Origin of the sequence: Brevibacillus gelatini (genome assembly GCF_003710935.1) — a bacterium.
Taxonomy (GTDB): domain Bacteria; phylum Bacillota; class Bacilli; order Brevibacillales; family Brevibacillaceae; genus Brevibacillus; species Brevibacillus gelatini.
In genome coordinates this window covers 1-228727 of record NZ_RHHS01000027.1, presented here as the reverse complement: position 1 = coordinate 228727, position 228727 = coordinate 1, and the positions used below count along the sequence as shown (strand labels likewise).

The following is a 228727-nucleotide window of genomic DNA, read 5'->3' as shown; positions in this document are numbered from 1 at the left end:
CCTCGCTTACCGCCGCCAAAAACCACGCTTGCCCGACATCTCCCGTCGTGCCGCCCAGGCTCTGCACATAGACGCCGAGAAAGCTGTCGTTCGTCCGGTGCGGAGTCGCCGCAATCAGTACGAGCAAAAAGAATCGCTGCGTTTTCGGGTAGAGGATAAACTGCTTCAGTTCCCGCCAGGACAACGACTTGCTGCTGGCAGGCGCGTCTTTCATCACGAGCGCGCACGCGTAGGCAAACACGCCGTAGCCGACAAACAGCCAGACGAGCTGCCCCATCCCCAGCCGATCGAGCGTCCAGCCGATGAACAGCGACGCCGTCGCGTAACCGACTGCGCCAAACGTGCGGATCGAGCCGAAGCTTGTGCCGTGCAGCTCGGCAATCCGGTAGTTGAGACTCTCGGTCAACGGATCAGTCGGCAACAGGAAAAAATACATGGCCCCGACCAGAAGAAACAGCACAAGCAACGACGTCGAGGTAAACAGCAGGATGCCTGCTGCGATGGACAAGCCCAAGGTCAACAGGATGATTCGCTTGATCGTCTTGTAGCGGTCGCTCACCATCCCCCAAAACGGCTGGGACAAAATGCCGATAAACGAGCCTGCGCCGATCAGCACACCGATTTGCGCAGGCGTGACACCGCGATAAGTCAAATAGACGGGCAAAAACGAAATGAAAATGGACAGCAAGGAAAAATAAAAGAAATTGTACGCCCGCAAGCTCAGTATGGCCGTATTCACGTTCCACCCCATCTTTTTGCTAAGAATAAAAGATAGCCTCGCAGCTTTTTTCGCTTCGAGGCTTGGTACACTTTTTTAGCGGCTTACCAGCTCGTTCATCAGTTCGGCAAGCTGTCTCGCCTGCTCGCGGCGCTCGTATGGCTTCACGCGCTCCGCAAAATCGGCCCCGCGCGTCTCGCCGCTGCCCGCCTTCCCGCTGCTCTCTTTCCATTCGCAATACAGCTGCAAGTACGCCTGCTTGATCGCATCCTTGTTTTCCGGATCAGCCACCTGGCCCAGACGGAAGGTTTCGATAATCTCTGTCGCTTCCCCGGCTTTGTTCAGGGCGAGAATCGGGTTGCCGATCCCCATGTATTCGTACAGTTTGCCTGGAATGTACGCCCCTGCGTCAGCGGAAACGTCGCCGATGAGCAGCAGGGCATCGGCTGCTTTCATCAAGCCGAGCGCTTCCTTGTGCGGCAGGTTGCCCAATACGCGAACAATGTCAGCAAGCCCCAGCGCTTCCACGCAGTCCCGGTTTTCCGAATAGCCGGGATAGTCAAACACACCTGCGAAGCTGAGCAGCACGTCTTGCCTGTCCACCTGCCCCTCGTCGATCAGCTCGCGGATTGCTCGCAGCAACAGCCGCGGATTGCGCTTTTGATACAAAATGCCCGCGTAGACCGCATGGAATTTTCCCGGCGCCGCATGACTTGGCACAAGCTCCTGAAAGTCGGCCTGGTCGAAGCCGTTGTAAATCAGCTCCAGCCGCTTGATCCGCTCCTGATGCTTCTCCCGGAAGTTTTTCGCAAAGGTGGCGGTGACGGTCGTAATCGCATCGGCTTTGGCCATCACCCGCGCTTCCATCCGCTCTTCCAGCTGTTCGCGCCAGGCAATGCCAGAGGTGTGCATGTTTTGCGTCCACGGATCGCGGAAATCCGCCACCCATTTGCAGCCGAACTCGTCTGCGAGCTTTTCGGCAATCAAATGGTTGGTAACAGGTCCCGAGGTGGAAAAAATCACGTCGATCTTTTCCCGGCGCATGATTTCCCGGCCGAGCTTGAGCGCATTGGGTAACCAAAGGATTTGGTCGTCCGGGATCAACAAGTACGGCTTGACCTTTTTCAAGACGTTCACGACCTGCTTTTTCACCCGCTGCTTCCACGAGACACGCGGGGCTGCGCTCGCTTGAGCAGTCGAGCCTGCGCCAGAAGCTGCGGTTTGTCCTCTCCCCGGCAGCAGTTGCCACTCTTTTGCCCGATGAATCTTCACCTCGCCTGGAAGCTGCGCCAGAAGCGAAGGATCGAGCGTGGCGTGATAGGTCGGATCGACGGTCAGCACGTGGACGTTCCAACCGAACTCCCCCAAATATTTGGCCATTTTCAACGGTCGGGGAACACCGCCGCCGCCGATGGGCGGAAATATGTAGCATATGATTAACACGTTGTGCGCTTTCATCTTGTAACCGTCCTTCTCGTTTTTACGTTTTCCATTCTACACGATACCACAAGTGCTGTCTTATTGCGAATCTATCGGCCATCTGCTATAGTGAGAATGGTTTTGTTTACGCATGGAAGGCTTGCAGCACTCCCAATGCTGCGGCATCCTTTTTTTCTTTTTGAAAAACAATTGCTCCTCCATGAACAAGCCTCGACAGGGGTTTTCTTGAATAAGATCCGGGTGAATTTACATGAGCAAACTACGCGTCCTCCACGTGATTGGCGGGGGGGAATTTGGCGGTGCGGAACAACATATTCTCAATCTGGTTACGACTTTTCCTGAGGCAGAAGTGGACGTCGCGGTCGTCTGCTTCTACGATGCGCTCTTTGCCGAAAAGCTCCGGGCTGCCGGCATCAAGGTGATGGCGTTGAACCAGTTCGGCCGATTCGACATTCGTCTGCTGCAAGCTTTGCGGCGCACGTTCCTCGCTTTTGGGCCAACGATCATCCATACGCACGGGATCAAGGCCAACTTTTTTTCCCGGCTGGCTGCGCTCGGCATGAAGGTGCCTCTTGTAACGACCGTACACAGCTCGCTGCGCTACGATTACGCAGGCGCACTGGCCTACGCAATCGTCAGCTTGATGGAGCGAAGCACCCGCCACTGGAATCGGCACTACGTCGCCATCAGCGGTGCCATTGCCGATGTCTTGCGCGAGCAGGGCGTGAAACCTTCTGCGATCAGCGTGATTTACAATGGAATGGATTTGTCCTGCTACCAGCAGGAGCAGCTTCGCGAGAGCGACCGCAGCCGTTTTCGTGCAGAGTGGAACGTGCCGCAGGACGCCTTTTTGTTCGGAACCGTAGCGCGATTCGTTCCGGTCAAAGGCTTGCCGATCCTGCTCGATGCCTTTCACGCGCTGGTGCAGGGCAAAAAAGACGCACCTTATCTCGTCCTGGTCGGCGACGGTTCGGAACGTCCGGCGCTGGAGGCAAAAGTACAGGAGCTGGGACTGGCAGATCGCGTCCGTTTTGCCGGGTTTCGCCAGGACATCCCCGCTTGTCTGCATGCCATTGACGGTTTTGTTCACTCTTCCCTGTACGAAGGGCTGGGCTACACGCTTATCGAAGCCATGTCCTCCAAAGTTCCGGTCATCGCGAGCAACGTGGGCGGTGTGAAGGAATTTGTCTACCATGAACGCACCGGGCTGCTCGTTGAGCCGAACGATCCGGCGGCACTGGCTCAGGCAATGGAACAGCTCTGGACTTCCCCGCAGCTGCGGGAGACGCTGGTGCAAAACGCCCTGGAAAAAGTGGAAGCCACTTTCACGATCCGGCAAATGACCGCTCAAATTTTGAGTCTGTATCGCAAGCTGTTGCAGTGAGCGAAGCACGATTGGCTGTCCGAAAGACGCTGCTCGTGCTTTTTTCGCTGCCCTTTTCACGCGATAAAATGTTTGAAGAATCTGTTAATTTGCGGTTGCCACGAAAGGGACAATCTGGTTACATAGAACTGGAACGATTATGAATCGCACGTGAAAGGATGACACGACACATGAAACTTTTTCTCTCGGTAGACATGGAAGGCATCTCCGGCATCGTCGACACCAGCTACATCAATCCTGATTCGGGTGTGAACTACCAGCGCGGCCGCCAGTTCATGACCGACGACGCCAACGCTGTGATCGAAGCAGCGCTTGCCAGTGGCGCGACAGAGATCATCGTCGCGGACAGCCACAATACGATGAACAACATTTTGTGGGAAAAGCTGCATCCGAAAGCGCGGCTGCTCGCTGGCTCGCCTCGCGATTGCTCGATGATGCAGGGACTGGATGAGAGCTTCGATGCCGCCATGTTTATCGGCTACCATACCCGCCAAGGAGTTCCGGGCGTGCTCAGCCACACCATGTCCGGTGTCGTCCGCAACATGTACATCAACGGCCGGGTCGTGGGAGAATTCGGCTTTAACGCGGCAATCGCCGGCCTGTACAACGTTCCGGTCATCATGGTTTCCGGCGACAACCTTATTGCCCAGGAAGCGCGCGAACTGATACCTGGCATCCACACAGCGATTGTCAAGGAAGCGGTGTCGCGCACAGCCGCCATATGCCTGTCGCGCGAGGAAGCGACCGCGGCCTTGCAGGAGCAGACGAAGCTCGCTCTTGGCAACGTATCTGCCATCGCTCCGTTTCAAAACGGTAGCCCGCTTGAAGTGGCGATGGAATTTTCCCACGCCGGACAGGCTGAAATGGCGGCAATCGTCCCCGGCACCCGCTATGAAACAGCGACAAACACCGTTTCTTACAGCACCGCCGATCCCAAGGACATGTACAAAACGATGCGGGCGATGCTGAATCTCGCTTCCGGAGCGGAGTTTTTCTAGGACGCGCACAAGGTTCTCGCAAATAGGAAAAGGCATGGCCAAGCGCCGTGCCTTTTTCGCTCTATTAGGAGCTTTTTCTCTTTCTTCCTTTTCTCGTCCGCAACCGCCGTTTTCGTTTCGCCGCTGCCCGCAGCTTTTCTTTTGCTTTCGCCCGCTTCTTTTGCCTGTTGCCCATGCCGCTGTTTGACGCCCGAGAGCCCGGCCCGCCGCCAACGGCGTGCTGCTGCTTCGTATTGCTGCTCTCAATCGCGGCATTGGTGCCACCCGTGCTGTAGGTTCCGCCGCCGCCCGCTACCTGTGTCGCCGATGCATCCGCGTGGCGTCTGCCCAGCTTGACAATCTGGTCATTGATAACCACTACGGCTTCTTGTCCATTTCTTGCCTCTCTGAGCTTCCCTCGCCACTCCCTTTGTCCTCCAGTTATTCCGCTGTTTTTTGCTTTTCCCCCTGCCCCTACGCTTTGCTGCTGCTTCGTGTTGGCAGAAGCGATGGCAGCATTATTTCCCGCTGCACTGCTTCGTCCTGCACCACTTGCAATTTGCGTTGTATTGGGCGCATTCGTAAACTGGGCATTGAGCACAACGACAACTCTTCTGCTGTCGTTAAGAGTGGTTCTTACAACCATTCGTTTTTTGCCTTTCTGATAAATCACGGTCAATTTGTCTTTTGAACGACGCATGAGCTGTTCATTCCTTTTTGCATCATAGAGTCTACTATATAGGAATGCAGCGAACGGACAAAGCGTGTTGGACAAATGGTGCCACCTCGCGCAAAAAGGCGAATGCGCTAAATGAAAAAACAGACCCATCAAATGGGCCTGTCCGTCGTTTTTGGCTTTTACAGTTTGCGAACGTTTGTCGCCTGTGGGCCGCGTTGGCCGTTTTCCACTTCAAACTCGACCTCTTGGCCTTCCTCCAGGGATTTGTACCCTTCTTCCTGAATCGCGGAAAAGTGGACGAACACATCATCCGCACCATCCCGCTCGATAAAACCGAAGCCTTTTTCGCTGTTGAACCATTTTACTCTACCACGTTCCATTTTTGCCTCCTAGCATGTATCCCTTACATGACATTGAAATGTGATGATCCTTACCCGGTTACTATTGCCAGAAACGAAACGGGTTATACATCCAAAAACAGGTTGCGGTAAAAATGGCGCTGCCAGACGAAAAAAAGGCCGGGCTTCATCAAATGCGCACGACAGTAGCCTTGCTGACCGAGTCGCGCGGGATGCGGTTTTTCGTATCGAACAAAATCGCGGAGTCCGCCATTTGTGCGGCTACGTCATCCCAGTTTACCTCTGCAAACTGTTTTTGCACCGCGGTCAAAATGAGGGCGTCGGCACCGCGAACGGCTTCCTCCAGGCTGTCTTTTTTGTGTTCGTAAGCAGTCGGTACTGCCGGATCATACGAGCGCACCTCGACGCCCTTGGCGAGCAGCAGTCTGATGATGTCGTGCACAGGGCTGACGCGGTCGTCGTTGGAGAAGTCCTTCATCGCGAGGCCCAATACGGCTACACGGCTGTCTGCGAGCGTCTTGCCTTTTTCCTGCAACGCTTTTTCCAGCATGCCGATCAGCACTTCCGGCACAGCGTCGTTGGTCATGCGCGCCTGCTGCAAGATCGGCAACGACACGCCCAACTCGCGTGCTTTTGGCTGCAGATAATACAGGGCGTTCGGCAGGCAGAAGCCGCCAACGCCAGGACCAGGCGTCAACAGGTTCACGCGCTTGTGCGTGTTGGCAACTTTAATCAGCTCGAACGTGTCGATTCCGAACGCCTCGGAGAAGCGGGCAAACTCTTGCACCATTGCGATATTGACGTCGCGCTGAATGTTTTCGATAACTTTGGCGGTTTCGACAACGCGGATGTCCGAGATGGTAATGTCTGTTTCGCTGATGAAGGAAAGCAGCTCTTTTCCTTTCGCAGCGCTTTGCTCATTGATGCCGCCAAGCACGAGCGGCATGTGGATGAACTCTTCAAAAGCCCGTCCTTCGGCAATCCGTTCGGAGCAGTACGTCAAGTAAAAATCAACGCCCGCGACAAGGCCGCTCACTTCTTCAAGAATCGGCTTCAGCACTTCTTCTGTAGTTCCTGGAATCACGGTACTGCGAATCATGACTGTATCGCCCTTTTTCAGCACGCTGCCGAGCGATTGGGCACAGCTTTTCAATGGTCCGAGATCCGGGTCGCCGTTATGCACCGGCAAACCGACCGTCACAATATAATGATCGACTTCCGCAGCTGCTTCCTCGTAGGAGGTTGTCGCACGGAAACGCTTTGCTTCAATTTGTTCCTTGAGAATCTCCGGCAAGGTTTTCCCCTGATAGGACTCCAAATGGTGGGAATGGGCCGCATTAATTTCATCCACGACGTGAGGCAAGGCGTCAACGCCGACGACGTTTGCTCCCTTCATGGCATAGGTAAGAGCAAGCGGCAAGCCAACAAACCCTAATCCCACTACAGCTACGCGCACAGGCTGAGTCATTGCGTATCTCCTCTTTCACGTTCTCTAAGGTAAGGTCCGGGCAACCATACGGTCACGCGGCCAACTAGCATATTGCTTATGACAGATAGTAAATGCCCGCAGCGATAAAAACTACGCACAATCCTATGAGGACCTTGTACAACGTTTCCAAGGCTGCTCCTCCCCATGATTCATATTGTCGGCTTCGGCCCTGTCCAAAAGGGCATAGGACCGCACCCGTCTGGGCTCTCTGCCAAATCCTAATTATACTCTCGATTGAAATATCGTTCAACAAGGGTTTGTTTTCATGCCGAGCCGGAAGTATCCAAAAAAACAGTAAGCGGCCCGGTCACGTAAACCTGACAGGCAAGCCGATACCCTTGCTCAATGGCCTCACCGAGACGGTATTGCTCGGTATCAGACGGCGGAGGAGCCGAGCCTGCTGGTATATTCATCCTGACCATGCAAGTTCGGCACTTTCCCGTCGTGCAGAAAAAATCAATGGGCAGCTGCGAGCGCACCAAGGCCATCAGCAAGTTTTCCCCCTGCGTCAGCAAGATACTGTGCTCCTTGCCGTTTGCCCATACCGTTACTGCGAATTGCTCCGGACGATTGCTTCCCACACGCTTCCCTCCCCGCTCCTGCTCGAAATGACAGCCCCTTACTTGAACAGACTCGCCCCGATAATATAAGAAAAGCCGATGGACAGGACCATCGCGATGAAGCCGATCGCCCTGTTGTCATTGGCTATTTCCTCATCGACCTTGAACGAGGGGGTCATGAATTCAAAAATAAAGTAAGCGATCAGAAGCAAGCAAAAACCGAATGAACCCCAGATCAAAGCCTGCCCTAAAGAAAGATTCGCCTGAATCGAATAGCGGAAAACATTGGCAATGCCAAAAATTTTCCCGCCTGTTGCCATCGCGACGGCCATGTTTCCGCGTTTCAGCTCTGCCCAGACCCGATAGCGCGTCACCAGTTCGAAAATCGCCAAAAACAAAATCATCGCAAGTCCGGTGACGGTAAAGTAAGCGGCCGTTGCAAAATATGGATTATGCAGAAGGCTCTCCATGGAATCTCCTCCCGACATCTCTATTTCAGTTCGGCAATGGTCGCGCCAACGCCGCCTTCACCCTGTCCGCCCAGGCGGAAGGATTTGACGTTGCGATGGTTTCTCAAATATTCATGCACACCTTTGCGCAAAACGCCTGTTCCGTGTCCGTGAATAATGGAAACCGTGTGCAGTCCTGCCAGAAGCGCATCGTCGAGAAACTGGTCCATTTCCCGAATGGCATCCTCCACGTTGTATCCGCGCAAGTCGAGGTCCATTTTGATGCTGGCCGTCCTGCGTTTGACAGAGGTGTATGGTGCTGCTTGCGGCTTTTGTGTAATCGAGTTTTGCACGTTCATGTCTTCGCGTCTGACCTTCATTTTCATAATCCCGATCTGAACGAGGAACTCGTCGTTGTTCACCTTTTCCAGCACCGTGCCTTTTTGGCCGAAGGTGGTGACCATGACTTCATCGCCCACCTTGATCTGGGTGGCACGAACGGCCTTGGCCGGCTTTTTCACTTTTTCCTTTTCCAGCTCCAGCACGGCATTGCCCAGCCGTTTTTTCGCATCGATCAGCCGATGCTCCTTGATCTCTACGCCTTCGTCTCTCATCTCGCGCAGCTCGCGAATGATCGCTTCCGCCTCTTCTTTTGCCAACTGAACGGCGATCCGCGCTTCGTCTTCCGCCCGTTCCATCAGCTTGTTTTTCTCTTCGGCAAACCGGGCGCGTTCTTCCTCCAGTTGACGGCGCAATTCTTCTGCTTCTTTTCTCGCCGCCGCGGCTGCCTGTCTGTCCGCCTCGGCGGATTTGCGGTTGCGCTCCAGGGAAGCGATCATGCTCTCCACCTGGTTGTCTTCCTCACTGATGGAGCCGCGCGCCACCTCGATGATTGCCTCCGGCAGTCCGAGCCGTCTGGCGATGGCAAATGCGTTGGAGCGTCCCGGCACGCCGACGAGCAAGCGGTATGTCGGGCGCAAGGTCTGCACGTCAAATTCCACGCTGGCATTGATGACCTCCGGCCTGTCGTACGCATACGCCTTCAGCTCACTGTAGTGCGTAGTCGCAACCAGTCTCGCTCCGGAGTCGATCACGTGGTCGATGATCGACATGGCGAGCGCCGCTCCTTCTGTCGGGTCGGTACCCGCTCCCAGCTCGTCAAACAGCACGAGGCTTTTTTCGTCCATTTTTTCCAGGATCGAAATGATGTTTTTCATATGGCTGGAAAAGGTGGACAGGCTTTGCTCGATGGACTGTTCATCGCCAATGTCGGCAAACACGGAAGAAAACACGGTCATCTCGCTTTCCTCTTCTGCTGGAATGTGCAGTCCCGCCATTGCCATCAGTGACAACAGCCCGATCGTTTTCAGCGAGACAGTCTTCCCGCCTGTGTTCGGCCCGGTCACGACGATGGCCTGGTAATCGCCGCCCAGCTCGACGTCGACAGGAACGACGACCTCTCGCGGAATCAGCGGGTGGCGTGCTTTTTTCAAATTCAAATAGCCGCGGTCGTTCAGCTTGGGACAGACGGCTTTCATGCTCCAGGCAAGCTGGGCCTTGGCGAACATGAAGTCAAGCTCGGTCAGCGCGTCGACATTTTCGACGAGCGCTTCCACGGCAAAAGCGACTTGCTCGGTGAGCAGGTACAAAATCCGCTCTACCTCGCGTTCTTCCCGCAGCCGCAGTTCACGCAGCTTGTTGTTCATCGACACGATCACTTCCGGCTCGATAAACAGCGTAGCACCGGAAGCGGACTGGTCGTGGACGATTCCGCCGAACACATGGCGGTATTCCTGCTTCACGGGAATGACAAAGCGATCACCGCGAATGGTGACGATGCTTTCCATCAGCATTTTTTGGTAAGAGGAGGAGCGCGTCATCTGTTCCAGCTTTTCCCGAATGCGCGACTCCACCTGCCTGATTTCCTGACGTACCTGGCGCAGCTCCATGCTGGCGCTGTCCATGACCTCTCCGCTTTCGTCAATACAGCGGCGAATTTCCATTTCCAGCTCGCGCAAGCCTTCGATGCGCTCCGCTTGCTGCTTCAAGAGCGGCATTTCGTGGTCCTCGCACATGTCCAGCAAAAACGTTTTCAAACGGCGCCCCGCCATGACGGTGCTGGCGATGTCCAACAGCTCCATCGGCGATAGCATCGCATTCAGCCTGGCTCGCTGCACAGAACTGCGGATGTCGCGAATGCCGCCGAGCGGAGCGCTGCCTTTCAGACGAAGGACAGTGGCCGCCTCCTCGGTGCCCTGCTGGGCGATTTTCACTTCGTCCAGCCGCACGAAGGGGGTCAGTTCCGCTGCTTTTTCTTTTCCATATGTGCAAGATGCCTTGTCGACTAACAGGGCGATAATTTTATCGTATTCCAAAGTTTTTAATACCCGTTGTTCCACTGTATCCTCCTTATTTGCTCATCGGCGACCGTCGGACTTAAGCGGATAAGTACAACGGTCTGAACTTCAATCACTGCGATTTCCTCATTATATCATGTCAGCCGTTTCAAGGATAATTTTACACGCACCCGCTTTGGCATAGTTCAGCGCGGAAATAGCCAGAATGAAAATGAACCAATCCAAAAGGAGGAGTTTCCATGACGATCATGCGTCATCTCGTCCGTTTCGTAGTCGCTGCCGTCGTCCTGATGTTCGTCGGCTTTCTGGTACCCGGGTTTTCGGTAAACAGCTTCTGGACTGCCTTTCTTGCCGCTGTCGTAATCGCCCTTTTGGGCTGGGTCGTGGAAGCCATGTTCGGAGATCGTATTTCCCCATACAATCGCGGAATCATCGGTTTCCTCGTCAGCGCTGTCGTGATCTACCTGACACAGTTTATCGTCTCCGGCTTCGAAGTCACGGTCATCGGAGCGCTTCTCGCGTCTTTGGTCATCGGGATTATCGACCTGTTCATTCCGATCAAGACCCATATGGACATGCGCAATGGAGATGCCGGAAACAAGCAGGAAACCTAAGCTTGATTCAAGCGAAAAGAGCCAACCCGTCACACGCGGGCTGGCTCTTTTCTTCAATCTATCGGCTTTTCATTTGCGTCTTCCTGAAGGATCTTCAGCAGTTCCTCGTACTCCTGCCGCAAGCGGAAGTATTCATCCGCGATGTTCACTGCGGAGAGTACAGCAATTTTAGCGGTGTCCAGTCGATGGTTGCCGTTCGCGATTTCGTTCATCTTGTCATCAACGAAACCGGCCACCATGCGTATGTGATTGACACTTGCCTTCCCACTGAGCCGGTATTGTTGGCCGAAGATCTCCACCGTCAAACGATTTTTCCCATCACCTTGCACGAGGGGTTCCTCCCTACTGCGACCTTTGCTCTACTGTATCCTTTTTAGGTTACTGAAAATGTCAGAGTTCGTCAAGCCGTCTTACATTCGCAGTTCGGCACCCGTCCTGTTTTTCAGCGCCTCGACAACAGCCGTTGTCACCTGCTGAATTTCTTCATCCTGCAAGGTACGCTCCGCATGGCGGAACACGAGAGCAAACGCCATGCTCTTCTTGTCCTGTGCGATCCGATCGCCTGTGTACACATCAAACAGGGTCAACGATTCCAAAAGCTCGCCTGCCGCTTCGCGAATCGTCGCTTCCAGCGCACCCGCAGGCACGCTGCGATCAACGACCAGCGCCAGGTCGCGCGTTACCGCCGGGAACTTCGGCAACGGGTTGTAGTGTCCAACCTCGGCAGCCGCTTCGATCAGCAACGCCACATCCAACTGGAACACGTACGTTTCAGACAGATCGTACGCTTTTTCGGTAACGGGGTGTACTTGCCCCAGATAACCCAACCGTTTGTCGCCTACCCATACTTCCGCTGTGCGGCCAGGGTGCATGCCGGCAATGTCCGCTGCCGCTTTGTACTGGGCTGTGTGAATGCCGAGACGGTCCAGGAGCGAATCGACAATCCCTTTTACCTGATAAAAGTCTACAGGCTGTTTTGCGCCCATCCAGTTTTGCGGCAAAAGCTGTCCAGTCAGCGCACCTGCCACGTACAAACGCTCTTCCGGAAGCTGTGTCAGCGACTCCTCGCGAGTCAAAAACACGCGGCCCAGCTCAAAAATGGCGACGTCGTGGTTTTGCCGGTTTTTGTTGTACGCGACCGTTTCCAACAGACTTGGGATGAGGCTGGTGCGCAGTGTGCTGTGCTCCTCGCTCATCGGCATCATGAGGGACACCGGGTTTACTTTTTCCTGGTGCAAACCTGCTACTGCCTCTACGCGATCCGGGTGCACCAGCGCGTAGGAAATCGCCTCGTGCAAGCCTGTGCCGATCAGGTGGTGGCGAATCGTACGGCGCAGCTTTTGCTCGCGCGTCAGCTGCCCTTGCGTGGTCGTGCCTGACGGCAGGCTGGTCGGGATGTTATCGTAGCCGTACAGACGCGCTACTTCCTCCACCAAATCCTCCGGCAGCGTAATGTCGCCGCGTCTGGTCGGCACGGTAACGGTCCAGCTGTCGCCTTCCTGTGTGAACGGGAATTGCAAACGGGTAAAAATCGGGGAAACGTCTGCCGCAGTCAGGTTTGTTCCCAGATGCTGATTGATTTTGGCCAATGTCACCGTTACGACTGCCGGCTTCGCTTCGCTTACGACTGCGGAGCGGATGCCTTTGGACACGGTCGCCCCGGACAGTTGCTGGATCAAGGCCGCAGCGCGCTCTCCCGCTTCCTGCACGCGCGCCTGATCGACACCTTTTTCCCAGCGGACACAGCCTTCTGTGCGCATACCGAGTGTGCGTGCCGTGCGGCGTACGGTTTTTGGCGTGAACCAGGCTGCTTCCAGAATAATTTCCTTCGTCTCGTTCGTAATCTCGGAGTTGGCTCCGCCCATCACGCCGGCAATTGCCAAGCCTTTTGCCGGGTCGGCGATCAGGAGCGTCTGCTCATCCAGTTCGCGCTCCTGGTCATCCAAGGTCACGAGCTTTTCCCCTGGGTTCGCCAGGCGGACAACAATTTTGCGCTCCTGAACCTGTTCGGCATCAAAAGCGTGCAGCGGCTGCCCGTACTCCAGCAAAACGTAGTTGGTTACGTCCACCACGTTGTTGATCGGACGAATGCCCGCTGCCATCAGGCGATTTTTCATCCATTGCGGGGAAGACGCGATTTTCGCATTGGTAAAATGGCGTCCGTGGTACTGGTAGCATTCGTTTTCGGCTGCAATCGTGACTTGCAGCGGGTTTTCCTCGCCGTCTTCGGTCAGCTCGATCTCTGGCAGCACCACTTCTTTGCCCAAAATGGCGGCCACCTCGTAGGCAACGCCGAGCATGCTCAGGCAGTCAGAGCGGTTTGGCGTCAGGCCAAGCTCCAGCACGTAATCGTCCAGACCAAGGTAGGAGACCGCATCCATCCCGATTTCCGCGTCCTCCGGCAATACCATGATGCCTTCCTGCTGGTCTTTTGCCAGCAGCTTGTCGTTAAGACCCAGCTCTTTTGCCGAGCAGATCATGCCCTGGGATTCCACCCCGCGCAGCTTCGAGCGCTTGATGGTAAGACCTCCAGGCAGTTTGGCGCCGATCAGCGCGACGGGCACCTTTTGCCCTTTGGCTACGTTTGGCGCACCGCAGACGATTTGCAGGTCTTCGCCTTGTCCTGCATCGACCACGCACACGCTCAGACGGTCTGCGTCCGGATGCTTGCTGCGCTCTTTTACATAGCCGATCACCACGCCGGAAACTCCTGCGTTGCGCGATTCTACTGCGTCTACCTCGATCCCGCTGCGAGTCAGCTTTTCAGCCAGCTCCTGCGGTGTCGTTCCACTCAGATCGACGTATTCGGATAACCATTGATACGATACCTTCATCTTTGCCTCTCCTCTCTAGCCTTGGTTGAACTGACGCAGGAAACGAACGTCGTTGGTATAAAAATGGCGGATGTCCTCCACCCCGTATTTGAGCATGGCGATTCGCTCTACCCCCATCCCGAAAGCGAAGCCGCTGACTTCCTGCGGATTGTAGCCGGCCATTTCCAGCACGCGAGGATGCACCATGCCGGAGCCCAAAATTTCGATCCAGCCCGTTTGCTTGCACACGCGGCAGCCGTGACCGCCGCAGTTGAAGCATTGCAGGTCGACCTCTGCGCTAGGCTCGGTGAACGGGAAGAAGCTCGGCCGCAGGCGGATTTGCTGGTTCGCGCCGAACATTTGGCGGGCAAAAGTCAGCAAGATTCCTTTCAGGTCGCTCATGCCGATGCCTTTGTCGATCACGAGACCCTCGATCTGCGTGAACTGGTGCGAGTGGGTCGCGTCGTCGTCATCCCGCCGATACACTTTTCCCGGACAGATGATCTTCACAGGCGTCTTGCCTTCTTTTTTCAGCATCGTCCGCGCCTGCACCGGAGACGTATGGGTACGCAGCAAAATTTCGTCTGTCACGTAAAACGTATCCTGCATGTCGCGCGCGGGATGGTCTTTTGGCAGGTTGAGCATTTCGAAGTTGAAGTGGTCCATCTCCACCTCTGGCCCTTCTGCCACCTCGAAGCCCAGGCCGACGAAAATGTCTTCGATCTCCTCGATGATGCGGGAGAGCGGATGCATCGTTCCGACAGGCACAGGACGTCCCGGCAAGGTTACGTCTACCGTCTGGGACGACAGCTTCGCGTTCAGCGCCGCTTCTTCAATCGCCTGCTGCTTGCTGGCAAAAGCCGTCTCCAGCGCTCCCCGCACTTCGTTGACCAGTTGGCCTACGACGGGACGCTCTTCGGGAGACAAGCTGCCCATTCCCCGCAGCAGTTCTGTCAGTTCGCCCTTTTTCCCCAGATATTTGACACGCAAATCCTGAAGTTGTGCAGCTTCCGTCACCTGGCTGATTTGCCCCAGTGCGGACTCCTTCATTTCTTGCAACCGCGTTTGCACTTTGTATCGCTCCTTTTTGTGTTGATAAAAAGAAAAACCCGCCCCCAAAAGGGACGAGTTACTTTTTTCTCGCGGTACCACCCTTGTTAGTCAGACGGCTCGTTTTCGCTACAGAGATGTGAAAATATCACTACAAACGAGAAAGACTTCTGACTCACTTCAGCTCATTGGTAACGGGAATGACCCGGCTGCTCCTACTGCGCAAAAGCGGTTCAGAGTGCGGCTTCGGAGTGAATTCGGCAGCTATCATGCTAAAGATGCTTGCAGTCTGTGGCACCTTCTCCCTGAAAAACAGATAGGACCTGCGTACTAGTCTCCGTCATCGCTTTGCGTTATAATTGAGATGTAGGAAAATTATAGCGCAACAAGAGAGAACTTTCAATTCTACAAATGTTCCATATCACTCGTTCGCCCTAGTTCGATTTTCGCGAATCTGAAAGGGGACTTTAGCATGATTGACAAAGTTACGGCTCTTTATGACAAGTCATGCGTCTGTCGGCACTGCCAAGCAACCTTTTCCACCAAACGGATCAGATCCGGCGCTCTTACCATGATTCACCGCGACAGCGACTTCTATACCACGTTCAAAGAACAGTCGCTGAATCCGATTTTATATACGGTTAACGTATGCCCGGTTTGCGGCTTTGCTTTCACCGATCAGTTCACAAGCAAGCTCGCTCCGTGGCAAAAACAGATCGTCGAGGAGCATATTTCCTCGAAGTGGAAGACAAAAAACTTCGGCTCCATCCGCAAGGTTCCCGAAGCGATTGTAAGCTACAAGCTGGCGATCTACGCGGCCGAACTGACCAATCAGCCGCATTCGGTCAAAGCAGGGCTGTACTTGCGGCTCGCATGGCTGTACCGCAGCCAGGCCAACCTCGCACAAGAACTGCGCTTCATCGCGATTGCAGTCGAGGAGTACGAGGAATCGTACATTCACTCCGATTACAGGCGCGGCGATAAAGAAATGACCGAGGTCAAGCTATTGTACCTGATTGGCGAGCTGTACCGCCGCCTGCAAAAATTCGATCTGGCCATCAAATATTTCGGCAAGGCGCTCTCTTTCCGCAACCATACAATTGAGAGCGGTATCATCCGCATGGCGCATGACCAGTGGCAATTGACTCGCGAGGAATTCAAGGAGAAGAAAAGCGAGCAAAAGATCGGTTGATGATGCGTAGCATAGCGGCATTTCCCGTTTGCGGGAATGCCTTTTTTATTTGCCGTCAGTTGTCTGCAAACGCGCGGGTCCGGGTTTTACGGGTATGAACAGCAAGGGATACTGGCTGATTCCCCCGGTATCCCTGTTTTGTTGTCACCGTCTTCTGTTGCGCTGTGCTTCATACACGAAAATGCCCGCCGCGACTGCGGCATTCAGTGACTCCGCTTTGCCGTACAGCGGAATGTGCACGAACTGGTCTGCGCACGAAAGCATCCCTTTGGACACGCCTCGGCCCTCGTTGCCGATGACGAGCGCGATCTTGCCGCTGTAGTCCGCCTGATCGTAGGACACGCTGTCTTGTGACAGGGAAGAGACGAGGACACGCCCGCCTTGCTGCTTCCACTCGCCTGCCGTGGCAGCCAGCTCCCGCGTAAAGACAGGCAAGCGGAACATGGCGCCCATCGTAGCCCGCACGACTTTTCCGTTGTAGATGTCGACGCTGCCCTTGCCCAGCACCACTCCATCCACACCTGCGGCCTCCGCCGTGCGCAAAATGGTGCCCAGATTGCCCGGGTCCTGAATCTCATCAAGGAACAGGAGCAGGGCATTTTCTTTTTCGGCCAGCTTGTCTACCCATTCTTCCCAATCGCTTGCCGTCTTTTTCACTTCCGCGACAATGCCTTGCGGCGATTTGGTTTCCGAGAGCTTCGCCAAAACAGCAGCGGACGCCGCGATCACTTGGGCAGCCTGAGAATGGTTGGCCAAGGCCCGCTGGCAGGCGGGATCGAGGCTTCGCTCCTGATCGTAGAGGATCGTCGTCACTTCGGCCCCGCTTTTGAGTGCCTCCTCCACCAGATGTGCGCCTTCGACGAGGTAGCGTCCCTGCTCCTCCCGGCCTTTTTTATCGAGTAGCTGGTGCAGTCTTTTCACCAGCGGATTTTGAACAGAGGTAATGATTTCATGTGCCATTGTTATGCCCGCTCCTCAAATGCTTTTAAGTCTTTGTTGTTTCCGATCACGACAAGAACGTCTCCGTACTGGATCACTTCATCAGGGTTCGGAGCGATGTTGAATTTGTCTCCGCTTTTGATCGCGATGACGTTGACCCCGTATTTTCTGCGGATGTCGAGCTGTCTCAAGTTTTGCCCGACCATCCTGGACGATACGACAACCTCTGCCACGCTGTAGTCCTCCGCCAGCTCGATAAAGTCGAGGACGTTTGCCGAAATGAGATTGTGCGCCACCCGCACGCCCATGTCCCGCTCCGGGAAAACGACGCGGTCTGCCCCTACTTTGTACAAAACCTGTCCGTGCCGCTCATTTTGCGCCTTGGCGACAATTTTTTTCACGCCCAACTCCTTCAGCGTCAAGACCGTGAGAATGCTCGCCTGAATGTCTACCCCGATCGCCACGACGACCACATCGAAGTTGCGAATGCCGATTTCCTTCAAAGCCCGTTCATCTGTTGAATCAGCCACGACTGCGTGGGTGACATGCTGAATGTTTTCATTGATGCGCTCTTCGCTTTCGTCGATGCCCATCACTTCGTAATCCATCTCGTACAACGTCCGGGCCACACTGGAACCAAAGCGGCCCATCCCGATGATGGCAAACTGTTTTGACATGGTGATCTTCTCCTTCGATCCTGTATCCAATAACTTGCATTATAGCATTAGACAGCGCAGCTTTGCACAGGTGAAACCAAAAGATGCCCGTATCCACTTGCGGCAAAGAGGTATGAGCAATCCGGCGAAGACAAATACTAACCCATGAATTCATTCTCACAAGAGAGGTGCTGGCTTACGTATGAACATTGCCTCGCTCAATTTGCGGCAAGCGATCATGTACAAAATGCAAGGCTCGGATTCCGGAGCAGTAGAAGAGACGATCAGTGATGCAATCGCAAGCGGCCAGGAAAAAACCTTGCCTGGTCTCGGTGTCCTGTTTGAAGTGCTGTGGCAGAACAGCGATGCTTCCTCCCGTCAGGAGATGGTCAAGACGATCGCGTCCCATCTGCCCGCACAAGCAGAAAAACCGATTTAATGGAAGTCCCAACCAAACACGAGCAAAAGGGAGCGACGTCGCTACGTCCCTCCCTTTTTGTTTTCTATCGCCTGCTGCGAGAAGCGCGAACGAATTGCCTGGATCACGGCCAGTAAAATCGGAAAAAATACGGTGGGCAAGTAGCAGAAAGCCGTCAGCTTTTCGTTGAAAGCAAAAAATTCGACGATGTTTTGCGGCCACAGCGAGACGTAAAACATCGGGATGAAGAAGATTAGGGCGAGGATGCGCTGAAACCGGATACCTTTTTTCAGCCACAGCCGTATGGCGTAAACCATGGAGTAGTACATGTTCCCAAACGTCGTAAAAATCGACGCCATCCAGATGGTAAGAAAGGCGGCCTCCAGCCGTTCCAGAATCCAGCCGGTTCGTCGTGCTGTCTTGACCATCTCCAACGTCGGCCAGATCAGATGCTGCAACTCCTCGTAGCCAAACACCACAATGCCCGCAATCGTGGTCAGCACATACGACACGACGGTGAAAGAAAGCCCGCTCCAGGCCACAAGCGAAATCCGCGATCCCGGCATCGCCAGGCCGAAGTAGATCATCATCAGCTCAAATCCCGTATACAGCATAAATGTTCCGAACGCGGTGCTGGCCAGGCTCTGCCATGAATCAATGTGCAAAGGCAGCAGATTTTCCCAGTTCGCACTGTTGATCGTTACATACGGAATAATGATGATGGGCACGAACATGATCGGAAACAACAGCTCATTGACCCTGACCAGCACCTCCAACTCGTGCATGCACAAATACAAAACCATCAGGAACAAGGTCAATAAAATCGCTTCAAGGGGCGTATCCAGCAGGATGGAAGTCACAATGATCTCACCAAACCCGCGGGCAACCATCGCCGTATTCAAAAATTGAAACAGGAGGAACATGAGCATCCAGGGGGTGTTGAGAATGTTCCCCAATCGCGGATAACGACGCCCGCCAAAGACGAGCGGGCCGTATTCCACAAAGGTTAGCCCTGGATACTGCTTGCTCAGGTAGACCATCGCCATAAGAGGAAAAAACGCAATCACTCCGCTGGCGATTGGCCCAAGCCAGCCTACTTCCTGCAGTTCTGCGCTTGCCGTCCGCGGCAAGGTCAGGATCGCCCCTCCGATTATCGAGCTAATGAGAATCGCGATTAGTTGCCATGTACTGATGCTGCCCCTTTGATCTCCCATCTCCATCAGCTCCTATTGCATTTCCATTCCCAAACGGCGAATTTTGATCGTGTAGTCAACGTCGATTGGAAAATTTTTAAAATCCTTCTTCCAGTCATGCTTTTGCCAGTAATCCCGGTAGTGGTGCGCCCGGAGCGCGAGTCCAAGCTTCAATACGTCGCTGTTGTACTCTTTTTGCAGTTGGTGAAACAGTTTTTTTGCACGTTTATCCATTTCTTTTTTTATCAGGCGCTGCATTTGCCGAATGAACTCTTCCGGGGGCATTTTCATCACGGCAGTCACCTCTACAATATCCCCCTCCAACTCACAGGAAAACATCGCAGCATGTGGCCCTTTGTTTTTTCTTCTTTTCAGATCCAGTCTCGTTTTGACAAAATGGGGCCTGAATGTCACATAACCATTGTTCGTCCCAGGCAGCGGAATGATGACATCTCCTCCGCGCTCCTCATTTCTCAGTTGCAAGAACGACCAGGACTGCACGGCGTTGAGCGTACCCACCATTTTGTGATCGGAAAAGACAGCCACGCCTCTCCAGCGCACCTCGGTCGTGCTCGCCTCCACGTAGTTGAGAAAAGGCTGCATCGCTTTGTTGGAAGTTTGGCTGAAATAATCTCCCAGCGTCTGATCGGGGATGGTTCCCATTTTGGCCCCGTTTTCGATCAGGTCCATCAGAAACACAACGGGGATTTGTCCAAGTTGCGGCTTGAATCTGAGCAAGGTGGCCGCTTCTCCCTTGACGACGATCGGCCACAGCAGGCGGCGGATTTGCGGTTCCCGGCGAAAGGTGTCCATAATATCGCGGATGCCTTTTCTCGCTACTTCCTCACTGACGGCAAGCACGCGGGTATGGCCCAAAAACAGCTTTTGGTTCAGCCGAATTTGCAGATTGTTGTTGGCATCGAGTATCGTCCGGCCTGTCACGCTCATGATTTTGACGGCATCAGCATTTCCCCCGCCTTGTCCGCTGCTTCCGGCGATCTTGAGGGGGATCGGAATTTGCACAGTCAATCGGTACAACCCTTCGTGCCCCTCCACCATATCGACCGCAATGGCCAGTACGGAGGTCCGCTCCTCCAACTCTCTTCTGTCCCAACAACCTGTCAAAAGAAAGACGCATACGCACAGAACTGCCAGCCTGACCCATCCTTTAGCCATCGGCATTCCTCTCCTTTTGTTTACGTCCCAAGTCCCGGATGAAGAGCAACGTCAGATAGAGAAAAGGAATCCCCAAATTGATGACGAGGCTGAATACGCCAAAATAGAAGTTGAACCGAAATATGTCTACGACGTTTTGCGGCCACAGCGTGATAAAGTAGAGGGGAACGAACATGATGGCCGAAATGATTCGCTGAAAGCCTATCCCTCTGTTGAACAACTGGCGCAAGCCGTAAATAAAAGCGTAGTAGGCGTTGGCCACCGTGGTAAAAACAGCGGTCACCCACACAGCCAGGAACGCGGATTCCAGCCGTTCCAGAATCAATCCCGGCACCTTTGTGGTCTTTACCAGCTCCAGAGTCGGCCAGGCAACACGCTGCAGCTCCTCGTAGCCGAATCCGGCGATGCCGGCCACGACAATCAAGGTGTAGATGACCATCGTGATCGCGATGCCGTAAACGCCGGCCCTGACTTTGCTCTCGTTTTCGTGCGCGTAGGCGAAAAAAATGAGCATGATCTCATAGCCGGAAAAAGCGTAAATCGCTTCAAAAGCTCCCTTGAAAAGTGAAGGGAGGCTCGCTCGATAAAGCGGCAACAGATTGCTCCACTCCGCTTTTTGAAAGGAGGCCAGCGCAATTATGAGTACAGGGAGCAAAATGAGCGGCAGCAGCAGCTCATTAATCCGGGCCACGACATCCAGATCGTGCAGAGAGAGGATAAACACCAGCACAAACATGGTGATAATGATGACTTCCAGCGGTGTGTCGAGCAAAACGGAAGTCACTACGACTTCTCCAAAGACGCGGGAGACGATGCCGGTTGCAAGGTACATGCAGCTGAGATAGGCGAGAATCCAGGGAAGACTGAGCCATTTGCCCATGCGCAAATATTTTGGACTCCCCCAGACAATCGCACTGTACTCGACAAAAGTCATTCCCGGGAAACGTTGGCTGAGCCTCGCAATCATCCAGATGGATAGTAAAGCAACAACGGAACCGATCACGGGTGACATCCAGCCCGCTTCATACAAGACAGCCGAGGTGGTGCGCGGCAATGTCAAGATACCTACACCGATCAGCGTACTGGTAATCAAGGACGTCTGCTGCCACATGGAAAACGTCTGTTGTCGGCTGCTAACGCCCTGCCTGTTCACGGTTTTCTTCCTCTCTCATGCGGATTTCATCCTGGATGTGAAACATGGTCGGGCGAGTTCTTAGCAAATGATGCGGCGCACGAATGAACACATCCTTCATCCCCTTCAAATTCAACGGGCTAAACGGCGACATGTAAGGCACTCCGAACGACTTGAGCGACGACAAATGAATCAGGAGGACAATCAGGAACAGCATGATTCCGTACAGCCCAAACATTCCCGCGAGAAGCATGACCAGGAAGCGGAGCATGCGAATGGAAATAGCCGCACTGTAGCTCGGGGAAGCAAAAGAGCCGATCGTCGTCAATGCCACGATGATAACCATGACAGGGCTGACCAGACCGGCGGTTACAGCTGCCTCCCCGACCACCAATGCCCCGACAATCCCGATGGTCGGCCCGATTGGCCCAGGCAGCCGGACGCTCGCTTCCCGCAAAATTTCGATGGCCACCTCCATGATGAGCGCCTCCACCAATGAAGGAAAAGGCACCGTCGATCTCCCCGCCGCCATCGCGATGACGAGCCGGGATGGAATCATCTCCGGATGAAACGAGCTGAAGGCGATATAAAGCGACGGCAACAGCAGCGCAATCGTAATACTGATCGCGCGGATAAACCGCAGCAACGTCGCGATGTAAAACCGCTCGTAATAGTCCTCCGGGCTTTGGTAAAACTGGGTAAAAACTGCCGGGGCAATCAAGGCTGCAGGCGTCCCGTCCACCAGGATAGCCACCTTGCCCTCCAACAGGTTTGCCACGACCTTATCCGGCCTCTCCGTATTTTGAAGCTGCGGAAAGGGCGACCATCTGCGATCTTGAATCAGTTGCTCGATATAGCCGCTCTCCAGAATCGAATCGACGTTGATTTTCTCCAATCTCGCCAACACTTCCCGCACCATCGGCGGGTAGGCCAGGCCCTCAATGTACATGACGTAAACATCAGTCTGCGTACGCCGACCGATCACCATATGGCGCACTCTGAGGTGCGGGTCCTTCAGGCGAAACCGTACCAGGGCGGAATTGACACAAAGCGTCTCGCAAAAGCCGTCCCGCGGCCCGCGCACGACAGACTCAGTCTGCGGCTCGTCTACGCCTCTGCGGTCCCAGCCCCGCGTATTGTTCAAATACGCTTTGTTGTCGCCATCGCGCATGAGCACTGCGCTGCCTGACAGGATATTGCGAATGACCTGTCTCAGCCCGTCCGTCGATTCCAGTTCATTGGAGGCAGGAAGAATATCGGGGATTTGCGGGTTGCTCAAGTACGAGATGATGTATTCGCTGATGACGTTGCGATCAACCATCCCGTCGAGAAACACAATCGCGCAATCTGTCCCCCGCTTGTCCCGGAAGCGGCGGACGACCAGATCGTCGCACCTGCCCAGCTCTTGTTCGATCATGATAATGTTTTCGTCCACTTCCAGCGAAAGCTCTTTATCCGCAACCCTTTCCATGCTTCTGTCGGCATGATGGTGTAACGCCTTCTCTTGAAGGGTTTTCTTCCGCTTTTGCCACGCTTTCCAAAACTGGCTCAACGCTTATCCCCTCCTAGACCGTGGACATGTGAGATCGAGCAAGGTTAGTGTGCCCAAGAAAGGAAATGAAAACCCATCCTGGCCGGAAGAAACCAAAAAGGCCCGACAGATGTCGGACCGTTGCCATTTTTTGAATGGTTCTGTTTTCTGTTTGCCGCTGCCCCCGTGTTGCAGTACGCGTACACCACGGTCGGGCTAGGCGACAACCCCTCGCTTGTTTTCGAATTTCTCGTAGCGTTTTTCCTGCATGATCGCTTTGAGCACCTGCACGCATTCCCATACGTCGGTGTACGTATTGTAAAAAGCGACCGGAGCCAGGCGGATGATATTCGGCGCCCGGAAGTCAGGGATGATTCCGCTCTCCTTCAACGCCTTGCAAATCCGGACGGCTTCGGCGTGCTCCAGGCTGACATGGCCGCCGCGGCGCTCGTCTTCTTGCGGATTGGCGATGGAAAAGCCCATGCCTGCCAGCTCCACCTCGATCAGATCCATCAAGTAACGGGTCAGCTTCAACGACTTTTCCCGCAGCTTTTCGATCGGCACTTCCTGGAACATGGTTAGCGAGCCGATCAATGGGGCAACGCTCAGCATGTGCGGTGTGCCCAATTGATAGGCGCCTGCCGTCTCACATACATCCAGCGTGTGCTCCATGGCGAACTGTTTGTCTTTTTTGGAGCTGAACCAGCCAGTCAGGCCAGGCACTCTGCCAAAATGCTTGCGGTTGACATAGAGGCTTCCTACGCAGCCTGGCCCGCCGTTTACGTATTTGTAGTTGCACCAGTAGGCGAAATCCACTCCCCATTTGCTGAACTCGTGCGGAATCGCTCCTACAGAGTGGCAGCCGTCAAAGCCGATGACAATGCCTTTTTCATGCGCCGCTTTGGTCAACCGTTCTATATCAAGCAACTGTCCGCTGCGATAGAATACGGTCGGCAAGATGACGAGCGCGACTTCCTCTGTCATGGCGGCGATGATGTCCTCCTCCTCGATCAGACGGCCATCCCGCGATGCAATGCGAATGAGCTGTTCCTCCGCGTCCAGACCGTGCAGCTTGATCTGGCTTTGCAAGGCGTAAATGTCTGTAGGAAAGTCCAGCTCTGTCGCGATGATTTTCGTTCGCTTTCCTTTCGGCTGGTAAAAAGTAGCCGCCAGTTGGTGCAAGTTAACCGTAGTCGAACCTGTTACGATCACTTCCTCCGGCTCAGCGCCGACGAGCGCCGCGCTCATTTCGCCCAGTTTTTCGGACAGGAAAAACCACGGATGCTCGCCGGTTGTCCAACCGTCAATACCAAGCTCTTTCCACGATTGCAAAACGTCCAGCAAGCTTTTTTCCGCCCGTCTGGACAACAGCCCTAACGAATTGCCGTCCATGTATATCGACGGCAGCAAGTAAAACTCTTCGCGGTATTTCGCCAACTCGTCTGCGGCATCAAGCTGTTGCGCGTAGTTTTGGGTGAGTGGGATGGATGATTGGGCCATCGTAACCTCCTTGAACTTTCCGTTGATTGATTTGCGAAAATCGAACAGCATTCGGTAATGGTGATTCCTTTTCTTCATTCATTATAGGTCTGATTCCATCACGATCCAACACACATTTTGGACTTTTCTGATAATAATTGCTTTTTTCCCTGCAAGCCAAACAAAAAAAGAATCTCGCGCCGTCGCTGCTCACGAGATTCTTCCTTTTATTGTCGGCCGAGCCAAATGACTAGCGCCATTTGCAATAGACAAAACAGTGGGACCAAAAACAAAAAGGAGGCATGCCGGGTCTTGTGACGATGGATCAGCATCCCGGCCAATGCCCCCGCTCCGCCGCCGAGAAAAGCGGTCAAAAGAAGGCTGGCTTCGGGAATCCGCCAGCTTTTCCTCTTCGCCAGACGCTTGTCCGCCTGCATCAAAAACCAGGCATAGCTGTTCAAAACGAGGGCGCCCGCAGCCACGACGAACATCTCGGAGCTGAAATACCCTGCAAGGACGAGGAGCCATCCTGCCGAAAGCACCAGATTGCGATTGCGCCTGTGGGTTGCCACGTGCTCATTTCTCACAAGCTTACTCTCCTTTTGTCCGAAACGCCCGATTGTTGGTGATGAACTTGCGCACGATCAGCCAGGCAGCCAGCGCGGCCACGATGACCAACAGGGCGTATAATCCGTAATGGCGAATCAGCTTGATAATCGCCTCTACGTTGTTTCCGAAAACATAGCCCAGACAGTAAAAAACGATGGTCCAGACAAGCCCGATCGGATACGAAAGCAGCGCATAGCGGCGGTACGTCATCCCCCCAAGCGCCACCAAATACGGAACGATGTGGCGGACAACGGGGAAAAGATAGCTGATGCACAAAGCAGTCGTCCCGTATTTTTCCAAAAGTCCCGTGGACCGCTCGACGGCATGCCGCATCTTTTCGCTTTTGGACAGCCATTGCAGAATCGGCCTTCCGAAATATTTTCCCAACAAAAAACCGATGGTCAATCCAGACGCAACGCCCATGTACCCCGCCAAAAACGAGCAGAACGGGTCCATAAGGCCAATCGAGGCGAGAAAGCCTCCAGTCGCCACGACCAGCTCATCGGGAATGGGCAAGCCGACGATCCCCAGCCAGAGCAGGAAAAAAATCGCGGCGTAGCCGTATTGCTCTATGATTGACATCAGCAGGTTGATTTCCATGAGGCAAAATCCCCTATCTTCGCCACTGGCGGCAACACCTTGCACAGGCTGGCAGCGGCTCTCGTACAATATATATCCCTTGGTTAATACGTACTCCCCTGTAAAAAGCTACTTGTCTATTTTGCAATAGATGAACCGTTTTTATCAAGCGAAGAAATCACGGACAAAAACAGTACGCCATCAACCAAGATGTTTAAGCGCTTCCCGCCTGCTCAGGTTGGCGAGCGCAGTCTCCACAAAGTCACGCACTGCTTCCGGTTCTGTCTTGGCATACTCCCGCAATGCCCAGCCGATTGCTTTTGCAATAAAAAACTCCCTGGAAGCCGCACAGGACTCAATCAAGGCGAAAAGCAGTTCCTGATCTGTCCTGGACTTGTAGGAAAGCTGAAACAGGAGCGCCGTCCGCGCGAGCCAGATGTTGTCGCCTTTGACCCAGGCTGTCGTGTTCGGGCGGATCAACTCGGGGGAGCGGGAAAAAAGTGCACCGATTGTATGCGCGGCGAGATAGTCGACCGTATCCCACCACGAAAACAACTGCCTGGACAGCTCGCGGCGCAGCGGAGCCTTGATCCCCAAAAAAGGGAACTGATTTTTCATGTACCGTTCCATCGGCCCGGCGTTCTTCGCATCCGCATGGCTCGCAAGCAAGCGGACAGCCGCTGTCGTAAAGGCACACGTCATCAGGCTCCCTCCTTCCCTGTGAAAACTCATGCTGCTTCGCTTCCCCCGCGATCAGCCGACAGCATGGGCCTTTTGATTCACGACGGCAAAATCGTTCCTGTCTTCCTTCTTGTACGGATAGTACACGACCAGCGTAAAATCGCCCTCGACGACTTCCCCAGTTTTCAGCCACGTCTCAATGTCAAACGTCACCTTGGCCGTTACCGTGTGCTTGAAGTAGTCTTTTTCCAGCGCGGCATGCGCGGCAAAGTCTTCGCGCAACCGGTCGCGCTGTTCGTAGATGGCGGCGTACGTCTTCTGCATCGTCTCCTTGTCCAGGACGTCCTCCCACCACAGCTTGCGCGGGCGATGCTTCTGGTTGCGCAAGTAATCGAACTTCATCAGGCTCTGCACATGCCCAAGCCCTGCCACGTTTTCGTGCTGCAAAAAGGCTTGCAGGCGCAAAAACAAATCTTCCAGCTGATGGCCGATGCGGCTCCAGCCCTGCTCTTCCCAATAGTCGCCAAACGCCTGGAAAAAATCAAACGGCGTCGCAAACTGGTTCGCCAAGAGCCACTCCAGCGTATAGTCCATCCGGTGCGCGTTCCAATATTTTTCCAGAACGTCTTCCACCCGCTTGATTTTTTGCATGTCCGCAAACGAGAGGACGTTGTTGCCCAAAATCTCGTACGGCGCTTCATCCATGAACACGTAGCCGTGGTTGGCCGCACGCGCACGCACGCCGGTTCCGCGCAGCATTTTCAAAAAGCCGAGCTGCAATTCCTCCGGGCGCAGGGCGAATACGTCGTTGAATGTCTTGCGGAACGACTGGTAGTCTTCCTCCGGCAAGCCTGCAATCAAGTCCAGATGCTGGTCGATTTTGCCCGACTCCTTGATCTGCGTCACGGTCCGGGCCAGGCGGTCGAAGCGTTGAATCCGCTGCACGAGGCGGTTCGTCTCATCGTTGGTCGACTGGACGCCGATTTCGAAGCGGAAAATACCTGGCGGTGCGTTTTCGGTCAAAAAGTCCAGTACGTCCGCCCGCAAAATATCAGCCGTAATCTCGAATTGAAACACCGTTCCGTTGTGGTTGTCGATGAGGAACTGGAATATTTCCATCGCATACTTTTTATTGATATTGAACGTGCGGTCCACAAATTTAATCGTTTTGATCCCGTGCCGGATCAGCCGCAGCAAGTCTTCCTTGACCCGCTCCAGGCTGAAATAGCGCACCCCGTCTTCAATCGAAGACAGACAGTATTGACATTTGAACGGACATCCCCGGGATGCCTCGAAATAGACGACGCGGTTGTTCAGCTCGTCGAGATGATCCGCATAGGGCGACGGAATCGTATCCAGGTCTTCAATCTGGGCTCGCGGCGCCGAAAAGCGGACGTGCCCGTCGTCGCGATAGGCGATTCCCGCAACATCCCGCAGGCGAGGAGGCGTGCCCGCCGCTTTCGCCTCCTGATAGGCTTGCAGCAATTCCAGAAAAGTCTGCTCCCCTTCTCCGATGGCGATCACGTCAATCTCCGGATGCTTTTTCATCCACTCGTCCGCGTCGTAGGTCACTTCCGGCCCGCCGAGAATGACCGCGACGTCCGGGCATACTTTTTTCAGATTGCGGATCACATCGAGCGTCTCGCGAATGTTCCAGATATAACAGGAAAAAGCGACGATGTCGGGCTGTCGCTTGTAAATGTCTGCCACGATGTTCAGCGTCACATCGTTAATCGTATACTCCACCAGCTCGATGCCCGGAAAAGCTTCCTGGGCGTAGCTGCGCAAATAACGCAAAGCCAGCGAGGAGTGGATAAACTTGGCATTTAAAGTCGATAGTACAATCTTCATGGATGGGTCTACTCTCCTTGCACAATTCCGGCGGCGAAAAAACATCAGGCAGGCGATGGTTGGACGCCCAGCCGGGCAATTTCCTTTCGTAACAGTACCATACGAGGCCCGAGCACGGCAAATCCGTCCCCGCCCAGGCTCAGCGATTCAATTCGCGCACGACATGGCCCAGCTCCGGTACGATCAGCCGATTCATCGCCAGCTTGACCGCCCCTGTCGAGCCAGGCGTGGAAAAAATCATTTTTCCCCCTCTGGTGCCCGCAACAGCACGGCTGAGCATGGCGGCCGAGCCAATATCCTCTGTATAGCTCAGCATCCGAAACAGCTCGCCGAAGCCGGGCAGTTCCTTTTCCAATAAACCGGAGACCGCTTCGAAGGTGTTGTCACGCGGCGAAATGCCCGTCCCGCCGTTGAGCAGGATGACTTGCACCTCTGGGTGTGCGATTCCCGCTTCAATCGCGGCCGTCACTTCGGCAGGCTCGTCCTTGACGATTCGGTAGAGGGCGACGCAATGCCCTGCCTCAGTTAACAGTTGCTTCATTAATTGTCCGCTCTTGTCCGTCTCTTCGGTTCGCGTATCGGAAACGGTAATGACCATGCACGTCACCTGCTTTGGCGACAGCGCCTTGTGCTCCTGTGTGCTCATAGCGTGATCTCCCTCTTTTTCTGCTCGCTTGTTTCTCTCATTCTACCATTTTCTCGCGGCACAGGTCTTGCCAACCGCCCTTTTGCAACGATTTCTTCACTTCTTCTACCCCATGCGACGCTGTTTTCGATATAATGCTGGTGACAGTTATTTTTGACAGACAAGGAGGCGTACCCGGATGGCAGAACGCCCATTTTTTTCGTTTCATTTTCACAAGCAATCCCACACGCCGATTTATGTGCAGCTAGCCGACCAACTGAAAACGGCTATTCTGCGCGGGGCCTTTCTTGTAGACGGACAACAATTGATCTCGCTGCGGGACATGAAAACCGTCAGCGGCTGTTCGCTGGAAACCGTAAAAAAAGCGTACGATCATCTCGCGCTGGAAGGCTGGCTGGAAGCCGTACACGGCAAAGGCTACTACCTGACGACGCTGGCAAAGGAAGCGCGTCTGGAAAGCCGCCTGCCCTTGACCGACATCCCGATTGCCTCGCTGGCTGACTCCTCGCCCCGTCCTGGCGAAGAGCTGGTCAAGCGGCTGCGCGGCGCTTTTTACGAGAGCCTGACTGTTCTGGATGAACCTTCCGCGCAAAAAAAAGTCAGACGGGCACAGGCCGCCAAAGTATTCGCCGATCACCTGCATCGGCGCGGCTTGCCGCATTCGCCCGAGCGCGTACTGCTGTTCAACCGCAGCACCAGCGGCTTCGCCTTTCTCGCGCAGCGCGTCATGAATCCGCGCGATGTTGTCTACGTGGAGGAATACAGCTACCCCGTCTTTTTGCGTCTGCTCAGCCAGTGCGGAATCACCGTTCGCCCGATCCGCCTGGACGAAGAAGGGGTCAGCATCGAAGCGCTCGATACCGAACAGGAGCACTACCCGGCCAACTGGCTGTTAATCAATCCGCACTACCACTTCCCGACAGGCATCAGCTACTCGCTGAAGCGCAAGGAAGAGCTGCTCGCCTGGGCCGAACGCCACAGCGTGCGCATCGTGGAAAACGACCACTACGGCGACCTCTGGTTCGAGGAGCCGAGCAAGCCGCTCTACGAGATGGCTTTGCAGCAAAAAAGCCGTGTCGAAGTGTACTACCTGCACTCGCTGTCGAAAACGTTGGCCCGCGATCTTCAGCTAGGCGTGCTGATGCTGCCTTCCGATTTTACCGAAGAGGAGCTGGAGCGCTACCGCCAGATTGTCTCGATGACAGGCGCAGAGCCATCCTTGCTGGTCGTCGAAGCTGCGGTGCGGCTGCTCGACGATCCGTGGTTTTCCGAGGTGTATTTGGCAGACCGCCGCACCTTGTTCCAATCCCGTTTTTTGCGGCTGTGGAAGGAAAAGCAACAGGCTCTTCCCGCCCACGCCCGCATGTATCCGATCACAGGCGGGCTCAATACGTGGATCGAATGGGGCAAACCGACAGCCAACGCGACCGAGCTGGAAGAACGGGTCGTCACCATCCTGCGCGAAGAAGGCCTGGAACTGACCTGCGGCCATGCGTTCCGCGTCGCCGACGAGCCTGCCGACACGAAGCGCCGTCCGGCTGTGCGCTTCCCGCTCGCCCCGATGGAGGAACGGGAGTTGAAGCATTGGCTGCATCGCTTGGGAGTCGCGCTCTTGCGGTAATATTTTCGGGAAACAGACGATACGCCCGTATGCCACGAAAAAGCAGCGGGCGTATTTTCGCTTGTCAAAATGGGAGCGTCACCAGCCACCATCAGCTGAACGCGCAAAGACCCTGCCGCTGTCCATCTGGACGCTGCGGCAGGGTCTTTTTTGCGTTTTTTTACTTTGGCTGCCATTGTTTGGACAGCTCGTCGCGCACGAGTTGGCCCATTTCCACTGTGCCAATCGCTTTACTCGGATCTCTTGCAATATCGCCTGTGCGGTGCCCCGCTTCGAGGACGGACCAGACGGCGTTTTCTACTGCTGCCGCAGCCTCATCCATGTCGAGCGAGAGACGGAGCATCATCGCAACCGAGAGGATGGTTGCGAGCGGATTGGCAATGCCTTTTCCAGCGATGTCAGGAGCGGAGCCGTGTACCGGTTCGTACAGTCCAAAGCTTCCCGCTGCCAGACTTGCCGAGGCAAGCATGCCGATGGAGCCTGTCAGCATGGCGGCCTGGTCGCTCAAAATGTCGCCGAACATGTTTTCCGTCACGATGACGTCAAACTGCTTCGGAGCGCGCACCAGTTGCATCGCGCACGAGTCGACCAACTGGTGGGACAGCTCGACATCCGGATAGTCGGTGGCTACCCGCTCTGCTACCTTGCGCCAGAGGCGAGAGCTTTCCAGCACGTTCGCCTTGTCGACCGATACGAGACGCTTCTTGCGTTTGCGAGCGATCTCAAAGCCTACGCGAATAATCCGCTCGATTTCTGCTTCATTGTAAATGCACAGGTCTTCGGCTACTTCGCCGTTTGGACCGTCGTAGCGCTTTTTCTCCCCGAAGTAAATGCCTCCGGTCAGCTCGCGCACTACGATCAAATCTACGCCGGAAACCACTTCCGGCTTGAGCGTGGAAGCTTCGACGAGCGAGCTGTGCATCGTCGCCGGGCGGATGTTGGCAAACAGCCCAAGCTCCTTGCGAATCCCCAAAAGACCTGTCTCCGGGCGAAGATGCCCCGGATTTTGATCCCACTTCGGCCCGCCGACTGCACCAAGCAGCACCGCGTCGGCTTGCTTTGCCAGTTTGACGGTTGCCTCCGGCAGCGGAGTTCCGTCTGTGTCGATGGCGATTCCGCCGATCCGGCCTTCCTCGCACGTAAAGGTGACGCCTTCGCGTTCTCCGACAAGCTGAAGAACTTTGACTGCTTCCTGCATGATCTCCGGTCCGATACCGTCACCAGGAAGAACAGCGATGCGATAGTTTTTCTTCATTGTTTATCCCGCTTTTCTTTACTGTAATGGTTTTCGTTCCTTATCGGTTCCTTTTTTCCTATCCAATATGACTTGACTCTAGTTTACGGCGACTGGCACGGATTCCCCGCGACGCTCCAAAATTTTGTTGACGGCGCGCACATAGGCAATCGCGCTCGCTTCCAGCACGTCTGTGCTGACACCGCGACCCGTAACGTTCAGCTCACCTTGCTGCAGGCGGACGAACACTTCGCCAAGCGCGTCCTGTCCGTGCGTGACCGAGAGAATTTTGTAGTCGATCAAGGTTACTTCTTCCCCTGTCGCGCGGTCAATCGCCTTGTAGATCGCATCGACAGAACCGTTACCAATCGCTGCTTCCTCGACGACTGAGCCGTCAGCGCGCTTCAACCGGACGCTTGCTGTCGGCACGGAAATGTTGCCGTAGGCGAGCTGCACCGATTCGAGCTGGAACGCTTCTGCGCCGCGAACCATTTTGGTATCGATCAGGGCAAGAATGTCGTCGTCCGTAATTTCTTTTTTCTTGTCGCACAGTGCCTTGAATGCGGCAAAGGCTGTGTTGACTTCGTCCTGGTCGAGGTGGTAGCCCAGTTCCACCAGCTTTTCCTTGAACGCGTGGCGGCCAGAGTGCTTGCCGAGAACCAGTTTGTTCGACTTGAAGCCGACCGATTCCGGACGAATGATTTCGTAGGTGGTGACTTCCTTCAAGACGCCATCCTGGTGAATACCGGATTCGTGGGCAAAAGCGTTTGCGCCTACAATCGCTTTGTTGCCCGGCACGATCATCCCTGTCAAGCGGCTCACGAGCTGGCTGGTCCGCGCGATTTCTTTCAGATTCAGCCTCGTTGTCGCCTGGTAGTAGTCTTTGCGTGTCTCCAGGGCGAGCGCCACTTCTTCCAGCGCGGCGTTGCCTGCGCGTTCGCCGATCCCGTTGATGGTGCCCTCTACCTGTGTAGCTCCGGCTTCCACCGCAGCCAGGCTGTTCGCCACGGCCATGCCCAGGTCATCGTGGCAATGACAGCTCAGGCGGATGCCTTCTGTCTCTGGCACGCGCTTTTTCAGTTCGCGGAAAATGTTGCCGTACTGGTACGGCGTCATGTAGCCGACCGTGTCCGGAATGTTCACGGTTGTCGCCCCTGCCTTGATGACCGCTGCCACTACCTCTGCCAAAAAGTCAATCTCTGTCCGTGCCGCATCCTCTGCGGAAAACTGTACTTCTGAAAAGTATTTTTTCGCATAGGTAACGGCCTCCACCGCACGAGCAAGGACTTGCTCCTTGCTCATGTTCAGTTTGTACTGGCGATGGATGGGAGACGTAGCAAGAAAGACGTGGAGGGATGCGTTTTGCGCGTTGCGCAGCGCTTCGTACGCCTTATCCATGTCGTCTTTGACGGCACGCGCGAGACTTACGATGGTGGAGTTTTTCACCCGTTTCGCCACTTCGGCCACAGACTTTTGGTCGCCTGGGGAAGCTGCTGCAAAGCCAGCCTCGATTCTGTTTACTCCCAACTTTTCCAGTTGAAGGGCGATCTCCACCTTTTCGTTCGTGCTGATGTTGACGCCCGGAGACTGCTCCCCATCGCGTAATGTCGTATCAAAAATCTCAATGGTCCGCATGAACTTGTCACCTCCACTATTTTCCCTACATTATATATGTCACGATCCGTCGGTCTTTATTGACCGATTTTCGCTTCTTCTTTTTTCGTTTCCTTGTTCAGCCAGGACATCATGCCGCGCAGTTGTTTTCCGACTACCTCGATGCCGTGTTCAGCTTCCAGTCGGCGGCGGGAAGTAAAGGCTGGGCGGTTTGCCTGGTTTTCCAGGATCCAGTTGCGAGCGAATGTACCGTCCTGGATTTCAGCCAGCACTTTTTTCATTTCTTTGCGCGTTTCCTCGGTGATGATGCGGCGGCCTGTGCTGTAGTCACCGTACTCAGCCGTGTCGCTGATGGAGTAGCGCATGCGAGCCAGACCGCCTTCGTACATGAGGTCAACGATCAGCTTCAGTTCGTGCAAGCACTCGAAGTAGGCGATCTCTGGCGCGTATCCTGCTTCCACGAGCGTATCGAAGCCTGCTTTTACCAGTTCGCTTGCTCCGCCGCACAATACCGCTTGCTCCCCGAACAGGTCTGTTTCTGTCTCTTCGCGGAAGGTCGTTTCGATTACACCTGCTTTTGTGCAGCCGATTCCGCTGGAGTAAGCGAGGGCGAGGTCTTTCGCTTTGCCGGTCGCATCCTGGTAGACTGCGATCAGACCAGGTACGCCAAAGCCTTCCTGATAGACGCGGCGAACGAGGTGGCCAGGGCTTTTTGGAGCGGACATGATAACGTCTACGTCAGCCGGCGGCACGATTTGTCCGTAATGGATGTTGAAACCGTGGGAGAAGCAGAGCGCTGCGCCGGATTTCAGGTTTGGTGCGATCTCGTCACGGTAAACTTGCGCCTGGCGCTCGTCTGGCATGAGGATTTGCACGACATCCGCACGTTTGGTTGCTTCTGCTACCGTCAGCACTTCAAAGCCGTCTTTTGCCGCTGCGTCCCAAGACTTCCCTGGACGCAGACCGACTACTACTTTATAGCCGCTGTCGCGCAGGTTTTGTGCTTGCGCATGGCCTTGGCTACCGTAGCCGATGATCGCGATTGTTTTCCCGCGCAGTACCTCTTTGTTTACGTCTGCTTCATAGTACATTTTTACCATTTGTATAGCCTCCTTAAAATTATGTTCAGTTTGAATTTCTATTCTGAATTTTGCAATTTAAACCGTTGCTGCGGCTGTTGCTGGAACAATACTGCGCGCCATCGCTACTGATCCCGTTCTCGTCAGTTCGAGAACTCCATAGCTTTGCAAAAGAACAAGCAGCGCGTCGATTTTTTCGGTATCACCCGTCACTTGCACGATGAGCGAGGTAGGACCCACATCGACGATCGCGGCGCGGAACGGCTCGACAATCCCGTTCAGCTCGGCCAGTTGGCTCGGTGTGGCGCTCACCTTGATTAGCGCCAGCTCCCGGGAAACGTACGGGTTTTCGCTGAGGTTCGTCACCGAGATGACATCGATCAGCTTTTGCAGTTGCTTCATGAGCTGTTGAATCTGGCGGTCGTCCGCTCCGGTGGTAATAATCATCCGGGACAGCCCTTGCTCCTCTGTTCCTCCCACCGTGATGCTGTCGATGTTGAAGCCGCGTTGCCCGAACAAGGTCGCAACTCGGGTCAGTACGCCGGGGTGATCGTTGACGAGTACGGCAAGTGTATGTGTTTGCATCCTAATCGTCCCCCAATTGCATCTGATCTAATGTGTCGCCTGATGCTACCATCGGATACACGTTTTCTTCCTGCGCTACACGGAAGTCTACCACGACTGGTCCATCATGGCGCAGCGCTTCGGCCCAAACGGCTGCTGCCTCTTGCGGAGTGGTGGCCCGCAAGCCTTTGACACCGTAAGCTTCCGCCAGCTTGACGAAATCCGGGCTGCACGTCAGGTCGATCTGGCTGTAGCGATTGTCGTAGAACAGCTCCTGCCACTGGCGAACCATGCCCAGGCACTGGTTGTTCAGAATCGCGACCTTCACCGGAATGTTGTACTGGGAGACGATCGCCAGCTCCTGGTTCGTCATCTGGAAGCCGCCGTCGCCCACAACTGCGATGACCGTGCGATCCGGGTGTCCGATCTGTGCGCCAATCGCTGCCGGGAAGCCGAAGCCCATCGTGCCGAGACCGCCGGAAGAGATGAAAGAGCGCGGGTGCTTGAACTTGTAGTATTGCGCTGTCCACATCTGATGCTGCCCGACGTCTGTTACGACGATCGCCTCCCCGTTCGTGGAGCTGTACAAAAGCTCAATCACCGCTTGCGGCTTCAGTACGTTACCGTCTTTTTTGTACTTGTACGGATACTGTACCTGCCATTCCTTGAGCTGGTTGATCCACGCCTCGGAGTCGCATTTGCGGACAATCGGAAGCGCTTTGGCCAGCGTGCTTTTCACATCGCCCGCTACGGTTACGGCTGTCTCGACGTTTTTCCCCAGTTCGGCAGGGTCGATGTCGACGTGGACGATGCGCGCTTTCGGAGCAAACTCTTTGGTGCGTCCCATCGTGATCCGGTCATCGAAACGCGCGCCGAGGCCGATGACACAGTCCGCATTGAGCAGCGCCTGGTTGGCTGTGTAGCTGCCGTGCATGCCCGACATGGCGAGCGCCAATTCGTGCGTGCCAGGGAAACCGCCCAGCCCCATAAAGGTGTTGATAACCGGGATGCGCGCCTTCTCTGCAAAAGCGAGCAGCTCTTTTTCGGCACGGGAGGCGATGATGCCCCCGCCTGCCAGGATAACCGGACGCTTCGCTTCGCCAATCGCGTCAACAAAAGCCTGCACCTCTTCGTCTGTCGGAACGAGCGTGGCGCGATAGCCGCGAATTTCGACCTTGTCAGGGTAGGTGAACGGCGCTTTCGCATTGGCCACATCTTTTGGAATGTCGATGAGAACCGGACCCGGACGGCCTGTGGTCGCGATGTAGAACGCTTCCTTCACGATGCGCGGCAATTCGCGGACATCGCGAACGAAGTAGCTGTGTTTCGTGATCGGGATGGTGATACCCGTAATGTTCGCTTCCTGGAACGCGTCGGTTCCGATCAGCGACTGGGCTACGTTTCCGGTGATGCAAACCAGTGGAACGGAGTCCATCTGGGCTGTCGCAATCCCGGTAACGAGGTTGGTCGCTCCCGGACCGGAAGTGGCGATACATACGCCCGGTTTGCCAGTGGCGCGGGCGTATCCGTCTGCTGCGTGGATCGCCCCCTGTTCATGGCGCGTCAGAATGTGCTTGAAGTAGCTCCCGTACAAGGAATCGTAGATCGGGAGAACAGCTCCGCCGGGGTAGCCGAAAATGTATTCGACTTCCTCCAGGATCAGACAGCGCAGAAGCGCTTCTGCTCCAGTCACTTCCTCTCCGAACTGAATCGGTGGAATGCCGCTTTTTTTCTGCAATTCGGCCATTTCTACACTCATTTTCCTCTCCTCCTCCCACTTCTTAAGCAGCTATAAACAAAACCTATGGACACATAGAAAAACCCTTTCGCCCCGACACGGTTCGGTTTCCATGTCTTTTGGGGCGAAAGGGTTCGCGGTACCACCCAACTTCATCGGCGCCTCACGGTCGCCGATCTCAGTCAGTCACAATAAATGGGACTGTAACACGCTAACGGGTGTCAATCGGTTTTCCCTACTTTCTGCACGAGGCAAATTTCAGCAAAACAGCTCAGAGGTGAGCAGTGCTTGCGTACCCTATACCCGCTTCTCAGCAACCAGGGGCTCTCTGTAAAAGGGGAGACGCGCACCATCCTCGTCATAGCCTATTATAACAATATTTTTAATATTGTTGTTGTCAGAAAACTAAAGTGTTACGTCTGATTATAGCTAGGCACTATGGGGGTGTCAACGAAAACAAAAAGATTTCCCCGTACTTTCGTCCGAACGAATGCTCAGTGAAAAACCGCGAAACGGCGCGGTTTTTGAGTGAAAGCGGATACATTTTTTCTTCGGCTTGTCCCCTTTTTCAGACAGGGAAACGGACGGCAATACCCGTCCTTCCCTTCTTTTGGTGAACCGTTTTACGGATGGTCGCGAAGTCCCTCGATCAAAATTTTTGCCACTTCGGGTCGGGTAAATTCCGGCGGCGGGGTCTGGCCGCTGCGCAAAAGCGCGCGCACTTTTGTCCCGGACAGCGTCAGATGCTCACTGGCAGCGTGCGGGCACGTCTTGGCAGTCGCCATTCCCTGGCAGGCCGTGCAGTAAAAGCTGTGCTCGAAAAACAGCAGTTGAATCCCCAACTCATCCGGCGCGAAGGCGGAAAAGATGCGCTGCGCGTCGTACGTCCCGTAATAATCGCCCACGCCCGCATGATCGCGGCCGACGATGAAATGCGTGCAGCCGTAGTTTTTCCGGACGAGCGCGTGAAACACTGCTTCTCTCGGCCCCGCGTAGCGCATGGCCGCCGGGAATGCCGCAAGCAGCACGCGCTCTTTCGGGTAGTAGTTTTCCAGGAGGGCGAGGTAGCTTTTCATCCGCACCTGCGCCGGAATGTCATCGGCCTTCGTCTCTCCCATCAGCGGGTTGAGGAAAAGCCCGTCGACGATTTCCAGTGCCGCTTTCTGGATGTATTCGTGCGCCCGGTGAACGGGATTGCGCGTCTGGAAGCCGACGACGGTTTTCCACCCTTTTTGCGCAAAAAGTTCTCTCGTCTCGCGCGGCGTCAAATAATATTCGGCAAAACGTTCGGGCCGCGGCCGCTTGCGTACATGCACGGGCCCGCCTACGTACAGTTCCGGTTTTTCCAGCAGCTTTTTCACGCCCGGATGCGCCCGGTCTTCAGTGCGAAACACTTGTCTGGCTTCCCGCACCTTGTCTGGCCGGTAGATGCTTTGCACATGAAGGATGGCGTAGTCTTCGCCGTCTTCTCCGCGCAGCCATACCGCATCCCCCGGCTTGAGGTCCGCGTGCTCCGCCGGATCGACTGCGAGCGTCACTGGCAGCGGCCAAACCGTCCCGTCTGCGAGCCGCATCCGTTCCACGACAGAATGGTAGTCGTCCTCCCCGAGAAAGCCTGTCAGCGGAGAGAAAGCGCCAATGGCGAGACAATCGAGGTCAGACAATGTCCACTTATCTACCGTGATCGCTTTTTTGATACCGGCTCGGGATACTGCTTGCGGCTGACTCTCCAGCCGATCAATCAGCGTCCCGCCGTGTGGCGAGATCGTTTGCATAACGTGTCCTCCCTTATGTTCCCTTACTTGTGCAGACCGCATTCGGTCTTGTCAAAGCCAGCCCAGCGGCCTGCGCGCGGGTCCTGTCCCGGCTGGACAGGCCTGGTGCAAACACTGCAGCCAATGCTTGGGTAGTTGCGGTCGTGCAAAGGATTGTAGGGGACATCGTTGGCATGTATATATGCCCACACCTGGTCCATCGTCCAGTCTGCGAGCGGATTGAACTTCACCAGCTGGAATTTTTCATCCCACTCCACCTTTTTCGCGTTGGCGCGAGTTGGCGCCTGGTCGCGGCGAATGCCTGTAATCCAGGCGTCGTAGCCGGACAGCACCCGCTTCAAAGGCTCTACCTTGCGAATTTGGCAGCACAGATTCGGGTCTTTTTCCCACAATTTTTCTCCGTGAAGCTTTTCCTGCTCAGCCAGAGTCATCTCGGGCAGCACCTGGATAAAATTCGTCTGGTACCGCTCCTCCAGCTTGTCGCGCGTCTCGTACGTCTCCGGAAAATGTTTGTTCGTATCGAGGTAAAAAACAGGGATCGTCGGAGCCAGTTTGTGCAGCATGTCGATCAGCACGACATCCTCGGCACCGAAGCTTGCGGCGAGGACGAGACTGCCCGCGAAGTGTTCGACCGCCAGAACTAGCACATCCTGCGGGGATTTTGCTTCCATCCGGTACGCCCATACTTGCAGTTCTTCGTCCGCCATCCTCTGGCGATTGCTCATCAGCGAAACTCCTTTCCTGCTGGGATTCCCCCACCATCATATGTCGGGAAGCAGCAAGTGGAGATTCGTCCTGCCGACAAAACTGCCGGGACAGCCCCGCAAGAAATGAAAAAAGCGACCAGGTCAGTTGGCCCGATCGCTCCTTTTGAGATGGCTCGCGCTTATTATTTGTCAGAGTCACTGTTATCAGCCGGGAAAATAAACGCGCTGCCTGTCGGAATGGTGTTGGGTTTCACCTGGTCTACATGCTGGGCAGTCGGTGCCCCTGTGATGAAGACGACAGGTGCCACGTAGGCATCATCCTTTTCTTTGGCAAACGCTCCCGGAACGAACAGCGCCGAACAGATCACCGCAGCAGCACCCATCATCATCCACTTTTGTTTTTTCATCTCTACCCTCTCCTATCCATTGTTTTCCATTGACGATTTTTATTGTATGGCAGGAGGCGGTCTTCTCGACACGGGCGGAAGATTGTTTTTGTCTGCGACCTGAGACGGAGCTTTCTCTCGGCCTAAACAAAAAAACCGACCTTTCCCAGTGGAAAAGATCGGCTTTTGCTTTTTCGCGCAAGAAAGTGATTACGCGTTCAGTTTGCCTTTTGCTACTGCTGCCAGTTCGTTGAACGCAGCTTTGTCGTTCACAGCCAGGTCAGCCAGCATTTTGCGGTTTACTTCGATGCCAGCCACTTTCAGGCCGTGCATCAGACGGCTGTAGGACAGACCGTTCAGGCGAGCTTGCGCGTTGATACGAGTGATCCACAGTTTGCGGAAGTCGCGTTTCTTTTGACGACGGTCACGGTATGCATACAGCAGGGATTTCATAACCTGCGCATTTGCAGATTTAAACAGGCGATGTTTGGAACCGAAGTATCCTTTCGCCAGCTTCAGGATTTTTTTATGACGACGGCGTGTAACAATGCCACCTTTTACTCTTGGCATACTAAACTCCTCCTGGTCTTTCCAGCATGGCGGCCTGCTTCCAGGCACTTAGGGAGCTCATGCTGCGTAATGTGTTTGATGATGCGAAAACTTACAGGTAAGTGAGCATTTGCCCAATGCGTTTTTGGTCACCTTTGGAAACAAGCGCAGCTTTGCGCAGGTGGCGCTTTTGCTTGGTTGTTTTGTTGGCGAACAAGTGGCTACCAAATGCGCGGTCGCGCTTCAATTGGCCGCTTCCAGTCTTTTTGAAACGTTTTGCAGCAGCCTTGTTGGTTTTCATTTTAGGCATCTGAAAAATCCTCCTGTCTAAACGACTATCTTACTTTTCCGCTTTCGGAGCCAGAATCATGATCATGCTGCGGCCCTCGATCTTCGGTTTACGCTCAGGCGTAGCGAGATCTTCACACTGAGCAGCTACACGTTCCATAACGCCAAGCCCGATTTCGGAGTGGGTGATTTCACGTCCACGGAAACGGATCGTACACTTCACCTTGTGGTGATCCTCCAAGAACTTGCGGACGTTGCGAAGCTTGGTTTGAAAATCGTGTTCTTCGATGTTAGAAGAAAAACGCACTTCTTTCAGCTCGATGATCTTCTGGTTTTTCCGTGCTTCTTTCTCCTTTTTCGCCTGCTCGTACTTGAACTTTCCGTAGTCCATGATACGGCATACAGGCGGTTTGGCTGTCGGAGCAACGTTTACCAGATCCAAATCGGCTTCCTGGGCAATGCGCAACGCTTCCCTGAAGGGTACGACTCCCAATTGGCTCCCGTCAGCGCCGATCAAACGGACTTCACGGGCACGGATCGCTTCGTTAACTAACATTTGATCCTTGCTAATACTTGCCACCTCCGTCAATTTCGAGAAGGAACAAAAATGTGCGAACGCAACTGCGCCCGCACATATCTCACCTAAGCAATTTCAATAGATCCAAGGATCTCCTTGCATAAGAGTTACCTGTCAACAGTCGTGAAGACGTCGACCCAGGTGAGAAGCTGGGCGCCTCTGCTTGTTCTCGAATTATGAAGTGTTTATACACGCAACTTATCATACAAGGTAGAGTTGTCTTTGTCAAGGCTTTATGCTCTTTATCCTCCAATGTGGGACATTTCCACCTTCGGACGCTTTTGCAGTCCCGGCGTTTCGTCCAGCCGTTCCTCCGAATAGCGCTCGTCGCGCTTTTCCCAGATCGCGCGAATCAGCTCCCGGATTTCGTCGTCGCTTCGCCCGCTGCGCAGCGGCTCGCGCAAGTCATGTCCGGCAGAGGCGAACAGGCAGTTGTACATTTTCCCCTCAGCAGACAGCCGCGCGCGCGTGCAGGTAGAACAAAAGGCTTGTGTCACCGACGAGATCAGCCCTATCTCCTGATCGCTTCCCTCGTAGCGGTAGCGCGAAGCGACCTCGCCGAAGTAGTTCGGCTCGACTGGCGCGAGCGGCATTTCTGCGTGGATCAGCCGGACGATTTCGCTGGAAGGCACGACCTGATCGAGTCTCCAGCCGTTGCTGTTGCCAACATCCATGAACTCGATAAAGCGCAAGGTATGCCCCTGCTCGCGGAAGTAACGGACCATCGGCAAAATGTCCTGGTCATTGACGCCGCGCTGAACGACCATGTTGATTTTCACCCCGAGTCCCGCCTCTGCCGCCGCGCGAATCCCGTCGAGCACCGCATCCACGGGATAGCCTCTGCCGTTCAACATGCCAAATCGCTCGTTGTCCAGGCTGTCGAGACTGACGGTGACGCGATCCAGTCCGGCTTCCTTCAATGCCTGGGCATGGCGGACGAGCAGCGAGCCATTCGTGGTCATGGCAATATCCTGGACGTTGTCTATTTTCCGGATCATTTGAATTAACGTTGGCAAATCCCTGCGCATCAGCGGTTCTCCGCCGGTAATCCGGATTTTCCGCACGCCAAGCGAGGTAAATATGCTGGTCAAACGGGCAATTTCTTCAAACGACAGCAGCTTGTGCTGCGGTAAAAATGCGAAGTCCGATCCGAAAATTTCAGCCGGCATACAGTACCGGCAGCGAAAATTGCATCTGTCTGTCACGGAAATGCGCAGATCACGGAGAGGGCGGTTTCGTGTGTCACGTACTTGCAACTGCTCTGGCACTGCTGGTCACTCCCCTTTTCCTGGCTGAGCATGGCATGCTACAAGCGGTGCAGGCTTTTTTACTAGCGTACCACATTCATCCGGGAAATGGCTCGCTTTCCCTGCACTTTTCACCGCTTCGCAACATCGCCAGCAGGTGGAGGGTAAAAAAGGGGAAAGCACCATAATGTAAAAGGGCAGTTTCCCGCCGTTCGAGGGAGAACTGCCCTTTTTTGCGTTACTTCATTTCGTTGATTTCTGCGCGAATTTTTTCCACGAACGCATCAACGGTCATGGAACCTTCATCGCCTACTCCGCGTTTGCGTACAGACAGAGTGCCGTCTGTCACTTCTTTTTCCCCGATGACCAGCATGTACGGGATTTTTTGCACTTGCGCTTCACGGATTTTGTAGCCGATTTTTTCGTTGCGCGCATCCAGCTCTACGCGGATGCCAGCTTGCTGCAGCTTTTCCTTGACTTGCTCGGCGTACGGAATGTGCACCTCGCTGATGTTCATCAGACGTGCCTGGATTGGCGTCAGCCATACAGGGAATGCGCCTGCGTAGTGCTCGATCAGGATGCCGATGAAACGCTCCATGGAGCCGTACATCGCACGGTGCAATACAACCGGACGATGCTTCTCGTTGTCTTGGCCCACGTAAGTCAGATCGAACTTCTCCGGCATCTGGAAGTCGAGCTGGATGGTACCGCATTGGTGACGGCGTTTCAACGCGTCGGTAATCTGGAAGTCGATCTTTGGTCCGTAGAACGCGCCATCGCCTTCCTTGATTTCGTACGGCATCTCCAGCTGCTCCAGCACTTTTTTCAGAGCGCTTTCCGCTGTTTCCCACAGTTCGTCGGAGCCCATGGAATCTTCCGGACGAGTGGAGAGCGCTACGCTGTATTCAAAGCCGAACACTTTGTAGATTTTGTCGATCAGCTTAATCATGTTTTTGATCTCGCTCTCGATCTGGTCAGGACGGACGAATACGTGCGCGTCGTCCTGGCAGAAGGTGCGAACCCGCAGCATGCCGTTCAGCGCACCGGAGTATTCGTGGCGGTGAACCTGGCCGAACTCGGAATAGCGAATCGGCAAGTCGCGGTAGGAATGCATGGTGTTTTTGTAAATGAGCATGTGGCCTGGGCAGTTCATCGGCTTCAAGGCGTAAGTCGCGTTGTCTACCTCAGAGAAGTACATGTTTTCCTTGTAGTGGTCCCAGTGACCGGATTCTTTCCAGAGGCGCTCGTTCATGAGGAACGGAGTGCGCACCTCTGTGTATTGAGCCAGCTGTTGCAGACGGCGGGAGAATTGCTCCAGCTCGTTGCGGACCGTAAATCCGTTTGGCAGGTAGAACGGCATGCCAGGCGCTTCCTCGGAGAACATGAACAGCTCCAGCTCTTTGCCCAGTTTGCGGTGATCGCGCTTTTTCGCCTCTTCGATGAAGTGCAGGTATTCGTCCATATCCGCTTTTTTCGGCCAGGCGGTACCGTAGACGCGCTGCAGCACCTGGTTTTCCGCTTTTCCGCGCCAGTATGCACCTGCCACGCTCATCAGCTTGAACGCTTTGATGTAGCCAGTGGACGGCAGGTGCGGCCCGCGACAGAGGTCGAAAAACTCGCCCTGCTCGTACAGCGTGATCGTCGCATCTGCCGGCAGGTCGCGGATCAACTCCAGCTTCAGATGGTCGTTGAGGTTTTGAAAAATTCTTGTCGCCTCGTCGCGGCTGACAACTCTGCGGCGGATTGGCAGGTCTTCCTTCACGATTTTTTCCATTTCCGCCTCAATCTTGCCAAGGTCCTCCGGAGAGAGAGAAACCGGAATGTCCATATCGTAGTAGAAGCCATCCTCGATCACAGGACCGATGCCGAGTTTGACATCGCTGCCGTACAGGCGTTTTACCGCCTGGGCAAGCAAGTGAGCGGTACTGTGGCGATATACTTCCAGCCCTTCCGGCGAATCGAGCGTCACGATTTCAATGGCTGCGTCATTCTCAAGCGCTGTGTACAGATCCACCACTTTGCCGTCAATTTTGCCAGCTACTGCTTTTTTCTTCAGGCTTGAACTGATGGAGCCTGCGATCTCTTCGATGGTAATCCCAGCTTCGTACTGACGGACAGCTCCATCCGGGAACGTTACGTTAATTTGTGCCACCTTGGATTCTTCCTTTCCATTTGTTGATGATGAGAAAATAAAAAACACCCATCCCAAAAGGGACGAGTGTATTCTCGCGGTACCACCCTAATTCAAGTCTGTTTTTGCAAAAAGGGCCGTGCAAAACTGCCCGAACAGACTCCTCGTTGACATGGTAACGGTATAGAACCGGCAAGCCGTTAGTAAAAGCGTACGCTTCGTTCCCGGCTGCTACTCGAAGGGGGTAGACCATATCATCTCGCAGCAAGCTTCCAGCCAAGGCCCGCCTCTCTATCGCGATCCCGATATTGTCCATGTCCTTCTCATCGTATTTGCAAGCGATATACAACTGTTGGTGCTAATTATAGTTTAGTCGGATTGTTCCCGTCAAGTACGCGTCTTTGCCCAAGGCAGAGCGAACAGGAATGGCAGGTGACGAGCCTGCTGTCAAAAATGCTGCGGATGGTTTGCACCAGCCCCGGCTTTTCCCCGGCCATGTGCAAAACGATGTTCTCAGGAGCCAGTGTAACCAGCGCGCTGACGAGGTAATCTTCATCCCGGCATTTTTGTTCGTCCATGCTCAGCACCGAATCCAGCTGCTCCAGCCAAAGACGATTTCCGTTTTTGTCATAAAGGTGGAAAGGTTTGTCCACACTAGGAACAACATGAACCACTTCCTGCTTCACTTCCTGCACGGCGATAAAATACCGCAAAAGCTCGACAAATTCCTGATATTGCTTGTCTTCCAAATATTCGTCGATCCCGGATTCCACCAGCTCGAACAGCTCATTCCAATGTTCCTGCAGCCGAAACCGGACAAACCCGAGCACGTTGATGGTTCGCTCATGCTCCAGATAGGAAAATGCCTTGCGGTACACGTTAGCCTTTCGGGTCGTGGCGGTCAGGAGTTCGCGTCCGTCCTGCTCGATCTCCCGGCACATGCGCTCGATGTATGGATAAATGTCTGTCCACTCTTCTTCCAGCTGCTCCGCCGCCAACAGATCGGCAGCCATTTCCTGCATGATCTCAGGCTCCTTGACCTGTGTCACCCACTCGGCCAATGTCAATGCCACAAAAGCTCTTGCCCAATCGATCGTCTGCGCATCGTATTCCTCTTCACACCAGCTTTGAAAAAGGAAGGTGCAGTAGTCTTCCTGTTCCTGCTCCTTGTATGTAATGCGCACCGGGGCAGTATTGACCCGCTCCATCATCTCATTGACGATAACGCGATACGTGCCGCTATGCTCAGGGACATTCTCCAGCAAGACGCGAAACGTTTGCATTTTCATCCCCCCAACCGCAATTGTAGTTACAGTATATGTCCCGAGATAGGCGATATACTTTTAAACGATTGGAAACCGGGGATTGGCATTTGTCCTTTTGGGATAGAAAAACACGCTGCCTGCGCGTCCATTTCGCTTGTGCGAAAAGACGATCCGGCAGCGTGCTGCTGATTGTTTTCTTTTAGTTTTGCATGACAAAATCCCGCTCCGCCATCTCGCCGTCCTTGAACACGCGCAGGATCTCGTACTGGGTGTTGCGCTGCGCCGGAATTTTGCCCGCGCCGCGGATCAGTTCGAGAATCTGGTTGGTGTTCACCTTGTAGGTACATGCGGCAGCCGAGACGACGTTTTCTTCCATCATCGTCTGACCGAAATCGTTTGCCCCGTAGGAGAGGGAAAGCTGGCCGTACTTCGGACCCATCGTCACCCAGGAAGCCTGGAGGTTTTCGAAGTTGTCCAGCATCAGTCGGCTGATCGCCAGCGTCTTGAGGTATTCCTCCGGCGTGTTGTTCACTGCTTTCATGTTCGTGTTGTCCGGCTGGAACGTCCAGACGATAAACGCCTTGAAGCCGTGCGTCTCGTCTTGTGCTTCCCGAATGCGCATCAAGGACAGCACGCGCTCTTCCATTTCCTCGCCGAAGCCGATCACCATCGTCGCCGTCCCTGGCAAGCCGATGCGGTGGGCAGCTTTTTGTGTTTCGATCCACTCTTTCCACGAGCCTTTCAGGCGGGAAATTTTGCGGCGGGTACGGTCGTCGAGAATCTCGGCGCCCGCTCCCGGCAAGGAATCCAGCCCAGCGGCCTTCAGTTCCTTGAGCACGTCTTCGACCGTCATGTTGGAAACTTCCGCGATTTTCAACACTTCCGCTACCGACAAGGAGTGCATCGTAATTTGCGGGAAACGCTGCTTGATCGCGCGCAGCAGGTCGGTGAAATAGTCGATCCCGAGATCCGGGTTGGTTCCGCCCTGCATCAAGATTTCCGTGCCGCCGACATCAACTGTCTCCTGAATCTTTTGGAAAATAGTCTCTCTGGGCAATACATAGCCTTCGCTTGAACCGGGACGACGGTAAAAGGCGCAAAAGCGGCAATACGTATCGCAAACGTTCGTGTAGTTCACATTTCGGCTGATAACAAACGTGGCAATCGGGTCTGGATGGTGCTTTTGCATCACCAGATTGGCGTAGTGTCCGATCTTTTCAATTTCATTGCTGGCAAACAGAGCGAGACCATCTTCCAGTCCCAGTCGTTCTCCGGCAAGGGCACGTTCCAATATAGCATCGATCAAAAGGATCACTCCTCGTACCATACGTAAATTCCATCCCACATGATAACACACTCGGGACATAACGGCTATAGTTCGGGGTGCTGGCACAAACAGGGCACTGACGAAAAACAGCCCTGCCAAAAGCAGAGCTGTCCGTTTCTGTCGCTATGGGTCTTATTCATATCCGATCTGCTCATACACTTCCGGTTCCCAATAAATGACGGTTTGCGAAAGCGGCAGATTGGTTTCACACGCGCCATTCGGCCGGCCGTTAAAATAAATGATTTCCGTCACGGCTACCCGATCTGCGCGCACGTCAATTTCTCCTGTCAACTCCAGCTTGGTTCCATCTGGCGCATAAAAAACGACTTTCCCCGATCCCAATGTCTTCATCCGTTCCTCCAATATTGTATGTCCTTATTTTTATACTAATGGACATTCTTTCCTATCGTCAATGAAAAATAAGAGGACTTCTTTCCCAGCGACTCCTGCTTCTTCCGGGTCGAATCGCGCAGGACGAATTTCTCCATAACGGGCCTGGCACCTGAAAAGCGTAACCCTCCGGCGTTGTAAAACGTATTTCCTACTGTTGGCTCAGCCATTTTCCGGTCTGTGTTTGGACAAAGCGGCATATGCTAACTACTGTAGACCGCATTTTTCCTGTATAATGGAAACCCGAGAGGAAACGTCCTAAGGAGATGCTCATGCTCGATCAAATCACACAACTGTTCATGCAATATGGAATATGGGGACTCTTTGGCATGGCCTTTTTGGATTCGTTCATCAGTCCGGTTCCTCCTTTTTTTATGCAAATTGCGATGAGTCTGCTCGACCCCGGTTCAGCGCTCCGCTATGCGACCGTGGCCTTTACCGCCTCGATTCTCGGTGCGCCGATCGGCTTTTTGCTGGGCAAATGGCTGGGCAAGCCGCTTTTGCAAAAGCTGCTTCCGGAAAAATGGGTTGCGGCCGCAACCGAGAAATTCGCCAAAAACGGGGATGCTGCCGTGCTGATCGGCGCTTTTACTCCCATCCCGTTCAAGGTGTTTACGTTGCTGAGCGGCGTGTTCAACTACTCGCTGACAAAGCTCATGTTTTTTGCCATCGTCGGCCGAGGCTTGAAATTTTTTCTGATCGGAACCTTGTTTCACCTGTACGGCAAGCATGCCAAAGTGCTGCTGGATGAATACCTGGAGATCAGTCTCTTGGGCGTCGCCGCGCTCGTGGCGATCGGCTGGTTCATCTGGAGCAAGCGTCGAAAACGTTATGCCTGAGTGTCCCTGGAAATGCAAAACGCCCGAGCGTGCCATGTGCGGCTGCCCGGGCGTTTTTTGCTGCCTCGATGCGAAAAAATTCGTTGGAGCATTCACCGATCTGGCATACGCCCATATATTGTCATTGTGAGTTTAGGAGGAGGTGAAGCAATGGCCGTCATCAAAGCGAACAGTAACGACGTCGATTTGCTTGCCCGCTTAATCCGCGCTGAAGCCGAAGGAGAAGGCGAACTGGGCATGCTCATGGTCGCTAACGTCGGCGTGAACCGCATTCTCGCCAACTGCCTCGACTTTAGGAATATTCGGAGCATGCGGGATATGGTTTATCAATCTCCGGGCGGGTATGAAGCCGTCCAAAAACCATACTTTTACCAGCGCGCCCGCGACCGGGAAAGACGCCTGGCCAAGCGCGCCGTTAACGGCGAGCGTACACGTCCCGCAACCAATGCGCTTTGGTTTTACCGCCCCGCCGGAAACTGCCCCCCAACGTGGTGGAATCAGACGAACTCGGGACGTTACAAGGCGCACTGCTTCTTCATTCCATCCCGGGAAGATTGTCCACGCGTTTACTAGATCAACAGATAGATAAAGGAGCGAGTTCATCATGAGTCAACAAATGCCATACCAACCATATCCGTACGGGTATGAAATGTATCCTTCCGCCCAGTTTCCTTTCGGGATGCAGCAACAGCAACCGCAAATGGTTCCTATGCAGCCAAGCGGTGCGCTGATCCCCGGGACGCCTCTCGCGCCTGGGCAAGTCATGGAAGAATCGTACATCGAAAACATTTTGCGCATGAATCGCGGCAAAGTGATTACCGTTTACCAGACGTTTGAAAACAACAGCCAGTGGAACGCCAAAATTTTCCGCGGCGTGCTGGAGACAGCGGGACGCGATCATATCATTATCAGCGACCCGCAAACAGGCAAACGCTATCTGCTGCTCATGGTCAATACCGACTACATCACGGCAGATGAAGAACTGAACTACATTCCTCCTACTCTTCCACAAGGGGTTCGCTAAGCTTTGGTCGCAAGCCCAAAAGGACAGCTTATTGTCTACACACCGGACGGAGGCTGTCTTTTTGTTATTTTTGCTATAATAAGGGGAAACGACCAAGCTCGCGAGCGATGCGAGCCAGCTTGAAAAAGGAAGAGGATGAGACTTCGTGGCATTTGGCATTTCGCGAGGAGAGCTGAACCAGTGGAAGCAAGCCGTACAGCGCGGGGAAATCGCTTTTTTGACTCATTACTGGCTGGACCCGCGTTTTCCGGGGATCAAGACGGTGACGAAGGTAGGCTGTGCCGACACGCAAAAGCTGACGGACTGGTGCGTCGCCAACGGACTAAACCCCGCCTATATCCATCATCGCCAGCCGTTTCCCCACTTTGACCTGATCGGGCCAAGACAAATCGAAATTTTGCAGCAGGCAGGACTCCGCGACCATCTGGAGCGTTTTCATCTGCTCGAATAAAAAGTCATAACCACCGGCTTAGCCGGTGGCTTCCATCAGCCCTATAAGGGCATGTTACAAGCATGCGCCTGAAAGGCGCACTGAAAGTCTGCCAACCGCGTATTGCCTCGGGCTGCCCCTAAAAAGGGGCTTTTTATCTGCCCTTTTTCACCGACTCACCCGTAAACGGGTCAACCAGCTCTTTCATCGTCAATTGCTCGTAATTTTTGTCCTCCACTAACTGATTGCGAATGTACTCTTCTATTACCTTTTTGTTTCTCCCCACCGTATCCACATAGTACCCTCTACACCAAAATTGGCGGTTCCCATATCGGTATTTCATGTTTGCAAACTTATCAAAAATCATCAGAGAGCTTTTCCCTTTTAAGTAGCCCATGAATTCAGATACACTTAATTTCGGCGGAATGCTCACCAGCATGTGAATATGATCCACGCAGGCTTCTCCTTCGATAATCTCCACCCCTTTTCGTTCACATAACTCCCGCAATATCTTTCCGATCTCTCTTCTCAACTTTCCGTATATCACTTGTCTGCGGTATTTCGGTGCAAATACAATATGGTATTTGCAGTTCCATTTGGTATGTGCTAGACTGCTTTTGTCCATCCTTTGTCCTCCTGTGATTCATGTGAGCGGTTGGCAGACCGGCTCTCATCTTATCACTGGGTTCAAAGGATGACTACTCATAGCTATAAGCTTTCCTGAACCCCCAGTCGAACTGGGGGTTTTCGCTATACAATCAAACAGGCCACCCGCAAAGGCAGCCTGTTGCTGATTGATTGGACTTACACACGTTTTACCTGATGATAGCCGCGCTCGTTGTACGGAGTCAGCTTCTCCAGCCATTTTTTCTCCAGCTTTTCCAACGCATCCTTGGCATCGAAATAAGATTCGTCTTTTCGCTTCAACACTTCCAGCACCTCGAATTCAAACGCGTCCGCCCCAAGCTCATTCCAGTCCTTTTGCAGTTCACGGTTCGGATGAGAGCCGTGCTGCAGCATGAATTTTTTCCCATTGATCGTTTTCAAGTTCATGCTGCTCGCCACCAAAACTTTTCCATTCACCTTGTTGCGAATCTGGTAGACGCCAGCTTCCGTCTTGACTTCTTTGTACAACTGTTTCAGCTCTTGCTTGCGATTCACGGACATCTCCTCCTGTTCCTTTTCCCCGCTGTCCTGGCCCGTGCGCCAATAGGCACTGCCGTCAGCCTCTCTGTCCAAAAAACCGTAATCAATCAAATACCGCCGCAGGGTGACGTAATCGCTGTAGACCGCCTCCAAAATACTGTTGACTTCCCGCTCGGTGTAAATCCTGTCCAGCGCAAAGCGTTTGGCGACTTCGCGGCAAACGACGAGCCTGTGCTTGTGCTTGCGCGGAATCCGGTCCAGCGCATGACTTTTCCCCTGTGGAAAATATTTTTGCAGAATCGCTTCGTACTCGGGAGAGTCTGACTCCACCTGGATTTCCTCTTGCTTGCGCGGCCTTGCCTTGCCCGATGAAGCGAATGCGCCTTCCTTGTCTGACTGACGCAGCAGCTCCATCAGCGTCAGAAACACTTTTGCCTGCCGCTCCTTTTCCTTTAGCGCGAAGCGGTGGTTGCGGATCGTAGATGCACTGCCAATGCCCAGCTCCGCCTGCACCTCGGCGTCTGTCTTGCCGGCAAAAAACAGGCGCAGCAAGCTTGCCTGATGGTCGGAAAGCCCGGTCAGCCGTTTGTCCAGCCCGCTCAGATGGGCAAACACCGAGCCATGCTCCTGTTCGATATGGTGGCGCATGTAGCGAGACGCTTCAAACAAGACGCCGTCAACGGGATAGATGATTCCTTTTTCAACTTCCGCTCCACACAGCAGGCACAAGTAATCATGCGGCCGCTCCACATACCCTTGCTTGGCTTCCTCCAATGAAGCGTTCCAGAACTGTTCAATTACACCCAACACAAACACATCCTTAATTCGTTTGTTTTATTATAGACAATTTATCATTTTGTTTATTTAATGTCAAAAGAAAAAAGCTCCACGCTTGCACTTTTGCGCAAACAACAGAGCTTTTTGTCTATCGTTTCAGCTATGTTTTTGACATCTTCAACGTCTTTTCGGCTTGAGCCAGGTCTTGCAGGAAGGCTTGCCGATCGCCTCTCCAGTAGGGTCCCGCTGTTATCCCTCGATTGTTCCGAAAGCGAATGGCCAGTTGGTTGACCAAGCGATTGATCTCCTGATGCTGGGCTTCCTCCATGGTGAAACGAACGGCATATTCATAAAACCTCTCTCCCCATGCCTGGGAGCGCACTACATGTCCGTGCATTTTCAGCGGCACCTCACACAGCTCCGTCTCAAACTGCAGGACGAGTTGGTCGCTGGCCGGCATTTTGAGATGAGACAGAAAACGTAGTCCACCTCCGCTTATGTCCTCAACCAACACTTTCGTACTGCCAATTTCCAGCTGTTTCCCTTTTACCAAAACAATGGTCATGTCTGCACAGAGGGGATGATCCATTTTCAGCCGGAAATATTCGCGTTTGTGACCCCCTGATCCCCCTGCCACTGCTCTCACCTTCCTTTGGTTTGTTCCTACCTGTTGTTGTGGCGAAAAGTCAGACGAAGTTTTTCTCCAGCCAACACCTGCTTCCACTTTTTGTTTCGGCAAGCGTCGTCGATTGTCCATAGCGCTTATATCGACAAAGAAACAGCGCCGTTTCCGTTGGCGCTCTTCTTACATCATTTCTGCTTCCTGAACCGTTTGTCCTGCAAGCTCTTGTGAAAATGTCCCCAAAGCTCTCTTTTGTCATACTCGATGGTGTCATGCTTTTCCAATCGGAAAAGGAGCTTTACTAAAAGCCAGACGACCAGCAGAAAAGCAAAAAAGATGACCATTGTGAAAAAAATCATACACTTTGCCCCCTTCCCTTTTGTTAACAACATATGGGGAAGGGCAAAACAAGATAACCATGTATGGCAAAATCGTGACCATTTTCACTCAAAAAGCTGTCATGCTCTGTGGCTTCTGCGCGCCGGAAAAGAGTCGATCCAACTGCGGCAGGAAAGCCGTATCGTCCAGTTCGGCCAACCCGTATTCGTACAGCTTGCTGAAACGGACAACCCCCATTACGAGCGAGGAGAAATCGGAAATATCCAGCTCGATCGACACGTCGGCTTGCCCGTTCTCGAGGATCTGGGCCTGTCCGTTTTGGAACTGCACCAGCCACGTCCCTTCGTTTTCTTGCAGGAACGAATCGCGCACCGCAAGCTGCAGGCAAATGGTCTCTGCGCCAAAGCGATGTTCGGCCAGCTGGCGGAAAAAGCCTGGCACGTCAATCACCCGGTACATCAGTCCAACTCCCGAGACGTGACTCTCGTGGTAGACACTGGGCAAAAGCCTGTTGGTGCCATTTCCCGGGTCAGACAAGAGCAGATGGAAATCTGCGTCAGGCGTCGTCAGGACGATGCGCTGGATTTGATCTGCCTGACTGTGCAAAAACGAAAAAAGCTGGGCCAGCGATTCACGCGACTCGTACAGAAGCTCCTTGACCACGAGGTTGTTGAACATTTTGTTTTCCTCGTGAGCGCTTTCAAATTGGAAGGCGATATAGCCTGTCAGCTTGCCTTCCTGCCGCACGCCAACCACGATTTTTTCCGGCACATTGAAGAGGCTGTCAATATCCCGCTCCGTCCGCAGGATCATCCCGTGCGTCTTCTGGGCAACGCGCTGGTAGCAGGCCAGCACCTGCTCCTTGTCTTCTTTTTCCAGGTACACGATCTGCTCCTTGCCTGTAAACGGCAGGCTCGCCGGCTTGAACTTGTACTGGTGAATTTTACTGCCTGCGCCAAAGCCCATCTGCTTGTAAAAATCGACGCGAAACGGATAGAGCGAAACGAGCGGAATCCCCCGCTCCCGATAAGCGGTGAGAAATCCATGCAGCATCGCTTTTGCTACCTTTTCTTTTTTGTGCAACAGGTCTACGGCAACCGTGCCGATTCCCCCTGTCAACATCGGGATACCGTACACATACATGGAAAAATCGTACCATTTCATGATCCCAACGAGACGACCGTCCCGATAGCAGCCGTGATAGCTGGCAATCGGGTCATTTTCCAGCGTGCTTTTAACGCGTTCTGCGAACTTCTGCCTTTCTTCCGTCCCCAGGAGGTTGCTTCCCGGATAGGCCATGGCAGCTATTCTGACTACCTCATCAATATCACTTAGAGAAACGGGGCGAATTTCGTCCATCGTCACACACTCCTGTCTGTACACGCGCGAATAACATTCATCTAAAAAAATTTTATAGAATTGCAGTGGAGCATGGCAATATATTTTTTGACATTTTGGAAAACTTCATCTTCAGAAATACCTAAGCGAATTTTGCTCTTTCACTTGAAAAAAACACACATCGTGGTATACAAGTAAGTAACTGGAAAAATCCAGAAAAGGGGTTAGTGATAATGAACAAAACTCTCCAAAAATTATTACTGTATGTTGGATTTGCAGGACTGATTATTTTAAGCTTTATCGTATTGATCGGTTTTTTCAATTATTTTCTTACTTCTTAGCATCATTTATCCAATGGGTGATTGTTTACCCTCTACTCACTTTGCCCGGAAAAGTCCTGCCCCATTAAAATCACTCCTGCCGTTAGGCATAAAGCCGGTTACACCATACGTTTTGGTGAAAACCGACTTTATCCGTTATATGACTATTGACTCTGTGCCTGCTGCTTTTGGCTTTTCGCAATCAACAGCGACAGCAGGAAGCAGCAGGCGGCAATCACAAGGGCGCCTGTGAAGACGACGTGAACACCGGAGGCAAGCACGTCGCGGATTGCTGCCAGCTCTCCGGCAGGGATGGAGCCTGTCTCAAAGGAAGCTCCCAGGTTCGCATGCCCCTCTGCTACCGTCACCAGGTTGAACAGCATGCCGAAAACGGCCGCGCCAAACGTTTGGCTGAAAGTACCCGTGAACGTGTTGAGCGCAACGGCTGTGCCGCGTTTGTCCACGGCGACCGACGACTGGATTTTGACCATGACAATCGGGCTAATCAGTCCCATGCCAAGGCCAATCAAGCCCACCGCCACATAAATCAAATAGCCCGCCGAGTGCGAGGACAGGATCGTCAACAGTGTGGCGGCAATCGTCAAAACGGCGGTCCCGCCCGTAATCAACTGCTCGGCGCGCAGCTTGCCCAGCAAATTGCCGGAGAGCACCGAGCCAATCGTCCAGCAGACTGGCATCGGCGTCAGGACGAAGCCGGCCATTGTCGCGCTTTCGCCCAGCACGCCCTGGCTCCAGATCGGCAAGTAGACGACCATGCAGATAACGATGCCGTTGGTGAGGAAGGTGAGCATGTTAATCATCGTGACGTTGCGGTTCGTCAACAGCGAGAGCGGAATCAGCGGTTCCGGCGATTTTCTTTCCACCGAAACGAACACCAGGTAGGTCGCTGCCGCGAAGACAATCAGGGAAATCGTCACCGGACTCGTCCAGGACTGATGCTGGCTGCCCGTCAACAGCGCGTACAAAAGCGCAATCGTGCCCACGGTGAAGATCAGCGCCCCAGGGTAGTCGATATGGCGCTTTGCTTTAGCCAGCAGCTTCTCGCGGTAAAACCAGACCAGCATGAAAAAGGACACGAGTCCAAACGGCAAATTCAGAAAAAAGATATAACGCCAGGAAAGCGTATCGACCAAAAAGCCACCGATCAGCGGCCCTGCGACGCCCGACAGCCCCCAGACCGCGCTGATCCAGCCCTGAGCCTTCGCTCTCGCCGTCTGTTCCGTGTACAAGTCGCCGATAATCGTCATCGTAATCGGCATGACGGCGCCAGCACCCAAGCCCTGGATCGCCCGGAAGACAATCAGTTGGCTCATCGTCATCGCCACACCGCATAGTGTGGAGCCGAGCAAAAAGAGGCCGATCCCGATCAACAGCACTTTTTTGCGTCCAAACAAGTCAGCGAGTTTTCCGTAAATAGGTGCAGACACGGCTGTCGCCAGCATGTAGATGGCGTACACCCAGCTCACCAGCTCGAATCCCGACAAATCACTGGTAATGCGCGGCACGGCTGTACTCACAATCGTCCCTTCCATGGCGGCCAGGAAGGTCGAGAGCATCAGCGCGGCCATAATCTTTCCTCTCATTTCGATCTCCTCTCTCTATGTATACACGCGCTCGATTCGCCCAAAAGCGTTGTCATAGTATACCACAAAACGTTGCTTACCTACGAAACAAAAAATGCGCGAATACACTTTGCGCAGGACAGCGTGCAAATGTACATGTGTACCGACAGGCAACAGGAAAAGGAGGCGATGCCTCGCTGGCTACCAGGGTACAGACGCATCTCTTTTTTTTCACATTTTCCCTATCGTGTAGTAGAATTGGAAAATGGATACAAAAACAAGGAGTGAAGCTCGTGCAGGAACTCCCTACCTCGATGAAAGTCCTGGAGTGGGCATTTGCTATCTTTCTAATCTTGTCGCTGATTGGCTTTACGGCATTTTTTCCCATTCTGGCGCTGATATGCATGCTCGTTTACATCGCAGCCAAAACCTTTTTAACCTGGAACCAAAATCGGAAAAAAGCCTACGCGCTGCTCGGATTCACCGTCATCGTCGCGATCTTGTTTGTCCATTCGATTTGGCAACTTGTCACTTCCTGACCAAACTTTCTTCTGTGTCTTAAGAAAAGTACGAGAAAAGCAAAAAGGAAGTTGGATCAAACATGCGAAAGATATGGGAACTATGTTTCGTAATCGGCTTGGGCTTTTTCACAGGATTATTTTTTGGGGGAGGCAGCAATATTCTGCTAGCCGGCATATTTTGGGCTTTGATGTTTATCTTGCTAAAACTGCCTGACAAAGAATGAAGCACGCCTCATCATCGCCGCCGCGAGTGAGTCGTGCCTCTTTTCGGTTCTGTTTGTTCTGGTTGGGCGACTTTCCCACAAGGCCGCGACTATTATTTCGCATCGCGTCTGTGCTCTGCCCTTACCCCAACAGCGTCATCTCTCTATGCTGAATGTCCAGCACTTCCACCTTCACCGCGCCGCCCAGATTGCGCGACACGGAATCAGCCAGTTCGTTCAGCGCCCGATGAAACACGTCGGTTCTTGTTTCATCCACCAATTCGATACAGAGAAAGGCATTTTTCGTCTTTTCCGTGAGCATCGTCCGCTGGGCTTCGCGCCAGTTCCAGCATCTGCAGACGGCTCCGGCCTCATCTTTGTACACGACCTCCCCTGCATACGGCGGGGCATTTTCGTCGCTGCCCAACGGGACGAACGGCTCGCTGCCATTTGCCAGCGTCAGCCGAAGATCGCCTGCAAACGTGTCAATATCTTCTCCCCCGCATGGAAGCCCATAGCGCAGCGAAATGGAATTGTAAATGTCAACAAGCGGGTTGATCGTTCCGATGGAATGGCCGTTTTTCACTCTTTTCAATAAAGCTTCAATGGAACAGCGAGCCCCTTTTTTCGTCTTGAATTTCTGAAAAGCTTCACGCCAGACGCGGATGACCGGATGGCTGCTGAACTCCTCCTGGTCGAGAAATGTACGGGCTTCTTTCTCTGCCTCCCGCAGCAGCTGCTCGTAAAAGGCAACGTCTCTTACGGCATTGTCGATTCCCTCGCAAATCACGGTGCCGATTTTGGCATGCGGGAATAACGTCCAAAAATCATCTTCCACAATAAATTTCGGCATAATCGCTCTCTCCGTTTCCATGTACTGATCGTTTCCAGCAAAAATCACGCTTTTTCTTTTCGTGTCCAAAAAATACTACGTTTTCTCGGGGCTGGCAAAGGCGGAAAATACGCCGAGTGCAATATAGACATAGCCCGTCACCCGGTTCTGCAGCTTCGCACTCCCTTTCATCCGCTTGCTGATGCCCGCCGCAAGCATGGCGTACAGGCTGTCGCTAACAAAGGCAAGCGCAAGAAAAATCGCGCCCAACAGCAAAAACTGTCCGCTGACCGATCCGGCAGAAGGCGAGATGAACTGCGGAAAAAATGCCAAAAAGAACAGGGCTGTCTTCGGATTCATGACTTCGATGAGCGCAGATTCGCATAAAATCTTGAACCATTTTTTCTGCGGGGCTTGCGCGATTTCCGAAGTCTTGCTGTCTGATGCGGAAAACAAAGTCTTGCACCCAAGGTAGATCAGATAAGCTGCACCCAAATATTTCACGATTGTAAAGGCTGTCGCGGATGTCAGCAAAATCGCAGAAATGCCAACCGCGCCTGCCAGTACGTGAATAGCGCCGCCAAGCGATACGCCAATCACGGATACCAGCCCCGCCTTCTTCCCTTGATTGATGCTTCTGCCCATAATGTAAAGCACGGCTGGGCCGGGTATTATCAGCAGGGCGGCGACCGTCATGACAAACAGCCAGATTGTTGAAAATTCCATCTACGGCAACTCCTTTTTGCATACATCGGTTTAGCGCGGGCCGCAAGCGGTCATCATGCGGCAGATGCTTAAAACAGCTCTTTTCGCTTTTCGCGCAACCAATTGGCGACCTGGATGTCTCCTTGTTCCTCGGATTTTTCAAGCTCGGTCACAATGGATTGGAAGTCGGCGTTGTCGCGATTTTGGCTCATTTTCGCCGCCGCTTCAAGCGAGGTGATTTCCACCTCAAACCCGACGATTCCTTTCATTTCCCGCGCCAACATCTCTGGGTCAAACGTCTCCCATAGCCGGCCGTTCTCCCGGTGCGCTTCATAACGTTCGAGCATGGAAGCCAAAGCCGTTTTCAGCTCATCCCCAGTGAGAATACGCGCCGTACCGTACGCGTGTACAGCGAGATAGTCCCAGGTGGGAACCGATTCGCTCTTGTACCAGCTCGATGAAATGTAAGCGTGTGACCCTTGAAAAACAAGCAGCACGTCGCGATTGCCCGCCAGCGTTTTCTTTTGCATGTTTCCATAGGCGATATGCCCGGTCGCAAAAATTTTCCCGTCCTCCTCGCGAATTTCCAGCGGAATGTGCGTTGCCAACGGGCGTTGTCCATCGACAGTAACCAACAAGGCAAACGGGTTTGCCTTCATCATTTGCACGGCCTCCGCACGCTCCATGCGGTATAGCTTCGGAATGTACATCGTTATCATCCTTTCTCCGGGGTGTCCGTCACTGAAAACAATAGGATACAAACTGACATGAGAAAAGATACAATAATAAGCAAATACACATGTCAGAGGGGTTGCACATGAAAAACACGATTTTCACTTTCAAAGACAACTCTCCGAAATACAAACAAATCTACGAGAAATTCAAATCGTTCATCGAGCAGGGCGACCTAAAAGCCGATGAGCAGTTGCCTTCCATCCGCCAGCTTGCCGACTCCTTGCACGTAAGCCGCAATACGACATTGATGGCCTACGAACAGCTTGTGGCGGAAGGTTATATTCGCGGCGAGGGGCGGAAAGGTTATTTTGTCAATGAAGTAGAGCCTGTCTTGTTTCAAGCGGTTCCCCCTTCCACGTATCGCGGGCAATCCGTGCAAGTCCCGCCTGTTCGCATTGATTTTCGCTCAGACGTTGTCGATCAGGCTCACTTTCCTTTAAAACCGTGGCGGAGGATCGCCAATCAAGTATTGACGGCGAAGGAAAGCTTTCGCTACGGAGAGCCGTTTGGCGAACGCTGCCTGCGCGAGCAAATCGCCGCCTACATCCTCCAGTCTCGCGGGGTGAGAACAGATCCGGACGCGATCATTGTCGGGAGCAGCACCCAGCAAATGCTGGTGTATCTCGGTCACGTCCTGAAACGCGACTTTTCCGGCATAATCGTGGAGGACCCTGGCTACGACGGCGCCAGGGAAGCATTCCAATTAAACGGCTTTACGCTTGAAACGTTGCCCGTTTACGAGACAGGCGCTGATTTTTCGCACCTGGAACAGTTGCAATCCCGCCTGATTTACGTCGCGCCGTCCCATCACAGTCCGTACGGGGTAAGCATGCCCATTCAACAGCGGCATGCCCTGATCCATTGGGCAAACACCGTTCAAGGCTATATTATCGAAGACGATTACGACAGCGAGTTTCGCTATACGCAGCAGCCATTTCCCGCGCTCGCCTCGATTGATTCCGCGCGGGTGATTTACCTTGGAAATTTCTCCAAGTGCTTTCTCCCCGGCATCCGGATCAGCTACATGGTGCTGCCGCAGCCGCTTCTTGACAGCTACAAACGCCGCTTCGCCCATTTCGAGAGCACCACGTCGCTCCTGAGCCAACTGGCCATGGCAAAATTCATGGAAGAAGGGGAATGGAATCGGCATATCAAACGGATGCGGCTTGTTTACAAACGAAAAATGCAACATCTTGTGTCGGAATTAAGGCAGCATTTTAAGCAGCAGATCACAATTATTGGCGAGCAGTCTGGGCTGTACGTGCTAGTCAAGGTACACGTGGAGCGTTCAGAAGAGTGGCTGATTCAGCAAGCGCTCCAGCAGGGGGTAAAAGTTTATCCGACTTCGCTCTTTTTCGTGAAAAACAAGCCCGACAAACCGATTGTGAAACTTGGTTTCAACAATTTGACCTGGGAGGAAGTGCGCCAGGGTGTGGGGCTGTTGCAAAAGGCTTGGTTGTAACTGACCTCTGCCTTTGCCAAGCAATTGTTTTTGCGTTCAATTTGCTTACGCTCAGTGATAAGACCGTTTTTATCTAGGGCAATTAATTCGCTATCAGGATATGTGGAATCAGTAAAAATAACATATAAAAATGGTGGGTTGACTTTCTCTTGTTGATTGCAAGCAGAAACTAGAAGTAAAAGGCAAGGTATTAAAATTTTATAGATGAGTTTGTTCATAAAATTTCGACCTCCACTAAAAAACTCAGGAACTCCCGACAATATGTGAAGGGAGTTCCCACAGCTTTATCCTTTTGAGTAGAATTCTACAGTGTCTGAGTCATTAATCAAATCATTGGGGGTAACCGGGAAATTTAACTCGTCAGTGCCATTTCCTATTTTAAATCCTTGGTTATACCATGCGCGCCATACAAGCTGAGAGCAATAAAATTGGTTTTCTTTTCTCTTGTCGAAAAAGGCCCAGTTATTTGGCATTTTTTTCACTCCACCATCTGGCCAGGCTTCTATGGTATAGCTTTCATCATAAACGATGGCAGCGTGGCCTACATATAAGTGGTCAACCTTATTTACCGCAGGACTTACTAAGATGTCGCCATAGGTTCCCACCGATCCGGAAGTCGATAGCATAGCTTTTTTTTGGTCACTATTCTTGTTGATACCTTTCGACTTTTCAATTTTCTCGACTTTTCTTGCGTCAAACTTCTTAATCTTGTTCCAATTTGCTAGTGTGAATGCATCGTTTTTCTTGATTTTTTCAATATAATCCAGTTGTTCTTTGGTGTATGAGATCTTGGGATGTTTATCCTCTTTTGCAAAGGAAAGAGCTGGTGCTAACAAAATAGCTGCAGCAATTGGGAGTATTATTAGTTTTTGAAGTTTCACAATAATCCCTCAAATGTATAATATAAATACTAACCATTCGAATGAAGTTGATCTCCAAATGGTTGAAAATAGTGTTTTCTCTTTGTTAAGGCTACCTCTAAAGGAGGAATAACTAAATGCAAAGGTTCCCGGATTTTATAAAATTCATCTTGCTGCTACTCTTTTTTATTATCTTCTCAACCCTCTTCCCCTATTTGAAAGGACCTGCTCCCACACCAGTTGAGAGCGGGGCCAGTGAATCTAGTTATTCATTCACAATTTTTTAATCGCTGAATTGAGAAGTACTTTCAACACAAAGCAAAAGAGGCATCGCCCCTCTTCGCCCAAGCGAGAGAGCCGTGCCTCTTCGTGTGTTGCCTGTCGTTATTCCGTTACTTCTACCGACCAGCCAAACTTGTCTTCCCGCTCTCCGTACTGGATTCCGGTCATCGTGTCGTACACTCTGCTTGTCAACGGGCCTGTTTTCCCGCCGTTGATAATCATTTGATGGCCGTTCCAGTTCAGATCGCCAATGGGAGAGATGACGGCCGCCGTTCCAGTGCCGAACGCTTCTTCCAGTTGTCCGTTCTTGTGCGCCTCATACAAGTCTTCCACGGAAATGCGCTTTTCTACAACCGGGATGCCCCAGTCCTGGAGCAACTGGATGGTCGAAGCGCGGGTGATTCCCTCCAAAATGCTGCCGTTCAAAGCCGGAGTCCACACTTCCTCCCCTACTTTGAAAAACACGTTCATGCTGCCGACTTCTTCAATGTATTTGTTTTCAACGCCATCCAGCCAAAGCACTTGCTCGTAGCCTTTTTCCTTGGCTTCTTCCTGTGCTTTCAAGGCGCCTGCGTAGTTCCCCGCTACTTTGGCATTGCCTGTTCCGCCTCGGACCGCGCGGACGTATTTGTTTTCCACGTAAATTTTGACTGGCTCCATGCCATTTGCATAGTAAGCGCCAACGGGAGACAGGGCGATAATCAGCTTGTACGTTTTCGAGGGACGCACGCCGAAACATGGCTCTGTCGCGATCACAAAAGGACGAATATAGAGCGACATGCCGTTTTCTGCCGGAATCCACTCTTTTTCAAGCGCCACCAGCTGCTTCAACGCAGCGACCATGAACTCCTCATCAACCTGCGGCATGCTCATCCGCTCCAGAGAGCGATTCATCCGTTTGAAGTTTTGATCCGGACGGAACAAAAGCACCTTGCCTTGCTTGTTGCGGTACGCCTTCAATCCTTCAAAAATCGCTTGTCCATAGTGGAATACCATCGCGGCCGGATCGAGCGACAAGGGAGCATACGGAACGATTTGCGGATCATGCCATCCTTTGCCTTCCGTGTAATCCATGATGAACATGTGATCGGTAAAATGTACGCCGAACCCCAGCTTATCGAGTGCTGGCTTCTCTTTTTGGTGTGTTGTTCGGGTAATCGTTAACTGACACTCCATCCTCTACATCTCCCTTGGTTTATGAAATTCTACTTTTTTGAAACGGAACTTATATATTAAAAATAACAACTATTTCGAACAATTGCCAGCGTAACTTTCCTTTTCCGGGAAGCGGCTGCGGGATGGGGGCCAAAACGATTGCTCCATCCTGACGACGACATACCGGGCGGCACGTGTCTTTCTCCATCTTGCACATTCTCTTTCTTCTCTGCTTCCGCTTCATGCTGCAAAGATGATATGATAGGTAATATCCTTAATTTTACAAAAAGATCGTTTCCTCCCACGTCCTGTTCGGCTTCTGCAATATCTGAGGGAAGAAGTCAGCAGGTATGCTCCTGACAGTTTACAGGTGAGCAGTTGGTGAAAGTGATCTACGCTTGAAAAAAGACAGTTTTTGGCAAAAAACGGCTTCCAAGCCCGGGACACACTTGTCGTTTCAGCCGTGATCCGCGCCGGAAGCACATGATGAAACCGAGCGGAGTGAATTTGTCATGAATGAGTTCATGATCGTTGCGATTCCACTATTGTTGGGGATTGTTGGTTTTGTTTGCCTGCTCCTTGGTTTGTTCGGGTTCCACCCCAAACAGGTTCGCCGCAACCTCACCATTTCCGGCATCTGTTTTTTCCTGTTGTTTGCGTATCTTATCATCGGCTATATTTACATGGCTCCGGCTGTTGCCCTGCTCTTGTTCTGAAGTGGCAAGACGCTTTTCCATCACGTCATAAGGAGTTGTTACGCGAATGAGCACTCTGCAAGAAAAAACGCCGCACAAAAAAATCGCCATTGTAACAGGAGCCAGCCGCCGAAGAGGCATCGGCGCTGCAATTTGCAGAAAATTGGCTTCGCAAGGGATTGATCTGTTTTTCACCTACTGGACAGCTTACGACAAAACGATGGAGTGGGGAGTGGAAGACGATGAGCCGCTCCAATTGCGCGAGGAGCTATCGCGCCTTGGGGTGAGGTGTGCCAGCATGGAGATTGACCTGTCCCAGCCTGATTCCTGGCTGCACGTCCTGGACGAAGCAACCGCACAGCTTGGTGCGCCCTGTATTCTCGTCAACAACGCCTGTCATTCGACTACGGATGGCTACCAGTCGCTGGATGCAGCCAGTCTGGATGCCCACTACGCCCTCAATGTCCGGGCACCGATCATGCTTAGCACCGAATTTGCCCGCAGATTCCCGCCAGGAGCCCACGGCCGGATTATTCACATGACTTCGGGACAGTCCATAGGCCCTATGCCGGGCGAAATCGCTTATGCGGCAACAAAAGGGGCCCTGGATGCGTTTACGGTCACTTTTGCTGCGGAAGTCGCCCCTCTCGGGATTACCGTCAATGCTGTCAATCCGGGGCCGACTGATTCCGGGTGGATGTCGCCAGAGCTTGCGTCCCACATCCTGGCCCGCAGCCCGATGGGCCGACTCGGTCAACCGGAGGATGCCGCCCGCCTGGTTGCGTTTTTGGCGAGTGAGGAAGCGGGATGGATCACAGGGCAAATCATTCATTCGGAAGGCGGATTTTTGCGTTGAAACTGCTTCCCCGCTCCTCATCGCAGCGAAAGCGGCATGGCATAAACCGTCCGCCCTTTTCGGCCAGTCGTCGTCACTGCCTGGGAGAGAGAGTTGTAGATCGCTTCTTCGGTCGCCTCTGCGGCGGCCGCAAACAGTTCGTTCATCACCGGATGATCCTCGCGAAGCTGAATGCGCGTCTCCGTAACCGACTCCGTCCGGTGCGGAATCTTCTGCGCGGTGGAAAAGGCGATCACGATGTCGCCGCTGCCGTGCCCAAAGTGGCTCCCGGTACGGCCGAGGCCGATTCCCGCGCGCTTGGCGACGCGCAGCAGCTGGCGATCAGAAAGCGGCGCGTCTGTGGCGAGCACGATCATAATCGAGCCGTCCTCTTCCTTCTCGATTGCCTCTGCGGCCACAGGCTCACGAGTGGCACAGGCAAACAGCCTGTCGCCCAAAAAGTCGTCCTTGCTGCCGAAGTTGGACAGCACCAGTGCGCCAAGCGTGTACGTTTGCCCGGCTGCGGACACGACGCGAGAGGATGAACCGATTCCGCCCTTGTAGCCGAATGCGACCATGCCTGTTCCCGCTCCGACCGCGCCTTCTTCCACGGCATGCTCCGTTGCGTTTTCAATCGCGGCCACCGCATCTTCCGGCCGCACGACGCAGCGGCGAATCGAATTGAGGTGGCCGTCGTTGCACTCCCCGACCACGATGTTGACCGTCCCGGTCGTATCGCCAATCTCCTCGTTCGCCGCCAGCATGTATTGCAACGTGCCCTGTGTGACGGCCGGAACGGAGAACGTATTCGTCAGCATGATCGGCGACTCCAGCACGCCCAGCTCGTTTACCTGGACAAGTCCTGTCGACTTGCCAAAGCCATTGATGACGTAGCTGGCTGCCGTCACCTTTTCGCGGAACAGGCTGCCGCCGTGCGGCAAAATCGCAGTCACCCCTGTACACGCATACTCCCCGTCTTCCAGCTCATGCTGAATCGTCACATGGCCCACACGCACTCCAGGCACATCGGTCAGATCATTTTTCACGCCTGTGGGCAGCTTGCCGACCACTACCCCCAACTCGCGGATTTTCCCTTTTCCGGTACGCTTCATGACAGCTTCCTCCCTTCCCGTTCGGCTCGCCTACACCGGATGATTGCGCAAAAAGTTTTCGTAGGCAAAACCGCGCACTTCTTCTTCCTTGTAGCGTTTGAGCAGTTCGTTTATCAGATTTTGGCTCATCCCGGCATGCTCAAGCCCGACGACTTTTGTCGTGATGCCGTCAAAATCGGAGCCAAGCCCGATGTGGCGCACGCCGCCGAGCGAGCAAAAATGATCGATATGCCGGAGCAGATCGTCAATCGTCGTCGGTGTCGTATCGTTAATGAACATCGTGCAATAAACAACGTGGACATTCGCCCCTTTGGCGAACAACGCCTTCGCCTGCTCGTCCGTCAGGTTGCGGGGATTGTCGCAAACAGCGCGTGCGTTGGAATGGCTGGCAATAGGGTACTTCGCCAGCTCCAGCGTCTCCCAGAAGCTGCGCTCGCCCAGATGGGAGACATCCGTCAACATTTTCCGTTCATTGAGGAACTGGATAATCTCTTTGCCAAACGCGGTCAGCCCGCCGTTTCTTTCTTCCAGTGCCCCGTCTGCTGCCAGGTTTGCAAAATTCCAGGTCAGGCCGACGGAGCGTACGCCGAGCTGGTAGAGGATGTGCAGCTTTTTCAAATCGTTGCCGATTGGCTCTACCCCTTCGAGTGTCAAAAGCGCCCCGATCTCGCCGTCCTGCAGCCTGTCCAGGTCGCTCCAGTCGCGAATCTGCTTCATTTCCGGATGCTTGTCGAGCACTTCGGCATAAAAGTAATGAATTTGCTCCAAGGCGCATTGAAACCGACTGTCCGACGGCAGATCGGTCGGTGTGTAAATGGCGTAGCTTTGCACCTTCACTCCGCCCTCGTGCAGCCGCTTCCGGTTCACGTCCAGCTTTTCCGAATCGGTAAAGGAGAGATTCCCCTTTTGCTCCCATATTTTCCAAAGCGCATCACAATGCAAATCAATTATCGGTATTCCCGCCATTTGCTTCCTCCATCCTCGCTATCGTTTTCTGTTGGCGAACTCCACCTGATTCCTTCATTTTACGGGAATGTATTTTTAAAAGCGATCCCCTGGAAAAATCCTCGCTTTGACAACTAAAAATATCCGCTGGAGGGAAATCCTAATCCGTATGGCTGTCATCCTGTCATGGCAAGGAGGTTTTTTATGACGCAGCACAAACTGGTGCATTTCACCGACCAGGACCTGGACGGCGAATCGTGTGCGATCCTGAGCCGGATCGCCTATGGCGACCGGGAAGTCTTCCCCCGCGGCGTATCGCCCTATACCGTCAACCGGGAAATCCAGACGTTTCTTGCCGAAGAGTTTTCGCCAGAGATGTCCGTGGTGATTACAGATGTGGGCGTCAATGAAGAAGTGGCGTCCCTGATTCAGAAAAAAGTCGAGCAAGGGCATTCGTTTGTCCTGATCGACCATCACCCGACGTCGCTGCCCCTGTCCGAGCAGTACGACTGGGCAAAGGTCAGCGTCGAAGCAGCGGGACAGAAAACTTCGGCTACCAGCCTTTATTACGATTACTTGCAAAAGAAAGGCCTTTTGACGCCCACAGACGTCATAACCGACTACGTGGAGCTGGTGCGGGCGTTTGATACGTGGGACTGGGAAGCGACCGGAAATGTGCAGGCGAACCAGTTGAACCTGTTGTTTTATTTGGCGGAGCGCGGCACTTTTGCCGACCAGGTGATCGGGCGGCTGCGCAGCGAGGACCTGGAGCAGTTCGCATTCGAGGATTGGGAGGCGCTCCTGATTTACACAGAGGAACGAAGAATCGCGGAGTTTGAGCAGAAAAAGGCAAAGCAGATGAAGCGGTTGAGCGTCGAAATTGATCTGGATGAGTCGAAAACGTACAACGTCGGTGTCGTCTTTTTGGAGCAGTACCAATCGACGACGGGAAACTTTTTGTGCAAAAGCGATGAGACACTCGATTTTGTGGCGATGCTCGATCCCGGAAAAGGCAGAATCAGCTTTCGCACGATCCGCGACGACGTGGATCTGTCCGTAATCGCGGCCCACTACGGAGGTGGCGGGCATCCCAAGGCGGCGGGCTGCTCGTTTACAGGGGTGACGGTGAAAACGTTTGTGTACCCTGCCCTGCGTGTGCATTGAAAAAGCACGCAGCAGCAAGCTGTCAGATGATTTTTTTCCGGCAAAAAAACAAACCGTTGACATGCAACCTTTTGGTTTCGTATACTGCAAAAAGCGAAACGATTTGGTTTCGTTTCCGAGCGTCAAAAGAACTTATCTTCTCTGATAACGGAGGCGTATTCATGTCCAACACGATTCCTGATATTGTTCAGACACAAATTTTTCACGCTCCGCTGCAAAAGGTTTGGGAAGCAGTCGCGACAGCAGACGGGATTGCCGCCTGGTTCATGCCCAACGATTTTCAGCCTGTAGCGGGACATGCCTTTACCATTCATTCCCCATACGGCGATTCGCCGTGCGTCGTGCAGGAGATTGATCCGCCCAACCGACTTGTGTTCAAGTGGGGAAAAGACTGGGTTATCACCTTCGCTTTAAAGGATTTGGGCGACAAGACTGAATTTACCCTGATTCATTCCGGCTGGTCGCCAGATACGGTAACCGAGTTCGGCGAAAGTCATGCAGTCGTGCGTGACAGAATGAACCAGGGCTGGGATTCGTCTGTCTTGCCTAAACTGAAAGCGTATGTGGAAGCGTAAATGAGCAGCTCTACGGCCAAGCACGACGTTTTTCAAGCCATCGCCGATCCGACGCGCCGCAAACTGCTGCAATTGCTGAGCGAGCAGGAAATGCCCGTGACGGCGATCAGTCGGCACTTTCCGATCAGCCGCACAGCCGTTTCCAAGCATTTGCGCATTTTGTCCGAGGCCGGACTGGTCAAGGAACAGCGGGTAGGACGCGAGACGAGGTATCGGATGCAGCCCGAGCCGCTGGAGGAGCTGAGAAGCTGGCTGGCCTACTACGAGCGCTTCTGGGACAACAAGCTGAACGCCTTGAAGCGGTTGGTGGAGAACGAGCATCAGGCGGAGAGTCAACCTGCCGGGCCGCGACTGGTTGAACGAGAAGCAGGACAAAGCAGTAAAAAAGGATAGGGAGCGCAGCATTCGTGCCGCGCTTTCCTATCCTTTTTGTTTGCTGAAACAATCGCAACCGTTCAGAAGTCGTCATGATACAATTGTTGCTGCTGTTCCTCCGCGATGCTCTGCAAGTCGTAGGCGTTGATGCGAAAAAACAGGTAGTCCCCTTGAGCCGCTTTTGTCGCGGCAAGCTTGTTCAAATACTTTGGGGAGCCTTCGTTTTCTTCATCGTAAACCAGCAAAAGCCCGTCTGAATGAGCCAGCAAAAACTTGTCTTTCTCCTGAAGCTGCCAAACACCCTGGTAAGGTGTTTGATAGACGCTGTTCAAATAGTCTGCTTGCATGACAATATGCCGGTAGTAATCCTGTGTTTCTTCTTTCCACTTTTCCTCTTGGTTCAAAAACGGAGTAATCACCGCAAGCTTTAGCCGGGGATACTCCTTTTTTAATTCGAGAACCGTTTCGGCTGCCCACATTTCTACGCCGAGTTGCCCCGAAATGATGACCCATTCCAGACCTTCCGCAAGAAATCTTGTAAGCTGCCGCTTCAGTGCTGTCTTGATAATGGCTCGTCCCGGATGTTTTTCATGGAATATGCCCAGCTCGTGAGCCTTGTATCCGGAAACCAATAAACGCTTTACCATCCTTTTTATGCCGCAACCCGCTTCAGGCCGCGTCGGCTCTCCATGCGCGACAGGAACAGGCTGAGCAGGAGAACGATTGCCCCGAACAAATACGGTGCGTTCACATGCACGCCGTACAGCGTTCCCGCTACCGCCGGGCCGAAAATATTGCCCAGGCTCATGTAGGCGTTGTTCATCCCTGCCACAAACCCTTGCTCATCCCCGGCCCGCTTGGAGATCAGCGTATTGATCGCCGGGCGCATGATCGATGTCAGCGTGAAAAACAGCACGGTCAAGACGAGCATATACCAGAAGTTTCCTGACAACAGCATCAGCACCATCGTCACGGCCGAGCTGAAAAACGTCCAGTTGATAAGCTTCTTTTCCCCGAAGCGGGTAATCAGCTTGCCGATCAGCATCGCCTGCACAATCGTTCCGGCCAGCGCGCCCACGGTGATGATGATGGAAATGTCGCGCGGCGTGTAGCCGAACTTCGCGTCGACGAAGAGCGGAAAGATCACTTCAAAGTTCGCCAGTCCAAAGGTCATCGTAAAAATCAGCACCAGCATGATGAAATACGACGAGTGAAACGATTTGCCGAGTTGCAGGAAAATGTTTTCTTTCTTTTCCTCCGCCTCACGGGCTGCCAGCTGCTTTTCTTTTGGCAACGACTCAGACAGAAACAGCAAGGAGCCGATTGCCGCCACAGCACCGACCGCCGCCGAAATATAAAACGGCATCCGCAGCCCAAGCTCGGCGAGAAAACCGCCGATGCCCGGCCCGATCACAAATCCGAGCGACATCGCGGCACCGAGCAGTCCCAGCCCTTTTCCCCGCTTTTCCTCGGTCGTAATGTCCGCCACATAGGCGAGCATGGAAGGAATCATCGAAGCTGCCCCGATTCCCCCAATCAGGCGGGAGAGGTAGAGCACCCACGTCTGCTCCGCCAGCGCAAAAACCAGATTGGAGATCGTAAACAGCGCCAGCCCGGATACGATCATGATTTTGCGGCCGTATTTATCCGACCATTCTCCCGCGATGGGCGAGAACAAAAACTGCGTCAAACCAAAGGCCGCCACCAGGTAGCCTGCTGTTTTTCCACCCGCGCCGAATTCCTTCAAAAACTCGGGCAAGATCGGAATAATCAAGCCAATTCCCAGCATGGCAATAAACATGTTTATCATGAGAAAGAGAATCGGTCGCCCGTTCCTCTCTGTGTTACTCGTATTCATTTATCCAGTCCTATCCTTATTGTATTTTTTTCAGGCTGTAAGCTTCGCCTTCACGCTTTCGATCACCGTGCGCCAGATCGCAGGATCAGTCGTAATCTTCTCCTTGAAGGTGCGGTACAACTGCTTTTGCTTTTCTTCAAAATCAGGCGCATCTGCTGCAGGGAGCGTTGCGCGAGCCGCCGTAATCATCTCCTGCACCTCCGGCGAACGCGGTCCCCAGACACAGGCTTCATTTCCGTCCTGGTCGAGGAAAATGAAAATCGGGATCGCCCGCGCCGTGCCGTTGGTGAGATATTGGTCCATCAGCTCCAGATTTTCGTCGCGGATGAGAAAGCGCAGCTCGATGCTGCTTTCCTCGGCGATACGCTGGATGACCGGAACGCACAAGGCAGCATCCCCGCACCAGTCGGCAGTCAGCACGACGCCTTTCCAGTTGCGTCCGGACAGCTCCTTCCAGAACGCCAGATCGTCTTCGGTAAACGTGAGCTGCTCGTAGACACGGCCCAGTTCCTCCTGATTGACGCTCATGCTCGCACGATACTCGGCAAAGCTCATTCCTTTTTCAAACCACGTGCTTTGATTCACGGTAGACATTATTGATACTCCTCCTCTATTTGAAAAAAATTACTGCTCCCAGATGGCCGAAGTTCCCAGACGGTTTTGCGCGGAAAAGCTTCTCGGCTTGCGGCTTTTGCTTTCTGACGCCATTTGTTGTTTTTCCTGGAGCTTTGCAGTAAGCTCCTTGAACCACGCTTCGTCTTTTGTCACCAGCGCCAGGTCAATCAGGTCATGCAGTTGCTCCACGTCGTCAAAGGTGCCTGTCGACATGCGTTCCAGCCATGGCAGCGGAATGGCCACAAGCTTGCCGATCGTCTCTTCATTGTCGGATTTGACGACAAAAATACGAGCAATGCCCCGCCATGTATCGACGGTTTCCGCGAAGCCTTGCACCAACTCGCCGTGCCTGGTCTTGCCCATTACCCAATCACTGATTTCCAGCTTGGCATTCCGATTCATACGAACGCACCACCTTCAATTGTAGTTAAAAAAGTTACAGTTTCCAGTTAAAAATGTTGCCTGTCTACTGGCTATCCTGTACCCGGCACTTCCCTTGACGAATTTTATCCAGAACCGTCTGAATCGTATGCTGCTCCAAATACTTCGTATAATACTGCTCCGCTTCCGTAAAAATCTGATCCATGACGTCGTGCATATTGGCGGACACGAGGCATGCTTCCTTCGGGTCACCGGGGCACCAGTGCGGCTTCAGCGTCCCTGTCGACATCGAACGGTAAATTGCGGCCAAAGTCACCTCGCCGGGGTTGCACGCCAGCATATAGCCGCCCCCTACGCCTTCTTTTGTCTTCACGAATCCGTTTTTACGCAGAATCCCCATGATTTTGCGAATTCTCGCGGGATGGGTGCATACATTTTGTGCAATAAGCTCACTGCTTGCCATATGTCCCGGTAAATGAGCCAACAAAGCCAAGCTGTGAACAGCTATGGTAAACTCACTATTCACGTCTGAGAAGGCTCCTTTCGCAAGAGTACTGTAATCTTAATTCTTACAGTTCGGAATGTCAATAACAGTTGGAGGTGTAACTGTTTTTGAAAGTGTATCGCTGCTGTTTTCGCTGGCGCTGCCTTTGCTGGGATGCCGAGTGCCAACAAGCACAAGAAAAAGAGGCGGAAAAATCGCCTCCTGTCCTCCCGGGCACCCGAACGCAGCTTGCTTGTTTTTCGTGCCAGCTTTGCGGGATTTTCTTTTGTTTAAAGCGGCTTTACCAGCAAAATCTCGTCGCGAATCGGAACCCCGTTGTCCGCGACGAGCGGGATCTCCGGCTTGAGCGCCCGCGCTTTTTCCACGGCATTCACATACAGCTCGGACAACTGATAGCCCCGGCGCTGGTAAAAGCCCAACGCGTGCAGGTTGTCGTTGGTCGTCACCAACTTCATGCGCAGGCAGCCGAGTTCCCGCGCTGTCTGCTCCGCTTTTGCCAGCAGGCTGGAGCCAATCCCTTTGTTCTCCACCAGGCTGTCCAAAGAAATAATTTCGCACTCCTTTTCTTCGATCACATAGCTGACGTACCCGCAAATCGCGCCGTCTTCGCCAAGGACAGCATACCCGTCCAGCTCGTCACAGCGAAAGACGCCGCTTGATATAACCATTTGCGGGCTGCCCCAGTTTTCGGTAAAAAAATCGGTAATCACACTTTTCGGCAGTTCGCTTGCTGCTACGACGTTCATCGTTGTCACCTCGTACCCAGTCATGAGTGGGAAGAAAAACCTGCTGTCGGCGCAGTCAGTAGTTTTGCTCCGCCCTGAAAGCTTACGGGCGCACCTTCAGCAATACTTTTCCCGTGCTCTGTCTGCTCTCCACCAAGGCGTGGGCGTTCGCAGCCTCTTTTAGCGAAAACACTTTGCCGATCTTGATGTCGAGCTTGCCTTCTGCAAAATAGCCAATGACCTGCCGGGCGGTATCTTGCAAAAGATGGGGGCGCAGCTTGCGCGTCGTGCCGAAGCTAAAGCCGAGCACCGAGCGGCAACTCGCGTGCAGATCGAGCGTGCGAATCTGTCCGATCTCCCCGCTCGCATTGCCGAAATGCACGAGTCGGCCGTACCAGGCGAGACACTCCAGGCTGCGTTCGCTCACTTGTCCAGAAATCGAGTCCAAAATGACGTCTGCGCCCGCTCCATCCGTCAGCTCTCGCACTTTTTCCACGAAATCTTCCTTGTCGTGGCAAATGACGTAATCCGCCCCCGCCTGCAAAGCGGCCTCTGCCTTGGCCGAGTTGCCGACCGTCCCGATCACGCGCCCTGCTCCCAACAGCTTCGCCAGTTGAATCGCGGTCGTCCCGATCCCGCCTGCCGCAGCGTGAATCAGCACCGTTTCCCCTTTGGCGAGCCGACCGACTTTTGCCAGCAGTTGATAGGACGTAAACGACACCACCGGGCAGGCGGCCGCTGTCTCCATGCTGATCTCATCGGGAATCGCGAAGGTCAGCGCCTCTTCGGCAGCCACGTACTCAGCGTACGAGCCGTTTGCCGGAAAAGCGATGACGCGCTGCCCTGCTCGCAAGCCTTTTACCCTGGAACCGACCGCTTCAATGACTCCTGTCGCATCCAGTCCGGGAACAAACGGCAGCTTGGCCGCTCCTTTTTTGCCGTAGCGCGATTTGATGTCGGCAAAATTGACGCTTGTCATGTCTACGCGAATGAGCACCTGTGTAGGTGAAATTTCAGGCAGCTCGACATCCGTATAGATCATCTTTTCCGGCCCGCCCCATTCTGTTACCAAAACCGCTTTCATGAAAAATCCCTCCCGGTTGTGTCTTCTCCGCGCGAAAAACCGTTCATTCCGTGAACGTTTTTCTTGCCAAGGTTATGCTTGTAAGATCGCCATGACGGCGGCTTTTTTCTGCGCATATTCCTCGTCGGTCAAAACAGGCGCAAACGCGCTTCTCGGCACTTCCACGAGCAGGTCGTGCCACGATTTGCAGCCTTGGTATGCGGCCTCAATCGGGATGACCGCCGGCTGCGCCAGCCGATACGTGCGCACGAACAAAATGTGCAGCGGCTGCTTTTTCTTCCAGTGCAGGCGCACGTCGGCAAAGTTGTCCGTCCAGATGTGATGCGGCGACAGCGCACGCAGCTTGGCCTCGTCCATCAGCTCCACATCGTCTGTCACTTCCGCAAAATACTCGATGGCGACCGTCTTTTGCTCGCTCGACCAGCCGGCAAGCGTCGCGTCCAGCAAGTGATGATATTCAGGCTTTACCATCTCGCGTTTTTGGTGCTCGTAAGTCGGATACAGGTAAAATAAATTGTTTTCCAATCGGAATTCTCTCGTTTCTTCGTATAACCCGCCCTTGCGGATCGTAATAATCTGCTCGCCTTCCCCGAGCGCTTTGACGGCGACCGCCCATTCCTTCAGGCTCAAGGGGGACAGCGGCTGTGCGATCGTCTGCATGCAGTACGGCTCCCTTCTTTTGTCAGAATCGGTTGGTGACTTTAGTCTAGCTGAATTCCGACCTGTTGGAAAGACATTTACAATAGTTGGTTCACATGCTGCATGGCGGTCGTCAGCCGCTGCGAACGGGGCTGTGCGAGATTCGGCTGTCACCTGGATGGCGGCCCGCCCGGCATGCGCTGGAATCGCCAGCGACTCGGCGCCGAGATCGTCCGGCCGATACAGACGCGATTGGCGGATGGCGGCAGACAGTTCCGCCCCGAAGCTGACTTTTTCCCCTTTGTGATTCACGTAAAAGCCTTGCTCCAATATGGCAAGCGTCTCATGCGCGATTTTGGAGCGACGGTCGCGATTGTTTTGTGGATTCATGATTTTTTCCTCCTTGCAGGCACTATCCCCGCTCCATCCACTCCGGGTTGAAGCGGTAGTATTTGGATGGCCGATGTCCTGCGTGCTTTCTGTATCGATTCGTTTCCAGCACCTTGTCTGCCACTTTGCGGCGGAATGCCGCGGCGAGCAGCTCCTTGCCCAAAATGACTTCGTACACCTGCTGCAGCTCGCCGAGTGTAAACAGCTCCGGCATGAGGGCAAACGCAATATCCGTATATTCGATCTTGCCACGCAACCGCTCCAGCGCGTACTGAATCATCTTGGCGTGATCGAATGCGATCCTGTTCGTCTCCACGATCTCCCGCGTCTCTCGCACGATCTTGCCCGAGATCGTTTTCGTCAGCTTGATTGTCGCCGACAGTTCCTCCCGCTCGTTAGTGAGGCGCAGCTCGACCCATTTTTCGGTTACGGTACCGTCCGGTGTCTTTGTTTTCGTCTCCTTGAGCCATTTGTCTTCGAGGCGAAACCACTCGGCCTCGTCCGCATCGTCCCCCGCCTGCAAACGCAGCGCCGAGCTGTCCACCAGCGCCATGTACGAGGTGCTAATGACGCGCGTCCGCGGGTCCCGGCCGACATCCCCCCATGTGTACAATTGCTCAAGGTAAATATTGTCGAGATTCGTTTCTGTAAACAGCTCGCGCATGGCCGCTTCCTCCAGACTCTCGTGCGGCGAGACAAACCCGCCCGGCAGCGCCCATTGGCCCAAATACGGATGCTCGCCGCGCTTTACGAGCAATATTTTCAAAGACTTGGGCGAAAGCTTGCGGTAATTTTCCTCAACTTCGTCCATCACGGTAAAAACGAGCATGTCGACAGTCACAGAAGGCCGCTCAAACTGGCTCGCGTCATACGTCCGCAAATACTGCTCTTCGGTTTGCCCCTGTTTATTCACAAGCGGTTTTTGTGTCATGGAACCACCTCGTTTGCGTATTCGGCTATGTTATGATTTTTTTGTTAATAACAAATTGTTATTAACATTTTGTTTTCAATATATTACTTCTTCCTGTTTTTGGTGTCAAGCAACAAAATACGCTAGCTCGTCTTTTTCGCGAGAATAAAAGGAGCCGATCACTTTTGGACGCCAACGCAAAAAAGCCTCTTGCCAGATAAACACCTGACAAGAGGCTTTGGAAAAGTTACGCGGCGCGCGCTTGCGCCTTCACTTCCTGAATGTACTGTTCAGCTTTCTTTTTGTCAAACTGTCCTTCCCAGCGGGAGATGACGACAGCAGCCAACGCGTTGCCCACTACGTTTACTACCGTGCGGGCCATATCGAGCAGACGGTCTACACCAGCGATGAAGGCGAGTCCTTCCAGCGGGATCCCTACGGAACCAAGTGTCGCGAGCAGTACGACAAACGATACGCCCGGCACGCCAGCGATCCCTTTGGATGTTACCATGAGCACGAGCATCAAGGTAATCTGGGCGCTGATCGGCATGTCAATTCCGTACATTTGCGCGATGAACAGGGCAGCCAGGGCCTGGTACAGAGTAGAACCATCCAGGTTGAACGAATACCCTGTCGGGATGACAAAGGAAGTAATCGCCTTTGGACAGCCCATTTTCTCCATTTTTTCCATGATCTTCGGCAGTACCGTCTCAGAGCTGGAAGTGGAGTAGGCCAAGAGCAGCTCGTCCTTCAAAATGCGCAAAATGGCTGTAATTTTCACGCCGCTGATGCGTGCAACAGTTCCCAGCACGACGAGAATGAAGAACAGCATCGCCACGTGCACCAGAATGACCAGTTTGCCCAACGGAATGAGCGAAGACAGACCAAACTTGGAGACAGTCACCCCGATCAGGGCGAAAACACCGAATGGAGCAAAACGCATGATCGTGTTCACGACCCAGAACATCGCGTCTGCCACACCCTGGAAGAAGGCGAGTACCGGCTTTCCTTTTTCTCCGGCGGCTGCAACACCCAGTCCGAACAGGACGGAGAAGAAAATGATCGCCAGCATATCCCCGCGGACGATGGCATCAAACACGTTTTTCGGAACGATATTCACGAACGTGTCAATCATGCTGTGACTTTGCGTTGTTTCCGCAGTCTCTACATAGGTATGGATATCCGTTTTCGCCAGACTGGACATGTCGACGCCCACACCTGGCTTGAACAGGTTCGCAGCCAACAGACCGACGATAATCGCAATCGTGGTAACGATTTCAAAATAGAGAATGGTTTTTCCGCCGATTTTGCCAAGCTTTTTCATATCGCCCACACCTGCTACCCCGACAATCAGGGTGGCAACGACGATCGGAACGACAATCATCTTAATCAAGCGGAGGAATACATCGCCAATAGGCTGTAAATAGGTAGCCACTGCTGGATTGCCATAAAAAATCGCACCCACCAGGATACCCAGAATGAGTCCGATGACAATTTGAATTGCTAACCCAAATCGCTTCATTCTGACACCTCGCTAGTAAAGTATGGAATATGGTTTTGACACGCTATAGACACACTCGCTTGAGTGAAGTGCTATATAGATGAGAATCATATCATGATTTTTTGGCTAATCCCCTTTTTTCTATTCTTTTTAGTCTTTTTATTTCTCTTTATTTTTTGACAAACGGCACTTTTTGCCGGAAACGAGCGGGCGCATTGTGTTGGATTCTCGAAAAATGATAAAATGAACCTATCATTAACTTGCGGTCTCATTTTTCAGTTAGAATGGGGTACTCTCATGACAATCCGGAAAATGTTGCTCCTGGGCTTGTTGATTGCCATTGCCCTCTTTCTCTTGCCATACTCGGTTCCGTTTTTGCTCGCGCTTCTGACCGCCATTTTGCTGGAGCCGCTTGTCCTGTTCCTCATCGGCAAGGTCAAAATGAACCGTATGAGCGCGGTCAGCGTTTCGTTTCTGCTCTTTCTCGTCACGTTTGGCGTCCTATTGTACTGGATCACGACCCAGATCGTCATTCAGGGCATCGATCTGGCACAGCGGCTGCCCGCCTTTTCCCAACATTTGTTTGAACTGGTGGAATCGTATTTGCTGAGTTGGGAAAGCTACTACGCCACCTTGCCCGCCGAAACGGTCGTCCAGATTCAAGGTGTTTTTGCCGGGTTGAAAAACTGGGCGATCACCAGCGCATCCAGCATTGCCAAAGCCATTCTGGGCGTTGCGGCCATCATTCCGGGATTTCTCATCAGCACGATCATTTACCTGGTCGCGCTTTTTCTCATCAGCCTCGACTTGCCGCGACTGCGGGCTGGCTTCATGCGGATGTTCACCGTATCTGCCAGGGAAAAGGTCAACGTGGTGCTCTCCCAGCTGAACCGGGCGACCGTCGGATTTTTGCGGGCCCAGATCATCCTCAGCCTGATGACATTTCTGCTCTCTTTTGCGGGGCTTTTGATTTTGCAGGTCAAGTACGCTGCGGTAGTTGCCCTGCTGATCGTGCTCGTAGATATTTTGCCGATTTTGGGTACGGGCTCGTTTCTCGTGCCGTGGGCGATCTACAACTTTTTGACGGGAAATACCCATCTGGCAATCGGGCTTGTCATCCTGTTTCTCATCATCACGGTCGTGCGGCGAATCGTGGAGCCGAAAGTGCTCGCTTCGAATCTGGGCATCAGCGCCCTGGCCGCGCTGGTCAGCCTGTTCCTTGGCTTTCAGGTGATGGGATTTTTCGGACTGATTCTCGGCCCTGCGCTCGTCATCATCTACGAAGCGCTGCGCAAGGCAGGCTTCTTGAACTTCAAAATTGACTTTTAGATGATAGCAATAACCAATTGAAAATGTTGTCCGGACATAAAAAAAGACGCACTCAGGCGTCTTTTTTCTCTTGCTTTCTGCCAAAAGCGCATCACCCTCGCGCCTAGCTTGCGTTCTTGTTCGTGTCAAGCTCGGCTTCAATGCGAGACTGTTTGGACGACTCGCCCATGCGCCAGTACGTAATCAGGCTGAGCGCAATACAGCCGGCGACGTAGTAGTAGAACAGCGATTCGGAGCCGATGTTCTTCAATCCGAGCGCGACGAACTCTGCGGTTCCCCCGAACACGGCAACGGTGATCGCATACGGGAAGCCTACGCCGAGCGCGCGAATTTCCGTCGGGAACAGCTCCGCTTTGACAATCGCGTTGATCGAGGTGTAGCCAGTGACGATGACAAGCCCTGTCAGCATCAGCAGGAAGGCGACCATCGGGCTTTTCGTCTGCTCCATCATCAAAAACATCGGTACGGTAAACAGCGTCCCCAAAATCCCGAAGGCCATCAACAGCGGACGGCGGCCGATCCGGTCAGACAGCAGGCCCGCAATCGGCTGCAGCACGACAAAGACCAGCAAGGCCACAAAGTTGATCCAGCTAACGGTTTCTTTCGGGAGACCCACTGTGTTGACCATGAACTTTTGCAAATACGTCGTGTAGGTGTTAAAGGCAATGGTTCCACCGAGCGTAAGACCGACAACGGTCAGCACGGCTTTTGGATATTTCATCAGGGCACGCAAGGTTCCGGCCTTCTCGCGGCTCTTTTTCTCCATTTTCGAAAATTGCTCGGACTCGTCCATCGAACGGCGCAGCCACAGAACAGCCAAAGCGCCCAAGGCGCCGATCACGAACGGAATGCGCCAGCCCCATGTATGCATGTCGGCTTCGCTGAGCATTTGCTGGAGGACGATCTGTACCCCAAGCGCGAGCAATTGTCCGGCAATCAAAGTGACGTACTGGAAGCTGGAGTAAAAGCCGCGACGGCCGCTGCTCGCCATCTCGGACAAATACGTCGCGGAGGTTCCGTATTCTCCCCCCAGGGACAAACCTTGCAGCAGTCGAGCGAGAACGAGAATAATCGGTGCATAAATGCCAATTGTACTATAGCCTGGCGTAAAGGCGATAATCAGGGAGCCACCCGCCATGACCGTAACCGAAAGCGTCAGCGCTGCCCGTCTGCCGTGCCGGTCGGCATAGCGCCCCATCAGCAAGCTTCCGATCGGGCGCATCAAAAAGCCGATGGCGAAAACAGCCGCTGTGTTGAGCAATTGACTGGTCGGATCTCCTTTTGGAAAAAACTCGGATGAAAAGTATACCGCAAACGCAGAGTAGACGTACCAGTCATACCATTCAATCAGGTTGCCGATCGAACCTTTGAAGATGTTTCCCGTGATGCGTCGCGAACTGGCGCGATCGTTTGCATGATTCACTGTTCTTCCTCCTTGTTTTACATTCTGGCAAGAAACCGTCCCGCTTCTCCCAAGAGAAATGTAATCGGTTTCAAATGTAATCGCCACCATAGTATAGCAAGTTCCGTGCCAATCCTATTCCGCGCTGCCCGCCCGCAACGGCTGGTCGGCGGACGAACCTCCAGTCTCTGTAGAATTTTTCGACGTGCCAGAATGTTTTTGCGAAGACAGTCTCGCAAGCAAGCGTACACTCGCCCAGCCTTTCCCACGCAAAAACCCGGCAAAAAACTCCGGTCGATGCGGAATTTATTGCCGGGTTGATCGTCTGTCCCGTACTTTTTTCCTCTATGGCGTTTGTCCCTGCGGCCGCGCAAGCTCGGCGTAGTATCTCGCAGCGCCCGGATGGAGCGGCACGACAAGCTCTTTGCCCGCCGTTTGCCTGTCGATTTGCTTCGCGGCTTCGTGTGCGGCTTGCAGGGCGTCGAGGTTTGCAAAAAAAGTTTTCGTCAGTTGGTACACCTGCTCTTCGCCCATGTCCGAGCGGACGAGCAAAATGTTGCGAATCGCGACCGTCGGAACGGCCTTGTCGTTTTGGTAGATGCCCGGAGGAATCTGGGCTTTTTCAAAAAAGGCAAAGCGCTTCGTCAGCTTCTCGATGTCTGCGGGCAATATCGGCACGATCACCACGTCGTGGGAGACTTGCAGGTCGAGAACAGCCGAATTGGGCAGGCCGGAGGTGACAAAGGCGGCGTCAATCGCGTTGTTTTTCAATTGCTCAATCGCCTCTGCGTACGAAAGGTACTCGGGCTGAAGATCGTTGTAGGTGATGCCGTGCTCGTTCAAGATCATCCGCGCGTTGACCTCTACCCCGCTGTCCGGTGCGCCGACGCCGACCCGCTTGCCTTTTAGGTCGTAGACCGTATGAATGTCCCGGTCTTTGCGCGTGACGATTTGCACATAGTTCAGGTACAGCCCGGCAATCGCCTTCACATGCACAGCAGGTCCGCTCGCCTGAAAGCTTTCCAGGCCGCCCATGGCAAATGAAGCAGCGTCCGACATCGCAAAAGCGACATCCGCCTTGCCGCTCTCCAGCAGGTGAACGTTTTCCACGGAGCCGTCCGAGGAACGGACTGCGGTCTTGTAGCCGAGCTGGTTATGATACACCTTGGCCAACGCTCCCCCGATGAGGTCGTAGGGGCCGGAAGCTCCCCCTGTCGCGATAGTCAAAAACGGCTGCACCTCGCCCGAATCAGGCTGTTTGGACTCCGGCTCCCGCATGCAGCCGCCTGTCAAAAACGCGACGCCGATGGCGACGACAGCCACGGTGAGCCATGCACGGACCGTCCTCATTCTGCCCCTCGCAAGTATTGCTTCAGCTTGTCGCGCAATCCCCGCTCGCTGATCGCCAGTTGCCTTGCTGTATTTTGCCGATGCCCCCCGTTTTTCTCCAGCGTGTAGAGGATGTACCTGCGCTCCGCTTCCGCAAGCGTCAAGCCTTCCGGGAGCAACAGGCCGCGCCCTGCCGCCTCTTTTGCCGTACGCCCGCTATGATTTTCGCGCACCGCTTCCGGCAGGTCGCGCGGTTCAATGACCTCATTTTCCGAGAGGGCTACTGCATATTCGAGCATGTTGGACAGCTCCCGCACATTGCCGGGATAGGGGTAGTGATACAGCATCCGCTTGGCTTCCGGGCTGAGCGTTTTCTTGCGCACGCCCATGTTGGCCGAATACAGCGCGAGAAAATGCTCCGCGAGCAACGGCACATCTTCCTTGCGCTCGCGCAATGGCGGCAGATGAATCGGGATGACGTTCAGACGATAGTACAAATCCTCGCGGAAATTTCCCTTGGCGACTTCCTCCTGCAAATTGCGGTTCGTGGCGGAAATGATCCGCACATCCACTTCCTTCGGCTGCTGCGAGCCGATTGGCGACACGACCTTCTCCTGGATGACGCGCAATATTTTCGCTTGCAAAGAGAGCGGCATCTCGCCGATTTCATCGAGAAAAATCGTGCCGCCGTCCGACCGTTCAAACAGCCCTTGCTGTCTGGCGTAGGCCCCGGTAAACGCCCCTTTTTCATGCCCGAACAACTCACTCTCCAGCAGCGGCTCCGGGATCGCCGCACAGTTGACGACGGAAAACGCGCCCTTTTGCCGCCCGCCCTGGTAGTGGATCGCGCGGGCGACAAGCTCTTTTCCCGTGCCGCTCTCGCCAGTGATGAGCACATTCGTGCTGATGTCCTTGACCTTTTGGATCAATTGAAAAACTTTTTGCATGGCGCTACTCTTGCCGATGATGCCCGCATACGTTTCCTGCTGGCGCACCGCCTGACTCAGCACCTGAACCTGCTTATGAAGCTGCTGGAAGGCGAGCGCCTTGCCGAGCAAAAGCCTGACTTCTTCCAGATTGAGCGGCTTGGTCAAGTAATGGTAAGCTCCTGCCTTCATGGCCTCGACGGACGATTCGATGGAGCCGTAGGCTGTCATCATGATAACGACCACGTCCGGCTTTTTTTCCTTGATCTGACGCAACAGCTCCATGCCGCTTCCGCCGCGCAAATTCAGATCGAGCAAAATGCCGTCGATCGGCTCCTGCTCCAGCACGCGCAAGCTTTCCTCCGGCCCGGAAGCGGTAAACACGCGGTATTCGTCTTCCAGGGCGAAGGAAAGCGACGAACAGATGGCTCGCTCGTCATCAATGATTAAGATGTTCATCGCCTGTCCCTCCTTTGGCAAATGTCAGGAAAAACGTCGTACCTGCCCCAGGCTCGCTTTGCACGTCAATCTCTCCCCCGTGCTCATGCATGATTTTTTGGCTGAGGTACAAGCCCAGTCCGATTCCTTGGCTTTTCGTTGTGTAAAAAGGCTGGAACAGATGAAGCAGCTCCTGCTCGCCGATCCCCGACCCGGAATCGGCAATCGCCAGACAAACCGTCTGTCCGTCTCTCGGCAGCACGGAAAAGGTCAAGCACCTGTCCTTTGCGTGGGCCATCGCTTCAATGGCGTTGAGCAGCAGGTTTATCAGCACCTGCTTGATGCGGTCGCGATCAACGAACACGTCCACATCAAGTCCGGGCTCCAGCACGACCTGTATCCGTTCGCTGTCGAGCCGCTTCGCAAACAGTCCCAGCACGGACTGCACCAGCTCCCGCAAGTTTTCCCGCTTTCGCTGCATCGGCTTTTCCCGCGAGTAGTCGAGCAAATCTTCAATGATCCGGTCCATCCTCGCCACTTCTTCCGGCACGTGCTCTACCAGCTCTCTGCGGAAGCGCTCGTCGTTCAGTTTTTTCGGCAAAAGTTCGGCAAACGTCTTGATCGCCGTGAGCGGATTGCGGATTTCGTGGGCGATACCCGCAACCAGCTCGCCCAGCGCGCGCATTTTTTCCTGCGCAATCAGCCGCGCCTGCAAATGCTTTTGCTCCGTCCGATCCTGCAGACAAAGAATGCCGCCGACCTGCTGGCCCGCTCCGTTGCTTAGGGCGGCGAGGTAGTAATGCACAATCCGGCCTGTTCCATCCCCGAGATGCAGTTCGCCTTCGAGCATATGCCCGTCCCCCATTTGCAGCGCCTGCCGGATCGGGAGTTGGGGCAGACAATCCCATACGGACGTCTGGGCGTCCTTTTCCATTTTCCCAAGCAATTTTTGTGCCGCGTGATTGATGAGCGTAATTTTGCCTTCCCGATCAAAGGACAAAATTCCGTTGTCGACGCTGTTTAACACTGTCGTTTGAAAAGCGAAGCTGTCTGCCAGTGCGGCTGTTTGCCTTCGGACCGCTTTTTGCAGACGGCTGTTCCAGAAAAAGCTCCCCGCCAATACGACCACGACGATTCCCATCACGATGAGCAGCCCGTACACGAGCTTTCGCCACCAGTCGATCGCAAACGAACCGTACGTCTCCAGATACTGCGAATACAGTTGCTCGTATTTCCCGTTCTGGTGCAGCCGGGCCAAGCCTTCGTTGAGCTTGTTGACCAGCTCGTAGTTGCCTTCGCGGACGGCAAACGCATAGTCGGATGGCGGAATCAGTCCGGTGCGAATCCGGTAGTCTTGCTGCCTGCCGGTTCCCTCCAGCACGTACTCCGCCGTCCAGCGGTTGCCCAAGAACACGTCTGCGCGGCCTAAAAAGAGCATGTCCAGCGCATCCGGCTGACTGAAGGCGACCAGTCTTTTGCCGCCGCGAATGTTTTCCAACTGGGCGATGCCCGCGTCGTCCCGCTGAATCGCCACGACTTTTCCGCGCAAATCGTTGATCGCAGAAATCTCCCGGGCGGCTGCCGGAACGACCAGCGCGTCGGCCGCCGTCAGATAAGAATCGCTGAAGTCGAACAACGTGTCGCGCGTACTCGTATATTTCATTCCGACGACCACGTCCAGCTTGCCTTCCGTAAGCCAGGCGACCGTATCCTCCCAGTCCAGAGGCACATACTCGATCTGATAGCCGCGCAGGGAGTCCATGCTGCGGATCAGCTCGATGTCAAAGCCGGCCGCCTCCCCGTTTTTATCCACATAAGACAAAGGCGGCAGCCTTTTGTCGAAGCCGACGCGAAGGACGCGCTCCTCCTCCGCTTGCGCTTTTGCAGGCATAGCTGGTGGGCAAAAAAGACTCAGGGTAAATAATGCCAAAAGCATAGCTATCTTTTGCAAAAAAAGCCCGCCTCCTTCCTCGCGCCGCTGTTGCCTGCCCTCTTTTGCCGATCTGTTAACAAGCTTATTATGGACGAAGCCATCAGGCTTGAAAAGAATCCGGTCCGCGAAAACGTAAACAAGCCGATCCTCTTGTCCGAAGAGAGTCGGCTTGCAATTGTTTTTCCTTATACTGTGCCTTTAGGCAAACAGACTAATCAGGTTTCCGTCCGGGTCTTTGACAATCGCATAGCGCTGCCCCCAGACGGCATCCCACGGCTCGCGGTGGCCTTCATAGCCATGCTCGATGATTTTGGCATACAGCGCATCCAGGGCAGCGGCATCGTCGCACAAAAAGGCCAGCTCGATTCTGTGCCCGCTCGCCGGCTCCCATCCGCCGTACACGCTTTTTGCGATCTCCACCGTGTCAAAAGCCAGACGAACGCCATCCTGTGCGACTTCTACGTGATGCTCGTCGTTCGCCTGCTCCGGAATGTCAAGGCCGAGCACACGGTAAAAGTCCAGCGCCTTTTTCATGTCCTGCACGACGATTCCTACCATATCCAGCTTGATTCCCATTTGCTTTCCTCCTGCGTTTTCGACGTATTTCCCGCCATGCCGCTTCACGCGCGGGCGAGGTTCTTTTCCAACAATAGCAGACAAGCCTAGTCGTTTGCTTGTAAAAAACGGACAACTTCCCGCTTCTGCGCTCGCCCTCCACGCACGGCGAAAATGCCGCCCGGCGTCTCGCCGTAGTAGGCGCGAAAGCTTTTGCTGACATGCGACTGGTCATAGTAGCCGCATTGTACGGCTGCGTCTGCAAAGGAAGCAGCCTGCCCTTTGGCGAGCAGTTGCAGCAAGCTTTGGAACTGGATGATGCGGGCCAGCTCCTTCGGCCCGATGCCGAGCGCCTGCTGAAACATCCGCACTGGTCGGTATCGTCTCATCTCGTTCTCCGTTTTCGTTCGCATTTTGCTTTTCCTAGATCATATTTTCCCCGCCATTGCCCGATTCCCTGCTCACTTTTTTCCATTTTGTTGTATATGTTAGCAAGAATGGAACTTTGATCTTTGCAAAAAGGCGAGGTGTCTGACTTGATCCCCTCCTCCAAATGGAGCCTTCATCAGTTTTTTTCCAAAAGCCCGCACATTCGTCCGTATTTGCCCCCTACCGACTTGTACCAGCCCGCTCTGTTGGAACCCTATCTTTCCAAGTACACGACCGTCTACATCAAACCGACGCGCACCCATATGGGCAAAGGCATCATGCGCGTCTCCAAAACGGCGGATGGCTACCAGTTTGTAAAAGAGCGCGGAGAGCCTGTACGGGCAGGCTCGCTTGCGGAGCTGAAGCAGCAGCTTGCCCGCCAGTGCACCGAAAAAAACTACATCATCCAAAAAGGGCTGGATCTGGCTGAGCTGAATGGCCGTCCGTTCGACATTCGCGTCATGATGATGCGCAACGGTCTCGGGAAATGGCAGTATGCCGGGATGCTGGCAAAAGTAGCCGGGTCTGACAGCGTCATTACGAACGTCGCCCGTGGCGGCGGCTATGCCGTGACCGTTCCTTACGCTCTGGCCAAATCAGGAGCAGTTGCACCGGAAAAAATCAAGGAAGTCGTCTCCCGGCTGATCCGGGTCAGTCACCGCGTCTGCGCCCACTTCAACAAGTACCGCCACAGCGCACAGATCGGGGTTGATTTCGCCATCGACAAAGCGGGCCAGCTCTCGATCATCGAGGTCAACTACGACTTTCCTTCTCACGCCCTGTTTGCGAAGCTCAAGGACAAAACATACTTTCGCACCATCAAGCGGCTGCATTATCAGTACAAAAACCGGGTGAAGCGCAAAAAGAAAAACGTTTGAGGAAAGAAAAAAAGCAAGCCGCACCAGATGGCCGGTTTGCTTTTTCATTTGCGTCTGTTGATCGGTCAAGCTTGTTGTTATTCGTGCGCCAGTGCCGCTCCGTTTGAATCCAGCATGGAGGTGCAATGCGGGCAACGGGTCGCCTTGATCGGAATGGTCGTGATGCAATGCGGGCATTCCTTCGTCGTTTCCGGCGCTTTGACCACTTCCTGCTTGCGCTTGAAGCGGTTCAACTGTTTGATAACGATGAAGATGGAAAACGCGATAATCAGAAAATCAATGACAGAATTCAGGAAAAGACCGTAGTTGAGAGTCGCGGCCCCGGCTTTTTTTGCTTCCTCAAGCGTGTTGTAATCGGCACCGTTCAACGTGATAAACAGATTCGTAAAATCAACCTTGCCCAACAAGAGACCGATTAGCGGTGTAATAATGTCGTTTACCAGCGAGGTGACGATCTTTCCGAAGGCACCGCCGATGACAACCCCGACAGCCAGATCCAGCACATTTCCTTTTAAGGCAAACTCTTTAAACTCTTTCCACATCAAAAATCCTCCTTTTTTCCGTGACAGACAGGCTGCAAATAATGCCGGATAAAATGTTTTTTTGCAAAATGCGTTGTCCCTATGCTATCTGAATCGGCTGCAACCGTCAAATGCCCGTACACATGCGTCCTCTCTCCTATTGAAACAAGTTTGGGACTATTTTAAACTATTTTCTAGTTTCGACATGATTCGTCAACATCCACACTTTTATCAGACTGGATTGTACATTTTTCGACAGTCTATGAAAAAGGAGCAGATGACATGCCCCCAGTGGAAAACCACGTAGCCGAAACGCTTTTACTCGCCAAAAAGCAACTCATCCGCGCGATCATCCAATCCAAGACAAAGCCATATTTGCCTGTGTGGGGAGAGCTTTTTACTTCCTTGCGCGATATTGCCAGAATCGGACAAGAGACGAAGGAAAATATCAAGCTCTACTCGCTGCAACCGACTGGCTCCATGTGGTATTTGTACAAGGAAAACCGCTTTCACGCCGACCTGCCCGATCCCGGCATCTCGATCTCGCTCTCGCAGGAGCAACTGATTGAAGCCTTGCTGAAAGGCAGCTTCTCCCCGAAAAATACGTCTGCTTAAACCAAACAAAAAATCCCAGGATCGCTTCCTGGGAAAAGGGTAGTACGGAAGTATTCACGTGAATACCCTCATTCTATATCGTTGGACCCATGTGGTCCAGCTGTACATTTAGGTAATAGTGCCTATTGTATCCACTTTCAAAACGGTGGGTTCGTTGCGAGTCCGGACCGTCTGCGCCGGGCCTATCGCGCAAAATTTGCCGCGCTTTAAAAAAAGAGGCGGCCCTCCTGCACAGTTTTGGTACCGCCATCCCGAACTTCCCCAAGTTCGTTCATAATGGAATTGTACTATGAATCTCTCTTATCGAAAAGTGTCAGCTTTTGTTTTATAGCGAAATATTGGGAAACAACTTCATTTATTCGTAGCGAAGCGCATCAATCGGTTTCAGCTGGGCAGCCTTGCGTGCAGGGTAGACGCCAAAGATCACGCCTACCAAAGACGAAGTCAAAAATGCGTACAAAATCGGGGTCACGCTGATCGAGGTTGCCAGCGAGCCGAGCTTGCTGACAAGGATCGCCGCCCCCACCCCGACGATGATTCCCAAAATGCCGCCGATCAGACTGAGCGTGACTGCCTCGATCAAAAACTGGCGCATAATATCCCGGCGCTTGGCCCCAATCGCCTTGCGAATCCCGATTTCACGCGTGCGCTCCGTCACGGACACGAGCATGATGTTCATCACCCCGATCCCTCCGACAATCAGCGAGATCGCTGCAATGCCGGACAAGAGCGCCGTCATCGAGCTCGATACTTCCTGTGCCGTGCTCAAGATGTCGGATTGAGACCGGATGCGAAAATCGTCTTCCGCTTGCGGCCGCAGGTTGTGCTGGACACGCAGCGTCTGGCGAATGTCTTGCTCCGCCGTTTCCATCAAGTCGGAGGACGCCGCCGAAACGTAGATCGTGCCGACGTTTTTGCCCCCTGTCAGACGGCTCATCGCAGTCGTAATCGGGATGAGAATCCTGTCGTCGTTGTTCGTCATGCCGGAGCTGCCCTGACTTTTTAACACGCCGATGATCGTAAACGGCACACGATTGATCTGCACCGTTTGCCCCACCGGGTTTGTCGTCGTGTCCTTGAACAGGTTGCTGACGACCTCTGTCCCGACGACTGCGACATTAAACTGCCGCGTCACCTCGAAGTTCGTGAAAAACCGCCCTTGTGCCACCTCTGCATTGCGCACGCTTAAAAAATCGGCGGTCGTTCCCTCCAGCGTGCTGGAATAGTTGCTGCTGCCCCAGACGATCTGGGCGCGGCCGTTGACACTCGGTGCGACTCCGGCTACCGATTCGTGTTCCGCGATCGCTTCTGCGTCCGCCATCGTCAACGTATTCAGCGACCCGGCTCCCAGGCTGACCCGCCCTTGCGTCGCCTGTCCTGGCGAGACAATCAGCAGATTGCTGCCCAGGCCGTTGATCTGCGAGGCGACAGAAGAGGAAGTCCCCTCCCCGATCGCGACCATCGCAATAACAGCGGCTACCCCGATAATAATGCCCAGCATCGTGAGCACAGAGCGCAAGCCGTTTGTCCGGATGCTGCGAAACGATATGCGCACACACTCGATCAAGCTCATGTTCTCACTTCCTCTGTCCACGCTCTTCTGCGCTCTTTTACCACTTCGTCGGCGATGATCTGTCCGTCGCGAAAACGGACAATCCGCTTGGCATACTCGGCAATATCCGGTTCATGCGTGACGAGAATAACCGTCTTGCCTTCGTCATTGAGCCGCTGAAAAATGCCCATGATCTCTTCGCTCGTCTTCGTATCCAATGCGCCAGTCGGCTCGTCCGCGAGCAAAATGACCGGATCATTGACCAGCGCCCGGGCGATGGAAACCCGCTGCTGCTGGCCGCCTGACAGCTCGTTTGGCTTGTTGTACAACCGCTCCGCCAGCCCTACGCTGACCAGCGCCTTGATCGCTCTCTCCCTGCGCTCCTTGGCAGGCGTGCCGCCGTACAGCATCGGCAGCTCTACATTTTCCACCGCTGTCGTGCGCGGGAGCAGATGGAAGTTTTGAAAAACAAAGCCGATCTTCTGATTGCGGATCTCTGCCAGCTCGTCATCGTGCGCCTCGGACACAGGGTAGCCGTCCAAATAAAACTCCCCCGACGTCGGCTTGTCAAGGCAGCCGATCACGTTCATCATCGACGACTTGCCAGAGCCGGACGGCCCCATGATCGCCACAAAGTCGCCTTCCTCAATAGTCAGACTGACACCGCGCAGTGCGTAAATTTCCTGGTCGCCGATCTGATACTGCTTTTTCAGGTCTTCGATTTGTATGACTGGTCTCATCTTCTCATCGTCCCCTCATCTGGCCGCCTCCGCCGCCGGGGAAGACGCCAAAGCCGGGCATTCCGCCAGTCATTCCGCCTCCCATGCGGACACCGTTTTGATTGGCTGTCGACGAGCTTGTACTTATGCTGATCGGGATGACGACTCTGTCCCCTTCCTTCAGGCCTTCCACCACTTCCACCCGATCCGCCGCAAAGAACCCGATCTTGATCGGCACGAACTGGTACGGCATGGAAGCCATTCTGCCTTCTCTTGCGGTCGTGCGTTCTCCTGCCTGATTCCCTTGCGGCTTTGCTTGCGCCTCTGACCTGGCCTCGGACTGTCCACTGGCATTGCCCGCTGCTTTGGCACTGTTCTCACCTGCGGACATCAGGTAGACGCCGTCCTTGCCGTTTTGCGTCTGCAAGGCAGCGGCTGGCAAGTACAGCACATCTTTGTGCGTTCCCAGTTCAATCGTAACGTTCATCGTCATCCCGATCTTCAGCTTGCTGTCCTTGTTTGTGACCGATAGCAGCACATCATAGCTGGTGACACCGGAATCCGTCTTCGCCTCCGGGTATATCAGCTTGACTTTTCCGGTAAAGGTATCATCCGGATACGAGCTGGTCGTAAACGACACGGGCAAGCCTTCTTTTACTTTTCCGATGTCGCTCTGGCTGATCTGGGCCAGTACCTCCAGCTCGCCGGAATCGGAATTATCCATAATAATAAAATCATTGCCTGGAATCTCGCCGACGTTGCCGTTCACCTGGACGATCACCCCGTCCATCGGCGCTCGCAGTGTCACGGCGTTCAGCGCCTTTTGCGCTTTTTGCAACTCGGCCTTCGCCTGTTCCACGGCAGCCTTCGCCGCGAGAATCGTCGCCGCATCCGGCCCTTCCAGTGCTTCATTCAACGCCTCCTGTGCCGTCTGATAGGAAGCGAGTGCCTGCTCGACCTTTACGCCAGACTGCGAGTTCGCCTGTCCGGCTGTCAGCACGGCCGAGTTGTAATCCCGCTTCGCCTGCTCCAAAGCGTTGCGCGCGTTGTCGTACTCGGTCTGCGAGATCGCCCCTGCCTCAAACAGCACCTTTTGCGAGTCAAACGTTTTCTGGGCGTTGTCGAGATTGTCCTTCGCCTTGGCGAGATCGTTTGTCGCCTTTTGCCCGTCGATATTTTGCTTCGCCAGCTCCAGCTCGTTTTTCGCCTGCGTGACAGCCGCCTGCAGCGAGCTGATCTCAGCCGCGCTTTTGCGCTTTTGCGCCTCTTCCAGCTTGGCTTGTGCAGACAGCAAATTCGCCTGGGCGTTGTTCACCTGGATTTTGGCGACGGAATCATCCATCGTAGCCAGCACTTGCCCCGCCTTCACGCGATCGCCGATTTTGACCTGGATCGTCGAGATGGCATCCTTGGCGTCTTCTGCGTCTGAAAACGAGAGCGAGGAACGCTTGGAAGCCTGAACGGTCCCTGACGCCAGCACCGTTTCCGAAACATCGCCCCTTTTCACCGTGACAATCCGATACGCTGCCTGTGCCCGTTCCGGCGTCAAAAGCGTCTGGTATCCGAACACGCCACCTCCCGTAATCACCGCGACAGCCAGTCCGATGATGACCCATTTCTTCTTGCTATTTCGCGTCCCCGAAAACAACGTCCGCTTTTTCTCCGATTGCGTCACACCAAATCCTCCTGCCATTGCAAAATGACCGGGAAGCAGCTTGGCTTCCCTGTAGCGATCAATATACGGAACGAATACGTCAGGGAAAAGTCAGATGGAAGGGAATGGTGTGAAAAGCAAAAATCGACCAGCTCATTTGTCTGGTCGACTGTACCCTTTGTGGTTAGGCTCGCAAAATCAACGTAAACGTACTTCCTGACCGGCTGCTTTCCGAGAGCAGCAGCGTGCCCCCCAGCGCGTGCGCGATCATTTTGCTGAACGACAGGCCAAGGCCGAGCCCGCGGACGAGATGCTTCTTTTCCTCGCCCCGGTAAAAACGCTCGAAAATAAGCTTCTGCTCCGCTTCCGGGATGCCCGAGCCTGTATCTTTGACATCAATGCGAATTTCATCGCCCGTACGAGACAGGGAAACGACGATTTTTCCGGCCGAGTTCATGGCTTGCGCGGCGTTGTTTAACAGGTTGTACAAAATTTGCTGCACACGAAGCGGATCGGTGTGTGCCATGATCGGCTCCTCCGGCTTGACGATGGACAGCTCAATCTGCTCGGCCTCCTGTACGATCTGCCACTGATGGGTAATCTCCTGTACCAGCTCGTACATGTTTTGCTGCTCGCGGCGAATGCGAATATCTCCGACGACAAAAGAGTTGAAGTCGAGCAAATCCTCGACCATTTTTTGCAGCCGGGCCGTTTCCTTCGAGCAAATCTCCAGAAACTCCTTCGCTTCCTCGCCGCCGACGATGTCGTCCTTGACCGCCTGCACCAGCCCACTGATCGACGTGACAGGCGTTTTCAGCTCATGCGTCACTCCGGCCAACAGCTCGGTGCGCATCAGCTCCAGCTGCCGCAGGCGATCCGCCATTTCCTTGAACGAGTGGATCAGCTCGTAAATCTCTTCCTCGCGCCTGTCTTTTTGCAGATGAATGTCGTAATTGCCCATGACGATCTGCTTGGCTGCGTCTGCCACGTCCTTGATCGGCGTCGACAGCTTTTTCGTCAATCGATAGATGACGAGCCAGCCGAGCAGTCCAAGGCTGATGAGCATGATGAACAAAAGCTGAAACTCGGTCGTGCTGCGCGTCAAATCCTGCATCGGCGTAAACAGCATGACCCAGCCGACCGTTTGCTGGTTGACCCGGATGCTTTTTTTCACAAAAAGCAGCTTTTCTCCCCGTCCCAGCTCCAGCTGCGACATGCTTTCGTCGGCTTCTACCAGATCGCGGGCCATCCGCCTGAGCTCGGAGCTGAACGGCCCCGGCCCGCTGAACACCGCGCGGCGATCCGCATCCAAAATGACCATGAACGGCTTGTAGTTGACGCGCAGCGACTCCTGGCGGCTGTCGAGCAGGCGGAACAAAAATGGCTCCATGATAACCCGCCCATTGGCATCCACTACGCGATCAGACACCTCGGCTGCCATCAGCCGCATGAAGTCCAGCCGCTTTTGCTTCTCACTGTAGTTGATCCAAAGGCTGGAAGCGATGCCGATGAACAAAAGGCCGATGCAAAGGGTGATTAAATACCGGGTCGTCCAATAGCGAAACAGGGAAATGCGCTTTTTCTCACTCATAGACGCAAAGCTTGTAACCCAAGCCACGGTACGTGCGGATTTCCCCTTCGGACGCAGGCCAGTTTTCCAGCGCTCGGCGGATACGCTTGATGGCGAGGTCCACGGCACGGTCGCTGCCCTCGTAATCCATTCCCCACACTTGCTCAATCAGTTGCTCCCGCGTAAACGTCTGATTTTTGTACTGGGCGAGAAACAGAAACAGCGACAAATCTTTTGGCGTAAACGACAGTTCAACGCCGTGCAGCGTAACCGTATACGCCTTGAAGTCAATTTTCAGGCTGCCGAACTGCTTGACCTGATCTCCTTCGATAATTTGCTTGGAGCGGCGCAGCACAGCCTTGACACGGGCCACGACTTCATCGGCAATAAACGGCTTGGTGATGTAGTCGTCCGCTCCCTGATTCAGCCCGGCAAGCTTGTTGTCGATATGCCCGAGCGCCGTCAGCATGATGACGGGACAAGAGCTTTTCGACCGTATGTATTCCAAAATGCTCCACCCGCTCCGGCCCGGCAGCATGACGTCGAGCAGCACCAGGGCGGGATTGAACGAGTCGAACTTGTGCTGGGCCTCGTCTCCGTTGAACGCCTGCTCGACTGAAAACTGATGCTTTTCCAAATACGCCTTCAACACCCGAGAGATGGGCAACTCGTCTTCCACGATCAGGATATTGGTCATTCCAGTTTCGCTCCCCTCAAAACGGACAGGTCTACTCTCTTTAGCGTAGGACATGAATATGTCAAGCAAATGTCTAGTACATGAGCTTGCACACCGATAAAATGAAGGAAGCCGTAGCTAACAGGGAGGTTTGATTCATGAAACGTTTGACTCCGGAAGAAAAAAACGGTCTGTACAAGGCTATCAGCAATCGTCGCGATATACGCACGTTTCGCCCTGATCCGATTCCGCCTGAAAAAATTGCCATGATTTTGGCCGCTGCCCATCACGCCCCTTCCGTCGGATTCATGCAGCCGTGGAATTTTATTCTCGTAGAGGACGAGCCGACCAAGCAGGCGCTGGCTGACTGTGCAGACAAGGAGCGGCGCGCTCTCGCCATCCACTACGAAGGAACTGGGCGCGAAGCTTCTTTTCTCGCGCTGAAAGTTCAAGGCATCATGGAAGCGCCGCTCACGATCTGCGTCACCTGCGACCCGACACGCGGCGGCGATCACGTGCTCGGGCGCAATTCGATTCCCGAGACAGACATCATGTCGGTCAGTTGTGCCATCCAAAACATGTGGCTCGCAGCGTACGCGGAAGATTTGGCGATGGGATGGGTCAGCTTTTACAAAAAAGCGGACGTCCGCCGCATCCTGAACATCCCGCCGCACATCGATCCGGTAGCGCTGTTGTCCATCGGCTATACCGATCATTACCCGGATCGGCCGCTTTTGGAGATACACCAATGGGCAAAGCGGGAGGACCTGCAGCAGTTGATCTATCGCGGTCGCTGGGGAAACAGCGCTTCCGACAAACAAAAAGGACTGCCCGATGAAGAGGCAGCCCCAAGAAAATAGAGAGGGTAGTACGTGAATCGCGTCATGTTCTTGACGGACGCAAAACGCGTGAAAGTTTCAGTTTGCAGCCGACTTGCGCACATGGAACTAGGAAGTTGGGAAATATCGCCCTGAGCCTGGTTGCGCCCGTCGGCTTTTTCTGGTTCGATCTCTACAAAAGCGGCAGGCCCGCAAAGCCCCAATGGACTATTTCTGCGGGCGCACCCGGTTCGTCGGGATCGCGGCGAGCGGATCATCCGGCCAGTAATGCTTCGGGTAGCGCCCTTTCAAGTCTTTTTTCACCTCAAAGTACGTCTGCTGCCAAAAGCTGGCCAAGTCTCGCGTCACCTGCACCGGACGCTGTGCCGGGGAGAGCAGGTGCAGCGTCAGCGGCACCTTGCCCCGGCCGATGCGCGGTGTATCGTGCCAGCCGAACAGCTCCTGCAGCTTCACAGACAGGCACGGCGCGGCAGGGTCGCTGTAGTCGACAGCGATTTTCGAGCCGCTTGGAACGATGATATGCGCAGGTGCGTACTCATCCAGCTGCTGCCGTTCTTCCCAGCTCAACATCCCTTCCAGCACCGCAGTCATGGACAGCTCTTGCAGTTCGTCTTTTTTGCGCATGCCGTACACATGCGGCGCAAGCCATTCCTCCAGCGTGTCGAGCAAGGCTTCGTCATCTGCCCTGGGCCAGTCCGGCAAAATGCTGTGCATGAACTGCAGCCGCTCTCTGAACTGGCGGGCGTGACGGCTCCACGGCAAAAGCTCCAGCCCTTCCGTCCGGATGCCCGCAAGCAGAGCCTGCAGCACTGCATCGGCTTCCGCTTCTGCCGCCACCTCCTGCAAGACGAATGCCCCGAGCTTTTTTCGCGTACGCGCCCGCACCGCCTGAGCGGAACGGTCCCACCAGACAGACGTTTCCTCCGTGATTTGCCCCGACCAGTCACGGTACAGGTCGCTTTCCTCCACCGCTGCTGCGAGCATGATCCGGCTGTCCGCTCCCTGATCGTCCAACAGCGGCGCGACTACATACGGGGCAAAAGCCAAAGGCTGTTCAACCGCAAACGCCGCGCCGCGGCCATTTCGCAGCAAGTATCGCCCGTCTCCCCGGCGCTGGGCGATCCGGTCCGGGTAGGCAAAGGCCAACAGCCTGCCCGTCTGGCTAATGTCCACCACGTTTTCAACCGTACTCGCGCTTCCCCACTGCCGCTTGAGTTGCGCCGCTTCGCTCCACAGCCGCCGACAAAGTGCTTCATCCACCTGTCCTTCCGCACCAGCGCGTGTCCCGTCTTTTTTTCCGGCGACGAGCCGCAAAAGCTCTACCCGCGAGCTGATGTCCGCGTCGGCAAAAGCCGCTCGGCCCCGGACGATATCCCGCTCTTCCAGCAGTACGGCCAGTTCGCAGGCCAGCTCTCCAAGCCCGATCTTGCCCGCTTGTTGAATCATGTGCCCAAGCCTTGGATGCAGCCCCATCCCGGCCAGCACTCGGCCGTGTGCGGTAATCTGGCTGTGCCCGTCCAGCGCCCCCAGTTGCTGAAGCAACTCCCGCGCCTGGGCCAAAGCGGCTTTTGGCGGAACATCCAGCCATTGCAACTCCTCCACCTCCTTTACGCCCCAGGCTGCCAGTTCCAGGGCGAGCGGGGCGAGGTCTGCTTCTGTGATTTCCGGTGGCTCGTGCGCTGCAAGCCTCCGGTCCTCCTGCTCTGTCCACAGCCGGTAACAGACACCTGCTTCAAGCCTGCCTGCCCTCCCTCTGCGCTGGTCGGCAGCCGCCCGCGACACCCGAACCGTCTCCAGCCTCGTCATCCCGGTGCGCGAAGAAAAGCGCGGCAGCCTTTTCCAACCGCTGTCAATCACGATTCGCACGCCCTCGACGGTCAGGCTCGTCTCCGCAATCGAGGTGGCGAGCACAACTTTTCGCTCGCCCGCTTGGCCCGGTTGAATCGCCGCATCCTGCTCGTGCTGCGCCAGCGCCCCGTACAGCGGGCAGACGCGCACGTTTGCAGCGAGCCCGCTTTTGGCCAGCAATGCCTGCGTCGTGCGAATTTCTTTGGCTCCCGGCAAAAACACGAGCACATCCCCAGGCTCCTCCGCCAACGCCGCCAAAACGGTGCGGGTGACTGCTTCCTCGACCGCGCCCGTCCACGGCTTCGGCAAAAAGCGTGTCTCGACGGGAAACGCTCTGCCTTCACTCACGATGACAGGAGCATCCCCCAGCAGGCGGGCGACAGGCTCCGCCGCCAGTGTCGCCGACATGACCAGAATGCGCAAGTCTTCGCGAAACAAGCTTTGCGCCTGCAAGCTGAGCGCCAGTCCCAGATCGGCATGCAGGCTCCGTTCGTGAAACTCGTCGAAAATGAGCAGGCCGACACCTGCAAGTTCGGGATCGTCCTGGAGCATCCGCGTCAATATTCCTTCCGTTATCACTTCAATTCGCGTGCGCGGGCCGACTCGCGTATCGTGCTTGACCCGATACCCTACCGTCTCGCCCACTTGCTCGCCAAGCTGCCGCGCCATGTAGTCCGCAGCCGCCCGCGCTGCCAGCCGCCGCGGCTCCAGCATGAGAATGCGTTTTTCTGATAGCCATGCCTGCTCCAGAAAAGCGAGCGGCACCCTGGTTGTTTTCCCTGCTCCGGGAGCGGCGACCAGGACGGCGCTGCTGCTTTTGGCGAGCGCCGCGGTCAGCTCCGGCAATACTGCATCGATCGGCAATTGCTTCATCTTTTTCCACCTCTTGTCCGGACCATTCTGTAACCATCATACACGATCGGCAGGCCAGGAAACGAAATTGCGAAATGACTGAATAATCCCCCCATGTCATGGAAGCCATCGGCACAAGTCACGTCTCCGAACTGCAAGCAGCATGAGATAGGCAGACTTTTCGCAAAAAATCTTCTAAAATAAAGAAAACGAGCTTGTCAGGGAAAGGACGAAATCACGCATGGCAATCAAAAAAATCGAGCACGTCGGGCTGATGGTCAAAGATTTGGAGGCGTCCATCGCCTTTTACACGAAAGTGATCGGCATGGAGCTGAAAGGGACACTCGTGCATTCCAATCAGATTATTACGCTTGCTTTTCTCGGGTTTCCCGGCAGCACAGAAACCGAGCTGGAGCTGATTCACGGCTACAACGACGCGCTGCCGGAGGAAGGCAAGGTGCATCATCTCGCGTTTGCGGTAGATAACCTCGAAGCCGAGATCGAGCGGCTGAAACAGCTTGACGTCTCCTTCATCGACGAAGCGATCACGACGCTGCCCAACGGCTCCCGCTACATGTTTTTCCGCGGGCCGGACGGCGAATGGCTGGAGTTGTTTGAGAGTACGCGCTAAGGCAAAACGAAGACCATCCGGCTGATTTTCGGCCCGGATGGTCTTCGTTGCTGTCATTACTGGTTTCCGACGTTGATGAACGGAGTCACGCCGCCTGTGACGTTCGGCAGCTTGCCGTCCCACTTGCGAATCGCTTCCAGCTGCGCTTCGATCTGTCTGAGCTGAATCAGCTCCGGTGTAACCTCCTGCTTTTGCAGGCGCAGTGCTTCGGCCTGTGCCTGCGCGCGCGTGATCTCCTGTTCCTTTTCGATCTTGATCCGCTCCAGGTCGAGCTTCGACTTGAGCGCCTGCTGCTCAGCTATTTGCTTCGACTCGATTGCGCGGTTAAACTCATCGCTGAACGTAAACTCGCGAATGTTGATCTCATCGAGAATGATGTGGTAGGCAGACAGCTTTTGCCGCAGCGCTTCCTTGACTTTGCTGCTCACCTCGGAGCGCTTGGAGATCAATTCTTCTGCCGTGTACTGCGCCGTGACCGCTTTCAGCGCTTCGGCGATCGCCGGGTCGACAATGCGGCTGTTGTATTCCAGCCCCACCTGCTGGTACAGCTTGTTGACGTTTTCGCTGTCCAGATGGTGGTTGACCGCAATGGTCGTCGAGACGGTTTGCAGGTCACGCGAAGCAGACGTTTGGCTCGACTCGGATTTTTGTACCCGTACCTCCATCGGAATGACGGTTTGGATAAAAGGAATTTTAAAGTGCATGCCTTCCTGCAATACTTTTGGCTGTACCGCGCCCAACTGCAGCACGACACCGCTATGCCCCGCTGATATGATCGTGAACGATTGGGTCCCGAGAAAGACCAATACGGCAAGGACGAGAATGGTTGTGAGCAGCTTACCCCCGGCTTGGAACGGATTCATTTTCACTACGTTGTTGTCGTTCATGTTCCGCCTCCCCTTTTTATCTGTTCGTTTATACATACGGGTCAGCAGACGCCAAGTTTCAACAACTTTCTGTCTTTGCTGCCGCAAGCAGCACCTTCCCCATGCGCTCGGCCTCGATTTTGCACAGTTCAAACTCGACCTCGCCGGATACGTGGGAAATCAGTTGGATGACTTCCTCGCAGCCGTGGCTGCAGATGAGAAACTGCTCCCACTTCACTTCCGAGCGCGGCACTTTTCTGGCCGAAAAGCCGCTTTGAAAACCGCCAATGGTCATCGATTCATCTCTACTCCTTTCGTTCTTTGCACAAGCATGAGGCTGAACAAGAAGCGCGTAGCCGTACAACAAAAGCAAGCGCTCGCGACGCCGTCGTCATCGAACATGGCAAGCTCGCTATCGCCAATCCGCAATACACGCTCGACCTGCCGGAAGCGATCCGCTCCGTGCGCCGCCTGCTCGACTACGAGATCGAGCAGATCGTCTGCTACCACGGGGGGCTGCTTGTATCAGGATGATGCGGCGTACAAGTTCTTGAACTGGTTGTAAAACAACTGGTAGTACATTCCTTTTTGCGCGAGCAGATCGTCGTGGCTGCCTTTTTCCACAATCTCCCCGCGATCCACGACCATGATCGTATCGGCGTCGCGGATCGTGCCGAGCCTGTGCGCGATCACGAAGCTCGTGCGTCCTTCCATGACCTTTGCAAGCGCATCCTGGATAATCAGCTCTGTCCGCGTGTCGATGCTGCTCGTCGCCTCGTCGAGAATCAGCAGCGCCGGGCGGGCGAGAATCACGCGGGCAATCGCCAAAAGCTGGCGCTGCCCCTGGCTCAAATTGCCGCCGTTTTCCGTCAACTGCGTATCGTAGCCTTTGGGCAGCCGATTGATGAACACATCGGCATGCGCCATTTTCGCGGCTGCCTCGACCTCGGCGTCTGTCGCGTCAGGCTTGCCGTACATGATATTTTCCTTGATCGTCCCGGAAAACAGGTACGTGTCCTGCAAAACGAAGCCAAAGCTTCTGCGCAGGCTGTCCCGTGTGTATTCGCGGATGTCTTTGCCGTCGAGGTAGATCGTTCCTTCCGTCACATCGTAAAAACGCGTCAGCAAATTGACGATGGTCGTTTTGCCCGCACCCGTCGGACCGACCAGAGCCGTCATGCTTCCCGCCTGCGCCTCGAAGCTGACGTTTTGCAAAATCGGCTGGTCAGGGCGATAGCCGAAGCTCACCCGGTCGAATACAACGTGTCCTTTTGGCTGCGCGAGCACAGCGGCGTCCGGGGCATCGAGCGTTTCCTCCCGCTCATCCAGCACCTCGAACACCCGCTCCGCGCCCGCTACGCCGGACTGCAGCACGTTGAAAATGTTGGCGAGATCGTTTAACGGGCGGACAAACTGCCGCGAATAGCTGAGAAAGCTGGCGATCACCCCGACGGTAATCATCCCTTTGACTGCCAGTATCCCTCCGACAATGGCCACAACCGCAAAGCCAAGGTTGTTAATCACGTTCATAATCGGCATCAAAAAGCCCGACCAGATTTGCGCCTTCATTCCGACCTTGCACAGCCTGTCGTTGATCGCGGCAAAGTCGGCAATCGCTTTTTCCTCGTGGTTGAACGCCTTGACGACCTGAATCCCGGAAATCGTCTCTTCAATGTGACCGTTCAGCTTGCCCAGCTCGCTTTGCTGATGTTTGAACAGCACACTGGTTCGCTTCGCAATCGTACGGGTGAGCAAAAAGACGAGCGGCACCGTAATCAGGCAGGCGAGTGTGAGGATCGGCGAGAGCACGAGCATCATCACCAGTGATCCGGCGATTGCGATGACCCCGGACATCAACTGTGTCGTCGACTGCGAGATCGAGTTGCTGACGTTGTCAATATCGTTGGTCAGGCGGCTCATCAGCTCGCCGTGCGTGCGCGAGTCGAAAAAGGCAATCGGCAGCTTTTGCAGCTTTTCAAACAAAGCTTGCCGCATGTTGGTCACGATCCGCTGCGTGATGCCCGCGATCAGCCAGCCCTGCAAAAACGTCAAGGCTCCGTCTGCGATGTACGAGCCGAGCAACGCGAGAATGATGATCGACAAAAAGCTGAACGACTGTTCTATGCCTGTCATTGCGTCGATTGCCTTTCCGATCAGGTACGGAGCCGAGAGCATCAGCAACCCGTCTGCGCAGACAATGGCGAACACGAGCGGCAGCCATCTTTTTTCCCGTCCGAACGCTTGCCAGAGCCTTTTTACTGTAGCGGAAAAGTTTTTCGGCTTGCTCACCGGCCCCCGCGCTCCGCCATGTCTGAAGCCGCGGCCCGGACCGGGAGCAAAAACCGGAAGTTCTTTTTGCTGCTTGCTCATCCTAGCCCACCTCCTTGCCAATTTGCGACGTAAATATTTCCTGGTAAACCCGGCACGTAGCCAGCAGCGTTTCATGCGTGCCGATTCCGGCGACCTCTCCGTCGTCGAGCACGATGATCTTGTCGGCATCCATCACTGAGGTGATCCGCTGCGCGATCAGGATGCAGGTCAGCCCTTTTGCGTAGGTTTGCAACGCTTCCTTGATCTTGCTTTCCGTCGCGACGTCAACCGCGCTCGTGCTGTCGTCGAGAATGAGAATCTCCGGCTTTTTCACCAACGCCCTGGCGATGGAGATGCGCTGTTTCTGCCCGCCGGAAAAATTGACTCCGCCTTGGCCGACACGCGTCTGGTAGCCTTCCGGTGTCGCTGCAATAAACTCGTGGGCTTGCGCCATCCGGGCCGCTGCTTCCACTTCCGCCTCCGTGGCATCCTCTTTGCCCCAGCGGATGTTTTCCAGCACGGTTCCCGTAAACAGCGTCGTCTTTTGCGGAACGATTGCTATTTTTTCCCGCAGCCTGGCCGGATCAACCTCGCGGACATCCCGGCCGTTTACGCGAACCGTCCCTGCCGTCACATCGTAGAAGCGTGGAATCAGGTTGACCAGGCTGCTTTTCCCCGACCCGGTCGAGCCGATGATTCCCACTGTCTCTCCGGGCAGGCACGAAAACGAAATACGCTTCAACACAGGCTGTCCATCCTCGCCCTCGTACGAAAAGCTGACCTCATCAAAGTCGATCCGGCCTTTTTCTTCTCCCGGCTCCTGGCCAAGTGCTGCGTCCTCTTTCCAGCTCATCCGGTTTTCTTCGGCGAAAACTTCGGCGATCCGCCCTGCCGACGCCCTGGCCCGCACGAACATGTTGAACACCATGGAGATCATCATCAGGGAAAACAAGATTTGTGTCATGTAGTTGATGAACGCGATAATGTGGCCGACCTGGATATTTCCCTGCTCCACGCCGAGGCCGCCCAGCCAGAGCACGGCGACAATCCCCAGGTTGACCACAAGCATGATCGCCGGACTGAACACGGACATGACGCGGGTTGCAGACAGCGACTTCGTTTGCAGCTCTTCGTTGGCCCGCGTGAACTTGCCAACCTCGAAATCAAAGCGGTTGAACGCCTTGACGACCCGCACCCCCGCCAAATATTCGCGCATCGCTCCATTTACCCGGTCCAATGCTTGCTGCACCTTGAGAAAAAGCGGAAAGCCGATTTTCAGATTCAAAAAGATCAGCAAGCCGACAATCGGCACGACGACAGCGAGTACGACCGCCAAATCCGGGTTCAACTGCGTCGCCATGAACAGTCCCCCGATGCACACCAGCGGCGCTTTGACGAAAATGCGCATCATCCCGTTGGCAAACATCTGTATCTGATTGACATCATTTGTCAGGCGGGTGACAAGCGAAGCCCGGTCGAACTTGTTGAGACTGTCAAACGACAAGGACTGCACCTTGGCAAACAAATCAAATCGCAACTGCGACCCGAAGTTTTGCGACACATAACTGGCAAACACGTTGCGCATGGAGGCGGCGACAGCGCCAACCGCCGTAATCAAGAGCATCAGTCCCCCGGTTTTCAGCACGTAATCCATGTCGCGCTGCGCCACTCCGATGTCGATAATCCGCGACATGATGGTCGGCATAAACAGATCACACAGCGCCTCCACCATCAAAAAGATAATGGTGATGCTCGCCAGCACGCCGTATTTCTTTATGTATTTTCGATAAAACCGCATGTGTTCACCTCACCTCTACGTTCCACGATACCTGCTGGCATGAAAAAAGTCACGCGGGGAGTTACGGCAAAAAGCAGTCGCCGTCTTGTTGCCTCTTGCTTTTTTCTTCCAATCCGCTATATTAGGTATTAGCTAAAAATATTAGGTAATGCCTAATTTTCTTGCCGACTGGCAAAAGGAGAGGGGGAACGGGAAGGCATGCTTGTCTGGATGTTGCGGAAAGTAATGGCTGACAGAGGCATCTGGTCCGGGGCGGCGCTCGCACGTCTCTTGAAGGAGAAGGCGGGCTATGAGATTTCGGCTCCGTCGATCAGCGCGCTGCTCAACGGCCAGCCGAAGCAAATGAAGGCCGACACGCTGGATGCGCTATGCACGGCGTTGGAATGCACGCCGAACGATCTGTGGGTGCATACCCCACCCTCACGAAAGGAAGAGACGTAATTTGCATACTTTGGAGGTAGAAAGCAGATGGCAGTAAAAACAATCCTCCCTTTTGGAGATCCGATTTTACGCAAAACGGCAAAGCCCGTCACCGAGTTCAATGACAGGCTGGGCAAGCTGTTGGACGATATGGCGGAGACACTCTACGCCAAGGAAGGCCGGGCAGGGCTGGCCGCGCCGCAAGTCGGCTTTTTGAAGCGCGTGATCGTCATGGATTGCGGAGACGGGCTAATCGAACTGGTTAACCCGGAAATTTTGGAGATGGACGGGGAGCAGATCGGGCCGGAAGCATGCCTGTCTTTTCCCGGGTACTCGGGCATTGTGAAGCGCGCCCAGTACGTGAAAATCCAGAGCGCAAACCGTGCGGGCGAAACGTTCACGCTGGAGGGCGAAGGCTTTTTGGCCCGCTGTATCCAGCATGAGATCGACCATTTGAACGGCGTGCTGTTCGTGGACCGGATCGAGGGGGACAAGCTGTACAACGACCAGACGAAGCGCAAAGTGAATCTCATGGACGTTTGGCAGTTGACGAAAAAGCAATTGTAAACGGCACGAAGGAGCAAAACGCCAAAAAATCCACCTGACGATGCAAGGTGGATTTTTTGGCGTCTTTCGGCGTGTGAAAGCTACGCAAACACAATCGTCTTGTTCCCGTACACAATCACTTTGTCCTCGACGTGCCAGGAGATCGCCTGGGCCAGGACGTTGCGCTCGACGTGGCGGCCGGCCACTTTCAAATCTTCCTCGGTATAGCGATGGTTGACGCGAATGACGTCCTGCTCGATAATCGGCCCTTCGTCCAGATCGTTGGTGACGTAGTGGGCAGTCGCCCCGATCAGCTTTACGCCGCGCATGAAGGCGCGTTTGTACGGATTGGCCCCGATGAACGCGGGCAAAAACGAATGATGGATGTTGATAATCTGGTTCGGGTAATGCGCGATGAAGCGCGGGGACAAAATTTGCATGTACCTGGCCAGGACGATGAAGTCGACGTTGCCCTGCAACAGCTCCAGCGCCTTGCGCTCCGCCTCTTCCTTGCTCTGGGTAGTGAGCGGAATGTGGTAAAAAGGAATTCCGTACGCTTCCACCGTCTCTTTTGCGTCCGGATGATTGCTGATGACCATGGGTATATCCACGCGGATTTCCTGCGACTTGACGCGCCAGAGCAATTCGACGAGACAGTGGTCCATTTTCGAGACGAAAATCGCCATGCGCTTTTTCTGGCTTTCTTTGCTGAGCCGCCAGTCCATCGGGTAATCCTTGGCCATTTTCGCCAGGTCCTGCTCAAGTTGTCCGAACGATTCGGACAGCGTCTCCAGATCAAACAAAATGCGCATGAAAAACATGCCGTCGCGCGGGTCTGTCGTATGCTGGTCGAACTGCACGATGTTCGCTTTGTAGCTGAATAACAGGTTGGAGACGGCCGAGATGATCCCCAGCCGCTCCGGGCACGAAATGAGCAGGATCGCCCGATTTTCGTTTTTTGCAGGCTCTTGGTTCATATAGGTTCCTCCCGTTCTGGATGCTTTTCCCTTTTCCATAGACTGCCCAATCCGTCGGGAGCATTTACGCTCATTCCTCCAAGGCAAATTCGGCGTATTGTTTGGCCGTAAGCAGTTCGGACAGCTCACTCGGGTCGCTGATTTCCACGACAATCATCCAGCCTTTTTGGTACGCATCCGTGTTGATGATCTCCGGGCTGTCTTCCAGCTCGCTGTTTACTTCCACGACTTTGCCGCTGACTGGCGAAAACAGGTCCGATACGGCCTTGACCGACTCTACCGTGCCCATGGTTTGATTAGCGACCACTTCGGTACCCACCTGCGGAAGCTCGACAAACACGAGGTCCCCCAGTTGACTTTGGGCAAAATCGGTAATCCCTACGCGCACGCGCGTCTCGCTGAGCACCTCTACCCACTCGTGCTCCTTGCTGTACAGCCAGTTTTCTACAACTTTACTCATGTCTACTCTCCTCCGTATCGTTTTATTTCATGATTCTCTCTTTGACGGCTGAGCCTGTCGGCGTGACGGCCAGCCCGCCCAGCGCGGTTTCGCGGTAAGCACGCGGCATTTTTTTCCCAATCTCGTACATCGCCCCGATCACTTCATCGCACGGAATCTGGCTCTCGATCCCGGCCAGGGCAATATCGGCGGCGGAAAAGGCGAGCGAGGAACCGAGCACATTGCGCTTGATGCACGGAACCTCTACCAGTCCGGCAACCGGGTCACAGACGAGGCCGAGCATGGACTTCAAGGCGATGGCCGCAGCATGCACGGCCTGGCGCGGCGTTCCCTGCTTTGTCTCGACGATGGCCGCAGCAGCCATGGCCGTCGCCGAGCCGACTTCCGCCTGGCATCCCCCTGCCGCTCCCGAGATAAAGGCGCGGTTGGCGATCACATAGCCGATGGCGCTCGCCGTGAACAGCGCCATCACCAGATGCTCGAACGTATACTTTTGATTTTCATGCAGCGAAAACAGGCAGCCGGGCAAAATCCCTGCCGAGCCTGCTGTCGGCGTCGCAACGATGATTCCCATTCGCGCGTTCATTTCCGAGGTGGCGAAGGCAAACTTCATCGCGTCCCCGACAATCTGCCCCGTGAGTTGCTCGCCTTTTTCCAGATAGCGCTCCAGTTTGTAGGCATCCCCGCCAGATATGCCGCTTGGCGCCAGCGTGCGATCCGCTACCCCCTGGTCAATCGCCTCTTTCATCCTGACCAGCCGCTGCTTCATCCCTTCGACAATCTCCTGCTCCGGCCGGCCGCTTTTTGAGCTCTCGCGGGCCACCATCACTTCCGCTATGCTTTTGTTCGTCGCTTCACAAAGAGCCAACAGCTCTTCCATGGAGGCAAAGTCCATCTTATGCACCTCCTGCCACAGCTTCACAGCGTGTTTTTTGCCAAAACTTGTTTCGCAGCTCATTCAGGTCGTACGGCGCGTTCAGCGGGATGTCGACGGCGAACTCGTTGACGTAAAAAATTTTCGAGATGCCCCCGCCAAGCGACACGCCGCCGATGACCGCCGTATCGCGGGCTGTTTTCGCCCGGACCAGCAGCGTGTTGGGATGGTCGTAATACGGGCACTCGCCCCGGCATTCGAACGCGAGGCGAACATCTCTTTTTGCCGCCAACTCCAGCGCCACGCGGATGCGGCTGTCATCCGTGTCCAGCCCGAGCAGGCCGCCGACGATCGCTTTGTCTGTCCCGTGCCCCTTGTGCGTTTCCGAAAAGGAGTCGTAAAACACGATCTCGGCTGACTCGATGCCGCCGCCAAGAAAGTCGTGGACGAACTTCCCAATCGTCACGACCCCCGCCGTATGCGAACTGGACGGGCCAACCATGATCGGCCCGATAATGTCAAAGTAGCTGTTGTATACCATCGTCGCCCCTCCTGACTGCTTCACTGCGAGCTTCTGGTCCAGCAGACTGGTTGCGCTCCTGCAAGCTCATGACATCGCCCCCTGGAAACGTGTGGAAAAACATCGACCGCTACCTTTCCATCCTTTTGCACAGAAAAAAAGGACAGGGGAAAGATAGAGTGACGATACCCTACCTTTCCTCTGTCCTTTTTACCTGAGAGTTTAACTCCTGAAGCGATCCAGGAGTATTCCCCTTGGGTGGCTTTGTCAGCGCTCTCCAGAGGTGCGTCCGCTTGTAGTATCTGGTACCTGAGAGATTGATCCCAAGGCTTTTATGGGACTTGCTCCTTCGGTGCTAAACCGTTCGTTTAGTCTCTCCTACAACCATCATCCGCTACTATTCACTTCTTGCATATCATTGATTTTAGTAAAGCATACTCACTCTGCCAATGTCAATTCTGAAAAAAACCATTATTCAGTCTGTTATACCTGCTGACGCCACCCCCTTTTCCATTCATGTATTTATAAGGAGGCCCGACATCATAATGTCTGAAAAAGTTCAGGAATGAAGGAGTCCCTCCCGATCCGGGTACCCTATAATTTACTGGGAAGACCTCTCATGCCACTAACAGACCAAGGTACGATCGGAGTGACGAAGGATGTATAAAAAGCTACTGGCCATCCCTGTAACGGCTGTTTTATTGTTGCTTTCAGCATGCGGTGCGAACGGGCCAGGAGGACAAGCCGCAGGCGATCCTGCCGCAAAGCCGACACGTTCTATCCAGTATTTGGGCAACACCTATACAATCCCCGCACGAACCAAACAAATCGCCTTTATTGAATCGCGCAGCAGCTTTGAAGATGCGCTTTTGACAGGCATCCCGCCGTTTGCCGCCACGGTCGAAAAAAACGGGGCGTTTCCGCAGGAATACGCGGCGATTACGCAAAATACGCAGAAGCTCCCTGTGGACATTATCGACCACGTCGGCGATCTTGCCGCCTTGGGGCCGGACACCATCCTGACTTCCGACAAGACGTCCGCAGAAAAACGCAGCAAGCTGGAAACAGCGGCAACGGTGATCCCTGTCTCCTCGAACGGGGCGCACTGGGAAGACAATCTGCGGCTGCTTGCCGAGGTGCGCGGCAAAGACGCCAACGTCGATGCGATTGTGAGCAAGGTGCGGACGAATATAGAAAAGACGCGTGAAAAGCTGGCTTCGCTCAAGGACAAAATCGTTTTGACCGCATGGTTTCACGAAGGCGCTTTTCTCGTCTATCCGAAAAACGAGCGGTACAACTACTTGCTGTACACCGATCTCGGACTGGCGACACCAGGCGTCGTCGAGCAAGCAAAAGAGCCCGTACCGCTTTCCCTTGCAGAGCTGGCACAGGCAGACCCGGATTATTTGTTTGTCATGGTCGACAAAAGCAGCGATCCCGCCGCCGCCAAAGCTTTCGAGCAGTTGAAACAGCAAAGCGAATGGAGCAATCTGCGCGCGGTTCAAAACCGCCAGGTCTACGAAAATGCAGTCAACCCGGGATTGGCGGGAGGCACCGCCTACAGCAACCAGTCGTTTTTGAACGCGCTGTCCGCGCGGTTGTTGAAATAAGCATCTTGCTCTTTACAGTTGAAGCATTTCGCGTGTATAAAAGCGGTCAATCAGATCATACTATACTCATCGAGCTCGGTGGTGTGTTTTCAAACAAGGCTGTAGTCTTCTACGGAGGCGATGCGCCATGGATGATTTACACGATCACCTAGTGAACAGAGGAAAACCGCAACAGTGCTAACAGCTTCTAACTTCATACTGGAGGTAGATGCGTCGCACGCAGTGATCGGTAACACCTCAAAGCTAGCGAGCTCGATGTATGCCGTCTCCTTTTCGGAGGCGGTTTTCTTTTTGCCATTTTGCCATAGGAAAAAGACCTTCGCCACCGAAGCAGCAAAGGTCTTGCAACACTGAATTATTCTCCAAGATCGACGTTGTGGTACACCTGCTGCACATCATCCAGGTCTTCGAGAGCGTCGATCATTTTTTCAAACTGGGCTTGCGCTTCTGCGGAAAGCGTCACTTCGTTTTGCGGGAGCATGGTCAGCTCGGCGACAGTAAATTCGCTGATGCCCGCTTTTTTCAGCGCTTCCTGCACGGCATGGAACTGCTCCGGCTCAGCGTAGACGATGACGGCCCCGTCTTCTTCCAAAATGTCGCGGACGTCTACGTCGGCTTCCATCAAAATTTCGAGCACTTCCTCGGCTGTTTTGCCTTCGAGGCCAAATACTGCCGTCGGGTCGAACATGTAGGCTACAGAGCCAGTCACACCCATGTTGCCGCCGTTTTTGTTGAAGGCGGCGCGCACTTCAGACGCCGTGCGGTTTACGTTGTTGGTCAAGGCGTCCACGATGACCATGGAGCCGTTTGGTCCGAAGCCTTCGTAGCGCAGCTCGCTGTAGTTTTCTTCAAATCCGCCCTTGGCTTTTTCGATTGCGCGGTCGATGATCGCCTTCGGTACGCTGTATGTTTTGGCGCGCTCCAGGACGACTTTCAGCGCACGGTTCGACTCTGGATCAGGCTCGCCTTGCTTGGCCGCTACATAAATTTCCTTGCCGAACTTGGCATATATACGACTGATGCTGGCATCTTTCGAAGCTTTTTTCTCCTTGATATTGTTCCACTTACGACCCATAAATTCCCACTCTCTTTCAACGTCACAGATTGAATGCTAAAAAGACTCCGCAGTCCAAAATTACACTCAACTATTATACCTCAATCTTGGGTTTTTTTACGAGAAAATCCTTGTGAAAAACGTATACGCTGTTTTGGGTGGCTTTCTTTTTGTGCTTAATCGGTGCGGTCGTTGTTTGCCAGTTGCGTTTGGGGTTGTTCGATTCTCTTGTTTTTGGCTTGATCGCGGCTTGCGATGGTCTGTCGGGGTGAAAAATGGAGTTTACTTGTCACTCAAAATTCGCCGTTCGAATAACAACATCTTCCAGAATGAATCTGTTAACGTTTGATTCAAAGTAAGCGTAGATTAGAGGGATCGTCCCCTTTTCTTTTTTGACATAGCGAACGCTCATCTCCCCATCCTTGTTCCCAATCACGATTTCTACTTAAAGAAAAATAGGCGGCTAGACATAGATTCTGCCTAACCGCCCCATTTCCTTGCTTGGTCAGCCAATCTCCAATCGGAGAACCGTCCAAGCTTGTCATCTATTTTTTCGTCAACCCTTCATAAATCGTCTTGATGTTCCACTCCATCATCTTGATGTACGAATCGCCGTCTTCGCCTGGTTTGCCGAGCGAGTCGGTGAACACTTTGCCGACGATTGGCACGCCGGTTTCGGCCGAGACCATTTCCATGCTGCGCGGGTCGATGCTTGTCTCGACGAACAGCGCCGGGATTTTTTTCTCGCGGATCAGGTCGACTACCTGGCTGACCTGCTCAGGCGTTCCCTGGTTTTCCGAGTTGATTTCCCAGATGTAGGCGGCGTCGAAATCGTACGCTTCGCCAAAATATTTAAACGCTCCTTCGCTCGTTACGAGGACGCGCTGCTCGCGCGGGATTTGGCTGAACTGCTTGACGGCTTCGTCGTGCAGGGCGCGCAGCTTTTCGATGTACGCCGCTGCGTTTTGCTCGTACGTTTCCTTGTGCGCCGGGTCGATTTTGCTGAGAGCGTCGCGGGCGTTTTCCGCGTACTTGATGCCGTTGCGCACGTCCAGCCAGGCGTGCGGGTCTTCTTCGCTTTCCTTGCCTTTGCTGGTCAAATGCTTGGCGGCTACGCCTTCGCTCAGGCGAAACACAGGTGCATCCGGGCCGGACTTGCCTGCTGTGTGCATCAGCTTTTCAAACCACGCGTTTCCTGCTTCCAGATTCAGGCCGTTGTAGAACACGACATCGGCATCCGTTGTTTTCTGGACGTCTGCCGGCAGCGGATCGTATTCGTGCGGGTTGGAGCCGACGGGAGCCAGGCTGTGAATCTCGACGCGGTCTCCCCCTACGTTTTTCACGATGTCGTACAAAATCGAGTACGTCGTCACGACTTGCAACTTGTCGTTTCCTGATTTTCCGGGCTCGGCCGAGTTGTTTTGCGGAGTACCGCACGCAGCGAGCAGGACAGTTGCAATGAGAAAGACGAGAAACGAATTCCATTTGTTCATGCGAATCCTCCTTCACTTTGAAAGCTCGACTCTTTTTTGCCGGGCGCGAATGGACTTCCAGACAACCCCGTGCTTGCGGGAGAACAGAAAGGCTAGCAAAAACAGCGCGGTTGCCACGAGCACAATCGTCGCGCCCGATGCCAGATTGTAGGTAAAGCTGAAGTACAAGCCGATGATGGCAGAGATGACCCCGAAGCCGGCAGCGAGAAAAATCATCACCGACAGGCGATCCGTCAGCAAATACGCCGTAGCGGCCGGGGTAATCAGCATGGCGACGACGAGCACGATGCCGACCGTTTGCAGAGACGCCACTGTCACCATCGTCAGCAAAGTCATCAGCAGGTAGTGGATGAGATTGTTGCGCAGACCGTAGGCGGCGGCAATCGTCGGGTCGAACGATGTCAGCAGCAGTTCCTTGAAAAAGGCGTAGACGGCAACGAGTACAATCACGCCAATGCCGACAGTGACCCACATGTCAGACGGCCGGACGGCCAGCACGTTCCCGAACAGGATATGGTACAGGTCCGTACTGCTTTTTTGCAGCGTAATCAAAATGATCCCCAGGGCAAAAGCCGAGGTGAACAAAATCCCGATGGCCGTATCGTTCTTGATCCGGCTGTTCTGGCTGACGTAGCCGATTCCGATCGCCGTCAGGACGCCAGTGGCGACTGCTCCCAGAAAAAAATTGATTCCGAACGCATAAGAGAGAGCGACCCCCGGCAAAACCGCGTGCGAGATCGCATCCCCCATCAGCGACATGCCGCGCAAAATAATGAAGCTGCCGATGACCCCGCAGATGATGCCGACTACGACTGATGTAAACAAAGCTTTTTGCAAAAATCCGTACTGTCCGATTGCTTGTAAAAAATCCATCACGCCGTTACCTCTACCTTCTCCAGAAATTGAAGCTGATGGGCGTACGCTTTCGCCATGACCTCGCGATTCAGGACTTCATCGACGGCACCGAACTTGATAAGCTCCTTGTTCAAAAGCAGCAGCTGATCGAAGTAAGCATTCGCCTTGCTCAAGTCGTGGTGGACGACCGCAATTGTTTTGCCCTCAAACTGCAGCTCCTTCAAAATCCGGATGATCGTCTCCTCGCTGGCGACGTCAATCCCGACAAACGGCTCGTCCAGAAGGAGCATCTCCGGCTTTTGCGCCAGTGCCCGCGCCAAAAAAACGCGCTGCTGCTGCCCGCCGGACAACTCGCCAATCTGCCGTTTCGCGAAGTCCGCAAGTCCGACTTCCTGCAGACATTCCATCGCCCACGCCTTTTCCTTCTTTTTCGGAAATTTGAACAGGCCGACGCTCGGGTACGTTCCGATGAGAACGGTATCGAGCACGGTGATTGGAAACGTCCAGTCGATCTGGCTGCGCTGCGGCACATAGGCGACCTGCTTTCTGACTTCCTTCACGTCCTTGCCGTAAAACAGGACGTCTCCCCTGTCTTTTCCGATCAATCCGAGCATCGCCTTAATCATGGTCGACTTTCCCGCGCCATTGGGCCCAATGATGCCCACCATGCTTCCCTGCTCGATGTCAAACGTCACATCCCGCACTGCCTCGACTCCAAAGTAGGAGACGCAAAGCTCCCTGACTGAGACCGCATGATTCATGAGATTCCCTCCAAATTCACCAGTCGTTGGTGCTCGCTCTAGCTGCCAGCTGACCGTTGCGTTCACGGGACAATCGCTCTGACCGGCTCATATATGCTTATACACAAAATTGTAGTTGTTGCCCAATAATATTCACCTTAGCAAAATAATATGCTTGTGTATAAAAATGTTTCCTTGATGCAAAATTTAAAGGATATTTATCCTGCTGTCAATGCTCATTTTCATTCTTCGCGGCTACGACAGCTTGATCGCAGTCAGCGGCGTTCACGTTTTCGGAAAAACTGGAGTACGGCATCGTCGGGGTAAACGACGGGGTGCCATCTGTCGCGCAAGCGCCGTTTGGCGACATGAAGGAAAGCGGGTTTGGCCGGGGAGGCAGTCACCACGGCTGACCAGTTTGTTCGCAGCAGATAATGTAGAAATGTTCATGTTCTCATTCTCTCCTTTCTGTATGCCGCCAGCTAAGCAGCAACTCCTGTGCCAGGCGAGCAAACCCTTCTCCCGCTCCCCCATATCCTTCCATCAATCAAAAATGTTTTATGATTAAAATAATCTGTTTATTAGGAATTTTTGTTTGACAAACTTTTCAGAATAAATTACTATCAAAAACGTGCTTGCGAATATGTAACGCCATTAATAGAGCGGGAGAGAGCAATCTCGTCGTCTGGCACCACAGGAATCAGCTTCTCAGATAAAAGGATAGAGAAAAATGGGAGCCCGCCTGTTTTTCCCGTTCCTTTTTTTGTTGCTTTCAACGGGAATGACGCCAGGCACCCGTGCATTCGCAGTTGACAAGCCGTTCACATTCGCGTTCGCGCCGAAAAAGGAGGAAATACTGCCGACAAATACGCAAAATTTCTGCTCAAAGTAAAAATGTAAGCGTTTTTTTCGTTGGAAGTAACTTTGTGATTTATTTGTGCAAGTCCACTATGTTAAGATAAGAAATATAAAGTTTCATAAACTTTTCAAATTGTCGGCTGTTGGCTTTTTGCCATCATTCGCAAACGAATCAAACGCATGAGAAATGAGGGAGATCACATGCAACAGCAAAAATTGGCGAGGGGCCTGAAAAACAGGCACGTTCAGCTCATCGCGATCGGCGGGGCCATCGGGACAGGACTGTTTCTTGGTGCCGGGAAATCCATTCACCTTGCCGGCCCGTCCATCCTGTTTGCTTACTTGATAACGGGGGTTATTTGCTTCCTGATTATGCGCTCGCTCGGCGAACTTCTCCTTAGCAACCTGAACTATCATTCTTTTGTGGACTTCGTAAAAGACTACCTTGGCAACATGGCAGCGTTCATCACAGGCTGGACGTACTGGTTTTGCTGGATCTCGATTGCCATGGCAGACTTGACGGCTGTCGGGCTGTATACGCAATACTGGTTCCCTGAAATTCCGCAATGGATGCCGGGACTGATTGCGCTCGTGGTTCTGCTCATCATGAACCTGGCAACAGTCAAGCTTTTCGGGGAAATGGAATTCTGGTTCGCGCTCATCAAAGTCATCGCGATTCTCGCTCTGATCTTCGTCGGAATCTTCATGATTATCAAAGGGTTCTCGACAAACGCCGGCGCATCCAGCTTCGCTAATATTTGGAGCCACGGCGGCATGTTCCCGAACGGCATCAACGGCTTTTTGCTTTCCTTCCAGATGGTCGTGTTCGCCTTTGTCGGAATTGAGCTTGTCGGGCTGACCGCCGGAGAGACAGCAGACCCTGAGCGCGTCATTCCAAAAGCGATCAACAACATCCCGATCCGCGTGCTGCTCTTCTACGTCGGCGCTCTCATCGTCATCATGAGCATCTACCCATGGAACGCCATCATCCCGACCGAGAGCCCGTTCGTTCAAGTGTTTGCCGCGATCGGTATCGCAACAGCCGCAGGTATTGTCAACTTCGTCGTGCTGACCTCCGCTGCGTCGGCATGTAACAGCGCGATTTTCAGTACAAGCCGGATGCTCTACTCGCTCGGCAAGGAAAAAAATGCGCCTGAGTCCATGACCAAGCTCACACAACGCAAGGTGCCTGCCAATGCCCTGTTCTTCTCAACGGTTGTCATTCTCATTGCCGTTGTCCTGAACTACGTCATGCCAGAAGGCGTCTTCACCCTGATTACGAGTGTCTCGACCGTTTGCTTCCTGTACATCTGGGGCATTACCGTAATCTGCCACTTGAAGTACCGCAAGACAAGACCTGATCTGGCACGGGCAAGCAAGTTCAAGATGCCGCTGTTTCCGTTCGCCAATTACCTGATTCTCGCTTTTTTGGCGTTCATTCTCGTCGTGCTTGCGCTTGCCGAAGATACGCGTGTTGCCCTGTTCATCACTCCGGTCTGGTTCATCATGCTCGTCGTGATTTACAAGCTGCGCAAAGCCAAAGTCGAACAGGTCAAGGCCGTGGAAAACTAACAGGCGACCAAACAAAAAAACACATCCTGCTCCCGATGTGTTTCAGACCAGGACAAGCATCCCGCGACTGCATCAGGCGTTCGCGGGATGCTTTTTATTGTATAGCGAAAACCCCCAGTTCGACTGGGGGTTCAGGAAAGCTTATAGCTATGAGTAGCCATCCTTTGAACCCAGTGATAAGATGAGAGCCGGTCTGCCAACCGCTCACATGAATCACAGGAGGACAAAGGATGGACAAAAGCAGTCTAGCACATACCAAATGGAACTGCAAATACCATATTGTATTTGCGCCGAAATACCGTAGACAAGTGATATACGGAAAATTGAGAAGAGAGATCGGAAAGATATTGCGGGAGTTATGTGAACGAAAAGGGGTGGAGATTATCGAAGGAGAAGCCTGCGTGGATCATATTCACATGCTGGTAAGCATTCCACCAAAACTAAGTGTATCTGAGTTCATGGGCTACTTAAAAGGGAAAAGCTCTCTGATGATTTTTGATAAGTTTGCAAACATGAAATACCGATATGGGAACCGCCAATTTTGGTGTAGAGGGTACTATGTGGATACGGTGGGGAGAAACAAAAAGGTAATAGAAGAGTACATTCGCAATCAGTTAGTGGAGGACAAAAATTACGAGCAATTGACGATGAAAGAGCTGGTTGACCCGTTTACGGGTGAGTCGGTGAAAAAGGGCAGATAAAAAGCCCCTTTTTAGGGGCAGCCCGAGGCAATACGCGGTTGGCAGACTTTCAGTGCGCCTTTCAGGCGCTTGCTTGTAACATGCCCTTATAGGGCTGATGGAAGCCACCGGCTAAGCCGGTGGTTATGACTTGCTCGCTTCCGGCTCGTTCTCTACGCGAAGCTGCGCCTGCGAGCCGGCCTGCCTCTGGCGGTCCGGCAGGTTCACCTTGGGCACGAGATACTCGGCAATCGGACGGGTAAGCTCTCCGCGATGAATCGCATGGGCGATTCTCTCCTGAACGTCATGATCGGTTTACTCCGTCCCTGAATCAAAGATCCCTTCAATCGCGATGCCATTTTTACGTTTGAGCAGAAACATAAACGGAAAATAAGAAATAAGGCTAAAAAACAACGCCCCTAACGTGTATGCTGAAACTGTTCCCACGAGTCTAAGCAGACTGCCCAGGATACTTGTCGCTTCCGCTGTTCCGGTATGATCCACTGCACGCATCAAAAGCAGGACAACCAGTTGGAAAAGCCCGATCAGCAGGCCGAGAGAAAAGCCTGCTCCTACACAGAGCTTGATATAAGAAGAAATTTTCAAATATTTCACAGTCAACGACGTGTACATGCACGCAGCCCCTCCTTTGCCATCATCCAATATTTTACACAAAAATCCGAATGGAGTATCGTCTTTTCCCGATTCCATCCAAATAGCGAGGTCGTACATGAAAATTTTTCACGTCAGCCATGCCCGAAAATTGACCATCCTCATTCTGTTAATCATCGTCGTCGCCTTCTCTCTGTCCAGCTACATTGTGCGCTCTCAAACCAATCGGATCATGATAAACGAGATCGAGACGAAGCTGACATTACAAAGCCAGGCGCTTGCGGAACGAATGAACGCTTTTTTCTCCCAGAAAAGCTTTCTCCTCAAGCAAATGAGCACCAACCCGGCAGTTCGTCGCTACCTGCAAACCGTGCAAACGCGGGACGATGCGTTTTCCAATCCTGATTACCCGGATCTTGTAGCCGCATTGTCCGGCGTTCAGAAGCTGGATCAAAGTCTGCAACTTGTCTGGGTTTCCAGTCAAGCGGGCAACTTCATGCTTGGCAACGCAAACGAGTTTACGAGTGAAGACTTGTCCATCCAGCAACGGCCTTGGTACCAGGACGCCATTCGCTCGGACGGAGTGGTTTTTTCTGAGCCGTACGAAGATTTCCTGACCAAAAAAATGGTCACCAGCGGCACCATGAAGCTGAAAGAGAACGGAAAGCTGTTGGGCTTCGTCGCCATTGATATTTTACTCGATGACATCCCGCAGATGCTCGGCAGCTATCCCATTGGCAAATCCGGCTATGCCATTCTGCTCTCCAGGGACGGGACGATCATGTATCACCCCGATTCCGAGCTTGTCAGTCGGCAAAAGCTGACCGAGTTTTCTGGAGACATGGGACAAATCGCCCAGAACATGATCGCTGGTCGAAAAGGGCTGCAGCTCGCCTCCATCGACGGCAGCAGCTACTACATCGGCTATGCGCCTGTCGCATCTACAGGCTGGTCCATCGCGGCCGTTTTGCCCACGAGTGAAGCTCTCGACCAGCTGAACTCCGTGCAGCGGCTGTCCAGCGTGATTACCGGGCTGTCGATTTGTATTCTGGTCGGTCTGCTCGCTCATCTGCTGCACATCATGCTCAAAGAGCAGCAACGCATCCAGGCGGAGCTGTTGACCGCAAAGGAAGAAGCGGAAGAAGCGAGCAAAGCCAAAACCGATTTTCTGGCACGGATGAGCCACGAAATCCGCACTCCGCTAAACGGAATCATCGGCCTGTCACAGCTGATGCAAAAAACCGTCATGACCGTGATGCAAAAAGATTACCTGGACAAAATTCTTTCTTCCTCCCAGGTTCTGCTGCGGCTCATCAACGAGATTCTCGACTTTTCCAAGATCGAAGCCGGCAAGCTGGTGCTGGAAAAAGCCAGCTTTGACCTCGACGACTTTGTCCGGCGGCTCACGCACATGCTGAGCATTTACCTTGGAAGGAAGCAAATCGAGATCATCGTCGAAATGCCGCCGAAATTGCTGCCCAAGCTGATCGGGGACCAGCATCGGCTGGAGCAGATTTTGCTCAATTTGTGCCACAACGCGATCAAGTTTACGGAGCACGGACACGTTGCCTTGCGCATCTCGCTCGTGCAGGAAAACGAAAAGAGCCTGAAGTTGCACTTTGCTGTGGAGGATACGGGCATTGGCATGACAGCGGAGCAGTTGAGCAAGCTGTTTGAGCCGTTTACCCAAGCGGACGGCACGACGAGCAGAAAATACGGCGGTACTGGACTGGGCCTCGTCATCTCGCGCAGTCTCGTGGAAATGATGGGCGGGACCCTCGAAGTTACGAGCGCGATTGGCTCGGGAAGCCGCTTCGCTTTTACCCTTTCGTTCGAGCATGCGCCATGGCAGGACAGCGAAAGCCCCGGCTCCCTGCTTCCGGCAGGCTACGCAAACCAGCGCGTCCTGATCGTGGAGGATCATGACCAAATGCGCAGCAGTCTGGCGGAGATGCTGTCCGGCTTGCACTTTGTCCCAATCTGCACAGCCTCGTGGAAAGAGGCGTTTGCGCTGCTGGAGCAGGCTGACGAATCCGCTCCGATTCGCTTTGTTTTCGTCGACATGGAGGCGGAAGACATGTACGGAGTCGAGTCGCTCTGGCGCCTGCACACGCTCGCCAAAGCCTGCAACGCGGCGACCATCGCCATGACGACCGAGTACGGACGCGACGAGCTTGCCTCACTGGAAGAAGCTGTCCAGCCCGACGCCGTGCTCATCAAGCCGATTACGCGCATGGATGTGGCGCGTGCCCTGCGGGGAGCGCAGGAGCACAAGGACATGCACACCGCCCACGTCCCGGCTTCCGCGCAGAACGCTCCTGCCGAGAACGTCCTGTTTCCCGGGCATCGCGGCAAAATCATGCTGGCGGAAGACAACGAGATCAATCGGCTGGTCTCTATTGACTTTCTGCGTCGGGAAGGCTATGCCGTTACGGTCGCCAAAAACGGGCGGGAAGTGCTGGAGCTTCTTCCTACGAAAAAATGGGATCTGATTCTGATGGACGTCCACATGCCGGAGGTGGACGGCTGTGAAGCGACGCAGCGCATTCGACAGCACAAGCAATACGCGAGCCTGCCGATCATCGCCATGACGGCGAGCGTCATCCAGGCTGAGCACGACAATTGCTACCGCTCGGGCATGAACGGCGTCATCACCAAGCCGATTCATCTGGGCGAGATGAAGGAAACGTTAAAGCAGCTCATCCCTGTGCCTTGTCTGGATGTGTCTCTCGCACTAGATCGTCTGGACGGAAAAATACCGATCTACACGCAAATTCTCCGGACGTTTACCCGCGAGTATGCAGATTTTTTCCAGCGGCTGCAAAAGACGCTCCGCGAGGGCAATACACAGGAAGCGCAGCGCATGGTCCACACCTTAAGCGGCGTGGCGGGCAATTTGTCAGCCCAACGATTGCTGCTCGTATCAAGAAAGGTGGAGGACCTGCTTTCTCAGGCGGCAAGCCTAAGCGATTGTGAAGAATGTATGAGCGAGCTGGAATGGCAGTTGAACGAAGTGTTAGCACTGACCAGCGAATGGCTGGAAACTCTGGCATTATCCTAATAAGTTTTTCGCATTTTTCGTGAAAGCAGGTCCATTTTCCCCGTTTTTTTGCTAAAATATGAGAAAAGTATTAGGAAAATATGAATCATATACTAGCTCTTTCCCATCTTTATGTACAACTTTCTCGCAGAAAGAGTGAAGAATCTGATGTACAAACTATTAATAATCGAAGACGATCAGATTATGGGCGAAATGCTGGCCATGTATTTAACCGAGGAAGGCTATTCTGTGAAAATAGCAGATCATGGACAAAAAGGTCTGGAACTGGCGAAGTCTTTTTCTCCGGATGTCTTCCTTGTGGACATGATTTTGCCGGATATGAACGGTACCCGGTTGTGCAGCGAACTGCGCAGTTTTTCGTTTGCGCCTATCCTGATCGTCTCGATGAAAACAGACGTATCAGATCGTGTAGAAGCCTTGCAAGCAGGAGCGGACGATTACATTTGCAAGCCCTTTTCACTCAGAGAAATTTCAGCAAAAATTGGAGCCATGATTCGCCGAACTCACCAATACCAGCAGCCCACCTCGATAGAAAATACAGAGCAGACTGATACGACAATCCCTTGCTCGGAAAACACCTTTCTGATTGACCTGGAGCGCAGGGCGATCTACGTCAACCAGTTTCACGTCGAGACGACGTTTTCCGAATTTGAGATCATGCGCCTGTTCATTACAAACGAAGGCAAGGTGTTCAGTCGAGAGGAACTGCTCTATGAGCTTCGCGGGTTCGATTCCTTTGTCACAGACCGGGCGATTGACGTCCATATCGCCAACCTGCGCAAAAAAATCGAGGACAATCCGAAAGAGCCGAAATACATTCGAACCGTCTGGGGTGTCGGGTATAAATTCATTTCCGGAAACTAGCAGACAAACAGCATCATCTCGCATGGGATGGTGCTGTTTTTTTGAGATTATTTCACACTCTCCTAATACCTAGCCAGAAACTTATCTAATATTTCAGGTGCATAATCAATCCCAGAAGGCATGGACTGTATATGGAGGGTAAAAAATGGAGTATACATCGCTCGCAACAGACGAGGACATGGAGCACAAGCTGAGACTGGCCAATGATTTGCAGGAGGCGTTGCGACTGCAGCAGCTTACCTTGCACTACCAGCCCCTATTTGAGACCGTCTCCGGAAACGTGCGCGGCTTCGAGGCATTGCTCAGATGGCATCATCCGATCTACGGACCGATTTCCCCCGGAGAATTTATCCCGCTCGCCGAGGAAACAGGCCTGATTTATTCCATCGGAGACTGGGTCATCCAGACTGCTTGTGAACAGAACAAGCACATTCAGGAAAAGTACATGCCCAATTCCGTCATGTCTGTCAATCTGTCGGGCCTGCAATTGCAAGACTCCCTTTTTTTCGATCGCGTGTGCCGCATATTGCGTAAAACCGCGCTCTCTCCTCAATCGCTGGAACTGGAGCTGACGGAACGGGACCGCATCTCGCTCAAGGACAGACGGATCGACTCCCTGAAAAAATTTGCCCATCACGGCATCAAAATTGTTCTGGATGATTTCGGGACGGAATACTCCACGCTTGAATACATCACGACACTCCCCCTCTCCACGATCAAAATCGACCGCTCGTTTGTGTCACACATCAACAATCATTTCGAAGGGACCGTGCTCGTCGAATGGATCATTTCTCTGGCGCGAAAGCTGGGGTTCACGGTCGTCGCAGAAGGCATCGAAACGTACGAGCAACTCCATACCTTGCAAAAATGGAAGTGCGATTTTGTCCAAGGCTATTTGCTGAGCAAGCCACTGCATGAACAGGAGCTGCCGCTGTTTTTTCGCAAGTTAAAATGGAAGCAGGAAAACATATTTTAGCATCCCGGTTGCCCGACTTCGTCTGCCCAGGAATCATCCCCCTTATTCGACCAGCTTCAGCACACGACACAGGTCGTACAGCGCATGGACGCCGCTCATTTGCCAGCAATTGACCTCATGCAAATAACGCAAGGTGTCCATGGCAATTTTTCGCGCCTCCTGCACATCTTCTTCCTTCATCTCGGCAATGGCGTTTTTCAGCTCTACGACGGAGAGCGAGTACACCTGCGCACGCAACGTTCGCAGCAGCATGATTTTGTGAATGTGCGAACGGTTGAACAGCCGATAGCCGTTTTTCGGATCGCGCACGGTCGTAATCAGCCCGGTTTTTTCCCAATGGCGAATCGTAGAGCTGGGAAGTCCTGTCACGCTGGCGGCATCCTTGATCGTCAGCCACTTCCCGGCCACGCCATGTTCCGCTTGTTTCCCTGCTGCCTCTTCGAGCATTTGCACATTGCGCTCTGCCAGCTTTTTGTCCTGCTGCAATTGTGCTTGCACCTCATTCACCCGCCAAAACGCCGCATCGAGCTGTCCATCCTGTACGTGCCGCAGCACTTCGGCGGTCACTTCCATCCCGAACCCCGGCGACATTGCCTTAATACAGGCAAAATAGGCCGCATGCACGTCCGTGTACAGACGATAGCCGCTTTCAGACCGCTCCGCCGGAGGAACGAGTCCTTGCGCTTCGTAGTTTCGCAGGGCGCTTGTGCTCAGTTTCAGCTTTCTGGCTATGTCAATCGGCCGCATCTGTCAGTGACTCCCCTCTGCTATTTCCTTTTCCCAAGATTAAAGCATACTTATAAAGTTTTTGCGAGAGACTGCATGTTTTTCAGAAGCAAATTCATTCTAACCTTGGAATTGGCACCAATGTTGTAAGCTTAAAAAGGATAGAGCAACTACCCTTTTGCTCAAAGTTGAAGGAGGAGATTCGCTGCATGTTTGAAACGGAGTTCGATCGTCAAGTTGCTACCCTCGTGGCAAAAGGCTATCCTGACATGCTCAATCTGACAGAGACAGACTTCCGGAAGTACGTGGAGCCGCTAAAGGAAAAGGCTGCCGCTCTTGCAACGGGCGGGCGGGAAGCGACAGAAGGCTACGCCCCGTTTGTTCTCGTCGTGAAAAGCGAATGGGTCGACTGCGGCCGCGCCATTCAGCTCGTTGAACGGCAACAAAAGGCGGGCTTTAGCGTCATGGATGACGAAGATTTGCGCCGCTTCCAGCCGATTGCCGGCATCGAGCTGCCTGCCGGAATGGTCTATCTGCTGTTCGACATTGATACAGGGCGACAGACGCTCAACGTCACGCCGAACGACGCCCTGCCCCGGCTGCTGGAGCAAGGCCGCTCGCCGCTGACCGTGGAGGAAGGGATTGCCCTGATTACCCATTTCCCCGACCTGCTGCGAAAAAACAACGGCTTTTCGCTGCTCGGCTCCCGCTGTGGCGATCGCCGCGTAACCGCCCTGTGGATCAGCCAGGGCAAGCCGAAGCTCGGCTGGTGCTGGGCCGGAAACCCGCATACGTGGCTCGGCTCTGCCTCCTGCCAGGGACGTGTCGGGATCGACTAGGCCGCAAGTGAAAAGGGATGCTGCTTGTGCATCCCTTTTCGTGCGTGCTTCCCGCGCATGGTCTGTTGCTCGCTTGCGCGGTTACACCATAATTTTGCAAATGTCGTTTGTAAACTCGACCGGGTCTTCAATCGGCAAGCCTTCGATCAGCAATGCCTGATTGTAGAGCAGGGCGGTGTACAGGTTTACTTTTTCCTTGTCCTCGGCAAAAGCTGTCTTGAGCGACTGGAACACGTTGTGGTTGACGTTGATTTCCAGCACCTTTTTCGCTTTGACGCCCTGGCTGTTCGGCATGGCGTTCAGCACTTTTTCCATCTCAATGGTGACATCGCCCTCGCTGGACAGGCAAACCGGATGCGATTTCAGCCGCTTGGACGCTTTTACGCTGGTGACTTTTCCTTCGAGCAGGCTCTTCATGTACGCGAACAGCTCCTGGTTCTCCGCGTTTTCTGCGTCTGCCGACTTGTCCGAATCGTCCGCTTCGATGCCCAAATCCGCACTGGAGACGGAACGGAACTCTTTTTCTTTGTATGTGCGCATCATTTTGATCGCAAACTCGTCGATGTCTTCCGTGAAGTACAAAATTTCGTAGCCTTTGTCGGCAACAAGCTCGGTCTGCGGCAGCTTTTCGATGCGCTCGTTGGATTCTCCGGTTGCGTAGTAAATGTATTTTTGGTCTTCCGGCATTCTCTCCACGTACTCGGCAAGCGTCACCAGCTTTTTCTCCTTCGAGGAGTAGAACATCAACAGGTCTTGCAGCGTCTCCTTATGCGTGCCGAAGTCGCTGTACACGCCGTATTTGAGCTGGCGGCCAAACGCCTGATAAAACTTCTCGTACTTCTCCCGCTCGTTCTTTTGCATGCTTTGCAGTTGGCCCTTGATTTTGCTGGCGATGTTTTTGGCGATCAGCTTCAACTGGCGGTCGTGCTGCAGCATCTCGCGGGAAATGTTGAGGGACAGGCTCTCCGAATCGACCATCCCTTTGACGAAGCTGAAATAGTCTGGCAGCAAGTCTGCGCATTTGTTCATGATGAGGACACCATTGGCATACAGCTCCAGCCCTTTTTCGTACTCTTTGGTGTAGTAGTCAAACGGAATGCTCTCCGGGATGTACAAAATCGCCTGATAGACGACGGCTCCGTCCGCGCTGACGTGGATGTGCGAAAGCGGCTTGTCAAAGCCGTAGTGCTTGCTTGCGTAAAATTGCTCGTAATCTTCATCTGTCAGCTCGCTTTTGTTTTTGCGCCAGATCGGTACCATGCTGTTGATGACCTGTTCTTCGCGCACTTCCTCAAATTCTTTGTCGCTGCCCTCTTTTGGCTTGTGGGTAGTGACGTCCATTTTGATCGGGTAGCGGATGAAGTCCGAGTATTTTTTGATGATCGCTCTTAAGCGATACTCTTCCAGAAACTCATCGTAGCGCTCTTCTTCGGTGTTTTCCTTGATTTTGAGAATGATCGTGGTACCGACCGTCTCTTTGTCATACGGCTCGATGGTATAGCCGTCTGCGCCGCTGGACTGCCATTTGTAGCCTTGCTCTGCCCCGAGCGCCTTGCTGATAACGGTCACGACATCGGCGACCATGAAAGCAGAGTAGAAGCCCACCCCGAATTGCCCGATGATGTTGTAGCCATCCTGCGCTTCGATTTCTTTTTTGAAGGCGAGCGAGCCGCTTTTCGCGATCACGCCCAGATTGGTTTCCAGCTCTTCGGCGGTCATACCGATCCCTGTATCGGTAATCGTCAGCTCGCGGGCATCTTTGTCGATGGTAATTTTAATGAAGTAATTGTCTTTATCGAAAACGAGCTGAGGATCGGTCAGCGATTTGTAGTAGATTTTATCAATCGCGTCGCTCGCATTGGAAATCAGCTCACGCAGAAAAATTTCTTTTTGCGTGTAAATGGAATGGATCATCATTTCCAACAGTCGCGTGGATTCTGCCTGGAACTGCTTTTTTTCCATCGAACATTCTCCCTTCTTGTTTTGCACGGTCCACTTGTTAGCACTCTAGCAAGGTGAGTGCTATCCACTATTTTTTATAGCAGTCCTAGATTTTTCTGTCAATATAACGTCCTTGTTTTTCCAGATTCAACCGAATGTTGGAAGCTTTTTTTCGATAAAACAAGATTTGTTGCAGGCGCTCCAGCTCTTTTGTGCCGTACAGCCGATAACCCGCTTCGCTGATCTCGCACGGCGCAAGCAAGCCGATCTTGTGGTAATGGTGCAACGTTTTGATCGTCACCCCGGAAAGCTCCGATACTTCCTTGAGCGTGTACAGCACGTGTCAGCCCTCCTTTCCCCTTTAGTGTAAAGACTCCCCCAAGCGGAGAGTCCAGCGTTTTTGCAAAAAAAATCCCTCGCTGGCATGGGCGAGGGTTGAAAAAGATGGTTAACAGTGTATGAAACTCAGTGTGTCCTGCTTTTCTACTTTTATACCTTTTTTGCCAATGACGCCAAGGTCGGGTTGTGCCGCGCCCTGCTGCGGTTTTAGCGCGGGAATGCGTCCGTGCCGTCTGCAAACAGCCATTTCAGCGCATTCATGAAGCGAGCCGCGAAGAAAAAGGAATCGTGCGTCCCGAGCGGGTCTGTCTCGAATTTCAGCTGTTCCTGTGGAAAGCCTTTGGCGAGCAGGATGCGGTGCGCTTCTTTTGTTTGCGCGACCATCCCCGACTGAATCGTCTGTTTGTAGATGCCTTCCAGCTCTCCCACGTACATGTAGAGGCGGTGCTTCTCAGCAGGCAAAGGCGTCTCCTGCATGTAGGCGATGAAGCCTTCGTACCAGAACGAAGCGGAAATCCAGGCGCTTTTGCCAAACGTCTCCGGGCGGTTGAAGTACGCGTAGGCACTGACCAGTCCGCCGAGCGAGCAGCCGGCAATCGCGGTGTTTTCCCGCTCCGGCATGGTCAAATAGTGGCGGTCGATGTACGGTTTGATCTCGTCTGCAAGTAGTTGCACATAGCGGCCCGCTCCGCCGCCAAATGACGAACTGCCCGTCACAAGCGCCCCTGCAGGCCACGGCGTGTAATCGTGATTGCGGTCGTGCGGCTTGACCCCGACGAGAATCAGCTCGGGAAGCTGCTTGCTGTTGAACAAATGCTGGAGGTAATTGAACGCATCCATGGCGACGTTGCCTGCGTCCTGCAAGTAGATGACGGGATAGCGTTTGTTTTCTTCTTGATAACTGCTTGGCAAATGGATGGACAGTTCAAAGCCCGCCACAAATTCTGTAATGAATCTCATGCTTGGCCTCTTTTCCTCGGGTTTGATGAAGTCTCTCAAAAATTATAAGGAGAGTTTGCACGAGGAGCCATGCACAAAATCCAGATTTGCCGATGAAGCTTTTCCTTCTGTGTCTTTTCCGGGAATTCTCGTCACGAAAGAGAAACGAACACGTTCATGGGCACTCGGCAGCTGCCTTTACGCAAAGCAGGTCGTCACTGTTAACGTTTTCGGATAACGTTTTCGCCTCGAAGCCGCCCGCTACACTGCGCCGCCGCCCTCCTGCGTATGCTGCACGATTGCGCCGATAATCACATCCCAGTCGCCTTGCGGAAGCTCATGTCCGGTTCCTTCCAGCGTCACCAGCGCGGCGCCGGGAATCGTCCGCGCCAGCGCGACACCGTGCGGATACGGAATGATCGGGTCTTCTGTGCCGTGAATGACCAGGGCAGGGACCGCGATTTCTGCCGTCCGCGCCAGGTACGGTTCGCTGCCGGGAATCAGCGCGTGATTGTTGATGTTTGCCATCTTGCGGCTGCGTTTTACTTCCGCTGTCGCCAGCTCACGCATCCGCTGCTCGTCAACCGGGTACCGGGAGCCTGCGAGCACTTTCCACTTCGCGACGGAAAAGTCGATCACAGCCTGCTCATCTTCCCAATCGATGTCTCCTGCACTGGTGAAAAATTGCACGATCTTTTCTTCCATCGGCGGCAAATCCGGGGCGAAATTGGACGTTGCCAGCAAGCTGATCGTCCGCACTCTTTCCGGATGCCGCAAAGCGATGATCTGCGTGATGATCCCGCCCATCGATATGCCGACGATGTGCGCCCGCTCGATGTCGTAGGCATCGAGTATGTGAATGGCGTCGTCTGCCATGTCCTCAAACGTATAGCCCGGATTGCCCAGCTCAAAAATGGTAGAGCGGCCGACATCTCGATTGTCGTAGCGAATGACGAAGCGGCCCGCGTCCGCCAGTCGCTGGCAAAATGGTTCTTCCCACCAGACGAGCGACGCCTGCGCCCCCATAATCAATAAAACAGCCGGATCGGCCGGATTGCCGAAGCTTTCCGTGCAAAACTCCACGCCATTTCGATTCACCATGCGTTCTTTCATTTGTTTCTCCTCCTTCATGCTGTCTTTTCATCAACAGCCGGACTTTTGCCAGGCCGTTTGCGCGACGGGCAGTCTTAGGCTGCTCGCGTGTTTCCGCACCTGCGTCAAGCTATGGGTGCAACCTTCGTTGCTCTTGTACGGATAAAAAAACACAGGCTGGCTGCCTGTGCTGGTGTAATCGAAAAAGCAAAGAGAATGAACCGCGCCAAACACTGCAAACTTGCTGCGTGAAAAGCACGCCGCTTATAAAAGCAGAGCCGCTTTTGCAACGCGCGGAATCGTGATAAGAACCGTTCCGTTCGCTTCCTTCTCTTCTTTTGTTTTTTCAGGGCAAGCGGGGGCGTCGCTTGACAAACTCCCCACCTGTCCTGCAAACCGGTTACCTTGCAGGCAAACCATTCTTCGATTACCGTCCGCACACGACCTAGCCTTTTTCGTGCTATTTCCAATCATTGTGCTAAAAATGAAACCGAAAAATTAGTTTGCCACACGTAATCCTCCGTTCCTCTCAATTTCGTCCATCCTACCACGAGCCGCTATCAACTGTAAATGAATGGATAATCATCCAGCACGCGCGCCCGTTTTCACTCATGGCACTCAGATAGCGGCTGGGCCGTAATTTTCCACCCGCTCGTCCTGCGCTGTAGCTCCCACAGCCGGGCGTACAGCCCGCCTTTTTCCAACAGCTCCTGGTGCCTGCCCTGCTCCACAACCTTGCCTTTTTCCAGCACGATGATGTTGTCTGCGGTCACAACGGTTTTCAGCCGATGGGCGATCATGATGACCGTCCGGCCTCTGACCAGCCGCCCGATCGCTTGCTGCATGTCGGCTTCATTTTCCGGGTCGAGCGAGGAAGTCGCTTCGTCCAGGAGCAGCACCGGAGCGTTTTTCAAAATCGCCCTCGCGATGGAAATGCGCTGCTTTTCGCCGCCGGACAAAGTGGAGCCGCCCTCGCCGACCATCGTGTCGTAGCCGTTCGGCAGCTTCATGATGAAGTCGTGGCAACGCGCTTCTTTGGCTGCGGCCTCAATCTCTTCCTGTGTCGCATCCTCCCGCCCGTAGCGAATATTGTTGCGAATCGTATCCTGGAACAAGTACACATCCTGGAATACCATCGAAATTTTTTGCATGAGCTTTTCCGGGTCGATCTCGCGTTCATCTTTTCCACCGAACAGCACCCGTCCTCCGACCGGATCGTAAAAACGTGCGATCAGCCGCAGCAACGTGCTTTTTCCGCTGCCGGACGGCCCGACGATCGCGGTCAGCGTGCCTTTTTTCATCTCGACAGACACGCCGTCCAGTACGAGCGAATCATCGTGATAGCCAAAGCTGACCTCCTCGAAGCGGATGTCGTGTTCCTCCGGCGCTTCCTGTTCGCCTTGCATGCTCGGCTGGGCCAGCAGATTGACGATGCGCTCCCCCGCCATCGCATCGTACTTGAACGCGGGCAGGCGCATGATTGCCACAGACAGCGGATCGAAAATACGCGCCCCGACCAGCACAAACATCGCAAACAGCGGAACGGTCAACTCGCCGCCGAGTACAAGATAAACGCCAACTATCGTCAACAGCGAGACGCCCATTTGCATAAATGCCATGGCGACGAGAAAAAACGGGCCGAGCACGCCCTCCAGCCTGATGCTCTCCTGCATGTAGCGGTAAAACGACTGTTTCAGCCTTTGAAAGTTGTCGATGCGCAAATTGTACGCCTTGATGACCTTCATGCCGTACAAATATTCCTGCAGACAGTTTGCGAGGGCGACTTTGGCCCGGGAATGACTCGTGCCAAGCCTGCGCTCCAGTCGGGAGACGCCCCACAAAATGAGGATCGTGACCGGAAATCCGGCCAGCATCGCCACAGCCATGCGCCAGTCCCAGAACAACAGGCCGAAAAACGCAAGAAACGGAATCAGCACACCGCTCACTAACTGCGGCAAAATCGACGTACCAGCATTTTCAATCTGGGTAAAATCGTTCATGATCGCGTGGCCCAGTTCGCCTGCGTCCTTGCGCATGAGAAAACCAAGCGGCAGCTTGCGCAAGTGCTCGGCCAGATTCGTCCGGCCCTCGGCAGACGCTTCGTACGCTCCGCGATAGATTGCGCGATACGCTTTGCGCTCACAGTAGAACACGACGAGCAGAAATACAGCCATGCCGCCCCACGCCAGCCATAAGCTTTGCGTATCGAGGGTGGCCTGCTCTTTGGCATAGTAGGCGTATATCAGGCTTACCGCCCAGGCCAGGCAAGCAAACGGCAGCATGTTGGCGAGATTCGCAAGTACAGCCCAGAAGATCGGCTTCCCCATTTTCCTGGGGTTGCCGGCTGTAATGTCATACAGCAGCTTGCGCATCAGCCGTGCACCTCCTTTTCCTGCCTGAGATCAATCGTCCAGTCGGCCGAATTCGTATAGGCGGCCCACATGTTTTTGTACAGTCCGCCGCGCGCGAGCAGTTCGCGATGCGTACCCCTGTCCTTGATTTTGCCGTCTTTCAGTACGATGATCTGATCGGCGTCGCAAATCGTCGTCAGCCGATGGGCGATCATCAGCACGGTCTTGCCGCGAACCAACTCTCCCAAGGCGAGCTGCATCTCGTATTCGTTTTCCGGGTCGGCGTACGCCGTCGCCTCGTCGAGAATCAATATCGGCGCGTTTTTCAAAATCGCGCGAGCAATCGACACTCGCTGCTGCTCCCCGCCCGACAGGTGCACGCCGCCTTCGCCGATCAGCGTGTCGTAGCCATTGGGCAAGCGCTCAATGAATCCGTGACATTGCGCCGCCCTTGCCGCAGCGTACACTTCCTCTCTCGTCGCGCTCGGACGCCCGGATAAAATATTGTTGTAGAGCGTATCCGTAAACAAAAAGCTGTCCTGAAAGACGAAGGACATCGCGTCCATCAGCTCCGTCGTCTTCATCTTGCGGATGTCTACACCGCCAATGGTAATCGCCCCTTTTTGCACATCCCAAAAGCGGGGAATCAGTTGCGCAATGGTCGATTTGCCCGAGCCTGACGGGCCGACGAGCGCCGTAATTTTGCCTTGCGGCGCCACAAAGCTGATTCCCTGGAGCACCTCCTTGCCGCCCTCGCCCTCGTAGGAAAAGGAAACGTCACGAAACATGATGTCATAGCCCGTTGGCTTCGCCCCTTGCTCCGGCTCGGGGATCGCCTTTTCTTGCAGCATCTCGTCAATACGATTGACCCCCTCCGCAATCGTCGTCATTGCCGAGGCGAAATTGTTCAACTTGAAAATCGGCGTAGCGATACCTGGGGCGAGTACGAGAAACAGCATCAGCGTTGCGGCAAAAGCGACGTGATCCGGGTCCTGGCTGATGAAAAACAGGCCGACCGGAAAGAAAAACGTCGCCAGCGAGACCATAACCACCTTGAAAGACACGTAGCCCCGCTCGAAGTTGTCCGTGTAGCGCAGGCTAAAATCGCGGTAGTGCAGGATGTCCTGGTAAAACTTGCGGAACGAATGCACCGTCTGACCGAAAATTTTAATGGCAGGCATCCCGCGCACATATTGAACCGAGGACGAACTGATTGCCTCCAGCGCGTCAAAATACTCCTTGAGTCCGGCCTTCGCTTTTTTGCCGGCCATCATCGAGTATTGGGCAAAGAAGCCGAGCACCATCGGGATGATGCAGGCCAGAGCGAGCCACATATCAAGCGAAAACATCGCGACCACAATGACAACAAGCATCACCGCCGTATTAATCAGGTCAGGCAGCTGGTGGGCGATGAACAGCTCGATTCGCTCCACGTCCAGCTCCACGACTTTTTTGATCCTGCCTGTGGCATTTTTGCTGAAATAGCCGAGTGGCAGTGAACCGATGTGGTCCGCAAGCCGCACGCGGATGCCGTACAAAATGCGAAAGGCGGCAATGTGCGAGCACATCCCGCCGACGTACATAAACAAATAGCCGAGCAGAAGCCCTGCCACGCCCCAAACCGCCCACTCAATGACATAGCCCGCATCAACGGCCGAAATATCGGCGGCGTGCCGCAAAAGCTCAGCCAGAACATAGTAAATCGACAAGTACGGGACAAGCAGCAAAAAAACGCTTACGGTAGACAAAACTGCCGAAAAGACCATCAGCGTCTTTTTTTCGCCAGCCAGCTCCAGCAATCGCGCCATTCCTGTTTTTGCCTTAGGTTTCAACCGTTCTCACTCCTTGTTCTGTGAAAATCGTCTCCACATCGTGTACCGCTTTCAATTCCACAATCTGATCGCTGGCCAGCGCGGACAAAATCTGGTCGTGTGTAATGATGACGACCGTTTTGCCTGCCTGGGCGAGCTTTCTCACCCATACTGCCACCTTGAGCACACCATCCCCATCCAGCCCGCTCGTCGGTTCGTCGAGAATGATCCACTCTGCATCCGAGCAGTAGGCGGCCGCCATCGTGACCCGCTGTTTTTCTCCCCCCGACAAGGACGCCGGATGCCTGTCGCGCAAATGCTCGATGCCAAACGCCTCCATCGCCGCATAGGCGCGCTGGCGCAGCTTTTCGTCCACCCGTCTGCCCAGCACAATCTCGTTGCCCACGCTGTCGGCGTAGAGCTGATAATCGGCGTCCTGCATGACCAGGTAGCTCACAGCGCGCCTTTTGCTCGCGGAATAGCGTGTGGAGCCGTAGTGGACCGTGCCCTTTTGTTCGCGCAGCAGCCCGCATAAAATTTTGCTGAGAGTCGACTTTCCGGCCCCGTTTTCACCTGTTAGCGCTGTAACCGTTCCTTTTGGCAGCGTAATGTCGATCTCCGAGACTCCGTCGCCTTTTCTGCGGTAAAAATACGAAAGCCCTCGCGCTTCCAGTGCGATTTCGCACGGTTGAGTCTTACTTGCCTGCTCCTCCGCGGTGCTTGCACGAGCCATGTCCGGGTGCCGCAGTCCGTATGGCCGCACCGCTTCCAGCGGCAATTGGGCGAATTCATCTCTCGTCCACGTCTGCGCGATTTTGCCGTTTTCCATGCACACATACCGATCTGCAACAGGCAAAAACGGCGTCAACCGATGCTCGCAAATGAGCAGTGTCGTGCCGTTTTGCTTGAGCCTGTGCATAATCTCGATCAGATTTCGCGTTGAGGACTGGTCCAGATTGGCCGTAGGCTCGTCTAGCAACAAAAGCGGCGGGTTCAGGACCGATGCAGCCGCAATCGCTACGCGCTGCTTCTGGCCGCTGGACAGCCTGTGCAGCGAACGATCGAGCAGATGGTACACACCAAGCTGCTTCGCTACTTTGTCGATCCGCTCCCTGATTTCTTGCGGGTCCATCCCGATGTTTTCCGCAGAAAAAGCCAGCTCGTCGCGGACGTTTTCCATAAAGAACTGGCTTCGGGGGTCTTGAAACACGACGCCCATCAGCCGCGTTCTCTCCTGCGGCAAAAGCTCCGAGGGACTTTTCCCGCCGACTCTGACCGTGCCGCTGAGCTTGCCTGCGTAAAAGCCGGGGGCAAGACCGTTGACAAGCCGCATCATCGTGCTTTTGCCGCTGCCCGAACGCCCGCACAGCACGACACACTGTCCGGCTTTTACCGACAGGTTGATCTGGTTGACCCCCGTGTCGCTGCCAAGCGTGCCGTCTTCACTCTCATAATGGAAGGTGACATCTTTCAGCTCGATCATGCTATCATCCCTCCCGCTCCGTAAATTGCTGCCGCCGCTACGATGTAGATGACCAGCGCCACTGCGTCCGCTGTCCGGAAATGAAACGCATGGATCGACGTCCGCGCGCAGTCGCTCTCGATCCCGCGCAGTTCAGCCGACGAAGCGAGTTCTGCGGAGAGCTTCAGACAGCGCACGACCAGCGGCATGAAAAAGCATTCGTAAGCCATGGCCGGATGAAGCAGCGCGCTGTACCAGTGCGGAAAAATCCCCCTCGCCCGAATGCCGTCGCGAATCGCCTTCATCTCCAGGAGCACCACCGGGAAAAAGCGGATCAGAATGCAAATCATCACGGTAATCGGCCGCGGGACTGACATCCGCTCCAGAACGCACATGATGCTGCCTGGGGGCGAGTACATCAGCGTCGCCCCGATCATGACCAGCGGCATCATTCTGGCAAACGAATAAAAGACAAGCTTCATCGTCCCGAGCGTCTCTGGCATGGCAAAGGAAACAGCCAGAGACAGCACATAGACGAGAAGAAAGGGAAGCACTTTTCTGGACAGCCGATTTAAGACCAAGTACACTACACTTAAAGCAAGCATCATATGTACCTGCAGGTCGTCCTTGATGAGTATGGTCAGGATGCTCGCCAGAAGGAGCACCAGCAGGTGTGTCTTTGGACCTGGCTGTCTCATGCCAGCTTGGCCTTTTTCACATGCTTTTTGAACAGCATGTTTCCGATCATGACACCGACAAGTCCGCCCGCTGCCGAGATCAGGCACATCGTGATCGCCATGCTCGGAGTCCCGTAGTAGTACAGCATTTCATCCAGAGCCACTTTGGAGTAGCTTTTGGACAGAATCGCAATGTACTCGTCGCGGAAGAACATGAGCGGAACCATCCCGCACATCGAGTAGCCGACATAGAACAGCGCATAGGCGATGGCACTGCGCAAAGTGCTTTTATAGCCTTCCTGCCCCCACAAAACCAGCTCGCAAATGATGCCCATAACGCCGAGCACCAGCAGGAAATACGCGTATCCGTAAGCAACAAAATACAGGCCCGTAATGATAGAGGATAAGAACAGTACGCCCCGTTTGTTGATTTTGTTCGCCATGACCACATAGAGCGGGCCGTTGAGCAGAGCGGTAATCCCGCCGACAATCAGGTAAGAGGCGAAGGTAAACATCGGGCAAAACGTAATGATGATGAGCATGACCACATTGAAGATGGCAAGTGTGATGAAGTCCCGCAACGTCCATCTGTTTTGCAGGGGTGAGAGTTGAGCTTCCATGATCGTTCCTCCTTATGTCCAATGGGAAACATGTTGAGAACTGCAAATGAGATTAATTTTCATTCGCAGTGACATGCTTTCATTTTATTTTTATCCAACCGGGAGGGTCAATGAGTTGGACGCAGGTGCGTCTTTTCGTGGCATGTTTTCGTCCGATCACGGTATTGGGAGGTGAAAGCAGATGAAGGATCTTGTGAGAGAACTGCATGTGCCTTGCTTGATGCAATGCGGTTTTTTCCGGGATGACAGCAAGACGCCCTACAGTCAGGCAGGTACGTGCTTTTCCGTCTCGCCCGACAAAGGCTCCGGGCATTACTGGACGTATTCCAGAGAAAACCTGTTTGCCATCTCGATTCTCGATTTCGTCTTCTATGAAGATTTGTTCCTGGAATTCCAGCAGCCGAAATATTTGAGCCTGAACTACTACGATTCCGTCTCGGGCGAAGAACTGCACCCGTACAAGCGCTTGTCCTCGGGGTGCATCCGGGTGCATTTTGGCTGCAACAATGTGTATCGGGCGCGCTACCATAAAAATATCCCGATCCGCTCGACGGGGATCGAGATTACACCGGAATACTACGAGGATTATTTGAAAGCAAAGTACCCGGACGAGTATACGGACCCGCGCTCGTCTTTTCTCAGCGTGGACGGACTGACGAATTTTCCCGAGCTCGTCTTCTTGTTCCGGCAGATCAGACAGTTTCGCGGCACCGGCATCGCAGCCAGGCTGTACTACGAGGGCAAGGTTGCAGAGGCTGTCTCGCTCATCGTCGAAAAAGCCCGGCAGCAAAAAAAGACCTATCCGAGCAAATACGTATCTAAGGCGGATTTGGACAGTCTGCAAGCTGTGACTGCCTATATCGACGACCACTTTGCCGAGGAAATCCACCTGGAGACCCTGGCCCGGATTGCCTGCATGGGGACGACCAAGCTCAAAGGCACGTTCAAGCTCGTCTACAAATGCACGATTACCGAATATATTCAGAACAAGCGGATGAGCCGGGCGGAGCAGTTGCTCAGCAGCACGGACATGCCGATCAACCAGATCGCGCAGCTTGTCGGCTATCACAACCCCAGTCGGTTCTCCGAGCTGTTTCGCAAAATTACCGGGATGCTGCCGAACGAATACCGGAGATACAGCCATACGCTCTTGTAAGCCAGCGTTTTGGGATACTCCATGCCGACAGGGACAAAAAAGCTGTAGCCGCTCACACGTCGACTACAGCTTTTTTTGTTTAATTCAGGCGCTGAATGTCGTAGCCTTTTTCTTTCAACTGGTCGAGAACCATGCCTTCGAGCGCATAATGGGCAGAGCCAATCACGATAAAAGAAGTGTGCTCTCCTTCCTGCTCCAGAAGCTGGACCAGCTTGCTTGCCATGTTGCGGTCCCGTTCTCCTAGCAGGCGCTGGTTCACTTCGCCGGCCCCGAACTGACCGTAGGCTGTCAAGGTGTTGGTCAGCCCTTCCAGATCGCCTTCCACCCAGTCGCGCTGCATGTCTCGCAAAATTTTTCCCTGGTCCGCCAGCGGTTGTTCGCCGGAGAGGATGCTGTCCAGCATCGTGTTCAGTTCTTTTTCCTGCTGCTCAGCTGGTACGTTGGAAAGCAAGTCCGTTTGCAGCTTGATGCCTTCCAGTTCATGGATTGGCTTGTCTATCAGCATCGCTTTGGTCAGGAAGTAGCTGTCAATGCCCGTAATCAGACTAACCTCCCTGTCTTCGGCTGAATCGGAGACGTAGCCGAATGTCGGCAGCGACAGCGTAACGGCAAACGGCTTCATCGTATCAAAGGAATTCTCCGGCAGCCCCAGGCTTGCCAGCACCTTTTGCAGCTTGCTGTACGTCTCGGCAGATACGTGGTCCTTCAATGACGTTCCGTCGCTGTACATCATTTTTTCAGTCATGTAGTCCATGTCGCCGCCAACGATGTCCGCCTCGACCCACAGGTCGTCCGATGCCTCGAAGGCGTCGCGGATGCTTTTTTTCAGCGGGTACATGTCCGTAGTCCCGATGTGAACGGAGCCGAGCAAGTACAGCGTGTTTTTGCCGTTCGTCACCTTCCACATCAGACCTGCAGCACCACTGCCCGCTGTATCGTAGGCAAACTCGACAACCCGGCTTGCGAGCACCACAGCCTGTTCAACCGTCGCGGGCTGCTGCAGGGCCAGACCTGCACCCGTTCCTTGCACCAAACCTTTTTTCTGCAAGTAGGTCAAAGGGTCTTGTCCCGTCAGTTCAAATGCGGCAGGCAGCTCGTACTGGGCCAAAAGCTTGTACAAAGTGGTCATGACCGTTTCACGGGTAATGACTTTCTCTTGAGGAATCGACACAGCCGCTGCTTTTTTTTGCAAGCCAAGCGAGTCGAGCTTTTTTTCCGTCGCCTTCATCAACTCGGCAAACCGATCAGCAGAGATCGGCTGCAAAAACGCTTCGTCCTGGTACCATTTCAACGGGAAAATCCCGTATTTCTCGCCTTCGTTCAAGGTCGACACAGCCCATGGGCTGACGCTTGGAGTGGACAGAGGCGTATTGGCATAAACCGGATAGACTTGTCCCAACAAAATGGACAAGCTCAACACTCCTGCTCCGGCCCAACGGAAAAACTTGCTCCATCGCTTCTTTTTGTTCATCAAAAGGACTCCTCTCATGCTGCCAAGCAGACTCGCTCGTTATTTTCTACCAATGGTAGATTATACCACAACGAAAAATGGCAAGTAACCAAATGTTAGATTCGGTTGACTTCATTTGCGTAATCCTTTCCCTTTTGCCTAGCGATTGCGGTTTCGGTAAAGCAAGTAGATGAAAAAAGGGGCGCCTACGCCCGCTGTAAAGACACCTGCCGGAATGTCGAGCGGTTGAAAAGGGTCCCGCTTCCTTATCCGCCTTGCAATGCGCATAAAAAAACACAGCCTTTGCAATAGCTGTGCGGTGGAGCCAAAACTTATTTGCTCTCGACAAACGTAATTTTGTTCATCAGCCGGCGAATTGCTTTTGGCAGCAAGTAAGCGGCGGGAAACGCCAGCGAAAAAGCCATCGGCCATGCCTTGAGCCAGCGTTCAAGCAACATGGAGTTGAAGCCGAAATTAATCAGCATCATGAAGAACGACAAAATACAGGACATGCCCAATGCCATCAAAAATGTAAAGAGAATGGCTTCGTATTTTTTCGGGATTTTCACACACAACACCTCGTTGAAATTTCTTGTTCTGCACAATGATTGCCCAGCTAATTATCGTAGCTTAAAGCAAAATAACGAAGCCGTCAACGCTGCAAGTGTCGAAATGGACAAGAAAAAACCTTTGCTGTGTCGCAAAGGCTTTTCCATAGCACTGCGCTTGTCATTCTCTCATTCGGCTGGCGACAGCTTCCGCCAAATCTGTCGTCAATTGCGGGACATGTGACTTCAGGATCGAGTTCACCATAGGGGCCTTCAAACCTTTTGCCGTAATGTCGAGAAACCCGGTCATTTTCGTGCGCGCTTCCCCCAACGCCTCGGCCTGGAAGTAGCCTTCTCCCGAAAAATTCTCGTTGATTCCGGTCAGGGTAAACTTCACTTCCGTCGGCTCGTTCCACTCGGTAATGTCCACCTGCAGGTTGATTTCTTTTTTCATAATCCCGATGTCTCCGGTAAACGTCCAGGTCACGCGCCGCTCATCGATCACTTCGTGGCTGATGTAGCCTGGCACGAGAGGAACCCAGTTCTCCAGTACGCTGACAAATTTCCAGACCGTCCCGATCGGCAGCGGCAGCTCAATATCGTGGATGCCTTGAGGCATGGTTGCTCATTCCTTTCCCCTGGTTGTTTCGGATGTCTCGTAATATGTATGGCTTTTGGGGGCAGGATATTTCGGGAAAATGTGTCGTTGTTTTTACACAAGCTGCTTCCGGTCGGGCTTGCCAAGGTCGGTGGTGTCGGTGATGCTGTTAATGAAATCTGGCGAGTTGCGGATGCAGTCATGTGGGGATCATTTGTGTTTGTATTGGTATCCTTCGGGTTTGAGCGATGCATGTACAGGCACAATTTTTCCGTCTATATCGGCATAAAAGTATCTGACATCAGGTTCGTCAGCAAAAATAACTTCTACACTAAAATTCGGAAGCTTTCCAAAAACGCCATTTAGACTAACGATTGCTTTCTCATCGATGTTTTCCTCCGTAATGAGGTAGTGGCGTACTTGATTTTCCAATCTTAACAATGTTCCTTGAACATATATGACTGGAGCAGAAATAAGGAGTAAGACCAGGAAAAGCATAATCATCGTTTTTTTGTTCATTTTCGTTATCACCCGTTGTAAAATGAAGCTTTTTTCCGAAACCGTTGCTCATTCCTTTCCCCTGCTTGTTTCGAAAATGTGTCGTCGTCTTAACACACGCTGCTTCCGATCGGGCTTGCCAAGGTCGGTAAGGTCGGTGTAGGCGATTCTGTTAATGAAATCTGGCGGAGGCTTGGGGGCGCAGCCATTTGGGGACTCATTTGTGTTTGTATTGGTATCCTTCGGGTTTAAGCGATACACCAATTGGTACTATTTTTCCGTTATTTTCGGTATAAAAGTATCTGACATCCGGCTCGTCAGCAAAAACAACTTCTACACTGAAATTCGGAAGCTTTCCAAAAACGCCATCTATACTCGCTATTGTTTGCTCATCGATGTTTTTCTCCGTAATGAGATAGTGGCGTACTTGATTTTCCAAGTTTAACAAAGTCACTTGAACATATATCACTGGAGCAGAAATAAGGAGTAAGCCCAGGAAAAGCATAATCATCGTTTTTTTGTTCATTTTCGTTATCCCCCAAGACGGTGCACCGCGAGCTGCCGAATTTGGTTGTAAAATGATGCTTCTAATCTCCTTAAAGAGTGAAGGCGATAATGGGCGCCCTACTATCGCTAGTCAACTTTATAGGAGGAATTTTTTATGGCATCTGATCGACCAAAATATCCTGGTACTAACACAGATATGAAGCCAGGAGACGTTTTGTACTCGAAAAAAAGCATTTCAACTTTTTTTGTTGGACACGTGGCAATTGTCGGACCAGACTACGATGTTATTCACGTTCATCCAAAAGGACCTGGGTTCATCGACAATATCGATTACTATGTAAGTCGGTTTGATGACGGTGATAAGATCCAAGTTCTTCGCCCTGGGAGAGGAGCTTCTAAAGCTGCTAATTGGGCAAAAAACCATATTCGTGATGTGAAGAAATATTACTTCAATATGGACTTGGATAATATCGAGCTTAGTTATTGTTCTAAGTTCATCTGGCACGCTTTTTACTATGGTTATGAGCTCGATATAACCGGTATGGGTCTTACCGATGGAAGTCGGGCAACCCATATTTATCCAAGTGATGTAAGAGATTCTGAGGAATTTGTATCAGTAGAAACTATTAAAGTTAATAAGTAATAAAGTCGAATAAAACCTCGCATTTGCGGGGTTTTTCCTCACTTTCAGCTTATCCAACTCAGTTATTTAGACAGACTATATCCGGTTCAGCCGTAATATAACTCTATATTTAAATTATACTCCAGACAAAGAAAAAATCCTCTTTTTACCACATAACACAAAAATATATTGATTTGTTAAAATGAGTTGCTTTTTCCCCCGAACATTTACCTAGAAGGTAGGATGGTGAGAAGAATGAATGACGAACTGCGAAAAGAAGAGTGCAGGAGACTAATAAAAAGGATTGCCTGGCGGTTGCAGTATCAAACAAAGAAGATTTCCACCCGAGAGCTTCCCATCATAGAAAATATATGTGGGCAAAATCAAATCTCATCTGTAGATTCTAAACTGTATGTAGAAGAAATGCTGAATTCCCTTCCAGCGAAAGCAAGATTCATTATCGAACAAGTCGTTATCAACGGGGTTCCCGAAAAAATCGTAGCGAATCATTTAGGAATATCCCAGCAAGGCGTAAACAAATACAAACGCAAATATTTAGGGCTGCTTCGGCGAAAATGGGAATCTACCTCGTAAGATTGCAGACCTCTTCCGAAATGGAGGCAGCCAGGCAAACACAAAACAAAAAGAAAACGCTTGGAGTGGAACGGTTCCCCAAGCGTTTTCGTATTTTCAGCACGCCTCTTTTAGCCTGCCTGTATGTTTTAGAAGCGGCTATTGCTTCCCAAGAAAGCCTTCCTTGAAAATGTTGAGCAAATAGTCCAGCGTAATCGGATCACTGTAGGTAGCAGCTTCTGTGTCAATGACGATCACATGGTTGTTTTTCACAGCCGGGATATTTTTCCACGTCTCTGAGTTCAGGAACGCATTTTCAGCACCCTTTCGCTGGCTGAGTACGATGTAGTCTCCGGCATACTCCGGGATCACTTCCAGGGAAAGCATGTAGTAGCCGGGGCCGAGTGCGTCTTTCTTCACTTTTTCCGGCATGGCGAGGCCCATTGCCTGGTACAGAATCTCGGTTCCGCGCGCCCAGTTGTTTCCGAATACGTAGAAGTCTTTGGCGTCGTGCTCGAAGACGGAGACGGTCTTCTCCTTGCCGATTTTTGCCTTGATCTCTTCTCCGGCAGCTTGCGCCCGCTTCGTGAAATCGTCGATCCACGCTTGCGCTTCCGCTTCCTTGTTCAGCAGCTTGCCGATCTCGCGCTGCTGCGCCAAATAGTCCAGCTTGCCCCACGTGTAGACAACGGTTGGCGCGATCTCCTTCAATTTATCCAGGTTTTTCATCCAGGACCCGGCAATAATCAGGTCGGGCTGGAGCGCAAGAATTTTTTCCAGCGTCTCATCGGATACCGTCTCTACATCTTTTACTTTGTCGGTGAAAAGCGGGTTCTTTTTCGTCCACTCATCGACTCCGACCAGTGTTCCGCCCAACGAAAGAACGTTCGGCGCATTTGTCAAACCGACGATTCGCTTCGGATTGGCCGGAGCCTCGACAGGTCCGTTTTCAGACTGGTATGTAATCGTTTCAGGCTTTGCTTCCTGCGTTGCACCGTTGTTCCCGGCAGCGTTCTCCGTTGGCACTGTAGCATTGCCACAGGCGCTCAGCAGCAGCACGAGTGACATCATAATGGAAGGGAGCCACTTTTTCATATTGCATTCTCCTTTTGACAGAGTGAAAAACAACAAGTGATAATGATAATCATTTCTAAACAATTACATACTATAAACCGTTCTCTATTTCCTGTCAATACGGGCAAGACAACAAGCGGATCGCCTTCCTCGATTTTGTGTTCCCCCGTGGCTGAGCAAGCTGGAAATAGCAAAAAGCTTCCCACGCATCAGGAGGGAAGCTTTTTTGCCACGCTATTGTTTTACGACAGCTTTACAAGGCTGTAGTTTTTCTTGCCTTTGCGGATAATGATGAAACGTCCGCCAATCGCCAGATCAGGCGTTACTACCAGATCCAGCTCGCTCACCCGCTCGCCGTTCATGGAAATCGCGCCTTTGGTAATGTCCTCGCGCGCCTGGCGCTTGGACGGCTCGATGCCCAGCTCGACGAGCCAGTCCACGATGTTTTTCGCTTCTTTTGTCGCTTCGTAGGTCGGCATTTCCTTGAAGCCTTGCTCGATCTCATCGGCGGTAAGCGATTTGATGTCGCCCGTGAAGAGAGCGGCTGTGATGCGCTTGGCCTGCTCCAGCAGCTCTTCGCCGTGCACGAATCGGGTCATTTCCTCTGCGAGCGTTTTTTGCGCTTCGCGTTTATGCGGCTCCGTCTCGACTTTTACCGCGAGCTCGTCGATTTGCTCTTTGGTCAGGAACGTAAAGTATTTCAAGTATTTAATGACGTCGCGGTCGTCGGTGTTCGCCCAGAACTGGTAAAATTCGAACGGCGTCGTTTTGTTCGGATCGAGCCAGACGGCACCGCCTGCTGTTTTCCCAAACTTCGTTCCGTCTGCCTTCAGCATGAGCGGAATCGTCAGGCCAAACGCTTTTGCCTCGGGACCCTCTTTTTTGCGAATCAGATCAAGACCGCTTGTAATGTTGCCCCATTGGTCGGAGCCGCCAATTTGCAGCTGGACGTCCTCGTGTCTGTACAGATGCAGGAAGTCGAGCGCCTGCAGGATTTGGTAGGAAAACTCGGTGAAGGAAATGCCGCTCTCCAGTCTGCTTGCCACGACATCCTTGGCGAGCATCGCGTTGATGCTGAAGTTTTTCCCGTAATCGCGCAAAAATTCGATCACGTTGATTTTATGTGTCCAGTCGTAGTTGTTGACCAATCGGATCTGGTTGTCGCCTTCTGTGATGAACAGCTTTTTCATTTGCGCGGTGAGAGCCTCTACGTTGGCCTGCACCTGCTCCAGGGATTGCAGCGAACGCTCGGACTGACGGCCGCTCGGATCGCCAATCGTCCCTGTCGCCCCCCCGATCAAAATAACCGGACGATGCCCCGCAAGCTGGAAGCGTTTCAGCACGATAAAAGGGATCAGGTGCCCGATGTGCATGCTGTCTCCCGTCGGGTCGACGCCACAGTACAACGAGATCGATTTTTGCTCCGTCAATTCACGGAGCCCTTCGGCGTCTGTTTGTTGGTTAATGGCCCCGCGCCATTCGAGTTCGTCAATAATGTTCACAGCCAATTCACTCCCTTAGGTTCGTCAATCTCTCCTATACCGAATCAACGTTGCGTGTGACAACAAAAAATCGCCCCTTGTCTATTGTAGACACAGGGACGATTGTATAACCGCGTTACCACCCAGATTGCACCAATGGTCGCTCCATCTTCCGGACGCCATTCATGCCACTCTCGGCGAGATATCGTTCGCCATTCCGCTCAGCATTACCCGAGATACTCCAGAGTTGTAATTCGCGGGCTTGGTGTGTACCGGGTTCCATCCACCCCCGGCTTTCTGGGACAGGGACCAAGCTGCTACTGGGCTCTTTCAACGTATGTCGCGTATAAGATTACAGACAGTATAGTGAATTGGAGAGGCGGTGTCAACTGGCAGTTTGCCCTCGCAGCCCCTGCTGTTCTGTCGGCAGGAAAAAAATGTGGTTGCGGTTGTTTGACTCATAGATGAAATCTTTCAAGCTTTTGCTTGTGTACACGGAAAAATCGCCCGCGATAGCAAGCTTTGCCTTGTACGTGACGAACTTTTGCAGAATTTCTCCTTCGACTACCATCGCAAAATACGGCCCGGATCGTCTTGCGGCAAACAAAAAATCGCTCTCTCGCAATATTCGCAGAACGACCAAGTAATTTCCGTTCCCACTTGCAACTCTCCCCCAATAAATCGCCGGAAGCATATTTATTTCATCTTTATTTACGGGTATGATAATAGAAAAAAAGAAAGAGGCTGTTTTATGGATTCAACCTATTCATCCAGATCTGCATCCAAAACAAAAATGCTCATCATTCATGCTCTTTTTATCGCTTTTACCCTTGCAGCCACCATGTTCATCAACATCCGTCTCCCGTTCATGGGCAACGGTGGCCTGATTCACCTTGGTAACGTGCCTCTGTTCATTGCCGCTTTCGTGTACGGCAGAAAAGCAGGAGCGATTGCAGGTGCCTTCGGGATGGGCCTGTTCGATCTGATTTCCGGCTGGACGGTATGGGCACCGTTTACCTTCGTCATTGTCGGGGCCATGGGCTATGTCGCTGGTCTCATCGCGGAAAGAATGCCGGGCAAACGCGTCCTTGCCTATTCTCTCGCTATCGCTTGCGCCCTGCTGATTAAAATCGTGGGCTACTACTTCGCGGAAGTGATTCTGTACAGCAACTGGATTCTGCCGTTTGGCTCGATTCCAGGGAACTTCCTCCAGGTCGTCGTTGCTGGAATCATCGTGCTGCCGCTGGTAGGACGCCTGAAAAAAATTGTCGGGCAAGGATAAGGGAGAACCATGCTTTTTTGCACAGTTTGCGCAGAAGTGCTACGTATGACGCACTTCGGCAGGCTGTAACGATCAAAATCGCTCAGGAGATGCTGATTCCTGGGCGATTTTTTTCGCTTGCACTTTATATAGAAAAGTGTGCTATACAAGGCAGATTACAGCTGCCAGGTGGGTCAATTCCAAACTGGCGAGGGTGCGACAAAAATAAAGTCGGCGTTGACACAACTTTAGACATTTTCTCGAAGGAAAATATCCACTTGTTTAACAAATTCCGCAAGTGTATTCGCTCCCGAATCATAACTCGAATTGGAAACGAGTATACAGCTGACACTATAACCGAATTTTTCAAAACTATAATGATATGCGTTAATGGGCGGGTATATGTCTGCGTAATAAGCTTTTAGATCATTATCAGGTGAATTATATCTGGCATTACTATAATAAATACTGTGTTGCCATTGTTCATGTTGGACACCGAGTCTTTTACTTACACTCATGAGAATGATTGTTCCGTTTGATTTATTTTTATAGATATAGTTTTTCTGTCTTCCAAATATGGAGGTATCTGCATCTTCCTGCTGATCTCCTAAAATACTGTCTGGAGCAGTTAATATGTTCTCATTACCTTGTAACAACTCTTCAAATCCTATTGGCTTAAATTTTTCATCGAACTTATTAGTAATAGTAACCAAATCTTTTCTCTCATCATCTGAAAGATAAGCGCCATGTACATTCTCAGCATAAGAAAATACATTTTGAGAAAATCCACCGATCAAAAAAGCTAATAGATAACTACCGAATAGGAGTACTATTTTAGACTTCCTCATTCAAATAACCACCTCTTTGTCGTGATAAGACCCTCTGACTAAATACGCATAAAGAGAAAATATTAAGTAAATCTAATTCAAAAATCTGTTTTATACCATTAAATACATATTATTACATAGTTGGTTGAAAAATAACACACTTTCCTGTTCGATCAATAATCTAGTTGTCGCAATAGTGTTAAAAATATTCGTTACTCTGTGGTGATATACTTCCCAACTGCTTAGTAATCCGTCGACACGTCCACTTTTCCTCAACCCGCAAACGAAGTGCTTCGATTTTCACGAATTCTTGTTATGATTAAAGCTTCTGTACTTTGGTTGCCATAAAAATGCCCCCCTAGAAGTCATCGGATTTCCCTATGGATTTCCAATCTCTATTCTAAAGGGTGCACTCAGCAGTCGAACTGGAGTTTTCGGAATACAAAAACACAAAAAACCCTTGGGAACCAAGGGTTTAAATTCTTTCATATGGTGGAGCATAGCGGGATCGAACCGCTGACCTCTACACTGCCAGTGTAGCGCTCTCCCAGCTGAGCTAATGCCCCATTATGTACTCGATAGCAAGTTACCGCCTCAGTGACTTAAGTATAGCACACCTTTCTATTACAATGCAAGCGAAAAAAACGGAAAAAGTTTGGCTGTACTGTCCCACATTCGGCGGTGAGTGGAGTCGCCCCAGACATCCCTCCTTCATCAAAAAAGGTGCCTCCTGATCGAATAATCGACCATGGAGGCACCTTTCCTTCTATCATCGGAATAAGATGCTAGAAAATCTATTCCGTTCTTGCTTATCGCACCGTCACCACAATCGGCGTTCTCATGCCGCCGTAGCTAACGTAAATCGTCGCTTTACCCGACCCTGTCGCCTTGATGACACCGTCTTTCACGTCTGCAACCAAGAGGCGCGAAGTGGTCCACAGGGCTGGCTTCGTGACGTCTGCCTCAGAGCCGTCTGTGTAGGTTGCAATCGCCTTGACTTGCTTCGTTTCGCCTTTGTTCATGACGATCTGGACGACATCTGTTTTCAAATACTTCAACGTATCGACGTCGACAGGGATGGAGACGCTCTTGTCGTTGTATTTGGCTGTGATCGTGGACTTTCCGTAGGCAAGCCCTTTGACCAAGCCTTTGGAAACGTCTGCTACCTTGTAGTTGCTTGTCTTCCAGTCAGCAAGGCTGGTGACGTCCATCGTGCGTCCGTCTGACAAGGTGGCGGTCAGCTTGATTTGCACGCTGCTGCCATTTGATTTCAGGCTGACAAAGCGCTTGTCCGCTTCCAGCTTGGTGACGATTCCCACTTCCACCGGAAGGGTCACAGACTTGCCGCCGTATTTGAAGGTGATGGTGGCGCGGCCGTTGGCAAGGCCTCGTACTTTGCCGTTTTCCACATCGGCTACCTTCAGGTTGGACGAGGTCCATTCGGCGGTTTGAGACACGTCAACGGTTGCGCCCGAGCTGTCTGTCGCCTTCAACTCCACTGCCACGGTATCATTGACGTTCATAATCACCAGGCGCGGATTGACGGTCAAGGTTTGCGCCTGATCGACCTCCACGGAAATGGTCACGCTTTTGCCTTCAAACGTACCAGTGATCGTGGCTTTTCCGGAACCGACAGCGGTAATTTTACCCGCGTTCACTTCGGCTACCGCACCGGAGGAGGTGGTCCATGTCGCCTGGTCATTGATGTTGTTCTTGACTGTGCCGTCCGCGTAGGTGGCGGTCAGCTTGACTTCCTGGCTGGCGCCTTTGCTCAGGACCAGCGACTTTTTGTCCACGGTCAGCGATTGCAGTACGCCGATGGATACCGGAATGTTGATCGTGCGTGTTCCATAAGTCGCTGTGATGGTTGCAGCCCCTGTGGATACGCCTGTTACCAGTCCCTGGCGCACAGTGGCAACTGCCGGAGCGCTGGATGTCCAGGTCACTTTTTGCGTCACATCTTGGCTTGTTCCGTCAGGGAAAGCAGCCGTTACGGTTACTTGTTTGACATCTCCTGCCTGGATCGCGACTTTGGCCGGGTTGGCGGTCAAGCTTTGCGGTACATCCACGTCCACGACCAGCGCAGCTGTCTTCCCGCCGTATTTGGCGGTCAAGGTCGCTGTCCCTGCCTTGTAGGCGGTAATGGTTTTCCCGCTGGCAAACACGATGTCCGGGTGATCCGAAGACCATTCCAGCCTGTCGGTCAGATTCTCGCTCTGGCCGTCGGCAAAAAAGGCTTTCACAATGACATTGTTGCCATTTGGCGCACTTCCGATTTCCACGCTTTTGCCGCTTGCCATCGTCAGGTAGGACGGGATGATGTCCAGCGAGCGCGGTACTTCTACATCCACCAGAATTTGCACCGTCTTGTTGCTGTATTTGGCGGTGATGATGGCTTCGCCTGAAGCAACAGCATGAATTTTTCCGTTGCTGTAGTACGCAACGTCTTCGCGGTTCGAAGACCACTCTGCCTTGTCATTGACTTCTACAGGCGTAGTCGAGTTGACATAGGTGGCTTCCAGCTTCACCGGCTTGTCTTCTCCCACCTTCAAAAATACGCTCTGGGGAGTCGCTACCAGTCGTTGCGTATTGTCGACATCAACCTTGATCGTTGCCGTCTTGGTGCCGTATTTGGCGGTGATGGTAGCCGAGCCCGGACTGTATGCCGTGATCGTCCCTTTCAGCGCATCGGCTACGGCCGGATTGTCCGAAGACCATTCGGCTTTTGCTGCTACATCGTTATCCTCTGGAGTGTCATCCGGGAAGATCGCTAGCAGTTTGATTGTTTCCGAGCTTGTCGCAGCGTTTCCGAGAAGCAGGGACACTTGTGTCTTGCTCGGAATGAGACGGTGAGCGATTTCCACGCTGACCTGTACGCTCGTCGTCTGGCTGCCGTACTTGGCCGTAACGGTTGCCGTACCGGAGCTCAAGCCTCTGATCTTGCCGTTGATGACGGTCGCAACTGCCGGGTTGTCGATGGACCAGTCGGCTTTTTCTGTGACGTTTTCAGGTCCGCCTTCGCTGTAGTAAGCAGTCAATTCAACTGTTTTCTCTTCCCCGATCCGGGTGTTGACGGACTGCTGATTCAGCGACAGCGCCTTTACCTTTTTGGTGACGGTTACATTGACGATTGCGGTCTTGCCCATGTATTCCGCAGTAACTACGGCGTTTCCGACCGCCTTGGCTGTGATTTGTCCCGAGTAGACGTTAATCACCTTGCCCTGATCCGGGCTTTGCCAATTCGTCTTCACCGTAACATCTTCCGTTTTCCCGCTCTCATAGATGGCCGTCGCCCCCAGGGAGACAGTATCGCCCAACTCTAGCGTTACCTCGTTTTTGGTCAGTACCAGGCGATTGATGACTTCTGCAGCCAGTCCAATTCCTGCGCTCCCGGTTCCCACAAATAGCAGGATGGCCAGAAACAAGAGCATCGTTTTTTTCCAGAACATTGCCAGCCTCCCTCGCAAGTATGAAATTTGCTGTTTTTCGAAACCATCTCACCCTTACTATATCGGCATTTTTCAGAGATAATTTACCAGTTTTTTATGTCGGTCATGTGTCGAGACGTGTAACTTGCCACCTGCTGCAACGTCAAAATAAAGAGAATGATCGAGTATTAACTCGAAAAAGCAAGACGAGGGAGCACGGAGAGAATGAATAAGAGAAGAAAACGGATGCGGAATTTTTTTCCGCGAAAAGGGCTGCAAGCGCTCGCCGTCGTCGTTCTGCTCGGCGGACTCTGGGTGGGCTATCATTGGCAGCGAATTGAGCAAACCGCCGGACAGGCTGTCCCCCGCCACGCCGATGTCGGCATCGTGCTGGGTGCTGCCGTCTGGGGAGAAAGTCCGGGTCCCGCGCTGCGCGAGCGACTGGAGCAAGCTGTCCGGCTCTATCAGGATGGCTATGTGTCTACCTTGCTTGTTACAGGCGGGCTGGGCGAAGGAAAAACGAAAACAGAAGCAGAGGTCAGCCGGGACTATCTGGTTGCCCACGGCATCCCGGCAGAGCACATTCTCCTGGAGGACAAATCCACCAGTACATACGAAAACCTGCTGTACGGCCAGCAGGCTTTCGACGACTATCGTATGCACCATGTGTTGATTATCAGCCACGACTACCATTTGGCCCGCGCGATGACCATGGCCGAATCGCTTGGGTGGAACGCCTCTGCCGTCGGCGTCCGGTCGCAGGTCCTGTTCGGGCCGTACCACCGGGGCAGGGAGGTACTCGCGCTCACCTACTGGGAAGTCTCGCAGTTTCTCTCGCTAGCTGCCCGCTCGCTGATTCTGGCGGCGGATTTCGTAGACGTCCACGAAGTGGCGAATCCGCTCCATGATCCGCGCCGCCTTGGTCTGCTCAATCCGGTTGCCATTTGAGATGGACAGATGCTCCTGCAGCTCCTCCAGCGAGTAGTTCGAGGTAAACAGCGTCGGCAAATGGTTGTTCGCCCGCTGGTTCAAAATAACGCCCAAAATCTCGTCCCGAACCCACGGCGTCAGGTTTTCCGCCCCGATGTCGTCGAGGATGAGGACAGGGACTTCCTTGAGCAGCTCCAGCTTCCCTGCGTACGATTGGTCCGAGATCGAATCTTTCATCTCGCGGATAAAATCGGGAACATAGACTAGCAGGGAAGCGACATTGCGCTCGGACAGCTCGCGGCCGATCGCTCCCATGATGTAGCTTTTCCCGACGCCAAACGGGCCGTGAAAATACAGCCCCTTGACCCGCTCGCCCGTACCTACCTTTTCACAAAAACGGATCGCCGCCTCCACCGAGGCCATATTGTCCGCGTCGATGACCATCCGTTCAAAGCTCGCGTTCATCGTCTCTTCGGATACATAGTAGCTGCGCATCAGGCGGCGGCGACGCACCTCTTCCTCATGCGCAAGCTGCTTGGAACAGGGCGTAATCGAGCTGACGATGTTGCCGTGAGCCACCTCAAGCCGGGTGCTGTGCCCCTTGACCAGGTTCGGACACTCTGCAAGGCCGGGACAGCGCTCGCACCAATACTGCTCCTTGACTGCCGTATAAATGCTGGAGAGCGAGCGAAGGTAATCGTCTCGGGTCAATGCCGGGTGCTCCGCCTGAAAAGCTTTCAAATACGCGGACGAACGGAACATTTTATCCAGTTGCTGATCGGGTGTCAGCAGGTTGCGCGGGGTTCGCTTGGCAAGCTCCTGCATGAACGCGCTGATAGATTCCATATTTCCTCACTCCCCTTACTTCCGTTTTCGCAGTGCTTCCAGCCGCTTGTGCAATTCCGGAAAATCGTGAATGGACTGTCCCTTGGAAACGCCCGTCGCAGACTTTTCCTGCGACAACTGCCACTCCACCGAAGCAGGCAGCTTGTCCTGCAAAATCGCCCGGCCGTTTCGTCTCGCCGGAGTCGCTTCCTTCTTCGCTGTTTTTGCTTTTTCAGCCGATGGCGCCCGCTGCTCGGAACGCTCCACAATTTGCTTCACGGCTTCATCCACGGTGGCAATCCGCTTCGCTTTCCAACTGTCGCGAATTGTCTCCATGTACGCTTTCGGCAGCTCCATCTGCTTGCTCGCGAGCGTGTGCAAAAGCAGCGCATTCACGACTTCCGGCGGCAAGCCGTCTGCAAACACCAATGTCTCCGCACGCTCCAGATACACCTTGCTCACGCGGCCGCCCACGACCTTTTCCAAAAGCGCCAGTGGAGAAAGCAATCGGCAGGCGCGCACAAACGCTTCGCTGCCCGGTTCAGGCAGTCTGCCCGTTCCCCAGTCGTCATCCAGCGCGGTTGGAGCAAAATCGCTTCGATACAGCTTCCCTTCCGTGTAGCGCTGCATGAGCCGTTTGCGAAGCACCTCTCCGTCCAGACTGCGGTCCGCCTTGTACAGTGTCCAGTCGCGCAGTTCCTGGCCCATCCCCCAGCTGTCCAACTGATAAAAATGGCAGAGCGAAAACAACAGCTCCATGCTTTTGCCTTCCAGCACTTTGGCGGCATCCGCGTTGTCCGGCAAGTACAGCCGCAAAGACGACACGCTCAGCGAGTGAGTCACCTGTGCTTCGAAGCTGGACTTCAGCGCGGCCTGCGGCAAGCTTGTCTCCATCTCGCTCAAAAAGCGCTCGCGCTCCGAGCCTTTTTTCACTTCCAACTCGGACGGTTTCAACGATTGGAAAACTTCATGAAAATCTTTGGTGATATTTTCCACCACCGAATATTCCTCTGCCAGCTTGCTGCCCAGGACATCTGCATACTGCTGCCGCAGTTGGGCGTAGCGAACGTTTTCGATTTTGTTGAGCAGCATCAGCGAGAGGACGTAGTCAGCAAAAAACTCTCCGGGTGCAAGCGGAGGTTTCAGCAAATACTCGTAGTAGTAATCGCGCTGCTGGTTTTCCCGGCGGCGCACTTCGACAAGTCCGATGGCCTCCAGACGTTCACGCGCATCCAGCAAACGATCCAGGGACAGCGAAGACGCGAGCATGAGACTGCGATGGGTTCCTTCCGCTGAGGCTCCGCTCGCTTCCTGCACGCTGTGGACAAGCATTTGGTAGAGGGCGTACGATTCGACGCCAATGATCGGCAAGTACAACTGCGTGACAAAGCCCATTTCCGAAAAGCTGAGAGGTCTTGCCAGCCGCACCAGATAGCGATCTTTTGGCAACAATTCGTTCCAGACTAAACGGCGCATCAGATCTTTCCTTCCTGACAAAATTCGATTCTATTATTATAGCATGGCAAACGGATGGGCGTAGAAAAATAACTGGAAAGCAAAATAGCCCCGGCGAAATTCGCAAGAGCGTGAGGAAAGTCCCTATGCAATTTTTCTCTTACTCGTTTGACACCGAAGACTGGCTGCCCTTCGCTTGCGCCAGAAGCTCCTCCAGCTCTTTCATGAATACATTAATATCTTTGAATTGGCGATAAACGGAGGCAAAACGGACATAAGCGACTTCATCGACGTGATACAGACGCTCCATGACCTTTTCTCCGACATCGTTGCTCTGAATCTCCGCCTGGCCGCAGCTGCGCAGCTCTTTTTCAATGTCGTTCACCACGTTTTCCAGCACTTCCAAAGGAACTGGCCGCTTCTCGCAGGCGCGCACCAGACCGCGCATCACCTTTTCCCGGCTGAACTCCTCGCGGGTGCCGTCTTTTTTCACGATCAAAAGCGGAGTTTCCTCGACCACTTCAAATGTCGTAAAACGTCGTTCGCACGATTCGCATTCCCGGCGGCGACGGATCGATTTATTATTGTTAAACGGACGTGAATCCAGGACTTTAGTCCCATTATATTCACAAAATGGACAGCGCATTTCAGCTTCAACTCCAATATTGACAATACATGTCTACAGTGTCCCTCATATTCCGGTCAGAAGTCAAGTCAATCCTTGTACCTATTTAAAGCATCCGTCGATTGGAGTAAAATATGGATACTGTTGGAGGGATTGTAATGCGCTTAGTTTCTTTACGACACGTCCAGCCGGGAATGAAGCTCGGCCGTACCGTTTTCACTGAAGACGGCAAAGTGCTGCTTGGCACCGGTATGCAACTGACCGAGCGTTTGATTTCCGGTCTTCAACGATCCGGTATCGACGCCATTTATATTGACGATCCGCGTACGGAAGACATTGTGGTGGAGGACGTCATTCGCCCGCAGACCAGACAGGTTGCCGTGGAAGTCATTGAAAAGACGATCAAGCAGATCACCAATTCGAACAAGCTCGCCCGCAAAATCTCCTTGAAAGAAATGGGCCTGCATTTTCAGCAAGCTTTCAGCTCCATTTTGGATGACCTGATGCAAAATGAGCAGATGGTCGGGCACCTGACTACGATCTCTTCCCACTCCCCATCCCTGTACCATCATTCAGTCAACGTTTCGGTACTCGCAACGGCAGTCGGCATGTCGCTCGGCTACAACCGAACCCAACTGATGAACCTTGGCATCGGGGCGATGCTGCACGATATTGGCAAGGTCAGTTTGCCGGAAGAGCTTTTGCAGAAAAAAGAGCGCTGGAATGCCGAAGAGCAAGAGCTGGCAAAACAGCATACAACGCTTGGTTTCAACCTGCTTCGCAAGCAGCCGGACATTTCCCTGTTGTCTGCACACATCTGTCTGCAACACCACGAACGGCTGAACGGGAGCGGCTATCCACAGGGCCTGGTCGGGAAGCAGATTCATGAGTTTGCCCAGATCGTCGGCCTTTGCGATATTTATGACTCATTGACCTCTCCGCGTCCGTGGCGCAAGCGCTACATGCCGCAGGATGCTGTCGAATACTTGCTCGGTTCCGGTGGCCACCTCTTCGAACTGCATCTGGTGAACGCCTTTATCAAGCACATCGCGATTTTCCCGATCGGAAGCAGCGTTGTCCTCAATACGGGCGAGACAGGGGTAGTCAGTCGCGTTGACCCGGACTATACCCATCGGCCGACGATTCGCATCTTGAAGGACGGCCGCGGCAACGATGTCGTCACTCCGTACGATCTCAACCTGAAGGAAAACATCAAGCTGTTTATCGTCGGTTTTGAAGACGATCAATTGTTCAACTTGAATACCTTGTCTGAAGCTTCTTCCTGAATGAACAAGACAGTGTGAAAAATCCGGCTTCGCCTTTTTATGGCGAAGCTTTTTTTGCGAAATAAAGTCAACACGACAAAAACCCCTTTGCCTTTTGGAGCGGGCCAAGGGGTTTGATTCATCCGATTTAGTTGACGCCAGCAGCTGTTGCTTCTTTTGCCTTTGGCTGGTTGTACATTTCCGATACGTGGCGAACCAGGTCGACGACGCGGCAGGAGTAGCCCCACTCGTTGTCGTACCAAGCGATGACTTTCACCTGGTTGGTTCCCATGACCATCGTGGACAGACCGTCGACGATGGAGGAGTTGTCGTTGCCGTTGAAGTCGCTGGATACGAGCGGCTCATCGCAAAATTCGAGGTAGCCTTTCATGCTGCCTTCGCTCGCTTCACGCAGCACGCGGTTTACTTCTTCGACGGTAACAGGCTTTTTCGTGTTGATAACAAGGTCCACAACCGATACATTCGGTGTCGGAACACGCAGCGCAAAGCCGTTCAGCTTGCCGTTCAGCTCAGGCAATACTTTGCCTACCGCACGGGCAGCACCGGTAGTCGTCGGGATGATGGACTCGCCAGCGGCACGCGCGCGGCGCAGGTCTTTGTGCGGGTTGTCGATGTTTACCTGATCGTTCGTGATCGAGTGAATGGTTGTCATCAAGCCTTGCTCGATGCCGAATGCATCGTTGAGCACTTTTGCCACCGGAGCCAGGCAGTTCGTGGTGCAGGAAGCGTTGGACACGATATGATGATTCGCATGGTCGTAGATGGAATCGTTTACACCCATGACGATGGTAACATCTTCTTCCTTGGCCGGAGCGGTGATGACCACTTTTTTCGCTCCGCTTTGCAGGTGCTTGCCAGCGCCTTCGCGATCCTTGAATTTGCCAGTCGCTTCCACGACGATTTCCACACCCAATTCGCCCCAAGGCAGCTTGAGCGGGTCACGGTCGGAAAGGACAACCGTCGCTTTGCCGTCTACGATGATTTTGTTGTCTTGCACTTCCACTTTATTTGGCAGGCGTCCATGAATCGTATCGTATTTCAGCAAGTGCGCAAGCGTCTCCGGAGGATAGCTGGCATTGATCGCTACGATTTCAATGTTGGGGTCCTGAATAGCGCGGCGGAATACCATGCGCCCAATACGGCCGAAACCATTAATACCAATTTTGATTGTCATAATTAGAAACCCCTTTCGCAATTGAGTTACGCTCATTCGTTACTTTCATTATAATAAGTATAACACAATTATCAATGTGTTTTACTAAAAAATAAATATTTGGACGATTCTCCCCTCCTATTGATTGTTCGGCTTTTTTATTAGTGTGCCCCAATCCAAGACAAAAGCCGCTCTCCCTGCATGGAAAGCGGCTTTTACCTCAATTGGAAGTCATATATGCGCTTGTAACGGTCATGATAATAGAGGACTCGCTGCACGTATTGGCGCGTCTCTCCGAACGGAATGTCTTCAATCGTCTCACGCTGCCCGCTCCATTGTTCGTTTTTTAGCCAGTCGTTCACTTTTCCGGGACCGGCGTTGTAAGCGGCGATGGTCTTGATGAGATCGCCTTCGTAGCGGTTCAGCAAAAAGTTCAGGTACCACGTCCCGATCTCGATATTCATGACCGGATCGTACAGGTACTGCTCATTTTGCGGACGGAATTTGGCCTGTTTGACGATCCACTCCGCCGTATCCGGCATGATCTGCATCAAGCCGACCGCTCCCTTTTTCGAGACGCGGTCTGTGTGAAAGCCGCTCTCGGAACGGATGACGGCCAAAATCAGATAAGGGTCTACATTGTATTTGATCGCTGCTGTCACGATTTCCTGCTGATACTTGATGGGGTACATCCATTTCCACACCATAGGCGTGCCTTGCAGCAAAAAAACGCTCAGCAATACGAGCAGAATGAATGCTGCGCGTTTGCCTGGTCTCATGATCGCTGCTCCGACCTGATTGCAGCAAGAAGCGCATCCACCTGTCGCTCCGTCTCTTCCCGGGAAAAGGAGTTGTCGATCAAAAAGTCAGCCTGCAGCTTCTTCTGTTCGATGGGAAACTGGGCGCGCAACCGCTTTTTCGCCTGCTCTTCTTCCAGTTCGTCCCGCTCGATCATCCGCGCAAGCTGCATGTCGTACGGCGCGTAGACGACGACAATTTTATCGACCATATGCTGCAGCTTGCTTTCAAACAACAGCGGAATGTCCATGAACACGATCTCAGCTCCGTTTGCCTTGGCTACTTCCGCCTCTTCCCGCATCACGCGTCGCACCTCGGGATGGACGATGGCGTTCAGCTTTTGACGCTCGGACTCGTCTGAAAACACGATTTCCCCAAGCCCTTTTCGGTCAATTTGACCGTCTTCCAACAGGATGTCTCTTCCAAAATGACGCACAATCGCTTCATACGCCGGCTTGCCCGGCTCCACGACCTCTCTGGCAATCTGATCCGCGTCAATGACCGGAATCCCGCGCTCCCGCAGCATGCCGGTCACTGTGCTCTTGCCAGTGGCAATCCCGCCCGTCAATCCTAAGATCATGCCCAGCCTCCTCTCATGGAAAAAATTCACTTTTTCTGACACAGCGGGCAAATGTGCGTTCCTCTGCCCCCCACCACAAAACGGACAATTTCGGCTCCGCAGCGGACGCAGGGCTCATTTTTTCGCCCGTAGACCAAAAGCGATTGCTGGAACATCCCCATTTCGCCCTGCCCGTTCACATAAGACTTGATAGAGCTGCCCCCTTGCTCGACTGCCTCGGACAAGGTAGCGACGATGCTCTCATGCAGACGGTCGACCTCTTTGCGAGTCAATTTGCCTGCCGGCTTCTCGGGGTGAATCCCTGCCTTAAACAGTGACTCGTCCACATAAATATTCCCCAGCCCTACGATACATTCCTGGTTCAACAGGAGCGGTTTGATTTTTGTTTGCCTGCCTGCGAGCAGCTTGCGCAGGACGTCAGGGGTAAAGCTGTCCTCAAGCGGCTCTACCCCCAGCTTGGCAAGCGGTCCTGTAACCGTCTCCTGGCCTTTTGGCAAAAGATCCATCGTCCCGAACTGGCGCACGTCCCGATAGCGCAGCTCGGTCTGATCGGTGAAGTGAAACACGACATGCGTATGCTTCTCGACAGGCTCGTCTGCCTGGTACAACCCGTATCTTCCTTCCATCCGCAGATGGGAAATCAGCACGTCCTGATCCATGAAAAACTGGATGAACTTGGCCCGCCGCGCAATCTCCCGGATCGTCTGGCCCGCAAGCTGGGCCTTGAACGCTTCCACGTCATCCGGCTGGCGAACGATCCGGGGCAAATGGACACTGACCCGTTCGATCGTTTTTCCCAGCACCAGTTTGCGCAATGTGCGGACGACGGTTTCCACCTCTGGCAACTCCGGCATATGCCTCCCCCTCTCGCTGACAGTCTTCTCTTTTTTTTCGTGTTCGGCGGCCTGCCTACTTGGCGTCGTACCAGCTTCGTCCGTCGCTCACGTCCACTTTGAGCGGAACATCGAGGGCAAGCGCCCCTTCCATGACTTCCGGCACGAGCTGGCGCATGATCGCAAGCTCGTTTTCCGGCACTTCAAACACAAGCTCATCGTGCACCTGCAAAAGCATCCGGCTGGACAGCCCTTTTTGCTCCAGGCTCTCCTGCATGCGGATCATCGCCAGCTTGATGACATCGGCAGCCGTTCCTTGAATCGGCGTGTTCATGGCCGTGCGCTCCGCAAAGGACCGCAAGTTGAAGTTGCTGCTGCGAATGTCCGGCAAATAGCGGCGGCGGTGCAACAGTGTCGTCACGTAGCCGTCCTGCTTCGCCTGCTGGACAATCTCGTCCATCCAGCGTTTCACGCCGGAGAAGACAGAGAAGTAGCGCTCGATAAACTCGGCGGCTTCCTTGCGGGTGATGTTCAGGTTTTGCGACAAGCCGTAGTCGCTGATGCCATAGACGATTCCGAAGTTGACCGCTTTGGCCTGGCGGCGCATCAAGGAAGTCACTTCACTCTCGCTCACTCCGAATACGTCCATCGCGGTGCGCGTATGAATGTCCATCCCTTTGCGGAAGGCGTCGATCAAGTTTTCGTCTCCGGAAATGTGGGCCAAAATCCGCAGCTCGATCTGCGAGTAGTCCGCTGCCAGCATGTACCAGCCGTCCTCGGACGGGATGAACGCTTCGCGAATTTTGCGGCCTTCCTCCATGCGGATCGGGATGTTTTGCAGGTTTGGCTCCGTGCTGGACAGACGGCCTGTCGCAGTCGTCGCCTGATTGTACAACGTGTGCACCTTGCCCGTCTTCGAATGAATTTCTTTTGTCAGCCCTTCGATGTACGTCGAGCGCAGCTTCCCGAGCTGGCGGAAGTTGAGGATCGCCTCGATAATCGGGTGGTACGGGGCCAGCTTCTCCAGCACGTCTGCACTGGTGGAAGGTCCCGTCTTCGTTTTTTTGATGACAGGCAAGGCCAGCTTCTCGAACAAAATTTCTCCCAGCTGCTTGGGCGAGTTGATGTTGAACGCCCCACCTGCCAGGTCGTAAATTTGCGTCGTCAGGTCAGCCAGCTTTTTGTCCAGTTCCTCGCCCATTTGCACGAGACGCGCGCTGTTGACCTTGACCCCTTGCTTTTCCATGCGTGCCAGCACCATGCTGAGCGGCGCTTCCAGGTCGCGCAGCAGCTCCACCATTTCGTTTTCCGCCAACTGCTCGCGGATCACCGGGACGCTCTGCCAAATCGCCGCAGCCTTGTGCGCCGCATGTTCGCTGAGCACGTCCATTTCCGGCACGAGGCGCTTGGCCCCTTTTCCGTACACCTCTTCGTCAGACAGCACCCGCACCTGGGCGTACTGGGAGGCGATGCTGTCGAGCGTCGGATTGCTTTCCGAAGCGTTGAGCAGGTAGGAGGCGAGATAGACGTCGAAGCTGATTCCTTTTACTTCCAGTCCATGCCATGCCAGCCCTACGGTTTCGCGTTTTCCGTCAAACGCCCACTTCTCCTTGGCAGGGTCGGCCATCCACGCACAGAACGCTTTCCATTCCCGCGCTACGTCCCACGGAACGAACAGCACCGTCTCTTCTGCTGCCAGTCCAAAACCGAGAATCGGAGCGTGGTGGTAGTTCTCGCCGTCCATCTCAATGTACAACGCCATCGGGGAGGTCAGCTTGTCTGCGTACTTGTCCGCATTTTCCTCTGTGACCACTTCGAATTCAAAAGGCTTCGCCGAAGTCTGTCCGCTTCCTTCTGCTGGCTGCGTCACCTTGATTTTGGAGAGAAGCGACTTGAACTCCATCTTTTTGAAAAATTCGCTGACAACGGCTCCGTCGTAGCCGTTATAGGCTGTCTCATGTACGTCCAGCTCGACTGGAGCTTCGCGCAAAATCGTCGCCAGCGCCTTGCTCATGTTGGCCTTGTCCACATTTGCGCGCAAGTTTTCCTGCAGCTTCTTGCCGGAGATGCGGTCGATGTTTTCCAGCACCTTTTCCACGGAACCGTACTCGTGCAACAGCTTCAGGGCCGTCTTCTCGCCGACGCCGGGCACGCCGGGGATGTTGTCGGACGAATCGCCCATCAAGCCTTTCAAGTCAATGATTTGCAGCGGCGCAAGGCCGTATTTTTCCTGAATTTCCTGCGGGGTGTACAGCTCGATTTCACTGACGCCTTTGCGGGTCAGCGCGACCGATACGTGATCGGACACGAGCTGGAGCATATCCTTGTCCCCGGTAATGACGGTTGTTTTCCAGGCCTGTGCATCTGCATGCCTGGTCAACGTGCCAATAATGTCGTCCGCCTCGTAGCCTTCCAGTTCAAAATGCTTGATGGAAAAGGCGTCAAGCAGTTCCCGGATGAGCGGAAACTGTTCGGACAGCTCCGGCGGCGTTTTGCTGCGCCCGCCTTTGTACTCGGCGTACTCGCTGTGGCGGAAGACGACTTTTCCCGCGTCAAACGCAACCATCATGTGCGTTGGCTTCATTTCCTCCAGCACGCGAAGCAGCATCGTGGTAAACCCAAGGACTGCGTTCGTGTGCAGTCCGGCTGACGTGGACAACAAAGGGAGCGCATAAAACGCCCGGTTGGCTACGCTGTTTCCGTCAATCAACACAAAATGACTCAAGGAATCCGACCCCTCTCGTGGCAAAACTACTATCTTTTATCGTAACATAGGGCGATCGCCTAAGCCAAGCCGCAGATGATGCGGGTAAACACGGATGCGGTTGAACAGACTATGAAAAAAATGGACAAGGAGGCGATCCTGTGTATTTGCTGAAAAGACTTCCGCTCGTACTTGCTATCCTGCTTTTTTGCTTCCCTCTATCGTGGGCAGCGGCCCAAGGCGACACCGCTTCTCCTTTACCGCCAAAACCGAAAAATCTGGTGGCCTTTGTCATCGACGATTTTGGCAACAACATGGCAGGAACAGAGGAAATGCTGAATTTGCCCGTGCCGCTGACTGTCGCGGTCATGCCGTTTATGCCAAGCACGAAGCAGGACGCGGAGCTTGCCCACAAAAAAGGGCACGACGTGTTCGTCCACATGCCGATGGAGCCTGTCAAGGGCAAACGCTCGTGGCTCGGGCCAGGTGCCATTACGACCGATCTGTCCGATGAAGAAATTCGCCAGCGGGTCGAAAAAGCGATTGACGACGTGCCACACGCCATCGGGATAAACAACCATATGGGCTCCAAGGTGACGGCTGACGAGCGCATTATGCGAATCATCATGAGTGTGGTCAAAAAGCGCGGTCTCATATACCTGGACAGCAAGACGACAGACAAAAGCGTGGCAGGCAAAATCGCTGCGGAGATGGGCGTGCCGTACCTCGAAAATCGGGTTTTTCTTGATGACGAATACTCGGTCCCGCACATCACCAGACAGATGGAAAAAATATGCAAGTTGATCGACAACCACCCGCTCTGCATCGCAATCGGGCACGTCGGGCCGCCGGGCAAAAAAACAGCCTCCGTTCTGCGCCAGTACATCCCGCGGATTCAGAAGGAGGCCGAATTTGTGACCATTTCCCAGCTTATTCGTCAAGTCGGCCATTGATCTGTTGAATCAATGGCTCTTGCCACCAGCTTTCATCTGTTGGCGTGTCCATTTTCAGATTGCCTGTCAGGATCACGTACGCGCTCACGGCCTCTTTGATGGCCTGAGCGATTTTTTCTTGTGACGCAGGATTGGTCAGCATTGCACGGTCAGAAGCGTTGCTGATAAACCCCATCTCCACGATGACCGACGGACAGTAGCTGTGCCGCAGCATATAGTACGTCTTGCCCTTCACCGGCTTGATGTTCGTGTTCGCCATCCGATTCAGCGAGTCTTGCAGCAAGTCGGCAAGCATAAAGCTCTGTTCATTGCTCTGGTAAATCACGACAGGTCCGCGCTGCCTTGTGTCACTCGACCAGTTCACATGCAGGCTCAGCATCATTTGCGGCACGATTTCTTTCGCCAGGTTTTTGCGCTGGGCCAGATCGCGGAGATGCCGGGAGCGAATGCCCAGCCAGCGGTTGTCGTCGCTAAGCGCGATGTCTTCGTACCGATTCAGCGCTACGCTGAACCCTGCCCTGGTCAGTTGCTCGTACAGGCGCTTGGCGATTTGCAGGTTGATGTCTTTTTCATACAGGTTGCCGTAAGAGGTGCCGGAGTCCACCCCGCCGTGGCCGACGTCGATCAGAATGTGGATGGGGGTCAGCGGGATCGCTTCTGTTCGGGCAGGCATGCACACGAGCAAGAGCAACAAAACGACGATGCGAAAAAAAGAATGCAAGTATCTCATGCCTGTAGGATTGCCTGATCGAAAAAAAACCTTTCAGGCAGTTTGGTAAGCATAAGATTGTGAATTTTTCAGGCGAACGGTACAATAGAACAAATCGTGACTTTTAGCCGACATTTTTAAGAAGGTGCTCACATGAATCAACCATTGGAAAAGCCGTTGTTTCCCCCGTATCTGGCTCTTGTCATCGGTGTAATCGCCGTCTCCACGTCCGCGATTTTCGTCAAGCTGTCCAGCGCGCCTGCGCCGATTGTTGCCACGTATCGGCTGATTTTTTCCGTCGTCCTGACGCTGCCGTTTTTGCTCTGGAATCGCGGCGCTCTGGCGGAGATCGGAAGCATGGGCAAAAAAGTGTGGCTACTCTGTCTATTGTCCGGGGCATTTTTGGCCAGCCATTTTCTGTTGTGGTTCGAGTCGTTGAACTACACGTCTGTCGCCAGCTCAACCGTGCTGGTAACGTTGCAGCCCTTATTTGCCTTTATCGGCGGTTACTTCTTTTTCGGGGAGCGCGTGCGGCTGCTTGCACTCACAGGCGGATTGCTCGCCATCGCAGGCAGCTTCGTCATTGGCTGGGGAGATTTTCAGGTCGGAGGCATGGCTCTGCTGGGCGACGCGCTCGCCTTGCTCGGAGCGATGACCGTCACCGGCTACTGGCTGGTCGGCCAATACATTCGCCAGCACATGTCTTCCTTTACCTACACACTGGTCGTCTACACGGCGACGAGCGTGATCCTGGTCGCGTACGACCTCGTCTTGGGCTACCCGCTCGTCGGCTACCCTGCCCAGGACTGGGGCTGGTTTTTCTGCCTCGCGCTGTTTCCGACCCTGCTCGGCCACTCAATTTTTAACTGGGTCATCAAATGGTTGAATACGACCACGATTTCCATGGGTATCCTGGGAGAACCGATTGGAACGGCGATATTGGCTTACTTCATCCTGGGGGAAGTTGTAACCGTACCGCAATGGGTCGGCGGGCTGATAATCATTGCCGGAATTTATGTGTTTATTCGCTATAACCAACCAGCAAAAGGAGTGTCTCAAGGTGAACAAGCACCCCCAACCCCGAAAAAGCTTGCGTGAATTTGTAAAAGGCTTGAACGTCTGGGCAAAGATCGGCTGGACGATTTTGCTTGGTTATATTGTAGGAAGAATTGTGTACTGGTTGTGGAAGGTTTTGTCTTAACGACCGCCAGAAACAGCTCGTGGAGGAAACAGGAGAAACAAGCGAAAGGTCTTTGGGACTCCTACCCCGCCAGGGTCCCAAGCACCTGCAGCGGTTTCTCCTGTTTCCTCCCTCCCCTGCAGCCACGATCCACATCTTTTTCCAGCAGTCAGCCCACGCAACCATACATATATGAAAGAAGGGTCACTCCCACCGCCCAAAATGAGGCTTGCAGAGTGACCCTTTCGCTTTACATTTCAGGCAGCCGCCTTTTGCTGCTCAGGCGCCTGCGGCTTTTGCTTGGGTTTTTGATGCAAAAAGTACAAAAGCGGAATCGAAAGCGCAATCGGAATGACAGAGACGAGGAACGTATCCCCAATCCCTCGCACCAGCGCTTCCTTCGCCATCATCCCGTACAGGACTGTACTCGCCCCTCCCGAAGCGCTCGCCGCATCTACCCCCACCTGCGCATACATGCCGGAAATGCCGCTGATAAACTGCGTCGCCAAATCCGGATTGAGATTGTCGGCAATGGACGCCATGTGAAAATTTTGGCGAGCCTGCATGATAACCGTCAAAATCGCAATCGCAAACGAGCTCATCACCTGACGCAGCACGTTGGAAAGAGGGGAAGCATCCCCGACACTCGTGCGCGGCACGGCGTTCATCCCGACAGTGGACAGCGTCATCATGCACAGCCCGATCCCGATCCCGCGGATGGTCAAAATCATGTTCATCCAGGAGTGCATGCTGTCTGCGGCGAGATTGTGCAGCTCATAGGTCGTAACCGTCATGATCGTCAGTCCGACCAGACCGATCGGGCCGATGCCGTACTTGTCCATCAGTTTGCCGCTGATCGGCATCATCAATGCCATCGCAATCGATTGCGGCATCAGCAAAATCCCCGACTCCATCGCCGTCATCCCCTGGATGTTTTGCAAAAAGATCGGCATCAGGAAAATCCCGCCCATCATCCCCATCATGACAAAGCCGGAAGTCACGATACTGATGGAAAATACAGGAATTTTCAGCAACCGCAAATCAAGCAGCGGTTGTTCTTTTCCCAGCTCCACCCAAACGAACAGCGCCAGGCACATGATCGCCACGAAAAACAGACTGACGATGTAAAACGACGTCCAGCCCTCTGCCTGCCCTTTGCTGAAAGCGAGCAGGAGCGCACCAAAGCCGGCAATCGCCAGGATAGCCCCGGGGTAGTCGAACTTCAGCTCCGGCTTTTTCGGCGTTTCCTTGAGCAGAACCATACTCATGATTACGGCAAAAATCCCGAACGGAACCCCGATCAAAAACAAAAACTGCCAGCTCAAAAATTCGATGAGGTACCCGCCCAGAGTCGGCCCCAGCGCGGGCGCGGTCATCGAGGCAATCCCGAAAATCCCGAGTGCCATTCCGATCTTTTCGCGCGGGACGATCATGTAAATCATCGACATCCCAATTGGCATAATCATCCCGCCACTCACCCCCTGCACGACGCGGAAGGCAATCAGGGAAGCATCGCTCCAGGCGAGCGCACAGAGGACGGAAGAAATCGTAAATGCCGCAAGCGACAGAACAAATATTTTTTTCGACCCAAATTTGGCTGACAACGAGCCGCTCATCGGAATCATGACGGCATTTGCCAGCATGTAGCCCGTCAAAACCCATTGCATGGTCTCTGTCGTGGAGCCAAATATGCTGACCATGGTGGGCAGGGCAACGTTAATCAAACTGTTATTCAAAATCGCAACGAAGGTTCCCGAGAGGATCGCCATCAGGGACAGCCACATGCTGCCGCCTTTATCCTCCCGCTGTGCCACCGCTTCCGCCATGCCATCACCCCCGTTAGTTTGCGATTACCTTGGTGCCCTCGGACAATTGATCTGTCGGATTCAGCACAATCTGATCGTTGTCTTTGACACCTTGCGTGACGGTTGTCCATTCACCGCTCGAGTTGTCTACCGAAACCTCCACCTGATGGACGACATCATTGTCCACGGTGTAAATGTAATGCTTGTTATCTTTTGCGAGAACTGCCGAGCTTGGTACTTTCAGCCCTTGGCTGGCCTGACCTTGCAGCACGACCTCTGCTACCATCCCTGCGCGCAGCAGCCCTTCCTGGTTGCTCACTTTGACCTTGATCGGGAACGAGCTGCTGTTGGCGTCAGAAACCGGGGAGACGAACTCCACTGTTCCTTGCAAAACCTTGCCGCCCAGACTGCCTACTTTTACGTCAACCGTAGAGCCTACTTTGACATTGTTGATCTGATCTTGCGGGACGCTCGCCTCTACCTTCACGTCCGCCATATTGACCAAAACCAGAAGCGGCGCGCCTGCTGTCGCCATCTCGCCCGGATCTATCGAGCGCTTTGCGACGATCCCGCTGATGGGCGCGCGGATGATGGTGTTCTCGTAGCTGCTTTTTGCCATTTCCAGGCTGGAATTGAGACGGCTTACTTCTGCTTGCAGGGCAGCGACAGTATCTGCAGTCGGGCCCGCTTTCGCCAGATCGTACTGCGCCTGCGCCTGCTCCAGACCCGTGCGCGCCTTTTCCAATTCGAGCGAAACTTTTTCCAGTTCCGCCTGGGACAGCGCTCCTGCGTCAAACAACGCTTTCATCCGGTTGTAGTTGCTCTCTGCTACTTTCAAACCTGCCTGTGCTTGCGTCACGACACTTGCCAGTTGGGTGAGCTGCTCGTCGCGCGCCCCTGCTTTTGTATCGCGCAGCTTGGCGTTTGCTCCGGCAATCGCGGCTTGCGCCTGGTTGATTTGCTGCTGGTAGTCTGCCGCTTCCAGCGTCACCAGAACATCCCCTGCCTTGACGACAGAGCCTTCCTGGGCGTTGACGCTCGCTACCTTGCCGGATACTTTGGAGACGACCTGAATCTCATCCGCAGCGATAATTTTCCCGCTGGCAATGAGGCCGGATTGCGCAGACGCGACTTTCCACGTCTTCACAACCGGGACGTTTTCTTCTTGGGACGAGGCAGAAGATGTATCACTGCAGCCTGCAGTCATGAGCGAGATCGCCATCATCACGGCCGCCATCGATTTCCATTGTGCTGTCTTTTTCATGCCAGATTACATCTCCTTCACTCGCACTTTGATCTCGGCGTTCAAACCGGCAGCCAAATGAACACCTGCTGTGTCGTCAATGGCAATTTTAATCGGAATTCGCTGGGTGACTTTGGTGAAGTTCCCGCTTGTGTTTACGGCTGGCATCAGCGAAAAAGTGGAGTTGGTTGCTTTTCCGATCTCTGTCAGATGGCCAGTCAGCTTTTTGCCAGGGTAGGCATCCAGCGTAAATTCGACCTTTTGTCCCAGTTTCAAGCGCTGGATCTCCGTTTCTTCCATGTTGGCGGAGATGTACAGTTTGCTCTCGTCAATCACCAGCGCTACAGATTGTCCCGTAGAAACAATCTCGCCTTCCTTCGCTTGCGTTTTGATGACGGTACCGGTGATCGGGGAGCGCAGCAAACTGTTTTCCAATTGATTTGTCGCGACGTTGGTCGTGTCTTGCTGCCCAATGATCTGGTCGGCTACGACTGTGTCGCCTTCTTTGACCGTAAGCGCAATCAGCTTGCCTGTCATTTTGGGCATGACCCGATAAATGTCTCCTGCCACTCTGGCATCCTGCGTCGTCACGTAATGTTCCCCCTGATACCAGTAGTAGTAACCGATGCCCCCGCCCCCTGCGACAAACAGAAGCAGGATGACATACAATACCAGTTTTCGCTTCATGATTTCTCCTCAGCTTTCTCTCTCTTCTAGTTTCGCAATCAGCGTTTCCATGGAGTAAATAATGCCGTCCAGGTCTTCTTCCGAAAAACCGTCGAAAATACGCTTGTAAAATTCCTCTGAAAATAAGTCCACCTTGGCAAACAGTTCGGTAATCTTCTCCGTCTTTCGAATCCAGACGACGCGGCGATCCTTGTCATCGCGCACACGCTCGACCAGCTGCTCCCGCTCCAGCCGATCAATAATGCCGGAAACGGTGCTGTACGACAGATCGACAGCCTTGCTGATCTGGCCGATTGTCTTCGGATCGCAGTGGATTTGCCGGATGACCATCAGCTGGGGAACCGTCAAGCCGTACTTGCTCAGCTCCTTCGTCGCCATCGTCGTAAACGTCTTGTTCAGACGCTTCAGCAAATCCCGAATATGCAGAGGCTTGTTCATGATACACTCCTTTCCTACCTAATATTTCGGGCACGAAATTTTTATCACAGGAAACACTATACGACTTTTTTGTTTTCGTGGCAACTATTTCTTCTGCTTAAATTTTAACTAGGTAATTAGATAAATGCTCACGTAAAAAAACCAACATGCCCGCTCCCTTCAAGGCAATGTTGGTTCTGTAATCGTCTCTGGACTTGCCGGCCCTTCCTCCGGCGTTTTTTGGCTCACGCTCGGCACATGGCGCGGCTCGTATTCGATCTCGGGAAAAGAGTTCACTGTCACGTACATCGTCCCGTTTCCGGCAATGGCGCGGATCATGACCGGGTACGCGTATTTGTTCTGGAAAACAAAGTCCGGGCCGTACCAGCTCACGGTCGCATCCCTGCCGGGGGGCACATAGGCGACATTTCTGCTGTGGGAATAACGCTGCACGATATGCAGTCCCGCCTTGTCCACCGCATTGAACAAAGTCGAGGATACCTGGCAAATCCCGCCGCCGATCCCTTCGGAAAGCTCGCCCCTGACGATGATGGGCGCTGGCAAATAGCCTTTTTCCTTCGTCCTCTTGCCGACTACCTTGTTGAAGGAAAAAGTTTCCCCGGGAAATAAGACGTAGTTGTTGATCGCCTGGGCAGCGAGCTTGATATTGTGAGAGCGGTTTTTGTTTTGCGAGTTGAAATAAGTGGCGTACTGCCCGATTACTTTTTTCCGCACCTGGCTGAGCAGAGCCTTGTCCACCTTCGGATGCACTTCCTTGCAGGTGACTTGCATGGTCGCTGCACCCTGGCCGTAGTAATACTGGTAAAACTGTTCCAAAAATGCAGCTTCGTCCAGCTTGCGGCCTTTTTTCTCGGGGACGATGGCTCCATGCGCATTAATGGTCGCGTTGATCGGCTCTATGTACGCCTCCTTGGCTACTGCGTCCAACAGTTGTTGCAACTGGTAGTCATCCGCGACGGGAACACCGCCAACAGGCAAGGTATAATCCGCCCGGTCCAGGATGGCTACCGTTTTGTCTCCCAACTCGACGTGCAAGAAGTTGGTTGGATCAAGTGGATTGGCTAGCAAAAGCAAAGCCAGAGTCAAAGCATACCCCATCCGGCCGCTCACCTCCTTCCTGTAGTATGAACAGCCGAACGGGTTTCATGCGGTCATGCACAGTATCTTTATCTCGTCCGTGCCAGTCTGCTCATGATCGCCTGGGCGACGGCGTTTAGTCGTGTCTGGTCCGCGACTTCGGCATATATGCCGTTCAGTTGATCGCGCAGTTCCTTGGCTGCGAGCAAGGACGCCGTAGCTTCCTTGATTTTTTGCGTGTAGCGAGCCTTGATGTCGGCCAGCTCCTCCTCATACTTCTCGTCGGTGCCAGGAGCGATGGCCCGCGTGTACATGTCGATAATCTCGTCTGTCTCCTTGCTGGGGAAGTATTCGTGCGGCGCGGTGCTGTCGAAAATAGCCAGCCCTTTTTCCGGCACGATCACCATGTCGAGACTGTTCGGGTCCAGTCCGCAGTGGTACACCTCGACATCGAAGCCGCGGCTTTCCGCTTCGGCCACCAGCTTTTTCAGCATGGTCGACTTGCCTGAGCCCGGCCGCCCTTTGATGAAGTAGCGCTTCTGCATCGAGTCCGTCAGCTTCATGATGTGATCGACAGGCCCATGCGGCGTGGCGGCTCCCAGGTACATTCTGCGCACCTGCGCCTTTTTTTCACGCTTTTCCTTGCCAAAAAACAGTGCAATCACTTCTTCCGTAACGCGGTTGGCTTCTTCCCGGTTCAGATTTTCAATGTACAGCGCCTCCCATTCATCGTGAATGCGCAGCGCGTCTCCGAACGCCTGGTAGGCTGTTTCACTCCAGAAAAAAATATCCTCATACCACGCCGCGATCTGTTTTTTGTAACGCGCCAGTTGCTCCATGGCCACCGCCGATTGCAGGTTGACCTGGATTTCCGTAACGCCTGGCGCAGCGGGTCGCCACGTACGGGGATAGCTGCCGTCCATAATGGCGACCTTCCACTCGTGAAAAACAACCCCGTCGTATTGTCCGTTTACAAAAGGAGAATGAATCCACTCCACCTGGTCCGTCTTGCCGGACATTTCCTTGCCAATCGATTCGATGAGCGGAGACGTGACTCCCTCCACCACTCCGGACAAAATGTAGACGCGCTCCATCCCTTGCAGGACCGAATCGTAAAACGTTTTGTATCCTCGCGCCGTATTGCCTGCGGCGTAGATGTGGCGTACTTGTTTTGTCATGCCATTCCCTCCCGTACTTCTTTTGCTGAAATTGGAGTTGAATCGTTGTATTGTATGCAGCGAGGAAGAAATAGGCGTCTGTCATGACAGGAAAAAGCCGCTGCAGGCATCAGACGGCTCGCAGCGGCTTTTTTCGCTTATTGGCTTTGCGCCCAGGCAAACGTGTTTGCCGGGGCTTATTTGTTCAGGTCGGTCATTTTGCCCGTGGACATGTAGATGATCCACTCGCAAATGTTGGTGACGTGATCGGCAATCCGCTCCAAATATTGCGCCACCAGCAAGAGATGAGTCCCCTGGGAAATCGCGTTGCCATTTTTGGTCATGACTTCGATCAGGTCACGGAAAATCGTAGCAAACAGTTTGTCGACGATGTCGTCGCGAGCGGCGATCTCCTCTGCCGCTTCCTTGTTGCGGGCGATATAGGCGTTCAGGCAGTCTCGCACCATCGTTTTGACGTGATCTGCCATCAACGGGAGGTCAATCAGCGGTTTGATGTACGGCTCAACCATCAGGCGGCGCGTCGTCTTGGAGATCGACACCGCGTGGTCGCCCATCCGCTCCAGGTCCGTCACCAGCTTGAGCATCGTTCCCAGCCGGCGCAGGTCGCTTCCGACCGGCTGCTGCAAGGCGATCAGGCGGAAGCAGTCGCTTTGAATCTCCTGCTCCAGCTCGTTGATGACCGGATCACCGGCAATGACTTCTTCTGCCAACTGAACATCCCGCTCCACCAAGCTTTTGATCGATTTATGAATGGCTTCTTCCACAAACGTGCCCATGGACATGAGCTTGCGATGCAATACATCCAGCTGCTCTTCGAAAGCGTGCCGCGACATGTTCCTCGTCCCCCTTCATTTGTCTGACACGACAAATCGTACAGGAGGAATGTATGGCACGGGTAAAGCTACTATTTTGTTTGTGTAAATCTTTCAACTGAGCGGCAAAGTGACGGTAAACGCAGTGCCTTTTCCTTCCACACTCTCCACCCCGATCTGGCCGTGCAGGTTTTCGACGAGGTGCTTGACAATCGCAAGGCCAAGCCCTGTTCCCCCGGAGTCGCGGCTGCGCGCTTTGTCGACACGGTAAAAGCGCTCGAAAATGCGCGTGAGGTCTTTTTCCGGGATACCGATGCCCGTATCGGCTACCTGAATCGTCACGTGCTCGGCGTCTGCTTCTGCCCGGATCGTGATCTCGCCGCCTTCCGGGGTGTAGGCAATCGCGTTCGTCATCAGGTTCAGGACGATTTGCTGGAGACAATCTTTGTCCGTCATCAGCCAAATGTCCGGCTGGCTGTCCGGCAGCGTTACCTTCAGATGCTTTTTCAGCGCCTGGTCGTGCATGATCGCCGCAGCCGAGCGAATCAGCTCTTGCACATGCACGCGGCTTACTTGCAGGGGAATCCGCTTCTGCTCGATTTTGGACAAGTCCAAAATGTCACGGATCATCCGGTACAGCCGTTCGCTCTCATCCGAAATAATTTGCAGGAAATTGCGGCACGTTTCCTCGTCGTGCATCGCTCCTTCCAAAAGCGTTTCCGTAAACCCTTTGATCGAGGTGATCGGTGTCCGCAGCTCGTGCGAAACGTTGGCCACAAAGTCGCTGCGCATCTTTTCCAGACGGCGAATGTCCGTGATGTCGTGCAGGACGACGACGACGCCTCGCGATTCCCCCTTGAAATTGATGTACGGGGCAAAATTGACGTCGAGGATGCGCTCCTGCGGATAGTAAATGTGGATCTCCTGCCGGAACTTCTCGCTTTTGTCCAGGCATCTGTCAATGTATTGGGAAAGGCCGAAGCTTTTGCCCGCCTCGATGTGCAGCCTGCCTACCAGCTCGTGTCCTGCGGTTCCGAGCAGCTTTTCCACTGCGGGATTGACGAGCATGATTCTGCGCTGTTCCGAGATAAATATGACACCGCTTGTCATATTGGTCAGCACCCCGGCAAGCCGCTGCTGATTCTCGGAGATTTCGTACATTTGCTGTTCCAGGCTGGACGCCATGAAATTGATCGCTCCGGCGAGCTGGCCGATCTCGTCCTTGGCCTTGATCCGCACCCGGCTCTCGTACTGGCGCTGCGTAATGTTGCGGGCGACGCGCGTAATTTCCTCGATGGGACGAATGATGGAAAAGGAAATGCGCGACACGACAATCGAGCCGACCACCAGTGTCACGAGCAAGCCTGTCAGCAGGCTGTACCACATGTTATGAACCGTATCTGTAATGTCTTTCATCGACATGGCCGAACGGACGGCACCGACAATGTTCGTCCCCTGCTCGACCGGCACTGCTACGTACATCATGTCGTAGCCCAGCGTCTCGCTGAAACGGCGGGAGATGCCGATTTCCCCCTTGAGCGCCGCTTGCATTTCCGGCCTGTCGTGATGGTTTTCCATCTCATCGGCATGGGTGGAGTTGTCGTACAGCACCTGGCCTTCGCGGTTGATGATCGTCAGGCGTACTTCGTCGGATGGCGCCACCTGCAGAACGCGATCTGCAAGCGACTCCTGATTGTCAAAAACGGTCGGGAAGCGGACCGCCTGGGCAACCAGCTTGGACTCGCGGGACAAAAGCTCATGCAGCGATTGCAAGTAAGAATTTTCCAGAACCTTTGCAAAGTACATCCCCATCAACAGGAGGACTAATGAGATTAATCCCAGTATGGTGAAGGTGAGTTTGATCCGAAAGCGAGTCAAGGTTGTGCCCCCCGTTTGTTATCCTTCCAGCTTGTATCCCAAGCCGCGAACGGTTTTAATGTAGCGCGGGTTTTTCGTGTCTTCTTCCAGTTTTTCCCGCAGGTGGCTCACATGCACGTCCACGATGCGGGAATCCCCGATAAAATCGTAGTTCCAGACGGCGTTCAGCAGCTGGTCGCGGGTGAGCACCCGCCCCTGGTGGCTGGCGAGGTAGTTGAGCAGTTCAAATTCCTTTGGGGTCAGCTCTACTTTTGTATCCTGGCAAAAGACTTCGTACTTTTCCGGATAGATGCGGATGTCGCCAAACCGGATCACGACCTCTTCCGGCGCAACCGCAGCTTCCGGCGTGGCCTGAAAGCGCCGGAGAATGGCTTTTACGCGGGCGACTACTTCGCGCGGGCTGAACGGCTTGGTCAAGTAGTCGTCAGCACCCAGCTCCAGACCCAAAATTTTATCGAGCTCATCATCCTTTGCCGTCAGCATGAGGATCGGCGTGTTAATGCGTTCCTGGCGCAATGTTTTACAGACGTCCATGCCGTCCATTTTCGGCAGCATCAAGTCGAGAATGATGAAATCGGGCTGCTCACTTTTCACCATATCGAGCGCCTGTCTGCCATCAAAGGCGGTCACTACCTGGAAACCCGCCTTTTCCAGATTGAATTGCAGCAGCTTCACGATGGAAGCTTCGTCATCCACTACCAAAACTTTAATCATTTTGTCCGTTTCCCCCTACCAATGCGATGCTGCAGATTATGGTTTACAGACCTTCGTCCTCTGGTTGTTTTTTCTCTCTACATTCTCAGTCTGCCAATGCGGAAAGCGGAAAACAAGTAATTTTTTTGTAAAGATGTTTGGCGGGACAAAAAAAGACGCCCTTCCGAAGAAAGGCGTCTTTCGCTATTCATCTCCATCCGGCTATTTCAAAACAGCCAACACATTGCGCACGGAATCAGCCGATTTGTCGAGCGCTGCTTTTTCCTCTGCAGTGAGCTCCAGCTCGATCACTTTCTCGATCCCGTTTGCCCCAAGAAGGGTCGGTACGCCAAGGTAGAGATCGTGGTAGCCGTACTCGCCTTGCAAAAGCGCAATGGCAGGCAGGATACGTCGTTTGTCCTTGATGATCGCTTCCGCCATCTGCACCAGCGAGGCAGCCGGGGCGTAATAGGCGGAACCGTTACCGAGCAGGTTGACGATTTCGCCGCCGCCTTTGCGGGTGCGTTCGACGATGGCATCGAGGCGATCTTTCGGGATCAAGGTTTCCAGTGGGATGCCGCCCGCGTACGAGTAGCGCACCAAAGGAACCATGTCGTCGCCGTGTCCGCCGAGCACGAAGCCTGTCACATCTTCAACCGAGATGTTCAGTTCCATCGCCACGAAGGTACGGAAACGGGCCGTATCCAGCACGCCGGATTGCCCGATTACGCGCTCTTTCGGGAAGCCGGACGTTTTGTAGAAGGTATAAGTCATCGCATCAACAGGGTTGGAAAGAACGAGCACAATCGAGTTTGGCGCATACGTTTTCACTTGCTCCGCCACCGATTTCATGATGGCTGCGTTTGTGTTCACGAGGTCGTCGCGGGACATGCCGGGCTTGCGGGCAATCCCTGCGGTGATGATGACCAGATCGGAACCTTTGATGTCCGCGTAGTTCGCTGTCCCTGTAATGTTGGCGTCGAAGCCAAGCACAGGGGAAGACTCCATCATATCCAACGCTTTTCCTTTTGTCGGGTTTTCCAGTTGCGGAATGTCAACCAGTACGACGTCACCCAGTTCTTTTTGCCCCAAAATAAATGCTGTGGTTGCACCAGTGAAGCCACTGCCGATAACAGCAATTTTTTTACGGTTGAATGCCATGACTTAACTCCCCTCCAAAATGTAAGGTAATAGTTTCCAAACTATCTCTATCTTACATGTTTTGAATCAGCGCGTCAGCAAACTCGGAGCATTTCAGTTCGGTTGCGCCTTCCATCAGGCGAGCGAAATCGTATGTGACGGTTTTCGCGGAGATGGTTTTTTCCATGGCGTTGATAATCAGGTCAGCCGCTTCGTTCCAGCCCAGGTGACGCAGCATCATTTCTCCGGACAGGATCACGGAGGATGGGTTCACTTTGTCCAGACCAGCGTATTTTGGAGCTGTACCGTGAGTTGCTTCGAAGATCGCATGGCCAGTCAGGTAGTTGATGTTTGCACCTGGAGCGATACCGATACCGCCAACTTGTGCAGCCAGTGCGTCGGAGATGTAGTCACCGTTCAGGTTGAGGGTTGCCACTACATCGTACTCGGCTGGACGAGTCAGGATTTGTTGCAGGAACGCGTCTGCGATCACGTCTTTTACGATGATTTTGCCTGCTGCTTCTGCTTCTTTTTGCGCTTTGTCAGCGTCGCCGCCTTCAGCCTTGATGCGGTCGTATTGTGCCCAGGTGAACACTTTGTCGCCGAATTCCGCTTCTGCCACTGCATAACCCCAGTTTTTGAACGCGCCTTCGGTGAACTTCATGATGTTGCCTTTGTGTACGAGGGTAACGGATTTGCGTTTGTTGTCGATCGCGTAGTTGATCGCTGCGCGAACCAGACGCTCAGTACCTTCTTTGGAAACAGGCTTGATACCGATACCGGAAGTCTCTGGGAAGCGGATTTTCTTCACGCCCATTTCGTTTTGCAGGAAGTCGATTACTTTTTTCACTTCTGGAGTACCTTCTGCCCACTCAACACCAGCGTAGATGTCTTCTGTGTTCTCGCGGAAGATAACCATGTCTGTCAATTCAGGATGTTTCACTGGGGATGGCACGCCGTCGAAGTATTGAACAGGACGCACGCAAGCGTACAGATCCAGCTCTTGGCGCAGCGCCACGTTGATGGAACGGATACCGCCGCCTACTGGTGTAGTCAGAGGACCTTTGATGGCGATCAGGTATTCGCGAATAGCGGTCAGTGTATCTTCTGGCAGCCACTCGTTGTATTTGTTAAACGCTTTTTCCCCTGCGAATACTTCGAACCAGGCGATTTTTTTCTCGCCTTTGTATGCTGTTTCTACTGCTGCATCCAGAACGCGAACGGAAGCTCTCCAGATGTCAGGGCCGGTACCGTCACCCTCGATGAAAGGAATGATCGGGTTGTTAGGAACTACCAGTTTGCCGTTGTCCACGGTGATTTTTTCGCCAGCAGTTGGTTGTGCAAGGTCTTTGAACACAAGAATCCCTCCAGTGTTGAGATAGTTAGGTGAATATGAATATTTCCAGACGTAGGAGAACTACCACTGCTTGTGGTAGTTCTCAAGCTTGCGCTTAGGGACCGGTCAGCAAAAGCTGGACCAGCTTGCCCTCCACGCTCGAAAATAGCAGGTGTTTAGCGGCGGTCAATTGGCACGTAGTGTTGGTTGACCGGACCGGTGTAATCCGCGCGTGGACGGATCAGACGATTGTTTTCGTACTGTTCCATGATGTGGGCCGTCCAGCCGGACATGCGGCTGATGGCGAAGATCGGTGTGAACAGGTCTGTCTCCAGGCCGAGAGAGATGTACACGGATGCGGAGTAGAAGTCAACGTTTGGCTTCAGTCCTTTTTCCTTGGAGATCATGTCGTCGATTTTCACGGACATTTCAAACAGCTCTGGACGACCGATTTGCGCGGTCAGCTTTTGGGACATTTGCTTCAGCCATTTCGCGCGTGGGTCACCATCTTTGTACACACGGTGTCCGAAGCCCATGATTTTCTCTTTGTTGTCCAGTTTTGAGCGGATGTAGGATTCCACGTTGTCGATGCTGCCGATTTCCACCAGCATTTTCGCAACGGCTTCATTTGCGCCACCGTGCAGAGGGCCTTTGAGCGTGCCGATTGCAGAGACGATACCGGAGTAAATATCAGTCAAGGTTGCAACGGTTACGCGAGCGGCAAAGGTAGATGCATTGAACTCATGGTCAGCATGCAGAACCAGCGCTACGTCAAACGCTTTCACAGCTGTTTCTGTTGGCTCTTCGCCAGTCAGCATGTAGAGGAAGTTTTGCGCGATGGTAAAATCTGCACGAGGAGCAACCGGTTCCAAGCCTTTGCGCATGCGCTCATAAGCAGCAATCAGAGTAGGAGTTTGGGCCACCAGACGGATGGATTTGCGATAGTTGGCTTCAGGAGACATATCTTGCGCTTCTGGATCGTAGAGCGCTAACGAAGAGACAGCTGTGCGCAACGCCGCCATTGGGTGTACGCCTTTTGGATAGTGGCGAATGCTCTCCAGCACTTCTTTTGGCACTGCGGCATTTTCGCCCAGTTGTTTTTTCAAAGTCTCCAGCTGATCTCGCTTCGGTAACGCTCCATGCCAGAGCAAATATACAACCTCTTCAAAAGTTGCATGTTCTGCCAGCTCATCGATGTTGATCCCGCCGTAGCAAAGAACACCATCGACGATCGAACAGATTGATGATTGAGCGGCAACGACGCCTTCTAGTCCACGTGTTGTTGTCATTGAACTCCCTCTCCTTTTCCACTCAAAGTAGTAGCGCTTATCCAGTCTCGCTTATCCTTGCGACTGATAAACGACTTGATCCACAGCAAATATGAAGTTGATAGTAGCGGTTTCTTTCATCCACCACTCTTTTGTCAGGGAATAGATCCACGCAAATCCTCAGAGCATGCCAAGGGGGAGAGGCAGGAGAAAAGAATCCACTATAAGTCGACCCAATTATAAAAGATTATAGCGATTTTGTGAATAAGATTGGCGAAAAAATGTTTCAAAGGATGAAACGCAGTTTTGTTTTTTTCGCGATCTTGCTCCATTTATACGGCTTGCTGCATAATAGTTCCATAAGCATTTGCGCGCTGTTTTATGGCAGAAAGGAGATATTTGTTGAATCAGGAAAACTGGGTGGAGCGCCTCTTCCAAATCATTCGCTTTTTATGGGTTTGCCTGCTTGTGTATGTAGGAATTTGGCTGTTTCAGTTTGCAACACCATTACTTTACCCATTTATCATTGCTTTACTCATTGCGCTCTTGATCCACAAGCCTGTCACGTACATCACGAAAAAGTTCAAGATTCCGCGCTGGCTGTCGGTGACGCTCGCCTTGCTCGTTTTGATGCTGTTTGCCATCGGGCTTGTGACATTGGTCGTCACGGAAACCGTCGTGGAGATCGGTGAGCTGGCCAAACGTCTGCCGGGCTTTGCCCAGGAACTGTCCGATTATTTGCAGCGGACGATCTCGCAGGACTTTTTGCTCGGCATTTACAACCAGGTGCAATGGATTTACGACCAGCTTGATCCGAACTACAAGGACAAAATCAGCAACACTGTCGGCAGCGGCATCACTTCCATCACCCATGCCGGCCAAAACCTGGTTCTCAGCTTCCTGGACGGCCTGAAAAACGTGCTCGTCTCGTTGCCGAACATGGCTACCGTATCGGTGATTTCCATCATGGGCGCATTCTTTATTTCCAAAGACTTTTTCCTCTGGGAAGCGCGCTTCCGGAGACTTTTGCCAAGCGGCGTCAACAATCGGCTGGACCAGATTTTCCGCGACCTGCGCGGCGCTTTGCTCGGCTTTCTCAAGGCACAGCTGACGCTCATCTCGCTGACTGCCGCCATCGTGATCGTCGGACTCCTCATCATGCGCGTCGAATACGCCGTTACAATCGGGCTGATTACCGGCCTGGTCGATCTTTTGCCGTATCTCGGAACGGGGACCGTCTTCGTGCCCTGGATCATCTACCTGTTTTTCAAGGGCAACTACACGATGGTCATCGGACTGTCCATCCTGTACGCTGTCGTCCTCATCTTCCGCCAGATCATCGAGCCAAAGGTCGTAGCGGAAAGCGTCGGTCTCGACCCGCTGCTCACACTGGTCGCGCTGTTCGTCGGCCTGCAGTTGTTCGGTTTTTTGGGACTGATTATCGGCCCTGTTTCGCTCGTGCTGATTAACGCGCTGGTCAAGGCCAACGTGTTCGTGGACGTCTGGAGCTACATTCGCGGAAAACGCACCTGACAAAAGAACCGCTTTCGGGCCGGCCGTGTGAAGGGAGGCCGTTGCCCGAAGCGGTTCTTTTTTTGCCAACTGCTCTTTTATCTGCGGAAAAAGAAGCGGATGCGTCCCGACGAGATCAAATACCACAGCCATTGTTTCAGCAAGTGGCGCAAAATCATGCGAGTGTACGGAATGAGAAAAATCAGGCCGATCACGTCAGAGACGAAGCCCGGCAACAATAGCAAAATGCCGCCGATCAGGATCAGCACGCCGTCGATGATCGCCTCTGTCGGCATCTGTCCACGCGCCAACTGGAATTGCAGCAAGCGAAACACCTGGACGCCTTGCTGCTTCGCCAGCCATGCCCCGAGCAGTCCGGTCAGGATGACCAAAAAAACCGTGTTCCAGCCGCCGATCAGCGAACCGACCGTAATCAGTCCCCACAATTCCAGGCCAAATCCGACGACAAACAGGATGATGAGAAAACGCAGCACGCTACTCCCCTCCTTTATACTGGGCCTCCAACCAGGCGTAAACCTCCGGCTCTGTTCTGGCCAGGCGAATCGGCTTCAGCTCTGCGTTCGTAAACACGTGCATCGTCTCGCCTGACACGAGCAGCTCCTGGTCCGACACGCGGATAATATCGTAAGCAAACGCCAGTCGAACGGCGCTCAGCTCTTTGACCCGCGTCTGAATTTCCACCACATCGTCGTAGCGGGCCGGCTTTTTGTAAGAGATCGCGGCGTCCGTAACCGGCAATAGCACGCCTCTTTCCTCCAGCTCGCGGTAGGTAAGCCCCGCATTGCGAATCAATTCGGTTCGTCCCACCTCAAACCAGTTCAAGTAATTCGTATGGTACACCACGCCCATCTGATCCGTCTCGCCGTAGCGTACACGCAGCCGATGGGCATGAATAATCGGACTCACTCTCATCATCGCCCCTTTCTCGATACGTTTATTTTACCATAGACAATCTGATCTTGCGGCCTGACCGGAAGAACAATAGACTTTGGCAAAATACAAAGAGGGAGAGACGCGTGGTGACTGTCTCTCCCTCTTCTCTTTTTCTATCTGGCGCGCTTTGATTAACGAATCGGGCAAGCTCCGCCCTCGCAAGCTTCTGCGGTGGACAGATCCGAGTCGCCGCCCGTTTCGAATTGCTGCAAAATCGCCGGGTCGAACGGCTTCATCGATTGTTTCAGCGCCTCGTATTGCTCTTTGGTGCACTCTTCATACGGCGCGAGCTGGTAGTTTCCGCCATCCAGTTGCAGGAAGGACACGCCGACAAAATTGTCCCAGTTGGCGTAGACGATTTCTTCCACTTCGTCCCATTCTTCCTTGCGAACCGTAATCGTGTTGGAAGAGTTGTGCTCGGTGTACTCCTTTTGGAAGCGGAAGTACGTCTCGAACTGGCGTCTTGCGCTCACTTCGTTTTTCGTTTCTTTGGCACCGGACGCTACCGGGAAGTCGATCACGAGCGTCCGCGCGTTTGCCATGCGCTCTTCATGCGTTTCTCCCGGTGTGCCCACCTCGGGATGAACGGTCCAGCCGAGAGCTTGTACCGCTTTTGCCAGCGGGTCCTGGGAGTTGATCCGAATGCGGCGGATGTAGTAAGGCGAATGCGACCAGTGCAAGCCGCTGGAAACGCCGCCAGCCACCTGCGACAATGTTCCCTCCGGCTTGACGGTCGTAACGAGCAGCGGCGAGTTCACGCGCAGCTCATACGCGTAGCGGTCCGCTTCACTGCGGGCAGCCTCGCCCAGTTGACGCAGCAACTCCAGCTCCTGCTCTTCGGTGTAGCCAAGCGAAGCGAGCGCATCCTTCACGCCTGTCAGCGACGTTCCAAGCAGACGGTCGCGCTGCTGCACCGTATCCCAATGCGGCAACTCCAAAGTCACGAGCGTCATCCGCAAGCCTGCACGGGCAGATTTGCGCTGTGCGTCCAGCAGTCCGTCCAGGTCCAAATATTTGGAGCCGTCCTCGCGCTCGCGGACAAACTGCACCAGGTTCACTGTCGTCAGGTTGCAGACGCCGTACGAATCGAGCAAAATTTCCGCACAAGGGTTGAGCCCTTCCGCATTCGGGCGGCGGCGATTCGCTTCTTCCAGGTTGATAAAGCCCGGCTCGCCCTCCAACTGCATCAGCGTGAAGACCAGGTGCAAAAACTCTCTCGTCGGCTGCTTGGTGAACGCAATCGAGTTGTTGGACATGCGGCGGTGGTCAAGGCCGAAGCGTCCGTCTCCCACTTTTTGAATGCTGTCAAACCAGGCTGGCTTGTGCTCTCCCAAAAGCTCTCCAACGCGGCGGTGGTGAGCAAGCTGCTCCTCCGTCCAGAAACCGTTGATGCCGTATTTTGCCAGCATGCACTCGTAGTCATCCTGGTCAAACAGGAAAATTTCCGCAGTGCGGCGTACGCCCCCGACCACAACGTTTGCTCCGATGAGGTTGCCGATGTCGAGAATATGTACGGGGCGAATTTTGCCATACCCTTTTTCGTCGCTTTCGATTGGTGCCAGATGCTGGTCGATCTGGTTTTTCAGCACCTTGTCGATTCCTTCAAACATTTCGCGCAGCGGCTCGTGTCCGCTTGCTGTTCCGCCAAAGCGTTTCAGCCGCTCGCCTTTTGGCCGCACGCTGTTGTAGGAGATTTTGACCGTATGAATATGCTCGTAGGCCGGATCGGTGAGGATTTGCAGGTACAGGCGCAGCGACTCTACCCAGCCTTCCTTGCTGTCCCCTACGTAAATTTTCGCAAAGCCGTTGTCGAGCACATTCATCTCGGAACGTTCCAGACGCTGGTGCTTCGGAAGCGGTCGGTACTCGGAAGAAAGCAGGGTGACGTTGGTGCGGATCGGCCCAAGTCCGGCTGCCATTTCCTTCGTGCATTTAAAGCCTACGCCCGTTCCTACGAGCAACAGGTAGAACAAATCACCCAGATCGTCCCAGGATCGGATGTTCAAGAACGAGCAGTTGAAGTTGGCCAGCGGGTACAAATCTGCAACGCCGTTCTCCGCGCCGCCTACCCACAGCGTCCGTCCGGACAGAAACTGGCGAAGGTTGAACATGTTGTCGAACAGCCCTTCCGCTTCTGCCTCCATCGCCTGTTCATTTGGCTGCAGGCCGATTTTTTTCATATGTTGGTACGCAAGCTTCATATTGTAATCCACCGAGCGGCGGCATGTCTCTTTCCACGTTTCCCGTCTGCCTTTCTCCGGGAGAAAGCGAGAATAAGTCCGGTAGTAAACAAATTGTCCCAGAGGATTCATATGAGCAGGAAAATCAGGATATTGTGCTAAAAATTCATCCCTCAAAAAAACGGTGCGGGATACAGTTTCGGTCGCCAGCATGAATGTTCCTCCTTCGATTCTTTCCTCTCTAGTTAACTATCTTTACGAGAAAAACTCAATAGTTTAACCTATATATTGTGCGAAATAAAATTCGACAACACTATATATTGTGTTTTTGCTAAAAAAGTGCTTGACATCGTCAACCCGCGAAGAGAGTGGTTTTTCGCCTTTTCGCAAGACAGATGAGATCGTTTTTTCCTGAAAAAAGCACAGGCAAACTGTAAAAAGCTGCGGGCGATCAAGACGAACACCTGATCGATTTTATCAGATTCTGCCTTGGTTTGCATCACCAAAAAAGTACCGTTATCTGGAAGGTGTTAGCAAAAAATTTTTGGCTGCCAGTCGGGACAACAAAAAAGGGGTGACGAATTGCCACCCTAAGCCGATTCAATCATCATCATGGATACGAATGCGATCAGAATGCCTGTAAACACCAGGGAAACGAGAAACGCATGGATCATGGTTTTCTTCCGATTATCATCTGCGCCCTTATATTGAATGATTGCCCTGACAGCAAAGATCAGGGTGATCGCAGAAGAAAAGATGAAAAGGATATTTGTCAACTGCTGCATATGTTTACAAAACTCGCGCATGACCCGAATAAATATGTCCGCGCTCCGAGTCTACCGTGACAACCTGCCCATCTTTCAGCAAGTCTGTGGCAAACGGCACGCCTACGATCACAGGCACGCCCAGGTTCAAGCCTACGATGGCAGCGTGCGACGTCAGCCCGCCTTCCTCGCAAATGACGGCACCAGCCTTGCTGAAAGCTTCGATCATGTCCGAATCCGTTCCGATCGTCACCAGAATGGCGCCTTCCTCGACTTTTTGCAGCGCTTCCTCTGCGGAACGGGCAATCACGACCCGGCTTGTCACGACTTTGCGGCCGATGCCTTGACCTTTTGCCAACACATCGCCAATTACGTGAATTTTCATCAGGTTGGTTGTCCCGACTTCGCGCACAGGCACGCCCGCAGTAATCACCACGAGATCGCCATGGCGCACATAGCCGGCGTCGAGCGCTTCCTGCACAGACATCTCCAGCATTTCATCGGTCGTGTTCGCCAGTACGCCTTTGACCGGATAGACGCCGTTTACGAGCGCCAGGCGGCGGATGACCGCCTCATGCGGAGTAACCGCGACAATGGGCGCCTTCGGACGGAATTTGGACACCATGCGCGCCGTATGACCGCTTTCCGTTGCGGTAATGATCGCAGCAGCATCCAGATCCAACGCTGCATTGGAGACAGCCTGGCTGATCGCATCGGTAATCGTCACCTGCTTGAGCTGGGCCTGTGCGTACAAAATCTCGCGGTAGTTCAGCTCTTGCTCCGCTCTTACAGCAATGCGGTCCATCGTTTCCACGGATTCCACCGGATATTTGCCCGCAGCCGTCTCGCCGGACAGCATGATCGCATCAGTGCCGTCGAAAATCGCATTGGCAACGTCGCTTGCCTCGGCACGGGTCGGACGCGGGTTGCGCTGCATGGAATCGAGCATTTGCGTAGCCGTAATGACAGGCTTGGCCAGCTCGTTACATTTTTTAATCAGCTTTTTCTGGACGAGCGGCACTTCTTCGGCCGGAATTTCCACGCCCAGGTCGCCGCGTGCCACCATGAGGCCGTCTGTTACGGCGAGAATTTCATCGACGTTGTCGACGCCCTCCTGGTTTTCAATTTTGGCGATGATGTCAATGTGTACGTTGTGCCGCTCCAAAATTTGGCGAATTTCCAGAATGTCAGAAGCCTTGCGGACGAAAGAAGCCGCAATGAAATCAACCTGCTGCTGGATGCCGAACTCGATGTCCTGCGCATCTTTTTCCGTAATGCCGGGCAGGTTGATTTTGACGCCAGGTACGTTGACGCCTTTTTTGCTTTTCAGCGTCCCGCCGTTTTTAATGAAGCAAACGATCTCGTTCCCCTGCACTTCCTGAACCGTCAACCCAATCAAGCCGTCGTCAATCAGGATTGTGTCGCCCGGCTGGACGTCTTGCGGCAAATCCGGGTACGTAATGGAAACGCGCTCGGCAGTTCCGGCCACTTCCTCTGTCGTCAGGATCAGTGTTTTGCCTTCCTCCAGTTCGACTGCATCGACGGCGAGCGTGCCTGTGCGGATTTCCGGCCCTTTTGTATCCAGCAGGATCGCTACCGGCTTGCCCGTCTCTTCGGATGCACGACGAATGTTGGCGATTCTCGCCGCATGCTCTTCATGACTCCCATGGGAAAAATTCAAACGAGCCACATTCATTCCCGCGTGTATCAGCTTTTTCAACGTCTCGACAGACTCGCTTGCCGGTCCGATGGTACACACGATTTTTGCTTTCCTTAACATAGGAATTACGCCTCCCCTATCACACTGCTCTTCCAGCGCTGCTCGGCTAGATAGACAGTGTTCGCGCCAGTTGATATACGGATAAATCCAATTGATGCTTCTGTGACAAAGCTTCGTTGAAATCAACGTCAACGATCCGGTTGTTTTGGATGCCGACCATCCGATCTTTTTTGCCTTCCAACAGCAAGTCGACTGCGGCTGCCCCCATCCGGCTCGCCAGCATGCGGTCCATAGCGGTCGGTGAGCCGCCGCGCTGAATGTGGCCGAGTACGGTCACGCGCGTCTCCCAGCCGGTTTCCCTGGTGATCGCTTCGGCGTATGAAGCCGCACTGCCCACGCCTTCTGCCACGATGATGATGGAGTGCTTTTTGCCGCGGCGCTGTCCGGCGTGCAGACGTTCGATAATATCGTTCATGTCGTGGGATTCTTCCGGGATGATAATCGATTCCGCCCCTGCAGCAAGTCCGGCCCACAAAGCCAGGTCGCCCGCATCCCGTCCCATTACTTCAATAATGTAGGTACGCTCATGGGAAGTTGCCGTATCACGAATTTTGTCAATCGCTTCCACAATCGTATTGAGCGCGGTATCGAACCCGATTGTAAAGTCGGTGCATGGGATGTCGTTGTCAATCGTGCCCGGCACGCCGATTGTCGGAAAACCTTTTTCCGTCAGCTTTTGCGCCCCGCGGAACGAGCCGTCCCCGCCGATGACGATCAGCCCTTCGATCCCGAACTTGTGCAGTTGCTCCACCGCTTTTTGCTGTCCGGCCTCTGTCTTGAAGGCTTCGCTGCGGGCAGAGTAGAGGATGGTTCCTCCTCGATGGATAATGTCTCCAACGGAGCCGAGTGTCATTTCCTGGATATCGCCTTTCATCAAACCTTCGTATCCGTGATATACCCCGAACATCTGCACTCCGTGGTATGCGGCGCGGCGAACGGCCGCACGAATCGCTGCATTCATGCCTGGCGAATCTCCGCCGCTGGTCAGAACCGCAAGTTTTTGCATGGAATCCACCTCTCCAATCCATTCGTCTTTAGCATGTCATGAAACGGAAACAGTATGTACCATAACCTGTATGAAACATGCTGTATTACTCCATTTCGTATATCTGTTATACACACAACAGAAATGTGCCATACTTTTTGAAAGCTCTGATAACTTGCTTATTCGAACTCGATTGTAGCAGATTTTCCATGCAGAAAAAAGACAAAAAACGCCCCCTGCAACTTACAGGGAGGCGTACTCGCCGATTCGTTTGAACTTCTCGTATCTGTCCTGTACCAGTTCATCCGGGCTTAAACGGCTCAACTGTTCCAGTTGCTCGGAGATGACTGCCTTGACCGAAGCTGCCTGTGCAATCAGGTCGCGGTGCGCTCCGCCAAACGGCTCTTCGATGATCCCGTCAATCACGCCCAGTTCGAGCAGATCGGGAGCCGTAATTTTCATCGTCTCCGCTGCGCGCATGCCCAGGCTGGAATCTCTCCAGAGGATCGCAGCCGCACTCTCCGGCGCAATTACGGAGTAATAGGAATTCTCCAGCATAAAGATGCGGTTGCCTACGCTGATTGCCAGCGCGCCGCCACTGCCGCCTTCGCCGATGACGATGCAAATGATCGGCACGCGAAAAGTAGCCATCTCCCGCAGGTTGCGAGCGATCGCTTCACTCTGGCCGCGTTCTTCTGCCGCTTTTCCCGGATAAGCTCCTGACGTATTGATGAAACAGATGATCGGCCGTCCGAATTTGTCGGCCTGCTGCATGATGCGCAATGCTTTGCGGTACCCTTCCGGATGCGCCATCCCGAAGTTGCGCTTGATGTTGTCTTTCGTGTCTTTCCCTTTTTGATGGCCGATAACCGTCACCGGGCGCCCGTCAAACTTGGCGATCCCGCCCACGATGGAATGGTCGTCCCCGTACAGCCTGTCCCCGTGTACTTCCAGAAAATCGGTAAAAAGAAGTTGAATGTAGTCCAGAGTCGTTGGTCGTTCCGGGTGACGGGCCAGTTGGACGCGCTGCCATGGCGTCAGGTTGCCGTAAATTTGTTCAGAAAGCTCTTTCGCTTTTTGCTCCAGACGCTTTACTTCGTCGGAAAAATCAATGCCTTTTTCTTCCGTAAATCGGCGCAATTCCTTGATTTTGTCTTGCAACTCTACTAATGGCTTTTCAAAGGGGAGTTCGCCTGCCATACTTCCACTCCTTCCCGTGACGTGTGCATCTCTACCAGCTTGGACAGCGTTTGCCGCATGTCTTTACGGTGCACGACCATGTCGAGCTGACCGTTTTTCAGCAAAAACTCCGCTGTCTGGAAATCTTTTGGCAGCTCCTGGCGAATGGTTTGCTCGATGACGCGGCGTCCCGCAAAGCCGATCATGGCACCCGGTTCTGCGATGTTGTAGTCTCCAAGCGAAGAAAAGCTCGCCGACACGCCGCCGTATGTAGGATTCGTCATGACCGAAATGAACAGCAAACGCTCGCGGTCAAGTCTGGACAAGGCTGCGCTCGTTTTTGCCATTTGCATCAGGCTCAGTACGCCTTCCTGCATGCGCGCCCCGCCGGATGCGGAGAACAGGATGAAAGGCAGTCGCCGTTCGATCGCTTGCTCAATTGCACGCGTAATTTTTTCCCCGACAACCGAGCCCATGCTGGCCATGCGGAAGCGGGAATCCATGACGCCGATCACGATACGGTTGCCGCCCAGAAGTCCCTCGCCGGTGATGATCGCTTCGTTCAGATTGGTGTTGGCCATGTCCTGCTCCAGCTTTTCCAGATAGCCTGGAAACCCGAGCGGATTGGCGGTAATCAGATTCGCGTCAAACTCCTCCGTCAAAACCCCGTCATCCAAAATGGATTGCAACCGCTCCGGCGCGGACATGGAGTAATGGTACTGGCAGCCCTTGCATACGCGCAAATTTTTTTCCAAATCCTTCGAGTAGTGGATCGTCCCACAGTGTGGGCATTTATTCATCAATCCCTCAGGGACTTCCTTCTCCTTCGTACCCGCTTCCTTGCCAACGTTGGTGGAAGCAGGGACACGTGCCAGTGTTTCAGAAGGGACCGTGGCAAATTTGCGCTTTTTCCCAAAAAGATCTTTTAGCACAGGTACACCCTACCTTTCTCATCAGTGAAGGATCGAGCCGAGTACATCCCGGACCTCATTCAGTTCGCCTTCCGGCACGAGAATCTCGTATTGCTTCGAGACCTTCGCCTCGCGAACCTTGACCAAAAACCCTTCATCTGTCAAACGTTGCTGTATCCGTTCTGCTATTTTAGCGCTAGGAGCGATGTAGATGACCGTCCACATGCTGGCTTCCTCCTTCATCGTCCAATACAGGTCTGCATCATCATATCACAGCGCCTGCGCCCCTCGCAAATAGGAGAAAAATCTAAAGTTTGCTGTTCTCCAGATGGTGCCTCATTCTCTCAACCGCGACATTGACATCGCCTGCGCGGATTGCCTCCATGATTCCGCGGTGCTCTTCCAGCGCCATGCGCGCCCTGCCTTCCCGCGACAGAGATTCCGTCCGCACGCTGTTGCTGTACTCTACCAACGGCGTCCAGATGCGGTGCAGGATGGAATTGCGGCTGGAACGGCAGATCACGCGATGAAACTGATAGTCTTCCTCTGTCGGAACCTCGCCTCTATCAACCCTCTCTTGGGCAATGGCGAGAATCCGTTCCATCTCTTCAAAATGCTTCTCGGTTGCCCGTCTACAGGCGAGGCGAACAGCGTCGATCTCCAGCATTTTGCGCATTTCGATCAAGTCCTTCTTGGTTTTTGTATCCCGTAGGATAAAAAAGCCAAGAATATCGATCAGACGGTTGTGCCGATAATGCCTGAGGAAGGTGCCTTCCCCCCGGCGCGTCTCGATGAGACCGAGCAGTTCCAGGGCGCGGAGAGCTTCGCGCACAGAGGATCGTCCTGCTCCCAACTTCTCGGAGAGCTCTCTCTCTGACGGGAGCTTGTCACCAGGCCGCAAGTTTTGCTCCTGAATGATTTCGTGAAGTTGCAGGAGAATGCCTTCGTAAACCTTTCGATCTTGAGTGGAGTCGAGCACAATGACCCTCCTTAATTGCTGCTACTGGTGAAGTGAAGCACCCTCCACATATTCACGTCCGATACAGGTGCTCGTGGAGGGTGTTTGACTGCACTTCCCTTACACTTTTTGGTAGGAAATAGCTGCCAGATTGGCTGTTTTTTCTTTTACTTCTTCCGGATCAACGGTGATGCGGGCTACGCCGCTTTCCATCGCCGCTTTGGCTACGGCTGCTGCCACGTTTGGAGCAACACGCGGATCGAACGGAGCAGGGATTACTTTTTCAGCAGAGAGTTCTTCCGGCGAGATCAGGTCCGCAATGGCATAGACGGCTGCCAGCTTCATCTCTTCGTTGATCTCGGTCGCGCGCGTATCCAGCGCCCCGCGGAAAATGCCCGGGAAGGCGAGGACGTTGTTCACCTGGTTCGGGAAATCGGAACGGCCTGTACCGACAACCGCTGCACCCGCTGCTTTTGCCTCTTCCGGCATGATCTCCGGAGTCGGGTTCGCCATGGCGAAGATGATCGGATCGCGGTTCATGGAGCGGACCATTTCCGGAGTGACGGCACCTGCGACAGACACGCCGATAAATACGTCTGCCCCTTTCATCGCATCTGCCAGATCACCTTGCAGCTTGCTGCGGTTGGTGATTTTCGCCATTTCTTCTTTTACCGGGTTCATTCCGTAGGTGCGGCCTTCGTACACGATGCCTTTTGTATCGACCATGATGACTTCTTTTACGCCCATGGAAATCAAAAGTTTCATGATTGCGATACCTGCCGCACCCGCACCGTTCGCTACCACGCGGATGTCCTCCAGCTTTTTGCCCACCACGCGCAGGGCGTTAATCAGACCTGCTGCCGTCACGATGGCCGTACCGTGCTGGTCGTCGTGGAAGATCGGGATGTTCGTCTCGCGCTTCAGACGCTCTTCCACCTCGAAGCATGCAGGAGCTGCGATGTCTTCGAGGTTCACGCCGCCAAAGGTCGGCTCAAGCAGCTTCACTGTCTCCACGATTTTGTCCACGTCGGTTGTGTTCAGGCAGATCGGGAACGCATCCACGCCTGCGAACGATTTGAACAGTACCGCTTTCCCTTCCATAACCGGCATGGCGGCTTCCGGGCCGATGTTGCCAAGGCCGAGCACGGCTGTGCCGTCGCTCACGACCGCAACGAGGTTGCCTTTCATCGTGTAATCGTAAACTTTGGACTTGTCGTCGAAAATGTCTTTGCAAGGTTCAGCTACGCCAGGAGAATAAGCCAAGCTCAGGTCGTGCGCATTGCGAACAGGAACCTTTGTCACCGCCTCCAGCTTCCCTTTATTTTTTCGATGAAGTTCCAGTGCTTCCTCTCTCAGATTAGACATCTTAACCCACTCCATTTCACGATAATCTTTCTATGATTGCTTGTACAGCCTCTTTCATGCTTAAAAGCCCTAAGTGGTCTGACCACTTATTGAGTTATGAGTTCACTATATAGCAAAAACTATTATCCTGTAAACCTGCCGAAAACGGCGAAAAAGGGAGGACATTCCTCATCCTCCCCTGTTTATTGGCAATTCTTTCGGAATTACGCTGTCACGTCCCACAATTTCTCGCGCTTGCTCCAAAAATGACTCGTCCACCTCTACCCGAATGTCGTCGGGAAGGCGAATTGTCTGTCTTTTTCCTTCGTAAAACAAAATCACAGGAATCGTTCCTTTTTTTTCGACAAACAGCCGTTGCAGGCGCGTAAGTGTCGAATCGTGCTCCTGCCGGGCCGTTATTTTGACAAACAGAACCGTTTCTGTCGTCGGTGCAGGCAGTGTCTCGGCATCCCAAAAACGCGAAGCGATCAGCTTCACCGTATCCTCCTGATGGTCTACCCGCGCTTCGACCACGACGATGCGCTCCTTGCCCAGAAGCGGTCCGTACTTGGCAAACACCTGCGGAAACACGACCAGCTCGACAGGCATCGTCTTGTCCTCCAGCGTAAGGAACGCCATCGGGTCGCCTTTTTTCGTCTGGATGCGCTTTTCCTCGGTAATCATGCCGAACACCTTGACCGTTTTGTCGCGGGCTACCTCGCCGAGAGCGGAGATGGCCGTCACTTCCGGGCGGGCAGCCACATGGGCGTACTGGTCGAGCGGATGCCCCGAGATGTAGACGCCGATCAGCTCGCGCTCTTCTTTCAACTGCTGGGCGCGTGAAAGCGGCGGCACCTCCGGGTATTCCGCAGGGTCCCGTGGCGGGGCAGACTGCTCCTCTCCGGCAAACAGGTTGAGCTGGTTGGCGTCCCGCTCCACACGTTTTGCGTTGGCCTTGCCCACGGCTTCATCAAGCAAAAGCAGCAACTGGCTGCGATGGCCAGGCAGCGAATCGAGCGCGCCGCACAGTGTCAACGACTCGACCACCCGTCTGTTCACGAGCCGCGCATCCACTCTGGCGCAAAAATCGAATACGTCCCGATACGGCCGGACAGCGCGCTCCTTGACGATGGACTCGATCGCGCCGTAGCCGACGTTTTTCACGGCAGCAAGCCCAAAACGGATGGCATCGTCTTCTACCGTAAAGTACGCGGCGCTCTTGTTGACGTCCGGGCCAAGCACGCGCAGGCCGAGACGGCGCGCTTCCTCCGTGTACTCGGCGATCCTCGTCTGCGAGCCGATGGACAGCGACAAAAGCGCTGCCATGAAAGCGAGCGGATAGGTCGCTTTCAAGTACGCCATCTGGTAGGCGATGATCGCGTAGGCGACGGAGTGGGCCTTGTTGAAGCCGTAATCGGCGAAGCGCACGATCAGGTCGTACACCTGGTTGCCCAGTTCTTCCCCGTAGCCTTGGCGGACGCAGCCTTCCACAAATTTTTCCCGCTGCTCGGCCAATAGCTCGCGTTTTTTCTTGCCGACTGCCCGGCGCAAAATATCGGCCTCGCCCAGGCTGAAGCCAGCGAGCGTGGACGAAATCTGCATGATCTGCTCCTGGTAGATCATAAAGCCGTGCGTCTCGCGCAAAATCGGTTCCAGAACCGGATGGGCGTACCGGACTTTGCTCTGGCCGTGCTTGGCCGCAATGTACTGCGGAATGATCTCCATCGGCCCTGGACGGTACAGGGCGAGCACGGCGATGATGTCATCCAGGCTGGTCGGCTTCAGGTCGCGAAGCACCTGGCGCATCCCGCCCGACTCCAGCTGAAACACGCCTGTCGTCTCGCCGCGCGACAGCATGCGGAACGTTTTCGTATCGTCTGTCGGAATGGTTTCCAGATCAAGCTCAATCCCTTGCTCCGCGAGGTGGCGGAGTGTCTCCTGAATGATCGTCAGGTTGCGCAGCCCGAGAAAATCCATTTTCAGCAGGCCCACTTCCTCCAAAATCTCCATCGGATACTGGGTGAGCGCCAGCCCTTCGCTGCCGGTTTGCAGCGGCACGTAGCTGGTCAGCGGCTCCCGCGAGATGACGACTCCCGCCGCATGGGTGGAAGCGTGGCGGGGCAAGCCTTCCACGCCTTTTGCGGTCGCGATCAGAAGTTCGGCTTGCTTGTTTTCGGCACACAGCTTGCCGATCTCCGGATTGAGCTGCATGGCGCGGTCAATCGTCATCCCCGGCGATTGCGGAATCATTTTGGCCACGCGGTCGACGAGCCCAAGCGACAGCCCGAGCGCCCGGCCGACGTCGCGCACTGCCGCGCGAGCCGCCATCGTCCCGAACGTGATAATCTGGGCGACGCGGTCGTGACCGTACTTTTTCGCCACGTAACGGATCACTTCATCGCGCCGCTCCACGGAAAAGTCAATATCAATGTCCGGCATCGTCACCCGCTCGGGATTGAGAAACCGTTCAAAGAGCAGGTTGAAGCGGAGCGGATCGACGTTTGTAATTTTCAGCGCGTAGGCGACAAGGCTGCCCGCAGCAGAGCCCCGGCCCGGCCCGGTCGGAATGCCGTGCTGGTGGGCGTAGCGCATGAAGTCCCACACGATCAGGAAATAGTCGGTGAAGCCCGTTCCGGTAATGATCGACAGCTCGTGGTCGAGCCGTTCCCGGATTTGCGGCGTCATTTCCCCGTAGCGCTCGCGGCAGCCTTGCTCGCAGAGCGAACGCAAATATTGCGCCGAATCTTGTCCGGCAGGCAGGGGAAATTTCGGCAAAATGTGCGCGCCAAACGACAGCTCCACACTGCATCTGTCTGCGATCCTGGCCGTATTTTCCAGCGCCTCGGGCACGTAGGCGAAGGCTGCTGCCATCTCCTCGCCGCTTTTCAAATAGTATTGGTCCGTTTCATAGCGAAAACGGTTTTCCTCATCGATCGTTTTGCCTTCCTTGATCGCGAGCAGGATGTCGTGCTGGCGATGCTCGTTTTGCATCACGTAGTGCACGTTGTTCGTCGCAACGAGCGGAATGCCTGTCTCCTGGCTGAGCTTGACCAGACGGGCATTGAGCCTGCGCTCGCTCTCCAGACCGTGGTCGGCCAGCTCCAAAAAGTAATTCGCTTCGCCGAACACGCGCCGATGCCACAGGGCCGCTTCCCGCGCCGCCTGCGCTTCGCCCGCGAGCAAAAGCTGCGCGACTTCGCCGTGCTGACAGCCGCTTAGCGCTATCAGCCCTGCGGCGTGACGGGCGAGCACTTCTTTGTTCACGCGCGGGATGATGTAGTTTCCTTCCGTATTGGCGACTGTCGCCAGCTTGAGCAGGTTGCGGTAGCCCGTTTCGTTTTCGGCCAGTACGATCAAATGGTGCGGGGCAGGCGCATTGCGCACGCGATCCTGCAAGTTGCCTTCGATCACGTACAGCTCCATCCCGATGATCGGCTTGATCTGCGCTTCCCGGCAAGCTTTATAAAAAGGGACAGCCCCGTACAGGTTGGCGTGATCGGTAATCGCCAGCGCGCGCATGCCCAGCTCCTGCGCACGCGCCACCAGGGCCTCGATCCTCGCCGCTCCGTCCAGCAGGCTGTACTCTGTATGAACGTGCAAATGGACAAAGGAGGTCATCTGCTTCCTTCCTCTCCTGTTTTCCGATTCGATTCGTTTTCGTCGCTTTCTCTATCATTATACCGAAAGTAAGGGGAATGCGGGGAAACAAGAACAAATGTTCTTTTTGGAATTTGACCTTTCTTGCTTTGATTTGGTAGGATAATACCAGATTTGTTCGAAAGGATGAAGCCATCTATGTGGTCGGCCTTTTATTTGACCGGCGTTCTCGCTTCACTCGTGGCCAGCGTCTATTTCAGCATCCACGCGCGCAGACGCGGCATCCACCCGCTGGAATCGCGGATGACGCTTGGCAAGATGAATATTGCCCTCGGCATTCTCGTATCGCTGTTCGGCCTCAACCAGTTTACGTTTGATACGCTCGATACGATCCGCATCGTGGTCGCCATCGTCATGCTGATCGTCGGCGCGATCAACCTGTTTTTGGGAACCCGCAACTTTTTGCACTATCGCAGCGCCTGGCGGGCAGAATTGAAAAAAGGCATTTGAGCGCTAAAAAAGCATGGGAACAAACGGCTTGTTCGGCATGCTTTTTTTTGCGGGAAAAGAAAAAGCAGGTGTAAAAGAGCGGCTCTTTCAACCTGCTGGAAATCGCTTTCCTGAATTGCCAATGGTTTGCCATGGCTAAACACAATCTGTTCTCGTTATAATCAGCTTGTGTGACATTCTATTGTTTCAGACAACCTGAGCGAAGTGCCGACGGTTGTCCTTTTTTATGCCCTTTTTGCATGGAAATGGTTTCCGGTTAACGCAAATCTTCTGCCTTGGCCCACATTTCCTCGGGGTTCAGCTCGTAGATGCCGTCTTCCCGATACATGTAGTGGTTCATGACAAATTCCCGGCGAATCGTCGCGTAATCTTCGTGGAACTGGCGGATGTAGTCGTTGATCTCCTGCTCCTTGTATTTGCGACCGTGCTTCAATCCCCGGACCATGTATTCGAACACGATCAGCTTTTTCTTGCGCTGGGACGGGATTTGCTTCAGCTTGCCATCCGGCGTGAAGAAGCTTTTGATTACGTGCAAATGTTCTGCTGCCATTTGGGCCCTCCTCTGATCGTTGTTTTCCTCCGCTTGGGCAAACAGCCCTTCTTCGCTGCCGACCTTCGCCCGTTCGAGCACGTTCAATATGGCTTGGCTCTGCCGCTTCATGTTGGCTTCGTGCAGGTAAAAGTAAATCGTATTTTTGTCCCGCCGCTCGTAAACGATCCCTGCCTCCCGCAGCTTCGCCATATGATGCGTAATCGTGGGCGGCGTTACGCCGAGCTTGCCAGCCAACGCCTGCCCGTGCAAAGGTCCGTTCGCCAAAATCGCAAGAATACGCACCCGCGTCGGATCGCCCAACGCTTTGTAAAAGGTGACGAGTTTATCCAGTTGCATGAGGATGTTCCTTTCTTTTTAGGGTGGATATACGTATCTAATTAGATTGATTTCTAATTAGATGATAGTGCAATTTGTTTGGTTTTGTCAATGTGGGGTGATGTTCTTTGGGTTCCTCTCAGAGGCTGTTGTGGTAGGCCGGCTTTTCACGGCAAAAAAGCGCTCTATCGGGCTGCAGTGGTGGAGGAAAAAGAAGAAACCACTCAGGATGCATGTTCAGAGTGGACGCTTAAAAGCGTGTTTCCCTTTTTCCATTACGCCTTGGAAGGGGTCCCAAAGATCCTTCGTTTGTTTCTTCTTTTTCCTCTCAGGGGCGGTTGGTTTTCGTGAAGCTTTTTCCAGACGTGAAAAGTGCTCAGTACAGTTCAGTAGCAGTAGTCGAGAAAACGAAGTTAGTTTGTCTACGCCAGAACTTTTAACTGCCAAAAGCTCCTTACCTATCCGTGTGGCTGCTACAAAGTTTTACCGCCGGCCACACAGAGAAGAATATTTCCGGACGCCGCGACTCGCGAAGTCCCACCCTGCGGAGCGGACAGTCCCCGCTTCCCTGCAGGACGTAGACCGGGCCCCGCTGAACGCGAGCGATAGCTTGTGTTCAGTGGGTGGAGACTGGAGCCTAGCCCGGAAATATTCTTCTCTCCCCCGACGGCCCCGATTAAAAAACATAAAAAGGACAGCCCCTCATGAAAAGAGACTGCCCCAAATAACTGTACAGCTACCAGCTATAACCGATCACCGATCAACAATCTGCGCCGTAATCATCGCCTGCCCAACAAGCTGCTCGCCGTGGTAAACCGAAACATCCACCTTCCCGAAGCGACGGCTAATATCCAGCAGCCGCGGCTGCACCCGAATGCTACTCTCCATCTGCACCGGCTTCAAAAAGTAAACCGTAATATTTTCCGGTACCATATCCCCCCGACGATGCTGACGCAACAAATTGCAAGCCGCTTCCACCATCACCGTCGTCATGATACCGCTCGCAATCGTCCCCAGATGATTCGTCATCTGCGGGGTGACGTCACCCACATAGACCAGCTCGTCAGCCTGACGCTCTTCGCGGAAATGAGACATAATCAGGTTGGGGAATGTTTCGCTCATTTGCGGCTGCTTCGCCGTAAACTGGAGCGCCTTCAACACGTCGTTGCGGCTCAGCACCCCCACCAGCTTGCGATGATTGTCCACGACCGGCAACAGCTCGATCCCTTCCCACACCATCATGTGCGCCGAAGAGGCGACAGACACGCGCGGAGAAGTCGTGATCGGATTTTTCGTCATCACCTTGTCAATCGTCGCCGTCTGGTCGTGGCCGATAATATCCTTCGAAGTCACAATCCCGATGAGCCGCATTTGCTCATCGACGACCGGAAAGCGCGTGTCCTGGTAAAGCTCCGTGTACTGATGCCATTTGGCGACCGTATCGCTCGGCAAAAGCACCGGCGTCTCTGCCAGCGGCTTCAGCACATCCTCCACCATGACGATTTCTTTTTTAATCAAGCGATCGTAAATCGCCCGGTTAATCATCGAGGCAACCGTAAACGAATCGTAGCTGGACGAAATAATCGGCAAAGCCAGCCGATCCGCTAGCTGCTTGACTTCCTCGCTCGTATCGAAGCCGCCTGTAATCAGTACGGCTGCGCCCTGCTGCAAGGCAATTTTGTGCGCCTGATAGCGGTTCCCGACGATCAGCAGGCTGCCCGCATCAATGTAGCGCATCATCGCTTCCAGCTGCATCGCGCCGATCACGAATTTGTTCAAAGTCTTGTGCAGCCCTTCCCGTCCGCCCAGCACATGGCCGTCGACGATGTTGACCACCTCGGCAAACGTCAGCCGCTCTATGTTTTCCTTTTGCTTCTTCTCGATTCTCACTGTGCCGACACGTTCGATGGTGCTTACGTATCCTTGTGTTTCCGCTTCCTTGATTGCGCGGTAGGCCGTACCTTCACTCACATCCAGGTCTTTGGCGATCTGCCGCACAGAAATCTTTGAACCGATCGGAAGGCGATCAATATGCTGCAAGATTTGTTCATGCTTCGTTGCCATATTGCAACTCCCCCTCCCTGGTCTTCATCCGTTCCAATGTACGCACGCTCCTTCGACCAATATACCCGAAGGCGCGGCAAAAAAAAAGGGTAGCTTTTTTCAAGCTACCGTTCAGAAAGTATATCATTAAGGGGGTTTTCATCGTGCTTTTATCATACCCAAGGAATATTACAGGATTATTACAAGGCGGTTACAGTTTCTTTTCAGTTTTCCTATCCCAGCCAGCCTGCCAAAAGCCCCTGGACAAGCCCGATGATCCCGCCTAACACAAATCCAAGTATCGTAATCATGCGAAACTCTTTTCCCGAGATGCCTACGACCATTTCTTCGATTCTTTCAATCGGGAAGCTCTCAACCTGTCTCGTCACAATATCGCGGATCGCCAGGCGGGAAAAAATGCGTTCCACGTTTTGCTGCAGCGATTCTACCATCCATTTTGCCAGGCGTGGGATCAGATTCACTTGCACCGTCTCCTGAATGGGCGCGGTCAGGCGCGACAGCGGCTCATCGACCAGCCGCAGGCTCTGTTCCTCGATTTTGGCAAAAAGCGCCCGCGACCAGCCGTCGATCTGCTCGCGGCCAAGCCAGGCCACCAGCTCCCCGACGTTTTTGTCCAGCAGCCGCTCCGCTTCCTTGCGCAAAAACTGCTGCAAGCGTCCGGCGAGCTCCGGGCTTTGCAAAAGGTCGTCGAGTGCCGGGAGAATTTTGCCGATGATTTTGTCGTCGCCGAGAAACATGCCGACCAGCCCGCCAAACATGCCCCCGCCGCCACCGAGCATGCTCCTGACCATGCCTTGCAAGGTCTGCTGCCCTTCCGGCGAGTGCAGATAGCCGCGCAAACGGTCCATGAGCAGTTGGCTGACCGTTGCAAACGCGGCATCCAGGCGTTCTTGTCCGGCATGCGGGAGCAGTTCGCGCAGCTTTGTTTCTTCATATTGACGAAGCAGTTGTTGGACAAAAGCTTCCCATTTCTCCTGCACCGGAGCGCGCACGCCCTCCTTCCAGCCCCCGTCCTCCGTGAACAGATCGGGAACAACGGCAAGCAAAGCCTGACGCAAGGTACGCTCGTCCGCCATCCAGTTCATCGCCAGATTGTTCATCCAGCCTGCCAGCGTGTTCTCCAGGTTGCCCTGGACGAGCGCGCGCCTGACGCCCTCTGTCGTCAGCAAATGCTCTTCCACCAACCTGCCCATTTGTATCGCGATGTCATCCCGCCTTCTCGGGATCAAACCAGGGGTAAACGGCACCTTCCAACGGCCGATATACCAAGGTTTGAGCGGGCGGAAAAGCATGCGGATGGCCAGTTCATTCGTAACGCCGCCAATGACAGAACCGACGGCAATATTCACTAATACTATCCACGAATTCATAATTCCTTACAACCTTTCTTCTGTGCATGGCACCAATCGATTTGGCTGCTCATACCATAGACTAACTTTATGCCTGATGGGAAGGGGATAGCCATGTCTTACGTTCCAACCATCGTCGTCGGATACGAGCCAAAGACGGAAGTAGACCTTTACCTGCCCCAGGCGCAGATGCGCAAATGGAATCTTTCTTCACCCACAGCTACTGTCCAATTCGGAAACAAAACGGTTCGCGCCCGCATCAGCGGCATAGATCGCAGCGGCCAGACACTCATCCGTCCCTCCGTAGCCGGGTCGCTTCTCCTGCCTACAGGTGTTCCTCTGCTGCTCCGCTACGACGCGGACCAACAAACGCTTGTTTTCGGGCCGTATGTAGGGATTCTCGTATCCTCTTACCATGCCCAGTTTACGCAATCCCCGTTTGGACCGCTGTCTCCTTTTTTCAACGAGGTAGCCGATATTTGCCGCAAACGCGGAGGAATCATCTGCGCATTCCGGCTTCAGGATGTCAACTGGGATGCCGGCATCGTGCGCGGTCTTGTTCGGCGAGGAGGAGTATGGCGCCAAAAAGTGCTGCCGCTGCCCCAATGTATCTACAACCGCCTCGTCTCCCGCCAGCGGGAGCGCAGCGAGCAGATGGCGAATTGGCTGCGGCGCTGCAAGGAAGCCAACATTCCCTTCTTCAACGAACGTTTTCTGAACAAGTGGCACGTGCATTCCGCTCTGCAAAATCAGGCAGGCGCCGCGGAGCATCTTCCGGCCATGGTTCGCTTTTCGGGCATGGAAGACTTGCGGATGATGCTGTCTACGTATCGCACTGTTTATGCAAAACCGGCGAATGGAAGCATGGGGCGAGGGATTATCCGGCTGCGCCGAACGCAGGAGGGGTACCATCTCGCCCGCCCAGGCGGGTTTGGCAAAACGTTTTCCAGCATAACCGGCTTGCACCAGTATTTGCACAAACAGACAAAAGGCAAACCTTATTTGCTGCAGCAAGGTTTACCGTTGATCGGCTTGCACGGCCGTCCGACTGATTTTCGCGTGCTGGTGCAAAAAAATCGCGCAGGCGAGTGGGCCGTCACGTCCATGGTTGCCCGTTTGGGATTGAATCGCATCGTTTCGAATATATCCAGAGGCGGCCAGATGATGACGCCCCTCCAGGCTCTGCGTGTATGTGGACCTTGGGCCAGTTCCGTTCGCCCTTCTCCAGCCAGGTTAAGGGAAGTGGCCCTGAAGCTGTCCGTCCTGCTTGAAGAAGCACTGCCCGGCCATTACGCAGAATTCGGCGTCGATCTCGGCGTGGATGTCCGCGGACAGGTGTGGCTTTTGGAGGTGAACAGCAAGCCTTCCAAAACGACCAATACCATTCCTTTGCCTGAAGGTGTGGAAGTCCCGCCCCGCCGCGCCCGTCCTTCCGTCGTACGCTTGCTGGAATACTCATCGTACCTCAGTGGCTTTCCCCGGACAGCCAGAGCGAAACCAAGGGCGACAGCAGGAAGATCCAAAAGCAAGAAATACAGGCGAAGGTGACCCACATGAGAGCAGGTGCGAGAAGTCTTGGCATCATGACCCGTTGCCAAGGCTCCCATTTTGTAGACAAAGGGTATTACAAAAAGCTGACGCTGTACGGACGCAAGCGCGGCATTCGCGTCTTTGTGTTCTCGCCGCGTCAGGTTGACTTTTCCTCACGAACGGTCAAAGGCTTCGAATACCGCAACGGATCCTGGCAAGCAGATGTGTTCCCGCTCCCCGCCCTGATCTATGACCGGTGTTTCGTAGGCCCGTCTTACCGCCACTATAAACCATTTGTGGAAAAGTTGCAAAACGATCGCCACATTACCTTTTTGGGGCACGGCCTGTCCGGGAAGTGGCAAGTTCACCAAATGCTGTCCAAGTCGCCGCTCCTGTCTTCCTTTTTGCCGCCGACCGAAATTCTTTCGTTTCCCACTTTTCACGACATGCTGCAAAAGTACGGAGCTGTCGTCATCAAGCCCATGGCGGGAACGCACGGAATCGGTGTCGTGCGCATCAGGGAGACGAAGAGCGGCTATGAGGCGACCGGACGGAACCGGGAAAATCGGCCGTTTCGCAAACAGATACGGGATACCGCCGGGCTGAAAACGTTTGTCGCCTCGTTCACCTCCGGGCGCAAATTCCTTGTACAGCCCTATCTCAAGCTGCATACTCCGGATGGCACCCCTTTTGACGTCAGGGTGCTCGTGCAAAAAAATGGGCAAGGTGACTGGGAGACGACAGGCAAGGCTGTTCGCCTTGGCGACAGGCGAAGCATCACCTCCAACCTGCACGGGGGAGGCAAGGCAGAGCCGCTCTCCGCGTTTTTGGCCCGGCATTTCAGACCTGCCGCCAAGTTGCGAATCGAGCAGACGGTCAACCAGGTCGCACAGGAATTGCCGCGCTTTTTGGAGGAATGCCACGGCAGACTTGTCGAGCTGGGAATCGACGTCGGCATCGACACGGCAGGAAATGTCTGGATTATCGAGGTCAACAGCAGGCCAGGACGGACTGTTTTTCGCTTGATTGACGACCCGGTCGCCAAGCACCACTCCATAACCCAGCCCGTTCGATACGCCCACTATCTCATGAAAGAGCGCGTAGGAGGTTACTAAGCATGGAAACGTTCAGAATGCGGCTTCGCTTCCTTTCCAATCCCCATGTCAGCGGGATCATCCTGCCGGCTCATCTCTTCACCAAGCTGCAGCTACGCCATCGCCAAAAAATTACAGTCATGCTGGGCAAAAAGGAAGTCGTCGCAACCGTACTGCAAGACAAGCGAAATCCTGATTCCAATATTATCAAAGTGACCACACTGCTTCAGTCCGAGCTGGGCATCCCGCACGGCGGTTTGATCCAGCTCAAGAAGGAAGATTCGGCGCTCCGAATCGGTCCGGCGATCGGCATCGTCACCACAGGCATTCGCAAGGACCCGCGGCAGCCGATTGGCCAGCGCACTTCTTTTTTCTACAAGCTGCTGCAGGCACAGGAAGGCAAAGGCGTCTTTTACTTTATTTTCTCCCCGCACGACGTGGACTGGAGCACCAATACGGTCAACGCCTGGTTTTTGCGCAAGAGCAAGGCAGGCGGCTACTTCTGGAAAAAAATCGTCACCGCCATGCCGGATGTCGTCTACGACCGGATTCCTTCCCGCTCGGCAGAAAAGCACGAAGCAGTGCGGGAATTCAAATACAGGCTCGCCAGCTATCCGAACTTGCCGATGTTCAACCAGGGCTTTTTCAACAAGTGGGGAGTCCACCAGCTTCTCTATCCGAATCCGGAGGTCAACGAGCACATCCCGGAAACGTACACGTCCCCAACGCTTGTGACTGTGCGGAATCTGCTGCGCAAATACCCGATTGTTTATTTGAAGCCGAAAAACGGCAGCCTTGGCTACGGCATCGTGAAAGTCACCAAACAGCCAGGCGGCGGCTATACCGCCTCGTATCACAACGGCAGCGGCAACGTGAAGCGGCAGTTTTCCAAGCTGTCCAGCCTGTACCAGCACGTGTTCCGCAGCCGAAGGGTAAGCAACTACCTGGCGCAGCAAGGCATCCCGCTCAAAACGTTCCACGGACGCCCGTTTGATTTCCGCGTTCATTTGCACAAAAACCAGCAAAACGAATGGGTAGTGTCCTGCACGGCCGCCAAAGTAGCCGGCTCCGGCAGTGTGACAACGCACGTCCGCACGGGCGGTACCGTCATTCCCGGAGACGAACTGCTCCTCCAGCTGTACGGAAGGCAAAAAGCGCTGATGGCTGAGCGAATCAGCGAGGCCTCCATCCGCATTGCCAAAGCAATCGAGCAGGCAAAAGGCATCGACCTTGGCGAATTGGGACTGGACATGGGCATCGACATCCACGGCCACGTCTGGATGTTCGAGGCAAACTCCAAGCCAGGCCGCTCCATCTTCAAGCACGCCCGGCTCAAGCAGGCCGATCAGGAGTCCCGCAAGCTTCTCGTCGACTACAGTTGTTATTTGGCCAATTTCTAGGCGAAAGACAGACAGCACCATTTTTCAGGAAGGAGGAACACCCATGCTTCAGCAGCGCTCCGGGTGGCTGACCATCCTCCCCAGCGGCAAATGGTTCATCCAGCTACCACGGCAAGCTCTCGGCAAACGGTCGCCAAAGAAACTGTTCGCAAGCCTTGGTCCGTTTTCGCATCACAAAAGAGTGTATGCGGGCTTGCCCACGATGCAGCCAGGGCGGTTTCGAACGCGGATTAACTGGAAAATGATGAACGACTCGCTAAAGCTTGGCCCTCTGATTGGCATCCTGACCGTTGGCGAGGGCGCAGCGTTTTTGGGAAATCGCGAGAACTTCAAGGACATCTCGCAATCCGGCAGGCGTTGGGGGGCACTTGTGTACGTCTTCACGCCCCAGGGCATCAACTGGGAGAAAAAGAAGGTTCGCGGCTATTTGTACAATCAGAAGCAAAATCTGTGGCAGGAAGTCGTTCTTCCCTTCCCGCACGTCGTCTACAACCGCATCCCTACCCGCAGGGCCGAGCAGCGTCCCGAAGTCAAAAGAACGTTGGCCCGCATCCACGAAATGCCCAACGTCACCTTGTTCAATCGCTGCTTTTTTGACAAGCAAGAGCTTTTTTCCATGCTGAAAAAGTACCCCGAGGTGCAAATGTATTTGCCGGAGACGAAAAAGCTCGATACGCTCGCCCGCTTCAAATGCTTTTGCACCGAGCATCGCTTCGTCTACCTCAAGCCGGTGCGCGGCAAAGCCGGAGAAGGGATCATGCGGGTCGAATACAAAAACAATGGCTGGCGGCTTCAACGGCTCAAGGAACAAAAGGCCGTCACGCGGCGCTTTTCCAATCTGGACGATCTGTGGAAGCACGTGAAAAGCCACATCCGGCAGCAGCAGTACATCATGCAGCAGGGGATACGCAGGGCGCGCTTCAACGGCAAGCCTTTTGACGTGCGGGTACTCGTGCAGAAAAACGGCCGCGGCGAATGGAGCGTAACCGGCGTCGGCATCAGGCGCTCCGGCTCGCAAAGCATTACCACGCACGTCCCGCGCGGCGGTTCCATCCACTCCCTGTCTTCTGTTCTCCAGACTTTGTTCAAGGCTGATCCGGAAAGGATGGAACAAAAGATTCACCAGGCAGCGCTTGCCATCGCCAGAACCTTGAACGTGGAGATCGAAGACCTGGCCGAAATGTCGATGGATCTCGGCCTTACGGAAGACGGCAGTCTGTGGTTCTTTGAAGCGAACGCCAAGCCGGAGAAGTTCGATGAGCCTTCGATCAGGCGCTTGTCTTTGTCCAATCTCATCCACTACGCCCAGTACGTGTCCAGACTGCAAAACGGGCGTGAAGCTGCAGCAGGGTAATATCCATGAAAAAATCGTTGAAATACGTGATCTTGCCTCCGCAGGCATTAGCTGAATCTTTGGCCACTTTGGTGAGGTTTGCCCGTCAGGAAGGAGATCGGCGCATCACCAGACACGCGATTGACTGGTTTTCGCGTCTGACCCCTGAGCTGCTTTCCAAAAAAGATTCCAGTGTCGCTCTGGCCATGAACGGGAAACGCGTCGTTGGCTTGTTCGCCGTTTCTCGTTGTGGACTGGGTCAGTCCTTCCTGGTTGTAGATAAACGCTACCGCAACCGGGGAATCGGCAAAGCGCTGACGACCCTCATCTGTCAGCGCCTGCCCAAACTGTACGTGCGCGTAGCTCTCGATAATGAGGCAAGTCTTGCCCTTTTTCGAACCATGGGCTTCGAGCCTGTCAAAGCGAGTATCGGGCCAACGGGAAAACCTACGCTCTGGCTCGCTTTCGGCCATTGGAATCCCGCCGATTTGCAGGAACATGTCGGATAATGTCCGGCATGTTTTTTTGCCATATTCCCGCCGCTTTCTTTACTAATGCGAATTCTCTGGCTTCATCCAAACCGTGCATGAGTTACCCTTCCTTGGTAAAAATACTCTGCAGGAGGTGGTCTTACCCATGACCAATACAAACAACAACAACAACAGCAACAACCAAATGCAATCCCAACCACAATTCCTTGGAGCGATGACCCCTGCCAGCGCAATGCTTCAGCCAGGCTTCGCCGGAACAAACGTTCAGGAGGTGCAGTACTGGAACCATGGCGGACATGCCCAATCCGTCGGGACTCCTACATACGGCATGACTTCCGGCGGCGGAATGAGCGGCGCCCAATCGATCTTCTCGCCGGGCTTTGCAGGCACCAACGCCCAGGAAGTGCGCCAGCAAAACCATAGCTATCAGACTGCGCAGCAGCAAGGCTACGGCCAGCAACAAGCGTATGGCCAACAGCAGCAACAGCAAGCGTATATGCCAAACCAGGCGTTCAACGCGATCATGCATCAATCCAGCGGTTATGCACAGCAGCAGCCTTCCTCCAATCAAGGCTACGGAGTGGGCATAGGCTCGATCTTCTCTCCTGGCTTCGCGGGCACAAACGCGCAGGAAGTGCGTCAGCAAAATCAGCCTGGCTCCGGGGGCTATCAAGGTTTTGCAGGCCAAATGCAGCCGTATGCGCAAGCCACTTATCCGCCAGCGCTGACAGGCAGCATTTTCTCTCCTGGCTTTGCCCATACAAACGTCCAGGAAGTGCGCCAGCATAACCAAAACAGCGGCTTCGGCTCTTCGCTCCCGCAAGGCGGCTACGGCATCCCGGCGCAATATGGCCAGCAGCAACAACAGGTTCAGCAATATCAACAACCGCTCGGCCAGGGTGTCAACTCGATCTTTTCACCTGGCTTTGCGGGCACAAACGTTCAGGAAGTACGCCAACTGAACACACCAGGCCAGACAACTCCGCACACTGGCTCCATCTTCCCTGGCAGCTACTGACAAGTCGCCGGGCAACGGCTTCGCCATGCCTTTTGACTTGGCTGCAGGCAAAAAAAGCGTGACCATCTGCTGACGGTCACGCTTTTTCACTTGCAGACAACTGACGCTGTTCCTCGATCGCGGCAAACAAGGCATGCAGCTCGGCCAGACTCGACTCGTCCACTGTAAAAGTGAAGCCGTCGAACACGTAGGCATCCTGTTCGACTCCTGGACAAGACCAGCCGGAGCCGGCAGCGGCAAACTGGGCAGCGACACACGCCTCTGTCTGCTCCAGCTGCCCGCGTACGGCTACATGTCGTTCCAGCTCGGTCCGAAATTTTTCCATCACGAGTGCAAGCCGCTCATCCTGCCGGGCCAGCCGATAGAGAGCCAGCTCGATTTGCAGCCAGCACGTCACGTAAAAATGAAATTCCAAAAACAACGTTGTCAGCGCTGCTCGCAGCGGTCGGTCATCCCCGCTGGCCTGCATCTGCTCCCAGCAAGCGTACGCCTCCCGCTTTTTTTCCTGGATCAGGTCGTAGTGGCTGACAGCCCCGCGGTAAAACTTGCGAACCACATTGTACAGCATCTCAGGCGTGCGAGACGGAAGACCTCTGTATCTGTTTGGCACATCGCGCATGTATCGTTCCCCTCTTTCCAAACGACCTTCGTCTTCCTATTGTACAACATTCGCGTTCCCGCGCCGGGCTTCCTTGCTGTCTTTCTACTCTTTGCCGTTTTTCCAGTAATCGTAGGCGTGAATGGCATGGCCCATGAACGAAGTGTACGGATCCAGCGCTTTTGTCACCTGTTGCAGTTGCCGATGCATCTCGCCCATTCCTTCCTCGTAAAACGTAATTTCGTCTCCTTCATGGCTCTCCTTCGTCTCGACGGCAACGACAATCTTTTTTCCGATGCTCTGCGCGTATTTCACCTGACTTTCTACCAGGCCGACGATGCGATCCGCCCGATCGCGAAAAGCCATTAGCGTCGTATGATCCAACTGCTCGATCATCCAGTGGGAAAACGGTATGTCCGGCTTGCCCGGCACAGGCGTACGGTCCAGCCAGGCGGCGAGATCGACGCTCGCTTCCAGCTGTCCGTCCTGCTTCGTCGCTTCGACAAATGCCTGGATGTTTGCCATCCACTGGCGCAATACGCTGTCTTTATTCTTGCGCCAGACCGGCATCACATACGGCTCAATATCGAGATGGATGCCCTGAAACTGTTCGCCTGTCTCCACCGCCTGATTGTACGCCTTCACCCAGTTGACGAGCTTCATGATTTTCCCTCTGCTCTCTGCCAGTGCCCAGACCGGATGGCCGCCCATGGCGTGCACCTCGATGCCTGCCGCTCTCGCCTCGCGGACAAAATCGCGGTAATAGGCGTAGGGCTGCTCCAGGTCCAGACGAACGTAGAGCAAATTGACGCTGTTTTTTTTCGCAAAGGCGAGAATTTCCTTCTTTTCCGTGCCGATCAGCTCAGCCCGCCAAATATAGGTGCCTTTGTAGCGCTCTTTTTTGACCGGATCCACGGGGGCAGCCTCCTTCCAATAGCGGTAGTCATGGATCGCGATACCGGAAAAGGACGGGTGGTCGCCCAATTTTTCGGACAAAAGCGCAAGCTGACGGTTCATCTCCTCTGCGCCTTCCTCGGCAAAGGAAGCGTGGTCATCGCTGAGCTTTTTTATGTTGACGGCAATCATGACCCGCGTTTTTAGCTTGTCCGCTTCCTTCAGTTCCTCTTCCACCAGCGCGAGGATGCCGTTTTTCCCGGACAGCGTATCGCGATAGGCCATGATGCACACCGTATCAAACTGCTCGATCATCCATTGTGACACCGATACAGACTGCTCGCCCGGAACGGGAATATCATCGAGCCAAAAGGCGAGTGCCACGCTTGCCACAAGCCCGGGCTGTTTTTTCACTTCGCTCGTAAACGCCTGCACATTGGCTTGCCACTCCCGGATCAGCCGCTCGCGATCCGTCTCCCAGAACGGCAGCAGGTATGGCTGGATGTCCAGCTGAATGCCGCGGATGCGTTCGTCTTCGGCCGCTTCGAGGTTGTAGTTTTTTACCCACTTGACGATGTTCATCAGCCGCTTCTCGTTGCTTTTAAGCGCCCAGGCAGGATGACCGGCCACGGCGTGAACCTCCACGCCCATTGCATTCGCTTCGCGGATAAAGGCGCGGTAGTAGTCAAACGGCTTGTTCATTTCGATTCGCAAGTAAATCAGGTTGATCCCGTTGTTTTTGCAAAATTCAAGAATTTCCTGTTTTTCATCTCCGACGATTTCGGATTGCCATATCCACGTGGCTTTACTCTTTTTTTCCGCCGGGGAAAAGCCGAACAGAAAGCCGAGCGTCAGACAGAGAACACTAAGGTAGATAGGCGCGGCTTTCATTGAACTAGCTACTCCTCTCGTTGGCTTCTATGCTGCGTTTCCAGCTTTCGTAGTCGTGAATGGCGCTGCCTGCGAACGCCGGGTTGCCGGACAGTTCCTCTTCCAAAATGGCCAGCTGGTTCTTCATCTCCGCCGGACCGTCAGCGAAAAAGCTCACATGCGCCCCTTCCGCCGATTCCATCATGTTGACCCCGACGATCACCGAGCCTTTTTTTTGCGAGTTGGCGTCGGCTACGATCTTTTTCACAATCTCGACAATGCCGTTGTCCCCCCTGGCGCGGTTGCGGTACGCCATCAGCGTGATGCTGTCGAGGCGCTGCACCATCCAGCTGCTGACTTTTTCCGGGCTGTCCGGGACGGGGACGGAATCAATCCAGAACGGCAAGTCTGCGCCTACCGCCAGATCGGTGTCCTTCTTCGTCTCGGCGACGAGGTACGCGACATTTTTCAGCCATTGGCGAACGACTTCCTGCTGCGACTCCTTCCAGGCGGGCAGCAAGTACGGCTCAATGTCGACGTGGATGCCCGCAAAGCGCTCGTTCGCTCTCACGCTCCTGTTGTACGCCTTCACCCAGGAGATCAGTTCGTCGATGCTTTGGCGATTCTTCGTCAGCGCCCAGTTCGGATCACCGCCGAGCGCCTCCACCTGGATGCTGGCCTGTCCCGCTTTGCGGATGAACGTCCGGTACGCCTCTGGCGACACAGCAGTCGGCTCTACGTGGAGGTAGATCAGGTTGACGCCGTTTTTTTCGGCAAACGCGATCATTTCGTCCGTCTGCGTCTCGATCTGTTTCGCGTCCCAGATCCAGGTGGCTGTCGTCAGGGCAGAACGGGAATGGTTCGAGAGCACGAGCATGAAGAGAGAGGCTGCTGCCAAAAGCGCAATCCCGGCCCACAGCGGCCCGTATTTTCGCAGCACCCGCATCAGTTTCGGCCGTAATCCTGTCCGTCTCTCGTCGCAGCCACCTCAGCTTGTCCCCTGTCTGAGTACGTGCTCCCGTCAAACGAGGAAAACGGCGGAACTCGCGTGTAATCCTCGACGACCATGTCTTTTACGTGCGCATGCGGCCCCACCTGGCAGCCTTCCCCGATCTGCGTTGTGCCAAGCAAAAACGTCCCTGGGTACAGCACCGTATCGCGCCCGATCGTCACAGTCGAATCGATATACGTAGCGGCCGGGTCGATCATGGTCACACCGCTTCTCATGTGGCGCTCGTTGATGCGCTTGCGCATGAGCCGCTCCAGATGGGCGAGCTGCACGCGGTCGTTTACGCCTGAGCCTTCCTCCGGGTCTTCGGTAACGTGCGCAGCCACCCGCTCTCCCTGCTCCTGCAAAAGCGCCAGGACGTCCGGCAAGTAATACTCGCCCTGCGCGTTTTGATTGGAAACGTTGGGAAGGGTCGCAAACAGCTTTCGATTATCGAAGCAAAAGATGCCCGTGCTGATTTCGTTCACCTTTTTTTGTCCAAGGGTCGCATCCTTTTCCTCGACGATTTTGCGGACATCGCCGTTCTCGTCGCGAATGATTCTTCCGTAGCCGGTCGGGTCTTCCACGATGGAAGTCAAAACCGTCGCTGCCGCCTGCTTCGACTGGTGGTAGTCGAGCAGCCGCCGCAGCGTTTCGCTTTGCACGAGCGGCGTGTCGCCATTGAGCACTAGCGTTACGCCGTCTTGCCCTGCGAGGATGTCTTTGCTCATCCATACGGCGTGTGCCGTGCCGAGCTGCTCCTTCTGCTGTGCGTATTGCACGCGGCTTCCCAGCTGCTGCTTCACGGCCTCGGCCCCGTGACCGACAACGACAACCAGGTTATGCAGAGACAAAGGCTCCAGTGCCCCGACGACATGCTCGATCATCGGCTTGCCGCACAGCGGATGCATGACTTTGTACAAGGTAGAGTTCATTCTCGTTCCTTTTCCGGCTGCGAGAACGACTGCGTGTATGTTCATCCTGTCGCCTCCACTCCGGCCAGTCTGCTTGCCGCAAACTGGCCTTGCTGGATTTGCTGTTCAAAGTATGGCTTCAATTCATCTGTCAACGTGTGGATCATCATGTTCAAATCTACGTCTTTCCTCTGCACGCCCAGTTGATAGGCCTGGAGCATGATCTTTAGCAAAATCTCCTGGTTCAACTCCCGCTTCGAGGTACTCATTTGCTCGTTCCTCCCCGTGATCCCGTATTGTGGTTCATAGCAAAGGACGAATCCGCTTACTCTACCGTTACACTTTTTGCCAGGTTGCGCGGGCGGTCGACATCGTTGCCCAGAGCGACAGACGTATAATAGCGATGAGTTGCAGCGGAATGACGCCGAGCACCGGGGTAAACAGCGCGTCTGTCTTCGGAATCAGGCAGACGTCATCCACCGAGCGATGCAGGTCGATGTGCTCATCGTGGGTGATGCCGAGCACGTTGGCCCCGCGCGCCTTCACTTCGGTAATATTGCTAATCATTTTTTCGTGCAAAGCGTCCTGCGTGGACAGGGCAATCACCCTTGTCCCTTCCTCGACCAGCGCCAGCGTGCCGTGCTTCAGCTCGCCTGCGGCATACGCCTCCGAATGAATGTAGGAAATTTCCTTGAGCTTGAGCGAGCCTTCCATGGAGACGGCGTAGTCGATCCCCCGGCCGATGAAAAACAGCTGGCGCTCGTCCTTGATCGTTTCGGCAAACTGGCGAAGCTGGCTGGCATGCGCGAGAATCTCCTCCACCTGTCCAGGCAATTGCTGCAAGCTCTGAATCAGCGAAGCAATCTCGGCTTGGGCAAGTGTCTCTTTTTCCTGTGCCAGATACATGCCCCACAAGTAGAAAGCAATAAGCTGCGAGGTGTACGCTTTCGTAGAGGCAACGGCGATTTCCGGTCCGGCATTGGTCGTGATGACCTCATCCGCCTCGCGGGCAATCGAGCTGCCGACGACGTTGGTAATGGCGAGCACGACAGAGCCGTTGCGCTTCGCTTCCCGCATCGCCGCGAGCGTATCTGCCGTCTCACCGGACTGGCTGACGGCAATCGTCAATGTGTTTGGCCCAAACAGCGGGCGGCGGTAACGAAACTCGGAAGCTACGTCGACCTCGACCGGGATGCGCGCAAGACTTTCGATGACATGCTTGCCGATCAGGCCCGCATGGTAAGCTGTGCCGCAGGCGACGATGTAAATTTTCTCGATGCTGCGAATCGTATCGGTCGACAAGTGCAGATCGGGAAAAACAATCTTCTGTCCGGCTTCGTCGATCCGGCCTGTCATCGTGTTGCGGAGGGCGCGCGGCTGCTCGTGGATTTCTTTTTCCATATAATGCGCGTAGCCGTCTTTTTCCGCCTGCTCCTTGTCCCATTCAATCCGGACGAGATCGCGCTGTACCGGCTCGTCTGTCCCCAGACTCATGACCTGCACCGAATCTCTGGTCAGGACAGCCAGGTCGCCGTCCTCCAGCACATAGACGTCGCGGGTGTGCTCCAGAATGGCAGGAATATCAGAGCCGATAAAGTTCTCGTTTTTGCCAACCCCGATAATCAACGGACTTGCCACGCGGACTGCGATCAGCTTGTCCGGCTCATACTCCGACATGACGCCAAGGGCAAAGGCGCCGCGAATTTTGCCAGCCACCTTGCGCACCGCAGCGAGCAGGTCGCCGTCGTATTCGCGGGACAAAAGGTGGACGATCACCTCTGTATCGGTCTCCGAGCTGAACACGTAGCCTTGCTCGATCAGCTCCTGCTTGATCTCCAGGTAGTTTTCGATAATGCCGTTGTGCACGATGGAAAATTTTTGCGTCTGGTCCACGTGAGGGTGAGAGTTCTCATCCGACGGCCGTCCGTGTGTCGCCCAGCGCGTATGGCCGATGCCGATGGAGCCGGAAAGCCCGGACTGTTCGGTCTTCTCCACGAGGACGTCGATTCTGCCTTTTGCCTTGCGCACCGCGATTGACTCGCCGTCGCAGACCGCGATGCCAGCCGAGTCGTAGCCTCTGTATTCCAGCTTTCGCAGGCCGTTAATCAAAATGGGTTGTGCCTGTCTATACCCGATGTATCCCATAATTCCGCACATGTTTGTCCTTCCTCCTTCGGTCGTGGTTGTTTGCGCGTTGCGCTCGCCCGCCTGTCAGGCGAGCAAGCTCACGACTTCCTTTTCCTCCTGAATCGCAACAGACGTGCCGATGCGATAGACGTTCGGGTTGGTAATGCCGTCAAAAGCGTTGCGCGTATCAATAATCGCGACACCCAGATCGGCAAGCTCCTGGTAGCGGAAGCAAGTATGGTTGGTGATGAGCACCATGCAATCGTATGTTTTGAACAGCTCGTAGTCGTTTTCAATCGAGGTGACGACCTGTCCCTTTTTATTCACGAAGCTTTGCGCATACGGGTCGTAGTAGTCGACCTGCGCCCCGCTCTTTTTGAACAGCTCGTAGATTTCCAGTCCGGGAGATTCGCGCAAGTCGTCGACATCCGGCTTGTAGGCCATGCCCAAAATGAGAATGCGCGAGCTGTTGATCGCTTTCGCGTAAATATTGAGCACCTGTGCCGTCTTGTTCAGCACGTAATCGGGCATGTTGTCATTGATCGACTGGGCAATCTCGATGAACTGGCTGTGGAAACGGTAGCCTTTTGCTTTCCACGACAGGTACATCGGATCGAGAGGTATGCAATGCCCACCGATTCCGGGTCCCGGATAAAACGGCATGAACCCGAACGGCTTGGTCGATGCGGCCTTGATTACCTCCCAAACGTTGATGCCCATTCTGTCGCACATCATCGCCATTTCGTTCATGAACGCGATGTTGACGCTGCGGAACGTATTTTCCAAAAGCTTGGACATCTCCGCCACTTTTGGCGAGGAAACCGGGACGACGGTTTTGACCAGACTGCCGTAGAGCAGTGTCCCAAGCTCCATGCAACGCTCCGTCGTACCACCGATGATTTTCGGGGTGTTGTAGGTGTTAAACTTGCGATTGCCCGGGTCGACGCGCTCAGGAGAGTAGCAGAGGAAAAAGTCGACACCCGTGGTGTAGCCGAGCTTTTCCAGCTCGCGCCCGATCAGCTCTTCGGTCGTTCCCGGATAGGTCGTGCTCTCCAGTGTGATGAGCAGCCCTTTGCGCATATGTTTTTTGATTTGCTCCACTACACTCGTGATGTAGGACGTATCCGGGTCCTGATTCGGGCTGAGCGGTGTGGGAACGCATATGCTGATCGCATCCAGTTCTTCGATGGCGCGATAGTCCGTCGTCGGAAAAAAGCGCCCCGTCGCCAGGCATTCCTGCAAGGTCTCGTTGGAGATGTCTTGTACGTAGGACTCTCCATTTTTCAAGCTCTCAATTTTACCGGCGTGCAGGTCGATCCCGACCACGGTGTACCCGCTCTTGACCGTCTCTACCGCGAGCGGCAGCCCGACATAGCCAAGACCAATCACCCCGATTTTCGCTGTTTTATTGCCAATCAGTTGCTGGAGTTCCTCGTATCTTTTCATCCTCGTTTGTCTCCCTTTCCCTATCTGAACTTTTATGAAATCAAGCGTTTGACTCTGGCTTCCAGCTCAACTGGCGAAAATGGCTTCGTAATGTAATCAGAGGCGCCCAGGGCGAACGATTTTTGCACATCTTCCTCCAGCCGTTTGTCTGTCAGCACCATGATTTTGCTCATCGCATTCTGACCGAGATGCCTGATTTTTTCGATCAACTGATAACCGCTGATGACAGGCAGGTTCAGGTCGGTAATCACCAGGTCGTAGGCGGCTTCGCGAAACTTTTCCATGCCGTCCATGCCGTCGTGGGCAACCGTTACCTGGTAGCCTTTGCGCTGCAAATAGATGCGCAAAAACTCGTTGACCGTCTCATCCTGATTGACGAGCAAAATGCTGGCTGGCTCCTGCTCGCGGTTCGCAGCGTGCTGCTCGTACACCTTGATGCTTCCAGGCTCGCTTGCGTCCTTCATCTCCTGAATCATCCGCATCAGCATCTGCGCCGAGGAACGGGAGCTTTCCGGGAAGCTGGCGATCAGCATTCCGCCTGTCAAAAGCTTGCGGCCGAGCAAGTAGTCTTTGACTTGCAGCGCGTAAAAATGGGTATCCGCAAGCTTTTTTTGTTCCAGCAAAATGCCAAGGATATGCTTGCTTTTGTCATGTGCTGCATGTATCGTCATGGTGTCTGTCAGTTGTGCTTCCATATCCCTTTTGACCAATTCCAGCGACTCTGCGGAAAAGTTTTTGCAAGCTGCCAGGATCACCCCGCACGCCATGCGGTTCTCTTCCATCTTGCTTAGCAGCTCATAGAAAGCAGGTACGAGATTACTCATCATCATGCCTCCAGACTGGAAATGTTTTTGCTGTTTTTGGGCTGCCAGCTTGTCCGCGTCATCGTTCCCCACGAGTTGTTGTTGCGCAAATATTCAATGTGTCCCAGGAATCGCCAAATGACGCCGATTTGCCGATAGCCAAAAAACATGAGTATGGTATAGAAAAGCATTTTGACGATGTCCCGGAAGCGCGGGTATCGCCGAAACGCGATTTCCTCCAGCAAGATCGAGCCAATCCCCAACAGCACGCCATACAGCACGTTGAGCAGGCCGTAGATCAAAAGAATGTGACTGTTCGTCATGTCCAGCATCGTATATCCGATAAGCGCGAGCAGACCCGTGATGCGAAAGTACGGATTCAACGTTTCAAACAAAATGTTGAAGGGCAGTGTCAGCATCCCAAATACCTTGTATTTCGGGCGCAATACCATGTTTTTTCCGTATTCGATCATGTTTTTCAGGTTGCCGCGCCCCCATCTGCGGCGCTGGCTGCCAAGAATCTTCCATGTGTCAGGCGCTTGCGTCCAGCAGACAGCATCCGGGCAAAACGCCACCCGGTACGGCAAGTTGTTTTCCAGCATGTATTTGTGCAGCTTGATAATGATGTTCATGTCCTCGCCGGGATACCCGCCGCGATAGCCGCCGACCTTGACCACGTAGTCTTTGCGGAACACGCCGAACGCACCCGAGACGATAATCAGGCCGTTGATCGCGCTCCAGCCGATCCGTCCTCCGAGAAACGCCTTCAAGTATTCGACCGATTGCATCATCGGCAAAAACTTGTCCGGCAAACGAATGTCTTTGACGACGCCGTTTTCGATCTTGCAGCCGTTGGCAATCCGGATGTCGCCGCCGATCGCCACGGTTTCCTCCGGGTTTTCCATGTATACCTTGGCGATGCGGATGAGCGCGTCTTTTTCCAGCAAGGAATCGGCGTCGATGGAAGCGATCAGCGGGTAGTGCGACAGATTGATGCCTGCGTTCAGCGAATCGGCTTTTCCCCCGTTTTCTTTGTCGATCAAATACAGATTGGGGAACGCCGGATTGTGGTATACTCCCCGCACGCGCGAAGTTTGCAGCAGCGGCTGGACAGGCATGTGCCGGGAGAGCGTAAGCGAAAATTCCTCGATCAGCACTTGCAGCGTATCGTCCTTCGATCCATCGTTGACGACGATCACTTCGTAGCGCGGATAGTTCAAGGCGAGCAGTGACCGGACATTTTCGATGATCGTCAGCTCTTCGTTGTAGGCCGGCACCAGAATCGAGATCGGCGGTACGTGCTCCGAGCCGGACAATGCCTGGAACCGGGAGTAAAGGGAGTTTTTCAGAATCCCCATGATGCTCTTGAATGAAAACATCATGATGACGAAGTACAGGGAGTTGATCGCGATGACGTAGTACATCGCAAACATTCCATAATAGAGCAGAAACTCTCTCATGCTGGCCTCCTTTCTTCTAGCCTTCCATCACCTGAACCGTGGAAATGTTTTTTTGGCAAGACTTGCGGTACAGATGCAGCTTTTCGTTGTACGCCAGCTGCTGCTCCGTGCTTGCCCCTTGCTCCAGGCGAAGCTTTTCTTTTTCCAGATCGTCCAGAATGATTTGGTGCGCCATGTCGACTTTGTCGCCGAAGCGCTCTTCCCGCAAAATCTCGCACAGCGCTGCAAAGCCTGCCGTGTGCAACTGGGCCAGACTGCGCGCACTGTGATGGCGCACCCACCAGTGACTGTCCCCGACCGCTTTTTTCAGCGCGGGAATGTAGTCGACGAGCTGCAAGGTTCCAATCGCTTTGGCGATCAGGGCGCGTATTTCCCAGTCTTTGTGGGACAGGAAATCCTTGACTGTCTGTTCGCTCAAATACCTGACGTCGCGGCACATGAGCTTCACAGCCTTGATGCGCACTTCCTTGTCCGGCGACATGACCAGCTTGGGCAAGGTCGGCTCCAGCCCGGTTTGCGCGTGGACGGAGTAGCCGATCAGCCCGATTTTGACGAGTTCAGGGTCGTTGTCGCGGATCAGCTCGGTGTACAGCGAATTCGTATCCAACTGCGAGTCGCTGATGATGTCGACGATCAGCTGGTGGACGTTCTTCTTCGCCCGGACGACGAACTCTGCCATCTGCCGCAGATCGCTGTTGTCCCGTGCGCATTTGGCAATCGCCCGGGCAACGATGAACAGGCTCGGATCATTGGCGCTATTCTTTTGCAAAAGCGCGAGCAAATCCGCTGCGGCCTGCTGGGAGCGCATGACGCCCAGATTGTACGCGGCGTCGACTCGCGTCCATTTCCAGCCGCTTTTCAGCCGTTCGAGATCGAGGGCGACCAGCCCCATATCCTCGCACAGCCGGATCAGCTTTTCCCGATGGACGCCCGTAAAGCGCTCCATCAGCTCAAACAGCTGTTTCTGGATCAGTTGCTTTTCTTTTTGCGTCGGTTCGCCGTAGGGGAGCTTCAGACGCTCTTCCTCTTCGCTGTAGGCCTGCAGGTAGACGAAGTAGTCCCGGTATTTTTCCTGGCAGCGCCGCGCCTGTTTTTCTGCCGATATATTCCGCAGCTTCAGTGCGAACAACGCAAGCAACCCCAGCAAGATTAATCCGCATAGTGCGTACACGAAGCCAATTGCTGTCGCCAATGGTGTCTGCACGTTTGCCACACTCCTATCCAACCTTTTACGGTTGCGATTTGTCTTTGTCTGCCACTGGGGCATCTATCTCTTTGAATGCTTGCTGGATGATGGCATAGCTCTGTTTTTTCCGCTCGTGATAGCCGACCTGCTCCCACGCTGGCCACGAATAGAGGGGGAGCTGTGTCAGCGGATAAGGAGAAGGCCACTGGCTTTTGCCGACGATGCTCTTCGTCGCGCGGTCTGTGAGAACCGGCAACAGACGAATCCCTTTTGTCGTGGTTGTCGCAAAGCGCTTGCCTTCATCCTGGTAGCTCATCACCGTAAGCGAGCTCGGGTCGGTAAAGCCAAGCAGCATCCACGGCACTCGCAGCTCGATCACATCGCCTTTTGCCTGCCAGGCTGTGCGCGAGTCGTACTGCGGGTCTGCGGCATCCGTCGTTCCTCTTAGCAGCCTGCCGACCACGACCTCTTCCAGCGGGTAGTATTTTTTGCTGTCCGGCGGCTCCATTTCCAGTCCAACCGCAAGCTTCCACGGCTTGAAAATGCCGGAGTCGTCCTGCTGCTCCTCTGCTTTCACTTCAAGCATCCCGTACCGTTTGCCGTAGAGGCGCGTGTGAAAATCGTAGTTGGCGGCAATCTGGATTTGGCTTTCCTCCGGTTTTCCCAGCTCGATCAGCGTCTCCAGCCCTTCGTCGAGCGTAAGGCCGGGGAGCTGTGCCGCGTGTTTGTTGCCGCCCGGAGTCGTGTCCACGCCCAGGTACAGCTTTTCTTTTTCCGGGTCAAACGCATGCGCCAGCTTGACGAGCACGTACACGTAGCCTTCGTCGTGCGTCATCCAGACTTCGTCGATGCCGGGGACGCGGATGTCGAGGCGCTGCTTTTCCTCCGGCTTGAGCTGATCCCAGTCGGTGCGGTCGCCGTCAATCGTGAGCACGCCTTCCTTGCCCGGATACATCCCCAACACCCCAAACAGCGACTCGTTCGTCAGCACGTTGAGCCAGAAGGAGCGGCGGTCTTCCGGAAGCTCGAAGCGCATCGTGTTCCACGTTTTTTTGAACCATTCGTCCTGCCAGACGAACAGGATGCCGCCCGCGTAGCCCTCCTGGTGAATCTCGCGCAACAGCGCTGCGTCGATCTCTCCCTGCTGCCGCTCGGAATGCCCGCCCTGATGGCGGCCGAGATTGCCGAAGTGGGCGACACCGATGGATGCCGGAACGCCAAACTCCGTCACCATGATCGGCATGTTTTTGTGATGCTCCTTCAAAAGCCGCAGGTACGCTTTGTACGAATCGACCTGTCCGGCGTCGTTTTTCACCTGCTGCAAGGCCGGATCGTAGCGGAACAAATCCGGGTAGTACGGATACACGTGGTAGGAAGCGAAGTAGCCTGCCTCCCAGTTTTTCGGCTGGATATGGGTCGGATCGACGCTGACGAGATCCTCGTGATACAGCGGTTCGCCCGGATGGGACAGCGGATCGGTAGTCACCCAGTTGGTAAACGTCATCGGGTGCTGCCAGCCGTACTTGCTCTCTTCCGCTGCAACGGTGTCGACCATTTCCGCAAGCCACGTCTCAAAGGCGGTCGCCTCTGCCGTCGCCTGGAAATACGTGCCCTGATACGGCGGCAGCTTTTCGTGCAGGCGGTTGGTGTTTTGCACCATGACAGGGTCCCATTCGGTGCCTGTATGCCAGCCGATCAGGTACTTGCCCGCATTGGCGCGGTATGTGCCGCTTGCTTTTCCTGATTTTTCAGGGAGCGTGACTTCCCCGTACACAGCGCCGACTGCGTCTTTGATCTCTGCCCGAAACTGTTCGCGAATTTCGGGCAAGTACGCGTCTTTCTTTTCGATCAAAAGTTCCTCCGGGCTCCAGATGCCTTGCATCAAGTAGAGCGGGTCTTCCGGTTTTTTGCGGTTGTACTCCACAAGCGCCTCGTAAAAGACCGGGGGATGGATGGTATATACGCGGATGACGTTCGCTCCCATCTCGTCGATCATGGCGAACCAGCGCAAGTAATCGTCTTTGGCAATGGGCAGCTCGCCAGGATAATGCCCCGGCAGGGACGCCCCCAGATTGACGCCTTTGGCAAAGAACGGCTGCCATCGTTCATTCTGGAACACTTCGATCTGCTCGCCTGACGTACGGAATTTCAGTTGCACGCCCGCCGTCGTCTCCATGCTCTCGACCCGGTCTGCGTCCCAATACCACCAGAGGACGCTTGCTCCTGCCAGCATCAAGGCAGTGAGACTCGCCCAACGCCAGCGCCATTTCTTTTTGGATTCCACTTTTCGTCAACCTCCGCTATGTTGCCGCAAGCCATCTGCCCAACACAGTCATGACCGTTTTGGCGATAGCAGGCGGTGAACGGATTTCTCTCGCCCAAACGTCATTGTCATTGTAAACATAGGGGGCAATCGTTCCCATAGACGGAATTCACTAATGTCCATTTGGCGATTTTGTAAAGAAACTGTAATGGAATGGCAGATTCGCCCCCATCGTCCTACATTTTTTGGTGCGAAGTCCTGCAACCCGTCCGTCCATCCGGCCCATATTTTTCTAACCATTAGGTATATGTACTTGACGCTTGAATTTTTTTCTTCCATGGAAAAATGGTAGGTTGCTACTATTTGGAAATTGTTGAAAAATGCCACTATCCTTTTTTCTTTACACTAAAAATACAGGAGGATGATTGGAAAGGCGTCTTCGGGACAGATAATGGCCCACAAGCTGCGGGCAGGAGGGACTGTAGCTCTATCACGAGCGTCCGGGTTTTCGCAGCCACACTGGGGACCATAAAAAAGACAATCCCCCGCCTCCATGAGACGGTGAGATTGCCTTTTCCCCTCTTGCTCGCTTATGCCATTTTGTTCAAGAAAATTACAAAGTTTTCATTCCCGGCTTCCAGTTTGCAGGGCACAGGCCGCCTGCCTGGAGAGCTTGCAGGACACGGAGTGTTTCGTCTACGCTTCGGCCCACGTTCATGTCTGTTACGACCTGGTAGCGCAGGATGCCGTCCGGGTCAATGATAAACAGGCCGCGATGGGCTGCGCCGGTTGCCTCGTCGAGAACACCGTAAGCGCGGGCGGTTTCTTTGGTGAAGTCGCTTGCCAGCGGGAAATTGATTTCGCCGATTCCGTTCTGGTCGCGCGGCGTTTTGATCCAGGCGCGGTGTGTGTGCACGCTGTCGGTAGACACACCCAGCACTTCGCAATCGAGGTCTGCGAATTCTTCCATATTGTCGCTGAAGGAAGTCACCTCAGTCGGGCAAACAAAGGTGAAGTCGAACGGCCAGAAGAACAGGATCAGCCATTTGCCCCTGTAGTCAGCGAGCGTCACGCGCTCATCCAACGTCTCCATGTTTTTGGTAGTGAGCATGTGAAAGTCTGGTGCCGGTTTTCCTACTTGCAGTTGTACAGTTGTTTGGGTAGTCATGATAAATCGCTCCTTTTTCACGGTTGTATGTGGTCTGTCACAAAAAATTGGCTGGGTAGCGCGACAGGCTGGTTACTGCGCCGTTTCCTCCAGGGCAGCCAGCACTTTTTTGATGCGGTTCGGGTTGAAGCCCAAAATTTTCTTTTCGCCGATGACCGTCAACGGTACAGACATCACCCCGAGACGGCTTAGCTCTTGCGCGTATTCTTCCTTTTCGTCGATGTTGCGCTCTTCAAAAGAAATGTTTTGCTCAGCCAGATACGTTTTCAGTTGCTTGCAGAAGCCGCAGTTCGTGCTGGAATAGACGATTGCTTGTACCATGTCAAACTCTCCTTTTTTTGTCGGGGATTATTTGTATTGGGGAACCAGTTTGGAACGTTTGTTGATGTACTTGTCCACAGCCATTGCCGCAATCGCGCCGTCTGCCGCAGCCACGACCGCTTGCTTGACCGGAGTTTTGCGCACCTCTCCTGCTCCGAACACGCCTGGAACAGAAGACTGCATGTATTCATCGAGTATCATGAAGCCTTCGTCATCGAGCGGAACCTGTCCGTCGAGAAAATCCGTCCCCGGCTTGCTGCCGGACAGAAAGACGAACACGCCGTCTACCAAAAGCACTTCCTCGTCGCCTGCCGCATTGCGGATGCGCAAACCTTCTACTGTATTGGCGCCGACGATCTCCAGCGGGCGGGTGCGGTACAGGAAGTCTGTTTTCGGCAACTCCGGCACTTCATCCACGCCTTGCAGATCGGCGCGCGGCACCACAAATGTAATCTTGTCCGCAAACCTGGTTAGCGCATGGGCTTCCTCCAGCGCTTCCTCCGTATCGCCGATCACGGCTACATGCTTGCCTTCATAAAAGGCTCCGTCACACGTCGCGCAAGTGCTGACACCGCGTCCGAGCAGAGCTTCCTCTCCCGGCAGCATGCGGTTGCGCCCTTTTGAGCCAGTCGCCACGATGACGGCTTTTGCTTCAAACGTGCCATGCGCGGTAAAAATGCTTTTTACCTCATCTTCTACATCGACCGCGGAAATCGTCGTCTGGATGAATTCGGCACCAAAGCCCTCCGCTTGCCTGCGCATTTTTTCGAGCAGTTCTTTTCCTGTCCATTCGCCTTCCACTCCGGGGTAGTTGGCGATTTTATGCGTCAGGGCCAGCGCCCCTGTCCCTGGTGCTTTATCGATCACAAGCGTCTTCAGATTCCCTCTGGCTGTATAAATCGCAGCGGATGTACCAGCCGGACCGCCGCCGATGATGATGACATCGTACATGAACGGCTCCCCCTTTCTCTCAGCTAAATTAAAATTATTATCATCTAGGAACGATTATCATTTTACTAGATACAAAATAAAAATCAATATCTTTTTATAATAATTTTAAATAAGTATTTTCCATGGGCTGATCTTCCACCCATTCATATGCCTCATCTGCCGGACGAAAATGTACAACTACTCCCTATTATTTTGCAATTCCGAATACAATCGGACGCGTTGACGAATCAAGCCATTCAGGATAAAGTACGCCTATCACTGGAACGCACAAAAGCAAAAAAGCCAAAAAGCGCAAAAGTGCGAAAGCGCACGTGTCTTTGCTTGCTGCACGCTTGCGTTAGCCTGATTTTGCAAGGAGTTGCCACCATGAACAAATCCATTTCTTTTTCGCAAAGCATCTGGGTTCTCTTGGCCATCTTCGGCATCCTGTTTCCTGCCTTGTTTTGGGGGAAGGTAGAGCCGCACATGCCTCTTTTTGCCGCCACGATTGCGGCAGCCACGCTCTTGCGTCTGTTCGGAGTGCCGTGGAAGCAGATGGAGGAAGGGCTGGTCAAAGGCATCCAGACCGCGATTGCGCCCATGCTGATCCTCTGTCTGATCGGGATGTTGATCGGGGTGTGGATGATGAGCGGGACCGTCCCGATGATTTTGCACCTTGGCATCTCGCTGATCTCGCCGGAGTATTTTACGATCAGCGCCCTCTTTTTGACCGTGGTCGTCTCAAGTGTCACCGGCAGCACGTTTACGACGATCAGTACAATCGGCGTCGCGATGATGGGCGTCTCGACCGCCCTGGGACTCGATCCGTTGATGACAGCCGGAGCCATTATTTGCGGGGCCTGCTTCGGGGATAAAATGTCCCCGCTGTCAGACACGACCAACTTTGCGGCAGCGATTGCCGACGTCTCGCTGATGAATCACATCAAATTCATGTCGCACACCGCGATTCCCGGCCTGCTGATTACGGCGATTTTCTTCGCCATTCAGGGACAGTCCGCTGACGTCAGCCTGGAGGCAATTCAGGAAATCCAGACAGTGCTTGAGCAGCATTTTTCCCTGGGAATCATGACGCTTTTGCCTGCTGCTGTCGTGCTCATCTGCTCTGCCCTGCGCAAGCCGATTTTGCCGACTCTCGTCTTCGGGATCTTGAGCGGGATCGCAACCGCCGCTCTTGTGCAAGGCGTTCACTCCCCTGTCGAATGGATGAACGTCATGCAAAACGGCTTCGCCAGCGAAATCGCCAACGAAGCCGTTGCTTCCATCGTCAATCGGGGCGGACTGTTGTCCATGACCTGGTCTCTCGCCCTGATTCTTATTGCCTTGTCTCTCGGTGGAATCCTGCAGTACAGCGGTGTGTTTGAAGCACTGTTTGCAGGCTTGATCCAGCGCATCAAAAAAGCGGCAGGCATGGTCGGCCTGGCCGGTTCGTCCTCCATCCTCGTCAATCTTTTGACAGGCGAACAATACTTGTCGATCCTGCTTCCGGGACAAATGTTCCACGATGCCTTTGTCAAGCAAGGGATCGAAGGCAGACGGCTTTCCCGCACACTCGAAGACTGCGGGACGCTCGTCAACCCGCTCATTCCCTGGGGCGTCAGCGGGGCCTTTTTCACCTCTGCCTTGCACGTGGCGACAATCGACTACTTGCCCTATGTGATCTACCTGTGGATCTCGCCGCTTTTGACCTTCCTGTTTGCGCTGCGGCAGCCAAAAGCGAAAGCACAAGCCTAGCCTGTCGCATACACGGTCGTACAATTTTTTCCTCTGCGCTTGGAGCGGTACAGCGCCTCATCTGCTGCCCGCTTCAAGCCGTCTGCCGTGTCGCTGTGGTCGGGAAACCGCGCGATCCCGACACTGACCGCAATCGGAATGCAGCAGTTATCCTGCAATAACGGGTGCATCCGCAAAAAGTCGCGGATCGCCCGCACCTTTTCTTCCGCTTCCTTCATCGTGGCCTTTGGACAAAGCAGCATGAACTCGTCCCCCGCATAGCGGTAGGCTGTATTTTCCCGCCCTGCCACGACCTTCATCGCCTCGGCGATTCTTCTAATCAGCTCATCTCCTGCGTGGTGCCCGTAATGATCGTTCACCGCTTTCAAGCTGTCCGAATCCAGCATAATCAACGCCAGCGGGGAGTTTTCTTTTCCCAGCCACTTTTCCAGATCGCGATGGAACGCCCGATAGTTGGCCAGTCCCGTCAGTTCATCCTGAAACGACATCTGGTACATGCGCTTGTACAGACGCGCCGTCTCGATTGCGCTCGCCACCTGGAAGCCGATGATCTTCAACAGTTCCTCGTGCTCCTTTTTGTAGGCAAACTCGCGATAGGACTGTGCCGAAATGACGCCCTTGATCTGATTCCCCAGCATCAGCGGCACGAAAATACAAGTGTTCGTGTCGATCTCCGGGCAGCCCCAGCGAATCATTTCCGGCTCGCACGGCTCGTTCTTCAAAGTTCGGATATGGATCGTTTGCCGTGTCTCAATCACCCTGGAGACCATCGCCTGGCCGTACGGAATCGTCATCGGACCGTAATTGACGCCGTTGTCGATGCTGATCGGGATTCTGATCTCGCTGTCGCCCTCGTCATAAAAGGCGATGAAAAAGGCATCGGTGCTCATCACGCGGGAAACGAGCTCGAACGCCTTCCACAAAATCTTGTCTTCCTCAAACGTCTTCGCAAAAATATGGCTCAGGTCGTGCAAAATTTTCATGTGCTCCGCTATCCACATCATCTCGGACACCTTGTCCCGCAGTTCACTGATTTTCTTCAACAGTTCCTTGTGCCGTATCCCATCTTCTGCTGACAACACCGTGTCAATCTCGCTGGCTACCGCTTCAATCTCCCTCTGGTCCACGGCGTCAACTCGACTGAGCCAGCCGCTGTAACGCTCCAGCAGCTGTCTTGCGTACGCTTCTCTTACAGCGTTGTTATCATGCATGTACAACCCTCCGGCTATTGGGTACGCTTACACTTTTTTCTCATGATAGCGATCTACTGCTGCGCGAATGGCCTGCAAAACCGCGCCCTGGCCAGGGGCGAGAAAACGCTCCTGGATCGTCTGCGTAATCTCCTGCATCCCGCCTGCCACTGACTTGCCCACGAGCAGATTGACCAAAAACTCGCTCGTCTTGTCCATGACAAACGTAAAGCTGGCGTCGCATATGACACCGTCATCGGCGTCTATGATGAGCACACAGCCAACCATTGTGGACACCTCGTACAACGTCGTCCCTTTTGGGATTTGCGCAAATCCCGCTGTCAGCACCGTGTTTCTGTTTTTCCAATCAGCCACCTGCTTGTCCTCCCCTTTGTCCTTTGTCCCTCTCTAGCTGATGACAGGCAAACATACCTCCACTGTCGTTCCGATTCCTGGCGTGCTCATCAACTGCAATGTTCCGCGATGGTTTTCGATGATTCGGCGGCTGACCATCAATCCGAGCCCGGTTCCCGTCTCCTTCGTGGTGAAGAAAGCCTCTCCCAACCGGGACAACTGCTCCGCCGGTATGCCTACCCCATTGTCCTCGAAGCGAATGACGACTTTGTCTCCCTCGCACCAGAGACGGATGACGATTTCCCCGCCGCCTGATGTCGCCTCGATACCGTTTTTCAAAAAGTTGATAAACGCCTGCTTCAACTGATTTTCATCACAATGAATCTTGGGCAACGGCGACTCCAATGCGACCTGAATGGTTACTTTTTGCAAAATCGCTTCTGTCTCCAATAACGTGACAACATGGGTAATCAGGTTGGTCAGGTCGTGCACTTCAAACGCCGATGCGTGCGGCTTCGCCAGCACCAACAGCTCGCTGACGATCAGCTCGATTCGCGCCAGTTCCGAGCTCATGATGGAAAAATACTCCTGCTTTCGCATGCCGTCCTTTTCCATCAGCTGGACAAAGCCTTTCAAGGAAGTCAGCGGATTGCGTATCTCGTGGGCAATCCCCGCCGCCAGCTGCCCCACCAAGGCGAGTTTTTCCGAGTTTTGAAAATATTCATGCGTTATTTTGCGCACTGTCACATCACGTATCAATATGTAATGGCACAGCTTGTCCTGAATGACCACAGATGTCCCGCAAACCTCCACATCCGTACGTGTTCCGTCCAGACGAATCAGCTCCGCCTCAATCGGCGAAGTTGTCTCTCCCCGCTCCAGCCGCTTTTGCATTTCTTCAATCAAAGACATGTCGCGCGGGTGGAAAAAGGAAGTGAACGGATAGTGCAAAAGCTCCTTGTACCCTCGTGCGCCCACGAGCTTGATCCCGGACTGGTTGACGTACTTCAGTTTTCCCCCTTCGTATACAAAGGCCGCTTCCAGCGAGAGATCCAGCATCTTGCACATTTTCGCCTCCCTGCTGCCGGCCACGGCTTGCGACAGCTTCTGCACCATCGCGTAGTAGCCAATCGCGGCCCCTTCCGACAGGATCGCGCCATAGGTTATTTCGACAGGGATCGGCGGACCTGCCTTGTGAGCGAAAACGGTGCAAAAGGACATTGGCTCCCCGTTTCCTGCGCTTTGTGTCTGACGGCGTACCGCCTCCTGCTCCTCTTCAATGGCCAGCTTCCAAAACGGATAGCCCTCCCACTCTTCTGCTGAATAGCCTGTCAGCGCTTCACAGGCAGCGTTGCCCCTGCAAACGCTTCCTGATCGATCCAGCAAAAAGGCGGCTTGTACCATTTGCTCGAAAAAGGAGCGATAGAGAAGGCTGCTCCTGCATTCATGATCCAACAAGTCTTTCATTTGTGCCCCTCCCCTCCTGGGACGAGAAAACGGCTACTCCGCATGGCGGAAATAGCCTTAACCGTTCTCAAATGCTATTCATACCCAATTTTACCCTATTCCGCGGGCTGTTTCCATCCCTTGGGAATGCGAAATTTATAGATAATTCTTGTTCAATGGCGAAAGTCCCTTGCTCAAGCGCACCATCCGCCCAATCAGCCTGCTTGGCTTTTCCCTCTTGACTCTGCCGCCGCGTCAAGCTTTACGCTTGCAACCGAACAAAAATCCAGGGAGGATGATTTCATGAAAACGTTACTGATTAAAGGGTGCCATATTTTGACGATGGTGGAAAAAGAAAAGCCGTGGATCGGGGACATTTTGATTGAAAACGGGCGGATTGCGCAACTCGCGCCGACGATTGAAGCGTCTGCTGACATGGTCATTTCCGCAAAAGAAATGGTCGCCATGCCCGGACTTGTCAACGCCCACAATCATGCCAGCATGTCGTTGCTGCGGGCTTTTTCCGACGACCTGAAACTGATGGACTGGCTGGACAAAAAAATGCTGCCTGCAGAAGCGCGGATGACGCAAGAGGACATATACTGGGGAACGATGCTCGGGATCGCAGAAATGATCGCCTCCGGCACGACGGCTTTTGCCGACATGTACGTGCACATGGACGCCGTAGCGGAAGCCGTGCGCGACAGCGGAATCAGAGCTTCCCTGACGCGCGGGCTCGTCTTTTTGCAGGATGACGGCGGCCGCCGCATGACAGAAGCGCTGGATCTGGTCGACAGATGGTCTGGTGCGGCAGACGGCAGAATCACCACCATGCTCGGCCCGCACGCCCCTTATACATGCCCGCCCCAGCCGCTGAAAGAAGTCGTCGATCTCGCCAGAAGCCGCCGGATTCCGCTGCACATCCATCTGGCGGAAACCCGAGAGGAAGTGGAAAAAATTCGCGAGACGTACAACCAGACACCTGCCGAGTATTTGCATGAACTGGGAACGTTTCACGAAAATCACGTCCTGCTCGCCCACGCTGTCCACTTGAGCCGGGAGGACATCGGACGTTTGCGCGGCATGAGAGGCGGCGTCGCGCACAATCCCGTCAGCAATCTGAAGCTCGGCTGCGGCATCGCTCCTGTCACGGAGCTGCTCGCGCAAGGCGTCACTGTCGGCATAGGCACCGATGGCGCAGGCAGCGCCACGACGCTCGACATGTTTGCGGAAATCAAGGCGGCATCCTGGCTGCAAAAGCTGCACTACGGCGATCCGACGGTACTGCCTGCCGAGCAGGTGCTGCGCATGGCGACGATCGAGAGTGCGAAGCTGCTCGGGATCGATCACGAGGTAGGGACATTGGCACCAGGCAAACGAGCCGACCTCATCCTGCTCGACCTGAAAAAACCGCACCTCGCCCCGCTGCACGACCTGCATTCGCTCATCGCCTACAGTGCGACAGGCGCAGATGTCGATACCACTATCGTCAACGGCAACATTTTGATGCAAAACCGCACGCTGCAAACGATCTCCTGGGAGGACGTATATCGCCAAGCCACAGAGCGGGCAAAGCGGCTCGTCGCAGGGCTGTAGTCTGAACCCGCTCACAGGTTCAGCACACAGAACGAAACGGCAAGATAGATGGCAAAAACGCTCCACTGCAAATACGGGATCAACAGGGACGAGGCAATCTTGTCCAGCGGACGAATGACCCGGATCAGCACCCAGGTCGAGTACAAAATGAGGATCGTGTCGACGGCAGCCAAAAACGGAACGTGCAGCTTGTAGAACAACAGCGTAAACAGCTGATGAAAACTCCAGTTTATCCCGTACAGGAGCAAAAGCTCCCCATTCATTTGCTTGCGGCGAACAGCGATGACGACAGATGAGGCAATGAGCACATACAAAATAAGCCAGACGACGGCGAGCACATGGTCGGGCGGCGTGCCTTCGGGCTTGGTCAGCGAATCGTACCAGGCCCCGCCCCCCGGAAAGGCGAGGCTCGCCAATGAATACAGGACGATCACCGCAAAAAACAGCAGCGTATGGTACAAAAAGCTCATCGAGACATTCCTCTCCTTTTTGCCAGGCTCTCTTTCTTCTATTTCCATGTCTATGAGCGACGCTACCATTTTCATGCCATTTTTTCAGAGATTGCCCTGCTGCCTTCTTAGATCGAATCTGGAAAAAGGAAAACCGCTTGTCTCGTTTTTTTCGGACAAGCGGTTTTTTGGCAAAAGACTGTGCTCTTGCAGAATTTCCAGCCTACAGACGTGCGCTCTAGCAGATTCGCGCTCTTGCAGGCTACGGCAGGCGCAAAATCTCGCCCGGCTTGAGAGCCTTGCCTCGAATATCTTTTTCCGCCAGAGTCGCAACAAACGCCTCTCCATCCTGTTTGATCGGCGGGAACGTATCGTAATGAATCGGCACGACGTAGTCGGCGCCGAGCCACTCGGCGGCAATCGCAGCATCCTCCGGCCCCATTGTAAATACATCTCCAATTGGCAAAAACGCCAGGTCGATATTGTGGCGCTCTCCAATCAGCTTCATGTCGCCAAACAGCCCTGTATCCCCCGCGTGGTAGATCGTCTTGCCGCCCAACTCGATCACAAAGCCGCCTGGCATCCCCATGTAGACGATCTGCTGCTGGTCATCCAGCACGACGCCGGAGCTGTGGAACGCCTGTGTCATTTTCACTTTGCCAAATGGCAGTGTCACGGAGCCGCCCAGGTTCATCGAAACGGTTTTTACACCTTGCCAGCCAAGGTATGTAGCCAGCTCGTGCGTCGCAACGATGGTGGCATCGTTCGCCTTTGCCAGCTCGACTGCGTCGAGAATATGGTCCTGGTGTCCGTGCGTCAGCAGGATGTACTGGACGCGGATGTCCGCAAGCGTCGTTTTTGCCAGCGGATTTCCCGAAATAAACGGGTCAATCATGATCGAATGACCTTCACTGGTCAACTGTACGGATGAATGTCCGTGAAACCGGATTTCCAACATGGTATCCCCTGCCCTCTCATCATTGGTTTGTTCCTCTACCATGTTACCATGTGCGGGGGCGGGAATAAAATCCATCTGTGCACACCGGGAAAACAAAGGAAGAGGCCGTCGATCGCTCGACAGCCTGAGGAACAACTCCTAAACTTAGCAGTTGTGGTCGTGTTCTGTAACGGCAATAATTTGCGAATCACGAATGATCGTGCGACGATTGTTATCATGCTCACGCAGAATAATGGTGCTGGATTTTACTTCGATCAGCTTGCCGAAAAAGTTGCCATTTACAGTCTCAACCTTTACGTTTTTCCCTTCAAAGCGTTTCACCTGATCTCTGAATGCCATGGTCAATCCCTCCTTCTGTAAGCATCCTATGTACATTTGGCATAGCCCTACTGAGCAAATACACAGACAAACTGAAAATGTACTTGTACCCGTCCGTCATTTGTCCAACTTGCGCGTACAACGGGCAAAAAGACGAGTTCAACAGCACATCATTCGAACCGTGCAGGAATTTGTCGCACGATTCCAAAAGGAAATTGTTGTTACGCACAGAAAGGGTAAAACAGGAAATTCATGTGCGGCAGGAGGGATAAGCATGGGAGAAGTCATTGAACTTGTAGCCAGAGAGCGTACCTATAGCGGCAGGGAAGTCGCCGAGATGCTCGGGATCGGTGCGAGCACACTCCGCAAGTGGAGTATGCTGCTGGAGCAGCACGGCTATTGGTTCCTGCGGGACAATCAAAATCGGCGCGAATACCGCCAGCTGGATGTGTCCTGCCTGACCCGCTTTTACGAACTGACCAAGGATCAGCTCATCCCTCTGGAAGAAGCAGCGCAAATGATCGTCAGCCAGAACGGCACAGAAGCAGCGCAACGCGAAACGGCTGTTGCTCTGGCCCCTGCTTCTCATCCCGCCGCAGTTGAAGATGCGCTGGAAGCATTGGACGCCATCGACGAAAAGCTGCACGCTCTGGCGCTGCATGTGAAGCAACAGGATGAAACCCAGCAGGCGCTGCTCGCGCGCCTGGAAAAGCAGGAGGCGTACATCCGCAGCAGCCTCAAGGAACGCGACCGCCGCCTGACCAAAGCGATGAACGACATCCTGGACGCCAAAGTGCAGTTGGCCAAGCTCAAGGACGCCGAGCGGAAGACGTCTATTTGGCATAAGTTGTTTCGGTTGAGTTAGGTGTAGCGGCAGGAAGCGGTTTCTGCGGTTTTGTTTGCTTGTTCGTGAGGTCCATGCAAAACCATGACACTCTGACTTGCCTTGGTGCGTGAGGGCGGGAGAGTGTTTTTTGTTTTGGTTCTCAGGTCAGAGCTTGTGTAGCTTCTTGCCATTGGTTTTGAAACTCATAAAAAAATAGATGGACGTTACCTGGAGGGAAACAAACATGTTAGGAAAAATTGTAATGGCTTTCACAACTTCGCTTGTAGCTGGATACGTTTACCTGGACAATCAGGTAGAAGTGAGAAACTCTCACGCTTCCGTTACTGTGTATGAGAGCGTAAAGGATTTGGAGAAAGATGCCGACCTGATTATTATTGGAGAAGCAACGAATAAGACTGAAAACTATATCAGGTATCATGAAAATGGCGAAATTGATGATTATTCCACAAAAAGAATGGTGAAGGTTCAAAAAATATTTAAAAATAATTTGGATGAAAAGCTCGCTGTCGGCGATGAAGTCGAGGTCTGGGAGCCTAGTATCATCATAAAAGACGGTGTCATCGGAAAACAGCAGCGGACGATTGAAGGTTATCGCCTGATGCAAAATGAAAAGAAGTATGTTTTATTCCTGAAGAAAAACACCTATTTTAACAACCTGGCCCCCTTGGGCGTGATCCAGGGCAAGTTTCCTCTCGATGAAGCAAGTAAAAGTCTGAATTACGCGTACAAGGACGAATTTAAACATTATAACTTTCCTCAGTTTGACAAGTTGAATGAAGAAGTTTCCATTAAGTACAAAATGGAATAGGAGTCTTTCAAGATTTTTGTGTAAACG

At 53.7% G+C, this 228727-nt stretch carries 211 protein-coding genes, 1 tRNA gene, 6 pseudogenes, 1 riboswitch and 1 other annotated feature (1 of these 220 cut by a window edge); of the genes and pseudogenes, 53 read left to right on the top strand and 165 right to left on the bottom strand.

The genetic code is table 11. The features are described from left to right. On the bottom strand, positions 1 to 739 hold the 5' portion of the coding sequence (locus tag EDM57_RS11775; RefSeq protein WP_122904954.1) for an MFS transporter. It extends 419 nt beyond the left edge of the window; only the first 739 of its 1158 coding nucleotides appear in the window; the start codon lies at positions 737 to 739; its stop codon lies off the left edge, out of view. A 75-nt stretch (positions 740 to 814) separates the two neighbouring features. Next, positions 815 to 2176 carry a glycosyltransferase family 4 protein gene (locus EDM57_RS11770; protein ID WP_122904953.1) on the bottom strand — a complete coding sequence of 454 codons (1362 nt, stop codon included), beginning with the start codon at positions 2174 to 2176 and terminating at the stop codon, positions 815 to 817. A gap of 232 nt (positions 2177 to 2408) precedes the next feature. Between EDM57_RS11770 and EDM57_RS11765 the strand changes: the two genes are divergently transcribed. Both EDM57_RS11765 and EDM57_RS11760 read left to right on the top strand, forming a co-directional pair. After that, on the top strand, positions 2409 to 3542 hold the full coding sequence (locus tag EDM57_RS11765; RefSeq protein ID WP_122904952.1) for a glycosyltransferase: 1134 nt from the start codon (positions 2409 to 2411) through the stop codon (positions 3540 to 3542). A gap of 170 nt (positions 3543 to 3712) precedes the next feature. Then, the gene (locus EDM57_RS11760) at positions 3713 to 4540 is read left to right on the top strand and encodes a M55 family metallopeptidase (RefSeq protein ID WP_122904951.1); all 828 of its coding nucleotides are present in this window, start codon (positions 3713 to 3715) and stop codon (positions 4538 to 4540) included. Between the two features lie 64 nt (positions 4541 to 4604). Here EDM57_RS11760 and EDM57_RS11755 read toward each other — a convergent pair whose 3' ends face one another. The 6 genes from EDM57_RS11755 to EDM57_RS11725 form a co-directional block, all read right to left on the bottom strand. Continuing rightward, entirely contained in the window at positions 4605 to 5219 is a 615-nt protein-coding gene (locus EDM57_RS11755; protein WP_122904950.1) for a hypothetical protein, read from the bottom strand. 158 nt (positions 5220 to 5377) lie between these two features. Further along, complete coding sequence (locus tag EDM57_RS11750) at positions 5378 to 5578, bottom strand: cold-shock protein (RefSeq protein ID WP_122904949.1); 201 nt, start codon at positions 5576 to 5578, stop codon at positions 5378 to 5380. 148 nt (positions 5579 to 5726) lie between these two features. Next, a complete protein-coding gene (locus EDM57_RS11745; protein ID WP_122904948.1) occupies positions 5727 to 7025 on the bottom strand; it encodes a nucleotide sugar dehydrogenase in 1299 nt (432 codons plus the stop codon). A 284-nt stretch (positions 7026 to 7309) separates the two neighbouring features. Further along, positions 7310 to 7627, bottom strand: a complete 318-nt coding sequence (locus EDM57_RS11735) for a 2Fe-2S iron-sulfur cluster-binding protein (RefSeq protein WP_122904946.1) — start codon at positions 7625 to 7627, stop codon at positions 7310 to 7312. Between the two features lie 38 nt (positions 7628 to 7665). Next, positions 7666 to 8076: a DUF350 domain-containing protein gene (locus EDM57_RS11730; RefSeq protein ID WP_122904945.1), complete on the bottom strand. Its 411-nt coding sequence runs from the start codon at positions 8074 to 8076 to the stop codon at positions 7666 to 7668. A gap of 20 nt (positions 8077 to 8096) precedes the next feature. Continuing rightward, positions 8097 to 10454 (bottom strand): endonuclease MutS2, encoded by a 2358-nt coding sequence (locus tag EDM57_RS11725; protein ID WP_122904944.1) that lies wholly within the window; start codon positions 10452 to 10454, stop codon positions 8097 to 8099. Between the two features lie 197 nt (positions 10455 to 10651). On the opposite strand from EDM57_RS11725, the gene EDM57_RS11720 reads away from it, so the two are divergent. Then, positions 10652 to 11026 carry a phage holin family protein gene (locus tag EDM57_RS11720; RefSeq protein WP_122904943.1) on the top strand — a complete coding sequence of 125 codons (375 nt, stop codon included), beginning with the start codon at positions 10652 to 10654 and terminating at the stop codon, positions 11024 to 11026. Between the two features lie 53 nt (positions 11027 to 11079). Here EDM57_RS11720 and zapA read toward each other — a convergent pair whose 3' ends face one another. From zapA to pheS, 3 genes are all read right to left on the bottom strand, one after another. Then, positions 11080 to 11355, bottom strand: coding sequence for a cell division protein ZapA (gene zapA / locus EDM57_RS11715; protein ID WP_122904942.1), 276 nt, complete (start codon positions 11353 to 11355; stop codon positions 11080 to 11082). Between the two features lie 81 nt (positions 11356 to 11436). Next, positions 11437 to 13860 (bottom strand): phenylalanine--tRNA ligase subunit beta, encoded by a 2424-nt coding sequence (pheT, locus tag EDM57_RS11710; RefSeq protein WP_122904941.1) that lies wholly within the window; start codon positions 13858 to 13860, stop codon positions 11437 to 11439. A gap of 15 nt (positions 13861 to 13875) precedes the next feature. Continuing rightward, on the bottom strand, positions 13876 to 14910 hold the full coding sequence (gene pheS, locus EDM57_RS11705) for a phenylalanine--tRNA ligase subunit alpha (protein WP_122904940.1): 1035 nt from the start codon (positions 14908 to 14910) through the stop codon (positions 13876 to 13878). 451 nt (positions 14911 to 15361) lie between these two features. Here pheS and EDM57_RS11700 point away from each other — a divergent pair, with 451 nt between their 5' ends. Continuing rightward, entirely contained in the window at positions 15362 to 16081 is a 720-nt protein-coding gene (locus EDM57_RS11700; protein ID WP_122904939.1) for a DUF2225 domain-containing protein, read from the top strand. 144 nt (positions 16082 to 16225) lie between these two features. On the opposite strand, the gene rlmB is transcribed toward EDM57_RS11700, so the two are convergent. Beyond that, positions 16226 to 17041 (bottom strand): 23S rRNA (guanosine(2251)-2'-O)-methyltransferase RlmB, encoded by an 816-nt coding sequence (rlmB, locus tag EDM57_RS11695; protein ID WP_122904938.1) that lies wholly within the window; start codon positions 17039 to 17041, stop codon positions 16226 to 16228. A gap of 2 nt (positions 17042 to 17043) precedes the next feature. Next, positions 17044 to 17697, bottom strand: a complete 654-nt coding sequence (locus tag EDM57_RS11690; protein ID WP_122904937.1) for a potassium channel family protein — start codon at positions 17695 to 17697, stop codon at positions 17044 to 17046. 181 nt (positions 17698 to 17878) lie between these two features. Between EDM57_RS11690 and sspI the strand changes: the two genes are divergently transcribed. Further along, positions 17879 to 18115 (top strand): small acid-soluble spore protein SspI, encoded by a 237-nt coding sequence (gene sspI, locus EDM57_RS11685; RefSeq protein WP_122904936.1) that lies wholly within the window; start codon positions 17879 to 17881, stop codon positions 18113 to 18115. A gap of 41 nt (positions 18116 to 18156) precedes the next feature. Here sspI and EDM57_RS11680 read toward each other — a convergent pair whose 3' ends face one another. The 10 genes from EDM57_RS11680 to EDM57_RS11635 all read right to left on the bottom strand — a co-directional run bounded on the left by EDM57_RS11680 (position 18157) and on the right by EDM57_RS11635 (position 28971). Continuing rightward, positions 18157 to 19308, bottom strand: coding sequence for a GerAB/ArcD/ProY family transporter (locus EDM57_RS11680; RefSeq protein WP_122904935.1), 1152 nt, complete (start codon positions 19306 to 19308; stop codon positions 18157 to 18159). Positions 19309 to 19320: 12 nt separating this feature from the next. Further along, positions 19321 to 20463, bottom strand: coding sequence for a Ger(x)C family spore germination protein (locus EDM57_RS11675; protein WP_122904934.1), 1143 nt, complete (start codon positions 20461 to 20463; stop codon positions 19321 to 19323). Continuing rightward, complete coding sequence (locus EDM57_RS11670) at positions 20456 to 21616, bottom strand: GerAB/ArcD/ProY family transporter (protein WP_246005794.1); 1161 nt, start codon at positions 21614 to 21616, stop codon at positions 20456 to 20458. The genes EDM57_RS11675 and EDM57_RS11670 overlap by 8 nt, the downstream gene beginning before the upstream one ends. After that, entirely contained in the window at positions 21597 to 23147 is a 1551-nt protein-coding gene (locus tag EDM57_RS11665) for a spore germination protein (protein ID WP_122904933.1), read from the bottom strand. The genes EDM57_RS11670 and EDM57_RS11665 overlap by 20 nt, the downstream gene beginning before the upstream one ends. Before the next feature lie 195 nt (positions 23148 to 23342). Continuing rightward, positions 23343 to 24626 (bottom strand): kynureninase, encoded by a 1284-nt coding sequence (kynU, locus tag EDM57_RS11660; RefSeq protein WP_122904989.1) that lies wholly within the window; start codon positions 24624 to 24626, stop codon positions 23343 to 23345. Between the two features lie 206 nt (positions 24627 to 24832). Beyond that, positions 24833 to 25192, bottom strand: a complete 360-nt coding sequence (locus tag EDM57_RS11655; RefSeq protein ID WP_122904932.1) for a DUF1294 domain-containing protein — start codon at positions 25190 to 25192, stop codon at positions 24833 to 24835. A 4-nt stretch (positions 25193 to 25196) separates the two neighbouring features. Then, positions 25197 to 25814, bottom strand: a complete 618-nt coding sequence (locus tag EDM57_RS11650; protein WP_122904931.1) for a DedA family protein — start codon at positions 25812 to 25814, stop codon at positions 25197 to 25199. A 180-nt stretch (positions 25815 to 25994) separates the two neighbouring features. Then, complete coding sequence (locus EDM57_RS11645) at positions 25995 to 26495, bottom strand: DNA alkylation repair protein (RefSeq protein ID WP_122904930.1); 501 nt, start codon at positions 26493 to 26495, stop codon at positions 25995 to 25997. Positions 26496 to 26546: 51 nt separating this feature from the next. Continuing rightward, positions 26547 to 28325 carry a B12-binding domain-containing radical SAM protein gene (locus tag EDM57_RS11640; RefSeq protein WP_122904929.1) on the bottom strand — a complete coding sequence of 593 codons (1779 nt, stop codon included), beginning with the start codon at positions 28323 to 28325 and terminating at the stop codon, positions 26547 to 26549. A 139-nt stretch (positions 28326 to 28464) separates the two neighbouring features. Continuing rightward, a complete protein-coding gene (locus EDM57_RS11635; RefSeq protein WP_122904928.1) occupies positions 28465 to 28971 on the bottom strand; it encodes a MogA/MoaB family molybdenum cofactor biosynthesis protein in 507 nt (168 codons plus the stop codon). 178 nt (positions 28972 to 29149) lie between these two features. Here EDM57_RS11635 and EDM57_RS11630 point away from each other — a divergent pair, with 178 nt between their 5' ends. Beyond that, complete coding sequence (locus EDM57_RS11630) at positions 29150 to 30592, top strand: aminotransferase-like domain-containing protein (RefSeq protein ID WP_122904927.1); 1443 nt, start codon at positions 29150 to 29152, stop codon at positions 30590 to 30592. A gap of 160 nt (positions 30593 to 30752) precedes the next feature. On the opposite strand, the gene leuB is transcribed toward EDM57_RS11630, so the two are convergent. The 16 genes from leuB to EDM57_RS11545 all read right to left on the bottom strand — a co-directional run bounded on the left by leuB (position 30753) and on the right by EDM57_RS11545 (position 47424). Next, positions 30753 to 31847: a 3-isopropylmalate dehydrogenase gene (gene leuB, locus EDM57_RS11625; RefSeq protein WP_122904926.1), complete on the bottom strand. Its 1095-nt coding sequence runs from the start codon at positions 31845 to 31847 to the stop codon at positions 30753 to 30755. Between the two features lie 78 nt (positions 31848 to 31925). After that, positions 31926 to 33461, bottom strand: a complete 1536-nt coding sequence (locus EDM57_RS11620) for a 2-isopropylmalate synthase (RefSeq protein WP_122904925.1) — start codon at positions 33459 to 33461, stop codon at positions 31926 to 31928. 56 nt (positions 33462 to 33517) lie between these two features. Continuing rightward, the gene (ilvC, locus tag EDM57_RS11615) at positions 33518 to 34540 is read right to left on the bottom strand and encodes a ketol-acid reductoisomerase (protein ID WP_122904924.1); all 1023 of its coding nucleotides are present in this window, start codon (positions 34538 to 34540) and stop codon (positions 33518 to 33520) included. 57 nt (positions 34541 to 34597) lie between these two features. Further along, positions 34598 to 35104 carry an acetolactate synthase small subunit gene (ilvN, locus tag EDM57_RS11610; RefSeq protein WP_122904923.1) on the bottom strand — a complete coding sequence of 169 codons (507 nt, stop codon included), beginning with the start codon at positions 35102 to 35104 and terminating at the stop codon, positions 34598 to 34600. Between the two features lies 1 nt (position 35105). Further along, a complete protein-coding gene (gene ilvB, locus EDM57_RS11605; RefSeq protein ID WP_122904922.1) occupies positions 35106 to 36842 on the bottom strand; it encodes a biosynthetic-type acetolactate synthase large subunit in 1737 nt (578 codons plus the stop codon). 602 nt (positions 36843 to 37444) lie between these two features. Further along, positions 37445 to 38596: a sulfate adenylyltransferase gene (sat, locus tag EDM57_RS11600; RefSeq protein ID WP_122904921.1), complete on the bottom strand. Its 1152-nt coding sequence runs from the start codon at positions 38594 to 38596 to the stop codon at positions 37445 to 37447. A gap of 23 nt (positions 38597 to 38619) precedes the next feature. Next, positions 38620 to 39321 (bottom strand): phosphoadenylyl-sulfate reductase, encoded by a 702-nt coding sequence (locus EDM57_RS11595; protein ID WP_122904920.1) that lies wholly within the window; start codon positions 39319 to 39321, stop codon positions 38620 to 38622. Between the two features lie 164 nt (positions 39322 to 39485). Further along, positions 39486 to 39710, bottom strand: a complete 225-nt coding sequence (locus tag EDM57_RS11590; protein ID WP_122904919.1) for a hypothetical protein — start codon at positions 39708 to 39710, stop codon at positions 39486 to 39488. 189 nt (positions 39711 to 39899) lie between these two features. Further along, positions 39900 to 40259 carry a 50S ribosomal protein L20 gene (rplT, locus tag EDM57_RS11585; RefSeq protein ID WP_005829335.1) on the bottom strand — a complete coding sequence of 120 codons (360 nt, stop codon included), beginning with the start codon at positions 40257 to 40259 and terminating at the stop codon, positions 39900 to 39902. Positions 40260 to 40350: 91 nt separating this feature from the next. After that, complete coding sequence (rpmI, locus tag EDM57_RS11580; protein ID WP_122904918.1) at positions 40351 to 40548, bottom strand: 50S ribosomal protein L35; 198 nt, start codon at positions 40546 to 40548, stop codon at positions 40351 to 40353. 30 nt (positions 40549 to 40578) lie between these two features. Further along, a complete protein-coding gene (gene infC / locus EDM57_RS11575) occupies positions 40579 to 41082 on the bottom strand; it encodes a translation initiation factor IF-3 (protein ID WP_122904917.1) in 504 nt (167 codons plus the stop codon). A gap of 263 nt (positions 41083 to 41345) precedes the next feature. Beyond that, complete coding sequence (gene moaA / locus EDM57_RS11570; RefSeq protein WP_122904916.1) at positions 41346 to 42371, bottom strand: GTP 3',8-cyclase MoaA; 1026 nt, start codon at positions 42369 to 42371, stop codon at positions 41346 to 41348. Positions 42372 to 42588: 217 nt separating this feature from the next. Continuing rightward, a complete protein-coding gene (gene thrS / locus EDM57_RS11565) occupies positions 42589 to 44502 on the bottom strand; it encodes a threonine--tRNA ligase (protein ID WP_122904915.1) in 1914 nt (637 codons plus the stop codon). 55 nt (positions 44503 to 44557) lie between these two features. Next, positions 44558 to 44817: a binding site (T-box leader), on the bottom strand. Positions 44818 to 44843: 26 nt separating this feature from the next. Beyond that, positions 44844 to 45764 carry a putative sporulation protein YtxC gene (ytxC, locus tag EDM57_RS11555; RefSeq protein WP_122904913.1) on the bottom strand — a complete coding sequence of 307 codons (921 nt, stop codon included), beginning with the start codon at positions 45762 to 45764 and terminating at the stop codon, positions 44844 to 44846. 181 nt (positions 45765 to 45945) lie between these two features. Continuing rightward, complete coding sequence (mqnC, locus tag EDM57_RS11550; RefSeq protein ID WP_122904912.1) at positions 45946 to 47052, bottom strand: cyclic dehypoxanthinyl futalosine synthase; 1107 nt, start codon at positions 47050 to 47052, stop codon at positions 45946 to 45948. 153 nt (positions 47053 to 47205) lie between these two features. Next, entirely contained in the window at positions 47206 to 47424 is a 219-nt protein-coding gene (locus EDM57_RS11545) for a hypothetical protein (RefSeq protein WP_122904911.1), read from the bottom strand. 311 nt (positions 47425 to 47735) lie between these two features. Between EDM57_RS11545 and EDM57_RS11540 the strand changes: the two genes are divergently transcribed. The 4 genes from EDM57_RS11540 (at position 47736) to EDM57_RS11525 (ending at position 49777) form a co-directional block, all read left to right on the top strand. After that, complete coding sequence (locus EDM57_RS11540; protein ID WP_122904910.1) at positions 47736 to 48302, top strand: YqaA family protein; 567 nt, start codon at positions 47736 to 47738, stop codon at positions 48300 to 48302. Between the two features lie 150 nt (positions 48303 to 48452). Further along, complete coding sequence (locus EDM57_RS11535; protein ID WP_122904909.1) at positions 48453 to 48875, top strand: cell wall hydrolase; 423 nt, start codon at positions 48453 to 48455, stop codon at positions 48873 to 48875. A gap of 31 nt (positions 48876 to 48906) precedes the next feature. Further along, the gene (gerQ, locus tag EDM57_RS11530) at positions 48907 to 49326 is read left to right on the top strand and encodes a spore coat protein GerQ (RefSeq protein WP_122904908.1); all 420 of its coding nucleotides are present in this window, start codon (positions 48907 to 48909) and stop codon (positions 49324 to 49326) included. 145 nt (positions 49327 to 49471) lie between these two features. Further along, positions 49472 to 49777 carry a hypothetical protein gene (locus tag EDM57_RS11525; RefSeq protein ID WP_122904907.1) on the top strand — a complete coding sequence of 102 codons (306 nt, stop codon included), beginning with the start codon at positions 49472 to 49474 and terminating at the stop codon, positions 49775 to 49777. A gap of 133 nt (positions 49778 to 49910) precedes the next feature. Here the strand turns inward: EDM57_RS11525 and tnpA (EDM57_RS11520) are convergent, their stop codons facing one another. The 5 genes from tnpA (EDM57_RS11520) to EDM57_RS11500 form a co-directional block, all read right to left on the bottom strand. Beyond that, positions 49911 to 50381 carry an IS200/IS605 family transposase gene (gene tnpA, locus EDM57_RS11520; RefSeq protein ID WP_122904847.1) on the bottom strand — a complete coding sequence of 157 codons (471 nt, stop codon included), beginning with the start codon at positions 50379 to 50381 and terminating at the stop codon, positions 49911 to 49913. 179 nt (positions 50382 to 50560) lie between these two features. Continuing rightward, entirely contained in the window at positions 50561 to 51709 is a 1149-nt protein-coding gene (locus EDM57_RS11515; RefSeq protein WP_122904906.1) for a DUF2087 domain-containing protein, read from the bottom strand. A 130-nt stretch (positions 51710 to 51839) separates the two neighbouring features. Further along, the gene (locus EDM57_RS11510) at positions 51840 to 52316 is read right to left on the bottom strand and encodes a PilZ domain-containing protein (RefSeq protein ID WP_122904905.1); all 477 of its coding nucleotides are present in this window, start codon (positions 52314 to 52316) and stop codon (positions 51840 to 51842) included. A 432-nt stretch (positions 52317 to 52748) separates the two neighbouring features. Beyond that, the gene (locus tag EDM57_RS11505) at positions 52749 to 53999 is read right to left on the bottom strand and encodes a GNAT family N-acetyltransferase (protein ID WP_122904904.1); all 1251 of its coding nucleotides are present in this window, start codon (positions 53997 to 53999) and stop codon (positions 52749 to 52751) included. A gap of 463 nt (positions 54000 to 54462) precedes the next feature. Then, positions 54463 to 55902, bottom strand: coding sequence for an MDR family MFS transporter (locus EDM57_RS11500; RefSeq protein WP_122904903.1), 1440 nt, complete (start codon positions 55900 to 55902; stop codon positions 54463 to 54465). A gap of 272 nt (positions 55903 to 56174) precedes the next feature. Between EDM57_RS11500 and EDM57_RS11495 the strand changes: the two genes are divergently transcribed. Beyond that, on the top strand, positions 56175 to 56420 hold the full coding sequence (locus tag EDM57_RS11495) for a hypothetical protein (protein ID WP_122904902.1): 246 nt from the start codon (positions 56175 to 56177) through the stop codon (positions 56418 to 56420). A 327-nt stretch (positions 56421 to 56747) separates the two neighbouring features. On the opposite strand, the gene EDM57_RS11490 is transcribed toward EDM57_RS11495, so the two are convergent. The 3 genes from EDM57_RS11490 to EDM57_RS11480 all read right to left on the bottom strand — a co-directional run bounded on the left by EDM57_RS11490 (position 56748) and on the right by EDM57_RS11480 (position 58852). Beyond that, a complete protein-coding gene (locus tag EDM57_RS11490; protein WP_122904988.1) occupies positions 56748 to 57458 on the bottom strand; it encodes a B3/B4 domain-containing protein in 711 nt (236 codons plus the stop codon). Positions 57459 to 57533: 75 nt separating this feature from the next. Continuing rightward, positions 57534 to 58163, bottom strand: a complete 630-nt coding sequence (locus EDM57_RS11485; RefSeq protein WP_122904901.1) for a LysE family translocator — start codon at positions 58161 to 58163, stop codon at positions 57534 to 57536. Between the two features lie 68 nt (positions 58164 to 58231). After that, positions 58232 to 58852, bottom strand: coding sequence for an FMN-binding negative transcriptional regulator (locus EDM57_RS11480; protein ID WP_122904900.1), 621 nt, complete (start codon positions 58850 to 58852; stop codon positions 58232 to 58234). 107 nt (positions 58853 to 58959) lie between these two features. Between EDM57_RS11480 and pdxR the strand changes: the two genes are divergently transcribed. Further along, on the top strand, positions 58960 to 60339 hold the full coding sequence (pdxR, locus tag EDM57_RS11475) for a MocR-like pyridoxine biosynthesis transcription factor PdxR (protein WP_122904899.1): 1380 nt from the start codon (positions 58960 to 58962) through the stop codon (positions 60337 to 60339). A 284-nt stretch (positions 60340 to 60623) separates the two neighbouring features. Here the strand turns inward: pdxR and EDM57_RS11470 are convergent, their stop codons facing one another. Both EDM57_RS11470 and EDM57_RS11465 read right to left on the bottom strand, forming a co-directional pair. Then, positions 60624 to 61220: a hypothetical protein gene (locus tag EDM57_RS11470; RefSeq protein WP_122904898.1), complete on the bottom strand. Its 597-nt coding sequence runs from the start codon at positions 61218 to 61220 to the stop codon at positions 60624 to 60626. A gap of 363 nt (positions 61221 to 61583) precedes the next feature. After that, positions 61584 to 62657, bottom strand: coding sequence for a branched-chain amino acid aminotransferase (locus EDM57_RS11465; RefSeq protein WP_122904897.1), 1074 nt, complete (start codon positions 62655 to 62657; stop codon positions 61584 to 61586). Between the two features lie 491 nt (positions 62658 to 63148). Between EDM57_RS11465 and EDM57_RS11460 the strand changes: the two genes are divergently transcribed. Next, a complete protein-coding gene (locus tag EDM57_RS11460) occupies positions 63149 to 63352 on the top strand; it encodes a hypothetical protein (protein WP_122904896.1) in 204 nt (67 codons plus the stop codon). A 46-nt stretch (positions 63353 to 63398) separates the two neighbouring features. Next, positions 63399 to 64187: an SDR family oxidoreductase gene (locus tag EDM57_RS11455; RefSeq protein ID WP_122904895.1), complete on the top strand. Its 789-nt coding sequence runs from the start codon at positions 63399 to 63401 to the stop codon at positions 64185 to 64187. Positions 64188 to 64204: 17 nt separating this feature from the next. Here the strand turns inward: EDM57_RS11455 and EDM57_RS11450 are convergent, their stop codons facing one another. Beyond that, positions 64205 to 65278: a DmpA family aminopeptidase gene (locus EDM57_RS11450; RefSeq protein WP_122904894.1), complete on the bottom strand. Its 1074-nt coding sequence runs from the start codon at positions 65276 to 65278 to the stop codon at positions 64205 to 64207. 30 nt (positions 65279 to 65308) lie between these two features. Then, a complete protein-coding gene (locus EDM57_RS11445; RefSeq protein WP_122904893.1) occupies positions 65309 to 66244 on the bottom strand; it encodes a dipeptidase in 936 nt (311 codons plus the stop codon). A 183-nt stretch (positions 66245 to 66427) separates the two neighbouring features. Between EDM57_RS11445 and EDM57_RS11440 the strand changes: the two genes are divergently transcribed. From EDM57_RS11440 to EDM57_RS11430, 3 genes are all read left to right on the top strand, one after another. Then, entirely contained in the window at positions 66428 to 67387 is a 960-nt protein-coding gene (locus tag EDM57_RS11440; RefSeq protein ID WP_122904892.1) for a DHH family phosphoesterase, read from the top strand. A 161-nt stretch (positions 67388 to 67548) separates the two neighbouring features. Next, positions 67549 to 67962 carry an SRPBCC family protein gene (locus tag EDM57_RS11435; protein ID WP_122904891.1) on the top strand — a complete coding sequence of 138 codons (414 nt, stop codon included), beginning with the start codon at positions 67549 to 67551 and terminating at the stop codon, positions 67960 to 67962. Continuing rightward, on the top strand, positions 67963 to 68355 hold the full coding sequence (locus EDM57_RS11430; RefSeq protein WP_122904890.1) for an ArsR/SmtB family transcription factor: 393 nt from the start codon (positions 67963 to 67965) through the stop codon (positions 68353 to 68355). A 62-nt stretch (positions 68356 to 68417) separates the two neighbouring features. Here the strand turns inward: EDM57_RS11430 and EDM57_RS11425 are convergent, their stop codons facing one another. From EDM57_RS11425 to EDM57_RS11380, 11 genes and pseudogenes are all read right to left on the bottom strand, one after another. Further along, entirely contained in the window at positions 68418 to 68984 is a 567-nt protein-coding gene (locus tag EDM57_RS11425; protein WP_122904889.1) for an SLOG family protein, read from the bottom strand. Between the two features lie 5 nt (positions 68985 to 68989). Then, positions 68990 to 70195: an MFS transporter gene (locus tag EDM57_RS11420; protein WP_122904888.1), complete on the bottom strand. Its 1206-nt coding sequence runs from the start codon at positions 70193 to 70195 to the stop codon at positions 68990 to 68992. 30 nt (positions 70196 to 70225) lie between these two features. Continuing rightward, a complete protein-coding gene (locus tag EDM57_RS11415) occupies positions 70226 to 70789 on the bottom strand; it encodes a thioredoxin family protein (RefSeq protein WP_122904887.1) in 564 nt (187 codons plus the stop codon). 30 nt (positions 70790 to 70819) lie between these two features. Continuing rightward, positions 70820 to 71212, bottom strand: a complete 393-nt coding sequence (locus EDM57_RS11410) for an IDEAL domain-containing protein (RefSeq protein ID WP_122904886.1) — start codon at positions 71210 to 71212, stop codon at positions 70820 to 70822. 64 nt (positions 71213 to 71276) lie between these two features. Further along, on the bottom strand, positions 71277 to 71717 hold the full coding sequence (locus tag EDM57_RS11405) for an RrF2 family transcriptional regulator (RefSeq protein WP_122904885.1): 441 nt from the start codon (positions 71715 to 71717) through the stop codon (positions 71277 to 71279). Between the two features lie 248 nt (positions 71718 to 71965). Next, positions 71966 to 72442 (bottom strand): GNAT family N-acetyltransferase, encoded by a 477-nt coding sequence (locus tag EDM57_RS11400; protein WP_122904884.1) that lies wholly within the window; start codon positions 72440 to 72442, stop codon positions 71966 to 71968. 82 nt (positions 72443 to 72524) lie between these two features. Continuing rightward, on the bottom strand, positions 72525 to 73505 hold the full coding sequence (locus EDM57_RS11395) for a quinone oxidoreductase family protein (RefSeq protein WP_122904883.1): 981 nt from the start codon (positions 73503 to 73505) through the stop codon (positions 72525 to 72527). A 72-nt stretch (positions 73506 to 73577) separates the two neighbouring features. Then, on the bottom strand, positions 73578 to 74165 hold the full coding sequence (locus EDM57_RS23310) for a DUF1802 family protein (RefSeq protein ID WP_170163429.1): 588 nt from the start codon (positions 74163 to 74165) through the stop codon (positions 73578 to 73580). A 141-nt stretch (positions 74166 to 74306) separates the two neighbouring features. Continuing rightward, positions 74307 to 74534, bottom strand: a pseudogene (locus tag EDM57_RS23305) (poly(ADP-ribose) glycohydrolase domain-containing protein); the annotation flags it as partial. Between the two features lie 22 nt (positions 74535 to 74556). Next, positions 74557 to 75465 (bottom strand): NUDIX hydrolase, encoded by a 909-nt coding sequence (locus EDM57_RS11385; RefSeq protein ID WP_122904881.1) that lies wholly within the window; start codon positions 75463 to 75465, stop codon positions 74557 to 74559. Between the two features lie 226 nt (positions 75466 to 75691). After that, the gene (locus EDM57_RS11380) at positions 75692 to 76966 is read right to left on the bottom strand and encodes a cation:dicarboxylate symporter family transporter (RefSeq protein WP_122904880.1); all 1275 of its coding nucleotides are present in this window, start codon (positions 76964 to 76966) and stop codon (positions 75692 to 75694) included. A gap of 276 nt (positions 76967 to 77242) precedes the next feature. Here EDM57_RS11380 and ytvI (EDM57_RS11375) point away from each other — a divergent pair, with 276 nt between their 5' ends. Further along, entirely contained in the window at positions 77243 to 78274 is a 1032-nt protein-coding gene (ytvI, locus tag EDM57_RS11375; protein ID WP_122904879.1) for a sporulation integral membrane protein YtvI, read from the top strand. A 103-nt stretch (positions 78275 to 78377) separates the two neighbouring features. Here ytvI (EDM57_RS11375) and EDM57_RS11370 read toward each other — a convergent pair whose 3' ends face one another. The 6 genes from EDM57_RS11370 to EDM57_RS11345 form a co-directional block, all read right to left on the bottom strand. Further along, positions 78378 to 79697: an MFS transporter gene (locus tag EDM57_RS11370; protein WP_122904878.1), complete on the bottom strand. Its 1320-nt coding sequence runs from the start codon at positions 79695 to 79697 to the stop codon at positions 78378 to 78380. 324 nt (positions 79698 to 80021) lie between these two features. Then, a complete protein-coding gene (locus tag EDM57_RS11365; protein ID WP_122904877.1) occupies positions 80022 to 81026 on the bottom strand; it encodes a TAXI family TRAP transporter solute-binding subunit in 1005 nt (334 codons plus the stop codon). Then, on the bottom strand, positions 81023 to 82390 hold the full coding sequence (locus tag EDM57_RS11360) for a sigma-54-dependent transcriptional regulator (RefSeq protein WP_122904876.1): 1368 nt from the start codon (positions 82388 to 82390) through the stop codon (positions 81023 to 81025). The genes EDM57_RS11365 and EDM57_RS11360 overlap by 4 nt, the downstream gene beginning before the upstream one ends. Next, entirely contained in the window at positions 82371 to 84320 is a 1950-nt protein-coding gene (locus EDM57_RS11355) for a transporter substrate-binding domain-containing protein (RefSeq protein ID WP_122904875.1), read from the bottom strand. Before EDM57_RS11355 ends, EDM57_RS11360 begins: the two co-directional genes overlap by 20 nt. Before the next feature lie 180 nt (positions 84321 to 84500). Further along, positions 84501 to 84878, bottom strand: a complete 378-nt coding sequence (locus EDM57_RS11350) for a VOC family protein (protein WP_122904874.1) — start codon at positions 84876 to 84878, stop codon at positions 84501 to 84503. An 86-nt stretch (positions 84879 to 84964) separates the two neighbouring features. After that, positions 84965 to 85270 carry a helix-turn-helix domain-containing protein gene (locus EDM57_RS11345; RefSeq protein WP_246005792.1) on the bottom strand — a complete coding sequence of 102 codons (306 nt, stop codon included), beginning with the start codon at positions 85268 to 85270 and terminating at the stop codon, positions 84965 to 84967. Between the two features lie 123 nt (positions 85271 to 85393). Here EDM57_RS11345 and EDM57_RS11340 point away from each other — a divergent pair, with 123 nt between their 5' ends. Next, positions 85394 to 86164 carry a YheC/YheD family protein gene (locus tag EDM57_RS11340; RefSeq protein ID WP_122904987.1) on the top strand — a complete coding sequence of 257 codons (771 nt, stop codon included), beginning with the start codon at positions 85394 to 85396 and terminating at the stop codon, positions 86162 to 86164. Positions 86165 to 86241: 77 nt separating this feature from the next. Here the strand turns inward: EDM57_RS11340 and mscL are convergent, their stop codons facing one another. After that, positions 86242 to 86706, bottom strand: coding sequence for a large conductance mechanosensitive channel protein MscL (gene mscL / locus EDM57_RS11335; RefSeq protein ID WP_122904873.1), 465 nt, complete (start codon positions 86704 to 86706; stop codon positions 86242 to 86244). Between the two features lie 261 nt (positions 86707 to 86967). Here mscL and EDM57_RS11330 point away from each other — a divergent pair, with 261 nt between their 5' ends. Further along, positions 86968 to 87300 carry a hypothetical protein gene (locus EDM57_RS11330; RefSeq protein WP_122904872.1) on the top strand — a complete coding sequence of 111 codons (333 nt, stop codon included), beginning with the start codon at positions 86968 to 86970 and terminating at the stop codon, positions 87298 to 87300. Between the two features lie 355 nt (positions 87301 to 87655). On the opposite strand, the gene EDM57_RS11325 is transcribed toward EDM57_RS11330, so the two are convergent. The 5 genes from EDM57_RS11325 to EDM57_RS11305 all read right to left on the bottom strand — a co-directional run bounded on the left by EDM57_RS11325 (position 87656) and on the right by EDM57_RS11305 (position 93492). Further along, a complete protein-coding gene (locus EDM57_RS11325; RefSeq protein ID WP_122904871.1) occupies positions 87656 to 88873 on the bottom strand; it encodes an ABC transporter permease in 1218 nt (405 codons plus the stop codon). Beyond that, positions 88870 to 89592 (bottom strand): ABC transporter ATP-binding protein, encoded by a 723-nt coding sequence (locus EDM57_RS11320; protein ID WP_122904870.1) that lies wholly within the window; start codon positions 89590 to 89592, stop codon positions 88870 to 88872. Before EDM57_RS11320 ends, EDM57_RS11325 begins: the two co-directional genes overlap by 4 nt. 4 nt (positions 89593 to 89596) lie before the next feature. After that, a complete protein-coding gene (locus EDM57_RS11315; RefSeq protein ID WP_122904869.1) occupies positions 89597 to 91246 on the bottom strand; it encodes an efflux RND transporter periplasmic adaptor subunit in 1650 nt (549 codons plus the stop codon). 163 nt (positions 91247 to 91409) lie between these two features. Beyond that, a complete protein-coding gene (locus EDM57_RS11310) occupies positions 91410 to 92816 on the bottom strand; it encodes a HAMP domain-containing sensor histidine kinase (RefSeq protein ID WP_211338238.1) in 1407 nt (468 codons plus the stop codon). Further along, a complete protein-coding gene (locus tag EDM57_RS11305; RefSeq protein WP_122904868.1) occupies positions 92809 to 93492 on the bottom strand; it encodes a response regulator transcription factor in 684 nt (227 codons plus the stop codon). Before EDM57_RS11305 ends, EDM57_RS11310 begins: the two co-directional genes overlap by 8 nt. Positions 93493 to 93629: 137 nt before the next feature. Here EDM57_RS11305 and bluB point away from each other — a divergent pair, with 137 nt between their 5' ends. Beyond that, positions 93630 to 94331: a 5,6-dimethylbenzimidazole synthase gene (gene bluB / locus EDM57_RS11300; RefSeq protein ID WP_122904867.1), complete on the top strand. Its 702-nt coding sequence runs from the start codon at positions 93630 to 93632 to the stop codon at positions 94329 to 94331. 186 nt (positions 94332 to 94517) lie between these two features. Here the strand turns inward: bluB and hrpB are convergent, their stop codons facing one another. Next, positions 94518 to 97031: an ATP-dependent helicase HrpB gene (gene hrpB, locus EDM57_RS11295; RefSeq protein ID WP_122904866.1), complete on the bottom strand. Its 2514-nt coding sequence runs from the start codon at positions 97029 to 97031 to the stop codon at positions 94518 to 94520. Between the two features lie 220 nt (positions 97032 to 97251). Between hrpB and EDM57_RS11290 the strand changes: the two genes are divergently transcribed. After that, a complete protein-coding gene (locus tag EDM57_RS11290; RefSeq protein ID WP_122904865.1) occupies positions 97252 to 97641 on the top strand; it encodes a VOC family protein in 390 nt (129 codons plus the stop codon). Positions 97642 to 97697: 56 nt separating this feature from the next. Here EDM57_RS11290 and EDM57_RS11285 read toward each other — a convergent pair whose 3' ends face one another. Continuing rightward, a complete protein-coding gene (locus EDM57_RS11285; protein ID WP_122904864.1) occupies positions 97698 to 98528 on the bottom strand; it encodes a prohibitin family protein in 831 nt (276 codons plus the stop codon). 58 nt (positions 98529 to 98586) lie between these two features. Continuing rightward, the gene (locus EDM57_RS11280; RefSeq protein WP_122904863.1) at positions 98587 to 98802 is read right to left on the bottom strand and encodes a hypothetical protein; all 216 of its coding nucleotides are present in this window, start codon (positions 98800 to 98802) and stop codon (positions 98587 to 98589) included. 26 nt (positions 98803 to 98828) lie between these two features. Here EDM57_RS11280 and EDM57_RS11275 point away from each other — a divergent pair, with 26 nt between their 5' ends. Beyond that, positions 98829 to 99041 carry an MBL fold metallo-hydrolase gene (locus tag EDM57_RS11275; protein ID WP_425455800.1) on the top strand — a complete coding sequence of 71 codons (213 nt, stop codon included), beginning with the start codon at positions 98829 to 98831 and terminating at the stop codon, positions 99039 to 99041. On the opposite strand, the gene EDM57_RS11270 is transcribed toward EDM57_RS11275, so the two are convergent. Further along, the gene (locus EDM57_RS11270; RefSeq protein ID WP_122904862.1) at positions 99033 to 100877 is read right to left on the bottom strand and encodes an ABC transporter ATP-binding protein; all 1845 of its coding nucleotides are present in this window, start codon (positions 100875 to 100877) and stop codon (positions 99033 to 99035) included. The genes EDM57_RS11275 and EDM57_RS11270 overlap by 9 nt on opposite strands. Position 100878: 1 nt before the next feature. Further along, positions 100879 to 102615, bottom strand: a complete 1737-nt coding sequence (locus tag EDM57_RS11265; protein ID WP_122904861.1) for an ABC transporter ATP-binding protein — start codon at positions 102613 to 102615, stop codon at positions 100879 to 100881. A gap of 198 nt (positions 102616 to 102813) precedes the next feature. On the opposite strand from EDM57_RS11265, the gene EDM57_RS11260 reads away from it, so the two are divergent. Further along, entirely contained in the window at positions 102814 to 103056 is a 243-nt protein-coding gene (locus tag EDM57_RS11260) for a helix-turn-helix domain-containing protein (protein WP_122904860.1), read from the top strand. Positions 103057 to 103083: 27 nt separating this feature from the next. Further along, positions 103084 to 103602 (top strand): peptide deformylase, encoded by a 519-nt coding sequence (def, locus tag EDM57_RS11255; RefSeq protein WP_122904859.1) that lies wholly within the window; start codon positions 103084 to 103086, stop codon positions 103600 to 103602. 80 nt (positions 103603 to 103682) lie between these two features. Here the strand turns inward: def and purU are convergent, their stop codons facing one another. From purU to EDM57_RS11235, 4 genes and pseudogenes are all read right to left on the bottom strand, one after another. Further along, positions 103683 to 104558, bottom strand: a complete 876-nt coding sequence (gene purU / locus EDM57_RS11250; RefSeq protein ID WP_122904858.1) for a formyltetrahydrofolate deformylase — start codon at positions 104556 to 104558, stop codon at positions 103683 to 103685. Positions 104559 to 104628: 70 nt separating this feature from the next. Further along, positions 104629 to 105018, bottom strand: a complete 390-nt coding sequence (gene gcvH / locus EDM57_RS11245; RefSeq protein WP_122904857.1) for a glycine cleavage system protein GcvH — start codon at positions 105016 to 105018, stop codon at positions 104629 to 104631. 22 nt (positions 105019 to 105040) lie between these two features. Further along, a complete protein-coding gene (gene sdaAA, locus EDM57_RS11240; protein ID WP_122904856.1) occupies positions 105041 to 105913 on the bottom strand; it encodes an L-serine ammonia-lyase, iron-sulfur-dependent, subunit alpha in 873 nt (290 codons plus the stop codon). A 1-nt stretch (position 105914) separates the two neighbouring features. Then, positions 105915 to 106361 (bottom strand): annotated as a pseudogene (locus tag EDM57_RS11235) (L-serine ammonia-lyase, iron-sulfur-dependent subunit beta); the annotation flags it as partial. Positions 106362 to 106698: 337 nt separating this feature from the next. Further along, a riboswitch (glycine riboswitch) is annotated at positions 106699 to 106803 on the bottom strand. Between the two features lie 268 nt (positions 106804 to 107071). On the opposite strand from EDM57_RS11235, the gene EDM57_RS11230 reads away from it, so the two are divergent. Then, positions 107072 to 108022 (top strand): ABC transporter substrate-binding protein, encoded by a 951-nt coding sequence (locus EDM57_RS11230; protein ID WP_122904854.1) that lies wholly within the window; start codon positions 107072 to 107074, stop codon positions 108020 to 108022. 355 nt (positions 108023 to 108377) lie between these two features. Here the strand turns inward: EDM57_RS11230 and EDM57_RS11220 are convergent, their stop codons facing one another. From EDM57_RS11220 to EDM57_RS11205, 4 genes are all read right to left on the bottom strand, one after another. After that, positions 108378 to 109097, bottom strand: coding sequence for a YebC/PmpR family DNA-binding transcriptional regulator (locus tag EDM57_RS11220; protein WP_122904852.1), 720 nt, complete (start codon positions 109095 to 109097; stop codon positions 108378 to 108380). Positions 109098 to 109621: 524 nt separating this feature from the next. After that, the gene (locus tag EDM57_RS11215) at positions 109622 to 110569 is read right to left on the bottom strand and encodes a metal ABC transporter substrate-binding protein (RefSeq protein ID WP_122904851.1); all 948 of its coding nucleotides are present in this window, start codon (positions 110567 to 110569) and stop codon (positions 109622 to 109624) included. A 12-nt stretch (positions 110570 to 110581) separates the two neighbouring features. Next, positions 110582 to 111442 carry a metal ABC transporter permease gene (locus EDM57_RS11210; protein WP_122904850.1) on the bottom strand — a complete coding sequence of 287 codons (861 nt, stop codon included), beginning with the start codon at positions 111440 to 111442 and terminating at the stop codon, positions 110582 to 110584. After that, positions 111442 to 112185 carry a metal ABC transporter ATP-binding protein gene (locus tag EDM57_RS11205; protein ID WP_122904849.1) on the bottom strand — a complete coding sequence of 248 codons (744 nt, stop codon included), beginning with the start codon at positions 112183 to 112185 and terminating at the stop codon, positions 111442 to 111444. The genes EDM57_RS11210 and EDM57_RS11205 overlap by 1 nt, the downstream gene beginning before the upstream one ends. Before the next feature lie 254 nt (positions 112186 to 112439). On the opposite strand from EDM57_RS11205, the pseudogene EDM57_RS11200 reads away from it, so the two are divergent. The 3 genes and pseudogenes from EDM57_RS11200 to tnpA (EDM57_RS11190) all read left to right on the top strand — a co-directional run. Continuing rightward, positions 112440 to 112577 (top strand): annotated as a pseudogene (locus EDM57_RS11200) (aldehyde dehydrogenase family protein); the annotation flags it as partial. 646 nt (positions 112578 to 113223) lie between these two features. Beyond that, complete coding sequence (locus tag EDM57_RS11195; protein ID WP_122904848.1) at positions 113224 to 114594, top strand: amino acid permease; 1371 nt, start codon at positions 113224 to 113226, stop codon at positions 114592 to 114594. A gap of 230 nt (positions 114595 to 114824) precedes the next feature. Then, a complete protein-coding gene (gene tnpA, locus EDM57_RS11190) occupies positions 114825 to 115295 on the top strand; it encodes an IS200/IS605 family transposase (RefSeq protein WP_122904847.1) in 471 nt (156 codons plus the stop codon). Positions 115296 to 115589: 294 nt separating this feature from the next. On the opposite strand, the gene EDM57_RS11185 is transcribed toward tnpA (EDM57_RS11190), so the two are convergent. Continuing rightward, positions 115590 to 115907 carry a hypothetical protein gene (locus EDM57_RS11185; protein WP_122904846.1) on the bottom strand — a complete coding sequence of 106 codons (318 nt, stop codon included), beginning with the start codon at positions 115905 to 115907 and terminating at the stop codon, positions 115590 to 115592. A 97-nt stretch (positions 115908 to 116004) separates the two neighbouring features. Between EDM57_RS11185 and EDM57_RS11180 the strand changes: the two genes are divergently transcribed. The 3 genes from EDM57_RS11180 (at position 116005) to EDM57_RS11170 (ending at position 120787) form a co-directional block, all read left to right on the top strand. Continuing rightward, complete coding sequence (locus tag EDM57_RS11180; protein WP_122904845.1) at positions 116005 to 118947, top strand: response regulator; 2943 nt, start codon at positions 116005 to 116007, stop codon at positions 118945 to 118947. Between the two features lie 147 nt (positions 118948 to 119094). After that, positions 119095 to 119811, top strand: coding sequence for a response regulator transcription factor (locus EDM57_RS11175; protein WP_122904985.1), 717 nt, complete (start codon positions 119095 to 119097; stop codon positions 119809 to 119811). A gap of 145 nt (positions 119812 to 119956) precedes the next feature. After that, positions 119957 to 120787, top strand: coding sequence for a putative bifunctional diguanylate cyclase/phosphodiesterase (locus EDM57_RS11170; protein WP_122904844.1), 831 nt, complete (start codon positions 119957 to 119959; stop codon positions 120785 to 120787). A 42-nt stretch (positions 120788 to 120829) separates the two neighbouring features. On the opposite strand, the gene EDM57_RS11165 is transcribed toward EDM57_RS11170, so the two are convergent. Next, on the bottom strand, positions 120830 to 121534 hold the full coding sequence (locus EDM57_RS11165; RefSeq protein WP_122904843.1) for a MerR family DNA-binding transcriptional regulator: 705 nt from the start codon (positions 121532 to 121534) through the stop codon (positions 120830 to 120832). Between the two features lie 188 nt (positions 121535 to 121722). Between EDM57_RS11165 and EDM57_RS11160 the strand changes: the two genes are divergently transcribed. Then, on the top strand, positions 121723 to 122352 hold the full coding sequence (locus EDM57_RS11160) for a DUF5701 family protein (RefSeq protein ID WP_122904842.1): 630 nt from the start codon (positions 121723 to 121725) through the stop codon (positions 122350 to 122352). An 81-nt stretch (positions 122353 to 122433) separates the two neighbouring features. On the opposite strand, the gene htpG is transcribed toward EDM57_RS11160, so the two are convergent. The 9 genes and pseudogenes from htpG to EDM57_RS11115 all read right to left on the bottom strand — a co-directional run bounded on the left by htpG (position 122434) and on the right by EDM57_RS11115 (position 133584). Then, a complete protein-coding gene (gene htpG / locus EDM57_RS11155) occupies positions 122434 to 124314 on the bottom strand; it encodes a molecular chaperone HtpG (RefSeq protein ID WP_122904841.1) in 1881 nt (626 codons plus the stop codon). Between the two features lie 148 nt (positions 124315 to 124462). After that, positions 124463 to 124633, bottom strand: a pseudogene (locus EDM57_RS11150) (MerR family transcriptional regulator); the annotation flags it as partial. A 206-nt stretch (positions 124634 to 124839) separates the two neighbouring features. Continuing rightward, complete coding sequence (locus tag EDM57_RS11145; RefSeq protein WP_122904840.1) at positions 124840 to 125592, bottom strand: alpha/beta hydrolase; 753 nt, start codon at positions 125590 to 125592, stop codon at positions 124840 to 124842. Between the two features lie 240 nt (positions 125593 to 125832). Continuing rightward, positions 125833 to 126684, bottom strand: coding sequence for an alpha/beta fold macrolide esterase (gene mle, locus EDM57_RS11140; RefSeq protein ID WP_122904839.1), 852 nt, complete (start codon positions 126682 to 126684; stop codon positions 125833 to 125835). A 584-nt stretch (positions 126685 to 127268) separates the two neighbouring features. Continuing rightward, the gene (locus EDM57_RS11135) at positions 127269 to 129035 is read right to left on the bottom strand and encodes an ABC transporter ATP-binding protein (RefSeq protein ID WP_122904838.1); all 1767 of its coding nucleotides are present in this window, start codon (positions 129033 to 129035) and stop codon (positions 127269 to 127271) included. Beyond that, on the bottom strand, positions 129035 to 130846 hold the full coding sequence (locus EDM57_RS11130; protein ID WP_122904837.1) for an ABC transporter ATP-binding protein: 1812 nt from the start codon (positions 130844 to 130846) through the stop codon (positions 129035 to 129037). Before EDM57_RS11130 ends, EDM57_RS11135 begins: the two co-directional genes overlap by 1 nt. Next, positions 130836 to 132308 carry an ABC transporter ATP-binding protein gene (locus tag EDM57_RS11125; protein ID WP_122904836.1) on the bottom strand — a complete coding sequence of 491 codons (1473 nt, stop codon included), beginning with the start codon at positions 132306 to 132308 and terminating at the stop codon, positions 130836 to 130838. The genes EDM57_RS11130 and EDM57_RS11125 overlap by 11 nt, the downstream gene beginning before the upstream one ends. Then, positions 132305 to 132985 carry an energy-coupling factor transporter transmembrane component T gene (locus EDM57_RS11120; protein WP_122904835.1) on the bottom strand — a complete coding sequence of 227 codons (681 nt, stop codon included), beginning with the start codon at positions 132983 to 132985 and terminating at the stop codon, positions 132305 to 132307. The genes EDM57_RS11125 and EDM57_RS11120 overlap by 4 nt, the downstream gene beginning before the upstream one ends. Further along, positions 132982 to 133584, bottom strand: coding sequence for an MptD family putative ECF transporter S component (locus tag EDM57_RS11115; protein WP_122904834.1), 603 nt, complete (start codon positions 133582 to 133584; stop codon positions 132982 to 132984). The genes EDM57_RS11120 and EDM57_RS11115 overlap by 4 nt, the downstream gene beginning before the upstream one ends. A gap of 181 nt (positions 133585 to 133765) precedes the next feature. On the opposite strand from EDM57_RS11115, the gene EDM57_RS11110 reads away from it, so the two are divergent. After that, positions 133766 to 134740 carry a helix-turn-helix domain-containing protein gene (locus tag EDM57_RS11110; protein WP_122904833.1) on the top strand — a complete coding sequence of 325 codons (975 nt, stop codon included), beginning with the start codon at positions 133766 to 133768 and terminating at the stop codon, positions 134738 to 134740. Between the two features lie 79 nt (positions 134741 to 134819). Here the strand turns inward: EDM57_RS11110 and EDM57_RS11105 are convergent, their stop codons facing one another. The 5 genes from EDM57_RS11105 to EDM57_RS11085 form a co-directional block, all read right to left on the bottom strand. Further along, positions 134820 to 136211 carry a TraB/GumN family protein gene (locus tag EDM57_RS11105; protein ID WP_122904832.1) on the bottom strand — a complete coding sequence of 464 codons (1392 nt, stop codon included), beginning with the start codon at positions 136209 to 136211 and terminating at the stop codon, positions 134820 to 134822. 311 nt (positions 136212 to 136522) lie between these two features. Continuing rightward, entirely contained in the window at positions 136523 to 136759 is a 237-nt protein-coding gene (locus EDM57_RS11100; protein WP_122904831.1) for a DUF2798 domain-containing protein, read from the bottom strand. 160 nt (positions 136760 to 136919) lie between these two features. Next, positions 136920 to 137357, bottom strand: coding sequence for an SRPBCC family protein (locus tag EDM57_RS11095; protein ID WP_122904830.1), 438 nt, complete (start codon positions 137355 to 137357; stop codon positions 136920 to 136922). Positions 137358 to 137546: 189 nt separating this feature from the next. Then, on the bottom strand, positions 137547 to 137855 hold the full coding sequence (locus EDM57_RS11090) for a DUF3139 domain-containing protein (RefSeq protein ID WP_122904829.1): 309 nt from the start codon (positions 137853 to 137855) through the stop codon (positions 137547 to 137549). 196 nt (positions 137856 to 138051) lie between these two features. After that, positions 138052 to 138360: a DUF3139 domain-containing protein gene (locus tag EDM57_RS11085; protein WP_122904828.1), complete on the bottom strand. Its 309-nt coding sequence runs from the start codon at positions 138358 to 138360 to the stop codon at positions 138052 to 138054. 135 nt (positions 138361 to 138495) lie between these two features. On the opposite strand from EDM57_RS11085, the gene EDM57_RS11080 reads away from it, so the two are divergent. After that, complete coding sequence (locus EDM57_RS11080) at positions 138496 to 138984, top strand: C40 family peptidase (RefSeq protein ID WP_122904827.1); 489 nt, start codon at positions 138496 to 138498, stop codon at positions 138982 to 138984. A 234-nt stretch (positions 138985 to 139218) separates the two neighbouring features. Next, complete coding sequence (locus EDM57_RS11075) at positions 139219 to 139557, top strand: sigma-70 family RNA polymerase sigma factor (RefSeq protein WP_122904826.1); 339 nt, start codon at positions 139219 to 139221, stop codon at positions 139555 to 139557. A gap of 138 nt (positions 139558 to 139695) precedes the next feature. Here EDM57_RS11075 and EDM57_RS11070 read toward each other — a convergent pair whose 3' ends face one another. The 3 genes and pseudogenes from EDM57_RS11070 to EDM57_RS23730 all read right to left on the bottom strand — a co-directional run. Then, entirely contained in the window at positions 139696 to 140631 is a 936-nt protein-coding gene (locus tag EDM57_RS11070; protein WP_122904825.1) for an iron-hydroxamate ABC transporter substrate-binding protein, read from the bottom strand. A 221-nt stretch (positions 140632 to 140852) separates the two neighbouring features. Continuing rightward, positions 140853 to 142112: a tyrosine--tRNA ligase gene (gene tyrS / locus EDM57_RS11065; RefSeq protein WP_122904824.1), complete on the bottom strand. Its 1260-nt coding sequence runs from the start codon at positions 142110 to 142112 to the stop codon at positions 140853 to 140855. 364 nt (positions 142113 to 142476) lie between these two features. After that, a pseudogene (locus tag EDM57_RS23730) lies at positions 142477 to 142650 on the bottom strand (DUF4180 domain-containing protein); the annotation flags it as partial. A gap of 192 nt (positions 142651 to 142842) precedes the next feature. Here EDM57_RS23730 and EDM57_RS11055 point away from each other — a divergent pair. Continuing rightward, positions 142843 to 143373 carry an ECF transporter S component gene (locus EDM57_RS11055; RefSeq protein WP_122904822.1) on the top strand — a complete coding sequence of 177 codons (531 nt, stop codon included), beginning with the start codon at positions 142843 to 142845 and terminating at the stop codon, positions 143371 to 143373. 227 nt (positions 143374 to 143600) lie between these two features. Here the strand turns inward: EDM57_RS11055 and EDM57_RS11050 are convergent, their stop codons facing one another. From EDM57_RS11050 to EDM57_RS11040, 3 genes are all read right to left on the bottom strand, one after another. Further along, positions 143601 to 144200 (bottom strand): hypothetical protein, encoded by a 600-nt coding sequence (locus EDM57_RS11050; protein WP_122904821.1) that lies wholly within the window; start codon positions 144198 to 144200, stop codon positions 143601 to 143603. 469 nt (positions 144201 to 144669) lie between these two features. Next, positions 144670 to 144745 (bottom strand) — tRNA-Ala (locus tag EDM57_RS11045). 243 nt (positions 144746 to 144988) lie between these two features. Beyond that, positions 144989 to 147628, bottom strand: coding sequence for an Ig-like domain-containing protein (locus EDM57_RS11040; protein WP_122904820.1), 2640 nt, complete (start codon positions 147626 to 147628; stop codon positions 144989 to 144991). 204 nt (positions 147629 to 147832) lie between these two features. Here EDM57_RS11040 and EDM57_RS11035 point away from each other — a divergent pair, with 204 nt between their 5' ends. Beyond that, on the top strand, positions 147833 to 148555 hold the full coding sequence (locus EDM57_RS11035) for a YdcF family protein (RefSeq protein ID WP_122904819.1): 723 nt from the start codon (positions 147833 to 147835) through the stop codon (positions 148553 to 148555). Here the strand turns inward: EDM57_RS11035 and dnaI are convergent. The 3 genes from dnaI to nrdR all read right to left on the bottom strand — a co-directional run bounded on the left by dnaI (position 148445) and on the right by nrdR (position 151463). Beyond that, positions 148445 to 149383, bottom strand: a complete 939-nt coding sequence (gene dnaI / locus EDM57_RS11030; protein ID WP_122904818.1) for a primosomal protein DnaI — start codon at positions 149381 to 149383, stop codon at positions 148445 to 148447. The genes EDM57_RS11035 and dnaI overlap by 111 nt on opposite strands. 15 nt (positions 149384 to 149398) lie before the next feature. Beyond that, entirely contained in the window at positions 149399 to 150838 is a 1440-nt protein-coding gene (locus EDM57_RS11025) for a replication initiation and membrane attachment family protein (protein ID WP_122904817.1), read from the bottom strand. A gap of 139 nt (positions 150839 to 150977) precedes the next feature. Continuing rightward, positions 150978 to 151463 carry a transcriptional regulator NrdR gene (gene nrdR, locus EDM57_RS11020; RefSeq protein WP_122904816.1) on the bottom strand — a complete coding sequence of 162 codons (486 nt, stop codon included), beginning with the start codon at positions 151461 to 151463 and terminating at the stop codon, positions 150978 to 150980. 137 nt (positions 151464 to 151600) lie between these two features. Between nrdR and EDM57_RS11015 the strand changes: the two genes are divergently transcribed. Then, positions 151601 to 152728, top strand: coding sequence for an HD-GYP domain-containing protein (locus EDM57_RS11015; protein WP_122904815.1), 1128 nt, complete (start codon positions 151601 to 151603; stop codon positions 152726 to 152728). A 127-nt stretch (positions 152729 to 152855) separates the two neighbouring features. Here the strand turns inward: EDM57_RS11015 and EDM57_RS11010 are convergent, their stop codons facing one another. The 5 genes from EDM57_RS11010 to polA form a co-directional block, all read right to left on the bottom strand. Then, positions 152856 to 153902, bottom strand: coding sequence for a glyceraldehyde-3-phosphate dehydrogenase (locus EDM57_RS11010; RefSeq protein WP_122904814.1), 1047 nt, complete (start codon positions 153900 to 153902; stop codon positions 152856 to 152858). Between the two features lie 194 nt (positions 153903 to 154096). Continuing rightward, on the bottom strand, positions 154097 to 154660 hold the full coding sequence (locus tag EDM57_RS11005) for a lytic transglycosylase domain-containing protein (protein ID WP_122904813.1): 564 nt from the start codon (positions 154658 to 154660) through the stop codon (positions 154097 to 154099). Further along, positions 154657 to 155259 carry a dephospho-CoA kinase gene (gene coaE, locus EDM57_RS11000; RefSeq protein ID WP_122904812.1) on the bottom strand — a complete coding sequence of 201 codons (603 nt, stop codon included), beginning with the start codon at positions 155257 to 155259 and terminating at the stop codon, positions 154657 to 154659. The genes EDM57_RS11005 and coaE overlap by 4 nt, the downstream gene beginning before the upstream one ends. 26 nt (positions 155260 to 155285) lie before the next feature. After that, complete coding sequence (mutM, locus tag EDM57_RS10995) at positions 155286 to 156113, bottom strand: DNA-formamidopyrimidine glycosylase (RefSeq protein WP_122904811.1); 828 nt, start codon at positions 156111 to 156113, stop codon at positions 155286 to 155288. Positions 156114 to 156168: 55 nt separating this feature from the next. Next, entirely contained in the window at positions 156169 to 158817 is a 2649-nt protein-coding gene (polA, locus tag EDM57_RS10990) for a DNA polymerase I (RefSeq protein ID WP_122904810.1), read from the bottom strand. Positions 158818 to 158957: 140 nt separating this feature from the next. Between polA and EDM57_RS10985 the strand changes: the two genes are divergently transcribed. Next, positions 158958 to 159749 carry a divergent polysaccharide deacetylase family protein gene (locus EDM57_RS10985; RefSeq protein ID WP_122904809.1) on the top strand — a complete coding sequence of 264 codons (792 nt, stop codon included), beginning with the start codon at positions 158958 to 158960 and terminating at the stop codon, positions 159747 to 159749. On the opposite strand, the gene EDM57_RS10980 is transcribed toward EDM57_RS10985, so the two are convergent. Further along, a complete protein-coding gene (locus tag EDM57_RS10980) occupies positions 159727 to 160479 on the bottom strand; it encodes an N-acetylmuramoyl-L-alanine amidase family protein (protein ID WP_122904808.1) in 753 nt (250 codons plus the stop codon). The two genes, EDM57_RS10985 and EDM57_RS10980, sit on opposite strands and share 23 nt — an antisense overlap. A 132-nt stretch (positions 160480 to 160611) precedes the next feature. On the opposite strand from EDM57_RS10980, the gene EDM57_RS10975 reads away from it, so the two are divergent. Continuing rightward, a complete protein-coding gene (locus EDM57_RS10975; RefSeq protein ID WP_122904807.1) occupies positions 160612 to 161556 on the top strand; it encodes a DMT family transporter in 945 nt (314 codons plus the stop codon). Positions 161557 to 161895: 339 nt separating this feature from the next. Here the strand turns inward: EDM57_RS10975 and EDM57_RS10970 are convergent, their stop codons facing one another. From EDM57_RS10970 to citZ, 12 genes are all read right to left on the bottom strand, one after another. Beyond that, entirely contained in the window at positions 161896 to 163464 is a 1569-nt protein-coding gene (locus EDM57_RS10970; RefSeq protein ID WP_122904806.1) for a DHA2 family efflux MFS transporter permease subunit, read from the bottom strand. Positions 163465 to 163477: 13 nt separating this feature from the next. After that, a complete protein-coding gene (locus EDM57_RS10965) occupies positions 163478 to 164707 on the bottom strand; it encodes an efflux RND transporter periplasmic adaptor subunit (protein ID WP_122904805.1) in 1230 nt (409 codons plus the stop codon). Positions 164708 to 164713: 6 nt separating this feature from the next. Then, a complete protein-coding gene (locus EDM57_RS10960; protein WP_122904804.1) occupies positions 164714 to 165373 on the bottom strand; it encodes an HlyD family secretion protein in 660 nt (219 codons plus the stop codon). Between the two features lie 9 nt (positions 165374 to 165382). Continuing rightward, positions 165383 to 165811: a MarR family winged helix-turn-helix transcriptional regulator gene (locus EDM57_RS10955; protein WP_122904803.1), complete on the bottom strand. Its 429-nt coding sequence runs from the start codon at positions 165809 to 165811 to the stop codon at positions 165383 to 165385. A 159-nt stretch (positions 165812 to 165970) separates the two neighbouring features. Then, entirely contained in the window at positions 165971 to 166909 is a 939-nt protein-coding gene (locus EDM57_RS10950) for a VanW family protein (RefSeq protein ID WP_122904802.1), read from the bottom strand. Between the two features lie 68 nt (positions 166910 to 166977). Further along, a complete protein-coding gene (locus EDM57_RS10945) occupies positions 166978 to 168066 on the bottom strand; it encodes a PRK06851 family protein (RefSeq protein ID WP_122904801.1) in 1089 nt (362 codons plus the stop codon). A 176-nt stretch (positions 168067 to 168242) separates the two neighbouring features. Beyond that, positions 168243 to 168899 (bottom strand): phosphate signaling complex protein PhoU, encoded by a 657-nt coding sequence (gene phoU, locus EDM57_RS10940; RefSeq protein ID WP_122904800.1) that lies wholly within the window; start codon positions 168897 to 168899, stop codon positions 168243 to 168245. A gap of 93 nt (positions 168900 to 168992) precedes the next feature. After that, positions 168993 to 170756 (bottom strand): two-component system histidine kinase PnpS, encoded by a 1764-nt coding sequence (pnpS, locus tag EDM57_RS10935; protein ID WP_122904799.1) that lies wholly within the window; start codon positions 170754 to 170756, stop codon positions 168993 to 168995. A gap of 18 nt (positions 170757 to 170774) precedes the next feature. Next, on the bottom strand, positions 170775 to 171470 hold the full coding sequence (locus tag EDM57_RS10930) for a response regulator transcription factor (protein WP_122904798.1): 696 nt from the start codon (positions 171468 to 171470) through the stop codon (positions 170775 to 170777). 201 nt (positions 171471 to 171671) lie between these two features. Beyond that, the gene (mdh, locus tag EDM57_RS10925; protein ID WP_122904797.1) at positions 171672 to 172610 is read right to left on the bottom strand and encodes a malate dehydrogenase; all 939 of its coding nucleotides are present in this window, start codon (positions 172608 to 172610) and stop codon (positions 171672 to 171674) included. Positions 172611 to 172662: 52 nt separating this feature from the next. Continuing rightward, the gene (icd, locus tag EDM57_RS10920; protein WP_122904796.1) at positions 172663 to 173946 is read right to left on the bottom strand and encodes an NADP-dependent isocitrate dehydrogenase; all 1284 of its coding nucleotides are present in this window, start codon (positions 173944 to 173946) and stop codon (positions 172663 to 172665) included. A gap of 155 nt (positions 173947 to 174101) precedes the next feature. Then, complete coding sequence (gene citZ / locus EDM57_RS10915; RefSeq protein ID WP_122904795.1) at positions 174102 to 175214, bottom strand: citrate synthase; 1113 nt, start codon at positions 175212 to 175214, stop codon at positions 174102 to 174104. A 381-nt stretch (positions 175215 to 175595) separates the two neighbouring features. On the opposite strand from citZ, the gene ytvI (EDM57_RS10910) reads away from it, so the two are divergent. Next, positions 175596 to 176726: a sporulation integral membrane protein YtvI gene (gene ytvI / locus EDM57_RS10910; RefSeq protein ID WP_122904794.1), complete on the top strand. Its 1131-nt coding sequence runs from the start codon at positions 175596 to 175598 to the stop codon at positions 176724 to 176726. Between the two features lie 77 nt (positions 176727 to 176803). Here ytvI (EDM57_RS10910) and EDM57_RS10905 read toward each other — a convergent pair whose 3' ends face one another. From EDM57_RS10905 to EDM57_RS10850, 12 genes are all read right to left on the bottom strand, one after another. Continuing rightward, positions 176804 to 177199: an FxsA family protein gene (locus tag EDM57_RS10905; RefSeq protein ID WP_122904793.1), complete on the bottom strand. Its 396-nt coding sequence runs from the start codon at positions 177197 to 177199 to the stop codon at positions 176804 to 176806. A gap of 1 nt (position 177200) precedes the next feature. After that, the gene (locus EDM57_RS10900; protein WP_122904984.1) at positions 177201 to 177632 is read right to left on the bottom strand and encodes an acyl-CoA thioesterase; all 432 of its coding nucleotides are present in this window, start codon (positions 177630 to 177632) and stop codon (positions 177201 to 177203) included. Between the two features lie 158 nt (positions 177633 to 177790). Next, on the bottom strand, positions 177791 to 180052 hold the full coding sequence (gene nrdJ / locus EDM57_RS10895) for a ribonucleoside-triphosphate reductase, adenosylcobalamin-dependent (RefSeq protein WP_122904792.1): 2262 nt from the start codon (positions 180050 to 180052) through the stop codon (positions 177791 to 177793). A 377-nt stretch (positions 180053 to 180429) separates the two neighbouring features. Beyond that, positions 180430 to 180624: a hypothetical protein gene (locus tag EDM57_RS10890; protein ID WP_122904791.1), complete on the bottom strand. Its 195-nt coding sequence runs from the start codon at positions 180622 to 180624 to the stop codon at positions 180430 to 180432. A gap of 4 nt (positions 180625 to 180628) precedes the next feature. After that, positions 180629 to 182383: a pyruvate kinase gene (gene pyk / locus EDM57_RS10885; protein ID WP_122904790.1), complete on the bottom strand. Its 1755-nt coding sequence runs from the start codon at positions 182381 to 182383 to the stop codon at positions 180629 to 180631. A 46-nt stretch (positions 182384 to 182429) separates the two neighbouring features. Further along, the gene (gene pfkA / locus EDM57_RS10880) at positions 182430 to 183389 is read right to left on the bottom strand and encodes a 6-phosphofructokinase (protein WP_122904789.1); all 960 of its coding nucleotides are present in this window, start codon (positions 183387 to 183389) and stop codon (positions 182430 to 182432) included. Between the two features lie 222 nt (positions 183390 to 183611). Beyond that, entirely contained in the window at positions 183612 to 184568 is a 957-nt protein-coding gene (gene accA, locus EDM57_RS10875; RefSeq protein ID WP_122904788.1) for an acetyl-CoA carboxylase carboxyl transferase subunit alpha, read from the bottom strand. Further along, the gene (gene accD / locus EDM57_RS10870) at positions 184535 to 185479 is read right to left on the bottom strand and encodes an acetyl-CoA carboxylase, carboxyltransferase subunit beta (RefSeq protein WP_122904787.1); all 945 of its coding nucleotides are present in this window, start codon (positions 185477 to 185479) and stop codon (positions 184535 to 184537) included. The genes accA and accD overlap by 34 nt, the downstream gene beginning before the upstream one ends. A gap of 21 nt (positions 185480 to 185500) precedes the next feature. Further along, positions 185501 to 185683 carry a hypothetical protein gene (locus EDM57_RS10865; RefSeq protein ID WP_005831394.1) on the bottom strand — a complete coding sequence of 61 codons (183 nt, stop codon included), beginning with the start codon at positions 185681 to 185683 and terminating at the stop codon, positions 185501 to 185503. A gap of 82 nt (positions 185684 to 185765) precedes the next feature. Further along, complete coding sequence (locus EDM57_RS10860; RefSeq protein ID WP_122904786.1) at positions 185766 to 186437, bottom strand: FadR/GntR family transcriptional regulator; 672 nt, start codon at positions 186435 to 186437, stop codon at positions 185766 to 185768. A gap of 99 nt (positions 186438 to 186536) precedes the next feature. Next, a complete protein-coding gene (ystJ, locus tag EDM57_RS10855) occupies positions 186537 to 187781 on the bottom strand; it encodes an NADP-dependent malic enzyme (protein ID WP_122904785.1) in 1245 nt (414 codons plus the stop codon). A 168-nt stretch (positions 187782 to 187949) separates the two neighbouring features. Continuing rightward, positions 187950 to 191378 (bottom strand): DNA polymerase III subunit alpha, encoded by a 3429-nt coding sequence (locus EDM57_RS10850; RefSeq protein ID WP_122904784.1) that lies wholly within the window; start codon positions 191376 to 191378, stop codon positions 187950 to 187952. Between the two features lie 177 nt (positions 191379 to 191555). Between EDM57_RS10850 and EDM57_RS10845 the strand changes: the two genes are divergently transcribed. Continuing rightward, on the top strand, positions 191556 to 191867 hold the full coding sequence (locus EDM57_RS10845) for a YtpI family protein (RefSeq protein ID WP_122904783.1): 312 nt from the start codon (positions 191556 to 191558) through the stop codon (positions 191865 to 191867). Positions 191868 to 192123: 256 nt separating this feature from the next. On the opposite strand, the gene EDM57_RS10840 is transcribed toward EDM57_RS10845, so the two are convergent. From EDM57_RS10840 to EDM57_RS10830, 3 genes are all read right to left on the bottom strand, one after another. Beyond that, positions 192124 to 192756 (bottom strand): DUF2087 domain-containing protein, encoded by a 633-nt coding sequence (locus tag EDM57_RS10840; RefSeq protein ID WP_122904782.1) that lies wholly within the window; start codon positions 192754 to 192756, stop codon positions 192124 to 192126. 732 nt (positions 192757 to 193488) lie between these two features. Continuing rightward, positions 193489 to 194799, bottom strand: a complete 1311-nt coding sequence (locus EDM57_RS10835; RefSeq protein ID WP_122904781.1) for a DRTGG domain-containing protein — start codon at positions 194797 to 194799, stop codon at positions 193489 to 193491. 212 nt (positions 194800 to 195011) lie between these two features. Continuing rightward, the gene (locus EDM57_RS10830) at positions 195012 to 196169 is read right to left on the bottom strand and encodes a DUF445 domain-containing protein (protein WP_122904780.1); all 1158 of its coding nucleotides are present in this window, start codon (positions 196167 to 196169) and stop codon (positions 195012 to 195014) included. Between the two features lie 93 nt (positions 196170 to 196262). On the opposite strand from EDM57_RS10830, the gene EDM57_RS10825 reads away from it, so the two are divergent. From EDM57_RS10825 to EDM57_RS10800, 6 genes are all read left to right on the top strand, one after another. Further along, positions 196263 to 197696 carry a YheC/YheD family endospore coat-associated protein gene (locus tag EDM57_RS10825; protein ID WP_122904779.1) on the top strand — a complete coding sequence of 478 codons (1434 nt, stop codon included), beginning with the start codon at positions 196263 to 196265 and terminating at the stop codon, positions 197694 to 197696. 5 nt (positions 197697 to 197701) lie between these two features. Next, positions 197702 to 198793: a YheC/YheD family endospore coat-associated protein gene (locus tag EDM57_RS10820; protein ID WP_122904778.1), complete on the top strand. Its 1092-nt coding sequence runs from the start codon at positions 197702 to 197704 to the stop codon at positions 198791 to 198793. 2 nt (positions 198794 to 198795) lie between these two features. Continuing rightward, positions 198796 to 200172, top strand: a complete 1377-nt coding sequence (locus tag EDM57_RS10815; RefSeq protein WP_122904777.1) for a YheC/YheD family endospore coat-associated protein — start codon at positions 198796 to 198798, stop codon at positions 200170 to 200172. 43 nt (positions 200173 to 200215) lie between these two features. Then, entirely contained in the window at positions 200216 to 201526 is a 1311-nt protein-coding gene (locus EDM57_RS10810; RefSeq protein ID WP_122904776.1) for a YheC/YheD family endospore coat-associated protein, read from the top strand. A 5-nt stretch (positions 201527 to 201531) separates the two neighbouring features. Beyond that, on the top strand, positions 201532 to 202014 hold the full coding sequence (locus EDM57_RS10805) for a GNAT family N-acetyltransferase (RefSeq protein WP_122904775.1): 483 nt from the start codon (positions 201532 to 201534) through the stop codon (positions 202012 to 202014). 127 nt (positions 202015 to 202141) lie between these two features. Continuing rightward, the gene (locus tag EDM57_RS10800; RefSeq protein ID WP_122904774.1) at positions 202142 to 203014 is read left to right on the top strand and encodes a hypothetical protein; all 873 of its coding nucleotides are present in this window, start codon (positions 202142 to 202144) and stop codon (positions 203012 to 203014) included. Positions 203015 to 203090: 76 nt separating this feature from the next. Here EDM57_RS10800 and EDM57_RS10795 read toward each other — a convergent pair whose 3' ends face one another. From EDM57_RS10795 to EDM57_RS10730, 14 genes and pseudogenes are all read right to left on the bottom strand, one after another. Further along, entirely contained in the window at positions 203091 to 203633 is a 543-nt protein-coding gene (locus EDM57_RS10795; RefSeq protein ID WP_122904773.1) for a hypothetical protein, read from the bottom strand. An 84-nt stretch (positions 203634 to 203717) separates the two neighbouring features. Continuing rightward, complete coding sequence (locus EDM57_RS10790) at positions 203718 to 205397, bottom strand: hypothetical protein (protein ID WP_122904772.1); 1680 nt, start codon at positions 205395 to 205397, stop codon at positions 203718 to 203720. Between the two features lie 4 nt (positions 205398 to 205401). Further along, a complete protein-coding gene (locus EDM57_RS10785; protein WP_122904771.1) occupies positions 205402 to 206322 on the bottom strand; it encodes a hypothetical protein in 921 nt (306 codons plus the stop codon). Further along, complete coding sequence (glmU, locus tag EDM57_RS10780) at positions 206322 to 207344, bottom strand: bifunctional UDP-N-acetylglucosamine diphosphorylase/glucosamine-1-phosphate N-acetyltransferase GlmU (RefSeq protein ID WP_122904770.1); 1023 nt, start codon at positions 207342 to 207344, stop codon at positions 206322 to 206324. Before glmU ends, EDM57_RS10785 begins: the two co-directional genes overlap by 1 nt. Continuing rightward, a complete protein-coding gene (locus EDM57_RS10775) occupies positions 207341 to 207547 on the bottom strand; it encodes a hypothetical protein (protein ID WP_122904769.1) in 207 nt (68 codons plus the stop codon). Before EDM57_RS10775 ends, glmU begins: the two co-directional genes overlap by 4 nt. Positions 207548 to 207603: 56 nt before the next feature. Next, a pseudogene (gene glmS / locus EDM57_RS10770) lies at positions 207604 to 209435 on the bottom strand (glutamine--fructose-6-phosphate transaminase (isomerizing)). Positions 209436 to 209489: 54 nt separating this feature from the next. Beyond that, complete coding sequence (locus EDM57_RS10765; RefSeq protein ID WP_122904768.1) at positions 209490 to 210851, bottom strand: nucleotide sugar dehydrogenase; 1362 nt, start codon at positions 210849 to 210851, stop codon at positions 209490 to 209492. 32 nt (positions 210852 to 210883) lie between these two features. Next, on the bottom strand, positions 210884 to 211675 hold the full coding sequence (locus EDM57_RS10760) for a response regulator transcription factor (RefSeq protein ID WP_122904767.1): 792 nt from the start codon (positions 211673 to 211675) through the stop codon (positions 210884 to 210886). Positions 211676 to 211677: 2 nt separating this feature from the next. Next, positions 211678 to 213114 (bottom strand): glycosyltransferase family 2 protein, encoded by a 1437-nt coding sequence (locus EDM57_RS10755; protein ID WP_122904766.1) that lies wholly within the window; start codon positions 213112 to 213114, stop codon positions 211678 to 211680. A gap of 16 nt (positions 213115 to 213130) precedes the next feature. Then, on the bottom strand, positions 213131 to 214318 hold the full coding sequence (locus tag EDM57_RS10750; RefSeq protein WP_122904765.1) for a HEAT repeat domain-containing protein: 1188 nt from the start codon (positions 214316 to 214318) through the stop codon (positions 213131 to 213133). Positions 214319 to 214343: 25 nt separating this feature from the next. Continuing rightward, positions 214344 to 216584 (bottom strand): hypothetical protein, encoded by a 2241-nt coding sequence (locus EDM57_RS10745; protein ID WP_122904764.1) that lies wholly within the window; start codon positions 216582 to 216584, stop codon positions 214344 to 214346. Between the two features lie 592 nt (positions 216585 to 217176). Next, complete coding sequence (locus EDM57_RS10740; protein ID WP_122904763.1) at positions 217177 to 217731, bottom strand: peroxiredoxin; 555 nt, start codon at positions 217729 to 217731, stop codon at positions 217177 to 217179. Between the two features lie 72 nt (positions 217732 to 217803). Continuing rightward, entirely contained in the window at positions 217804 to 218052 is a 249-nt protein-coding gene (locus EDM57_RS10735) for a glutaredoxin family protein (RefSeq protein WP_122904762.1), read from the bottom strand. 27 nt (positions 218053 to 218079) lie between these two features. Next, entirely contained in the window at positions 218080 to 219003 is a 924-nt protein-coding gene (locus EDM57_RS10730) for an NAD(P)/FAD-dependent oxidoreductase (protein ID WP_122904761.1), read from the bottom strand. A gap of 366 nt (positions 219004 to 219369) precedes the next feature. Between EDM57_RS10730 and nhaC the strand changes: the two genes are divergently transcribed. Beyond that, positions 219370 to 220734: a Na+/H+ antiporter NhaC gene (gene nhaC / locus EDM57_RS10725; protein ID WP_122904760.1), complete on the top strand. Its 1365-nt coding sequence runs from the start codon at positions 219370 to 219372 to the stop codon at positions 220732 to 220734. Here nhaC and EDM57_RS10720 read toward each other — a convergent pair. The 3 genes from EDM57_RS10720 to EDM57_RS10710 are packed head-to-tail and all read right to left on the bottom strand — an operon-like array spanning position 220731 to position 223745. Continuing rightward, positions 220731 to 221945 (bottom strand): sensor domain-containing diguanylate cyclase, encoded by a 1215-nt coding sequence (locus EDM57_RS10720; protein WP_122904759.1) that lies wholly within the window; start codon positions 221943 to 221945, stop codon positions 220731 to 220733. The two genes, nhaC and EDM57_RS10720, sit on opposite strands and share 4 nt — an antisense overlap. A gap of 27 nt (positions 221946 to 221972) precedes the next feature. Further along, positions 221973 to 222299 (bottom strand): DUF3870 domain-containing protein, encoded by a 327-nt coding sequence (locus EDM57_RS10715; protein ID WP_122904758.1) that lies wholly within the window; start codon positions 222297 to 222299, stop codon positions 221973 to 221975. A gap of 33 nt (positions 222300 to 222332) precedes the next feature. After that, on the bottom strand, positions 222333 to 223745 hold the full coding sequence (locus EDM57_RS10710) for an ATP-binding protein (RefSeq protein ID WP_122904757.1): 1413 nt from the start codon (positions 223743 to 223745) through the stop codon (positions 222333 to 222335). A gap of 282 nt (positions 223746 to 224027) precedes the next feature. Between EDM57_RS10710 and EDM57_RS10705 the strand changes: the two genes are divergently transcribed. After that, positions 224028 to 225320 (top strand): amidohydrolase, encoded by a 1293-nt coding sequence (locus EDM57_RS10705; RefSeq protein ID WP_122904756.1) that lies wholly within the window; start codon positions 224028 to 224030, stop codon positions 225318 to 225320. Between the two features lie 11 nt (positions 225321 to 225331). Here the strand turns inward: EDM57_RS10705 and EDM57_RS10700 are convergent, their stop codons facing one another. From EDM57_RS10700 to EDM57_RS10690, 3 genes are all read right to left on the bottom strand, one after another. Next, a complete protein-coding gene (locus EDM57_RS10700; RefSeq protein ID WP_122904755.1) occupies positions 225332 to 225790 on the bottom strand; it encodes a TspO/MBR family protein in 459 nt (152 codons plus the stop codon). Positions 225791 to 226031: 241 nt separating this feature from the next. After that, positions 226032 to 226727, bottom strand: coding sequence for a metal-dependent hydrolase (locus EDM57_RS10695; RefSeq protein ID WP_122904754.1), 696 nt, complete (start codon positions 226725 to 226727; stop codon positions 226032 to 226034). A 144-nt stretch (positions 226728 to 226871) separates the two neighbouring features. Further along, on the bottom strand, positions 226872 to 227066 hold the full coding sequence (locus tag EDM57_RS10690) for a DUF2642 domain-containing protein (protein WP_122904753.1): 195 nt from the start codon (positions 227064 to 227066) through the stop codon (positions 226872 to 226874). A gap of 253 nt (positions 227067 to 227319) precedes the next feature. Here EDM57_RS10690 and EDM57_RS10685 point away from each other — a divergent pair, with 253 nt between their 5' ends. Both EDM57_RS10685 and EDM57_RS10680 read left to right on the top strand, forming a co-directional pair. Further along, on the top strand, positions 227320 to 227910 hold the full coding sequence (locus tag EDM57_RS10685; RefSeq protein WP_122904752.1) for a MerR family transcriptional regulator: 591 nt from the start codon (positions 227320 to 227322) through the stop codon (positions 227908 to 227910). Positions 227911 to 228115: 205 nt separating this feature from the next. Beyond that, positions 228116 to 228700, top strand: a complete 585-nt coding sequence (locus EDM57_RS10680; protein ID WP_122904751.1) for a hypothetical protein — start codon at positions 228116 to 228118, stop codon at positions 228698 to 228700. The last annotated feature ends 27 nt before the right edge of the window (positions 228701 to 228727 follow it).

What these genes read in the sequence shown, in the direction of transcription:
- EDM57_RS11770 (WP_122904953.1), bottom strand. Translation starts at nt 2,176, where the DNA reads ATGAAAGCGCACAACGTGTTAATCATATGCTACATATTTCCGCCCATC.
- EDM57_RS11765 (WP_122904952.1), top strand. Translation starts at nt 2,409, where the DNA reads ATGAGCAAACTACGCGTCCTCCACGTGATTGGCGGGGGGGAATTTGGC.
- EDM57_RS11760 (WP_122904951.1), top strand. Translation starts at nt 3,713, where the DNA reads ATGAAACTTTTTCTCTCGGTAGACATGGAAGGCATCTCCGGCATCGTC.
- EDM57_RS11755 (WP_122904950.1), bottom strand. Translation starts at nt 5,219, where the DNA reads ATGCGTCGTTCAAAAGACAAATTGACCGTGATTTATCAGAAAGGCAAA.
- EDM57_RS11750 (WP_122904949.1), bottom strand. Translation starts at nt 5,578, where the DNA reads ATGGAACGTGGTAGAGTAAAATGGTTCAACAGCGAAAAAGGCTTCGGT.
- EDM57_RS11745 (WP_122904948.1), bottom strand. Translation starts at nt 7,025, where the DNA reads ATGACTCAGCCTGTGCGCGTAGCTGTAGTGGGATTAGGGTTTGTTGGC.
- EDM57_RS11730 (WP_122904945.1), bottom strand. Translation starts at nt 8,076, where the DNA reads ATGGAGAGCCTTCTGCATAATCCATATTTTGCAACGGCCGCTTACTTT.
- EDM57_RS11720 (WP_122904943.1), top strand. Translation starts at nt 10,652, where the DNA reads ATGACGATCATGCGTCATCTCGTCCGTTTCGTAGTCGCTGCCGTCGTC.
- pheT (WP_122904941.1), bottom strand. Translation starts at nt 13,860, where the DNA reads ATGAAGGTATCGTATCAATGGTTATCCGAATACGTCGATCTGAGTGGA.
- EDM57_RS11700 (WP_122904939.1), top strand. Translation starts at nt 15,362, where the DNA reads ATGATTGACAAAGTTACGGCTCTTTATGACAAGTCATGCGTCTGTCGG.
- rlmB (WP_122904938.1), bottom strand. Translation starts at nt 17,041, where the DNA reads ATGGCACATGAAATCATTACCTCTGTTCAAAATCCGCTGGTGAAAAGA.
- EDM57_RS11690 (WP_122904937.1), bottom strand. Translation starts at nt 17,697, where the DNA reads ATGTCAAAACAGTTTGCCATCATCGGGATGGGCCGCTTTGGTTCCAGT.
- sspI (WP_122904936.1), top strand. Translation starts at nt 17,879, where the DNA reads ATGAACATTGCCTCGCTCAATTTGCGGCAAGCGATCATGTACAAAATG.
- EDM57_RS11680 (WP_122904935.1), bottom strand. Translation starts at nt 19,308, where the DNA reads ATGGGAGATCAAAGGGGCAGCATCAGTACATGGCAACTAATCGCGATT.
- EDM57_RS11675 (WP_122904934.1), bottom strand. Translation starts at nt 20,463, where the DNA reads ATGGCTAAAGGATGGGTCAGGCTGGCAGTTCTGTGCGTATGCGTCTTT.
- kynU (WP_122904989.1), bottom strand. Translation starts at nt 24,626, where the DNA reads ATGGCCCAATCATCCATCCCACTCACCCAAAACTACGCGCAACAGCTT.
- EDM57_RS11650 (WP_122904931.1), bottom strand. Translation starts at nt 25,814, where the DNA reads ATGGAAATCAACCTGCTGATGTCAATCATAGAGCAATACGGCTACGCC.
- EDM57_RS11645 (WP_122904930.1), bottom strand. Translation starts at nt 26,495, where the DNA reads ATGACGTGTGCCTTTACGACAGCGGCTGTCCGCTTGCTTGCGAGCCAT.
- EDM57_RS11640 (WP_122904929.1), bottom strand. Translation starts at nt 28,325, where the DNA reads ATGAAGATTGTACTATCGACTTTAAATGCCAAGTTTATCCACTCCTCG.
- EDM57_RS11635 (WP_122904928.1), bottom strand. Translation starts at nt 28,971, where the DNA reads ATGAGCACACAGGAGCACAAGGCGCTGTCGCCAAAGCAGGTGACGTGC.
- EDM57_RS11630 (WP_122904927.1), top strand. Translation starts at nt 29,150, where the DNA reads ATGGCAGAACGCCCATTTTTTTCGTTTCATTTTCACAAGCAATCCCAC.
- leuB (WP_122904926.1), bottom strand. Translation starts at nt 31,847, where the DNA reads ATGAAGAAAAACTATCGCATCGCTGTTCTTCCTGGTGACGGTATCGGA.
- EDM57_RS11620 (WP_122904925.1), bottom strand. Translation starts at nt 33,461, where the DNA reads ATGCGGACCATTGAGATTTTTGATACGACATTACGCGATGGGGAGCAG.
- ilvC (WP_122904924.1), bottom strand. Translation starts at nt 34,540, where the DNA reads ATGGTAAAAATGTACTATGAAGCAGACGTAAACAAAGAGGTACTGCGC.
- ilvN (WP_122904923.1), bottom strand. Translation starts at nt 35,104, where the DNA reads ATGCAAACACATACACTTGCCGTACTCGTCAACGATCACCCCGGCGTA.
- ilvB (WP_122904922.1), bottom strand. Translation starts at nt 36,842, where the DNA reads ATGAGTGTAGAAATGGCCGAATTGCAGAAAAAAAGCGGCATTCCACCG.
- sat (WP_122904921.1), bottom strand. Translation starts at nt 38,596, where the DNA reads ATGCAAACGATCTCGCCACACGGCGGGACGCTGATTGATCGGCTGGAG.
- EDM57_RS11595 (WP_122904920.1), bottom strand. Translation starts at nt 39,321, where the DNA reads ATGAGCAATCGCCAGAGGATGGCGGACGAAGAACTGCAAGTATGGGCG.
- EDM57_RS11590 (WP_122904919.1), bottom strand. Translation starts at nt 39,710, where the DNA reads ATGAAAAAACAAAAGTGGATGATGATGGGTGCTGCTGCGGTGATCTGT.
- rplT (WP_005829335.1), bottom strand. Translation starts at nt 40,259, where the DNA reads ATGCCAAGAGTAAAAGGTGGCATTGTTACACGCCGTCGTCATAAAAAA.
- rpmI (WP_122904918.1), bottom strand. Translation starts at nt 40,548, where the DNA reads ATGCCTAAAATGAAAACCAACAAGGCTGCTGCAAAACGTTTCAAAAAG.
- infC (WP_122904917.1), bottom strand. Translation starts at nt 41,082, where the DNA reads ATGTTAGTTAACGAAGCGATCCGTGCCCGTGAAGTCCGTTTGATCGGC.
- ytxC (WP_122904913.1), bottom strand. Translation starts at nt 45,764, where the DNA reads ATGCAAACGTTTCGCGTCTTGCTGGAGAATGTCCCTGAGCATAGCGGC.
- EDM57_RS11545 (WP_122904911.1), bottom strand. Translation starts at nt 47,424, where the DNA reads ATGAAGACATTGGGATCGGGGAAAGTCGTTTTTTATGCGCCAGATGGA.
- EDM57_RS11540 (WP_122904910.1), top strand. Translation starts at nt 47,736, where the DNA reads ATGCTCGATCAAATCACACAACTGTTCATGCAATATGGAATATGGGGA.
- EDM57_RS11535 (WP_122904909.1), top strand. Translation starts at nt 48,453, where the DNA reads ATGGCCGTCATCAAAGCGAACAGTAACGACGTCGATTTGCTTGCCCGC.
- gerQ (WP_122904908.1), top strand. Translation starts at nt 48,907, where the DNA reads ATGAGTCAACAAATGCCATACCAACCATATCCGTACGGGTATGAAATG.
- tnpA (WP_122904847.1), bottom strand. Translation starts at nt 50,381, where the DNA reads ATGGACAAAAGCAGTCTAGCACATACCAAATGGAACTGCAAATACCAT.
- EDM57_RS11505 (WP_122904904.1), bottom strand. Translation starts at nt 53,999, where the DNA reads ATGGACGAAATTCGCCCCGTTTCTCTAAGTGATATTGATGAGGTAGTC.
- EDM57_RS11500 (WP_122904903.1), bottom strand. Translation starts at nt 55,902, where the DNA reads ATGAGAGGAAAGATTATGGCCGCGCTGATGCTCTCGACCTTCCTGGCC.
- EDM57_RS11490 (WP_122904988.1), bottom strand. Translation starts at nt 57,458, where the DNA reads ATGCCGAAATTTATTGTGGAAGATGATTTTTGGACGTTATTCCCGCAT.
- EDM57_RS11485 (WP_122904901.1), bottom strand. Translation starts at nt 58,163, where the DNA reads ATGGAATTTTCAACAATCTGGCTGTTTGTCATGACGGTCGCCGCCCTG.
- EDM57_RS11480 (WP_122904900.1), bottom strand. Translation starts at nt 58,852, where the DNA reads ATGTACATTCCGAAGCTATACCGCATGGAGCGTGCGGAGGCCGTGCAA.
- pdxR (WP_122904899.1), top strand. Translation starts at nt 58,960, where the DNA reads ATGAAAAACACGATTTTCACTTTCAAAGACAACTCTCCGAAATACAAA.
- EDM57_RS11465 (WP_122904897.1), bottom strand. Translation starts at nt 62,657, where the DNA reads ATGGAGTGTCAGTTAACGATTACCCGAACAACACACCAAAAAGAGAAG.
- EDM57_RS11460 (WP_122904896.1), top strand. Translation starts at nt 63,149, where the DNA reads ATGAATGAGTTCATGATCGTTGCGATTCCACTATTGTTGGGGATTGTT.
- EDM57_RS11455 (WP_122904895.1), top strand. Translation starts at nt 63,399, where the DNA reads ATGAGCACTCTGCAAGAAAAAACGCCGCACAAAAAAATCGCCATTGTA.
- EDM57_RS11450 (WP_122904894.1), bottom strand. Translation starts at nt 65,278, where the DNA reads ATGAAGCGTACCGGAAAAGGGAAAATCCGCGAGTTGGGGGTAGTGGTC.
- EDM57_RS11445 (WP_122904893.1), bottom strand. Translation starts at nt 66,244, where the DNA reads ATGGCGGGAATACCGATAATTGATTTGCATTGTGATGCGCTTTGGAAA.
- EDM57_RS11440 (WP_122904892.1), top strand. Translation starts at nt 66,428, where the DNA reads ATGACGCAGCACAAACTGGTGCATTTCACCGACCAGGACCTGGACGGC.
- EDM57_RS11435 (WP_122904891.1), top strand. Translation starts at nt 67,549, where the DNA reads ATGTCCAACACGATTCCTGATATTGTTCAGACACAAATTTTTCACGCT.
- EDM57_RS11430 (WP_122904890.1), top strand. Translation starts at nt 67,963, where the DNA reads ATGAGCAGCTCTACGGCCAAGCACGACGTTTTTCAAGCCATCGCCGAT.
- EDM57_RS11425 (WP_122904889.1), bottom strand. Translation starts at nt 68,984, where the DNA reads ATGGTAAAGCGTTTATTGGTTTCCGGATACAAGGCTCACGAGCTGGGC.
- EDM57_RS11420 (WP_122904888.1), bottom strand. Translation starts at nt 70,195, where the DNA reads ATGAATACGAGTAACACAGAGAGGAACGGGCGACCGATTCTCTTTCTC.
- EDM57_RS11415 (WP_122904887.1), bottom strand. Translation starts at nt 70,789, where the DNA reads ATGTCTACCGTGAATCAAAGCACGTGGTTTGAAAAAGGAATGAGCTTT.
- EDM57_RS11410 (WP_122904886.1), bottom strand. Translation starts at nt 71,212, where the DNA reads ATGAATCGGAATGCCAAGCTGGAAATCAGTGATTGGGTAATGGGCAAG.
- EDM57_RS11400 (WP_122904884.1), bottom strand. Translation starts at nt 72,442, where the DNA reads ATGAACGTCGTAGCAGCAAGCGAACTGCCGAAAAGTGTGATTACCGAT.
- EDM57_RS11395 (WP_122904883.1), bottom strand. Translation starts at nt 73,505, where the DNA reads ATGAAAGCGGTTTTGGTAACAGAATGGGGCGGGCCGGAAAAGATGATC.
- EDM57_RS23310 (WP_170163429.1), bottom strand. Translation starts at nt 74,165, where the DNA reads ATGCAGACGATCGCACAGCCGCTGTCCCCCTTGAGCCTGAAGGAATGG.
- EDM57_RS11385 (WP_122904881.1), bottom strand. Translation starts at nt 75,465, where the DNA reads ATGACACAAAAACCGCTTGTGAATAAACAGGGGCAAACCGAAGAGCAG.
- EDM57_RS11380 (WP_122904880.1), bottom strand. Translation starts at nt 76,966, where the DNA reads ATGAAGCGATTTGGGTTAGCAATTCAAATTGTCATCGGACTCATTCTG.
- ytvI (WP_122904879.1), top strand. Translation starts at nt 77,243, where the DNA reads ATGACAATCCGGAAAATGTTGCTCCTGGGCTTGTTGATTGCCATTGCC.
- EDM57_RS11365 (WP_122904877.1), bottom strand. Translation starts at nt 81,026, where the DNA reads ATGAGGACGGTCCGTGCATGGCTCACCGTGGCTGTCGTCGCCATCGGC.
- EDM57_RS11360 (WP_122904876.1), bottom strand. Translation starts at nt 82,390, where the DNA reads ATGAACATCTTAATCATTGATGACGAGCGAGCCATCTGTTCGTCGCTT.
- EDM57_RS11350 (WP_122904874.1), bottom strand. Translation starts at nt 84,878, where the DNA reads ATGGGAATCAAGCTGGATATGGTAGGAATCGTCGTGCAGGACATGAAA.
- EDM57_RS11345 (WP_246005792.1), bottom strand. Translation starts at nt 85,270, where the DNA reads ATGCGAACGAAAACGGAGAACGAGATGAGACGATACCGACCAGTGCGG.
- mscL (WP_122904873.1), bottom strand. Translation starts at nt 86,706, where the DNA reads ATGTGGAAAGAGTTTAAAGAGTTTGCCTTAAAAGGAAATGTGCTGGAT.
- EDM57_RS11330 (WP_122904872.1), top strand. Translation starts at nt 86,968, where the DNA reads ATGCCCCCAGTGGAAAACCACGTAGCCGAAACGCTTTTACTCGCCAAA.
- EDM57_RS11325 (WP_122904871.1), bottom strand. Translation starts at nt 88,873, where the DNA reads ATGAGCTTGATCGAGTGTGTGCGCATATCGTTTCGCAGCATCCGGACA.
- EDM57_RS11320 (WP_122904870.1), bottom strand. Translation starts at nt 89,592, where the DNA reads ATGAGACCAGTCATACAAATCGAAGACCTGAAAAAGCAGTATCAGATC.
- EDM57_RS11310 (WP_211338238.1), bottom strand. Translation starts at nt 92,816, where the DNA reads ATGAGTGAGAAAAAGCGCATTTCCCTGTTTCGCTATTGGACGACCCGG.
- EDM57_RS11305 (WP_122904868.1), bottom strand. Translation starts at nt 93,492, where the DNA reads ATGACCAATATCCTGATCGTGGAAGACGAGTTGCCCATCTCTCGGGTG.
- bluB (WP_122904867.1), top strand. Translation starts at nt 93,630, where the DNA reads ATGAAACGTTTGACTCCGGAAGAAAAAAACGGTCTGTACAAGGCTATC.
- hrpB (WP_122904866.1), bottom strand. Translation starts at nt 97,031, where the DNA reads ATGAAGCAATTGCCGATCGATGCAGTATTGCCGGAGCTGACCGCGGCG.
- EDM57_RS11290 (WP_122904865.1), top strand. Translation starts at nt 97,252, where the DNA reads ATGGCAATCAAAAAAATCGAGCACGTCGGGCTGATGGTCAAAGATTTG.
- EDM57_RS11285 (WP_122904864.1), bottom strand. Translation starts at nt 98,528, where the DNA reads ATGAACGACAACAACGTAGTGAAAATGAATCCGTTCCAAGCCGGGGGT.
- EDM57_RS11280 (WP_122904863.1), bottom strand. Translation starts at nt 98,802, where the DNA reads ATGACCATTGGCGGTTTTCAAAGCGGCTTTTCGGCCAGAAAAGTGCCG.
- EDM57_RS11270 (WP_122904862.1), bottom strand. Translation starts at nt 100,877, where the DNA reads ATGAGCAAGCAGCAAAAAGAACTTCCGGTTTTTGCTCCCGGTCCGGGC.
- EDM57_RS11265 (WP_122904861.1), bottom strand. Translation starts at nt 102,615, where the DNA reads ATGCGGTTTTATCGAAAATACATAAAGAAATACGGCGTGCTGGCGAGC.
- EDM57_RS11260 (WP_122904860.1), top strand. Translation starts at nt 102,814, where the DNA reads ATGCTTGTCTGGATGTTGCGGAAAGTAATGGCTGACAGAGGCATCTGG.
- def (WP_122904859.1), top strand. Translation starts at nt 103,084, where the DNA reads ATGGCAGTAAAAACAATCCTCCCTTTTGGAGATCCGATTTTACGCAAA.
- purU (WP_122904858.1), bottom strand. Translation starts at nt 104,558, where the DNA reads ATGAACCAAGAGCCTGCAAAAAACGAAAATCGGGCGATCCTGCTCATT.
- gcvH (WP_122904857.1), bottom strand. Translation starts at nt 105,018, where the DNA reads ATGAGTAAAGTTGTAGAAAACTGGCTGTACAGCAAGGAGCACGAGTGG.
- sdaAA (WP_122904856.1), bottom strand. Translation starts at nt 105,913, where the DNA reads ATGGACTTTGCCTCCATGGAAGAGCTGTTGGCTCTTTGTGAAGCGACG.
- EDM57_RS11230 (WP_122904854.1), top strand. Translation starts at nt 107,072, where the DNA reads ATGTATAAAAAGCTACTGGCCATCCCTGTAACGGCTGTTTTATTGTTG.
- EDM57_RS11220 (WP_122904852.1), bottom strand. Translation starts at nt 109,097, where the DNA reads ATGGGTCGTAAGTGGAACAATATCAAGGAGAAAAAAGCTTCGAAAGAT.
- EDM57_RS11215 (WP_122904851.1), bottom strand. Translation starts at nt 110,569, where the DNA reads ATGAACAAATGGAATTCGTTTCTCGTCTTTCTCATTGCAACTGTCCTG.
- EDM57_RS11210 (WP_122904850.1), bottom strand. Translation starts at nt 111,442, where the DNA reads ATGGATTTTTTACAAGCAATCGGACAGTACGGATTTTTGCAAAAAGCT.
- EDM57_RS11205 (WP_122904849.1), bottom strand. Translation starts at nt 112,185, where the DNA reads ATGAATCATGCGGTCTCAGTCAGGGAGCTTTGCGTCTCCTACTTTGGA.
- EDM57_RS11195 (WP_122904848.1), top strand. Translation starts at nt 113,224, where the DNA reads ATGCAACAGCAAAAATTGGCGAGGGGCCTGAAAAACAGGCACGTTCAG.
- tnpA (WP_122904847.1), top strand. Translation starts at nt 114,825, where the DNA reads ATGGACAAAAGCAGTCTAGCACATACCAAATGGAACTGCAAATACCAT.
- EDM57_RS11185 (WP_122904846.1), bottom strand. Translation starts at nt 115,907, where the DNA reads ATGTACACGTCGTTGACTGTGAAATATTTGAAAATTTCTTCTTATATC.
- EDM57_RS11180 (WP_122904845.1), top strand. Translation starts at nt 116,005, where the DNA reads ATGAAAATTTTTCACGTCAGCCATGCCCGAAAATTGACCATCCTCATT.
- EDM57_RS11175 (WP_122904985.1), top strand. Translation starts at nt 119,095, where the DNA reads ATGTACAAACTATTAATAATCGAAGACGATCAGATTATGGGCGAAATG.
- EDM57_RS11170 (WP_122904844.1), top strand. Translation starts at nt 119,957, where the DNA reads ATGGAGTATACATCGCTCGCAACAGACGAGGACATGGAGCACAAGCTG.
- EDM57_RS11165 (WP_122904843.1), bottom strand. Translation starts at nt 121,534, where the DNA reads ATGCGGCCGATTGACATAGCCAGAAAGCTGAAACTGAGCACAAGCGCC.
- EDM57_RS11160 (WP_122904842.1), top strand. Translation starts at nt 121,723, where the DNA reads ATGTTTGAAACGGAGTTCGATCGTCAAGTTGCTACCCTCGTGGCAAAA.
- htpG (WP_122904841.1), bottom strand. Translation starts at nt 124,314, where the DNA reads ATGGAAAAAAAGCAGTTCCAGGCAGAATCCACGCGACTGTTGGAAATG.
- EDM57_RS11145 (WP_122904840.1), bottom strand. Translation starts at nt 125,592, where the DNA reads ATGAGATTCATTACAGAATTTGTGGCGGGCTTTGAACTGTCCATCCAT.
- mle (WP_122904839.1), bottom strand. Translation starts at nt 126,684, where the DNA reads ATGAAAGAACGCATGGTGAATCGAAATGGCGTGGAGTTTTGCACGGAA.
- EDM57_RS11135 (WP_122904838.1), bottom strand. Translation starts at nt 129,035, where the DNA reads ATGCGCAAGCTGCTGTATGACATTACAGCCGGCAACCCCAGGAAAATG.
- EDM57_RS11125 (WP_122904836.1), bottom strand. Translation starts at nt 132,308, where the DNA reads ATGATCGAGCTGAAAGATGTCACCTTCCATTATGAGAGTGAAGACGGC.
- EDM57_RS11120 (WP_122904835.1), bottom strand. Translation starts at nt 132,985, where the DNA reads ATGAGACAGCCAGGTCCAAAGACACACCTGCTGGTGCTCCTTCTGGCG.
- EDM57_RS11115 (WP_122904834.1), bottom strand. Translation starts at nt 133,584, where the DNA reads ATGGAAGCTCAACTCTCACCCCTGCAAAACAGATGGACGTTGCGGGAC.
- EDM57_RS11110 (WP_122904833.1), top strand. Translation starts at nt 133,766, where the DNA reads ATGAAGGATCTTGTGAGAGAACTGCATGTGCCTTGCTTGATGCAATGC.
- EDM57_RS11105 (WP_122904832.1), bottom strand. Translation starts at nt 136,211, where the DNA reads ATGAACAAAAAGAAGCGATGGAGCAAGTTTTTCCGTTGGGCCGGAGCA.
- EDM57_RS11095 (WP_122904830.1), bottom strand. Translation starts at nt 137,357, where the DNA reads ATGCCTCAAGGCATCCACGATATTGAGCTGCCGCTGCCGATCGGGACG.
- EDM57_RS11090 (WP_122904829.1), bottom strand. Translation starts at nt 137,855, where the DNA reads ATGAACAAAAAAACGATGATTATGCTTTTCCTGGTCTTACTCCTTATT.
- EDM57_RS11085 (WP_122904828.1), bottom strand. Translation starts at nt 138,360, where the DNA reads ATGAACAAAAAAACGATGATTATGCTTTTCCTGGGCTTACTCCTTATT.
- EDM57_RS11080 (WP_122904827.1), top strand. Translation starts at nt 138,496, where the DNA reads ATGGCATCTGATCGACCAAAATATCCTGGTACTAACACAGATATGAAG.
- EDM57_RS11075 (WP_122904826.1), top strand. Translation starts at nt 139,219, where the DNA reads ATGAATGACGAACTGCGAAAAGAAGAGTGCAGGAGACTAATAAAAAGG.
- EDM57_RS11070 (WP_122904825.1), bottom strand. Translation starts at nt 140,631, where the DNA reads ATGAAAAAGTGGCTCCCTTCCATTATGATGTCACTCGTGCTGCTGCTG.
- EDM57_RS11055 (WP_122904822.1), top strand. Translation starts at nt 142,843, where the DNA reads ATGGATTCAACCTATTCATCCAGATCTGCATCCAAAACAAAAATGCTC.
- EDM57_RS11050 (WP_122904821.1), bottom strand. Translation starts at nt 144,200, where the DNA reads ATGAGGAAGTCTAAAATAGTACTCCTATTCGGTAGTTATCTATTAGCT.
- EDM57_RS11040 (WP_122904820.1), bottom strand. Translation starts at nt 147,628, where the DNA reads ATGTTCTGGAAAAAAACGATGCTCTTGTTTCTGGCCATCCTGCTATTT.
- EDM57_RS11035 (WP_122904819.1), top strand. Translation starts at nt 147,833, where the DNA reads ATGAATAAGAGAAGAAAACGGATGCGGAATTTTTTTCCGCGAAAAGGG.
- dnaI (WP_122904818.1), bottom strand. Translation starts at nt 149,383, where the DNA reads ATGGAATCTATCAGCGCGTTCATGCAGGAGCTTGCCAAGCGAACCCCG.
- EDM57_RS11025 (WP_122904817.1), bottom strand. Translation starts at nt 150,838, where the DNA reads ATGCGCCGTTTAGTCTGGAACGAATTGTTGCCAAAAGATCGCTATCTG.
- nrdR (WP_122904816.1), bottom strand. Translation starts at nt 151,463, where the DNA reads ATGCGCTGTCCATTTTGTGAATATAATGGGACTAAAGTCCTGGATTCA.
- EDM57_RS11015 (WP_122904815.1), top strand. Translation starts at nt 151,601, where the DNA reads ATGCGCTTAGTTTCTTTACGACACGTCCAGCCGGGAATGAAGCTCGGC.
- EDM57_RS11010 (WP_122904814.1), bottom strand. Translation starts at nt 153,902, where the DNA reads ATGACAATCAAAATTGGTATTAATGGTTTCGGCCGTATTGGGCGCATG.
- EDM57_RS11005 (WP_122904813.1), bottom strand. Translation starts at nt 154,660, where the DNA reads ATGAGACCAGGCAAACGCGCAGCATTCATTCTGCTCGTATTGCTGAGC.
- coaE (WP_122904812.1), bottom strand. Translation starts at nt 155,259, where the DNA reads ATGATCTTAGGATTGACGGGCGGGATTGCCACTGGCAAGAGCACAGTG.
- mutM (WP_122904811.1), bottom strand. Translation starts at nt 156,113, where the DNA reads ATGCCGGAGTTGCCAGAGGTGGAAACCGTCGTCCGCACATTGCGCAAA.
- EDM57_RS10980 (WP_122904808.1), bottom strand. Translation starts at nt 160,479, where the DNA reads ATGAGATACTTGCATTCTTTTTTTCGCATCGTCGTTTTGTTGCTCTTG.
- EDM57_RS10975 (WP_122904807.1), top strand. Translation starts at nt 160,612, where the DNA reads ATGAATCAACCATTGGAAAAGCCGTTGTTTCCCCCGTATCTGGCTCTT.
- EDM57_RS10970 (WP_122904806.1), bottom strand. Translation starts at nt 163,464, where the DNA reads ATGGCGGAAGCGGTGGCACAGCGGGAGGATAAAGGCGGCAGCATGTGG.
- EDM57_RS10965 (WP_122904805.1), bottom strand. Translation starts at nt 164,707, where the DNA reads ATGAAAAAGACAGCACAATGGAAATCGATGGCGGCCGTGATGATGGCG.
- EDM57_RS10960 (WP_122904804.1), bottom strand. Translation starts at nt 165,373, where the DNA reads ATGAAGCGAAAACTGGTATTGTATGTCATCCTGCTTCTGTTTGTCGCA.
- EDM57_RS10955 (WP_122904803.1), bottom strand. Translation starts at nt 165,811, where the DNA reads ATGAACAAGCCTCTGCATATTCGGGATTTGCTGAAGCGTCTGAACAAG.
- EDM57_RS10950 (WP_122904802.1), bottom strand. Translation starts at nt 166,909, where the DNA reads ATGGGGTATGCTTTGACTCTGGCTTTGCTTTTGCTAGCCAATCCACTT.
- EDM57_RS10945 (WP_122904801.1), bottom strand. Translation starts at nt 168,066, where the DNA reads ATGACAAAACAAGTACGCCACATCTACGCCGCAGGCAATACGGCGCGA.
- phoU (WP_122904800.1), bottom strand. Translation starts at nt 168,899, where the DNA reads ATGTCGCGGCACGCTTTCGAAGAGCAGCTGGATGTATTGCATCGCAAG.
- EDM57_RS10930 (WP_122904798.1), bottom strand. Translation starts at nt 171,470, where the DNA reads ATGATTAAAGTTTTGGTAGTGGATGACGAAGCTTCCATCGTGAAGCTG.
- mdh (WP_122904797.1), bottom strand. Translation starts at nt 172,610, where the DNA reads ATGGCATTCAACCGTAAAAAAATTGCTGTTATCGGCAGTGGCTTCACT.
- citZ (WP_122904795.1), bottom strand. Translation starts at nt 175,214, where the DNA reads ATGACAACAACACGTGGACTAGAAGGCGTCGTTGCCGCTCAATCATCA.
- nrdJ (WP_122904792.1), bottom strand. Translation starts at nt 180,052, where the DNA reads ATGCTGGCGACCGAAACTGTATCCCGCACCGTTTTTTTGAGGGATGAA.
- EDM57_RS10890 (WP_122904791.1), bottom strand. Translation starts at nt 180,624, where the DNA reads ATGCAGCAGTTGACAAATATCCTTTTCATCTTTTCTTCTGCGATCACC.
- pyk (WP_122904790.1), bottom strand. Translation starts at nt 182,383, where the DNA reads ATGTTAAGGAAAGCAAAAATCGTGTGTACCATCGGACCGGCAAGCGAG.
- pfkA (WP_122904789.1), bottom strand. Translation starts at nt 183,389, where the DNA reads ATGCAAAAACTTGCGGTTCTGACCAGCGGCGGAGATTCGCCAGGCATG.
- accA (WP_122904788.1), bottom strand. Translation starts at nt 184,568, where the DNA reads ATGGCAGGCGAACTCCCCTTTGAAAAGCCATTAGTAGAGTTGCAAGAC.
- EDM57_RS10865 (WP_005831394.1), bottom strand. Translation starts at nt 185,683, where the DNA reads ATGTGGACGGTCATCTACATCGCTCCTAGCGCTAAAATAGCAGAACGG.
- ystJ (WP_122904785.1), bottom strand. Translation starts at nt 187,781, where the DNA reads ATGTCTAATCTGAGAGAGGAAGCACTGGAACTTCATCGAAAAAATAAA.
- EDM57_RS10850 (WP_122904784.1), bottom strand. Translation starts at nt 191,378, where the DNA reads ATGACCTCCTTTGTCCATTTGCACGTTCATACAGAGTACAGCCTGCTG.
- EDM57_RS10845 (WP_122904783.1), top strand. Translation starts at nt 191,556, where the DNA reads ATGTGGTCGGCCTTTTATTTGACCGGCGTTCTCGCTTCACTCGTGGCC.
- EDM57_RS10840 (WP_122904782.1), bottom strand. Translation starts at nt 192,756, where the DNA reads ATGCAACTGGATAAACTCGTCACCTTTTACAAAGCGTTGGGCGATCCG.
- EDM57_RS10835 (WP_122904781.1), bottom strand. Translation starts at nt 194,799, where the DNA reads ATGGCAACGAAGCATGAACAAATCTTGCAGCATATTGATCGCCTTCCG.
- EDM57_RS10830 (WP_122904780.1), bottom strand. Translation starts at nt 196,169, where the DNA reads ATGAATTCGTGGATAGTATTAGTGAATATTGCCGTCGGTTCTGTCATT.
- EDM57_RS10825 (WP_122904779.1), top strand. Translation starts at nt 196,263, where the DNA reads ATGTCTTACGTTCCAACCATCGTCGTCGGATACGAGCCAAAGACGGAA.
- EDM57_RS10820 (WP_122904778.1), top strand. Translation starts at nt 197,702, where the DNA reads ATGAGAGCAGGTGCGAGAAGTCTTGGCATCATGACCCGTTGCCAAGGC.
- EDM57_RS10815 (WP_122904777.1), top strand. Translation starts at nt 198,796, where the DNA reads ATGGAAACGTTCAGAATGCGGCTTCGCTTCCTTTCCAATCCCCATGTC.
- EDM57_RS10810 (WP_122904776.1), top strand. Translation starts at nt 200,216, where the DNA reads ATGCTTCAGCAGCGCTCCGGGTGGCTGACCATCCTCCCCAGCGGCAAA.
- EDM57_RS10805 (WP_122904775.1), top strand. Translation starts at nt 201,532, where the DNA reads ATGAAAAAATCGTTGAAATACGTGATCTTGCCTCCGCAGGCATTAGCT.
- EDM57_RS10800 (WP_122904774.1), top strand. Translation starts at nt 202,142, where the DNA reads ATGACCAATACAAACAACAACAACAACAGCAACAACCAAATGCAATCC.
- EDM57_RS10795 (WP_122904773.1), bottom strand. Translation starts at nt 203,633, where the DNA reads ATGCGCGATGTGCCAAACAGATACAGAGGTCTTCCGTCTCGCACGCCT.
- EDM57_RS10790 (WP_122904772.1), bottom strand. Translation starts at nt 205,397, where the DNA reads ATGAAAGCCGCGCCTATCTACCTTAGTGTTCTCTGTCTGACGCTCGGC.
- EDM57_RS10785 (WP_122904771.1), bottom strand. Translation starts at nt 206,322, where the DNA reads ATGCGGGTGCTGCGAAAATACGGGCCGCTGTGGGCCGGGATTGCGCTT.
- glmU (WP_122904770.1), bottom strand. Translation starts at nt 207,344, where the DNA reads ATGAACATACACGCAGTCGTTCTCGCAGCCGGAAAAGGAACGAGAATG.
- EDM57_RS10775 (WP_122904769.1), bottom strand. Translation starts at nt 207,547, where the DNA reads ATGAGTACCTCGAAGCGGGAGTTGAACCAGGAGATTTTGCTAAAGATC.
- EDM57_RS10765 (WP_122904768.1), bottom strand. Translation starts at nt 210,851, where the DNA reads ATGAAAAGATACGAGGAACTCCAGCAACTGATTGGCAATAAAACAGCG.
- EDM57_RS10760 (WP_122904767.1), bottom strand. Translation starts at nt 211,675, where the DNA reads ATGAGTAATCTCGTACCTGCTTTCTATGAGCTGCTAAGCAAGATGGAA.
- EDM57_RS10755 (WP_122904766.1), bottom strand. Translation starts at nt 213,114, where the DNA reads ATGAGAGAGTTTCTGCTCTATTATGGAATGTTTGCGATGTACTACGTC.
- EDM57_RS10740 (WP_122904763.1), bottom strand. Translation starts at nt 217,731, where the DNA reads ATGACTACCCAAACAACTGTACAACTGCAAGTAGGAAAACCGGCACCA.
- EDM57_RS10735 (WP_122904762.1), bottom strand. Translation starts at nt 218,052, where the DNA reads ATGGTACAAGCAATCGTCTATTCCAGCACGAACTGCGGCTTCTGCAAG.
- EDM57_RS10730 (WP_122904761.1), bottom strand. Translation starts at nt 219,003, where the DNA reads ATGTACGATGTCATCATCATCGGCGGCGGTCCGGCTGGTACATCCGCT.
- nhaC (WP_122904760.1), top strand. Translation starts at nt 219,370, where the DNA reads ATGAACAAATCCATTTCTTTTTCGCAAAGCATCTGGGTTCTCTTGGCC.
- EDM57_RS10720 (WP_122904759.1), bottom strand. Translation starts at nt 221,945, where the DNA reads ATGCATGATAACAACGCTGTAAGAGAAGCGTACGCAAGACAGCTGCTG.
- EDM57_RS10710 (WP_122904757.1), bottom strand. Translation starts at nt 223,745, where the DNA reads ATGAAAGACTTGTTGGATCATGAATGCAGGAGCAGCCTTCTCTATCGC.
- EDM57_RS10705 (WP_122904756.1), top strand. Translation starts at nt 224,028, where the DNA reads ATGAAAACGTTACTGATTAAAGGGTGCCATATTTTGACGATGGTGGAA.
- EDM57_RS10700 (WP_122904755.1), bottom strand. Translation starts at nt 225,790, where the DNA reads ATGAGCTTTTTGTACCATACGCTGCTGTTTTTTGCGGTGATCGTCCTG.
- EDM57_RS10695 (WP_122904754.1), bottom strand. Translation starts at nt 226,727, where the DNA reads ATGTTGGAAATCCGGTTTCACGGACATTCATCCGTACAGTTGACCAGT.
- EDM57_RS10690 (WP_122904753.1), bottom strand. Translation starts at nt 227,066, where the DNA reads ATGGCATTCAGAGATCAGGTGAAACGCTTTGAAGGGAAAAACGTAAAG.
- EDM57_RS10685 (WP_122904752.1), top strand. Translation starts at nt 227,320, where the DNA reads ATGGGAGAAGTCATTGAACTTGTAGCCAGAGAGCGTACCTATAGCGGC.
- EDM57_RS10680 (WP_122904751.1), top strand. Translation starts at nt 228,116, where the DNA reads ATGTTAGGAAAAATTGTAATGGCTTTCACAACTTCGCTTGTAGCTGGA.